At 73.0% G+C, this 230686-nt stretch carries 176 protein-coding genes and 1 pseudogene (1 of these 177 cut by a window edge); 86 read left to right on the forward strand and 91 right to left on the reverse strand.

Going from position 1 to position 230686, the window contains the following annotated elements:
• The coding region (locus BM385_RS20770; protein WP_139275216.1) for a helix-turn-helix domain-containing protein at nucleotides 1–237 on the reverse strand (237 nt) is incomplete at its 3' end.
• 251 nt (nucleotides 238–488) lie between these two features.
• On the opposite strand from BM385_RS20770, the gene BM385_RS20775 reads away from it, so the two are divergent.
• A complete protein-coding gene (locus BM385_RS20775) occupies nucleotides 489–779 on the forward strand; it encodes a hypothetical protein (RefSeq protein ID WP_093843984.1) in 291 nt (96 codons plus the stop codon).
• Between the two features lie 673 nt (nucleotides 780–1452).
• Here BM385_RS20775 and BM385_RS20780 read toward each other — a convergent pair.
• Nucleotides 1453–1926, reverse strand: a complete 474-nt coding sequence (locus BM385_RS20780) for a MarR family winged helix-turn-helix transcriptional regulator (RefSeq protein ID WP_093843985.1) — start codon at nucleotides 1924–1926, stop codon at nucleotides 1453–1455.
• A gap of 50 nt (nucleotides 1927–1976) precedes the next feature.
• Between BM385_RS20780 and BM385_RS20785 the strand changes: the two genes are divergently transcribed.
• From BM385_RS20785 to BM385_RS20800, 5 genes and pseudogenes are all read left to right on the forward strand, one after another.
• Complete coding sequence (locus BM385_RS20785) at nucleotides 1977–2507, forward strand: MarR family winged helix-turn-helix transcriptional regulator (RefSeq protein ID WP_093843986.1); 531 nt, start codon at nucleotides 1977–1979, stop codon at nucleotides 2505–2507.
• Between the two features lie 789 nt (nucleotides 2508–3296).
• Complete coding sequence (locus tag BM385_RS20790) at nucleotides 3297–3773, forward strand: hypothetical protein (RefSeq protein WP_093844101.1); 477 nt, start codon at nucleotides 3297–3299, stop codon at nucleotides 3771–3773.
• A 76-nt stretch (nucleotides 3774–3849) separates the two neighbouring features.
• A pseudogene (locus BM385_RS26580) lies at nucleotides 3850–4069 on the forward strand (helix-turn-helix domain-containing protein); the annotation flags it as partial.
• Nucleotides 4070–4609: 540 nt separating this feature from the next.
• Nucleotides 4610–5398 carry a hypothetical protein gene (locus tag BM385_RS20795; RefSeq protein WP_093843987.1) on the forward strand — a complete coding sequence of 263 codons (789 nt, stop codon included), beginning with the start codon at nucleotides 4610–4612 and terminating at the stop codon, nucleotides 5396–5398.
• A gap of 1318 nt (nucleotides 5399–6716) precedes the next feature.
• Complete coding sequence (locus tag BM385_RS20800) at nucleotides 6717–7031, forward strand: nuclear transport factor 2 family protein (RefSeq protein ID WP_093843988.1); 315 nt, start codon at nucleotides 6717–6719, stop codon at nucleotides 7029–7031.
• An 89-nt stretch (nucleotides 7032–7120) separates the two neighbouring features.
• On the opposite strand, the gene BM385_RS20805 is transcribed toward BM385_RS20800, so the two are convergent.
• Together BM385_RS20805 and BM385_RS20810 are read right to left on the reverse strand one after the other, a co-directional pair.
• On the reverse strand, nucleotides 7121–8026 hold the full coding sequence (locus BM385_RS20805) for a phosphotransferase (RefSeq protein ID WP_093843989.1): 906 nt from the start codon (nucleotides 8024–8026) through the stop codon (nucleotides 7121–7123).
• A gap of 533 nt (nucleotides 8027–8559) precedes the next feature.
• Nucleotides 8560–9168, reverse strand: a complete 609-nt coding sequence (locus BM385_RS20810) for a hypothetical protein (RefSeq protein ID WP_019436329.1) — start codon at nucleotides 9166–9168, stop codon at nucleotides 8560–8562.
• A gap of 726 nt (nucleotides 9169–9894) precedes the next feature.
• Between BM385_RS20810 and BM385_RS20815 the strand changes: the two genes are divergently transcribed.
• A complete protein-coding gene (locus tag BM385_RS20815; RefSeq protein WP_093843990.1) occupies nucleotides 9895–10755 on the forward strand; it encodes an MBL fold metallo-hydrolase in 861 nt (286 codons plus the stop codon).
• Between the two features lie 324 nt (nucleotides 10756–11079).
• Here BM385_RS20815 and BM385_RS20820 read toward each other — a convergent pair whose 3' ends face one another.
• The gene (locus tag BM385_RS20820) at nucleotides 11080–11640 is read right to left on the reverse strand and encodes a hypothetical protein (RefSeq protein WP_139275217.1); all 561 of its coding nucleotides are present in this window, start codon (nucleotides 11638–11640) and stop codon (nucleotides 11080–11082) included.
• Nucleotides 11641–11876: 236 nt separating this feature from the next.
• Nucleotides 11877–12917 (reverse strand): chitinase, encoded by a 1041-nt coding sequence (locus BM385_RS20825; protein WP_093843992.1) that lies wholly within the window; start codon nucleotides 12915–12917, stop codon nucleotides 11877–11879.
• Nucleotides 12918–13177: 260 nt separating this feature from the next.
• Between BM385_RS20825 and BM385_RS20830 the strand changes: the two genes are divergently transcribed.
• Complete coding sequence (locus tag BM385_RS20830; protein ID WP_093843993.1) at nucleotides 13178–14218, forward strand: vWA domain-containing protein; 1041 nt, start codon at nucleotides 13178–13180, stop codon at nucleotides 14216–14218.
• Nucleotides 14219–14408: 190 nt separating this feature from the next.
• The gene (locus BM385_RS20835; RefSeq protein ID WP_093843994.1) at nucleotides 14409–15311 is read left to right on the forward strand and encodes an alpha/beta fold hydrolase; all 903 of its coding nucleotides are present in this window, start codon (nucleotides 14409–14411) and stop codon (nucleotides 15309–15311) included.
• A 99-nt stretch (nucleotides 15312–15410) separates the two neighbouring features.
• On the opposite strand, the gene BM385_RS20840 is transcribed toward BM385_RS20835, so the two are convergent.
• From BM385_RS20840 to BM385_RS20855, 4 genes are all read right to left on the reverse strand, one after another.
• On the reverse strand, nucleotides 15411–16127 hold the full coding sequence (locus BM385_RS20840) for a transglycosylase SLT domain-containing protein (RefSeq protein ID WP_019436335.1): 717 nt from the start codon (nucleotides 16125–16127) through the stop codon (nucleotides 15411–15413).
• A 305-nt stretch (nucleotides 16128–16432) separates the two neighbouring features.
• On the reverse strand, nucleotides 16433–17359 hold the full coding sequence (locus BM385_RS20845; RefSeq protein WP_026047863.1) for a cytochrome c oxidase assembly protein: 927 nt from the start codon (nucleotides 17357–17359) through the stop codon (nucleotides 16433–16435).
• 30 nt (nucleotides 17360–17389) lie between these two features.
• A complete protein-coding gene (locus tag BM385_RS20850) occupies nucleotides 17390–18118 on the reverse strand; it encodes a type 1 glutamine amidotransferase (protein WP_019436337.1) in 729 nt (242 codons plus the stop codon).
• A 23-nt stretch (nucleotides 18119–18141) separates the two neighbouring features.
• Nucleotides 18142–19380: a MurT ligase domain-containing protein gene (locus BM385_RS20855; protein ID WP_026047864.1), complete on the reverse strand. Its 1239-nt coding sequence runs from the start codon at nucleotides 19378–19380 to the stop codon at nucleotides 18142–18144.
• Between the two features lie 195 nt (nucleotides 19381–19575).
• Here BM385_RS20855 and BM385_RS20860 point away from each other — a divergent pair, with 195 nt between their 5' ends.
• Nucleotides 19576–19770: a hypothetical protein gene (locus tag BM385_RS20860; RefSeq protein ID WP_019436339.1), complete on the forward strand. Its 195-nt coding sequence runs from the start codon at nucleotides 19576–19578 to the stop codon at nucleotides 19768–19770.
• Here BM385_RS20860 and BM385_RS20865 read toward each other — a convergent pair.
• Nucleotides 19744–20967 carry an ROK family protein gene (locus BM385_RS20865; RefSeq protein WP_093843995.1) on the reverse strand — a complete coding sequence of 408 codons (1224 nt, stop codon included), beginning with the start codon at nucleotides 20965–20967 and terminating at the stop codon, nucleotides 19744–19746. The genes BM385_RS20860 and BM385_RS20865 overlap by 27 nt on opposite strands.
• Before the next feature lie 17 nt (nucleotides 20968–20984).
• Here BM385_RS20865 and BM385_RS20870 point away from each other — a divergent pair, with 17 nt between their 5' ends.
• Nucleotides 20985–22217, forward strand: a complete 1233-nt coding sequence (locus BM385_RS20870) for an MFS transporter (RefSeq protein ID WP_093843996.1) — start codon at nucleotides 20985–20987, stop codon at nucleotides 22215–22217.
• A gap of 37 nt (nucleotides 22218–22254) precedes the next feature.
• Here BM385_RS20870 and BM385_RS20875 read toward each other — a convergent pair whose 3' ends face one another.
• Complete coding sequence (locus BM385_RS20875) at nucleotides 22255–23514, reverse strand: geranylgeranyl reductase family protein (protein WP_237751409.1); 1260 nt, start codon at nucleotides 23512–23514, stop codon at nucleotides 22255–22257.
• 173 nt (nucleotides 23515–23687) lie between these two features.
• On the opposite strand from BM385_RS20875, the gene BM385_RS20880 reads away from it, so the two are divergent.
• Nucleotides 23688–25076, forward strand: a complete 1389-nt coding sequence (locus tag BM385_RS20880) for a dipeptidase (protein WP_093843997.1) — start codon at nucleotides 23688–23690, stop codon at nucleotides 25074–25076.
• Between the two features lie 26 nt (nucleotides 25077–25102).
• Here the strand turns inward: BM385_RS20880 and BM385_RS20885 are convergent, their stop codons facing one another.
• The 8 genes from BM385_RS20885 to BM385_RS20920 all read right to left on the reverse strand — a co-directional run bounded on the left by BM385_RS20885 (nucleotide 25103) and on the right by BM385_RS20920 (nucleotide 32241).
• Nucleotides 25103–25675: a hypothetical protein gene (locus BM385_RS20885; RefSeq protein WP_019436345.1), complete on the reverse strand. Its 573-nt coding sequence runs from the start codon at nucleotides 25673–25675 to the stop codon at nucleotides 25103–25105.
• A gap of 117 nt (nucleotides 25676–25792) precedes the next feature.
• Nucleotides 25793–26431, reverse strand: coding sequence for a class F sortase (locus BM385_RS20890; protein WP_093843998.1), 639 nt, complete (start codon nucleotides 26429–26431; stop codon nucleotides 25793–25795).
• An 89-nt stretch (nucleotides 26432–26520) separates the two neighbouring features.
• Complete coding sequence (locus BM385_RS20895; protein WP_019436347.1) at nucleotides 26521–27543, reverse strand: NUDIX hydrolase; 1023 nt, start codon at nucleotides 27541–27543, stop codon at nucleotides 26521–26523.
• 28 nt (nucleotides 27544–27571) lie between these two features.
• Nucleotides 27572–28534 carry an ROK family protein gene (locus BM385_RS20900; RefSeq protein WP_093843999.1) on the reverse strand — a complete coding sequence of 321 codons (963 nt, stop codon included), beginning with the start codon at nucleotides 28532–28534 and terminating at the stop codon, nucleotides 27572–27574.
• A gap of 44 nt (nucleotides 28535–28578) precedes the next feature.
• On the reverse strand, nucleotides 28579–29856 hold the full coding sequence (locus BM385_RS20905; RefSeq protein ID WP_093844000.1) for a DUF6986 family protein: 1278 nt from the start codon (nucleotides 29854–29856) through the stop codon (nucleotides 28579–28581).
• Nucleotides 29857–29981: 125 nt separating this feature from the next.
• The gene (locus BM385_RS20910) at nucleotides 29982–30944 is read right to left on the reverse strand and encodes an electron transfer flavoprotein subunit alpha/FixB family protein (protein WP_093844001.1); all 963 of its coding nucleotides are present in this window, start codon (nucleotides 30942–30944) and stop codon (nucleotides 29982–29984) included.
• Between the two features lie 51 nt (nucleotides 30945–30995).
• Entirely contained in the window at nucleotides 30996–31793 is a 798-nt protein-coding gene (locus BM385_RS20915) for an electron transfer flavoprotein subunit beta/FixA family protein (RefSeq protein ID WP_078576499.1), read from the reverse strand.
• A gap of 85 nt (nucleotides 31794–31878) precedes the next feature.
• The gene (locus tag BM385_RS20920; RefSeq protein WP_019436352.1) at nucleotides 31879–32241 is read right to left on the reverse strand and encodes a thioredoxin family protein; all 363 of its coding nucleotides are present in this window, start codon (nucleotides 32239–32241) and stop codon (nucleotides 31879–31881) included.
• A 138-nt stretch (nucleotides 32242–32379) separates the two neighbouring features.
• Between BM385_RS20920 and BM385_RS20925 the strand changes: the two genes are divergently transcribed.
• Entirely contained in the window at nucleotides 32380–33090 is a 711-nt protein-coding gene (locus BM385_RS20925) for a lysophospholipid acyltransferase family protein (RefSeq protein ID WP_019436353.1), read from the forward strand.
• Between the two features lie 67 nt (nucleotides 33091–33157).
• Here BM385_RS20925 and BM385_RS20930 read toward each other — a convergent pair whose 3' ends face one another.
• Genes BM385_RS20930 through BM385_RS20940 form a run of 3 tightly spaced genes read right to left on the reverse strand, consistent with a single transcriptional unit; the run spans nucleotide 33158 to nucleotide 36442 of the window.
• Nucleotides 33158–34237 (reverse strand): threonine aldolase family protein, encoded by a 1080-nt coding sequence (locus BM385_RS20930; protein WP_026047866.1) that lies wholly within the window; start codon nucleotides 34235–34237, stop codon nucleotides 33158–33160.
• The gene (locus tag BM385_RS20935) at nucleotides 34216–34995 is read right to left on the reverse strand and encodes an SDR family NAD(P)-dependent oxidoreductase (RefSeq protein ID WP_019436355.1); all 780 of its coding nucleotides are present in this window, start codon (nucleotides 34993–34995) and stop codon (nucleotides 34216–34218) included. The genes BM385_RS20930 and BM385_RS20935 overlap by 22 nt, the downstream gene beginning before the upstream one ends.
• A 46-nt stretch (nucleotides 34996–35041) precedes the next feature.
• The gene (locus tag BM385_RS20940; RefSeq protein ID WP_093844002.1) at nucleotides 35042–36442 is read right to left on the reverse strand and encodes a DUF6421 family protein; all 1401 of its coding nucleotides are present in this window, start codon (nucleotides 36440–36442) and stop codon (nucleotides 35042–35044) included.
• A gap of 190 nt (nucleotides 36443–36632) precedes the next feature.
• Here BM385_RS20940 and BM385_RS20945 point away from each other — a divergent pair, with 190 nt between their 5' ends.
• Nucleotides 36633–37316 (forward strand): glycerophosphodiester phosphodiesterase, encoded by a 684-nt coding sequence (locus BM385_RS20945; protein ID WP_026047867.1) that lies wholly within the window; start codon nucleotides 36633–36635, stop codon nucleotides 37314–37316.
• Here the strand turns inward: BM385_RS20945 and BM385_RS20950 are convergent.
• Nucleotides 37300–37860 carry a GNAT family N-acetyltransferase gene (locus tag BM385_RS20950; protein WP_019436358.1) on the reverse strand — a complete coding sequence of 187 codons (561 nt, stop codon included), beginning with the start codon at nucleotides 37858–37860 and terminating at the stop codon, nucleotides 37300–37302. The two genes, BM385_RS20945 and BM385_RS20950, sit on opposite strands and share 17 nt — an antisense overlap.
• A gap of 132 nt (nucleotides 37861–37992) precedes the next feature.
• On the opposite strand from BM385_RS20950, the gene BM385_RS20955 reads away from it, so the two are divergent.
• The 4 genes from BM385_RS20955 (at nucleotide 37993) to BM385_RS20970 (ending at nucleotide 41392) form a co-directional block, all read left to right on the forward strand.
• Nucleotides 37993–38601: a DUF5134 domain-containing protein gene (locus tag BM385_RS20955; RefSeq protein ID WP_093844003.1), complete on the forward strand. Its 609-nt coding sequence runs from the start codon at nucleotides 37993–37995 to the stop codon at nucleotides 38599–38601.
• Nucleotides 38602–38665: 64 nt separating this feature from the next.
• Nucleotides 38666–39631, forward strand: coding sequence for a M56 family metallopeptidase (locus BM385_RS20960; RefSeq protein ID WP_019436360.1), 966 nt, complete (start codon nucleotides 38666–38668; stop codon nucleotides 39629–39631).
• Between the two features lie 272 nt (nucleotides 39632–39903).
• On the forward strand, nucleotides 39904–40599 hold the full coding sequence (locus BM385_RS20965; protein WP_093844004.1) for an HAD family hydrolase: 696 nt from the start codon (nucleotides 39904–39906) through the stop codon (nucleotides 40597–40599).
• A gap of 136 nt (nucleotides 40600–40735) precedes the next feature.
• Complete coding sequence (locus tag BM385_RS20970) at nucleotides 40736–41392, forward strand: TetR/AcrR family transcriptional regulator (protein ID WP_093844005.1); 657 nt, start codon at nucleotides 40736–40738, stop codon at nucleotides 41390–41392.
• Here the strand turns inward: BM385_RS20970 and BM385_RS20975 are convergent.
• A complete protein-coding gene (locus BM385_RS20975; RefSeq protein WP_175543062.1) occupies nucleotides 41383–42834 on the reverse strand; it encodes an LVIVD repeat-containing protein in 1452 nt (483 codons plus the stop codon). The two genes, BM385_RS20970 and BM385_RS20975, sit on opposite strands and share 10 nt — an antisense overlap.
• 179 nt (nucleotides 42835–43013) lie before the next feature.
• On the opposite strand from BM385_RS20975, the gene BM385_RS20980 reads away from it, so the two are divergent.
• Nucleotides 43014–43712, forward strand: a complete 699-nt coding sequence (locus BM385_RS20980; protein ID WP_175543063.1) for a DUF305 domain-containing protein — start codon at nucleotides 43014–43016, stop codon at nucleotides 43710–43712.
• A 46-nt stretch (nucleotides 43713–43758) separates the two neighbouring features.
• On the opposite strand, the gene BM385_RS20985 is transcribed toward BM385_RS20980, so the two are convergent.
• On the reverse strand, nucleotides 43759–44121 hold the full coding sequence (locus BM385_RS20985) for an ArsR/SmtB family transcription factor (RefSeq protein ID WP_019436365.1): 363 nt from the start codon (nucleotides 44119–44121) through the stop codon (nucleotides 43759–43761).
• Between the two features lie 101 nt (nucleotides 44122–44222).
• Between BM385_RS20985 and BM385_RS20990 the strand changes: the two genes are divergently transcribed.
• The 13 genes from BM385_RS20990 to BM385_RS21050 all read left to right on the forward strand — a co-directional run bounded on the left by BM385_RS20990 (nucleotide 44223) and on the right by BM385_RS21050 (nucleotide 81950).
• Nucleotides 44223–45305 (forward strand): NADH:flavin oxidoreductase/NADH oxidase, encoded by a 1083-nt coding sequence (locus BM385_RS20990; protein WP_093844007.1) that lies wholly within the window; start codon nucleotides 44223–44225, stop codon nucleotides 45303–45305.
• A 75-nt stretch (nucleotides 45306–45380) separates the two neighbouring features.
• Entirely contained in the window at nucleotides 45381–46058 is a 678-nt protein-coding gene (locus BM385_RS20995) for a uracil-DNA glycosylase (RefSeq protein WP_093844008.1), read from the forward strand.
• Entirely contained in the window at nucleotides 46055–47050 is a 996-nt protein-coding gene (locus BM385_RS21000; protein WP_367889611.1) for a BadF/BadG/BcrA/BcrD ATPase family protein, read from the forward strand. The genes BM385_RS20995 and BM385_RS21000 overlap by 4 nt, the downstream gene beginning before the upstream one ends.
• A 97-nt stretch (nucleotides 47051–47147) precedes the next feature.
• Nucleotides 47148–48038, forward strand: coding sequence for a sirohydrochlorin chelatase (locus tag BM385_RS21005; protein WP_175543064.1), 891 nt, complete (start codon nucleotides 47148–47150; stop codon nucleotides 48036–48038).
• Nucleotides 48039–48069: 31 nt separating this feature from the next.
• Complete coding sequence (locus BM385_RS21010) at nucleotides 48070–48789, forward strand: HAD family hydrolase (protein ID WP_093844009.1); 720 nt, start codon at nucleotides 48070–48072, stop codon at nucleotides 48787–48789.
• 127 nt (nucleotides 48790–48916) lie between these two features.
• A complete protein-coding gene (locus tag BM385_RS21015; RefSeq protein WP_175543065.1) occupies nucleotides 48917–50248 on the forward strand; it encodes a Zn-dependent hydrolase in 1332 nt (443 codons plus the stop codon).
• A gap of 322 nt (nucleotides 50249–50570) precedes the next feature.
• On the forward strand, nucleotides 50571–53078 hold the full coding sequence (locus BM385_RS21020) for an AfsR/SARP family transcriptional regulator (protein ID WP_093844011.1): 2508 nt from the start codon (nucleotides 50571–50573) through the stop codon (nucleotides 53076–53078).
• A gap of 338 nt (nucleotides 53079–53416) precedes the next feature.
• Nucleotides 53417–73681, forward strand: coding sequence for a non-ribosomal peptide synthetase (locus tag BM385_RS21025; RefSeq protein ID WP_175543066.1), 20265 nt, complete (start codon nucleotides 53417–53419; stop codon nucleotides 73679–73681).
• On the forward strand, nucleotides 73681–75471 hold the full coding sequence (locus BM385_RS21030) for a carbamoyltransferase family protein (protein ID WP_217650964.1): 1791 nt from the start codon (nucleotides 73681–73683) through the stop codon (nucleotides 75469–75471). The genes BM385_RS21025 and BM385_RS21030 overlap by 1 nt, the downstream gene beginning before the upstream one ends.
• Entirely contained in the window at nucleotides 75468–78833 is a 3366-nt protein-coding gene (locus BM385_RS21035; protein WP_093844013.1) for a non-ribosomal peptide synthetase, read from the forward strand. The genes BM385_RS21030 and BM385_RS21035 overlap by 4 nt, the downstream gene beginning before the upstream one ends.
• On the forward strand, nucleotides 78817–80370 hold the full coding sequence (locus BM385_RS21040; RefSeq protein ID WP_093844014.1) for an amino acid adenylation domain-containing protein: 1554 nt from the start codon (nucleotides 78817–78819) through the stop codon (nucleotides 80368–80370). Before BM385_RS21035 ends, BM385_RS21040 begins: the two co-directional genes overlap by 17 nt.
• Nucleotides 80367–80582 carry an MbtH family protein gene (locus BM385_RS21045; RefSeq protein ID WP_019434407.1) on the forward strand — a complete coding sequence of 72 codons (216 nt, stop codon included), beginning with the start codon at nucleotides 80367–80369 and terminating at the stop codon, nucleotides 80580–80582. Before BM385_RS21040 ends, BM385_RS21045 begins: the two co-directional genes overlap by 4 nt.
• Nucleotides 80583–80651: 69 nt before the next feature.
• The gene (locus tag BM385_RS21050; RefSeq protein WP_019434408.1) at nucleotides 80652–81950 is read left to right on the forward strand and encodes an MFS transporter; all 1299 of its coding nucleotides are present in this window, start codon (nucleotides 80652–80654) and stop codon (nucleotides 81948–81950) included.
• 57 nt (nucleotides 81951–82007) lie between these two features.
• Here BM385_RS21050 and BM385_RS21055 read toward each other — a convergent pair whose 3' ends face one another.
• Nucleotides 82008–82208 carry a ferredoxin gene (locus BM385_RS21055; RefSeq protein WP_019434409.1) on the reverse strand — a complete coding sequence of 67 codons (201 nt, stop codon included), beginning with the start codon at nucleotides 82206–82208 and terminating at the stop codon, nucleotides 82008–82010.
• Complete coding sequence (locus BM385_RS21060; RefSeq protein ID WP_093844015.1) at nucleotides 82205–83446, reverse strand: cytochrome P450; 1242 nt, start codon at nucleotides 83444–83446, stop codon at nucleotides 82205–82207. The genes BM385_RS21055 and BM385_RS21060 overlap by 4 nt, the downstream gene beginning before the upstream one ends.
• Before the next feature lie 179 nt (nucleotides 83447–83625).
• On the opposite strand from BM385_RS21060, the gene BM385_RS21065 reads away from it, so the two are divergent.
• On the forward strand, nucleotides 83626–84108 hold the full coding sequence (locus tag BM385_RS21065) for a MarR family winged helix-turn-helix transcriptional regulator (RefSeq protein ID WP_019434411.1): 483 nt from the start codon (nucleotides 83626–83628) through the stop codon (nucleotides 84106–84108).
• A 12-nt stretch (nucleotides 84109–84120) separates the two neighbouring features.
• Here BM385_RS21065 and BM385_RS21070 read toward each other — a convergent pair whose 3' ends face one another.
• The 5 genes from BM385_RS21070 to BM385_RS21090 all read right to left on the reverse strand — a co-directional run bounded on the left by BM385_RS21070 (nucleotide 84121) and on the right by BM385_RS21090 (nucleotide 92025).
• On the reverse strand, nucleotides 84121–85131 hold the full coding sequence (locus BM385_RS21070) for a FecCD family ABC transporter permease (RefSeq protein WP_093844016.1): 1011 nt from the start codon (nucleotides 85129–85131) through the stop codon (nucleotides 84121–84123).
• 11 nt (nucleotides 85132–85142) lie between these two features.
• Entirely contained in the window at nucleotides 85143–86186 is a 1044-nt protein-coding gene (locus tag BM385_RS21075; RefSeq protein WP_019434413.1) for a FecCD family ABC transporter permease, read from the reverse strand.
• On the reverse strand, nucleotides 86183–87235 hold the full coding sequence (locus tag BM385_RS21080; RefSeq protein ID WP_026047527.1) for an iron-siderophore ABC transporter substrate-binding protein: 1053 nt from the start codon (nucleotides 87233–87235) through the stop codon (nucleotides 86183–86185). The genes BM385_RS21075 and BM385_RS21080 overlap by 4 nt, the downstream gene beginning before the upstream one ends.
• Before the next feature lie 125 nt (nucleotides 87236–87360).
• Nucleotides 87361–89586, reverse strand: coding sequence for an OmpL47-type beta-barrel domain-containing protein (locus BM385_RS21085; protein ID WP_093844017.1), 2226 nt, complete (start codon nucleotides 89584–89586; stop codon nucleotides 87361–87363).
• Nucleotides 89587–92025 (reverse strand): ThuA domain-containing protein, encoded by a 2439-nt coding sequence (locus tag BM385_RS21090; RefSeq protein ID WP_093844104.1) that lies wholly within the window; start codon nucleotides 92023–92025, stop codon nucleotides 89587–89589. It lies immediately after the preceding gene.
• A 284-nt stretch (nucleotides 92026–92309) separates the two neighbouring features.
• On the opposite strand from BM385_RS21090, the gene BM385_RS21095 reads away from it, so the two are divergent.
• The 5 genes from BM385_RS21095 (at nucleotide 92310) to BM385_RS21115 (ending at nucleotide 96828) form a co-directional block, all read left to right on the forward strand.
• Nucleotides 92310–93386 (forward strand): multicopper oxidase domain-containing protein, encoded by a 1077-nt coding sequence (locus tag BM385_RS21095; RefSeq protein WP_093844018.1) that lies wholly within the window; start codon nucleotides 92310–92312, stop codon nucleotides 93384–93386.
• 140 nt (nucleotides 93387–93526) lie between these two features.
• Nucleotides 93527–94153, forward strand: coding sequence for a TetR/AcrR family transcriptional regulator (locus BM385_RS21100; RefSeq protein ID WP_093844019.1), 627 nt, complete (start codon nucleotides 93527–93529; stop codon nucleotides 94151–94153).
• Entirely contained in the window at nucleotides 94150–94662 is a 513-nt protein-coding gene (locus BM385_RS21105; RefSeq protein WP_019434419.1) for a PH domain-containing protein, read from the forward strand. The genes BM385_RS21100 and BM385_RS21105 overlap by 4 nt, the downstream gene beginning before the upstream one ends.
• Nucleotides 94659–96338 (forward strand): PH domain-containing protein, encoded by a 1680-nt coding sequence (locus BM385_RS21110; protein WP_093844020.1) that lies wholly within the window; start codon nucleotides 94659–94661, stop codon nucleotides 96336–96338. Before BM385_RS21105 ends, BM385_RS21110 begins: the two co-directional genes overlap by 4 nt.
• Before the next feature lie 154 nt (nucleotides 96339–96492).
• Nucleotides 96493–96828 (forward strand): hypothetical protein, encoded by a 336-nt coding sequence (locus BM385_RS21115; RefSeq protein ID WP_093844021.1) that lies wholly within the window; start codon nucleotides 96493–96495, stop codon nucleotides 96826–96828.
• Nucleotides 96829–96870: 42 nt separating this feature from the next.
• Here BM385_RS21115 and BM385_RS21120 read toward each other — a convergent pair whose 3' ends face one another.
• Together BM385_RS21120 and BM385_RS21125 are read right to left on the reverse strand one after the other, a co-directional pair.
• Nucleotides 96871–98394 carry an AMP-binding protein gene (locus tag BM385_RS21120; protein ID WP_093844022.1) on the reverse strand — a complete coding sequence of 508 codons (1524 nt, stop codon included), beginning with the start codon at nucleotides 98392–98394 and terminating at the stop codon, nucleotides 96871–96873.
• Between the two features lie 126 nt (nucleotides 98395–98520).
• Nucleotides 98521–99324 carry an IclR family transcriptional regulator gene (locus BM385_RS21125; protein ID WP_093844023.1) on the reverse strand — a complete coding sequence of 268 codons (804 nt, stop codon included), beginning with the start codon at nucleotides 99322–99324 and terminating at the stop codon, nucleotides 98521–98523.
• A 206-nt stretch (nucleotides 99325–99530) separates the two neighbouring features.
• Between BM385_RS21125 and ispH the strand changes: the two genes are divergently transcribed.
• The 4 genes from ispH to BM385_RS21145 all read left to right on the forward strand — a co-directional run bounded on the left by ispH (nucleotide 99531) and on the right by BM385_RS21145 (nucleotide 104538).
• Nucleotides 99531–100532 carry a 4-hydroxy-3-methylbut-2-enyl diphosphate reductase gene (gene ispH / locus BM385_RS21130; RefSeq protein ID WP_093844024.1) on the forward strand — a complete coding sequence of 334 codons (1002 nt, stop codon included), beginning with the start codon at nucleotides 99531–99533 and terminating at the stop codon, nucleotides 100530–100532.
• Between the two features lie 11 nt (nucleotides 100533–100543).
• Nucleotides 100544–102358 (forward strand): 1-deoxy-D-xylulose-5-phosphate synthase, encoded by a 1815-nt coding sequence (locus BM385_RS21135; RefSeq protein ID WP_093844025.1) that lies wholly within the window; start codon nucleotides 100544–100546, stop codon nucleotides 102356–102358.
• Complete coding sequence (gene ispG / locus BM385_RS21140; RefSeq protein ID WP_217650965.1) at nucleotides 102355–103506, forward strand: flavodoxin-dependent (E)-4-hydroxy-3-methylbut-2-enyl-diphosphate synthase; 1152 nt, start codon at nucleotides 102355–102357, stop codon at nucleotides 103504–103506. Before BM385_RS21135 ends, ispG begins: the two co-directional genes overlap by 4 nt.
• Before the next feature lie 417 nt (nucleotides 103507–103923).
• Nucleotides 103924–104538, forward strand: coding sequence for a helix-turn-helix transcriptional regulator (locus BM385_RS21145; protein ID WP_051131161.1), 615 nt, complete (start codon nucleotides 103924–103926; stop codon nucleotides 104536–104538).
• Here BM385_RS21145 and BM385_RS21150 read toward each other — a convergent pair.
• The 11 genes from BM385_RS21150 to BM385_RS28285 form a co-directional block, all read right to left on the reverse strand.
• Nucleotides 104518–105327, reverse strand: coding sequence for a transmembrane-type terpene cyclase (locus BM385_RS21150; RefSeq protein WP_093844026.1), 810 nt, complete (start codon nucleotides 105325–105327; stop codon nucleotides 104518–104520). The genes BM385_RS21145 and BM385_RS21150 overlap by 21 nt on opposite strands.
• Before the next feature lie 45 nt (nucleotides 105328–105372).
• Nucleotides 105373–106566 carry an acyl-CoA dehydrogenase family protein gene (locus BM385_RS21155; protein ID WP_093844027.1) on the reverse strand — a complete coding sequence of 398 codons (1194 nt, stop codon included), beginning with the start codon at nucleotides 106564–106566 and terminating at the stop codon, nucleotides 105373–105375.
• A gap of 10 nt (nucleotides 106567–106576) precedes the next feature.
• Nucleotides 106577–106969, reverse strand: a complete 393-nt coding sequence (locus tag BM385_RS21160; RefSeq protein WP_019434430.1) for a limonene-1,2-epoxide hydrolase family protein — start codon at nucleotides 106967–106969, stop codon at nucleotides 106577–106579.
• Entirely contained in the window at nucleotides 106966–108774 is a 1809-nt protein-coding gene (locus BM385_RS28280; RefSeq protein ID WP_093844028.1) for an FAD-dependent monooxygenase, read from the reverse strand. Before BM385_RS28280 ends, BM385_RS21160 begins: the two co-directional genes overlap by 4 nt.
• 73 nt (nucleotides 108775–108847) lie before the next feature.
• Nucleotides 108848–110002 carry an NAD(P)/FAD-dependent oxidoreductase gene (locus BM385_RS21170; RefSeq protein ID WP_093844029.1) on the reverse strand — a complete coding sequence of 385 codons (1155 nt, stop codon included), beginning with the start codon at nucleotides 110000–110002 and terminating at the stop codon, nucleotides 108848–108850.
• Nucleotides 109999–110214 (reverse strand): ferredoxin, encoded by a 216-nt coding sequence (locus BM385_RS21175; RefSeq protein WP_093844030.1) that lies wholly within the window; start codon nucleotides 110212–110214, stop codon nucleotides 109999–110001. The genes BM385_RS21170 and BM385_RS21175 overlap by 4 nt, the downstream gene beginning before the upstream one ends.
• A gap of 19 nt (nucleotides 110215–110233) precedes the next feature.
• The gene (locus tag BM385_RS21180) at nucleotides 110234–111427 is read right to left on the reverse strand and encodes a cytochrome P450 (protein ID WP_093844031.1); all 1194 of its coding nucleotides are present in this window, start codon (nucleotides 111425–111427) and stop codon (nucleotides 110234–110236) included.
• A gap of 69 nt (nucleotides 111428–111496) precedes the next feature.
• Nucleotides 111497–112528 (reverse strand): polyprenyl synthetase family protein, encoded by a 1032-nt coding sequence (locus BM385_RS21185; RefSeq protein WP_093844032.1) that lies wholly within the window; start codon nucleotides 112526–112528, stop codon nucleotides 111497–111499.
• 67 nt (nucleotides 112529–112595) lie between these two features.
• A complete protein-coding gene (locus BM385_RS21190) occupies nucleotides 112596–114599 on the reverse strand; it encodes a tryptophan 2,3-dioxygenase family protein (protein WP_093844033.1) in 2004 nt (667 codons plus the stop codon).
• A 29-nt stretch (nucleotides 114600–114628) separates the two neighbouring features.
• Entirely contained in the window at nucleotides 114629–115618 is a 990-nt protein-coding gene (locus BM385_RS21195; RefSeq protein ID WP_093844034.1) for a polyprenyl synthetase family protein, read from the reverse strand.
• Nucleotides 115619–115742: 124 nt separating this feature from the next.
• Nucleotides 115743–118664 carry a helix-turn-helix transcriptional regulator gene (locus BM385_RS28285; protein WP_093844035.1) on the reverse strand — a complete coding sequence of 974 codons (2922 nt, stop codon included), beginning with the start codon at nucleotides 118662–118664 and terminating at the stop codon, nucleotides 115743–115745.
• A gap of 9 nt (nucleotides 118665–118673) precedes the next feature.
• On the opposite strand from BM385_RS28285, the gene BM385_RS26875 reads away from it, so the two are divergent.
• Nucleotides 118674–121457, forward strand: coding sequence for an AAA family ATPase (locus BM385_RS26875; RefSeq protein WP_175543068.1), 2784 nt, complete (start codon nucleotides 118674–118676; stop codon nucleotides 121455–121457).
• A gap of 7 nt (nucleotides 121458–121464) precedes the next feature.
• On the opposite strand, the gene BM385_RS21230 is transcribed toward BM385_RS26875, so the two are convergent.
• The 6 genes from BM385_RS21230 to BM385_RS21255 form a co-directional block, all read right to left on the reverse strand.
• Nucleotides 121465–122187, reverse strand: a complete 723-nt coding sequence (locus BM385_RS21230; RefSeq protein ID WP_093844037.1) for a type I-E CRISPR-associated protein Cas6/Cse3/CasE — start codon at nucleotides 122185–122187, stop codon at nucleotides 121465–121467.
• Nucleotides 122184–123062 (reverse strand): type I-E CRISPR-associated protein Cas5/CasD, encoded by an 879-nt coding sequence (gene cas5e / locus BM385_RS21235; protein WP_093844038.1) that lies wholly within the window; start codon nucleotides 123060–123062, stop codon nucleotides 122184–122186. Before cas5e ends, BM385_RS21230 begins: the two co-directional genes overlap by 4 nt.
• Nucleotides 123063–123067: 5 nt before the next feature.
• A complete protein-coding gene (locus BM385_RS21240; protein ID WP_254791690.1) occupies nucleotides 123068–124396 on the reverse strand; it encodes a type I-E CRISPR-associated protein Cas7/Cse4/CasC in 1329 nt (442 codons plus the stop codon).
• Nucleotides 124393–124965, reverse strand: coding sequence for a type I-E CRISPR-associated protein Cse2/CasB (gene casB / locus BM385_RS21245; protein ID WP_254791692.1), 573 nt, complete (start codon nucleotides 124963–124965; stop codon nucleotides 124393–124395). The genes BM385_RS21240 and casB overlap by 4 nt, the downstream gene beginning before the upstream one ends.
• A complete protein-coding gene (locus tag BM385_RS21250; RefSeq protein WP_093844040.1) occupies nucleotides 124962–126485 on the reverse strand; it encodes a type I-E CRISPR-associated protein Cse1/CasA in 1524 nt (507 codons plus the stop codon). The genes casB and BM385_RS21250 overlap by 4 nt, the downstream gene beginning before the upstream one ends.
• A 251-nt stretch (nucleotides 126486–126736) precedes the next feature.
• Nucleotides 126737–126931, reverse strand: a complete 195-nt coding sequence (locus tag BM385_RS21255; protein ID WP_093844041.1) for a hypothetical protein — start codon at nucleotides 126929–126931, stop codon at nucleotides 126737–126739.
• Between the two features lie 646 nt (nucleotides 126932–127577).
• Between BM385_RS21255 and BM385_RS21260 the strand changes: the two genes are divergently transcribed.
• Nucleotides 127578–130721: a hypothetical protein gene (locus BM385_RS21260; RefSeq protein WP_139275219.1), complete on the forward strand. Its 3144-nt coding sequence runs from the start codon at nucleotides 127578–127580 to the stop codon at nucleotides 130719–130721.
• A gap of 189 nt (nucleotides 130722–130910) precedes the next feature.
• Here the strand turns inward: BM385_RS21260 and BM385_RS21265 are convergent, their stop codons facing one another.
• Nucleotides 130911–132086, reverse strand: coding sequence for an ROK family transcriptional regulator (locus BM385_RS21265; RefSeq protein ID WP_093844043.1), 1176 nt, complete (start codon nucleotides 132084–132086; stop codon nucleotides 130911–130913).
• A 286-nt stretch (nucleotides 132087–132372) separates the two neighbouring features.
• On the opposite strand from BM385_RS21265, the gene BM385_RS21270 reads away from it, so the two are divergent.
• Genes BM385_RS21270 through BM385_RS21280 form a run of 3 tightly spaced genes read left to right on the forward strand, consistent with a single transcriptional unit; the run spans nucleotide 132373 to nucleotide 135508 of the window.
• Nucleotides 132373–133656 carry an ABC transporter substrate-binding protein gene (locus BM385_RS21270; protein ID WP_093844044.1) on the forward strand — a complete coding sequence of 428 codons (1284 nt, stop codon included), beginning with the start codon at nucleotides 132373–132375 and terminating at the stop codon, nucleotides 133654–133656.
• 38 nt (nucleotides 133657–133694) lie between these two features.
• On the forward strand, nucleotides 133695–134642 hold the full coding sequence (locus BM385_RS21275) for a carbohydrate ABC transporter permease (protein WP_019434442.1): 948 nt from the start codon (nucleotides 133695–133697) through the stop codon (nucleotides 134640–134642).
• Nucleotides 134639–135508: a carbohydrate ABC transporter permease gene (locus BM385_RS21280; protein WP_019434443.1), complete on the forward strand. Its 870-nt coding sequence runs from the start codon at nucleotides 134639–134641 to the stop codon at nucleotides 135506–135508. Before BM385_RS21275 ends, BM385_RS21280 begins: the two co-directional genes overlap by 4 nt.
• Before the next feature lie 87 nt (nucleotides 135509–135595).
• Here BM385_RS21280 and BM385_RS21285 read toward each other — a convergent pair whose 3' ends face one another.
• A complete protein-coding gene (locus tag BM385_RS21285; protein WP_093844045.1) occupies nucleotides 135596–137830 on the reverse strand; it encodes an MMPL family transporter in 2235 nt (744 codons plus the stop codon).
• A gap of 196 nt (nucleotides 137831–138026) precedes the next feature.
• Here BM385_RS21285 and BM385_RS21290 point away from each other — a divergent pair, with 196 nt between their 5' ends.
• Nucleotides 138027–141059 (forward strand): AfsR/SARP family transcriptional regulator, encoded by a 3033-nt coding sequence (locus BM385_RS21290; protein WP_175543070.1) that lies wholly within the window; start codon nucleotides 138027–138029, stop codon nucleotides 141057–141059.
• Between the two features lie 18 nt (nucleotides 141060–141077).
• Here the strand turns inward: BM385_RS21290 and BM385_RS21295 are convergent, their stop codons facing one another.
• From BM385_RS21295 to BM385_RS21310, 4 genes are all read right to left on the reverse strand, one after another.
• Nucleotides 141078–142205, reverse strand: a complete 1128-nt coding sequence (locus BM385_RS21295; RefSeq protein ID WP_093844047.1) for an FAD-dependent oxidoreductase — start codon at nucleotides 142203–142205, stop codon at nucleotides 141078–141080.
• 640 nt (nucleotides 142206–142845) lie between these two features.
• On the reverse strand, nucleotides 142846–143574 hold the full coding sequence (locus tag BM385_RS21300) for a D-Ala-D-Ala carboxypeptidase family metallohydrolase (RefSeq protein ID WP_037756140.1): 729 nt from the start codon (nucleotides 143572–143574) through the stop codon (nucleotides 142846–142848).
• Nucleotides 143575–143655: 81 nt separating this feature from the next.
• Nucleotides 143656–145437, reverse strand: a complete 1782-nt coding sequence (locus BM385_RS21305; RefSeq protein WP_093844048.1) for an ABC transporter ATP-binding protein — start codon at nucleotides 145435–145437, stop codon at nucleotides 143656–143658.
• Between the two features lie 139 nt (nucleotides 145438–145576).
• Entirely contained in the window at nucleotides 145577–147391 is a 1815-nt protein-coding gene (locus BM385_RS21310) for an ABC transporter ATP-binding protein (RefSeq protein ID WP_093844049.1), read from the reverse strand.
• Nucleotides 147392–147537: 146 nt separating this feature from the next.
• Between BM385_RS21310 and BM385_RS21315 the strand changes: the two genes are divergently transcribed.
• Nucleotides 147538–148179 (forward strand): helix-turn-helix domain-containing protein, encoded by a 642-nt coding sequence (locus BM385_RS21315; RefSeq protein WP_093844050.1) that lies wholly within the window; start codon nucleotides 147538–147540, stop codon nucleotides 148177–148179.
• A gap of 101 nt (nucleotides 148180–148280) precedes the next feature.
• On the opposite strand, the gene BM385_RS21320 is transcribed toward BM385_RS21315, so the two are convergent.
• Entirely contained in the window at nucleotides 148281–149318 is a 1038-nt protein-coding gene (locus BM385_RS21320; protein WP_093844051.1) for a LacI family DNA-binding transcriptional regulator, read from the reverse strand.
• A 176-nt stretch (nucleotides 149319–149494) separates the two neighbouring features.
• Here BM385_RS21320 and BM385_RS21325 point away from each other — a divergent pair, with 176 nt between their 5' ends.
• The 5 genes from BM385_RS21325 to BM385_RS21345 all read left to right on the forward strand — a co-directional run bounded on the left by BM385_RS21325 (nucleotide 149495) and on the right by BM385_RS21345 (nucleotide 155676).
• Nucleotides 149495–150838, forward strand: coding sequence for an extracellular solute-binding protein (locus BM385_RS21325; RefSeq protein WP_093844052.1), 1344 nt, complete (start codon nucleotides 149495–149497; stop codon nucleotides 150836–150838).
• Nucleotides 150839–150870: 32 nt separating this feature from the next.
• Entirely contained in the window at nucleotides 150871–151824 is a 954-nt protein-coding gene (locus BM385_RS21330; RefSeq protein WP_093844053.1) for a carbohydrate ABC transporter permease, read from the forward strand.
• A 3-nt stretch (nucleotides 151825–151827) separates the two neighbouring features.
• Nucleotides 151828–152754: a carbohydrate ABC transporter permease gene (locus BM385_RS21335; RefSeq protein ID WP_093844054.1), complete on the forward strand. Its 927-nt coding sequence runs from the start codon at nucleotides 151828–151830 to the stop codon at nucleotides 152752–152754.
• A gap of 55 nt (nucleotides 152755–152809) precedes the next feature.
• Nucleotides 152810–154633 carry a glycoside hydrolase family 2 protein gene (locus BM385_RS21340; RefSeq protein ID WP_093844055.1) on the forward strand — a complete coding sequence of 608 codons (1824 nt, stop codon included), beginning with the start codon at nucleotides 152810–152812 and terminating at the stop codon, nucleotides 154631–154633.
• A gap of 77 nt (nucleotides 154634–154710) precedes the next feature.
• On the forward strand, nucleotides 154711–155676 hold the full coding sequence (locus tag BM385_RS21345; protein ID WP_093844056.1) for an epimerase: 966 nt from the start codon (nucleotides 154711–154713) through the stop codon (nucleotides 155674–155676).
• A 101-nt stretch (nucleotides 155677–155777) separates the two neighbouring features.
• On the opposite strand, the gene BM385_RS21350 is transcribed toward BM385_RS21345, so the two are convergent.
• Both BM385_RS21350 and BM385_RS21355 read right to left on the reverse strand, forming a co-directional pair.
• Complete coding sequence (locus BM385_RS21350) at nucleotides 155778–156194, reverse strand: hypothetical protein (protein ID WP_139275220.1); 417 nt, start codon at nucleotides 156192–156194, stop codon at nucleotides 155778–155780.
• A gap of 144 nt (nucleotides 156195–156338) precedes the next feature.
• Nucleotides 156339–157100, reverse strand: coding sequence for an SDR family NAD(P)-dependent oxidoreductase (locus BM385_RS21355; RefSeq protein ID WP_093844057.1), 762 nt, complete (start codon nucleotides 157098–157100; stop codon nucleotides 156339–156341).
• Between the two features lie 143 nt (nucleotides 157101–157243).
• Here BM385_RS21355 and BM385_RS21360 point away from each other — a divergent pair, with 143 nt between their 5' ends.
• Both BM385_RS21360 and BM385_RS21365 read left to right on the forward strand, forming a co-directional pair.
• The gene (locus BM385_RS21360) at nucleotides 157244–157879 is read left to right on the forward strand and encodes a TetR/AcrR family transcriptional regulator (protein ID WP_093844058.1); all 636 of its coding nucleotides are present in this window, start codon (nucleotides 157244–157246) and stop codon (nucleotides 157877–157879) included.
• A gap of 22 nt (nucleotides 157880–157901) precedes the next feature.
• Nucleotides 157902–158390 (forward strand): YbaK/EbsC family protein, encoded by a 489-nt coding sequence (locus tag BM385_RS21365; RefSeq protein WP_093844059.1) that lies wholly within the window; start codon nucleotides 157902–157904, stop codon nucleotides 158388–158390.
• 372 nt (nucleotides 158391–158762) lie between these two features.
• On the opposite strand, the gene BM385_RS21370 is transcribed toward BM385_RS21365, so the two are convergent.
• The 6 genes from BM385_RS21370 to BM385_RS21395 all read right to left on the reverse strand — a co-directional run bounded on the left by BM385_RS21370 (nucleotide 158763) and on the right by BM385_RS21395 (nucleotide 165426).
• Complete coding sequence (locus BM385_RS21370; RefSeq protein ID WP_093844060.1) at nucleotides 158763–162530, reverse strand: caspase, EACC1-associated type; 3768 nt, start codon at nucleotides 162528–162530, stop codon at nucleotides 158763–158765.
• A complete protein-coding gene (locus BM385_RS27980) occupies nucleotides 162527–162772 on the reverse strand; it encodes a hypothetical protein (RefSeq protein ID WP_019434462.1) in 246 nt (81 codons plus the stop codon). Before BM385_RS27980 ends, BM385_RS21370 begins: the two co-directional genes overlap by 4 nt.
• 387 nt (nucleotides 162773–163159) lie before the next feature.
• Nucleotides 163160–163480, reverse strand: a complete 321-nt coding sequence (locus BM385_RS21380) for a hypothetical protein (RefSeq protein ID WP_093844061.1) — start codon at nucleotides 163478–163480, stop codon at nucleotides 163160–163162.
• Between the two features lie 28 nt (nucleotides 163481–163508).
• Complete coding sequence (locus tag BM385_RS21385) at nucleotides 163509–163931, reverse strand: secondary thiamine-phosphate synthase enzyme YjbQ (protein ID WP_019434464.1); 423 nt, start codon at nucleotides 163929–163931, stop codon at nucleotides 163509–163511.
• A 95-nt stretch (nucleotides 163932–164026) separates the two neighbouring features.
• A complete protein-coding gene (locus BM385_RS21390) occupies nucleotides 164027–165049 on the reverse strand; it encodes a LacI family DNA-binding transcriptional regulator (RefSeq protein WP_019434465.1) in 1023 nt (340 codons plus the stop codon).
• 56 nt (nucleotides 165050–165105) lie between these two features.
• Nucleotides 165106–165426 carry an L-rhamnose mutarotase gene (locus tag BM385_RS21395; protein WP_019434466.1) on the reverse strand — a complete coding sequence of 107 codons (321 nt, stop codon included), beginning with the start codon at nucleotides 165424–165426 and terminating at the stop codon, nucleotides 165106–165108.
• Between the two features lie 157 nt (nucleotides 165427–165583).
• Between BM385_RS21395 and rhaI the strand changes: the two genes are divergently transcribed.
• Genes rhaI through BM385_RS28290 form a run of 8 tightly spaced genes read left to right on the forward strand, consistent with a single transcriptional unit; the run spans nucleotide 165584 to nucleotide 173979 of the window.
• A complete protein-coding gene (rhaI, locus tag BM385_RS21400; RefSeq protein ID WP_019434467.1) occupies nucleotides 165584–166744 on the forward strand; it encodes an L-rhamnose isomerase in 1161 nt (386 codons plus the stop codon).
• Between the two features lie 5 nt (nucleotides 166745–166749).
• Complete coding sequence (locus tag BM385_RS21405) at nucleotides 166750–168801, forward strand: bifunctional aldolase/short-chain dehydrogenase (protein ID WP_093844107.1); 2052 nt, start codon at nucleotides 166750–166752, stop codon at nucleotides 168799–168801.
• Nucleotides 168802–168827: 26 nt separating this feature from the next.
• Nucleotides 168828–170333: a rhamnulokinase gene (locus BM385_RS21410; protein ID WP_259453193.1), complete on the forward strand. Its 1506-nt coding sequence runs from the start codon at nucleotides 168828–168830 to the stop codon at nucleotides 170331–170333.
• On the forward strand, nucleotides 170333–171088 hold the full coding sequence (locus tag BM385_RS21415; RefSeq protein WP_093844109.1) for a (Fe-S)-binding protein: 756 nt from the start codon (nucleotides 170333–170335) through the stop codon (nucleotides 171086–171088). Before BM385_RS21410 ends, BM385_RS21415 begins: the two co-directional genes overlap by 1 nt.
• Before the next feature lie 26 nt (nucleotides 171089–171114).
• A complete protein-coding gene (locus tag BM385_RS21420; RefSeq protein ID WP_093844110.1) occupies nucleotides 171115–172572 on the forward strand; it encodes a lactate utilization protein B in 1458 nt (485 codons plus the stop codon).
• Entirely contained in the window at nucleotides 172569–173213 is a 645-nt protein-coding gene (locus tag BM385_RS21425; protein ID WP_093844062.1) for a LutC/YkgG family protein, read from the forward strand. Before BM385_RS21420 ends, BM385_RS21425 begins: the two co-directional genes overlap by 4 nt.
• Before the next feature lie 46 nt (nucleotides 173214–173259).
• Nucleotides 173260–173829, forward strand: a complete 570-nt coding sequence (locus BM385_RS21430; RefSeq protein ID WP_019434475.1) for a TIGR03086 family metal-binding protein — start codon at nucleotides 173260–173262, stop codon at nucleotides 173827–173829.
• A gap of 15 nt (nucleotides 173830–173844) precedes the next feature.
• Nucleotides 173845–173979 carry a hypothetical protein gene (locus BM385_RS28290; RefSeq protein ID WP_259453190.1) on the forward strand — a complete coding sequence of 45 codons (135 nt, stop codon included), beginning with the start codon at nucleotides 173845–173847 and terminating at the stop codon, nucleotides 173977–173979.
• Nucleotides 173980–174009: 30 nt separating this feature from the next.
• Here BM385_RS28290 and BM385_RS21435 read toward each other — a convergent pair whose 3' ends face one another.
• Complete coding sequence (locus BM385_RS21435) at nucleotides 174010–175002, reverse strand: aldo/keto reductase (protein ID WP_019434477.1); 993 nt, start codon at nucleotides 175000–175002, stop codon at nucleotides 174010–174012.
• Nucleotides 175003–175061: 59 nt separating this feature from the next.
• Nucleotides 175062–175730 carry a ThuA domain-containing protein gene (locus BM385_RS21440; protein WP_093844063.1) on the reverse strand — a complete coding sequence of 223 codons (669 nt, stop codon included), beginning with the start codon at nucleotides 175728–175730 and terminating at the stop codon, nucleotides 175062–175064.
• Between the two features lie 201 nt (nucleotides 175731–175931).
• On the opposite strand from BM385_RS21440, the gene BM385_RS21445 reads away from it, so the two are divergent.
• Together BM385_RS21445 and BM385_RS21450 are read left to right on the forward strand one after the other, a co-directional pair.
• Nucleotides 175932–177011, forward strand: coding sequence for a DUF2332 domain-containing protein (locus tag BM385_RS21445; RefSeq protein ID WP_019434479.1), 1080 nt, complete (start codon nucleotides 175932–175934; stop codon nucleotides 177009–177011).
• A 14-nt stretch (nucleotides 177012–177025) separates the two neighbouring features.
• Nucleotides 177026–177454: a PPOX class F420-dependent oxidoreductase gene (locus BM385_RS21450; RefSeq protein ID WP_026047542.1), complete on the forward strand. Its 429-nt coding sequence runs from the start codon at nucleotides 177026–177028 to the stop codon at nucleotides 177452–177454.
• A gap of 6 nt (nucleotides 177455–177460) precedes the next feature.
• Here the strand turns inward: BM385_RS21450 and BM385_RS21455 are convergent, their stop codons facing one another.
• Nucleotides 177461–178165: an NERD domain-containing protein gene (locus BM385_RS21455; RefSeq protein WP_093844064.1), complete on the reverse strand. Its 705-nt coding sequence runs from the start codon at nucleotides 178163–178165 to the stop codon at nucleotides 177461–177463.
• A 73-nt stretch (nucleotides 178166–178238) separates the two neighbouring features.
• On the opposite strand from BM385_RS21455, the gene BM385_RS21460 reads away from it, so the two are divergent.
• Nucleotides 178239–178640 carry an NUDIX hydrolase gene (locus tag BM385_RS21460; RefSeq protein WP_019434482.1) on the forward strand — a complete coding sequence of 134 codons (402 nt, stop codon included), beginning with the start codon at nucleotides 178239–178241 and terminating at the stop codon, nucleotides 178638–178640.
• 8 nt (nucleotides 178641–178648) lie between these two features.
• The gene (locus BM385_RS21465; RefSeq protein WP_051131162.1) at nucleotides 178649–179323 is read left to right on the forward strand and encodes a TetR/AcrR family transcriptional regulator; all 675 of its coding nucleotides are present in this window, start codon (nucleotides 178649–178651) and stop codon (nucleotides 179321–179323) included.
• 49 nt (nucleotides 179324–179372) lie between these two features.
• On the opposite strand, the gene BM385_RS21470 is transcribed toward BM385_RS21465, so the two are convergent.
• The 3 genes from BM385_RS21470 to BM385_RS21480 form a co-directional block, all read right to left on the reverse strand.
• Nucleotides 179373–180251, reverse strand: coding sequence for an alpha/beta hydrolase (locus BM385_RS21470; RefSeq protein ID WP_019434484.1), 879 nt, complete (start codon nucleotides 180249–180251; stop codon nucleotides 179373–179375).
• Between the two features lie 118 nt (nucleotides 180252–180369).
• Nucleotides 180370–182202 carry an ABC transporter ATP-binding protein gene (locus BM385_RS21475; protein WP_093844065.1) on the reverse strand — a complete coding sequence of 611 codons (1833 nt, stop codon included), beginning with the start codon at nucleotides 182200–182202 and terminating at the stop codon, nucleotides 180370–180372.
• Between the two features lie 100 nt (nucleotides 182203–182302).
• The gene (locus tag BM385_RS21480) at nucleotides 182303–184177 is read right to left on the reverse strand and encodes a DUF2264 domain-containing protein (protein WP_093844066.1); all 1875 of its coding nucleotides are present in this window, start codon (nucleotides 184175–184177) and stop codon (nucleotides 182303–182305) included.
• A 119-nt stretch (nucleotides 184178–184296) separates the two neighbouring features.
• On the opposite strand from BM385_RS21480, the gene BM385_RS21485 reads away from it, so the two are divergent.
• Nucleotides 184297–185886, forward strand: a complete 1590-nt coding sequence (locus BM385_RS21485) for a phytoene desaturase family protein (protein WP_093844067.1) — start codon at nucleotides 184297–184299, stop codon at nucleotides 185884–185886.
• Between the two features lie 78 nt (nucleotides 185887–185964).
• Here the strand turns inward: BM385_RS21485 and BM385_RS21490 are convergent, their stop codons facing one another.
• Nucleotides 185965–187968 carry a glycoside hydrolase family 31 protein gene (locus BM385_RS21490; protein WP_093844068.1) on the reverse strand — a complete coding sequence of 668 codons (2004 nt, stop codon included), beginning with the start codon at nucleotides 187966–187968 and terminating at the stop codon, nucleotides 185965–185967.
• A gap of 143 nt (nucleotides 187969–188111) precedes the next feature.
• On the reverse strand, nucleotides 188112–189191 hold the full coding sequence (locus BM385_RS21495) for a LacI family DNA-binding transcriptional regulator (RefSeq protein WP_093844069.1): 1080 nt from the start codon (nucleotides 189189–189191) through the stop codon (nucleotides 188112–188114).
• A 155-nt stretch (nucleotides 189192–189346) separates the two neighbouring features.
• On the opposite strand from BM385_RS21495, the gene BM385_RS21500 reads away from it, so the two are divergent.
• The 3 genes from BM385_RS21500 (at nucleotide 189347) to BM385_RS21510 (ending at nucleotide 192243) form a co-directional block, all read left to right on the forward strand.
• A complete protein-coding gene (locus BM385_RS21500) occupies nucleotides 189347–190366 on the forward strand; it encodes a hydroxyacid dehydrogenase (protein ID WP_093844070.1) in 1020 nt (339 codons plus the stop codon).
• Nucleotides 190367–190507: 141 nt separating this feature from the next.
• On the forward strand, nucleotides 190508–191455 hold the full coding sequence (locus tag BM385_RS21505) for a hypothetical protein (protein WP_093844071.1): 948 nt from the start codon (nucleotides 190508–190510) through the stop codon (nucleotides 191453–191455).
• Nucleotides 191456–191649: 194 nt separating this feature from the next.
• Nucleotides 191650–192243 (forward strand): lytic polysaccharide monooxygenase auxiliary activity family 9 protein, encoded by a 594-nt coding sequence (locus BM385_RS21510; RefSeq protein WP_019434492.1) that lies wholly within the window; start codon nucleotides 191650–191652, stop codon nucleotides 192241–192243.
• A 107-nt stretch (nucleotides 192244–192350) separates the two neighbouring features.
• Here the strand turns inward: BM385_RS21510 and BM385_RS21515 are convergent, their stop codons facing one another.
• The 4 genes from BM385_RS21515 to BM385_RS21530 all read right to left on the reverse strand — a co-directional run bounded on the left by BM385_RS21515 (nucleotide 192351) and on the right by BM385_RS21530 (nucleotide 194877).
• Nucleotides 192351–192773 (reverse strand): DUF7144 family membrane protein, encoded by a 423-nt coding sequence (locus tag BM385_RS21515; protein WP_093844072.1) that lies wholly within the window; start codon nucleotides 192771–192773, stop codon nucleotides 192351–192353.
• Nucleotides 192774–192982: 209 nt separating this feature from the next.
• Nucleotides 192983–193582: a hypothetical protein gene (locus BM385_RS21520; protein ID WP_019434494.1), complete on the reverse strand. Its 600-nt coding sequence runs from the start codon at nucleotides 193580–193582 to the stop codon at nucleotides 192983–192985.
• 769 nt (nucleotides 193583–194351) lie between these two features.
• Nucleotides 194352–194600 (reverse strand): DUF6886 family protein, encoded by a 249-nt coding sequence (locus BM385_RS28405; protein ID WP_337489097.1) that lies wholly within the window; start codon nucleotides 194598–194600, stop codon nucleotides 194352–194354.
• The gene (locus BM385_RS21530; protein WP_019434496.1) at nucleotides 194509–194877 is read right to left on the reverse strand and encodes an ArsR/SmtB family transcription factor; all 369 of its coding nucleotides are present in this window, start codon (nucleotides 194875–194877) and stop codon (nucleotides 194509–194511) included. Before BM385_RS21530 ends, BM385_RS28405 begins: the two co-directional genes overlap by 92 nt.
• Before the next feature lie 199 nt (nucleotides 194878–195076).
• On the opposite strand from BM385_RS21530, the gene BM385_RS21535 reads away from it, so the two are divergent.
• Together BM385_RS21535 and BM385_RS21540 are read left to right on the forward strand one after the other, a co-directional pair.
• Nucleotides 195077–196849, forward strand: a complete 1773-nt coding sequence (locus tag BM385_RS21535) for an ABC transporter transmembrane domain-containing protein (RefSeq protein ID WP_093844073.1) — start codon at nucleotides 195077–195079, stop codon at nucleotides 196847–196849.
• Nucleotides 196846–198666: an ABC transporter ATP-binding protein gene (locus tag BM385_RS21540; protein ID WP_093844074.1), complete on the forward strand. Its 1821-nt coding sequence runs from the start codon at nucleotides 196846–196848 to the stop codon at nucleotides 198664–198666. The genes BM385_RS21535 and BM385_RS21540 overlap by 4 nt, the downstream gene beginning before the upstream one ends.
• Nucleotides 198667–198796: 130 nt before the next feature.
• On the opposite strand, the gene BM385_RS21545 is transcribed toward BM385_RS21540, so the two are convergent.
• Complete coding sequence (locus BM385_RS21545) at nucleotides 198797–199582, reverse strand: metal-dependent hydrolase (RefSeq protein ID WP_026047544.1); 786 nt, start codon at nucleotides 199580–199582, stop codon at nucleotides 198797–198799.
• A gap of 126 nt (nucleotides 199583–199708) precedes the next feature.
• Here BM385_RS21545 and BM385_RS21550 point away from each other — a divergent pair, with 126 nt between their 5' ends.
• A complete protein-coding gene (locus BM385_RS21550; protein WP_093844075.1) occupies nucleotides 199709–202222 on the forward strand; it encodes a DEAD/DEAH box helicase in 2514 nt (837 codons plus the stop codon).
• Nucleotides 202223–202245: 23 nt separating this feature from the next.
• Here the strand turns inward: BM385_RS21550 and BM385_RS27320 are convergent, their stop codons facing one another.
• The 4 genes from BM385_RS27320 to BM385_RS21575 all read right to left on the reverse strand — a co-directional run bounded on the left by BM385_RS27320 (nucleotide 202246) and on the right by BM385_RS21575 (nucleotide 205308).
• A complete protein-coding gene (locus tag BM385_RS27320) occupies nucleotides 202246–203259 on the reverse strand; it encodes a DUF6397 family protein (RefSeq protein ID WP_175543071.1) in 1014 nt (337 codons plus the stop codon).
• A 99-nt stretch (nucleotides 203260–203358) separates the two neighbouring features.
• A complete protein-coding gene (locus BM385_RS21565) occupies nucleotides 203359–203751 on the reverse strand; it encodes a roadblock/LC7 domain-containing protein (RefSeq protein ID WP_019434502.1) in 393 nt (130 codons plus the stop codon).
• A 203-nt stretch (nucleotides 203752–203954) separates the two neighbouring features.
• Nucleotides 203955–204137 (reverse strand): tail-anchor membrane protein, encoded by a 183-nt coding sequence (locus BM385_RS21570; RefSeq protein WP_019434503.1) that lies wholly within the window; start codon nucleotides 204135–204137, stop codon nucleotides 203955–203957.
• A 43-nt stretch (nucleotides 204138–204180) separates the two neighbouring features.
• A complete protein-coding gene (locus BM385_RS21575) occupies nucleotides 204181–205308 on the reverse strand; it encodes a fatty acid desaturase family protein (RefSeq protein ID WP_254791694.1) in 1128 nt (375 codons plus the stop codon).
• Between the two features lie 167 nt (nucleotides 205309–205475).
• Here BM385_RS21575 and BM385_RS21580 point away from each other — a divergent pair, with 167 nt between their 5' ends.
• Together BM385_RS21580 and BM385_RS21585 are read left to right on the forward strand one after the other, a co-directional pair.
• Nucleotides 205476–208304 (forward strand): SCO1167/SCO6262 family helicase, encoded by a 2829-nt coding sequence (locus tag BM385_RS21580; RefSeq protein ID WP_093844078.1) that lies wholly within the window; start codon nucleotides 205476–205478, stop codon nucleotides 208302–208304.
• Nucleotides 208301–209596: an SWIM zinc finger family protein gene (locus tag BM385_RS21585; protein ID WP_093844079.1), complete on the forward strand. Its 1296-nt coding sequence runs from the start codon at nucleotides 208301–208303 to the stop codon at nucleotides 209594–209596. The genes BM385_RS21580 and BM385_RS21585 overlap by 4 nt, the downstream gene beginning before the upstream one ends.
• Nucleotides 209597–209640: 44 nt before the next feature.
• On the opposite strand, the gene BM385_RS21590 is transcribed toward BM385_RS21585, so the two are convergent.
• Nucleotides 209641–210453 (reverse strand): SGNH/GDSL hydrolase family protein, encoded by an 813-nt coding sequence (locus BM385_RS21590; RefSeq protein WP_093844080.1) that lies wholly within the window; start codon nucleotides 210451–210453, stop codon nucleotides 209641–209643.
• A gap of 285 nt (nucleotides 210454–210738) precedes the next feature.
• Here BM385_RS21590 and BM385_RS21595 point away from each other — a divergent pair, with 285 nt between their 5' ends.
• A complete protein-coding gene (locus BM385_RS21595) occupies nucleotides 210739–213693 on the forward strand; it encodes a glycoside hydrolase family 2 TIM barrel-domain containing protein (protein WP_093844081.1) in 2955 nt (984 codons plus the stop codon).
• Nucleotides 213694–213756: 63 nt separating this feature from the next.
• Here the strand turns inward: BM385_RS21595 and BM385_RS21600 are convergent, their stop codons facing one another.
• Together BM385_RS21600 and BM385_RS21605 are read right to left on the reverse strand one after the other, a co-directional pair.
• Nucleotides 213757–213993, reverse strand: coding sequence for a DUF397 domain-containing protein (locus tag BM385_RS21600; RefSeq protein ID WP_019434509.1), 237 nt, complete (start codon nucleotides 213991–213993; stop codon nucleotides 213757–213759).
• 1 nt (nucleotide 213994) lies between these two features.
• Nucleotides 213995–214885, reverse strand: coding sequence for a Sco1979 family transcriptional regulator (locus BM385_RS21605; RefSeq protein ID WP_051131163.1), 891 nt, complete (start codon nucleotides 214883–214885; stop codon nucleotides 213995–213997).
• 199 nt (nucleotides 214886–215084) lie between these two features.
• On the opposite strand from BM385_RS21605, the gene BM385_RS21610 reads away from it, so the two are divergent.
• Nucleotides 215085–215453 carry an ATP-binding protein gene (locus tag BM385_RS21610; RefSeq protein WP_019434511.1) on the forward strand — a complete coding sequence of 123 codons (369 nt, stop codon included), beginning with the start codon at nucleotides 215085–215087 and terminating at the stop codon, nucleotides 215451–215453.
• 36 nt (nucleotides 215454–215489) lie between these two features.
• Complete coding sequence (locus BM385_RS21615) at nucleotides 215490–217838, forward strand: glycoside hydrolase family 95 protein (RefSeq protein WP_254791696.1); 2349 nt, start codon at nucleotides 215490–215492, stop codon at nucleotides 217836–217838.
• Here BM385_RS21615 and BM385_RS21620 read toward each other — a convergent pair.
• Nucleotides 217822–219051, reverse strand: a complete 1230-nt coding sequence (locus BM385_RS21620; RefSeq protein ID WP_158687222.1) for an MFS transporter — start codon at nucleotides 219049–219051, stop codon at nucleotides 217822–217824. The two genes, BM385_RS21615 and BM385_RS21620, sit on opposite strands and share 17 nt — an antisense overlap.
• A gap of 234 nt (nucleotides 219052–219285) precedes the next feature.
• Between BM385_RS21620 and BM385_RS21625 the strand changes: the two genes are divergently transcribed.
• The 4 genes from BM385_RS21625 (at nucleotide 219286) to BM385_RS28295 (ending at nucleotide 223157) form a co-directional block, all read left to right on the forward strand.
• Nucleotides 219286–220248 (forward strand): TerC family protein, encoded by a 963-nt coding sequence (locus tag BM385_RS21625; RefSeq protein ID WP_093844084.1) that lies wholly within the window; start codon nucleotides 219286–219288, stop codon nucleotides 220246–220248.
• Nucleotides 220249–220354: 106 nt separating this feature from the next.
• Nucleotides 220355–220657 (forward strand): SGM_3592 family protein, encoded by a 303-nt coding sequence (locus BM385_RS21630; RefSeq protein ID WP_051131262.1) that lies wholly within the window; start codon nucleotides 220355–220357, stop codon nucleotides 220655–220657.
• Nucleotides 220654–221862: an ROK family transcriptional regulator gene (locus tag BM385_RS21635; protein ID WP_093844085.1), complete on the forward strand. Its 1209-nt coding sequence runs from the start codon at nucleotides 220654–220656 to the stop codon at nucleotides 221860–221862. Before BM385_RS21630 ends, BM385_RS21635 begins: the two co-directional genes overlap by 4 nt.
• Nucleotides 221863–222206: 344 nt before the next feature.
• The gene (locus BM385_RS28295) at nucleotides 222207–223157 is read left to right on the forward strand and encodes a DMT family transporter (RefSeq protein WP_093844086.1); all 951 of its coding nucleotides are present in this window, start codon (nucleotides 222207–222209) and stop codon (nucleotides 223155–223157) included.
• A 58-nt stretch (nucleotides 223158–223215) separates the two neighbouring features.
• Here the strand turns inward: BM385_RS28295 and BM385_RS21645 are convergent, their stop codons facing one another.
• Both BM385_RS21645 and BM385_RS21650 read right to left on the reverse strand, forming a co-directional pair.
• Nucleotides 223216–224658 carry an RICIN domain-containing protein gene (locus BM385_RS21645; protein WP_093844087.1) on the reverse strand — a complete coding sequence of 481 codons (1443 nt, stop codon included), beginning with the start codon at nucleotides 224656–224658 and terminating at the stop codon, nucleotides 223216–223218.
• The gene (locus BM385_RS21650; RefSeq protein ID WP_093844088.1) at nucleotides 224655–226418 is read right to left on the reverse strand and encodes a family 43 glycosylhydrolase; all 1764 of its coding nucleotides are present in this window, start codon (nucleotides 226416–226418) and stop codon (nucleotides 224655–224657) included. The genes BM385_RS21645 and BM385_RS21650 overlap by 4 nt, the downstream gene beginning before the upstream one ends.
• Nucleotides 226419–226552: 134 nt before the next feature.
• Between BM385_RS21650 and BM385_RS21655 the strand changes: the two genes are divergently transcribed.
• A complete protein-coding gene (locus BM385_RS21655; RefSeq protein WP_093844089.1) occupies nucleotides 226553–228484 on the forward strand; it encodes a glycoside hydrolase family 127 protein in 1932 nt (643 codons plus the stop codon).
• A 283-nt stretch (nucleotides 228485–228767) separates the two neighbouring features.
• Nucleotides 228768–229814: a LacI family DNA-binding transcriptional regulator gene (locus BM385_RS21660; RefSeq protein ID WP_175543072.1), complete on the forward strand. Its 1047-nt coding sequence runs from the start codon at nucleotides 228768–228770 to the stop codon at nucleotides 229812–229814.
• 43 nt (nucleotides 229815–229857) lie between these two features.
• Here BM385_RS21660 and xylA read toward each other — a convergent pair whose 3' ends face one another.
• Nucleotides 229858–230686: the 3' portion of a xylose isomerase gene (gene xylA, locus BM385_RS21665; protein WP_093844090.1), read on the reverse strand. It continues 344 nt past the right edge of the window; only the last 829 of its 1173 coding nucleotides appear in the window; its start codon lies beyond the right edge, outside the window — the gene reads right to left on this strand; its stop codon occupies nucleotides 229858–229860.

Raw genomic sequence — 230686 nt, forward strand, 5'->3', positions numbered from 1 at the left:
AATCAGCGGAGCGAACTCGTCCACTATGCGTTGACGCCGGCGACCATTCGCGGCACGCTTCGGCGGCGCCACGGGCGCCTGAGAGTTCAGATACTTGGTCACCGTTCGCCTGTTCAGCCCGGTCTCCCTAGCGACCTGCCGCAAACTCATGGCACCCGACTCATACAGGCCGCGAAAGCGCCGCACCTCCAGCCAGCGATTCGGATCCAAGACCACTTCCTGCCGCCCTTCGTCCATCCAGAACAGACGACAGAAGACTCACCCCTCCTACCCCTCCACCGCATCAACAATGGTGCAGCTTCATCCGTACGTGGTGGTGCACGATCACTTGTACGCGGACAACTGGTTTCTCCGGTAGGAGTTTCTCCTGGGGCACAGATGCGTTACGGGTTGGCGCGACAGCTGTGTGAGAACGGCTTCGCTGATCGGCTCGATGATCTGAGCCGATTCCAGGATGGCCTGGAGGCGTATGTGCGGGAGGAATAGCAATGCTGACCTTCTTGCGTAGGGTACTCGCCGAGGCGATGCGTCAGCCGTGGTGGCCACCGCTCGGGTGCCCGGCAGACAACACCGATTTGTTCACTGTGCCGCCGGGGGAGTTGTGGGTGGACATGGACGCCGACCTGACGGCCGCTTACGAGGCGATTGGCTGCCGGGTGTTCACCTTTCGCGGGGAGACGGACCAGTGGCTGTCCATTGAGGACAGCATCCACGTCTGGCGCGGGGTCGCCGCGAACGCGGGATGCGGCGCCCGAGGTCGTGCGGCTGGCCGGTTGTGAGCACTCCCCCACAATCGCCACCGAGGAGACTGCGAACAACGCCCGTATCAGTCCCGCCTACGAGCGGGCGCTGTTGGAGTGGCTGGAACGTTAGGTAGACGTCTGACGTTCACGGTATGTCGTCCGGGCGCACCCTAGCCTGCGGAAGAGATCGGGCCTTGCATGACCGTTCGGCCCCCGAGCCCACGAGACTGCGCATTGCTACTGACGTGCGGAGCAAACGCATTCGACGACTGCCAGGCCGCCACTCCTGCCCTGCCCGCTACAGCCGGGGCCCTGAAGGGAGGTGCGCAGGTCGACCGGCAGCAGGGTGCAGGGGGGTGCCGCCTTGGGCCACGAAGTACTGGCCCACGAGGTCATCGCCGCCATCTCCGTCCCGACGCGCCGCCCGCTCCGTATCCCTCCTCCACCATCCTCTTGGCAGTAACCGGCTAGGATCTCAGCCTCAGAACATCGGCCCGCTGCGGCCCCCGGCAGGCGACCGACGAACCGCAGCAGCCACCGCCATTGACATCCGGCCCCAGCCACCCCACGTCCCTGGAGGCGAGGCCAGGAACAGCCGGCGGATGCAACGACGGACGGCTCCACCTCCGGGCCGTGGGCCGCGAAGCGGCTGCCAGCATCCGCCCGGCGCCACCGTCAACGAGTGGCTGTGACCGCTACGCGCCGGGATTCAGTCGGGGTCGGGGATCACCTGGGCGAACGAGGTCACGAATGTGGTGATGAGCCGGGCGAACTCGGACCGGTCGGCGTCGGGCCAGTCGGCCATCACCCGGGCGAAGACCTCCTGCCGGAACCGGTGGGTTCGGTCGAGTTGTTCCTGTCCGGAGCCGGTCAGGGTGATCAGCGTGCGCCGGGCATCGGACGGGTCGGTCCTGCGGTCCAGCAACCCTTCCCCGACCGCACGCAGCACCAGTCGGCTTGCCCTCGGCTGATCGACGCCGAGCGCGGCGGCGACATCCGTGACGGAGCACGGTTTGTCACGGTCCTCGACGACATCCAGCACGCTGAACAGCGTGGGGTCGATCGGCTTGCCGCCATCGGGTGGTACCAGCCGCCCCAGTGACCGGCGTGTCTGAGTGCGGCGGATCGCCACCATGGCCCGTTCGACGGCGGCAACCGCCTTGTCCTGATCCTTCTTCGACATACATGCTAGATTACAATAGTTGTTGAATAACATGCATTGGGGGGATTGTCATGACCGACCTGACCCAGGTGTCCAGCACTCGCGAGCGGCGGCCGTTCGGCTACTGGCTGAAGCACATCGACGGGGCGATCGAGGAGAACATGAGCCGACTGTTCGCCATGGACGGCCTGAACCGGCGGGGGTGGCAGGTACTGAACACCATCTCGTACGGACCGGTCACCGTGGCCGAACTCGACGACACCATGGACGCCTTCCTGTCAGCCGACGAGCCGACCATGCGCCCCTGCATCGACCGGTTCGCCGAGCGTGGCTGGACATCCACGGCCGATGACGGCGCTGTGACACTCACCGAAGAGGGACGACGAGCGCACCAGCGGGTCGCCGAGCAGACCGGGGTGCTGAGGGATCGGATGATGCAGTGCCTCTCGCCCCAGGAGTACAGGGTGCTGATGGAACTGCTCCAGCGGATCGCCACCCATCTCGACGCCCTGGCAATCGAAACTCCCGGACAGCAGCCCTCAGCGCCCTTCCCTTCTCGAGAGTCTGGCAGTACTGGTCACAGCCGCCCGCAGTCGGCTTGACCAGGCGCTTGACCGGGCTGGTCAACCGCAGGTCGGCGCTCTGGCCCTGGGGTCAGTAAACGCGCCGCAACCATCCCAGCAGCTGGCGCTCCGGCAACGGGTGCAGCTCCTGGCGACAACCGGCGTACGGGGGCCTTGTCCCTGCGGGCCGGCACCCTGGCCTCGACCGCGCGCGCCAGAACCGGATGCGGCTCCCCGGGACACACCCGCTCAAAGGACATGCGGCCAGGACGGTATGGCGGGGCGCCGTGCAGCGGGGTGAAGGAGGCGAGCATGAGCCACCGGTGCGAAGGCCGTCGCCGCCGGCACCGTCCCGCGCAGCAACGCGCGTGCACGGTGCGTTGACCGACGTTCCCCGTCAGAGCCGGTGATCGCGGGCATTGGGTACAGGCCGGCTGACTCGGTGGTCGTGGCAGTGAAGGCGAAGGGATTGGCCGGTGCGGATCCCCCGGGTGGGGTGTGGTCGGTGGTCCAGAAGGCGGTGTAGTCGTATCGCTGCTGTGGGGTGCCGGTCGCGTCGGTGTGACGGCGACCGAGCATAGGCCCGGGCGGCAGCCTGGTAGCGGGGGGCCGGTGCTGATCGAACTGTTGCGCCGCAACTGCCGCCCTCTCTTGCTCATCGTCGCATTCTCCGCGCCCGCGTGCTGGTGGGTTGATTGCCACCGGACCAGGTCGCTGCGCTCGGGTGACGGTCGTCGGCATCATAGGGCGGCCCGGCCCAGGCAGATCGTTCCCTTCTGAGTGATGGCCCCTGGTGGGACAGGCGGAGCCGGGCGCTAGCGTGTGTGGGTGGCCGACATCTATGAGCTCATGCTGACGGTGGACCTGCGGGACGACGTGCCGGATGATGAGCTGGACGAGCTCCGGTGGCACCTCGGATTGGGATCTCAACCGGAGGATCTCCGAATCGTGAAGGAGTTTCCGCACGCAGTGGAGGGCGAACACGGGGAACTGGTCGTGGAGAACCATCCCGTTCCCCTTCTGGGGTGCCACGGCGCGGCGACCAAGCTCACCGGAGCCCTCGTTTCCGTCCTGGCTCGCAGCGGCTGCGGTCGGGGAGGTGGGTGGGTTCTGACCAGCCGACAGGAGTTTCATCCGGATGAGGCGGAGGGCCTGGGCGAGTTGCTGTCCTGGATCGCGGGCAAGGCGAGCGATTATCAGCGAGAGCCTGACGGAAACATCCAACTGGGGTGGACCCGGTTCTACGAGGAACAACAGCCCGAGCCGCTGATGGTTCGGGACGGCGTGGTCGGCTGGCCGCTCTGATGTGCTGTCCGCGAAAATCGGTGACGGAGGCCATGGCTGGTCGGTCTTGAAATGGGCGAGGGCCTTCCGGCCTGTTCTGCACCAGCGACCAGAGAGGCCCTCATGCCGCAACGCACCCCTCACCGAGACCGGGCGTTTGCGTCTGGCATGGTGTGTCGTGGAGGAGGGCTTGGCCCATGCGGCGAGCAGCCGAGCGGTTCCAGGCATCACCGATGACTGCGAAGCGGTGGGCCGCCCGTTCCCGCCGGTTCGGCGAGGCCGGTAAACCGGTTTGTTCTGCTCCTCCAGAACAAACCGCGGCTGCCGCCACGGAGCATCGGTCGCTCCCCCAGCCAACTCTCAGCCTTACCTTCGTCACTCATTGTGCATTCTCGGATTCGTTTCGGCCTCTGTTCCCGGCGCTCCCTCGACACTCGTCGATGAGCATAAGCGCGGGCCGAAGAAGACCGGCCCCGAGGACCTGTACGGCTACGCCCCCTCCAGCCACACCGTCCGGGTGAGCGCCACGACCCGGCCCGGCTGCCGCTGATGTTCCGTAGGCTGCCGGGTGGCGCCCCAGGTGGCCCCGGGCGGGTGCAATCCGCAGCGGCGAAGGCTCCGTCCAGCCGGTCGGCGCAGACCAGGTTCGCGCCGCATGCGCATCGGGCCGCAGCGAAGCTGGGCAGCGGTATGAGCCAGCCGACACAGTAACCCCGCCCACACGGCACACGCCTCGCTCCCGCCGCCGGGAACAAGGCCGGCCCTGCTATTGGACCGGCTGTGCTGGTCAATGCAGCAGAGGGTAATGGCGGGGTCCGGGCCGGTGCTCGCCGGGTGGCGGGTGGGATCCTGAACGGGTGAACGAGATTTCCGCTGCACTCGCGGCTGTCCGGTGGCCGCTCATCGCGGCTGGGGAGACTGATTGGCTTCGGGAGTTAGCCCGCGACGACGGGCTCACCGGCTTCATGCCGCCGCCCTTGCCCGATGCCGCCTGGGTGCTCCACTCCATGTACGAACACGAACTCGGTCCCACCGACGTGTCCTTCGCCGAATATCAACGAGCCGTGCTGAATGGCAGCGGGCCCGACATCATCCCGGGCCTCGACCCCGCGGATATCTTCGGCGGGACGCCGGGCGAGCATCCCGGCCCCCGTTGGCACCGGCTGCGCTGGGCCGAGCTCTCAGAGCGGACCGGTGATCCCGTGGCGCACGAGGGACAGTTGCCCTCCTACCGCTCCTTCCCCTCACTCAGAATGCCGAGCGGCTGGCCGGTCGGCATCACCGGGCCGGCCGAGGGCAGCCTGGACCGCACCGACTGGAACCGCCTGATCGACATCCTCACCGAGCACAGCCCGCAGGGCGCCAAGACCACCTGCCTGGCCTACTACAACCCGCTCCTGCACGGGGCCACGGAGTTCCACAACCTGCACGTCCGGGCCGGCACCCTCGCCGATGCCAAAGCACTGTACGACCACCCGGACGAAGACGGCTGGACCCCGTCCAACCTCTGGGCCCGAAACCGGGCCTGGGTCCTCTGCACGGACTACGACCTGTGGGCCACCAAGGTGGCCGGCCCCACCCCGCTCATCGACGCCCTCCTCAACGACACACACATCGAGGCCATCCGGCTCCCCTGGGCTTTCTGAGTCCAGCCACCCCGCCTGGTACTCAGTCACACGGGCGTGATGTCGGTGCTCAAGTGCCTCTTCCAGCAATCCTGGTTCCCGCCTCTGCCGGATAGAGGGCTTAGGAGCGATGATTGGAGTCATCCGGGCTAAGGACATTTGGGGAACGAGTTGAGCGAAGCCCAGTCATTGTCTGACACGAATGTGACATCTCTGGCGTCGAGATAACTCAACACCCGAACCGGTCGCCTCTACCTTCACCAGGTGCCAGATGAACTCGCTGCTGGCTCAGTCCAAGGAGACGTCGTAGCACCTTCTCAAGGCGATAAACCTCTTCTGTTACCACCACTGACGACGGTGGAAAAGCCCCGCACTCGCAGTTCCACAGCACCTCCCCGACGAACGGTCGCGCAGCGTTCACACGGTGTCAGGTGGACTGCCCGGGCTTGGCAAGCGCACCGGCACCCGCAACGGCGTCGCCGGTTGCCACCGTGCACAGTGGGTCCGGCCCGGGGTCCGGACCTCGAACGGGCGATGCTCTCGCGCAGGCGGGCCTTCGGGCGGGAGGCGATCCCGCCATGGCCGACACCTCCGCCCCCTTGACAGCCGGTAGCTGGGTCGCGAGACGGATCGGCCGCCCACCCGGGTCACCCCCTCCGTCTATTCGCGCCGACTTCCATCTTTCTACCCACCGTCACCCAGCAACGTGATCAGCATGGTCACCGGTCATGAACGGCGTTGCAGTGTCTACACGTCGGTGACACGCACAGCCGAACGTTCCAATGACGTCACGACCAAACCTCACGCCTCTCCTCGATAACTTCCGGAGTCCACCACCGCAATCATCAGCACCAGGTGGTGAAGAGGGTGCCGGAATTCTGATAGGAGCTTGGTCAAGGGGCCAGACCTGCGGAAGCGGGCTTGTACACGGCTTGTCCGGCGGTAGGGAAAACAGGTACGAGAACGCCATTGCCGGCGCCCAGTCCTCAGTACCAGACGTTGGGGGCAGTAGTCGGGCGCCGCGCACCGTTCCGGGGCGGTACGAGCCTGGGTGTGGCACGTCCAGGGAAGGCCTGCCCTGGCCGGCCGCAGGTCGTCGGCGGAAGGTGGTACACGGCAGAGCACAAGCGCTGGAGAACACGAGGAGCGAGTACATGGCACGGAACAGTCGGCGCGGATTCGTCTCCCTTGCAGTTGCCACGGGCGGCTTGTTGCTCGCCGGTTCACCGGCAGCGGCGAACCCGCGCCCCCTCGAAGCGCCGGACGATTTCGGCATTTCGGGCCGGGGACGGGTGAACAAGGGGCTGGTGCGCAGGGCGTTCGTGCGACAGAACAGACGGTGGTCAACGGAAGGACCTACCTCAGCAAGCAGGAGTTCCTTGACGAGGGGTCGGCGCCGATCCTGACCCGACTGGCGACGAACCTGCACATGACGGTCCAGAACCTGTGGGCCGACGACGACACGGTCATCGCACGCTTCGAAGGAACTGCGACGGCCCTCGACGGGCTGCCGTACCGTAATGAGTACTGCTGGGTGCTGACCCTGCGCCGGAACGCGGTGGTGCGGGCGTACGCGTATCTGGACATGGTCGCCGTCGCGGACCTCGTCGAACGGGTTCCGGTGCCACGTCCTTCCGCACGGGAGCGGGACTGAGTAATCGCGCCGGCACGAGCAGGGCCGCGCGGGGGTGTATCCGAGGGCAACCGTGAGATCATCCGTCGACTCGGGAGGAGCCGATCGGGTTACGGCAGGAGTGCGACGGTCCGATCTGTCAGAGGGCCGATGATGAGGGGCAGGCGTCCGGGGTTGCGTTGGCGGACGAAGTCTGCGAGGTCGAGGGCCGCCAGAGCGAAGCAGTGGGCCAGTACGCCTGGGCCGGCGACCTGCTCGCCCGTGGCGCGTGTCAGGTTCCAGCCCGCTCGATCGATGTCATCCACCGTCAGCAGTGTGGCGTAGTCGAACGCTCGGGTTCCGCTGCCGAGAGCTTCGATGTCGATCACCGCGGCCACTCGTCCGGCACGGAACAGGACGTTGTCCAGTCGGAAGTCGCCGTGGACGAGGTCTTCGCTCGGTAGCTCAACTTGCCCGAACGAGGCGACGAGCGCGTCGAGGGCTTCGACGAACCGGCGTCCCCGGCTCCCTGAATCGGCCATGGCCTGTCGCGAGTGGTCCCACTCACCGGCCAATCGGGTGCGGGCGTAGCGCGACCAGCAGTGCTCGGGATCGATGTCGAGACCACGCTGCTGCTCCAGTACGGGGAGGAGCCGTTCGGCGACCTCGGCTGTGAGTCGACTGGGAGATCTTCCCGGCACATATTGCTGAATGCGATAGGGAAATCCGGACTTCGCGACTCCGACGGCGAGCCAGGCAGGGGTGGGGTAGCCGGCATCCCTGGCGCGCTCGACCGCGTCCGCCGCGCGCAGGAGCTGTGGCGCGGCGGAGCGGTTGGGAGACCACTTGAGGACGGCGCTTTCGTTCTCGCCGTTGCAAAGGAGCCAGGTGCCCGCTTGGAAGCCGGCATGCATCGGCTCCACCAAGTGGTAGGTGGTTCCGTGCGTGTGGTTGGCGTCGGCCACGATCAGGCGGGCGATCGCCGGATCGGTGCGTTCGGGGATATGGGACAGCTCAGGGATGTCGTCGGAAGACATCAGGGGTGATCTCCAGGCACGCGGAAACTTCGCCGTCGATTATGGAGCTGACTTCTCGTTGTGGGTGTTGTGCGCCTGGGATCAAGCCACATACCGACACTATCAAGGCAGCAATCACGAGGTGCTGAGCGACCGCACCGAAGTGCCTCTGCATGTGCTCTGTTCGCCACAACCCAGCGCCAGACGCCGCAGGATCATGACCGCCCGCACCAACCGCGTCCACTGGTCCAACCGTCACTCCCCGTCGGGCGGACAGACGTCCCCCGAGTCCACGTGGCCAGAAGCCGATCTGCCGGGAGAGCGCGGCACGCGCCGGCCGTCGTCCTCGCCCTGAACGTGTGCGGGGTGGCGGGCCGTCAGCGCGCCTCGGGCTGTGGCACCCTACGGCTGCACGGTGCGAAGAACATCGCCTCGGGCAGTCGCCGCAATGCGCGTGATGCCCGCCGACCCCTCACGCTCCTCGGCCTCGGTTGAGCTCGAAGTGGACGTCACTCGACCACGCCTTCAGCCCGAGACTGGGAGGTAACACCGCCTCAGATGGTCGGAGTGTCGTCGACAACCGGCCTGTGCATCTCAACGACCGGCTTCCACCCCGCGGAGAAGTCGATGAAGTCCGCACGGGTGGGGTAGGTGTCGATCGCGCGACGGTCACGCTTGGGGCTGTCGCCGCCCTTGCGCCCGCGGGGAATCTGCTCCTCGAAGATGTCGACCTTCACGTCGGGAACCTCCTTGAGGCCCTGGCGCCAGATCTGCACGACGTCGGCGCCGAACGCCTGCCGGGCCGCAGCGTAAAGGGCCGTCAGAGCCCCCTTGTCCCCACCAGGGACGAAAAGAGCCAGATCCAGCACGACACCGGCGGACTGGAGAACCTCGATGGTCACCGGGCCGTTGTCGTCGGCCAGGTAGATTCCGGCATCATTCTCGTCGTCGGGAAGGCAGGAGACCTCTTCCTGGAATGCGGTCCTCGCCGTGATCGAACCGCCCTCGAAATCCTCACCGGACTTGGTCAGAAAAGCAGGGACATAACAGTCGGGAAGCTTGAGTTCTGCCGTGTCGGCGGAAACGAAGATCCTGTCGTTCACGCCGAGCTTCGTCACCTCTTCCAGCGAGAGGCGGCGAGCGGCGATCTTCTCCGTGTTCACGATTTGCCTTTCAGGTTGCACTGTCCCTCCGAACAAGGACGTTACCACGAAACCAGGAGGTCAACTGACCAGTAATCCTCCGGTAAATGGCCTCCGATGTCCTGCTCGGGAGGATACCGAGGCGAGTGCCACTCGGCCGGGAACATGCATCCGCCAGGCAGTATCCCTCGTCACGGCGATCGGGATCAACCGGCGGTTGCATTTCGGTGCGTTGGGTAGCACCAAGGAACCAAAAGAGAGTTTGCGGTAGATATCACCCATATCCCCTTGAGGGAGGTTCGCCTGACCCCTGAGCGGCTTGCCGGTGGGTTCTCCGGAGTGGTGGTGACGAGGTCACCACAGGATTCACCGACGTCTTCCAGGTATATGCGCATCGCCTGAAATATTCTTTTGACTTCGGAATGTGCGACGTCTTGCAACCTTTATTGCCGTGCCGCCACGTTGCCAGTCCCCCTCGTGCAAATCCGGCAGTGGACTGCCCCGGGGGATATCGAGCCCTGATGACGACAGCGTTCCGGGCTGCGGGCCCGTCCCTCATGAGGAGTCGTGGTGATCACGGCTGCGCCGCAGGAACTGGCGATTCACGTGTTCCGGTGGACCACGGTGCCTGCCGGAACCACAAGGCTCCGGGGCTGGACGCAGTGAGGGCCGGTCGAGTGCGGCGTGCGCGCCCTCTCCCCGGCACAGCGTGCCAGGCGGACGCACTGGGTGTGTAGCGCCTCGGGAATGGGTTACCCGGGGCCGCGAGGAAGGGAGTGTGCCGTGCGGGAGGAATTGCCCGAGGGGACGGCGGAGATTCTGTTCATCGGCAACGCAACGCTGCTCATCCGCTACGGTCAGCTGACGCTGTTGACGGACCCGAATTTCCTTCACCGTGGGCAGCACGCTCATCTGGGGTACGGGCTGGTGACGCGTCGGCTGACGGAGCCGGCCGTCGATGTCGCGGACCTGCCGCACGCGGACCTCGACGCCGTGGTGCTTTCCCATCTGCACGGCGATCACTTCGACCGGGTGGCCCGGCGCGGGCTGGACAGCGGGTTGCCGTTCCTGACCACTCCGCACGCCGCACGGTTTCTGCGCGGCCTGTACGGCTTCCGGCGAGCGGCCGGGCTGCGAACCTGGCAGAGCCACACGCTGGAGCACGGTACCTCCCGGGTACGGGTCACGTCCCTGCCGGGCCGGCACGCGCCCGGGCCCACCCGGTGGCTCCTGCCACCGGTGATGGGGAGCCTGCTGGAGTTCGGGGACAGCGCCGGGCCGACCCGCCTGGTCATCTACCTCACCGGCGACACTCTGGTCTTCAGCGGACTGCGCGAGATAGCGGAGCGCGTCCCTGACATCCATCTCGCCGTTGTCCACCTCGGCGGCACCACCCTCCCTGGCGGACTGACCGTCACCATGGACGCCCGGCAGGGCTCGGATCTGCTCGATCTGGTGCAGCCGCGCCAGGCGCTCCCCGTCCATTTCGACGACTACCCGGTCTTCCGCTCCTCTCTGGAGGACTTCCTGGAGGAGGCCGGCCGGCGCGGCCACGGGAGCCGGGTATTGCGATGCGTGGCAGGCGAACGGATCCGGGTGAGCGCCTGATCCCCGGTGGCTGCCCGCCGTCGTCCTGCTGCATCGAGTCCTGCGCCAGGAACCGGCCGTACAGTACCGGGCCGGATGGCACCACATCCTGGGTTCCCTGCACATCCACCTCGACAGCCGCTTCGCTCCAGCAGCGGAGATGGCCAGGACCGGCTCCCGGGAGCGCGGCGCCGGCTGTGGGCAGGCCACCAGCTGACCCGGAGCGCATCGTCGGACCGGACGACCACCGTCCACGTCCCGCCACGACGCCCGGGACGGCCCGTCAGTACGACGAGCGGCCTGTGTGAGGTGCGCTGGAGCCGGGGCGGCGGGTGCCTCGGTCGTTCAGTCCTTTGCCGGGGCTTTGGTTCTGCGTTCGCGCAGGCGGTCCATGAGCTGGAAGAGGGAGCCCAGGGGTGGGCCGAGGGAGAAGAGGCCGCAGGCCAGGGCGCCGATCGTGCAGAGGGTTCCCATGAGGGCGCTGCTGAACCAGACGCTGGAGCCGGGGCCGACGAGGATCGGTTTGTCGTCCCTGCTCATCCACCCGCTGTTGTGGGGTGTGACCAGGCGGGCGTCGGAGAGGTCGGTGGTCTCGCAGTCCCCGTCGACATGCAGTTTGTAGACGCCGATGTGCGGCTTCGACCCGTCGGAGGAGACGAACAAGCCCTGGCAGACGGTGATGGTGGTGCGTCCCCCGCTGATCTCTTCTGTGCGTGAGACCGTGGTCTCGCCGACAGCGCCGGCGTTGCCCCGTGCGGCCTGGTGGAAGGCGTAGGCGTCGTTGCCGAGGGCCCAGGCCAGTTGAGTCAGCACCACGGTGGCCAGGCAGGCGATCGGCCAGATGATGCCGAAGGCGATCACCCGTTGCAGGGGGCCGCCTTCTGGGGCGGGCTGACGGGGCTTCATGGCGTTCCGTGGGATGCGCGGGTGGCCGGGGTGTCCGCTTGTGGAGGGCCGATGGCCGTCGTCGGTGTGGTGTGGGAGGGGTCCGCCGGAGGCGGCAGGTCGAGCGGGATGTGGCCCATGTTTCCCCCTGGTCTTTCGCTGTGTTCATCAGATCACAGTGGTCGATGTGTGCCGGGGCGGGGGGGTGGTTGGGGCCGGCCCCGGGGAACCGTGGGGCAGGGTTCCCCGGGGTGGGGTCAGGGCAGGGCGTGGACGTGCGGTCCGACGACGGAGGACCAGGCGTAGCCGCTGTGGGCGTCCCAGTTGGTGGACCAGGTCATCGCTCCGCGCAGGTCGGGGTAGGTGCGGTCGGGGACGAAGGTGCCGCAGTTGGTGCCCTGGGTCAGGCAGTCCAGTGCGTCGGTGACGGTCTGTGGGCTGACGTAGCCGGAGCCGGCCGCGTTCGGGGAGGCGGGGACGCCGAGGCCGACCTGGGAGGGGTCGAGGCCGCTCTCCAGTTGGATGCAGGCCAGGGCGGTGAGGAAGTCGACGGAGCCGGCGGCGTACACCTGGCCGTCGCAGCCGAGCATGGTGCCGCTGTTGTAGTACTGGGTGTTGACGACGGTCAGGAAGTCCTTGGTGTTCAGCGCCAGCTGGAAGTACTGGCTGCTGGTGGACTGCATGTCGATGGTCTGGGGTGCCATGGTGTAGACGAGGCTGTCGCCGGTGGCCGCGTGGATGCCTTCCATGGCCTGGGTGAGGTAGGTGGCGTTGATGCCGTGTTCCAGGTCGATGTCCACGCCGTCGAAGCCGTACTCGTCCATGAGGGCGAGTGTGCTGGTGGTGAAGGCCTGGGCGGAGGCGGGGTCGTTGACGGTGACGTTGCCGAGTTCGCCGCCCACCGAGATGATGACCGACGTGCCGGCGGCCTGTTTGGCGGCGATCTCGTCCTTGAACTGCTGCTCGGAGGTGTAGCCGAGTACGGGATCGAGGTTGAATTCGATCTCTCCGGGGACGGTGGTGGAGTCGGCGAACGAGACGGCGATGATGTCGAAGTCGTCCGGTACGTCGGCCAGTCGCTGGATCACCGAGCCGTTGTCGAAGTTGTGCCAGTAGCCGGTGACCGCGTGGCGGGGCACCGCTTGGGTGCCGGGGCCCGGGCCGGAGGGTTCGCCGGCGCCGGCGCCGGTGGCGAGGGCCGTGGTGACGAGGAGGGCGGCGAGCGCGCCGGATCCCAGGGCGAGGGTGAGGGGCCGGCGGCGTGTGGGGGGTGCGCCGGCGGTGCGAGTGTTGTCCACTCCTGCCTCCGTAACGAGTGTGGGGGGTACGGGGGGTTCGGTGGCCACCGATGGCACCCCAGGTTGGTCCAGACCAGTGGGTGTGTCAATGGGCCGGGCCGGTGCGGGGGTCCGGCGGGGGCCGGCGCGCGGCACGTGTCCTGATCCGGTGTCACCGGGTGTGAGGGCTGCTCGGGTTCGGTCGGTCCGGGAGGCCGGGCCGATTGTCAGTGGTGACTGGCATGGTGAGGGACATCGCAAACGGAACGAGGGGGCTGTCCATGTCCGGTTCGCAGAACTACATCAATCACGTCGCCCTGGTGCTGGACGCCAGTTCGTCGATGTCGCATCTGAGCAGCAAGGTCGTCGAGGTGGCCGATCAGCAGATCGCCTACCTGGCCCGGCGGTCCCGGGAGCTGGACCAGGAGACGCGGGTCACGGTGTATGTGTTCGCGAACACCGTGGAGTGCGTCATCTACGACAAGGACGTGCTGCGGATGCCGTCGCTGAAGCAGTTGTACCGGGCCGGGGGGATCACCGCGCTGCTGGCCGCCGCCTTGAAGTCGCAGCGGGAGCTGGCCCGGACGGCGCAGCTGTACGGGGACCACAGCTTCCTGACGTTCGTGCTCACCGACGGGCAGGAGAACGCGAGCCACCGGTGTCCGGACGCTCCGTCCCAGGACCCGGGCCGGCTGATCGCGGCCGTCTCGGAGATGATCGAGCAGCAGGAGGACAACTGGACGCTCGCCGTGCTGGTGCCGGATCAGATGGGCAAGCGGGAGGCCATGCGGTACGGCTTCCCGAAGGACAACATCGCCATCTGGGATGCCACGAGCACGCAGGGGCTGGAGGAGGCCGGGCAGGTCATCCAGGAGGCCACCGAGAAGTTCATGATCGGGCGCACCAAGGGGGTGCGGGGGTCGCGCGCGGTGTTCTCGACGGGTGCGGAGGCGGTCAACGAGAAGACCATCAAGGCGGCCGGGCTGACGCCGGTGAAGCCGTCGGCGTACGCGCTGATACCGGTCGCGCGGGACGCGGGGATCCGGGAGTGGGTCGTGGAGAGCGGGCACACCTACCGCACCGGGGGCGCGTTCTACCAGCTGAGCAAGTCGGAGAAGATCCAGCCGCGGAAGCGGATCGCGGTGCTGGAGAAGAAGACGGACAAGGTGTACACCGGGCCCGAGGCGCGGGCGCTGCTCGGGCTGCCGGATGTGGAGGTGCGGGTGAAGCCGCATCACAACGAGAACTTCACGATCTTCGTGCAGAGTACGAGTGTGAATCGCAAGCTGGTGGCGAACACGCGGCTGCTGCTGATGCTCTGAGGTGGTGGTGGGTGGCGTGGGGTGGTGCCAGCACCACTGTGCACCGGGGATCTTGGTCCATTGGTCCCGCGCGACGCTCGCGCCTAGGGTGGATCTTGCTCGAACACCGCGTCGTATGACGGATGTTCGTGTGCCGGCTGATGCGGCACCGGCTCGGCCCCTACCCCCACTGTCCCTTCGGAGGCAATTCATGATCCGCAAGAAGCTCGCGACCACTGCCGGCATCGCGCTGTGCTGCGCCCTCGCCGGTGCCGGGCTGGTCGGCTGCGACTCCACGGAGCCGGAGGGCGGCCCGGAGTCCTCCGCGCCCGCGCCCGAGGGTGGCGAGGGACTGCTCACCGGGACCGAGGTGATCGACGTCGAGGGCCGTTCGGTGAACGTCTCCTGCTCCGGCGACCCGGTGGCTGAGCGTCCGCTGGTCGTGCTGCTGCACGGCGGCGGCGACGATCTCACCACCATGGCCGATCTGCAGGAGACCCTGAGCGCGCAGGGCCGCGTCTGCTCGTACGACCGGCTGGGTGCAGGTGGCAGCGATCAGCCGGAGGGGCCGCAGGACTTCGAGGGGGTCGGGAGGACACTGACCGGGGTTCTGGACGAGGTGGCCGGGGACGGGCCGGTCGTTCTGGTGGGGCACTCCATGGGCGGGCTGATCGCCGGGCGGTACGCTCCCGATCACCAGGACCGGGTGCAGGGTCTGGTGCTGCTGGACAGCACCTCCCCCACCGCGGGCACCGATCTCTCGGCGCGGATCCCGGAGTCCGCCACCGGCCCGGCGGGTGAGCTGCGGGAGCAGACGCTTGCGGTGTTCGACGGGGCGAACCCGGAGCAGCTCGTCTTCACCGACGGGCCGGTCCGCTCAGCAGGTGACATACCGGTGCGGGTGATCCAGCACGGGCAGCGGTACCTGGCGGAGGTGCCCGAGTACGGGGAGGGCCTGGAGGAGGACTGGACCGCGGGGCAGAACCAGTGGCTGGCGCTCTCCACCGACAGTGAGCTGAGCACCGCGGAGAACAGCGGGCACTACATCCATGTGGACGAGCCGGAGGTCGCCGTCGCGGCCATCGAGGAGGTCGCCGCGCGGGCGGCCGGCTGAGGCTCCCCGGGTGGGCCGAGGCGGCCCGGCCGGACGGTGACACGCGGCGACGCCCGGTACCCCGTGGGTGGGGTGCCGGGCGTCGGGCGGCTGGGGGCGTCAGTAGGCGCTGTTGACGTTGTCCATCGAGCCGTACCGGTCGGCGGCGTAGTTGCAGGCCGCCGCGATGTTCGCGACCGGGTCGTAGATGTCGGTGCTGGTGCCGTCCACGTGGTACTGCTCGAAGGTCGGGTCGATCACCTGGAGCAGGCCCTTGGACGGGATGTTCTTGTGGGCGTTGGAGTCCCACATGTTGATCGTCTGCGGGTCACCGCTCGACTCGCGCATCAGATTGCTGTGGATGCCCTCGTACGAAGCGGGGATGCCGTTCTCGCGCAGCACGTCCAGCGCCTCGTTGATCCACTGGTCGATCTGCTCCGCCGAGGCCGGTTCCGGCTTCGGCTGGTCCTTCTTGTCGATCACGACCAGCGTGCCGTCCGCGTTGTACTCCGCGCCGCGGCCCTCGTCGGTGTGCTCGGGCTGCTCCTGGGGCGTGTCGTCCGCAGGGGCGGCGGCGGGCTGCTCCTGGGGCTCGGCGGGGGCCTCCGCGGCGGCCGTGCCGGTGTCCGGGGTCGATTCCGGCGTCCCGGTTTCCGCGGGTGCCGAGAACGCCGGGGCGCTCGCGGTCACGGTCGTGGGGGCGGTGGCCGGGGTGTGGGCGTCGGCCGAGGCGGTCGGGACGTGGACGAGAGACAGAGCCGCAGCCCCGGCGGTCACGATGCCGGCCGCAGCAGCCGTGCGGGTCCGAAGACGGGAAACGCCGTGGGTGGCGGTCATACACAAACCTCGATCCTCACGAGAGCGGAGAAATGCCGCGAATGGCGACATCCGCTACCGTGCCCCACCCCCCGAGACCGGGGCAAGAGGCTCTCCTGCGGCCCGGAGTCGTAGTACCGCGCCGGTCACTGCGGGCGGGTGGTGCGGCGGGCGGGTCAGTTCCCTCCTACCGGGCTTCGGATGTGACGGGCCTCTCGTGCGCCGCCTCACAGCGGGCGTCCGCGCGGGGCACCGACCGTGCTCGTACGATCACCCCGGGGTTGACGTGCGGCCGGCCGGGTGGGTCCGGAGCGCGGGGCTCGTGGCTACTTCGGGAGAGAGGCCAGGTACGCGTTGTAGTCGGACAGCGCCTGGTCGTTGGTGCGGTCCGCCTGGCGGTCCTCCCGGCGTGCCTTGCGCTCCTCGGAGGCCCACCACTGGAAGACCAGGGCCACCAGGACCAGGACGGTCGGGATCTCGCTGAAGGCCCAGGCGATGCCGCCCGCGGCGGACTGGTCCGCCAGGGCGTCGGTGGCCAGGGAGGCGGGCGGGTCGGCGAACGTGGTCACCATGGGCTCGGTGCCCATCATCAGGGCGATGCCGAAGAACGCGTGGAACGGCATGGTCGCGAAGAGTTCCAGCAGGCGGATGACGTGGCCCGAGCGGTGCGGGCCGGGGTCGACGCCCATGATCGGCCAGAAGAAGACGAGGCCGACCGCCAGGAAGTGGATCATCATCGCGATGTGCCCGGTCCGGGATTCCATCAGGAAGTCGAACAGCGGCGTGAAGTAGAGGCCGTAGAGGCTGGCGATGAACAGCGGGATGGTGAAGAGCGGGCTGGTGATGATCCGGACGTACCGGGTGTGGAGGAAGGCGATCAGCAGCCTGCGCGGGGCCGAGGGGGGCAGGGCGCGCATCAGGAGGGTGACCGGGGCGCCCAGCAGCAGCAGGAGCGGGGTGACCATGGAGATCACCATGTGCTGCACCATGTGGACGCTGAACAGCACCATGCCGTAGTCGTTCAGTGCCGTGCAGGTGACCGCGATGATCGAGACGATGCCGAGGGCGAAGGAGACGGTGCGGCCGACCGGCCAGCGGTCGCCGCGGCGGTGGAGGCGGATCGCGCCCCACAGGTAGAGCGCGAGAACCGCCAGGCTTCCCCAGAGGAAGAGGGGATCGCCGCCGAATTCCATTCCGCGTGCGAAGGAAAACGGCGGCAGATCCGCCATCGTGCCGTGGTCACCATGGTCCATGCGGAACAGGATATGACCCGGCGTTTCGGGTCAGACGGTCTGGGTGGCCGCCGCGATGCGTTCGGCGCGCAGGGCGTCGTACCAGCGGTCGTCCACCGGCGGGAGGCTGGGGACGTCCAGGTGGAGGCGGAGCAGCAGATCGGCGATCTGCGGGTTGCGGGCCATGACGGGGCCGTGCATGTAGGTGCCGAAGACGGTGTCGCGCCAGGCGCCCTCGGTGCCGTCGCCGGTGCCGTTCCCGTTGCCGAAGTGAACGCGTGCGAAGGGGCGGACGCCGGGGCCGAGCTGGGTGACGCCCTGGTGGTTCTCGAAGCCGGTGAGCTGGGGCAGGCCCAGGGCGTCGTCCACGTCGGCGAGGACGTCGCCGACGCAGCGGGCTCCGGTGCCGCGGACGCTGATGACGTCCAGGAGGCCGAGGCCGGCCTCGCGCTCGCCGAGGTCGTTGATGAACTCGCGGCCCAGGATCTGGTAGCCGGCGCAGACGGAGAAGATGATCGCGCCGGATTCGGCGGCCTTGGTGAGGCCGCCGTCGCGGCGCAGGCGCTCGGCGGCCAGGCGCTGGGGGCGGTCCTCGCCGCCGCCGATGAGGTAGATGTCGCCGGTGGTGGGGATGGGCTGGTCGGAGCGGACGTCCACGCGTTCGACGGCGAGTCCGCGCTGGCGGGCCCGGCGCTCGACCACGAGGACGTTGCCCTGGTCGCCGTAGGTGCTGAGCAGGTCGGGGTAGACCCAGATCAGGCGCAGGCTGGAGGCGGTCATGGGTGTGCTGGCCTTCCTTGGTGTCAGTTGCCGACGACGCGGCGCAGGTCCTGGAACGCCGTGTAGTTGGCGATCGCCTCGATGCGTCCGGGGGGCGAGTTGCGGATGGCTTCGGCGGCGGTGTCGAAGACCTGGAAGTTCTGGCCGGCGACCTCCAGGCGTACCGCCAGGTCGAGGCGGCGGTCGCCGATGACGGCGATGGGGTGGCCGGTGAGCCGGGTGTAGTCGACGTCCCACAGCCAGGAGGTGTCGGTGCCGTCCGCGCCGCGGGCGTTGACGCCGAGGATGACGGGGGCCGGGGGCGGGTCGATGAGGGAGAAGGTTTCGAGCCAGCCGGCCGGGTTCTTGGCGAGGAGGAGCCGGATGTCGCGGCCCTCGTACTGGACGACGTCGTAGCGGCCGGCGACGGCGGCGACGGACTGCATCCGCTGGAGGGCGACCTGGGGGGCGATGCCGAAGGTGGCGGCGACGGCGGCGGCCGAGGTGGCGTTGGCCTTGTTGGCGCGGCCGGGCAGCTGGAGGTGGATGGGCCAGGTGCTGCCGTGCGGGTCCAGGACGCTGTCGCCGGTGAGCACCCAGGTGGGGGTGGGGCGGCCGAAGCCGCATTCGGCGCAGCGCCAGGTGGTGTCGTCGGGGCGCTGGAGCACGCCGCCGCACGAGGGGCAGGACCAGGCGTCGTCCTTCCACGCCTGGCCGGCGGCGACCCAGACGACGTTGGGGCACGAGGACGCGGCCCAGACGATGAGGGGGTCGTCGGCGTTGGCGATGACGGTGGCCTTGGTGCCCTGGAGGCCCTCGCGCCAGTGCTCGGCCATCATGCGGGTCTCCGCGGCGCGGTCGAGCTGGTCGCGGGAGAGGTTGAGCAGGGCGATGGCCTTGGGGTTGACGTCCTGCGCGACGGCGATCAGGTATTTCTCGTCGACTTCGAGGGCCGCGAAGCGGGCGTTGGCTCCGGCGGAGAGGGCGGAGGTGATGCCGGCGGGCATGTTGGCGCCGAGGGCGTTGGAGACGACCTCGCCGCCGGCCCGCAGGGCCTCGGCCACCAGCCGGGTGGTGGTGGTTTTGCCGTTGGTCGCGGAGATCAGGACCACGTCCAGATGTCCGGCGAGCCGCGACAGCAGTTCGGGGTCGAATTTCAGGGCCACTCGCCCACCGATCACCGATCCGCTTCCGCGGCCGGCGGCGCGCGACACGGCGGCTGCTGCCTTGCCCGCCGTCACGGCCAGCCTGGCCCGTGCTGACAGCGGCGTGCTCTCTGACATCGTCCTGGCTCCTCCTTGCCCTAGACCGATGACCAGCCTATCGAGGTCTGCGGCGGTGCTCGCACCGCGTCCGCTCAAGTGCGCGGCGTGGCGGGCGGGTTCCCGGCACGCTGGGCGGCTTTCACCCTTTTGCCCGCATGGAGTGATGATTACTTTATGTGGGCTTTAGAGTGCTTACGGTGAAGGGAGTGGCTGGTGATTCTGTCGGTTTCGTGGGTGCTGCTGCTCGCGGTGTTGATGGTGGTGTTTTTCCGCAAGGACGGGCTGCGGCCGGTGCACGCGGTGGTGTGCGCGCTGTTCGGCTTCTATCTGTCCGGGACGGCGCTGGCGCCGGGGATCACGGCGGGTGGTGAGTCGGTGGCGTCACTGCTGGGCGGTTTCGGGCTGTAGGGCGGCGTGGGGGTCGTCGAGGACGGGCTGCCAGGCCAGCTCGGCGGCGCCGACGAGGCTGTTGTGGTCCAGGGTGCAGGGCTGGAGGGCGGCGTTGCTGTCCTTGCCCCACAGGCTGTGGGCGCGGACGGCGGCGCGCAGCCGGCCGGGGTTGGCCTGAAGGAGCCAGCGGTGCAGGCCGCCGAGGATGATGCGGTCGGGGTTGAGGATGTTGACCAGGCCGGCGAGGCCCTGGCCGAGGCGGTCGGTGACGGCGTGGGTGGCGGCTCGTACCGCGGGATCGGTGGGGTATTCGGTGCGGATGAGGTCGCGGGCCTGGTCGAGGAGGGAGCCTTCGGGGCCGGGGGCGCGCCCGGCGGCGTCGAGGAGGGCGAGGGGGTCGGTCTCGACGTCGAGGCAGCCGCGGCTGCCGCACTGGCAGGGGCGGCCGGCGGGGTCGACGGTGAGGTGGCCGACTTCGAGGGCGAGGCCGGCGCTGCCGGTGTGGAGGCGGCCGTCGAGGACGAGGGCGCCGCCGACGCCGCGGTGGCCGGTGGCGACGCACAGGAGGTGGCGGGCGCCGTGGCCGGCGCCGTGGCGGTGTTCGGCGAGGGCGCCGAGGTTGACGTCGTTGCCGCAGTGGCCGTCGGCGGGGAGGCCGGCGTCGGCGAGGCAGCGGTTGAAGATGTCGCGGACGGGGGCGCCGGGGGGCCAGGCGAGGTGGAGGGGGCCGCGGGCGGTGCCCTCGGGTTCGGCGACGGCGGAGGGGACGGCAAGTCCGGCGCCCAGGCAGCGGCGTCCGCTGGTGGCGAGGAGGTCGGCGCCGGCGGCGACGAGTTCGCCGATGATCTGGGCGGGGTCGGCGTCGACGGTCTGGCAGGAGGGGGTGGTGGCGACGATGGTGCCGCCGAGGGCGACGAGGGCGGCGCGGTAGCCGTCGGCGTGGACCTGTCCGGCGAGGACGACGGGGCCGTCGTCGGCGATGGACAGGCGGTGGGAGGGGCGGCCCTGGGCGCCGGCGGGGGCTCCGGGGCGGGCGTCGACGGTGATCAGTCCGAGGGTCTGGAGTTCGGCGGCGACGGCGCCCGCGGTGGCGCGGGTGACACCGAGTTCGGTGGTGAGGACGGCGCGGGTGGGGGCGCGGCCGGTGTGGACGAGCTGGAGGGCGGGGCCGAGCGCGTTGCGGCCGCGTTCCAGCCTTGTACGAGAGCGGGTCACGTCCCTATTCTGACTTTGTGCCTTCGCTGAACAAATTCAGGGCCGGGTCGGAACGGGGAGCCCGCACGGCGGGGGGCGCGGATCCGCGATTGCGTCAACTGCGGTACGCGCTGACGGCGTTCTTCGCCGTGGACGGTTTCGTGTTCGCGGGCTGGGTGGTGCGGATCCCGGCCGTGAAGGAGCAGACGGGGGCGTCGGCGAGTGCCCTGGGGCTCGCGCTGCTGGGGGTGTCGGCCGGCGCGGTGGTGACGATGACGCTGACGGGCCGGTTGTGCCAGCGGCTGGGGAACCATCCGGTGACGGTGGGGGCCGCGCTGCTGCTGTCGGCGAGTGTGGCGCTGCCGCCGCACGCCCATTCGGCGGTGGTGCTGGGGGCGGTGCTGCTGTTCTTCGGGGCGGGGTTCGGCGGGATGAACGTCGCGGTGAACAGTGCGGCGGTGGACCTGGTGGCGGCGCTGGGGCGGCCGGTGATGCCGGGGTTCCACGCGGCGTTCTCGCTGGGCGGGATGGTGGGCGCGGGCGCCGGGGGTCTGGTGGCCGGGTCGCTGTCCCCGGCCTGGCATCTGTCGGGGCTCGCGCTGATCGGGGTGCTGGTGACGGTGGTGGCGGGGCGTGCGCTGCTGGCCGCTCCGGTGCCCGTGCCGCCCCGGGCGTCCGACGCGGGTGCGGACGCGGCGGGGGACCGGCCGGCGGCGGGCCCGGTGGGGTGGCTGGTCGTGGTGCTGGGGGTGGTGGCGGCGTGCACGGCGTACGGGGAGGGCGCGCTGGCGGACTGGAGCGCGCTGCATCTGCGGGAGACGCTGCTGGCGAGCGAGGGGCTGGCGGCGGCCGGGTACTCGGTGTTCGCGCTCGCGATGACCGTGGGGCGGCTGTCGGGGACCTGGCTGCTGCTGCGGCTCGGGCAGACCCGGGCCATGGTGGCGGGCGGCACGGTGGCGGCGGCGGGGATGCTGCTGGCCTCGCTGGCGCCCTCGGTGGGGCTCGCCCTGGTGGGGTTCGTGGTGACGGGCCTGGGGCTGGCGAACCTCTTCCCGGTGGCGATCGGTCAGGCGGGGGCGCTGGCCGGGCCGCGCGGGGTGGCGGCGGCCTCGACGGTCGGGTACGGCGGGATGCTGCTGGGGCCGGTGGCGATCGGGTTCCTGGCGGAGTGGTTCTCGCTGGCGGCGGCTCTCACCTCGGTGGCGGCGCTGTCGGCGGTGGCGGCGGTCATCGCGTACGCGTTGCGCGGCTCGGCGCCCGACGTCGCCTGAGCGGGCCGGCGGTGCCCGGTCGCCGGCCCGCTCGCGGTCACTCCTTGCGGGACGTCTCGCCGGCCGGGCCGGCCGTCTCGGGCGCGGCGGCCGGTTCGGCGCGGTCGAGGGCGGACAGGGCGCGGCGGGCGGCCGGGTGGTTGCGGACGATGCCGGCCAGGGTGGTGGAGCCGCGGGTGATCTGCGCGAAGGCGTTCCACGCGGGCCGGAAGCCGATGAGGGCGGTGTGCAGCAGCCGGTGGCGGGGGCCGAAGACGCCGATCATGCGGCGGCCGACGGCCATTTCGGTGCCGAGCCCGGATTTGACGGCGAAGGTGTAGTTGAGGGCCTGGCGGCGGGCGTCGACGGCGTCGGAGGCGTCCGCGATGCGGACGGCCCACTGGCCGGCGAGGCGGCCGGAGCGCAGGGCGAAGGAGATGCCCTCGCGGGTCCAGGGCTCCAGCAGTCCGGCGGCGTCGCCGCAGACCAGGACGCGGCCCCGGGAGAGCGGGGAGTCCTCGGCGCGGCAGCGGGTGAGGTGGCCGGAGGAGATGCTGGGTTCGAAGCCGGACAGGCCGAGGCGGGTGGTGAAGTCCTCCAGGTAGCGGCGGGTGGCGGCGCCGTCGCCGCGGGCGGAGATGACGCCCACGGTGAGGGTGTCGCCCTTGGGGAAGACCCAGCCGTAGGAGCCGGGCAGCGGGCCCCAGTCGATGAGGACCCGGCCGGCCCAGTCGGCGGCGACCTCGGGCGGTACCGGGATCTCGGCTTCGAGGCCGAGGTCGACCTGGTCCAGGCGGACGCCGACGTGGGCTCCTATCCGGCTGGCGCTGCCGTCCGCGCCGACGACGGCGCGGGCCAGGATGGTCTCGCCGCCGCTGAGGATGACGGCCACGGTGCGGCGGTCGGGTACGGCGGGGCCGTGCTGTTCCACGCGGGAGACGGCGGCTTTGGTGCGCAGTTCGGCGCCGGCCCGGACGGCGGCGTCGACGAGGCGCTGGTCGAATTCGGCGCGGTTGACGAGGCCGAACAGCATGCGCTTGGAGCGGCGGGTGCGGGAGAGTTTGCCGTTGAGGGAGAAGGTGACGGCGTGGACGCGTTCGCGCAGGGGCAGTTCGAAGCCGGGCGGCAGCGCGTCGCGGGAGGGGCCGATGATGCCGCCGCCGCAGGTTTTGTAGCGGGGAAGTTCGGCTTTCTCCAGGAGGAGGACCCGTCGTCCCGCTTCGGCGGCGGCGCGGGCGGCGGAGGCTCCGCCGGGGCCCGCTCCGACGACGACGACGTCCCACACCACTGTGTTCTCGGCTCCGCTCTCGCTGCTCACGCTGTTCGCTGCTCCCGCTGCCCGTCCGTTCCGTCCTCGGATTGGCATCCTACGGTCCTGATGAGGGGGAGATCGCTGTGGGATGATCTGCTGTCATTCCCGGTCAGGTTCGCGGCCCGGGCGTGCCCCGGGGGCGGTGCGCCGGCGGCGGCGCGCAGCTCAAGGAGCTTTTGATGGAGCAGTCTTCTTCGCAATCCGGTCCGCACGCGGGCGTGGCCGCCACGGTGGCGGCGCTGATGCCGGCGGCGCGGGAGGAGCTGGCACAGCTGGTGGCGTTCCGGTCGGTGGCGGATCCGGAGCAGTTCCCGGTGAGCGAGTGCGAGGGCGCGGCGCGGTGGGTGGCCGACGCGCTGCGCGGCGAGGGTTTCACGGAGGTGCGGCTGCTGGACACGCCGGACGGCACCCAGTCGGTGTACGGGCTGCTGCCCGGCCCGCAGGGGGCGCCGACGGTGTTGCTCTACGCGCATTACGACGTGCAGCCGCCGCTGGAGGAGAGCGCGTGGACCTCGCCGCCGTTCACTCTGACGGAGCGGGCGGGCCGCTGGTACGGGCGGGGTGCGGCGGACTGCAAGGGCGGGGTGCTGATGCATCTGCTGGCCCTGCGGGCGCTGCGCGCGAACGGTGGGGTGCCGGTGACGGTGAAGGTGATCGTGGAGGGCTCGGAGGAGCAGGGCACCGGTGGCCTGGAGCGGTACGCGCAGGCGCACCCGGAGTTGCTGGCTGCGGACGCGATCGTGATCGGTGACACCGGCAATGTGCGGGTGGGGCGGCCGACGGTGACGGCGATGCTGCGTGGGATGGCGATGGTGCGGGTCCAGGTGGACACGCTGGAGGGGAATCTGCATTCGGGGATGTTCGGCGGGGCGGCGCCGGACGCGCTGGCGGCGCTGATCCGGATGCTGGATTCGCTGCGGGCGGCTGACGGTTCGACGGTGGTGGACGGTCTGGACGCCTCGGGGGTGTGGTCGGGCACGCCGTATGCGGCGGAGGCGTTCCGGGCGGATGCCGGGGTGCTGGACGGGGTGGAGCTGATCGGGTCGGGCGAGGTGGCGGACCGGTTGTGGGCGCGGCCGGCGGTGACGGTGCTGGGGATCGACTGTCCGCCGGTGGTGGGGGCGACGCCGTCGGTGCAGGCGCGGGCGCGGGCGCTGGTGAGTCTGCGGGTGCCGCCGGGGGTGCCGGCGGGTGAGGCGGCGCGGCTGCTGGGTGAGCATCTGCGGGTGCGGGCGCCGTGGGGGGCGCGGGTGCGGGTGGAGCAGGCGGGCGAGGGCGAGGGGTTCCGGGCGGACACCTCCTCCCCCGCGTACACGGCGATGGCGTCGGCGATGCGGTCGGCGTTCGACGGCGCGGAGATGTCGGTGGTGGGTCAGGGCGGTTCGATTCCGCTGACGGCGACGCTGGCGGGGCTGTATCCGGAGGCGGAGATCCTGCTGATCGGGATGAGCGATTCGGCGGCGCAGATCCATGCGGTGGACGAGAGCGTGGATCCGGTGGAGCTGGAGCGGATGGCGGTGGCCGAGGCGCTGTTCGTGCAGGGGTACGCGGCGCAGGCGGCCGGGTAGCGCGCCGGGTGCCGTCGCCGGGCGGGTCAGTGGCGGGGGTGGGCCCGGCGGCGGTAGAGGGCGAGGCCGCCGGCGAGGGCGGCGAGGGTGAGGCCGGCGCCGGCCAGGAGGGCGGGGGTGTGGTCGGTGTGGGAGCCGCCGGTGCCGGCCTGGGAGCCGAGGGTGGGGCGGGTGGTGGAGTCGGCGGTGGGGCCGGTGGCGTCCTTGGCCGGGCCGGTGGTGGGGGTGGCCGCGGGGGTGGGGGTGGCCGCGGCGGCGACGGTGTTGTCGATGGCGAGGGTGGTGCGGCCGGTCTGTCCGCCGCAGGTGAAAGTGACGTCGAAGGTGGTACCGGGGCGGGCGGCGGGGTTGACGGTGGTGCGGGCGCTCTGCGTCTGGCCGGGGGTGCCGAGGCCGATGCGTTCGAAGGCGCCGGATTCGGCGAAGGCCTCGTCGCCGGTGCAGCCGGTGGCGGTGAGGGTGACGGTGGCGCCGGGCTGGACGGTGCGCGGGGAGACGCTGAAGGCGAAGCCGTTCTCCTGGGCGGGCGCTGGGGCGGCGGCGGTGAGGGCTATGCCGGTGAGTGCGGTGAGCGCGAGGGCTTTGCGGGGTGTGGCCATGGGGGCTCCTGGGGTGGGTGAGCGGTGTGGGGTGCTGTGTGCTGGGTGACGCTAGGCGGGGTGGGGGTGTGCGGCCACGCGGGTGGGGTGAACGGGTCACCGGTGCGGCTGTTCGGGTCAGCGGGTGCCGGTGAGGGTGGCGTAGACGACGACGTTGCCGGTGTAGCCGGTGTCGGGGTGGTAGGTGCCGCCGCAGGTGAGGACGCGGAGTTCGGGGTTTCCGGTGTCGGCGTAGACGCGCTCGGGGAGGCGGTCCTTGTCGTGTACGGCCACCTCGTGGACGGTGAAGTCCAAGGTGGTGCCGTCGTCGCGGTGGACGCCGATGGTGTCGCCGGGGGTGAGGGTGCCGAGGGCGTAGAAGACGGCGGGGCCGGCGGCGGTGTCGACGTGGCCGGTGAGGACGGCGGTGCCGCGGGTGCCGGGTGCGGGGGCGTCGGCGTACCAGCCGGCGAGGTGTCCGGCTTCGGGGGGCGGGGCCTGGAGCCAGCCGTCGGGGTCGAGGCCGACGGGGGTGAGGGGTGCGTCGACGCCGATGGTGGGGATGGTGACGCGGGTGGGGGTGGCGGCCGGCTGGGGATGGGCGGGCTGCGGGGTCGTGGTGGTGGTGCCGTGGCCGGCGGGCTGGGGCGGCCCGCCGGGCGCGGTGGCGTGGTGGATGAGCTGGAGGCCGAGGACGAGGGCGCAGCCGAGGGCGGCGGCGGCCAGGCGGGGGCCCCAGCTGTCGCGGTCGGGGGGTGGCCGGCTGGTGAGGTGCATGGCGGTTCACCGTTGGTGGGGGTCTCCCCCGGTGGGGGGCCGTCAGGCACACGGTAGGGCGCGGCCGGCGGGGCCGCGATCCGGCCGGGTCAGGTGCCGACGGGGACGCCGGCCTCCAGGTTGAGGGGGCGGCCCCGGGTGCGGGCCTGCAGGGCCCAGTGGAGGCGGTCGTGGCGGTTCGGGGAGAGCAGGGTCCGTGCTTCGTCCTCGGTGGTGAAGCGCCAGGCGCGCAGTTCGTCGCGGGGCAGCCGGATGGCGTGGATCTGGTCGGGGGTGAGGCGGCGGCCGTCGAAGAGGAGGCGGAGTCCGCCGGGCCGGGTGGGGTGGGGTGGTTCCCAGTCGACGATGAGGAGGTCGGGCTGGTGGGGCAGGCGCAGGCCGAGTTCTTCGGCGACTTCGCGGAGGGCGGCGCGGGCGGGTGGTTCGCCGGGTTCGACGATGCCGCCGGGGAATTCCCAGCCGGGTTTGTAGGTGGGGTCGACCAGGAGGACCCGGTCGCGGTCGTCGAAGAGGAGCATGCCGGCGGCGAGGGTTTCGGTGCGTGGTGGCGGGGTCTGGACGATGGGGCAGGTGCCTTCGTCGCGGCCGATGGCGTCGGCGAGGGCTTCGGCGGTGCGGCGTGGGGTGTGCAGGTGGGTGTCGAGGGTGTGGGCGTCGCGGGTGAGCCAGGGCAGGGCGTCGGTGTAGTGGGGCAGGTGGGTGAGGCACCAGTGGCGGGTGGCGGCGCCGTCGGTGGTGGTGCGGCGGTCGATGCGGGCGCGCAGGAACGTTTCTTCGAGGTGCAGCAGGAAGTGCCGTACGGCGATGCCGCGGGACGCGAGGCCGCCGAAGATCTCGTCGCGGTGCTCCTGGTCGAGCAGGGTCATGGGGACGATGAGCGGCCCGGGGATCTCCGAGAGCAGGGCGGCGGCGGTGTCGACCACCAGGCGCCGCCAGGACGGGAGTTCGCTCACGTCGTCGACCTGGGCGAGGCGTTCCTTGGGGAGTGTGGCGCGCAGGCTGGCCCCGGCCAGCTCGGGTTCGAAGAGCCGGCTGCCCGGCAGCAGGTCGGTCAGTTCCCGTGCGGCCGTGGTCTTGCCGGCACCGAAGGCGCCGTTCAGCCAGATGATCACGGATCCCCCTCCTTATTTCGCCCGTGAGTCAGTTGCCCGCTTGTCCTGGTATCAAAAACGTGTCCGAACCGCTGTGGCAGACCGCCGCGGCGCCGACCAGGCCGGCGTCGGTGCCCAGTTGGGCCGGGACGACCTCGATGCCCCGGACGTACGGCAGGGCGGCGTACGTGTGCAGGGCTTCGCGCAGGGGGGTGAACAGTACGTCCCCGGCCTGGCTGACGCCGCCGCCGACGACGACCACGTCGAGTTCGACGAGGGTGGCGGTGGCGGCGATGCCGGCGGCCAGGGCGCGGGCGGAGCGGTCGTAGGCGGCGCGGGCCACGGGGTGGCCGGCCCGGGCGTCCGCGGCGACGGCGGCGGCGGTGGGCGCGGTGCCGGGTGCGGGCTGCCAGCCGGAGGCTTGTGCCCAGGCGGCGATGTGGGTGCCGCTGGCGATGCGTTCGACGCAGCCGCGGCCTCCGCAGGCGCAGGGGTCGCCGTCGAGGTCGACGCTGATGTGGCCGATGTGGCCGGCGTTGCCGGTGGGGCCGGAGTGGAGCCGGCCGCCCAGGACGAGTCCGCCGCCGACGCCGGTGGAGACCACCATGCACAGGGCGTTGTCGTGGCCGCGGGCGGCGCCGCGCCAGTGTTCGCCCGCGGCGATGGCGCTGCCGTCGCCGACGAGGGTGACCGGCAGCGCGCCGGTGGTCGCGCGGACGCCGGCCACCAGCGGGAAGTCGCGCCAGGCGGGGATGTTGACGGGGCTGACGGTGCCGGTGCGGGCGTCGACGGGGCCTGCGCTGCCGATGCCGACGGCGCCCACCCGGGGCCAGCGTGGGTCGGCGGTGAGGGCGGTGAGGACGGCGGTGACGGCGGCCAGCACCCGGGGTGCCGGTTCCCGGGCGGGGGTGGGGCGCTGGGCGCGGGCCAGCACGGTGCCGTCGCCGTCCACGAGGGCGGCGGCGACTTTGGTGCCGCCGATGTCCACGGCGGCGACAAGATCCAGGCTCATGGGGTGGAAGCCTGTCCGGAACGGGGCGGGTTGTCCAGTGCCGGTCAGTGCGGCGGGCCGGCGAGGGTGTGCAGGGTGTCGGGTCCTGCGCCGGTGGCGGTGGTGATCTCCTCCGGGTCGAGGGCGCCGCAGTGCAGGCCGCGCAGCAGGAAGCCGGCCAGGGCGCGGACGGTGGCGGGTTCGTCGAGGACGGTGGTGTTCCCGGGGCCGGCGCCGAGGTGGGCGGCGAGCCGGCGGGCGGCGTCGGGCAGGCCCTGGCGGTAGAAGGCGTACACGGCGGCGTAGCGGGTGGGGAGCTGGCCGGGGTGCATGTCCCAGCCCTGGTAGTAGGCGCGGGCGAGGGAGCGCGCCACGAGCGCGTGGTGGTGGCGCCAGGCGTGGTGGACCTGTGCGGTGTCGCCGGTGGGCAGCAGGTTGGTGGAGCCGTCGGACAGCCGGACGCCGGTGCCGGCCGCGGCGGCTTGCATGACGGCCTTGGCGTGGTCGGCGGCGGGGTGGTCCGGGGCCTGGTGGGCGGCGCCGACGGAGCAGGCGGCGCTGTAGTCGAAGGTGCCGTAGTGGAGGGCTTCGACACGGGTGGGGGCGGCGGCGATGAGGCGGGCGACGGTGGCGCGGCCGTCGGCGCCGACGATGGCCTGGGTGGTCTCGATCTGGATCTCGAAGGTGAGCCGGCCGGCCGGGAGGCCGGTGGCGGTCTCGAAGGCGTCGCAGAGCCGGGCCATGGCGGTGACCTGGTCGGGGTGGGAGACCTTGGGGAGGGTCAGGCGCAGCGGGGCGGGGAGGGAGCCGGCGTCCAGGAGGGCGCTGAGGAAGAGGTCGAGGGTGCGGATGGCGCGGTCGCGTACGGGGGCTTCGAGGCTCTTGAAGCGGATGCCGACGCCGGGTGGGGCGGTGCCCTGGCGGCGGGCGGTGGTGAGGTGGGCGGCGGCGCGCAGGGCGGCGGCGTCCTCTTCGCTGTCGGGGCGCCGGCCGTAGCCGTCCTCGAAGTCGATGCGCAGGTCCTCGACGGGTTCACGGGTGAGTTTGGCGCGGACGCGGTGGTGGATCTCCTCGGCGAGGTGGGGTGGGAGGCCGAGGACGGTGGCGAACGTGGCCGGGTCGGGGGCGTGGGTGTCGAGGAGGGCGAGGGCGGCGGTGCCCCAGGCGGGGGCGGTGCCGGGGGTGAAGCGGTCGGCGGGGACGTAGACGGTGTGGACGGGTTGCCGGGTGGCACGCTCGCCCGGGTAGTGGCGGGCGAGGTGGGCGTCGGCCCCGGCGAGGGAGGCGGCGATCTCGTGCCGGGTGGCGGCGGGGATGCTGGTGCGGGCGCGGTGCTGGTCCATCGGCGGCTCCTCGCCCCGTTGTTCAACAGGTTGTTGAACGAAGCTAACGGGCGCGGGGCGCAAGGACAACGGCGCCCGCCGTGGGGCGGGCGCCGTTGTGGTGGGCTGCGGGGTGTGCCGCGGGGTCAGCCCTTGCGGGACTTGATCTCCTCGGTGAGCTTGGGCAGGACCTCGAAGAGGTCGCCGACGACGCCGTAGTCGACCAGCTCGAAGATGGGTGCTTCGGGGTCCTTGTTGACGGCGACGATGGTCTTGGAGGTCTGCATGCCGGCCCGGTGCTGGATGGCGCCGGAGATGCCGGCGGCGATGTACAGCTGCGGGGAGACGCTCTTGCCGGTCTGGCCGACCTGGTGGGAGTGCGGGTACCAGCCGGCGTCGACGGCGGCGCGGGAGGCGCCGACGGCGGCGCCGAGGGAGTCGGCGAGGGCTTCGATGACGGCGAAGTTGTCGGCGCCGCCGACGCCGCGTCCGCCGGAGACGACGATGGCGGCCTCGGTCAGCTCGGGGCGTCCGCTGGATTCGCGGGGGGTGCGGGAGGTGACCTTGGTGCCGGTGGCGGCCTCGCCGAAGGTGACCTCCAGCGGCTCGGTGGTGCCGGCGGCGGGGGCGGCCTCGGGGGTGGCCGAGTTGGGCTTGACGGTGATGACCGGTGTGCCCTGGGTGACCCGGGAGGTGGTGGTGTAGGCGGCGGCGAACACCGACTGGGTGGCGACCGGCCCCTGGTCGTCGGTGGTGAGGTCCACGGCGTCGGTGATGATGCCGGAGCCGAGCCGTACGGCGAGGCGGGCGGCGATCTCCTTGCCCTCGGGGGACGAGGGCAGCAGGACGGCGGCCGGGCGGACCGCGTCGTGGGCGGCCTGAAGGGCGTCGACCTTGGGGACGATCGCGTAGTCGGCGAATTCGGGGGCGTCGGCGGTCAGGATGCGGACGGCGCCGTGTTCGGCGAGGGTGGCGGCGGCGTCCTGGGCGCCGGTGCCGAGGAAGACGGCGACCGGGTCGCCGAGGCGGCGGGCGAGGGCGAGCAGTTCCAGAGTGGGCTTGCGGACGGCGCCGTCGAGGTGGTCGACATGGACGAGGACTTCAGCCATGGGTGTGTCTCCTGCGGAAGGTGCGTGCGGCGTGCTGGGGGCGGGCGGCGGTCAGATGAACTTCTGGCCGGCGAGGAAGCCCGCCAGCGCTCCGGCGCCCTCGCCCTCGTCGGTGACGACCTCGCCGGCGGTGCGTGCCGGGCGCTCGGTGGCGGAGATGACCTCGGTGCGGGCGCCGGCCAGGCCGACCTCGGCGGCGTCGAGGTCGAGGTCCTCCAGGTCCAGGGCTTCGACGGGCTTCTTCTTGGCGGCCATGATGCCCTTGAAGGAGGGGTAGCGGGCCTCGCCGGACTGGTCGGTGACAGAGATGACGGCGGGCAGCCGGGCGCTGAGGTGCTCGGTGGCGGTGTCGCCGTCGCGGCGGCCGTTGACGGCGCCGTCGGCGACGGTCACCTCGGACAGCAGGGTGGCCTGGGGGACGGCGAGGCGCTCGGCGATCATGGCGGGCAGGACGCCCATGACGCCGTCGGTGGAGGCCATGCCGCAGACGACGAGGTCGTAGCCGATGTGCTCGATGGCCTTGGCGAGCACCAGGGAGGTGGCGAGGGCGTCGCTGCCGTGCAGGTCGTCGTCCTCGACGTGGACGGCCTTGTCGGCGCCCATGGACAGGGCCTTGCGCAGGGCGTCGGCGGCGTCCTCGGGCCCGACGGTGAGGACGGTGATCTCGGCTTCCTCGCCGGCCTCGCGGGTGCTCTCGGCGATCTGGAGGGCCTGTTCGACGGCGTACTCGTCGAGTTCGGACAGCAGGCCGTCGACGTCCTCGCGGTCGAGCGTCCAGTCCTCGGCGAAGTGCCGGTCCCCGGTGGCGTCGGGCACGTACTTCACACAGACAACGATCCTCAGGCTCACGCCGGCTCCTTAGCTCACCCGGTTGTTACTGGTCAGTAAACCCAGCCTATATGCCGCCCTCAAGCATGCCGCAATGTGACCTGCGCTACGCGTCGGTGGGGCCGCCGGTCCCGCCGGCGAGGGCCGCGCCGAGCGCGGCGATGACGTCGGCCTTGCGGGGCAGCCCGGCGGCGCGGCGCACCACGCGCCCGGCGGCGTCCAGTACCAGTACGGTGGGGGTGGCGGTGATCCGCAGGGCGCGGACGGTCTCCAGGTGCGACTCGGCGTCGATCTCCACGTGGACCGTGCCGGGCACCATGGCGGCGACCTGGGCCAGGATCCGCCGGGTGGCCGCGCAGGGCCGGCAGAAGGCGCTGGAGAAGTGCACCAGGGTGGCCCGCTCCCCCAGCGGTCCGGCGATGCCGAGCGCGGCCGGGGTCAGCGGCCCGGGGTGGTCGCTGCCGTCCATCGTCACCCTCCGTCCGCCCCGGTCGATTGCCCGGGCTAGCCAATCACACCGGTGTCGGGGCACTATCTGCGGATGCCGGAAGTTACGGCAGCGTAGGTTGTGCGCGGTCACCGCGACCGCACGAATGAAGGGTCCCGCATGGCAGAGCTCGTCTATCCGCCGGTCATCGCCGCCGCCAGGACGATGTTCAAGGCGCTCGATCTGCGCCTGGACATCTCCGGCAGCGAGCATGTACCGACCTCCGGCGGCGCCGTGCTGGTGAGCAACCACATCGGTTACCTGGACTTCGTCTTCGCGGGGTTCGCGGCCCGGCCGTCCAAGCGGCTGGTGCGGTTCATGGCCAAGGACTCGGTGTTCCGGCACAAGGTCTCCGGGCCGCTGATGCGGGGCATGAAGCACATCCCGGTGGACCGCAAGCAGGGAGAGCACGCCTTCCGGCACGCGCTGGAGTCGCTGCGGAGCGGGGAGATCGTGGGCGTGTTCCCGGAGGCGACGATATCGCCGTCGTTCACGCTGAAGAAGTTCAAGTCGGGTGCGGTGCGCATGGCGCAGGAGGCGCAGGTGCCGGTGCTGCCGGTGGCGCTGTGGGGCACGCAGCGGGTGTGGACCAAGGGCCGCAAGCGGGATCTGCGGCGGCGGCACTACCCGATCACCATCCGCATCGGGAAGCCGATGACGGCCGATCCGGCCGAGTCGGCGGTGACGCTGACTGAGCGGCTGCGGGAGCGGATGCAGGAGCTGCTGGAATCGGCCCAGGCGGCCTACCCGGAAGGGCCGCGCGGCCCCGAGGACACCTGGTGGCTGCCGGCCCATCTGGGCGGGACGGCGCCGGCCCCCAAGCACACCTAGGACGGTGCGTGCCCGCCCGGACCGTCCGGTCCGGGCGGGCGCGCGGGCTCGGCGCGGGCCGGCCGGTTCAGCGGGCGATCTCCTCGCGCAGGGCGGCCAGGAACCCGTCGACGTCCTCGACGGTGGTGTCGAAGGAGCACATCCAGCGCACGTCCCCGGCGCTCTCGTCCCAGAAGTAGAAGCGGTAGCGCTTGCGCAGCCGTTCGCTCACCTCGCGGGGCAGCCGGGCGAAGACGGCGTTGGCCTGCACCGGGTGCAGGATGCGCACGCCCTCCACCTCGCGGACGCCGGCGGCCAGCCGCGCGGCCATGCTGTTGGCGTGCCCGGCGCTGCGCAGCCACAGGTCTCCGGCGAGCAGCGCTTCGAACTGGACGGACACGAAGCGCATCTTGGAGGCGAGCTGGAGGGACAGCTTGCGCAGATGGCGCATGGCCCGGACCGCCCCGGGGTTCAGGACGACGACGGCTTCCCCGAAGAGCAGGCCGTTCTTGGTGCCGCCGAAGGAGACGACGTCGATCCCGGCGTCGGTGGTCAGCGCGCTGAGGGGGACCTCCAGGGCGGCGGCGGCGTTGGCGAGGCGGGCGCCGTCGAGGTGGACGGTCATCCCGCGCTCGTGGGCGTGGTCGGCGATGGCGCGCAGTTCGTCGGGGGTGTAGAGGGTGCCGAGTTCGGTGCTCTGGGCGAGGGAGACGACCTGCGGCATGGCCCGGTGCTCGTCCTCCCAGCCGTACGCCTCGCGGTCGATCAGCTCGCAGGTGAGCTTGCCGTCGGGGGTGGGGACGGTGAGGAGCTTGATGCCGCCCACCCGTTCGGGGGCGCCGCCCTCGTCGACGTGGATGTGCGCCGTGTCGGCGGCGATGACGGCGCCCCAGCGGTCGGTGAGGGCCTGCAGGGCGACGACGTTGGCGCCGGTGCCGTTGAAGACGGGGTAGGTCTCGGCGCGGGCGCCGAAGTGGCGGCGCAGGACGTCCTGGAGGTGGCGGGTGTAGTCGTCGTCGCCGTAGGCGCCCTGGTGGCCGCCGTTGGCGAGGGCGAGGGCGGCGAGGATCTCGGGGTGGGTGCCGGCGTAGTTGTCGCTGGCGAAGCCGCGCACGCCGGGGTCGTGGTGGCGGCGGGCGTCGGTTGTCACGGCTGGGGGGTGAGCCACTGGCGGGTTCCGTTCACTTCCTCGGTGGGCCGGCTCCACAGGCCGGTGACGGCCTCGGCGAGGTCGGTGACATCGGTGAAGCCGGCGAATTTCGCTTCCGGGCGCTCGGCGCGCAGCGCGTCGTGCACCAGGGCCTTGACGATCAGGACGGTGGCGGCGGCCGGGGGCCGTCCTTCGGGGGTGCCGCGACCCGCTTTGCGGAAGCCGTCGGCCAGGGCGAGCGTCCAGGCCTCGGCGGCGGCCTTGGCGGCGGCGTAGGCGGCGTTCCCCGCGGTGGGGCGGGTGGCGCCGGCGGCGGAGACGAGGACGTAGCGGCCGTTTCCGCTGCGGGCGAGCGGGCCCTCGAAGGCCAGGGAGGTGTGCTGGACGGTGCGGATCAGCAGATCGTGCAGCGCGTCCCAGTCGGCGAGGTCGGTCTCGGCGAAGGAGGCGGAGCCGCGCCAGCCGCCGACGAGGTGGACGAGGCCGTCGACGCGGCCGTACTCCTTCTCGGTCCTGGCGGCCCACTGGCGGGCGGTGTCCAGGTGGAGGAGGTCGACGGTGTCGCCGGTGACGGTGGCTCCGCCGTGGGCGAAGCGGGCGGCGTCCACGGCGCGGGCGAGGCGTTCGGGGTCGGCGTCGGCGGCCACCACGGTGGCGCCCGCGGCGGCCAGGCGCAGCAGGGTGGCGGCGCCGGCGGGGCCCGCGGCGCCCGCGACGGCGACGACGGCGCCCTCCAGGGGGCCGGGGCGGCTGTTGGCTGCGGTGGTGTCGGTCATCGTCCCTCGCCTTCTCGCGGCTCTTCCATGATGGCCCCGGTCCCGGTCAGGCCGCCCGCCGGGTGGGGGTGTCCGCGGTGATGCCCCGGGTGGATTCGATCACCTTGCGCAGCTTCTTGGCCAGCGCCTCGTAGAAGAGGCTGAGCGGGAACTCGTCGGGGAGGACCTCGTCGACGAGTTTGCGGGGCGGGAGGGTGAGGTCGAGGGCTTCGGGGCCCTTGGCCCAGGTGGAGCCGGGGTGCGGGGCGAGGTGGGCGGAGACGAGTTCGTAGGCCTTGAACCAGTGGACGATCTTGGGGCGGTCGATGCCGAGCCGGTAGAGGGTCTCGATCTCCTCGCGCAGGGCCACGGTGAGGCGGCGGGCGTGGTCCCAGTCGATGCTGAGCCGGTTGTCGGTCCAGTGCAGGGCGCCGTTCTGGTGGAGGTAGGCGAAGAGCAGCTGGCCGCCGAGGCCGTCGTAGTTGCGGTTGCGGGCGCCGGTGACGGGGAAGCGGAAGATCCGGTCGAGGAGGACGGCGTACTGGACGTCGCGGGCCTGGGGCAGGCCCTCGCGCTCCAGCTGGACGGCCTCGTGGAAGGCGGTGAGGTCGCAGCGCAGTTCCTCCAGGCCGTACATCCAGAAGGGCTGGCGCTGTTTGATCATGAACGGGTCGAACGGCAGGTCGCCGTGGCTGTGGGTGCGGTCGTGGATCATGTCCCACAGGACGAAGGTGTGCTCGGTGCGCCGTTGGTCGGTGAGCAGACCCTGGGCGTCCTCGGGAAGGGCGAGGCTGGTGACCTCGCCGGCGGCGGCGACGACCTTGCGGAAGCGGGCGGCCTCGCGGTCGCAGAAGATGCCGCCCCAGGTGAACCGCTCGGGGGCTTCGCGCACCGCGATGGTCTCGGGGAAGAGGACGGCGGAGTTGGTGTCGTAGCCGGGGGTGAAGTCCTCGAAGGTGATGCCGAGGAACATCGGGTTGTCGTAGCGGGTGCGTTCGAGTTCGGCGAGCCAGTCGGGCCACACCACGCGGACGACGACGGCTTCGAGGTTGCGGTCGGGGTTGCCGTTCTGGGTGTACATGGGGAAGAGCACGAGGTGCTGGAGGCCGTCGGCGCGGTGGGCGGCGGGTTCGAAGGCCAGCAGCGAGTCGAGGAAGTCGGGCACGCCGAAGCCCTCGTCGGCCCAGCGGCGCAGATCCTTCTCCAGCGCGTGGTGGTAGGCGGCATCGTGCGGCAGCAGCGGGGAGAGGGCGCGCAGTTCGGTGATGACGCGTTCCACCTCGTGGGTGACGGCGGCGCGGGCGGGTGCGTCCTCGGCGTCGAAGTCGATGGAGCCGTCGCGGGACTGTGCGGGCCTGATGGCTTCGACGGCCTGCTTGAGCCGGGGCCAGGCGGGGTGGTCCACGACGCGGGCGGCCGGGGTGGACGGGTGGTCCCCGGCGGTAGTGGGGGCCAGGATTTCCGGCATGATCACTCCTCCACAAAAGATCCTCGCGTACTGGAACCGTATCCAGGGAAGGTCTGTCGATCAAGCCGAGATTCAGGAAATCGTTCGGTGAAAAGACGTTTAGCCGGAAGTTTTTCCTGTCCTTGGGGTGGTGACCGCGGTCTCGCGCGCTGTTCAGCGGGACGTCACCGACCCCCGCTACGGTGACCGCATGTCACTCATGATCGTCGGGCACCGCGGGCTGATGGGCGTGGAGCCGGAGAACACCCTGCGATCCTTCGTCCGTGCCGAGCGGGAGGGCGTGGACGTCATCGAACTGGATCTGCATCTGAGCAAGGACGGCGCGCTGGTGGTGATGCACGACGCCGAGGTGGACCGCACCACCGACGGCAGCGGCCCCGTCGCCGACCACACGGTGGACGCGCTGCGGGAGCTGGACGCCGGGCTCGGCGAACGGGTCCCGCTGTTCGAGGAGGTGACCGAGGCCGTCACCCTGCCGCTCCAGGCAGAGATCAAGGACCCGGCCGCCGCGGAGGCGCTGGCCGCGGTGCTCACCGCGCGCGGGCTGGCCGAACGGGTCCGGGTGATCTCGTTCCACGACGAGGCGCTGCGCACCGTGCGCCGGCTGCTGCCCGCCCAGCCGATCGGCCTGGTCACCGGGCGTTCCACGGACACGGCGGCGCGCCGGGCCCGGGAGCTGGGGGCGGATCTGGTCTCGGCGGAGCTGCCGCATCTCACCGGGGAGGCGGTGGCCGGCTGCCGGGCGCTGGGCCTTCAGGTGATCAGCTGGACCGTCAACACCGCCGAGGACCTGGCGCGGGTGCGGGAGCTGGGCCTGGACGGGGTGGTGACCGACCGGCCCGCGGTCGTGGCGGAGCTCAGCGGAGCGGCTTGACCAGCAGTTCGAACTCCAGGCCGGGGCGGCGCGGGATGCCGAAGCGCTCGTCGCCGTACGGGAACGGGGTGCGCTCCCCGGTCCTGGTGTAGCCGCGCCGCTCGTACCAGGCGATGAGGTCGGCGCGGGCGGAGATCACCTGCATCTCCATCCGGGCCGCCGCCCAGGTGGTACGGGCGGTGTGCTCGGCGTGCGCCAGTACGGCGGCGCCGATCCCGCCGCCCTGGGCGGTGGGGCGGACGGCGAACATCCCGAAGTAGACCGCGCCCGGGCCGTCGGCGGCGGGGCGGTGCCGGAGGTGGCAGCAGGCCAGCAACGGCTCGGCGGCGCCGGGGCGGCCGGCGGTGAGGACCAGGCCCGATGGATCGCGGAGGGTCTCCAGGACGCCCTGCGGGTCGGTGCGCTGCCCGTCCAGGAGATCCGCCTCGGTGGTCCAGCCGGCCCGGCTGGCCTCGCCCCGGTAAGCGGACTCGACCAGGGCCACGAGGGCCGGCACATCGGCTTCGGTCGCGGTGGTGAAGACCAGTTCTGCTGCTGCTGTCACAGCCGACCATGGTACGCGCGCCCCCGTCGCGCTCCCCCGCGCTCCGATGCGCCGTACGGGACCGCGCGGACGCGGGCGCGGGCGGGGCAGAACGCGGTCGGGAAGCGGAACCGCGGACGCCGGGAGGGCACGGTGCACGAGGGTCCTGTGGTGGTGGGGTGGCTGCTGGCGGCGCTGTGCGGGGGCACCGGGCTGTACTGCCTGCACCGGGCGCGGGCCGGGCCCGGCCCGGTCGCGCGGCGGCCGGCCGCGCTGGAGGGGGCCATGGGCCTCGGGATGGCGGTGATGGCCGTGCCGGGGGCCGGGGCGGCGATACCGGGGCAGGCGTATGTGCTCGCCTTCGGGGCGCTGGCGGTGTGGGCGGTCGTGCTGCGGGCCCGGCCGGTGCACCGAACGCACCACGCGGTGGAGGCGCTGGCGATGGTCTGGATGGCGGCGGCGATGCCCGGCCATGCCGGGGCGGCCGGGCACGGAAGCGCGCACGGCGCGGGCGGCGGGCTGCCGGTCCCGACCGGGATGCTGATCGCCTATTTCGCGCTGTACGTGCTGGTCTCGGGGGCCCGGATCGCGGCGGTGGCGCAGATGGCCGGGTCGCCCGCGCCGGCGGTGGCCGGGGCCGGGGCGGCCGGTGGCGGGAGCACTCCCCCGGGGTACGGGGGCGGTGAGCCGTCGCCCGCGGTGGCGGTCGCCTGCCGGACGGCGTTGTCGCTGGGGATGCTGGTGATGCTGGTGTCCATGTGAGGCCGATGTGGGGCAGATCACCCCGGTGGCGGGCCGGAGGGCGGCGGGCTCTAGGCTGACGGCCATGCTGATCGCGCTCGCGTTGCTGATGCTGGGTGGGCTTGCCGCGGCGATGGCACCGCGCGTACTGGCGAGGGCTTCCTGGCCGGACCGGGAGCCGGTGCTGGCCCTGTGGGTGTGGCAGTGCGTGGTGGCGTCCGTCCTGCTGTGCTGCGTGCTGGCGATGGCGCTCAGCGGCGCCGTGGCGTGGGATGGAGTGCGCGGGCATCTGTTCGCACCGGCCCCGGCGGCGGTGCTCGACGCGTACGCGCTCGGCCCGGACGACGGCCGCTGGTGGGCGGCGGCGCTCGCCGCGCTGCTGGCGGCGGGCGGGATGTGGACGGCGGTGATGTTCGCCCTCCAGGTGCGGGCCGCCCGAGCGGCCCGGCGGGCCCGCCGGGCGCGGCTGCGGGAGCGGGCGCCGTTCCTGCCGGGCGAGGCGGCGAGTGACAGCGGTCCGGGCACGGGGGGCCGGCTGATCGTGCTGGAGAGCGACCGTCCCGACGCCTGGCTGCTGACGGACGGCGCGGAGCGGCGGCTGGTGATCACCACGGCCGCGCTGCGGCGGCTGCGGGGGAAGCAACTGGACGCGGTGCTGGCGCACGAGGACGGCCACGCGCGGGCCCGGCACCACTGGCTGGTGCACTGTGCGGGGGCGCTGGCCGAGGGCTTTCCGCGGGTGCCGGTCTTCGCGGCGTTCCGGGACGAGGTGCACCGGCTGGTGGAACTGGCGGCCGACGACGCGGCGTCGCGGCGCTTCGGCCGGCTGACGACGGCGCTGGCGCTGGTGGGTCTGAACGAGGACCGCGGTGTCTTCGCCACCCCTGCCCACCGCGACCAGCTGCCGCAGCGGGTGCACCGGCTGCTGAGCCCGGGCGGCCGGCTCACCCCCTCGCGCCGCCTGCGGATGACGGCGATCGCGGCCCTGGTACCGGCGATCCCGCTGCTGCTGGCGTTCGCGCCGGGCCTGAGCGCGCTGGGCGGCGGCTGAGCGGAGCGCGCCGGGCGCGCCGTACCGAGGAGGCCGTGCCGGGTACGGCGGCGGGCGCGGCGTGCCCCACCGGGGCGCACGGGTGGGCCGCACCGGCGGCGGTACGGCGCGCGAATCGGGTGAGCGGGCACCGGGGGCCGCGGCGACCGCGGGCGTTGCGGAGGCGGTGGTGTCCTGCCGCGATGGCTCCGCCCCTCCCCCGTCGCCGACACGCCCCGCGCCGGCGCCTGCCGTCGGGCCTGCCCGCGGTGTGGAGGGGGCAGGATCGGTGCATGGCGATCACGGGTGTGCTGTGCGACTTCTCCGGGACCCTGATGCGCGTCGAGCCGGCCGAGCGGTGGCTGAGGACGGTGCTCGACCGGCACGGGACCCGGCTGCCGGACGAGGAGGTGGTGCGGCTGGCCGGAGCCCTGGAGGCGGCGGGGGCGCTGCCGGGTGGCGGTGCGCCGCGTGAGGTGCCGGCCGAGCTGGCCGGGCTGTGGCGGGAGCGCGACCGGGATCCTTCGGGGCACCGGGAGCTGTATCTGCGGCTGGCCCGGCGGGTTCCGCTGCCGTCGCCGGAGTTGTACGAGGCGCTGTACGAGCGGCACATGGAGCCGGACGCGTGGCAGCCGTACCCCGACACCCGGACGGTGCTGGCCGCGCTGCGCGAGCGCGGGGTACGGGTGGCGGTGGTGAGCAATATCGGCTGGGACCTGCGGCCGGTGTTCCGGGAGCACGGTCTGGACCGGTTCGTCAACGCGTACGCGCTGTCCTTCGAGCACCACGCGGTGAAGCCGGAGCCCCGGCTGTTCAGGATCGCCTGCGCCGAGCTGGGCCTGGTGCCGCAGCACACCGTGATGGTGGGGGACGACGCGCGGGCCGACGGGGGCGCGGCGGCGGTGGGATGCGCGGTCCATCTGGTGCGGCATCTGCCGGTGGACGAGCGGCCCGACGGGCTGCTGCCGGTGCTGGACCTGGTGGGCTGATACCGGTGGCGGTATCGGGCGGTCCCCCGCGCCGCCCGATACGCCGTCCGGTGCCGGACAGGGGTCCGCCCCCGGGGCGGCTGTCCGGTGTCCTCGCTGAGTATATTGGCTGTTAGCCAGTCAACGGGAGTCCAGGATGTCCCCTCGTCGCGCATCAGTCAATGAAGAGTTGCGAAGGCGTTCGCGCGAGCGGCTGCTCCAGGCGGCGGTGGAGCTGTTCGGGGAGCACGGTTACGAGGCCACGACCTTGGGCGACATCGCCGAACGGGCCGGTGCGGCCCGGGGTCTGGTGTCGTACTACTTCCCGGGAAAACGGCAGCTGTTGCAGACGGCCGTGCACCGGCAGATGCATCTGACGCTGGCCGCCGCGCTGGAGCGCGATCCGGTGCCCGGTGAAAACGCGGCGGGCGGGCGGGAACTGCTGGCGCGGGCGATCGACGCGATCCTGGGCCTGGCGGCCGAGCGGCCGGTGCTGATGCGGGCGCACATGGCGTTGCTGCTCCAGCAGGAGGGCTTCGTCCAGTGCGCGGAGCAGCAACGGCTCGCGGCGCTGCTGCGGGAGACGATGGTGCGGTACGGCTCGGCGGATCCGGAGTCGGACTACCGGATGCTGCGGGCGCTGCTGATGGGGGCGGTGGTGGCGGTGCTGCTGCCGGGCGCGCCGATGCCCGGGCGGCGGCTGCGGGCCGAGCTGTTCGGGCGGTACGGGCTGGCGTGGGAGCTGGGGTGCCCGCCGGGCGGGGGTCCGCCCGGCGGGGGAAGCGTGTCAGCGCGTGAGGGCGCTCACCAGTAGCTGGGCTGGGTCTGGGCGTTCAGCTCGGTGAGTTTGACGCCGCGCGCGCCGTTGGTGCGCGGGTCGTCGATGCGCAGGACGTCCAGCCCCTGCTGGTCGTTGGAGTAGATGTAGCCGTTGTAGTAGTAGGCGGACCAGGAGCCGCCGAAGGTCAGGGCGTCGTTGCTGACGGGCCCGCGGTCGAAGTAGCCGATCTCCTTGGGGCGGTCCGAATCGGTGAACTCCCAGATGGAGACGCCGCCCTGGTACCAGGACTGGACCATGATGTCGCGGCCCCGCACCGGGATGAGGGAGCCGTTGTGGGCGACGCAGTTCTCGGTGTCGGCCTGGTGGCGGGGGATCTTGAAGTAGCTCTGGAACTCCAGCCGCCGCCGGTCGCCCTTGCCGGTGATGTGGTAGATGCCGTTGGCGCCGTACTTGTCACCGATGCGGGCGTTGCAGGTGGCGCCGCCTCCGCCGCCGAGTTCGTCGGTGAAGACGACCTTCTTGCCGTCCTGGCTGAAGGTGGCGGAGTGCCAGAAGGCGAAGTGCTCGGCGTCCTGGACCCGGTCGATGACGCGCGGCTGGGCCGGCTTGGAGATGTCCATGAGGATGCCGTCGCCCATGCAGGCGCCGGCGGCGATCTTCAGCCGGGGGTAGGCGGTGATGTCGTGGCAGCCGGAGGTGGCCGAGCCGCGGTCGCTGCCGGGGAAGCCGCCGTCGGGGAAGAGCACTTCGAAGCTGGAGACCTCGGCGCGCTCGGGTGCGTGGCGCGGCACCTTCACGATGGAGATGCCGTTGTGGGGCGGCTGGCAGTCGGGGAAGGAGGCGTCGGGGTAGTAGGAGGAGACGTAGACGTAGACGTTCTTGCCGTCCGGCACCAGGGTGTTGGTGTGGGAGCCGCAGTAGGTCTCGACGGCGGAGACGTACTTGGGGTTGCGCTTGTCGCTGATGTCGAAGATGCGGATCCCTTCCCAGGAATCCTTGATGGTGGCCGACTGGGCGACGCTGTTGCAGGAGTCGTCGCTGCGGGAGGAGTCGACGGACAGGAAGAGCAGGTCGCCGCTGACGGAGATGTCGCCCTGGCCGCCGGGACACAGCACCTCGGCGACGATCTTCGGCTTGCTGGGGCGGGAGATGTCGTGGATGACGAAGCCGTCGTAGTTGCCGGCGAAGACGTAGTGGTCCTGGAAGGCCAGGTCGGAGTTGGTGGCCTGGAGGGCGTTCTTGGGGACGTTGGCGACGTGGGTGACGTTGCGGCTGGTGACGACCTCGCCGACGCCGGGTATGGCGTCGGTGGTGCCGGCCGCGTCCGGGTCCTGGAGTCGCTCGGTGGTGATGTCCTGGGGCGCCACGGGGGTGTCGCCGTCGTCGGGGGTGGCCAGGGCCGTTCCGCTGAGCGCGTAGGTGGCGAGCAGGCCGGTGAGGGCCGCCAGGGTCACGCCGATGCGCCCGCGTCGCACGCGGGGTCTGTGCAACGATGTCACTCGAATCCTCCCTGGATCCGTCCGGTGTTGCGTGGGGTTGACCGGTTCACGGATGCCATCAGTATCCCGATGTGCATGTACAGATCAATATGGGAAACAGATCATTCATATTTCCGTATTGACTGACCGGTGCACTCGCGCACCAGGAGGACTCTGTGTCAACTCATCGCTTCCGCCGCCCTGTCGCGGGCGCCGGGCTCGCCGTGTCCCTGGCCGCCGTGCTGTCGCTGGTGGCGCTCACCGGCTGCACCGGCGGCGAGGCGGCGGCCGGGGACACCGGTTCGGACGCCGAGGCCTCGGTGATCGTGCCGGGCCGGCCCGGCGAGGAGGCGCGCACCGTCTCCCCGCGGGAGGCGCGCGAGGCGGCCGGCGAGGGCACCGGCCCCAACGCCGCCGATCACGCCTTCATGACCATGATGATCGAGCACCACGAGCAGGCCGTCGAGATGACCGAGCTCGCCGACGCGTACGCCGAGGACAGCGCGGTGCGCGGCATCGCCGGCCGGATAGCCGCCGCGCAGGAGCCGGAGATCGAGGCGATGCGGGCCTGGCTGCTGCGCAACGCGGAAGGCGGGGAGGCGACCGGGGACGGGCACGGGCACGGGGGCCACGACGGGCACGGAGACACCATGCCGGGGATGGCGAGCGAGGAGGAGCTGGCCCGGCTGCGGGCGGCACGGGGCGCGGAGTTCGACGCGCTCTTCCTGGACCTGATGATCGCTCACCACGAGGGCGCCGTCGCCATGGCCGCCGATGTCTCCGCGCAGGGCAACGATGTGACCGCGCTGGAGATGGCGGCCGAGATCGGCGCCTCGCAGCGGGTGGAGATCTCCCGGATGGAGGCGATGCGCTGAGCCGCCGGCCGCGGCGGGCCGGACCGGGCGGGGCGCCCGGTCCGCTTCAGCGCAGGCGCTCGCGGGCCGCGGCGGCCAGTACGGCCTCCAGCAGGCCGGGGAAGAGCACCTCCAGGTCGTCCCGGCGCAGCGCGTTCATCTTCGCCGTGCCCCGGTACACCTGCTGGATGAGTCCGGCCTCGCGCAGCACCCGGAAGTGGTGGGTGCTGGTCGACTTGCTCACCGGCAGGTCCAGATCCGAGCAGGACAGCTCCGCGCCGGGACCGGCGGCGGCGAGCTTGTGCAGCACGGACAGCCGCAGCGGGTCGGCGAGGGCCTGGAGCACCTGATCCAGCCGGATCCGCTCGCGGGCGGGGTGTTCCAGGGCGCGGCCGGCGACGGTGGCGGGCGCGGGGCTCGGCTGGCTCATGCCCCCATCATACGAGCACCGTCGAACTTTGATGGGCTTCGTACTACGATGGCTCTCGTACCAATGTCGGATCCCGACCCGCTGTTGCGAGGAGCCCGCCCGTGAGCGCCCTGTTCGAGCCGTACACCCTGCGGTCGCTGACCCTGCCCAACCGCGTCTGGATGGCGCCCATGTGCCAGTACTCGGCGCCGCTGACCGGCCCGGACACCGGTGCGGTGACCGACTGGCACCTGGTCCACTACGGCGCCCGGGCGGTCGGCGGCGCCGGGCTCGTCCTGCTGGAGGCCACCGCCGTCAGCCCCGAGGGCCGGATCAGCCCGGCCGACCTCGGGCTGTGGAACGAGCGCCAGCAGGAGGCGCTGCGCCCGCTGACCGCCTTCCTGAAGGCGCAGGGCGCCGTGCCCGGGATCCAGCTGGCGCACGCCGGGCGGAAGGCCGGAACCGACCGCCCCTGGAACGGCGGCCGGCCGCTGGCCCCCGAGGAGGGCGGCTGGCAGCCGGTCGGGCCCTCGCCGCTCGCCTTCGACGAGGACCACCCGGTGCCGGCCGAGCTCACCGTGGAGCAGATCCGGGAGATCACCGGCCGGTTCGCCGACGCGGCGCGGCGGGCGCTGGCCGCGGGCTTCGAGGTGGCCGAGGTGCACGGCGCGCACGGCTATCTGATCGGCGAGTTCCTGTCCCCGTACAGCAACCACCGCACCGACGGCTACGGCGGGGACTTCACGGGCCGCACCCGGTTCGCCCTGGAGGTGGTGGACGCGGTCCGCGCCGTGTGGCCCGAGGAGCTGCCGCTGTTCTTCCGCATCTCGGCCACCGACTGGCTCGCCGAGGGCGGCTGGGAGGCCGACGACACGGTGCGCTTCGCCCGCCTGCTGCGCGAGCACGGCGTGGATCTGCTGGACGTGTCCACCGGCGGCAACGCCCCCGGCGTCCGGATCCCCACCGGCCCCGGCTACCAGGTGCCGTTCGCGGCCCGGGTGAAGGCCGAGGCGGAGCTGCCGGTGGCCGCGGTCGGACTGATCACCGAGCCGGAGCAGGCCGAGAAGATCCTCGTCAACGGGGAGGCGGACGCCGTCCTGCTGGGCCGCGAGCTGCTGCGCGACCCGTCCTGGGCGCACCGGGCGGCCCGCGAGCTAGGGGTACGCGACCGGCGGGTGCCGGCGCAGTACCTGCGGGCGGTGTGAAGCTCCCTCGAACGCGTGGCCGTCCCCGCGGCCGGTGGCGCGCGCCGACGCTGCCGGACAGTAGGGTAACGGACCGTGGCAGCACGACCGTTGAATGAGATTGTGGAAGCCGGCTGGGCCAAGGCCCTGGAACCGGTGGCCGACCGGATCGCGGCGATGGGCGATTTCCTGCGCGCGGAGATCGCCCAGGGCCGCACCTACCTCCCCGCGGGACAGCACGTCCTGCGGGCCTTCAGCCAGCCGTTCGACGACGTACGGGTGCTGATCGTCGGCCAGGACCCGTACCCCACCCCGGGGCACGCCGTGGGGCTGAGCTTCGCGGTGGCGCCCGAGGTGCGTCCGCTGCCGGGCAGCCTGGAGAACATCTTCCGCGAACTCCACACCGACCTCGGCGCGCCCCGGCCCTCCAACGGCGACCTCACCCCCTGGACGCGGCAGGGGGTGCTGCTGCTGAACCGGGCGCTGACCACCGCGCCGCGCAGCCCCGGTGCCCACCGCGGCAAGGGCTGGGAGGAGGTCACCGAACAGGCGATCCGGGCGCTGGCGGCGCGCGGGAAGCCGCTGGTGGCGATCCTGTGGGGCCGCGACGCCCGCAATCTGCGCCCGCTGCTGGGCCCGGTGCCCAGCGTGGAGTCGGCGCACCCCTCCCCCATGTCGGCCGACCGGGGGTTCTTCAACTCCCGGCCGTTCAGCCGGGCCAACGCCCTGCTGGCCGAACAGGGCGCGCAGCCGGTGGACTGGACGCTGCCGTGAGCGCCCCCGCCGGGGGCTGGGTGCTGGGGGTGGACTCGGGCGGCTCCGGGCTGCGGGTGGCGCTGGCCGCGGTCTCCGCCTCGGGCGCGGTGGAGCCGGGGTGGGAGACGGTCACCGCTCCCCCGGTACGGACCGGGCCCGCCGGGATCGACGCGGAGCAGTTCGTGGCACGGCTGCTGCCCGCCGGCCGGGAGCTGCTGGCGCGGGCCGGGGATCCTGGGCCCCTCGTGGCGGCGTGCGTGGGCGCGGCCGGGATGGCCACCCTCGGCGCCGGGCTGCGCGAGCGGCTGCCCGGGGCGCTGGCGGACGGGTTCGGGGTGCGGCGCTGGGCACTGGCCGCGGACGCGGTCACCGGGTACGCGGGGGCGCTGGGGATGCGCCCGGGCGTGGTGGTGGCGGCGGGCACCGGCATGATCGCGCTGGGCAGCGATCTGCGCGGCTGGCGGCGGGCGGACGGCTGGGGCCATCTGCTGGGCGACTGCGGCGGCGGGGCCTGGATCGGCGGGCGTGGGCTCGCGGCGGCGCTGCGGGCCCACGACGGGCGGCGCGGCGGCTCGGCGGCGCTGCTGGCGCGGGCCGAGGCGGTGTTCGGGCCCGCCGGCGGGCTGCCGGAGGCGGTGTATCCGCGGCAGGACCGGGCGGCCGTACTGGCCTCCTTCGCACCCGAGGTGGCCTCCTGCGCCCCGGCCGACCCGGTGGCGGCGGAGATCATGGCGGCGGCGGCGCGGGAGATCGCGGAGACGGCCGCCGCGGCGGCGCCGGGCGCGCCGGCCGGCGGGGGCGGCACGGAGGTGGCGCTGACCGGGGGGCTGCTGCGCCTCGGTGAGCCGCTGCTGGCCCCGCTGCGGGCGGAGCTGGAGCGGCTGCTGCCGGGCTGCGTCACGGTGCCGGCCGCCGGGGACCCGCTGGCCGGGTCGCTGCTGGTCGCGGCGCGGATCGCGGTGGGCGGGCTGCGGCTGCCATCCGATCGGGCGTTGCTGGTGGTGGGTTGACCGGGTCACACCCAGGCGCGGGATTTTTCCGGACAAACCCCAAGGGGGTGCCCCCGGCCGAACAGCCAAGCACATCAAGGCATTAACATGCGGCGACATGAGCTCCCCCACTGGGCACGGGCCCGGACTGCCCGTACGAATGCCGAGACCACGTCAGCCCGGACGTCACCGTCGCCCGGAGCCCGTCAGCGCGCCCGAGGGCGCTCCGGTGCTGGTGCTTGCCGTGCCCGGTACGCCGTCGGCGGCCGGCCGCGGCATCGCCGAGGAAGTGACCAGCATCGCCCGTTCCGAGCTGCCCGGGCTCGACGCGCGGGTGGGTTTCTCCGAGAGCGCGGACGAGGACACCGAGTTCCCGTCGCTGCGCGCGGTGCTGTCGCAGGTGGCCGCCGAGCGTGACGACGCCGAGCAGCGTCCCTCCGCCGTGGTCGTCCCGCTGCTGGCGGGCCCGGACAGCGCGCAGCTGCGCGGCATCCGGCAGGCGGTGCTGAGCAGCGGATCGGGGGCCGAGCTGACGGACGTGCTGGGGCCGCACCCGCTGCTGGCCGAGGGGGTGCACGTACGGCTGTCGGAGGCGGATCTGGCGCGGGCCGACCGGGCCCGGCTGTTCACCGTGGCCACGGCGGCGGACGGGATCATCCTGGCCACCGTGGGCGGCGAGGAGGCGGTGCAGGCGGCCGGGATCACCGGCATGCTGCTGTCGGCGCGGCTTGCGGTGCCGGTGCTGGCCGCGGCGCTGGACAAGGCCGGTTCGGTCGCGGACGTGGCGGCGCAGCTGGTGGACGCGGGCTCGCAGCAACTGGCGCTGGCGCCGTGTCTGATCGGACCCGAGGTGCCGGACGGTCTGCTGGCCGCCGCCGCCGAGGAGGCGGGCTGTGCGACGGCCGAGCCGCTGGGCGCGTACCCGGGCATCGGCAAGCTGGTGCTGTCGGCGTACACCACCAAGCTCGGTATTCCGCTGCGGGATTCGCAGGGGGCCTCCGCCCGGTGAGCCGGGGCGGCGCGGCTGTCACACTGGTCGTATGACGACGGTGCGACCGGCTGCCGCTGCCCTGGTGTTCGATCTCGACGGCACGCTGGTGGACAGCGAGCCGCACTACTACGAGGCGAACCGCCGGGTGCTGGCCGGGCAGGGTGTGCGTGATTTCAGCTGGGAGCGGTACACGCACTACATCGGCATCGGTGCCCTGGACGCGCTGGCCGCGCAGCGGGCCGAGTACCGGATCGCCACGCCGGCCGAGGAGTTGCTGGCCGAGCAGGACCGGGTCTACCTGGAGCTGATCCGGGGCCGTATCGAGGTGTTCCCCGGCATGGCGCGGCTGGTGGAGCTGGCGCACGCGGCGGGGCTGCCGATGGCGGTGGCCTCCGGCTCCACCCGGGAGGCGATCGACGCGGCCCTGACCGGCAGTGCGGTGGGCGCGCTGCTGCCGGTGCGGGTCTCCGCCGAGGAGGTGCCGCGCGGAAAGCCGGCGCCGGATGTGTTCGAGGCGGCGGCGCACCGGCTGGGCGTGCCGCCCCAGCGGTGTGTGGTGGTGGAGGACGCGGCTCCGGGGGTGGTGGCGGCGCTCGCGGCCGGCATGCGGTGTGTGGCGGTGCCTTCGGTGCTGCGGGCGGCGGACGAGCCGGTGTTCGCGTCGGCGGGGCTGTGTTTCCCCGGCGGCCAGGAGACCTTCGACGCCGAGGCCGTCCTGGCCTGGGTGCGGGAGCGCGCGGACGGCGCGGCTCCGGCCACGGACTCCTGAGCGGCCGGCCGGCAGTGGGCCGGCGGGCGATGGATTGCGTTTCGATAACCCGGGAATAGCCGTATGTGGTGACATGCCTCCCCAGCAGATGACGGCGCGCACCGGGCATCGCCCGGCTGGAGGAGACGTGACGCAGTTCGGCTCGCCCGAGGACACCGCGCGACGCGACCCCTCCCCCGCCGGCCCGCCCGTGCCGCGGGTCGACGGGGTACGGCTGCTGGAGGTGCTGGAGCGGCTCGGTGAGATCGGCGCGGACCCGGGCGGCGGGGTGACCCGGCTCGGGCTCGGCCCGCTGGAGGAGCAGGCCCGCACCTGGCTGGCCGGCGTGGGACGTTCGGCCGGTCTGGTACCGCGCACCGACCCGGCCGGGAACCTCTTCCTGCGGCTGCCGGGGCCGGCCACCGGTCCGGTCCTGCTGATCGGCTCGCATGTGGACACCGTGGTCCAGGGCGGCCGGCTGGACGGCGCCTACGGGGTGGTGGCGGCCATCGAGGTGCTGCGGGTGCTGCACGCCGGCGGGGTGCGGCTGCCGTTCGACCCGGTCGCGGTGGCGTTCTCCAACGAGGAGGGCGCGCTGGTGCAGTTGCCGTTCTTCGGCTCCCGGGCGGTGTGCGGGCAACTGGCGGACCGGGTGGGGGCCACCGACCGGTCCGGGCGCGGCGCGGACGCCTATCTGGCCGAGCACGGCGGGGACCCCGGCCGGCTGGCCGAGGCGGCGTGGCCCGAGGGCAGTATCGCGGCCTATCTGGAACTCCACATCGAGCAGGGGCCGGTGCTGGAACGTGCCGGGATCCCGATCGGGGTGGTGGAGGGCATCGTGGGCCGCACCATCGTGGACATCGAGGTGCTGGGGCAGGCGCAGCACGCGGGCACCACCCCCATGGAGGCCCGGCACGACGCGCTGGTGGCCGCCGCCGAACTGGTGCTGGGCGTACGGCGGATCGCCGCCGTGGACGGCGTCTGCACGACGGCCACGGTGGGTTTCCTGCGGGCGGCGCCGAATGTGACCAACACGGTGCCCGGTACGGCCCGCCTCACCGCGGAGGTACGGGACATCGACCCGGCCCGGCTGGCGGCGGGCGAGGCGGCGGTCCGGGCGGTGTGCGCGGAGGTGGAGCGGCGTACCGGCTGCCGGGTGCGGTGTGCCGTCTCCAGCGGTTCGGCGCCGGTGGCCACCGACCCGGCGCTGCGGCGGGCGATCGCGGAGGCGGCGGACGCGCTGGGGCTGGCGCGGCTGGCGCTGCCGAGCGGCGCCGGGCACGACGCGCAGATCGTGGCGTCCGTCGCGCCGATCGGCATGATCTTCGTGCCGAGTACCGGCGGGATCTCCCACGCCCCGGCCGAGGACACCCCGCCAGAGGCGCTGGTGCGCGGGGCGGATGTGCTGCTCCGTACCGTGCTGCGGCTGGCCGCCACGGCGGGCGGCGACCCCGGCAGGGGGGAGGGCCGTGTGTCGTGAGGTATGCGCCCGGGCCGTGGCGGGAAGTAGACATTCTTGTTCGTTGACTACGCCGTGACCGCTGTGCCATCGTCTCCGACAGGAGTTGCCCGGCTACCCCTCGTGGTGGCTCCGGTCGGGGTCCGCCCGGGGGCCGGCACACCGACCTCGGCCCGGTACGCCCGGGCGCACGGCGTCACCGCAGGCCGGAAGGCCACTCACCCGATGTATTCCGGCTGGTCGACGGCAAGTTCTACGCGTGTGGCCCCGGCCGGGGGCACGCTTCCTCACTCCGCCGCGCGGTCTTCGGGAACACGGATCGAGCAGTGAGGGAGAGACACCCATGGAGTTCCGGATACTCGGCCCGCTGGAAGTGGCCCACGACGACGGCCCGCTCCAGGTCAGGGGGTCGCGGCAGCGCACCGTGCTGGCGCTGCTGCTCCTGGAGGCCGAGCGGATCGTGCCGGTCGACCGGCTGATCGACGGGGTGTGGGGCAAGGAGCCGCCGGCGACCAGCCGCAGCCAGATCCAGATCTGCATCTCCTCCCTGCGGCACCAGTTGTCGGCCGGCGGGCTGATCACCACCCGGCCGCCGGGGTACCGGCTGCGGACCGGCGGGCATCTCCTGGATCTCGCGGAGTTCGAAGGGCGGGTGGCCGCCGGCCGGAAGGCGGCGGCCGAGGGGCGGTTACGCCGGGCGGTGGGGGCGTTCCGGTCGGCCCTGGCCCTGTGGCGCGGGCCCGCGCTGCACGGCATCGGCAGCGGGCTGGTGCGCGGCGGGGTGGCGCAGCTGGACGAGCAGCGGCTGGCGCTGCACGAGGAGTGCCTGGAGCTGGAGCTGGCCGCTGGGGAGCATCAGCGGCTGGTGGGCGAACTGGCGGCGCTGGCCGCCGCGCATCCCCTGAGGGAGAGACCCCGGGCGCTGTTGATGACAGCGCTGTACCGGGCGGGCCGGCAGGCCGAGGCCCTCAACGAGTACCGCATGACGCGCGAGAGGTTCATCGAGGAGCTGGGCATCGAGCCGGGCGACGGGCTGCGGCGGCTGCACCAGGCGATCCTGAGCGGTGATCCGCAGTTGCTGGACGGTGCGGGGGCGGGGACCGGCCCGCGGGTGGCGGTGGCAGACCGGCCCGCGCCGCAGCGCGTCCCCCGGCTGCTGCCCGCCGATGTCGCCGACTTCACCGGGCGCCGCGAGGCACTGGCAGCGCTGCTGGAGGGCCCGGCCGGGCAGTACGGGGCCGGGCCGGACGGGACGGTGGAGCCCGGGGCGGAGGCCGGGCTCACGGCCGTACCGGTGACGGTGATCAGCGGCCGGGCCGGGGTGGGCAAGACCACCCTGGCGATCCGCGCGGCCCACCGGCTGACGCCCCGGTACCCGGACGGGCAGTTGTTCGCCTCGTTGTCCGGGCCGGGCGGCGCCGCGGTGCGGCCGGAAAATGTGCTCGCCAGGTTTCTGCGGGCGCTCGGCGTCCCGGAGCCGGAGATCCCTGCGGACGCGGAGGAACGCGCGGAGATGTACCGGGACCGGCTGGCCGGGCGGCGGGTGCTGGTGGTGCTGGACGGTGCCGGCTCCCAGGAACAGGTGGCGGCGCTGCTGCCGGGGACCGCCGGGTGCCGGGTGCTGATCACCTCGCGGCAGCGGCTGACCGGGCTGCCGGCGGCGCGGCGGGTGGAACTCGCCCCGTTCGACCGGGCGGAGGCGCTGGACCTGCTGGCCAGGATCGCCGGGCGGCGGCGGGTCGAGGACGAGCCGGCGGCAGCCGCCGCGCTCTGCGCCGCCTGTGACGATCTGCCGCTGGCGCTGCGCGGGGCCGCCGCCCGGCTGGTGGCGCGCCCGCACTGGCGGGTGGCCGAGCTGCACCGCCGGCTGCTGGAGTGCGCCCGGCCACTGGACGAGCTGAGCCGCTCCGGCGCCGATGTACGGGCCGGGATCGCCGCCGGCTACGCCAGCCGCACGCCCGGCGCGCGCCGGCTGCTGCGGCTGCTGGCGGTGCCGCGGACCGCGTCGTTCGCCTCGTGGGCCGGGGGTCCGCTGCTGCGCACCGATCCGCTCACCTCGCTGGATCTGCTGGAGGAACTGGCCGAGGCCTATCTGCTGGAGGTGGAGGTCGACGCGGTGACCGGTGCGGCCCGCTACCGGCTGCCGGGGCTGGTCCGGGCGTTCGCCCGGGAGCGGCTGGCGGCCGAGGAGACGGCGGGCGCGCACCGTTCGGCGCTCGAACGCTATCTGGGTGCGCTGCTGTACCTGCTCGACGAGGCGCGCCGCAGAGGCGGCCCGGAGCGGCCGGCACGGCCGGACCCGGCGCGGGGGGCCGGGTCCGGCGGTGCGGGCGTGCCGCGCTGGGCGCTGCCGGGGCGGCTGGTGGTCCCGTTGCTGACCGATCCGCAGGGCTGGTACGGGCGGGAACGGCCGCGGCTGCTGTCGGCGATCCGGCAGGCCGCCGAGGCGGGGCTGCTGCCGTACGCGCGGGCGCTGGCCGACGGGGTGGTGGCGGTGTGGGGGCGCGGGCGCGCGGCGCCCGGGTACCCGGGGTGTGCCGGGGCGGACGGCGCCGGTGAGGGGGGCGCGGTGCGGGCCTCGCGGCTGGGGACCGGGGCGGTACTGGTCGCGGTGGCCGGCGGCTCGCCCGACGGCTGGGCCGCGGGGTACGGCGTGACCGAACCGGGGGACGAGATCGAGGCGCTGATCACGCTGGCCGGTGTGTACCGGCACCGGGGGGAGCACCGGCAGGCGCGGGAGCTGCTGGCGGCGGCCCGTGGCGCGGCCGGTGACGCGCCGCCGGAGGCCGTGGCCCGGCTGACCGTGGCGCTCGCGGACGGCGGTGCGCGGCCGGTGGCGGCGGCCGGCTGAACCGGGCCCGGCCCCTCCGGTGGCCATCGACCGGACGCCGCCGCGCGGCGCGTTCCTCCGTCCGCCTTCCGAGGTGAATTACCGGCGGGAAAGCCGGCCTCTTGTCCGCCCTTTTCCGCGAAGACATATCGCCTTCTTCTCCGTTCGCCATCGATCCGCTATTGCGAACACAACTGCCACGGGAATCCCTTGACTTGTCCCGATGGCCTCCTTAGCGTGCAGATGTTCCAGAGCTCGTGGCCCTTTCCTCCGCAATGTGCTGGCGCTCCGCCCTGCTTTCCGGATCAAGATCACCGGTCATCCGCCGAATTACTCGGCCGGCGAGAAGGACTTCGTACATGGACAACGGCATCCGTCGCCCGGAGAATGCACCGGCTCACTCCAGCAGAACTCTCCGGCCGCGCCCGGCGGACCGCGGGCCGCTGTCCTTCGGACAACAGCGGCTGTGGTTCCTGGATCGCTGGCTGAGCGGGCGCCCGGTGTACAACGTCCCCGTCACCCTGCGCTTCACCGGGCCGCTGCCGGCGGACGCCGAGGACCGGCTGCTCACCGCGCTGCACACGGTGGCGGCAGGTCAGGACGTGCTGTTCACGGTGATCGAGGAGGACGCGGCCGGCGAGCCGCGCCAGCGGGTACTGGCCGACCGGAGGGTCCCGGGGCGGCGGGTGGACCTCTCCCCGGGCGGGGACGGCGGGGACGGCGGGGACGCGGGGCGGCTGCGGGCGCGGGCCGAGGCGCTGGTGAAGGCGGAGGCGGTGGCCCCGTTCGATCTGGCGGCCGGACCGATGCTGCGGTTCGTGCTGCTGCGGCTGGCGGACGACGAACTGTGGCTGCACCTGACCTTCCACCACATCGCCTGCGACGGCTGGTCGGTGGAGGTCTTCCAGCGGCAGTTGCTGGCCGCCTGGGAACGGGACGGGGCGGCGGAGGACGCCGGGGTCCAGGGGGCGGCGCGGGTGCAGTTCGCGGACTACGCGCTGTGGCAGCGGGAGGCCGTCGCCGGCCCCCGGGCCGAGGCGGCGCTGGGGGCGTGGGAGAAGGCGCTGGACGGGGCGCCGGAGGTGCTGGATCTCGGCACGGGCAAGCCGCGCCCGGCGGAGCTGAGCCACCGGGGCCGCACGGAGTCCTTCCCGCTGACCGGGGCCGGGGTGCCGCCGGCCGCGCTGGAGACGTTCGCCGCAGAGCACAACGCCACGCTGTACATGGTGCTGCTGGCCTCCTTCCAGACGCTGGTGGCCCGGCACTCGGGCGGCGGGGACATCGTGCTGGGCTCGCCGGTGGCCGGGCGGGGCCTGCCGCAGCTCAACGAACTGATCGGTTTCTTCGCCGACTCCCTGGTGATCCGCACCGACCTGTCGGACGACCCGTCCTTCCGGTCCCTGGTCGGCCGGGCGCGGTCCGGGGTGCTGGACGCTCTGGGGCGCAGCCGGGTCCCGTTCGACGTGGCGGTGCAGCGGCTGCGGCCCGAACGGTCGCTCAGCCACACGCCGGTGGTGCAGGTGGTGTTCGCCCTGCACGAGGAGGAACCGGAGGTCCCCCTGCCGGGCGGTGTCGAGGTGCGGCGGACCATGGTGCCCACGGACACGGCGAAGTTCGATCTGACCTGGTCGGTCTACCGGGGTGCCGGTGGGCTGCGGCTGGAAGTGGAGTACGCCACCGACCTGTTCGACGCGGCGGACGTGGCGGTGCTGGTCGGGCACTGGCAGACCCTGCTGGAGCATGCGGTGCGGGAGCCGGACCTTCCGGTGAGCCGGCTGGAGTTGATGCCGGCCGGGGAGCGGGAGCTGGTGGGCTCGTGGTCGGGCGACGGGCGGACGTGCACGTCCGGGCTGCTGCACGAGCGGGTCGCGGAGCGGGCCGCCGAGACACCCGACGCGATCGCCGTGGTGTGCGGGGACGACCGCCTCACCTACCGCCAGCTCGACGGGCGGGCGAACGCCCTGGCGCACGAGCTGCGGGACCGGGGTGTCGGCCCGGAGGTACCGGTCGGGCTGCTCATCGACCGGTCCGCCGAAGCCGTCATCGGTGCTCTGGGGGTGCTCAAGGCGGGCGGTGTCTATGTGCCGCTCGACACCACCTTCCCCGGTGAGCGCCTGCGGCACATGCTCACCGAGACCGGCGCACGGCTCGTTCTCACCCACGGCGCCACCCCGCCCGCCGGCCCCTGGGGCACCCTCGACCTGGCCGAATGCCGGGAGAGCGCCGACGCAGGGCCCGAGGTGACGACCGATCCGGAGAACGCCTGCTATGTGATCTTCACCTCCGGATCGACGGGCCGGCCCAAAGGCACCACCGTCACCCACCGCAACGTCACCCGGCTGTTCACCGCCGCCGAGACCGTCATCACGCCACGCCGCGACGATGTGTGGAGCCAGTTCCACAGCCTCGCCTTCGACTTCTCCGTCTGGGAGATCTGGGGACCCCTCACCACCGGCGCCCGCCTCGTCATCGTCCCGCACGACACCGCCCGCGACACCCACGCCTTCCACGCCCTCCTGGCGCGGGAAGAGGTGAGCGTCCTCAGTCAGACCCCCACCGCCTTCCGCCAGCTGGAGACGGTGGACGCCGAGCGCGGCACCGCGCTGTCCCTGCGGGCGGTGGTGTTCGGGGGTGAGCCGCTGCACCAGCCGTCCGTCCGCGCCTGGGCGGACCGGCACGGCTACCACTCCCCCGCCCTCATCAACATGTACGGCATCACCGAGACCACCGTCCACGTCACTCACCACCGGATCGGTCCCGGCGACCTCGGGTACAGCACCGCGCCGATCGGCCCGGCGCTGCCTGACCTGACGGTGCGGGTGCTGGACCTGCACGGGCTGCCGGTGCCGATCGGTGTGACGGGCGAGCTGTACGTCGGCGGCCCCGGGGTCGCCCGGGGGTACACCGGACAACCCGCGCTCACCGCCGACCGCTTCATCCCCGATCCGTACGGGCCCCCCGGCGCCCGCCTCTACCGCACCGGAGACCTCGGACGCTGGACGCCTCAAGGAACCCTGCACCACCAGGGCCGCGCCGACCAGCAGATCAAAGTCCGCGGCCACCGCCTCGAACCCGCCGAAATCGAAGCGGCGCTCCACCAGCACCCCGACATCGCCCAGGCCCACATCGCCCACACCCACCCCGACAGCCTCACCGCCTACCTCACCACCACCCACCAGCAGCCAACGAACACCACCGCACTCCGCGCCTGGCTCACCACCCAGCTCCCCCCGTACGCCATCCCGCACCACTTCATCCACCTCCCCCGCCTCCCGCTCACCCCCCAGGGCAAGATCGACACCCGGAGCCTCCCGGCACCCGACCAGGAACGGCCGCAGCTCGGGCCGGCCTATGCCGCGCCGCAGGGCCCGGTGGAGGAAGTGCTGGCGGGCGTCTGGGGCGAGGTGCTCGGGGTGCGCCGGGTGGGCCGTGACGACTCCTTCTTCGATCTCGGCGGCGACTCCATCCGCGCCATCCAGGTCCTGGGGCGGGCGCGGTCCGGCGGGGTGTCGTTCGCGCTCCAGGACCTGTTCCGCCATCCGACACCGGCGGGTCTGGCGGCGGTCAGCTCCGTCACCGGGGAGAGCGGGGACGCGGACGGGGAGCCGCCGGCCGGGCCCGAACCGTTCTCCCTGCTCTCCCCCGAGGACCGGGACAAGCTGCCGGACGGCCTGGTCGACGCGTACCCCATGGCCGAACTCCAGGTCGGCATGGTCTACGAGATGGAGTTCGACCCCGACCGGCGGCCGTACCACAACGTCGACAGCCTGCGGATCATCGGCCCGTTCGACGAGGCGGTCTTCCGGGACGCGGTGGCCCGGGTGGTCGCCCGGCACCCCATCCTGCGGACCTCCTTCGATCTGAGCGGCTACAGCGAGCCCCTGCAACTGGTGCACCCGCACGCCGAGATGCCGTTCACCGTCGTCGATGTGCGGGAGCTGGACGAAGCGGCCCAGGAGGAGGTCATCGGCGGGTATGTGCGGGCCGAGCGGGCGCATCGCTTCGACCACACACAGCCGCTGCTGCTCCGGTTCGGTCTGCACCGGCTGGCGGACGAGGCGTTCCAGTGGACCATCACCGAGCACCACGCCATCTTCGACGGGTGGAGTCTGCACTCGACGCTCTCGGAGATCACCTCGCTCTACCAGGAGCTGCTGGCGGGAGGTGATCCGCGCCCGGAGCCGCCCACGTCCACGTACCGGGACTTCATCGCGGCCGAGAAGGCGGCGATGGCCTCACGGGAGAGCGAGGAGTTCTGGCGCGAGCGGGTCGGGGACCGTCCCGACTGCCGGCTGCCGCGCCGCCCGGCGGGGGCGCCGTCCGTGCCGGCCGGGGAGACGATGCCGGACGAGTGGCGGGTGCACAACGAGGCCGAGGGATACGGCTCGGTGGAGACGCTGTTGCCGCAGGAGGTGTGCGACGGTCTCCAGGAGGTGGCGCGCCGGTGCGGGGTGCCGTTCAAGGCGGTGGCGCTGGCGGCGCATCTGCGAGCGATCAGTGTGCTGACCGGCAGTACCGATCTGCTGGTCGGGCTGACGGCCAACGGGCGGCTGGAGGAGACGGACGGGACGGAGGCGCGGGGGCTGTACCTGAACACCGTGCCGTTCCGGCTGCGGCTGCCCTCGGGCAGCTGGGCGGATCTGGTCCGGGCGGTCTTCGCCACCGAACGCGATCTGCTGCCGCACCGGCGGTACCCGCTGGGGGCGTTGCAGCGCGGGCTCGGCGGGGGCCCGCTGTTCGAGGTGAACTTCGTCTACAACCACTTCCATGTGCTGGGCAAGGCCTTCGGTGCGGACCGGATCCGGATCGAGGACGGCAAGATCGACAGCTTCAGCACGGAGCGCGCCGAGCCCACGAACTTCCCGCTGAATGTGGGCGTGATCCGCAACCCGTACTCGTCGCGGCTGCTGCTGGGGCTCGACTACCACCCGGATGTGCTGACGCAGGAACAGGTGCTGTTGCTGCGCGATGTGTATGTGCGGGTGATGCGGGCCATGGTGGCGGATCCGGAGGCGCCGCACGGGCAAGCGCGGCTGGTCGGGGACGCCGAACTGGCGGTGATCGGCTCGTGGCAGGGGCCGCGGGTGGAAGTGCCCGAGGTGCTGGTGCACGAGATGGTCGCCGCGCGGGCCGCCGATACTCCGGACGCGGTGGCCCTGGTCGCGGGCAAGCAGCAGCTCACCTACGCCGAACTGGACGTCCGGGCCAACCGGCTCGCCCACCGGCTCCGTGACCTCGGAGTGGGGCCCGATGTCTGCGTGGCTCTGTGCGTCGAACGCTCCACCGAGATGATCATTGGCCTGCTCGGCATCCTCAAGGCCGGCGGTACCTACGTCCCCCTCGACCCCGACTTCCCCACCGGACGGCTGGAGTACATGCTCCAGCAGGTGGCCGCGCCGCTGGTGCTGACGACCGAGCGGGTGGCGGGCCGGGTGCCGGACGGGCCGTGGCGGACCGTGGAGCTGGAACGGCCGCAGCCGGCCGGACCGGAGCGGGATGCCGCTCCGGTGAGCGGGGTGGGGCCGGATCACGGCTGCTACGTCATCTTCACCTCGGGGTCGACGGGGAAGCCCAAGGGGGTGGTGACCCGGCACCGCAATGTCACCGAACTCCTGCACGGGGCACCGTTCCTGACCCTGAACGGGGCGGACACGCTGGTGCAGCTGGCGCCGCTGCCGTTCGACAACTCGACGTTCGAGGTGTGGGCGCCGTTGGTGGGTGGTGCGCGGCTGGTGATGGCTTCGCCGATCTCTTACGGGCCGTCCGACATCGCGCGATGGGTCCAGGAGTACGACGTCACCGTCCTGCATGCCACCGCTTCTCTGTTCACGCTGCTGGTGGACCACGAACCCGCCACCTTCGACCGGCTGCGCCGCTTCCTCACCGGCAGCGAAACCGTCTCACCCCAGCACGCCCGCCGCATCCTCGACCGCTGCCCGGATCTCGAACTCGTCAACTGCTGGGGCCCCACCGAAACCACCACCTTCTCCGTCTGCGGCACCTACACCCGCGACACACTCCCCGACGGGCCACTCCCCCTCGGCTCCCCGCTGGCCAACACCGAAGTCCACGTTCTGGACGAGGCGGGACTGCCCACCCCCATCGGCACCCCCGGCGAACTCTACGTATCCGGCCCGTGCCTCGCCCGCGGCTACCTCAACAACCCCACCCTCACCGCCGAACGATTCCTCCCCCACCCCCACCACCCCGGCCGCCGCCTCTACCGCACCGGCGACCGAGGACGCTGGGCCCCCAACGGCACCGTCGAATTCCTCGGCCGCGTCGACCACATGATCAAAATCCGCGGCTACCGCATCGAACTCGGCGAAGTGGAGACGGCGCTGCGCGCGCACCCCCAGGTGCGGGAGTGCGTCGTGGTGGCCCGGCAGGACGGTACGGGGCCGGCCGATCTGGTGGGTTACCTGGTGCCGCACGACCCGGCGCCCACCCGGGGCGAGCTGCGGGCCTGGCTCGGGGAACGGCTGCCCGGTTACATGGTGCCCCGGCAGTTTGTGTTCCTCGACGCGCTGCCGCTGACCCCCCGCGCCAAGGTGGACCGGCGCGCACTGCCTGCCCCGGACGGCGAGCGGCCGGATCTCGTGCAGGAGTTCGACCCGCCGCAGGGCCCGGTCGAGACACAGCTCGCCGCCATCTGGCAACACGTCCTCGGCATCGACCGCATCGGCCGCCACGACAACTTCTTCGACCTCGGCGGCGACTCCATCCGCAGCATCCAGATCCTCGGCCAGGCGCGGACCGCCGGTCTGAGCTTCGCCCTCCAGGAGGTCGCCCGCCGTCCCACTCTCGCGGAGCTGGCCGGGGCCGTGACCCGCGAGGTGCACGACACCGGCGCGGCGACCGCGCCACGGCATGCGCCGTTCGACCTGCTCCCGCCCGAGGACCGGGCCACGCTGCCGGACGGGCTCGTCGACGCGTACCCGATGGCCCAGTTGCAGATCGGCATGGTCTACGAGCAGGAACGCGACCGGGAGCGGGCGCCGTACCACAACGTGCACTCCGTCCGGCTGTCCGGGCCGTTCGACGAGGCCGCCTTCCGCGCTGCCCTGGCTGCCGTCGTCGCCCGGCACCCCGTCCTGCGCACCTCCTTCGACCTGAGCGGCTGCTCCGTACCCGTCCAACGGGTGCACGCCCAGGCCGAGACGCCGCTGACCGTCACCGATCTGCGCGGCCTGGACGACGCGGGCCGGCAGGCCGCGCTCGCCGCACACGTGGACCGGGAGCGGAGCCGTCCGCTCGACATCTCCGAGGCGCCGCTGTGGCGGATGGCGGTGCACTTGCTGCCCGGTGACGCCTTCCAGTGGACGATCACCGAACACCACGCCATCCTCGACGGCTGGAGCCTCGCCTCCACCCTCACGGAGATCACCACCGCCTACCGGGCTCTGCTGACCGGACGGCACCGGCCTGCCGAACCCCCGCGCTCCACCTTCCGGGACTTCGTCGCCGCCGAACGCGCGGCGCTCACCTCCCCGGAGTCACGCGCGTACTGGCACCACTTGCTCGCCGACCGGCCCGACACCCGGCTGCCCACGGCCGGGCTTCCCGGAACGGCAGGCGGCGAGGCCGAGACCCATCAGCACGACGAGGCGCAGGGGTACGGGGCGCTCAGCACCGTCCTTCCGGCGGACCTGCTGGGCCGGCTCGACAGGTTGGCGCGCCGGTCCGGGATCCCGGTCAAGTCGGTGGTGCTGGCCGCGCATCTGCGGGTGCTGAGCCTGCTCACCGGCAGCACGGATGTGATCTCCGGGCTGACCGCACACGGACGGCTGGAGGAGGCCGACGCCACAGAGGCCCGCGGGCTGTTCCTCAACACGCTGCCGTTCCGGATGCGGCTGCCCGGCGGCAGCTGGGCGGACCTGGCGCGGGCCGTCTTCGTCCGGGAGCAGGACGCGCAGCCCCATCGGCGCTACCCGATGGCGACGCTCCAGCGGGAGCTGGGAGGCGACCCGCTGTTCGAGGTCAGTTTTGTCTACAACCACTTCCATCAGCTGGCGGCGGCCACCGCGGGGCCGGAGATGTCGCTGACGGCGGCGGAGGCGGATGTCCGGGGCGGGATGGCCCGGACGCACTTCCCGCTGGTGGTCGCGGTCAGCCGGGGTCTTGAGACGGAAGGACTGCGGCTGGAGTTCGAGTACGACGCGCGGCGGCTGACGCGGGAGCGGGTGCGCGCGTTGCGTGATGCCTACGCGCGGGTGCTGACCACGATGGTGGCGGATCCGGAAGCGCCGCACCGGGAGGCGCGGCTGGTCGGGGACGCGGAGCCGGCGGTGATCGGCTCGTGGCAGGGGCCGCGGGTCGAGGTGCCCGAGGTGCTGGTGCACGAGATGGTCGCCGCCCGGGCCGCCGATACTCCGGACGCCGTGGCCGTGGTCGCGGGCAAGCAACAGCTCACCTACGCCGAACTGGATGTCCGGGCCAATCGGCTCGCCCACCGCCTCCGCGACCTCGGGGTGCGGCCCGATGTCTGCGTGGCTCTGTGCGCCGAACGCTCCACCGAGATGATCATTGGCCTGCTCGGCATCCTCAAGGCCGGCGGCACCTACGTCCCCCTCGACCCCGACTTCCCCACCGCCCGGCTGGACGGGATGTTGCGGGAGTGCGGTGCGGGGGTGGTACTGGCGACGGACACCATGCGTGAGCGGGTCCCTGCCGGTCCCTGGGAGGTGCTGCCGCTGACGGCGCCGGCGGACGAGCCGGGCGATCCCCTCCGGGATGCCGCTCCGGTGAGCGGGGTGGGGCCGGATCACGGCTGCTACATCGTCTTCACCTCGGGGTCGACGGGGAAGCCCAAGGGGGTGGTGACCCGGCACCGCAATGTCACCGAGCTTCTGCACGGCGGCCCGAGCATGGTGCTGCGTCCAGCCGATGTTCTGCTCCAGATCGCCCCGGCCTCCTTCGATGTGGCCACCTTCGAGGTGTGGGCGCCGTTGGTGGGTGGGGCGCGGCTGGTGATGGCTCCGCCGATCTCCTACGGGCCGTCCGACATCGCGCGATGGGTCCAGGAGTACGACGTCACCGTCCTGCACGCCACCGCTTCTCTGTTCACGCTGCTGGTGGACCACGAACCCGCCACCTTCGACCGGCTGCGCCGCTTCCTCACCGGCAGCGAAACCGTCTCACCCCAGCACGCCCGCCGCATCCTCGACCGCTGCCCGGATCTCGAACTCGTCAACTGCTGGGGCCCCACCGAAACCACCACCTTCTCCGTCTGCGGCACCTACACCCGCGACACACTCCCCGACGGGCCACTCCCCCTCGGCTCCCCGCTGGCCAACACCGAAGTCCACGTTCTGGACGAGGCGGGACTGCCCACCCCCATCGGCACCCCCGGCGAACTCTACGTATCCGGCCCGTGCCTCGCCCGCGGCTACCTCAACAACCCCACCCTCACCGCCGAACGATTCCTCCCCCACCCCCACCACCCCGGCCGCCGCCTCTACCGCACCGGCGACCGAGGACGCTGGGCCCCCAACGGCACCGTCGAATTCCTCGGCCGCGTCGACCACATGATCAAAATCCGCGGCTACCGCATCGAACTCGGCGAGATCGAGGCCGTCCTGCGCGAGCAGCCGGATGTGCGGGCTTGTGTGGTGACGGCGCGGAGCGCGGAGGGGACGCAGGGCGTCGTCACGGATCTGGTGGCGTACGTGGTGCCCCGGCCGGGCGCGGCGGTGCCGGCCGACCTGCTGCGGGCCTGGCTGTCCGCGCGGCTGCCCGGCTACATGGTGCCGCAGCGCTTCGTGACGCTGGACGCGCTGCCGCTCACCCCGAACGCGAAGGTCGACCGGGCCGCCCTGCCGGAGCCGACAGCCGAACGTCCCGTGCTGGGCCAGGCGTTCGACCCGCCGCAGGGCCCGGTCGAGACGCAGCTCGCCGCCATCTGGCAAGACGTCCTCGGCATCGACCGCATCGGCCGCCACGACAACTTCTTCGACCTCGGCGGCGACTCCATCCGCAGCATCCAGGTGCTGGGGCACGCCCGGGACGGCGGGGTGGCGTTCGCCCTCCAGGACCTGCTCGATCACCCCACCCCGGCCGCTCTCGCCGCCGCTGCCGCCCGGGAGCCGCAGGAGAACACGGCCGCCCTGCCCGCCGAACCGTTCAGCCTGCTGTCGGCCGAGGACCGCGCCCTGCTCCCCGGCGGGCTCGCCGACGCCTATCCCATGGCGGAACTCCAGACCGGCATGGTCTACGAGCAGGAACGCTCCCCCGGCCGCAACCCGTACCACAATGTGGAGACGCTGCGGCTCACCGGACCGTTCGACGAGGCCGCCTTCCGCGCTGCCCTGGCCGCCGTCGTCGCCCGGCACCCCGTCCTGCGCACCTCCTTCGACCTCAACCGCTTCTCCGAGCCGGTGCAGTTGGTGCACGTCCAGGCCGAGACGCCACTGACCGTCACCGATCTGCGCGGCCTGGACGCGGCGGGCCAGGAGGCGGCCCTGGCCGAACTGATCCGGGAGCAGCAGCGGGAGACCCTGCCGCTGGACCGGGCGCCCCTGTGGCGGATGGCCGTGCACCTCCTCACCGACGACGCGTTCCAGTGGACGATCACCGAACACCACGCCATCCTCGACGGCTGGAGCCTCGCCTCCACCGTCGCCGAGATCAGCGCCGGGTACCGGGCCCGTCAGGCGGGCCAGGACCTGCGGCCGGAGCCACCGCGCTCCACCTTCCGGGACTTCGTCGCCGCCGAACGCGCGGCGCTCGCCTCCCCGGACAGTGAAGTGTTCTGGCAGGACCTGCTGGCCGACCGGCCCGACCCGGAGCTGCCCCGGGTGGCTGCGGCCGGCCTTCCGGCAGCGGCGGTGCGGCAGGTGCCGGGCGAGCGGCACCGCAGCGATGCGGCGGCGGGCCGGGGCGCGCTGGAGACACCGGTGGCGCCGGAGCTGACGGCGGCGCTGGAGGCGTTCGCCCGGGGAGCCGGGGTGCCGTTCAAGTCGGTGCTGCTGGCGGCCCACCTACGGGTGCTCGGGGTGGCCGGCGGGACGACGGATGTGGTGACCGGGCTGTCCTCGAACGGTCGGCTGGAGGAGGCCGACGCCACCGAGGCGCGCGGGCTGTTCCTCAACACGCTTCCGTTCCGGATGCGGCTGCCCGGCGGCAGCTGGGCGGACCTGGCGCGGGCCGTGCACGCGGCGGAGCGGGCGATGCTCCCGCACCGCCGGTACCCGATGGCGGCGATGCGCCGGAAGCTGGGCGGTGGGCCGCTGTTCGCGGCGGGCTTCGTGCACTATCACTTCCACCAGCTCGACGGTGCGCCGCCGGCCGCCGGGGCGGCGGAGCAGCCGGTGGCCGGGGCGGGCTGGACGACGTTCCCGCTGCTGGTGTCGCTGAGCCGGGAACCGGGGGCGGCGGGGCTGCGGCTGGTTCTGGAGTACGACGCCACCGAGCTGTCGGCGGAGCAGACCGGGTGGCTGCGGGACGCGCATCTGCGGGCGCTGGAGGCGATGGCGGCGGACCCCGAAGCGCCGTACGGTGCGGTGTCCCTGCTGCCGGCCGGTGAGCGGGAGCTGGTGGGCTCGTGGTCGGGCGACGGGCAGACGTGCGCGTCCGGGCTGCTGCACGAGCGGGTCGCGGAGCGGGCCGCCGAGACACCCGACGCGATCGCCGTGGTGTCCGGGGACGATCACCTCACGTACCGGGAACTCGACGGGCGGGCGAACGCCCTGGCGCACGAGCTGCGGGACCGGGGCATCGGCCCGGAGGTACCGGTCGGGCTGCTCATCGACCGGTCCGCCGAAGCCGTCATCGGTGCCCTCGGGGTGCTCAAGGCGGGCGGTATCTATGTGCCGCTCGACACCACCTTCCCCGGTGAGCGCCTGCGGCACATGCTCACCGAGACTGGCGCACCGCTCGTTCTCACCCACGGCGCCACCCCGCCCGCCGGCCCCTGGACCACCCTCGACCTGGCCGATTGCCGGGAGAGGGCCGACACAGGGCCCGAGGTGACGACCGATCCGGAGAACGCCTGCTATGTGATCTTCACCTCCGGATCGACCGGAAAACCGAAGGGCACCACCGTCACCCACCGCAACGTCACCCGGCTGTTCACCGCCGCCGAGACCGTCATCACGCCACGCCGCGACGACGTGTGGAGCCAGTTCCACAGCCTCGCCTTCGACTTCTCCGTCTGGGAGATCTGGGGCCCCCTCACCACCGGTGCCCGCCTCGTCGTCGTCCCGCACGCCACCGCCCGCGACACCCACGCCTTCCACGCCCTGGTGCGTGCGGCGGGGGTGACGGTGCTGAGTCTGACGCCGACGGCGTTCCGGGCGTTCGAGGAGGTGGACGCGGCGGGCGGCGGGAACCCGTCCCCGCTGCGGGCGGTGGTGTTCGGGGGTGAGCCGCTGCACCAGCCGTCCGTCCGCGCCTGGGCGGACCGGCACGGCTACCACTCCCCCGCCCTCATCAACATGTACGGCATCACCGAGACCACCGTCCACGTCACCCACCACCGGCTGACGGCGGAGGATCTGGCCGGTGCGACGCCACCGGTGGGCCGGGGGCTGCCGGATCTGCGGCTGTACGTGCTGGGCCCGAACGGGCTGCCCGCACCGATCGGCGTCACCGGTGAACTGTACGTGGGAGGTGCCGGGGTCGCCCGGGGGTACACCGGACAACCCGCGCTCACCGCCGACCGCTTCGTCCCCGATCCGTACGGACCCGCCGGCGCCCGCCTCTACCGCACCGGAGACCTCGGATACTGGAACCCTGACGGCACCCTGCACCACCGGGGCCGCGCCGACCAGCAGATCAAAGTCCGCGGCCACCGCCTCGAACCCGCCGAGATCGAAGCGGCGCTCCACCAGCACCCGGACATCGCCCAGGCGTACGTCACCCACACCCACCCCGACGCCCTCACGGCCTACCTCACCACCACCTCCCAGCAGCCGCCGAACGCCAGCGAACTCCGCGCCTGGCTCGCCGCCGTGCTGCCCGAGTTCGCCATCCCGCACCACTTCGTCCACCTCCCCCGTCTCCCGCTCACCTCCCAGGGCAAGATCGACACCCGGAGCCTCCCGGCACCCGACCGGGAGCGGCCGGAGCTGGCCGTCGGGTACGAGGAGCCGCTGCCGGGGCGGGAGGCGGCGCTGGCCGCCGTGTGGCGGGGTGTGCTGGGCACCGAACGGATCGGCCGGCACGACTCCTTCTTCGATCTCGGCGGCGACTCCATCCGCGCCATCAGGCTGCTCGGCCGGGCCCGGGAGGCCGGGCTGCGGTTCGGGATGCCGGATCTGCTGGAGCGCCCGACCGTCGCGCGGCTGGCGGAAGTGACGGAGGTGGCCGCGCCCACCGACGTACAGGAGCAGGCGGACGACGGTGCGTTCACGCTGCTGTCGCCCGAGGACCGGGACAGGCTGCCGGACGGACTGGCCGACGCCTACCCCATGGCCGAACTCCAGGTCGGCATGGTCTACGAGATGGAGTCGGACCCGGACCGGCTGCCGTATCTGAACGTCGAGACGCTGCGGCTGCCCGGGGAGTTCGACGAGGCGGCCTTCCGGCAGGCCGTCGGGCTGGCGGTGGCCCGGCATCCCGCGCTGCGGACCTCGTTCGACCTCACCGGGTACAGCGAACCGGTGCAGTTGGTGCACCACGCCGTCGAGGTCCCGCTCACGGTGACCGATCTGCGGGAGCTGGACGAGGCCGGCCGGCGGGCCGCCCTGGTGGCGTACATCGAGGGCGAGCGGCAGCGACCGTTCGTACTGGAGTCGGCGCCGCTGTGGCGGATGGCCGTGCACGTCCTGGGTGACGCCGCGTTCCAGTGGACCATCACCGAGCACCACGCCGTCCTGGACGGCTGGAGTCTGGCCTCCACCCTCACCGAGATCCACGCCCACTACCGGGAGCTGCGCGCGGGCCGGGCACCCCGTCCGGTACCGCCGCGCTCCCGCTACCGGGACTTCGTGGCCGCCGAGCGTGCGGCGCTCGCCTCTCCCGTGCACCGGGAGTTCTGGCACCGGCTGCTGGCCGACCGGCCCGGGGCGCGGCTGCCGCGCCGGACGGCCGGGCTGTCGCCGGTGCCGCTCGGGGAGCACGTGGTGGGCGAGAGCCACGAGCGCGACGCGGCGGCCGGGCACGGGGTGCTGAGCACCCCGCTGCCGGCCGCGGTGTCGGCGGGGCTGGACGCGGTGGCGCGGCGCTGCGGTGTGCCGTTCAAGTCGGTGGTGCTGGCGGCGCATCTGCGGGCGGTGGGGCTGGCCACCGGGAACCCGGACGTGCTGGTGGGGCTGACGGCCAACGGCCGGCTGGAGGAGCCGGACGGCGAGGAGGCGCGGGGGCTGTTCCTGAACACCGTGCCGTTCCGGCTGCGGCTGCCCTCGGGCAGCTGGGCGGATCTGGTGCGGGCAGTGTTCGCGGCCGAACGCGAACTGCTGCCGCACCGGCGGTATCCGATGGCGGCGCTGCGGCGCGAGCTGGGCTCGGGGTCCTTGTTCGACGCGACGTTCACGTACAACCACTTCCACCAGTTCGGGGCGCTGGCCGAGGAGGTCGCGGACAGCGAGGCGGCGGAGCAGGACGTCGCGGGGACGGGGCGCACCGACTTCGTGCTCGGGGTGACGGTCAGCCGGGACACGGGGTCGGACGGGCTGCGGCTGGAGCTGGAGTACGACGCGCGGCGGCTGACCGCCGATCAGGTGACGGTGGTACGGGACTACCATCTGCGGGCGCTGCGGGCGATGGCCGCCGAGCCGGACGCGCCGCACGGGGTGGCGGTGCTGCTGGGGGCGGCGGAGCGCGAGTTGCTGGCCGCCTGGAGCGGTGCGGAGGCGGGGCGGGCGGACGCGCCGGTGCCGGTGCCCGCGCTGCTGCGGGACCGGGCGCTGCGCGATCCGGAGGCGGTCGCGCTGGAGGACGGCGCGCGGCGGGTGACGTACGCCGAGCTGGAGGCGGACAGCGCGCGGCTGGCGCGGCGGCTGCGGCGGGCGGGGGTCGGCCGGGGTGATCTGGTGGGGATCTGCCTGCCCGCCGGGCGGGGCGCGGTGACGGCCGTGTGGGCGGTGTGGCGGGCGGGGGCGGCGTTCGTGCCGCTGGACCCGGAGCTGCCGGCGGGCCGGCTGCGGGTGATGGCGCGGGACGCGGGGCCGGTGGTGCTGGTGGCGGAGGGCGCCGGTACCGGCGTCGCCGGGCCGGTTCCCGAGGGCTTTCCGGTGCTGCGGTGGGACGGGCCGGAGGGGGACGGCGGGACGACTGCCGGCCTGCGGGAGGACGTGCCAGTCACCGGGCGGGATCTGGCCTATGTGATGTACACCTCCGGGACATCGGGTGCGCCCAAGGGGGTGGCCGTGGAGCACGGGTCGCTGGCCCACTACGCGACCGCGTTGCTGCTGCCCCGGCTGCGGGCGGTGGCGCCGGACGGGGAGCGGCTGCGGGTGGCGCTGGGGACCTCGGCGTTCCTCTCGGACTTCTTCCTGGAGCAGGTGCTCGCCCTGCTGGACGGTCACACGCTGCTGGTGCTGCCGGGCGCCGAGGGCCGCGATCCGCGGCGGCTGGTGGCGCTGGCGCAGGACGCCGGGCGGGCGGCCGGGGTGGTGGGGGCCACCACGGCGCAGGTGCAGTTGCTGGTGGAGGCGGGGCTGCTGGACGCGCCGCACCCGCCCCGGCTGGTGACGCTGGGCGGCGAGGCGTGCCCGCCGGATCTGTGGGCCGAGCTGTCCGTGCGCCCGGGGACCGTGGTGCTCAACACCTACGGTCCGACCGAGGCGACGGTGGATGTGACGGCGGTGCGGGTGACGGAGCATCCGGTGCCGGTCATCGGCCGCCCGCTGGGCGGGGTGCGGGTGCGGGTGCTGGACGCGGCGCTGGGCGAGGTGCCGCCGGGCGGCACGGGTGAGCTGTTCCTGGCCGGCCCGGCCGTGGCCCGCGGTTACCGGGGTAGGCCCCGGCTGACGGCCGACGTGTTCCTGCCCGACCCGTGGGGTCCGCCGGGGGCGAGGATGTACCGGACGGGTGACCTGGTGCGGTTCACCGCGGGGGGTCTGCTGGAGTTCGCGGGCCGGGTGGACGAGCAGCTGAAGATCTCCGGCCAGCGGGTGGAGCCGGCGGAGATCGAGGCGCTGCTGCGTTCCCATCCGGCGGTCGCGGCGGCGGCGGTCACCGCGCACCGGGACGGTGCGGCGCCGGGTGCCCGGACGACGCTGGTGGCGCATGTGGTGCCGGCCGGTGCCGGGACGGCCGGGGCGGAGGTCGACGGAGGTGCGCTGACGGCGTTTCTGGCGGACCGGCTGCCGGCGCCCGCGGTGCCCGCGGTGGTGCGGACGGTTCCCACGCTGCCGCTGACCCCGGGTGGCAAGCTGGACCGGGCGGCGCTGCGGCGCGCGGCCGGAACGCCGGAGGCGGCGCGGCTGCGCGGCGGGCCGCCGGTGACCCGGACGCAGCGGCGGGTGGCGGCGGTGTGGTGCGAGGTGCTGGGGCTGCCGGAGGTCGGGATCGAGGACGACTTCGTGGCGCTGGGCGGGCATTCGCTGCTGGCGGTCCGGCTGGTGATGCGGCTGGGCACGGAGTTCGGGGTCCGGGTGCGGCTGCACGAGGTGTTCGAGCGGCCGACGGTGGCCGCGATGGCCCGCCGGCTGGACGAACAGGCCGGGGAGGCGGGCGCGGCCGGCGCGGAGGGCACGGCGGGCGGCCGGATCGTACGGGCCGTGCGGACGCCGGGTGAGCCGCTGCCGGCGTCGTACGCGCAGGAGCGGCTGTGGTTCCTGTGGCAGCTGGCGCCGGACAGCGCGACGTACCACGTGACGTGGGCGCGTGAGGTGGAGGGCCCGCTGGATGTGGCGCGGCTGGGTGCGGCGGTGGACGCGCTGATCGGGCGGTTCGAGGCGCTGCGCACCACCGTGGACACGGACGCGGACGGTGCCGTGGTGCAGCGGATCGGTCCGCCCTGGCGGTGCGGTCTGGCCGCCGAGGAGTGCCCGCCCGGTGAGGTGGCGGGGCGACTGGACGCGCTGGTGGCCGAGCCGTTCGATCTGACCCGGGGTCCGCTGCTGCGGGTGCGGGTGTGGCGGACCGGGCCCGGGCGGCACACGCTGGCGTTCGTGGCGCACCATGTGGCGCTGGACGCCTGGTCGCTGGAGGTGTTCGAGCGGGAGCTGTGGGCGCGGTACCGGGCGGGTGGCGCGGCGGGGGCGGCCGGGCTGCCGGAGCCGGCGGCCGGTTACGCGGACTACGCGGACTACGCGCGCTGGCAGCGGGAGGTGCTGGCCGAGCGGGGCGGCGCGGAGCGGGAGTACTGGACGCGGGCGCTGGCCGGTGCGGTGCCCACGGTGCCGGAGCCGGACCGGCCGGTCCCCGAGCGGCCGGGCTCCGCTGGTGACCGGCGCGAGGCGCGGGTACCGGCCGAGACGGTGGAGTGGCTGACGGAGTTGCGCCGCTCCACCGGCAGTACGGCGTTCATGGCGCTGCTGGCGGTGTACGTGCTCCATGTGGCCCGGCACGCGGGCAGCCGGGATGTGACGGTGGGGACGCCGGTGTCGGGGCGGTCGCATCCGGATACGGCGCCGATGGTCGGGTTCTTCGTCAACACGCTGGCGCTGCGGGTGCGGATCGATCCGGAGGCGGACTTCGCGGCCCATCTGGCGCGGGTGCGTGCGGTGGTGCTGGAGGCGTTCGCGCACCAGGAGCTGCCGTTCGAGCAGGTGGTGCGGGCGGTGCGGCCGGAGCGGGAGGCGGGGGGCAATCCGCTGTTCCGGACGATGTTCACGCATGTTCCGGCGGCGGCGCGGGCCGACGCCGGGGCCCCGCCGGAGCTGCGGCTGACGGACCGGCTGCTGCCGCCGGGCGGCGCCCACTTCGATCTGTCCCTCGAGGTGACCGAGGAAGCGGCCGGCGGGCTGGGGCTGGCTCTCGCGTTCCGTCCCGAGCTGTACGACGGGGTGAGCGCCGAGCGGTTGCTGGAGTCGTTCGCCGGGCTGCTGGCGGAGCTGGGGCGGCGCCCCGGCGCGCCGCTGCGGGAGGTGCTGGCGGCGGACGAGGCGGAGCGGGAGCGGCTGGCGGCGTGGCAGGGACCGGTCGCGGAGGTGCCGGCGCGGCCGGTGCAGGTGTCGCTGGCGGAGCGGGCCGCCCGTACCCCGGGGGCGGTGGCGGTGCGGGACGCGGCGGGCGAGCTGTCCTTCGCCGGGTTCGCGGCGGCCGTGGACGGGCTGGCGCGGCGGCTGGTGCGGGCCGGGGTGCGGCGCGGCGACGTGGTGGGGGTGCAACTGCGGCCGGGCCGGTCGGCGCTCGTCGCGATCTGGGCGGTGTGGCGGGCGGGTGCCGCGTTCGTGGTGCTCGATCCCGAGCTGCCCGCGGCGCGGCAGCGGCTGATGGCCGAGGAGGCGGAGCCGGTGCTGGTGCTGGCCGGGCCGGACGGGGGCGGGCCGCTGCCGGAGGGCGTTCCGGTACTGGAGGTGGGAGCGGAGACCGGGCCGGTGCGGGACGGGGACGCGGAGCCCGTGGTGTTCCCGGCGGTGGGGCCGCGCGATCTGGCGGCGGTGCTGTACACCTCGGGGTCGACGGGCCGCCCCAAGGGCGTGCTGATCGAGCACGGCGGGCTGGCGAACTTCGCGGAACGGACGCTGCTCCCCCGGCTGCGGGCGGCGGGCGGCGGCCGGGCGCTGCGGATGGCGGCCGGTACCTCGGCGTTCGTGTCGGACTTCTTCCTGGCGCAGATCCTGGCGCTGCTGGACGGGCATCCGCTGACGCTGCTGTCGGCGGCGGAGCGGCGCGATCCGCGGCTGCTGGTGGAGCGGGCGCAGCGGCGCGCGACGGCGGTGGACACGCTGGACATGACGACGGCGCAGGTGCAGTTGCTGGTGGAGGCCGGGCTGCTGGAGGCGCCGTATCCGCCGCGGGTGATCGTGCTGGGCGGCGAGGCGTGCCCACCGGATCTGTGGGCGGCGCTGCGGGATGACCCGCGGGTGACGGCGTTCAACGCGTACGGGCCGAGCGAGACCACGGTGGAGGCGACGTACGCGGCGTTCGGGGGCCGGCCGCTGCCGGTGATCGGCCGGCCGGACGCCAACACGGTGGTGCGGGTGCTGGACGCGGCGGGCGATCCGGTGCCGCCGGGGACGGTGGGCGAGATCCACATCGGCGGGGCCGGGGTGGGCCGCGGCTATCTGCGGGATCCGGCGCTGACCGCCGACCGGTACGTGCCCGATCCGTGGGGGCCGCCGGGGAGCCGGCTGTACCGCAGCGGGGACCTGGGGCGGTACACGGCGGACGGGCTGCTGGAGTTCCGGGGCCGCACGGACGGGCAGGTGAAGATCACCGGGCAGCGGGTGGAGCCGGCCGAGGTGGAGGCGGCACTCCGCGCCCACCCCGGGGTCTCGACGGCCGTGGTGACGGCGCATCAGCATGGCGCGGGCACCCGGCCCCGGCTGGTGGCGCATGTGGTGCCGGCCGGGGAGCGGCTGCCGGAGCCGGGAGAGCTGCGGCGGCATCTGGCGCGGCTGCTGCCCGAGGCGGCGATCCCCACCGATGTGGTGCGGATCGACGCGCTGCCGCGCACTGCGAGCGGGAAGCTGGACCGGGCCGCGCTGCCGGCGGCGGCGGACGGCGGGCCGGCGGACGGGCGTACGCCGCGGACCGCGACCGAGCGGCGGCTGGCCGGGGTGTGGGCCGAGCTGCTGGGCCGCCCGGCGGTCGGGGTGCACGAGGACTTCTTCGCGCTGGGCGGCCACTCGCTGCTCGCGGTGCGGCTGGCGGAGCGGCTGCGGGAACGGTTCGGGGTGCGGGTGCCGCTGGCCCGGCTGTACGGGGCGCCGACGGTCGCCGCGCAGGCCGCGTACCTGGACGGCGCGGGCGCGGGCAGCGAGCGGGTGGTGCCGCTGGGCGGGACGCCGGGGGCGGTGCCGCTGGTCCTGGCGCATCCGCTGGGCGGCACGCTCTTCGGATACCGGGAGCTGGTGGCGGAGCTGGGCGGGGAGTTCGAGGTGCTGGGGCTGCAGGGCGACCCGTCCTCGGGGGCGGCGCCGGGCGAACTGGGCGCGCTGGCGGCCGGGTACGCGCGGGAGCTGGCGCCGCTGCTGGCCGGGCGTGGCCCGGTGGTGGTGGCGGGCTGGTCGGCGGGCGGCGCGATCGCCCACGAGGTGGCGGTCCGGCTGCGGGAGGCCGGGGTACCGGTGGCGCGCCTGGTCGTCATCGACGCCGAGCCGGGCCGGGCTCCGGGGGCGCCGGCTGCGGCGGACGGCGGGCGGCCCGGGCTGACGGTGGGCCGGCTGGAGGAGTTGCGCGCGGCGGTGCTGCGCGAGGGCCCCGGGGCGCTGCTGGCCGACGCCGCATCCGGCCGGGCGGGCGCCGTGCTGGCGACGCTCGGGGTGGACGCGGCGGCGCTGGCCGAGCTGGACGGGCCGACCACCGCCACGCTGCTGGCGTACTGGCGGGATCTGCTGGCGGCGCTCGGCCGCTGGCGGCCGGCCCGGTTCGCCGGGGAGGCCCGGCTGGTGCTGTCGCTGGCCGACGATCCCGCCGAGCGCGAGCGGGCCGCGGCCGGGTGGCGGGAGCTGACGGGGTCGCTGACGGTCGCGTACACGGCGGGCGACCACTTCCAGATGCTGCGCCGGCCCCATGTCGGCGCCGTGGCCGACGCGGTGCGCGATCGGACCGAACCGAGGGGAGCCTGATGGTGCTCGTACTGGGAATCAGCGGACTGGACCGGGCACAGGCGGTGAAGCGCGAGCTGCTGCCCGGACTCGACAGCCGCGAGCTGCGGCTGGTGCAGGGCCTGGACTCGGCCGCCGCGCTGGTCGGTGAGGACGGGGTGCTGGCCGCCTCCGCCCAGGAGCGGCACGACGGCGACAAGGGCACCGGGGCGTTCCCCGTCGACGCGATCGCGGCCTGTCTGCGGATGGCGGGGGTGACGCCGGACGAGGTGGACGTGGTGGCGCACGGCTTCCGGTACGAGCCGTCGGCGGCGTTCGAACGGGACGCCCTCACCCGCCGCTGGTTCCGCGAGGTGTACGCGGAGGAGGTCCAGCGGGAGGTGCTGCGGGAGCACTTCCCGGGCCGGGACTGGGAGCGCAAGCTCGTGCGGGTGCCGCACCATCTGGCGCACGCGGCCAGCGCCTACTGGCTGAGCGGCTTCGACGAGGCGACGGTGCTGGTGGCCGACGGCATGGGCGAGACCGAGGCGACCTCGGTGCACGCCGGTGCGGGATCCGGGCTGCGGACGCTGCGGCGGTATCCGATCGGCGTCTCGCTGGGCATCCTGTACAGCGTCGTCACCCAGTACCTGGGGTTTCTGCCCGGGATGGACGAGTACAAGGTGATGGGCCTCGCCCCGTACGGGGACCCGGCGCGGTTCGCGGCGGCGGACGGGGAGCTGATGCGGCGGCTGCCGGACGGTGTGCTGCGCTCCCCGCTGCTGGCGCACGACCGCACCCCGCTGGAGCGGGAGACGCACCGGGGGGTGATCCGGCGGCTGGAGGAGCTGTTCGGGCCGGCCCGGCATCCGCAGGCGCCGCTGGAGCAGCGGCACATGGACGTGGCGGCGACGGTGCAGCGCGCCCTGGAGGAGAGTCTGCTGCATGTGCTGCGCGCGGCGCGGGAGCTGCCGGGCGGCGGGTCCCGGCGGCTGTGCATGGCGGGCGGGGTGGCGCTGAACTGCACGGCGAACGGGGTGATCGCCCGCAGCGGGCTGGTGGACGAGATGTTCGTGCAGCCGGCTTCCGGGGACGACGGCAGCGCCCTGGGCGCGGCGCTGTGGGAGCTGCGCCGGCGGCGGCCCGCCGCGCCGCGGGCGATGACGATGCCGTACTGGGGTGAGGGGTTCGGCCCCGGGGAGATCGCGGCGGCGCTGGCGGGCCTCGGTCCCGGTTTCGAGGTGCGCTCCGCGCTCGCCCGGGACGAACTGCTCGCCCGGGTGTCGGCGCTGCTGGGCGGCGGGTCGGTGGTGTCGTGGTTCCAGGGGCGGATGGAGTTCGGGCCGCGGGCGCTGGGGCACCGCAGCATCCTGGCCGACCCGCGGGTGCCGGGGATGCGGGCGCATCTGAACGCCGTGGTCAAGCAGCGGGAGGAGTTCCGGCCGTTCGCCCCGGCGGTGACGGCGGAGCGGGCCGGGGAGTTCTTCGAGATCGCGCCCGGGCAGGAGGGCCTGTACCGGCACATGCTGTGCGTGGCGCAGGTGCGGGAGAAGTACCGGGAGGTGCTGCCGTCGATCACGCACGTGGACGGCTCGGCGCGGGTGCAGGTGGTGGACCGGGCGCAGTCGCCGCTGTTCTGGGAGCTGATCCGGCGGTTCGGTGACGATCACGGCACACCGGTGGTGCTCAACACCTCGTTCAATCTGCGGGGGCAGCCGATCGTCCGCACGCCCCGGGAGGCGGTGGAGACCTTCGCCCGGTCCCCGCTGGACGCGCTGGCGATCGGGGATGTCCTGGTGACGCGGGCGCGGGCGGAAGGCGGCGGCCGGTGAGCGAGGTGCCGGAGGCCGGCGGGGACCGGCTGCGGGCGGCGGTGGCCGAGGTGTGGCGGCGGGCGGTGGGGGCGGAGCCGGCCGGCGACGACGACCATTTCTTTCTCGCCGGGGGCGATTCGATCGTGGCGGTGGAGGCGGCGATGAGCCTGCGGTCCGTCACCGGGACCGAGGTCGAGCTGGATCTGCTCTACGAGTACCCGGAGTTCGGCCGGCTGGTGGCGGCGCTGGCCGGGGAGGGCGGGGCGGCGCGGACCGGCCGGCCGCTGACGCCGGCGGAGGAGCGGCTGTGGGCGTCGGAGCAGCTGTGGCCGGGCACCGCGCGGTACCACGTCGGGGCGGTGTACCGGTTCGCCGGGCGGCTGGATGTCGCCGGGCTGCGGGCGGCGCTGGACGGGCTGGCGGCGGCGCATCCGGCGCTGCGGCGCGGCTTCGCTGCTCCGGGGCTCGCGGTGGAGGCGGACCCGGCGCGGGTGCGGGTGCCGTGCCGCTGGGTGGCGGCGCCGGGTGTCTCGGAAGCGGAGCTGGGCGCGCTGCTGGACCGGGAGGTGCGGGAGCCGTTCGAGCTGGCCAGGCCGCCGCTGCTGCGGGCGCTGGTGGTGGACCGGGGCGCGGCGGGTGATGTGCTGCTGCTGACGGTGCACCATCTGGTGTGCGACGGGGCCTCGCTGACGCTGCTGGAGGAGGAACTCGGGCGGCGCTGCGCGGGTGCGGACGATGCGGGGGCGCCCGGCGCGCCGCCCGTGGTGCCGTCCGGCGGGGCGGTGGTGGACGGGCCGGCGGCACTGGCGTACTGGCGGCGCCGGCTGACCGGGGCGCCGCAGGCGATGGCGCTGCCGGCCGATCTGCCCCGGCCGGCGGTGCTAGGCACGGGCGGGGCGGTGCACCGGGCGGCGTTCGCGCCGCGGGCGCTGGCCGCGCTGCGCGCGGTGGCCGGGCAGGAGCGGCTGAGTCCGTTCATGACCTGGCTGGCCGCGTACGCGGTGGGGCTGGCGGCGGTGACCGGCGACCGCGATCTGGTGGTGGCGGTGCCTGCCTCGGCGCGGGAGCCGGGTGGCGGTGCGGAGATCGGGATGTTCGTGGACACGCTGCCGCTGCGCCTCACGCTGCCGCCCCGGGTGACGGCGCGGGAGGTGGCGCGGCGGGTGCGGCGGGCGGTGGCGGAGGCGCTGGCGCACCGCCGGGCGCCGTTGCAGGACATCCTGGCCGGACTGCGGATCGGCGCGGACCGCTCGCGCGCGCCGCTGGCGCAGGTGGCGCTGACCCACCGGATGGCGGGCGAGGGCGGGCTGCGGCTGGCGGGCCGGTGGGCGCGGCGGGAGCTGTGGCCGACCGGCACGGCCAAGTACGAGCTGCTGTGGTCGGTGGTGGACGGCGCCGAACCGGAGCTGGAACTGGAGTACCACACGGAGCTGTTCAGTCCGGCGGCGGCGGGCGCGCTGCACGAGCGGCTGATCGGGGCGGCAGCGGCGGCGTTCGCGGCGCCCGACGCGCCGCTGCCGGAGGTGGTCCGCGAGCCGTCCGGCGGCGGCGACGGGCCCGGGTACGAGGCGGTGCACCAGCGGTTCGAGCGGCACGCGGTGCGGCGTCCTGGCGCCGCCGCACTCGTGGACGGAGCGCTGCGGCTGACGTACGGCGAACTGGCGGTACGGGCCCGGGCGGTGGCGGCCGGGCTGCGGGCGGCCGGGCTCGGCCGGGGGTCGGTGGTGGCGGTCGTGGCGGAGCGCGGTGCCGGGTCGGTGACCGGGTTCCTGGGCGCGCTGTACGCGGGCTGCGGCTATCTGCCGGTGGATCCGGGGCAGCCGGCGGCGCGGGCCGTCCGGCTGCTGGGGGCGGCGGACGCGGTGCTGGTGGCGCGGGCCGCGGTGGATGCGGTGCCGGGGGCGGCCGGCGGCGGGCCGGTGCTGGTGCTGGAGGAGCTGTGGGACCGGCCGGTGGGCCCGGGCGCGCCGGGTCCCGCCGCGGTGACGGGTGCGGACGTCGCCTATGTGATGTTCACCTCCGGTTCGACCGGGGAGCCGAAGGCGGTGGTGGTGCCGCACCGGGCGATCAGCCGGCTCGTTCCGGACGCGGACTATCTGAGGATCGGTCCGGAGGATCGGGTGGCGCATCTGTCGCATCCGGCGTTCGACGCGGCCACGTTCGAGGTGTGGGGCGCGCTGGCGGCCGGTGCGACGCTGGTGGTGGGCGGCCGGGACGTCGCGCTGGCCCCGGCCCGGCTGCGGGAGTTCGTCGCGGGTGAGCGGATCAGCGTGCTGTGGCTGACGGCCACGCTCTTCCACCAGGTGGTGGACTTCGCGCCGGACGCGCTGGCACCGCTGCGGGTCCTGCTGGCGGGCGGCGAGCAACTGGACGCCCGGCGGCTGGCGGCGCTGCTGGCCCGCCCCGACCGGCCGGGACGGGTCGTCAACGGCTACGGGCCGACCGAGAACACCACCTTCAGCACCTGGCACGACATCACGCCCGCGGACGCGGCGGCCGGGACCGTCCCCATCGGCCGGCCGGTCTCCGGCACCACCGCGCACGTCCTCGACGGCGCGGGCGCCCCGGTGCCGGTGGGCGCGGTCGGTGAACTCGTGGTCGGCGGGGACGGTCTCGCGCACGGCTACCTGGGCGATCCGGCGGCGACGGCCGCGGCCTTCGTGCCCGATCCCTTCGATCCGCGCGGCGGGCGGCGGCTGTACCGCACGGGGGATCTGGTGCGGGTGCTGCCGGGCGGGCTGCTGGCGTTCGAGGGGCGGCGGGACGACCAGGTGAAGATCCGGGGCCACCGGGTGGAGCCGGCCGAGGTGGAACGGGAGCTGTGCGCGCTGCCCGGCGTGGGCCGGGCGGTGGTGCTGGCGCGCCCCACGGAGCACGGGGCGGAGCTGGTGGCCTGGGTGACGCCGGTGCCGGGCGGCGGCGCCGGGGCGCTGGACGGGGCGGCCCTGGCGGCGGCGCTGCGCGAGCGGCTGCCGGACCCGCTGGTGCCGCTCGTGGTGCCGCTGGAGCGGCTGCCGGTGAACGCCAGCGGGAAAACGGACCGGGCCGCGCTGCTGGCGGGCGCCGGCCCTTCGGTGGCGTCCCCGCCCGAGGCCCCGCCCGCGCCGGAGCCGGCGGACCCCGCCGCCGGATCCGGTGACGCGCTGGCCGGACGGATCGCGGCGCTGTGGTGCGAGGTGCTCCAGGTGCCGGCGGTGGGGCCCGGGGACAGCTTCCTGGCGCTGGGCGGTCACTCCATCATGGCGCTGCGGCTGCTGGCGCGGCTGGACGAGGAGTTCGCGGTCACGGTGGAACTCGTGGACTTCTTCGCCGATCCGACGCCGGCCGGGCTCACCGCCCTGGTGCGCGGGGCGGGGGTGGGCGATGTCCTCGCCGACTGACGACGGGGCGGGCACGGTGCTCGGCGCCGTGCTGGCGCAGGCCGGGGCGCGGCCGGCCGCGCCGGCGGTGGAGAGCGCCGACGGCACGCTCAGCTACGGCGCGCTGGTGGCCGCCGCCCGCGCCGAGGCCCGGCGGCTGTCCGCCGCCGGTGCGGTCCGGGGCAGCCGGGTGGCGATCGAGTCCGGGTACGGGGCCGGGTATCTGGTGCCGCTGCTGGCCTGCTGGCTGCTGGGGGCCACGGCGGTGCCGCTGGATCCGGCGGCACCGGGCGAGCGGCGCCGCTACCAGATCCGCCGGGCGGGCTGCGTGGTGGCGGTGCGCGGCCCGGTGGCCGACGGGGTGAGCGCGGGCGCCGCCGCCGAGGTGGCCCGGGAGCGGGCCGGGGCGGTGCCCGCTCCCGGCGACCCGGCGGCGTACGTCCTGTTCACCTCCGGCTCCACCGGGGTGCCCAAGGGGGTGGAGGTGGAGCATCCGGCGCTGTTCAATCTGCTGGACCACTTCGTGCGGGCGCTCGGGTTCGGTCCCGGCAGCCGGATGCTGGCGCACAGCAACACCGTCTTCGACATGTCGGTTCCGGAGATGCTGATCCCGCTGGTGTGCGGCGGGACGGTGGTGGTGGCGCCGCCGCGCGCGGCCCGCAATCCGGAGCTGTTCGCCCGCTTCCTGCGCGGGGCGCGGCTGTCGGCGGCCTGGGCGACGCCCAGTCAGCTGCGGCTGCTGCTCCCGTTCCTGGCCGGCGAGCGGGTCTTCGGCACGCTCATCTCCGGCGGCGAGGCGCTGCCGGCCGCGCTGGCCGAGGCGCTGACGCCGGTCACCGGCGCGCTGTGGAACGCGTACGGCCCCACCGAGATCACGGTCGTCGGTCTGTGCACCCCGCTGGCGCCGCCGTTCTCCGATCCGCTGCCGATCGGCCGGCCGCTGACCGGGATCGGTGCCCGGGTGCTGGACGAGGCGGGGCGGCCGGTGCCCGCCGGGACGGTCGGTGAACTGTGGCTCTCCGGCGCCGGGGTGGCGCGGGGCTACACCGGTGAGCCGGGGCTGACCGCGCGCTCGTTCGTGACCGGGCCCGACGGTGTGCGCAGCTACCGCACCGGCGATCTGGTGCGGGCCGGGGCGGACGGGCAGCACTACTTCCACGGGCGTGCGGACGACCAGGTGAAGATCCGGGGCCACCGGATCGAGCTGGGCGAGATCGAGGCGGTGGCGCAGCGGCTGCCGCACCTGGCCCAGGCGGTGGCGGTGGACTGCGAGGGCCCCGAGGGCCGCCCGGAGCTGTATCTCGCCTGTGTGCCGGCCGCCGGATCGCCGCCGTGGCCGCAGGCGCAGCGGGAGGTGCGGGCCGGTCTGCACCGGCTGCTGCCCGCGTACATGAGGCCACGTCAGCTGCTGTGCTTCGCGGCGCTGCCGGACACGGCGGCGGGCAAGACCAGCAGGCGGGCCGTGCGGGAGCTGGTGCGCGACCGCCTGCGCGACGCGGGGCCCCCGGTCGGGGCCCCGTCCATTCCACCCACCGGGCACGAGAGGACCGTCCCATGACCGCAGAGGCAAACGACACCGGCGAGCAGCAGTTCGTGGTCGTCGTCAACGACGAGGAGCAGTACTCCGTCTGGGCCGCCGACCGTCCGGTGCCGGCCGGCTGGCGGGCGCCGGGGCCGCGTGGCACGCGTCAGGAGTGTCTTGACCACATCGGCCGGGTGTGGACCGACATGCGCCCCCGCAGCCTGCGGATCGCGATGGGCGAGGACTGACCGCCCCGTATCCGATCCCCGGCGGCGGGCGCACCGTCCGCCGCCGTTCCTTTCCCGGAGGTCCGCTCGATGTGGAAACTGTTACGCACCGACAAACGCTTCAGACGGCTGTTCATCGGTGAGAGTTTCTCCAGTTTCGGGGACAGCGCGGTCTATCTCTCCCTCGCCATCTGGATCAAGGATCTGACGGGGTCCGACGCGGCGGCCGGGGTGGTGTTCCTCATCATCACCGCGCCCGGTCTGGCCGCCCCGCTGCTGGGGCACTGGGTGGACCGGGTGCGCCGCCGGCCGCTGCTGCTGCGGATGTACGCGGTGATGGCGGTGCTGGTGCTGTCGCTGCTGTTCGTCGACGGCTCGGGGGACGTGTGGATCATCTATCTGGTGACGCTGGCGTACGGGGTGCTGTTCGCCACCCCGGCCCGGCCGGCGCTGCTGAAGGATCTGCTGGCGTCCGAGAACGCCGCCGAGGCGCGGTCGCTGCTCATCACGGTGCGCGAGGGGGTGCGAATCGTCTCGCCGGTGGCCGGCGCCGGGGTGTACACGGCGTTCGGCGGCGGTGCGCTGGCCGTGCTCGGGTCGGCCACGTTCGTGGTCGCCGCGCTGGTGCTGTGGTCGATCCAGGTGGTGGAGTCGGAGCCGGAGCCGGCCGGTGAACCGTTCGCGCGGTCGGTCACGGCGGGCTTCCGCTTCGTGCGGACGGTCCCGTTCCTGCTGCGGCTGACGCTGGCGATGGTGGGTTTCCTGGCGGTGGTGGGGCTGCTGGAGACGGCGGTGTTCGCCGCGGTGGACCAGGGGCTCGGCCAGGGCGCGGCGTTCGTGGGGGTGATCGCCTCGCTCCAGGGCGCCGGTTCGGTGCTGGGCGGCATTCTCGCCGGGCTGCTGGTGAAGCGGGTCGGGGAGTTCCGGGGCAGCGCGGCCGGTTACGGGCTGATCGCGGTCGGCCTGGTGCTGTGCGTGTGGCGGGAGCTGCCGCTGTTCGTGCTGGGTTCGATGCTGGTCGGGGTCGGGCTGCCGTTCCTGATGGTGGCGCTGAGCACGGCGCTGCATCTGTACGCGCCGGCGCGGATGCAGGGCCGGGTGAACGCGGCGGTCAGCTCGGTGTGCGATCTGTTCCAGACGCTCTCCATCGCGGCGGGCGCGGCGCTGATCGGGCTGATCGACTACCGGATCATGTACGCGCTGATGGGGGTGGCGGCCCTGATGTGCGCGATGTCCCTGCTGATGCGGCGGATCGCCGCGCCGCAGGTGTCGCACTCGGTGGCCGACGCGCCGGACGCGCCGGACGCACCCGAGGCGCCGGCCGGTGGCGCCGGTGCGCCGCCGGACCCGTCCGGCCCGGCGGACGAGGAACTGCGCCCGGCCCGCTGACCCCGGCCGCCGCGGTCCGTCCCGTCCCCGGTGGCCGGGGGCGGGACGGACGGTGGGTCAGGACGGTTCGCGCACGGTGATGGCGGCGCCCGGGCAGACGGCGGCGGCCTCCCGGACGGCGGGGTGCAGCGCCTCGCCGGGGGTGGCGTCGAGCAGTTCCACGATGCCGTCCTCCTCACGCTGGTCGAAGACGTCCGGTGCGATCAGGACGCACTGGCCCGCCCCGCAGCAACGGGTGGTGTCCACGCCGATGTTCATGCCGCGCTCTCCTCCCACACCACCGGGACCTCGCGCAGCCCGCCCACCAGCAGGCCCTCCAGCCGGTGCAGTTCGCCCGCCGGCACGGCGAGCCGCAGCGTGGGCAGTCTGCGCAGCAGGACCTCCAGGGCGACCTGGAGTTCGGTGCGGGCCAGGGCCTGGCCGAGGCAGGCGTGCGGTCCCGCGCCGAAGGCGAGATGGGGGTTGGGGCTGCGGGTCAGGTCCATGGACGCGGCGTCGGGGAACATCCGCTCGTCGCGGTTGGCGGCGGGCATCGCGCACACGACGGTGGTGCCGCTCGGCAGCGGCCGGCCGTCGATCTCGATGTCCTCGGTGAGGTAGCGGCGGATGCCGAACCCGGAGTTGGCGTCGAACCGCAGCGCCTCGTCCACGGCGGTGCGCACCAGTGCGGGGTCGGCGACCAGCCGTTCCCAGCGGCTGCGGTCGGCGAGGAGCAGGGCGGTCATCTTGCCGATCATGTTCGCGGTGGTCTCGTGGCCGGCGACCAGCAGCCCCATGCCGGTGGCGGCCAGTTCCTCGTCGGAGGGCCCGCCGTCCTCCTCGGCGCCGCCGTCGCGGACCAGCATGCCGAGCAGGTCGTCGCCCGGGTCGGCGCGGACGGCCGCGACGTGCGCCTCCATGTAGCGGGTGAACTCGGCCTGGGCGGTGCGGGTCTGTTCTGCGGTGAAACGGGTGACGTTGAGGAAGGCGTCCGACCAGTGGGAGAAGCGTTCGCGGTGCTCCGCCGGCACACCGAGGATCTCGCAGATCACGAAGACCGGCAGCGGGAAGCCGAGGGACGCCTTGAGGTCGGCGGGGCCGCCGCGTTCGACCATGGCGTCCACGAGCGATTCGGCCATGGCGGTCATGCCGGGGCGCAGCGCCGTCATGCGTTTGGCGGTGAAGTACTTGCCGACCCGGCGCCGCCAGCGCTGGTGGCCCTCGCCGCGATCGGGGATGGCCACCGATCCGTCCGCGTCGGCGGCGGGGCCGCCGGCGCCGTCGGGGGCGACCCGGGCGGCGCCGGGGTCGGTGGCGGCGGGGCGGGCGAAGCGGGGGTCCGCCAGGACGTTCTTGACGTCCGCGTAGCGGGTGAGGTAGGCGGCCGTGTCGCCGCTGGGGAGTTCGGCGGTGGCGACCGGACAGCCGCTGCGCAGGGTCTCCCAGGCGGCGGGTGCCTCCAGTGGGCTGTCGCCGGTGAGCGGCAGCCGTACGGTCTGTTCCTGACGTGGCGTCATGGGCTCCTCCGGGTGTGCTGGGGAGCGAACGCGGTACGGCCCGGGCAGGCGTTCACGGTACGCAACGCTACCGACACTGTGCATGATGCATCAAGAGTGCATGATGCACTTCGGGCGCATGGCGCAATCCCGCCGTAGGGTGGTACCCCACAGCTGTTCGGACCACGGGGGGAGCCGGAGTGGAGGCCCGTCGGGCGGGAGAAGAGATCGAACGCGAGCTGCTCATCCTCACCCGGCACCGGGAGCTGGGCACCCCGCGCGGGGTCCGGGCCGGCGCGGCGCTGGACCGCAGCGCCTATGTGCTGCTGAGCCGGCTGGAGGCGCAGGGGCCCATGTCGATACCGGAGTTCGTGGAGGCGTTCGGGCTGGCCGCCTCCACCTTCACCCGGCAGACCTCGGCCCTGCTCGACAGCGGTCTGGTGGAACGCGCCCTGGACCCGGCCGGCGGGACGGCCAGGAAGTTCCGGGTGACGGAGGAGGGCCGGGCGCGGCTGGCGGCGCAGCGGGCCGGGATCGTCGACGGGCTGACGGCGGTGCTGGCCGACTGGCCGGCGGACCGGCTGGTCCGGTTCATCGAGGATCTGCGCCGGTTCAACACGGACATCGAGCGGCTCAGCGGCCGGCCCTGGCCGCGCAACGGGCCCCCGCCCGCCGCGCCCTGAGCGCGCGCCGGCTCACAGCGAGCCGCCCGCGCGGTGCGTCCTGATGATCAGGTAGACGAGGTAGGGGGCGCCGAGCACGCCGGTGATCACCCCGACCGGGTAGCGGGTGCCGAAGGCGAACTGGCCGCAGAAGTCGGCGGCCAGCACCAGCAGCGCGCCCACCAGGGCGGAGGCCAGCAGCAGGGAGTGGCCGGGGCCCACCAGGCGGGCGGCGATGGGCCCGGAGAGGAAGGCCACGAAGGCGATCGGCCCGGCGGCGGCGGTGGCGAACGCGATCAGGCCGACGGCCGCGACGATGGCCACGATCCTGGTGCGCTCCACGCGGACGCCCAGCGCGGCGGCGGTGTCGTCGCCCAGTTGCAGATGGCCCAGGGCGCGGGTGTGCCCCAGCAGGACGGGGCCGAGGACGGCCAGGGCGATCAGCACCGGCGTCACCTCCGTCCAGCTGGAGCCGTTCAGGCTGCCGGTGAGCCAGCGCATGGCTTCCTGGAGGTCCCACTCCCCCGCCTGCGAGAGGATGTAGGCGGTCATGCTCTCCAGCATCGCGGCGATCCCGATGCCGATGAGGATGAGCCGGGAGCCGGCCACCCCGTCCTTGAAGGACAGGGTGTAGACGGCGAGGGCGACCACGAGGCCGCCGGTGATGGCGAAGACGGAGACGCCCACCTCGCTCAGGCCGAGCACCACGATGGCGAAGGCGGCGGCGGCCCCGGCGCCGGAGCTGATGCCGATGATGTCGGGGCTGGCCAGCGGGTTGCGCAGCATGGTCTGGAAGGTGACGCCGGCCAGGCCGAAGCAGAGTCCGACGAGGACGGCGAGCACCGCGCGCGGCAGCCGCAGCCGGCCGACGGTGAAGGAGGCGCCCGGTACCTGTTCGCCGAGGACGACGCGGACGACCTGGCCCGGTGGGTAGAAGGTCTGCCCGAACATCAGGGTGCCGGCGAAGGCGGCCAGGAGCAGGGCCGCCAGGGTGCCGATGACGACGCGCCGCCGGCGGATCCGGCGGGTCCGGCCCTCGGCCATGGCCTGAAGGGTCACAGGGCTCGTACTTTCTGTCGGCGGACGATGTAGATGAAGAACGGGGCGCCGATCAGGGCGGTGATGATGCCGACGTCGATCTCGGAGGGGCGGTTCACGACGCGGCCCACGACGTCGGCGGCGGTCAGCAGGGCCGCGCCGAGCACGGCGGCCAGCGGCAGCAGCCAGCGGTGGTCGGGGCCGATCACGAGCCGGCACAGGTGGGGCACGACCAGGCCGACGAAGCCGATGGGGCCGGCGACCGCGGTGGCGGCCCCGCACAGCAGGACGGCCCCGAGCGCGGCGGCGGCGCGGGTCACCACGACCTTCTCGCCGAGGCCGGCGGCCAGTTCGTCGCCGAGCGCCAGGGAGTTCAGGCCCCGGGCGGACAGCAGGCAGAGCAGGAAGCCGACCGCGAGGAAGGGCAGGATGTGGCCGATCTTCTCGAACGAGGCGCCGCCGACCCCGCCGATCTGCCACATGCGGAAGGTGCCGGCGATGTCGTTGCGCGGCAGCATCACGGCGGTGACCAGGGAGGCGAGCGCGGCGGAGACGGCGGCGCCGGAGAGCGCGAGCTTGAGCGGGGTGGCCCCGCCGCGTCCCAGGGAGCCGATGGTGTAGACGAACAGGGCGGTGGCGGCGGCTCCTGCGGTGGCGATCCAGATGTAGCTGGTGGGCGAGGTGAGCCCGAAGTAGGCGATGCCGGTGACCACGGCGAGCGAGGCGCCCATGTTCACGCCGAGGATGCCGGGGTCGGCCAGCGGGTTGCGGGTGACGCCCTGCATCACGGCGCCGGCCGTCGCGAGGGCGGCGCCGACCGTCATGGCCAGCAGGGTGCGCGGCACCCGTTTCTTGACGGCGGCCTCGCCGAGGGTGCTCTCGGCGCCGCCGAGGCCGGCGACGATGTCGGAGAGGCCGACGTCGCGCGCGCCGAGGGCCACCGAGGCGGCCATGACGACCGCCAGGGCGGCCAGGGTGCCGGCGATCCACAGGGTACGGACGTGCGCCGGACGCCGCGCGAGGTCGGCGTCCGGCGTGGTCCGGGTGTCGGTCGCGGTCATTCCACCTTGTCCGCGGCCTCGGCGAGCAGGGCGACGTAGTCCTCCAGGACCCACCCGATGGACAGCGGGGTGGGGTTGGCGGCGGTGGCCAGCGGGCTGCTGCCGGGGAGGAAGGCCACCGAGCCGCGCTCGACGGCGGGGATCTTCGACAGCAGCGGGTCGGACTGGAGGATCTGGAAGAGTTCGCCGTCCTCGTCGCCGTAACCGGTGATGATGTCGACGTCGTCGAAGAGTTCGGCCTGTTCGGCGCTCTGGGTGAGGGCGAACTGGTCGGTCCCCTCGGATGCCTCGGCGATGCTGGCGGGGATGGTGAGGCCGAGGTCCTCGAAGAAGAGGGTGCGGGTGTCGTGCGCGGTGTAGAAGCCGACCTGGCTCACATCGGTCGGGTCGATGTGGGTCATGAACATCACCGTCTTGTCGGTCAGCTGCGGGTAGCCGGCGACGGTGGCGGCGATCTCCTCCTCCAGGTCGGCGATGAGGGCCTCGCCCTCGGCCCCCAGGCCGATCGCCTCGCTGTTGAGCTTGATGATGTCCCGCCAGGAGGTGGCCCAGGGCGCTTCCGGGTAGGCGACGACGGGGGCGATGTCGCTGAGCGTGTCGTAGTCCCGCTGGGTGAGGCCGGAGTAGGACGCGAGGATCACGTCCGGCTGGGTGTCGGCGACGGCCTCGAAGTCGATGCCGTCGTTCTCGTCGAAGAGCACCGGAGTCTCGGCGCCGAGTTCGTCCAGCTTCTCGGTGACCCAGGGCAGTACCCCGTCGCCGTCGTCGTCGCCGAAGTTGGCGGCGGCCATGCCGACCGGGACGACTCCGAGGGCCAGCGGCACCTCGTGGTTGGCCCAGGCGACGGTGGCGACCCGCTCCGGCTGCTCCGGGATGGTGGTGGTGCCGAGGGCGTGCTCGATGGTGAGCGGGAAGGTGCCCGGCTCCTGGCTCTCGCTGCCCCGGTCGGCGTTGCCGGCGCTGTCGCCGTCCGGGGAGGAACCGCAGGCGCTGAGGGTCAGCGCGGTGGCCGCCGCCACGGCGAGAGCCCACCGTCGATATGAACGCATGGCAAAGACACTCCGCTCCGGAAACTTAGGTATGCCTTACCTATGTTACGTGAGTGTCGGGTGGGCACGACCGCGGGGTCGGCCGCCGTCCTGGCAGCCGACCCCGGGCCCGTTCACCGTGCTGTTCACAGCTCCTTGATGCGGATGTCCCGGTAGGAGATCACATCGCTGGCGCCGTGCACCTGAAGTCCCAGATAGCCGGAGGCGTTGCGCCGCCCGTCGCTGCCCGGGTCACCGCCGCGCGGCGGCTCGAAGGCCAGCCCGCGGACGTTCTCGAACTCGTTGATGAGAACACCGTTGCGGTAGATCTCGTAGGACTGGCCGATCACCCGGATCTCGTAGTCGTTCCAGGTGCCCTTCGGGGTCACCCCGGCACCGCCGAGGCCGACCCGGTCGAAGCCGTAGACCGAACCGGTCTTGTAGAGGTCCCCGGTGGGACGGTCGTAGATTTGGATCTCATGGCCGTAGTTGATGGCCACCCACTCCGGGCGGCTCTCCTCCGGGTGGTCGTGCACGTCCGGGAACCGGACGAACACCCCGCCATTGGTGAGCAGTCCGTCGGGGGCGTCGTCGCGCCACTGGAGCTTCAGCGAGAAGTTCTCGTACTGCCGCTCGGGGAACCACAGCATGCCCATGCCGCCGACCTCGGAGCTGGAGGTCATCGCGTCGCCCTCGGAGAGCCCGAAGGCCCCGCCGCCGACGTGCTGCCAGCGCTCGAAGCTCTCCGGCGTCCCGTCGAACAGGCTGCGGTAGCCCTCGGTGTTGCCCGGGGTGCCGATACCGGAGTCCCGGGCCGCCTGCTTGATCAGCCCGGCCTCGCGCTCGTCGATGACGCCCTCGGTCAGCAGCTGACCGGTGACGGTGTCCACGTGCTTGAGGAACAGCGCGTGCGAGGACCAGTCCTTCTCGTCCTCGATCCGCTCGTTGATGCGGCACCGGTTCTCGGTGATCCGGTTCGGGATGCCGGTGTCCACCTCGCCGACGAACACCGTGCGGCGCTCGTCGAACTCGGCGCAGCTGGGGGCCGGTACCCCGCCGCCGCGCGCGACGGTGAAGGTGAGCTGCTGGGCCTGCGCGGTGTTGCCCGCCTCGTCGGTGGCCCGGTAGGAGACGGTGCGCCGGCCGATGGTGTCCACGATCACCGGCTTCGTGTACTCGAGGAAGGGGCCGTCGTCCAGGGAGTACTCCACCAGGGCCACGCCGGATTCCTCGTCGGTGGCCTCGACACTCACCTGCGCGTACCCGATGTACGCGCCGGAGGAGTTGAGGTTGCCGGACACGCTCGCCGAGACCTCGGGGGCGGTGGTGTCCTCCTCGACGACCTCCACCACCGTGAACTCGACGCTCTGCTCCTCGGACACGTTCCCGGCGCGGTCGGTGGCCCGGTAGCGCAGCACATGGGTGCCGAGCTCGTGGACCTCCACCGGACCGGTGTACTCCTGCCAGTCGCCGCCGGTGCCCAGGGCGTACTCGATGGAGTTGACGCCCGAGCCGGTGTCGGACGCGGTGACGGTGACGGTGGCCGAGCCGAGGTAGTTGCCGTCCTCGTCCTGCTCACCGGCGACCGTCGCCGAGGTCTCGGGCGGTTCGGTGTCGTCGGTCGGGGGTTCGACCACCGTGAACTCCACGGTGCCCGGCTCCGAGACGTTGCCGGCCACGTCGGTGGCGCGGTAGCGCAGCAGATGGTCGCCGACCCGGTCCACCACGATCGGGTCGCCGTAGGGCTGCCACTCGCCGTCGGTGCCCTCGGCGAACTCGACGCTCGCCACACCGGATCCGGTGTCGGTCGCCTCCAGGGTGACGGTGGCGGAGCCGAAGTAGGCCCCGTCGTCGTTCCGCACCCCGTCCACGGTGGCGCTGACCTCGGGCGCGGTGGTGTCCTCGCCGTCGTCCTCGGTCACCACCAGGATGCCCTGCATGGCACCGTGGCCCGGGATCGCGCAGTAGTAGCGGTAGACACCGGGGGTGAGGACCACCTCGGCGGTGTGCAGACCGCCGTTGCTGTCGGTGGGGTTGGCCAGGATGTTGAGGGTGACGTCGCTGTTGAACTCGGGGTTGCCGGTGTCGAAGGTGAGGGTGTGCGGCATCGCGACGGTGTTGCCGGTCGCCTCACTGTTCTCGAAGACGATGGTCGCCGGTCCGGCGACGGCGGTCTGCGGCGCCTCGGTGTAGGCGTCCATCCCGTCGTCGGAGGCCCAGCGCAGTGTCTGCTGCTCGGCCGCCGCCTCCGGCTGCCGGTTCTCTCCGCCGCCGCCGAGCGCGGCGGCGGAGGTGAGCCCGAGCAGCAGGGCCATGGAGGTCAGCAGTGCGGTCCACAGGGTGCGGCGTTGCAGGGCCGCTGTGCGTCTCATCTAGTCGCCCTTTCTGACCAGGTCGGAGGCGGCCGGGGTGGGCGCGCCGCCGGAGTAGGTCACCCGCCACAGGGCGGATTCGCCGTCGGAGTTGAAGAAGCCGCGGCCGTAGTCGAGGACGTAGAGCGCGCCGTCGGGGCCGAACTTCCAGTCCATGAGGTTGCGGATGCCGCCCTGGCCGACCGGGATGATCTCCTTCAGCGGCTCGGCGTGGGTGGGCGGGGTGCCCGATCCGGTGGTGGCGGGATCCAGCAGCACCGCGTGGCGCGGCTGGACTCCGTCGTAGAAGTCGCCGATGAACCACTTGCCGTCCCAGTACTGTGGCCACTTGATGTCACTGGCCCGGTTCTCGTCGTACCGGTAGACGGGTCCGGTCATGGCCGCCTGGCCGCCGCCCCTGGCCCACGGCAGCCGGTAGAACTCCTCGTCCGCGTCGTAGGAGGGGATGCCGTTGGCATCGCGCGGGTAGTCGGGGCCGCCGCCGTTGGGGGCGTACCAGATGGAGACGGGGGTGACCGGGGGAAGCTTCACCAGACCGTCGTTGTGCGGGGACTCGTTGCGCGGGGCGTCGCAGTCGTACCAGTCCAGCGGCTGGTCGGGGTCGGGCAGGTTGCGGTCCCGGTAGGGCTGCTTGTTGCCCATGCAGAACGGCCAGCCGAAGTTGCCCGGCTTCGTGATCGCGGTGAACGACTCGTACTTGGCCGGGCCCCAGGTGGTGCTGGGCTGCGAGGCGTCGGGGCCGACCCAGCCCGCGTAGAGCACGTCGGTCTGCCGGTCGACGAAGATCCGGGACGGGTTGCGGACGCCCATGGCGTAGATCTCGCCGCGGGTCTTGCCGCCGCCCTCGGCGGTCTCCTCGCCGGTGAACAGATTGCCCTCGGGGAGGGTGTACGTGCCGTCCTGCTCGGGGTGGATGCGCAGGATCTTGCCGTTGAGGTTGTTGGTGTTGCCGGAGGTGCGGCGGGCGTCGGCGAAGGAGGTGCCGGCGAAGACCGGTTCGGGGTTGTTGCCGGAGTACCCGTCGGTGAAACCGGAGGAGTTGGTGTCGCCGGTGGCGATGTACAGGTTCTCCTTCGAGTCCCACGCCATGCCGCCGCCGGCGTGGCAGCAGCTGTGGATCTGCACCGGCCAGGACAGCAGGACCTTCTCCGAGGACAGGTCCAGCCTGCCGGTGGAGCGGTTGACGGTGAAGCGGGAGACCCGGCGCTCGGCGGTCCGCGTCTCGCGGTCGATCTCCGAGTGCGGTGTCCAGTGCAGGTAGATCCAGCCGTTGGTGGCGAACCGCGGGTCCAGCTCGATGCCGAGCAGGCCCTCCTCGGTCTTGATCAGTTCGCCGCCGCCGCCCTTGTTGCCGAAGACGGTGAGCGAGCCGACCAGCGAGGCCTCGCCGGTGCGCGGGTCCCAGACGTGGATCTCGCCCTCGCCCTTGCCGATGTCCGGGTCGTTCCAGTCGGTGACGACCGGGGCGCCGGCCGGGCCGCCGCCGCGTCCGATGTAGAAGACCCGGCCGTCGGGCGCGGTCACCAGGCCGTGCGGTTCGCCGATCTGGTCGTGCTGCCCCTGCTGGTTGGGCGGGGTCAGCCGCTCGGCGGCGTAGTTGGCGGTGACGGTCGCCTGGCAGTCGGCGCGGGCGACGCGGTTGGTCCAGCTGAGCGCGCCGCGCAGATGGTCGCGGAAGTCGGCCTCGCCCCAGGAGGCGACGGTGCCGCCCATGGCGGTGTAGAACGAGCGACCGCCCGCGTAGTCCTGGCACCAGGAGATGGGGTGGTCCGGGCCGTTGGCCGACTCGCCCGGCTTGTAGTCGAGTTCGCGGACCCGGGCGACGGTGTGCACGTCACCGGTGGGGTTGGTCTCCCAGTTGAACCACCGGTCCAGGCGGCTCCACTCCTGCGGGAGCGAGGCGGTCGCCGGGTGCACCCGGTCACCGACCTCGACGGTGGCGCGCTGGGCGGCGGCGCCGCTGCCCTCGGCGGGCCGGGCGCCGATCAGGGCGCCGTACCAGTCCGAGTACGGCTCGGTGCGGGCCGCGTCGTGCACGCCGAGGAAGCCGCCGCCGGCGGCGAGGTAGGCCTGGAGGCCCAGTTCCTGCTCGGCGTCGAGCACGTCGCCCGGCCCGGTCAGGAAGACGACGGAGTTGAAGGTGCCCAGCCGGCGGCCGTCGGTGAACACCGAGGCGTCGGCCGTGGCTTCGACGGAGAACCGCTGTTGCGCCGGGCCGCTGCGCCCGATCGATTCGAGCGCGGCGATACCGGCGTCGACGGTCGGGGATTCGGCGCCGGCCGAGGCGTGGAAGATCAGCACCCGGACGTCGTCGCCGCCCGGTGGCTGCGGGAGATCGAGTGCCCGGGCCACGGATTCGGCGGAGGGCTGTGCGCTGGCCGGTCCGGCCTGCACGGCGCCGGCGGCCAGGACGCCGGACAGCAGGGCCGCCGCCCACATGCGCAGCCGGCGCGGGCGACCGGGCCGGCGGAGCCGGTCGCCCAGGGTGGATCTGTGCACCTGCTCCGAGTTTCTGGGACTGATATGCGGTGGTCGCCGCATGTGCCACCCACTCTCACTGGTTCGGGATCAGCGAGCAAGGTAGACGCTTGTTCCTGTACCGCCAAGACCTTTGGACCAATCTCGCGAAACTTTGTCATGATCTGGATAAAGTCCCCGTGGACGGCTATGTTGTGCGGCGGCTCGTGCTCGAACTGGTGTCACAGTTGCAAGGAGTTGTGCCGATGGATGCCGTGGCGGTCGGTAACGGAAGCAATGGGGCGAGTGAATCCGGGGAACCGGCCGGAGGGGGACGCGGCCCGGGCCGGCGGTCGGTCTTCTGGGGAGCGGCGGCACTGGCCGGCGCCGCCTCCCTGACGGCGGCCACCGCATCGGCGGGCTCGGCGGCCACCGGGTCGGTGACGGCCCGTACGGCACAGGCGACCAAGCAGGTGCGGAACCTGAAGCTGTACATGGAGCGGCTGCCGGACGGCCGGATGGGCTACGGCACCGCGCCGGGCAAGGCGACGGTGCCCGGTCCGCTGATCGAGATGGTCGAGGGCGACACCCTGCACATCGAGGTCGAGAACCTCATGGACGTGGACGCGAGTTTGCATGTGCACGGGGTGGACTACGAGATATCGAGCGACGGGACCCGGATGACCCGCTCCCACGTTCCGCCGGGCGGCAAACGCACGTACACCTGGCGCTCGCACGCGCCGGGCCGGCGCGCGGACGGCACCTGGCGCTCGGGCAGCGCCGGCTACTGGCAGTACCACGACCACGCGGTGGGCACCGACCACGGAACGGCCGGGGTGCGCAACGGGCTCTACGGGGCGCTGGTGGTGCGGCGCGCGGGCGATGTGCTGCCGGACCGGACGATCACCATCGTCTTCAACGACATGCTCACCAACAACCAGCGCAACGGCCCCGACTTCGAGGTGACGATGGGCGACCGGGTGGAGATCATCTCGATCACCCACGGCGAGTTGTACCACACCTTCCACATCCACGGGCACCGCTGGGCGGAGAACCGCACCGGGCTGCTGGAGGGACCGGACGACACCAGCCGCATCGTCGACAACAAGATCACCGGCCCGGGCGACTCCTTCGGCTTCCAGATCATCGCGGGCGAGGGCGTCGGACCGGGCGCGTGGATGTACCACTGCCATGTGCAGAGCCATTCGGACATGGGCATGGCCGGCCTGCTGCTGGTGAAGCGGCCGGACGGCACCATCCCCGACTACCAGCACCACCATGCGGCCACCGGAGCGGACGGGGACCACGCGCCGTCCGATCACTCCGATCACTCCGGCCACTGACGGTCCGCGCCCCGGGCCCGGCCCGCCGCGCGGCGGGCCGGGCCCGGAAGCAGCACGGGGCAGGAGCAGCGACGGACGCGGCGCCGCCCGGCGCGGGACCGGGCTTCCCTGTTTTCGTCCGATCGGACTAGAATCTGTCCATGCAGTCCAATCCTGAGCCGGCCGGACGGAAGAAGCCGTCGTTCATCGAGCAGGCGCGCCGTACCCAGATCGTGGACGCCGCCGCCGAGGTGGTGGCGGAAGTGGGGTACGCGCGCACCTCGTTCGCACGGATCGCGGAGAAGGCCGGCATCAGCAAGGGGGTGATCACCTACCACTTCGACAGCAAGGACGAGATCCTCCGGCAGGTCGTGACCCGGTTCTTCGACCAGGGCTGGCAGCACATGGAGGACCGGATCTCGGCGGCGGAGAGCGCCGCCGGGCAGGTGCGGGCGTGGATCGGCTCCCAGCTGGAGTTCTTCGGGGCCCATCGCACCCAGTTCCTCGCCATGAGCGACATCATGGCCAACCACCGCACCGAGGACGGCTCCCACGCCTACGCGAGCGAACTGGCCGAGGAAGTGAGCGCGCTCGCCGAGATCCTCGCCCGGGGCCAGCGCGACGGCGAGATGCGGCCGTTCGACCCGCACAGCTTCGCCACCATGATCCTGCACTGCACCAATGGCGTCCTGGAGTCCTGGGCCATGGACCCCGGCATCGATCTGGCCACCGAATCCGCCGCGCTCCTGGACTTCATCGGCCACGCCATCGGCAGGGAGCCGTCATGAGCCCTTCGCCGGACGACCGCGCCTCCCGCACCCTCCGGCCGCCCGAGCACCGGGTCGAGCGGCGGGCCATCGGCTGGTGGATGTTGCAATCGCTGCTGCTCACCGGCCCGCTCCTGGCCGCCTCCGTGCTCGCCCTCCTGTGGTGGGAAGGGGCACGCCCCTGGCCGGCGGTTGCCGTCGCGCTCTCGGCGGTGCTGCTGGTCGTGGGCGCGGTGATCGAGCCGCTGTGGCGGTACCGGGTCCATCGCTGGGAGACCACCGACACGGCCGTCTACGCGCGCACCGGATGGCTGGTGCGCGAGTGGCGGGCCGCACCGCTGTCCCGGGTGCAGACGGTGGACGCCGTCCAGGGACCACTCGAACAGTTCCTGGGTCTGTCGACGCTGCGGGTGACCACCGCGTCGTCGCGGGGGGCCATCGACATCGGCGGGCTGGACAAGCGGACGGCGGCCCGGGTGGCCGACGAACTCACCCGCGTCGCCGAACTGGTCCCCGGTGATGCCACATGAGGCCGCCCGAGCAGGCGCCGCGCAGACCGCCGTCCGGGGCCGGCACCCCCGGCGCGCCGTGGCAGCGGCTCAGCACCCGGGTGATCTGGGTGGACCTCGTGCAGAGCGTCGCGTCACTGCTGCCCGCCGTGGTGGCCCTCGCGGTGTTCGGCGTCGCGCCCGGCAGCGGGCAGCTGTGGCCCCTGATCGGGTTCGCCGCCTTCGGCGTCCTCGGGGCGATCGCCGACGCGCTCCGCTGGGCTTTCACCCGGTACCGGATCACCGCCTCGCACGTCGAGGTGAAGACCGGCGTGTTCCTCCGCGTGGAGCGGTCGATCCGGCGCGACCGCATCCGCAACGTGGACATCGAGGCCAGACCGCGGCACCGCCTCTTCGGGCTGCGCGTGGTGAACATCGGCGCCGGACAGCAAGCCGCCGAGGGCGAGTCCGCACTGGCGCTCGACGCCGTGAGCACGGCGGACGCCCGGGCGCTCCAGGACCGCCTGCTGCGGATGACCGACGCGACCGCCGAGCCGGACGGTGCGGCGCCCGCGGGCGAGGAGGCGACCCGGACGGAGGGGACGGCACCCCTGGCGGTGCTCGCGCGGTTCCGTCCCGGCTGGGTCGTGTACCACATGATGAGTGTCTGGGCGTACGTTCTCGCTCTCGGGTTCGGCTGGGGGATCTTCTGGCTGCTGGGCAGTTCCGGGGTGGACGTCACCGGCTTCGTCGCCGGGCTGCTGGACTGGGAGGCCATCGGCTGGGCCGGCACCGTCGCCATCGCCTTCCTCGCGGTCACCCTCTTCGGCGTCATCGGTCTGGCGGTGAACTACTTCGCCGAGTACGGGAACTTCGAGCTGGCGAGGGTCCGAGGCACGGAGGGCACGCTGTTGCGGACCCGTCAGGGACTGTTCACGACGCGGGAGGTGAACCGCGACGAGAGCCGCATCCGGGGGGTGCAGCTCTCCGAACCGCTCCTGTGGCGCTGGCTGCGCGCATGCGACACCAGCGTGATCACCACCGGGCTCAGCATGTGGTCGATGGCCCGGCCCGCCGCCGTCCTGCCGCGCGGTCCGGTGACCGTGGCGCGGCGCGTCGCGGCCGAGGTGCTGGGCGGCGAGAGCCCCTGGGCCGTCTCACCGAAAGCGCACCCGGCGGCGGCCCTGCGGCGCCGCCTGTGGTGGGCCACCCTCTTCACCGCCGCCGTCGGGCTGGCGCTGCTGGGCACGGCCGCGGCCGGGCTCCTGCCGTACACGGCGCTCTGGGCGGCAGCCGCGCTGTGGCCGTGCGCGCTGGGCGCGGCGTTCGTCGCCTACCGTGCGCTCGGCCACGCGGTCACCGGGCCCTATCTCGTCATGAGGTCCGGTCTGGTCCATCGCTCCACCACCGTGCTGCGCCGCTCGGCGGTGAGCACCATCGTGATCCGCGAGTCGCTCCTGCAACGCCGGCTCGGGCTGCGGAGCGTCTCGGCGATGACGGCCGCGGGGTACGGCGGCTACGACCTCCCCGACCTGGACGCGGACGAGAGTGTGGCCTTCGCCGTCCACGCCGCCCCGGGGGTGCTCGATCCCTTTCTCGTCCGCCCCCGCGACGGCGCGCCCCCGGAGGACGAACGCCCACCCGGTGCCGGCGGTGCGCGACCGGCCCCGCGCTCCGGCGTCAGCGGCCCAGCCGCGGCTCCGCCCGGGAACACCTGACCGATCCGTGCCGCGCGGGCCGTCCCGGCCGGGCGCGTGCGGCGCGGGAGCGCCGAAGCGGGACCCGTGGCCCGCTCCCCCGGCTACGGTCGTCCGGGGGCCGGCCGGCGGGCGGGGCCCCGGACGACACGGACGAGGAAGGGATCCGGAGATCGTGACCTACTGCGAGCGCCACGAGATCAGCTACTGCGCCGACTGCGAACCCGACGGCCGGTTGCGGCGGGCCGGGGAGCGGCACTCCGGTGCGCCCGGCGACTGGAGCAGATGGCCGGCCGGCACGATCATCGTCCACCGGAGCCGCAAGGCCCATCTGCCCGGCTGCCAGCACCTGAACGACCAGGACGTCCGGGAGCCGGTCTACGGCTGGGTCACCGACCCCCCGGCCGGCGCCTGGCGGCGGATCTCGCCCGCCGGCCCGCTCCGGGCGGTCGAGGGGAACACCGGGCTCAGTGCGGTCAGCCGCTGTCAGGACTGTGACGCGACGCAGTGACGGCGGCCCCCGGACGGGCGGCGCGGGCGCCGTCCGTCCGGGTCAGGCGTCCGACCCGGTGAACAGGTCCCGGTAGCGCTCGCGCAGCGCGGCCTTCTGCACCTTGCCCATGACGTTGCGCGGCAGCCTGTCGAGCAGCCGGATCGCGCGCGGGTGTTTGAAGCGGGCGAGGTCACCGGCGACGGCCTCCAGCAGTTCGCGCTCGGTGGGCTCCTCCCCCGGTGCCGGGACGACGACGGCGACCACCGTCTCGCCGAAGTCGGGATGGGGTACGCCGATCACGGCGGACTCCGCCACCTTGGGGTGGGCGTCCAGCAGTTCCTCGATCTCCTTGGGGTAGACGTTGTAGCCGCCGGAGATCACCAGGTCCTTCGCCCGGCCGACGATGCTCAGATAGCCGTCCTCGTCGAAGCGGCCCAGGTCACCGGTGATGAAGAAGCCGTCCGGCCGGAACTCGGCCGCGGTCTTCCCGGGCATCCGCCAGTAGCCGGAGAAGACGTTGGGCCCGCGCACCTCGATGCTGCCGGCCTCGCCGTCCGCAAGCCGTTCCCCGGTGTCGGCGTCCACCACCCGGACCTCGGTGCCGGGCAGCGGTTTCCCGACGGTGCCGGGCTTGCGGGGTCCGCCGGTGAGGGGGTTGGTGGTGTTCATGTTCGTCTCGGTCATCCCGTAGCGCTCCACGATGGCGTGGCCGGTCCTGGCTTCGAACGCCCTGTGGTCGTGCGCGAGCAGCGGTGCCGAGCCGGAGACGAACAGCCGCATGCCGGCGCAGCTCTCCCGGGTGAGTCCTCCGCTCCTCAGCAGCCGGGTGTAGAAGGTGGGGACGCCCATGAGGACGGTGGCCCGGGGCAGCAGTGCGGTGATCGCCGCGGCGTCGAAGGACGGCAGGTAGTACATCGAGGCTCCGGCCACCAGCGTCATGTTGACGGCGACGAAGAGACCGTGGACGTGGAAGATGGGCAGGGCGTGGATCAGCCGGTCCTCGGCGGTGTACTGCCAGGCGTCCAGCAGCGCCCGGCAGTTGGAGGTCAGATTGCCGTGGGTGAGCACCGCGCCCTTGGAACGTCCGGTGGTCCCGGAGGTGTAGAGGATCGCCGCCGGGTCCCCGTCCGCCACCGGGTGGACGGCCTCGTGGCGGTCCGTGCCGGACAGCAGCGTGCCGTCGCCCTCGGTGCCCAGGGTTTCCACCACGAGGCCCGCGGTGCGGCGGGCCGGGTACCGCTGCTCCCCGCCGGGCGCCAGGACGAGGACGCGTGGCTCGGCGTCGTCGAGGAAGTAGTCCGTCTCGGCGCCGGTGTAGGCGGTGTTGAGCGGCAGGAAGACGCCGCCGAGCTGGAGCGTCGCCAGATACAGGGCGACGGCCTCGGGTGACTTCCCGACCTGCGCGGCCACCCGGTCCCCCGGTGTGACGCCGGCGGCGACCAGCCGGGCGGCGATCCGCTGGACGGTCAGCCCGGTCTCGCGGTAGGTGATCCGCCGGCCGCCGGGCAGGTCGAAGAGCGTCTTCTCCGGTGCCCGCGCCGCCTGTTCGGCGAAGGATCGGTGGATGGTCGGGCAGCGGGCCATCGGGGACGTTCCTCTCGTGTCGTGCGGGCGGCGCACCGTGCCGGTGCGGACGGCCCGTACCTCCCTCGTGCCCCACCTTGGTATGCCGCACGGGCCCCGATGTCCACCACGCCGGGCGGCCGGTGGTCAGGGCGGCTGCAGCAGGCTCTCCTCGATGGCGCCCACGGTGTCCAGCAGGACACGGCCCGCGCTGCGCAGATCCCGGTTGTGCACCGTGTCGCCGACCACCAGCGCGGCGACCGGACCGCCCCGGCCGAGGGTGACCGGGGCGGCGAGTTCGACCAGGCCGGGGATGTGCTGGCTGGGCGCGTAGGACAGGCCGGTACGCCGGATCCGTTCGAGCTCGCGGCGCATGGCGTCCGCCCTGGCCGCCTCCCGGCGGGTGCCGCCCCCGCCGCCCTCGCCGAGGTCCGCCGGGACGTCCGGGTTCTTCGCCAGCAGCAGCTTGCCGGCCGCGGAGGCGTGGGCCGGGAAGGGGCGGCGCAGTGCGGTGGCGAGCGGGATGTGTTCCTGGCCGTAGAGGGTGCCGACGTGCTGGATGCGGGTTCCGGACAGCAGGCCGAGGCTGACGATCTTGCGGGTGAGCTGGAAGAGCTCGATCAGGTAGGGGGTCACCTTGTGGCCGAGGCTGTGCAGCCGGGCCGGGCCGCTGGTGGCGGCGAGGTGGAAGAGATAGGTGCCCAGTTGGTAGGACTTGGACTCCATGCGGATGACCAGGCCGAGTTCGGTGAGGATCCGCAGCTGCCGGTGCAGGGTCGACTTCGGCTGGCCGGTCCGGCGGGAGAGGTCGGAGAGGGTCAGCGGTCGCGGGGCCTCGGCCAGTGCTTCCAGCACGGCGAGCGATTTGCGCAGCGGCCCGCCGCCGGGGGCGGGGTCCGTTCCGGGCCGTTCCGCCGGGCGGACCGCCCGGAGATTCTGTCCGCCGACCACCGCGATGCTCCCGTCGCCGAAGCGCGTCCCATGGGCTCATTGCTACCGGAGTCCGGCCGGCACGCTCAAGATCGCCGCGGGGTGCTGGCCCGTCGTGCCGCGCGATCGGTCCCTTTGTGACAGATCCGGGCGGTGGGCCGGCGGCCGTTCGGGAAAGTGGAATCGGCCGTTGAGCGGCTCGCGGCGGCGTTCCTACGCTGCCGGACATGGCTGATGTGAACTCGGACGCGCACGTGCCGGACGGCACCGCCCGTCGCATTCTGCTGGCCGGTCCACGGTCCTTCTGCGCCGGGGTCGAGCGGGCCATCGAGATCGTCGAGCGGGCCCTGGATTCCCGTGGGGCCCCTGTCTATGTCCGCAAGCAGATCGTGCACAACGTCTCGGTCGTCGGTGATCTGGCGGCGCGCGGTGCGGTCTTCGTCGAGGAACTGGACGAGGTGCCGGACGGCGCGACGGTGGTGTTCTCCGCGCACGGGGTCTCCCCCGCCGTCCGCGAGGAGGCGGAGCGGCGCCGGCTCGACGTCATCGACGGCACCTGCCCGCTGGTGGCCAAGGTGCACGCCAAGGCCCGGCGTTACGCGGCGCGCGGCGACACCGTGGTGCTGGTCGGGCACGCCGGGCACGAGGAGGTGGAGGGCACGCTCGGGGAGGCGCCGGAGTCGATGGTGCTGGTCTCCACCCCCGAGGAGGTCCGCGCGCTGCCGGCGGACGCGGCGCCCCAGGTCTCCTACCTCACCCAGACCACGCTCGGGGTGGACGACACCGCCGAGGTCCTCGGCGCGCTGCGGGAGCGGTTCCCGCTGCTGTACGAGCCGCCGTCCGAGGACATCTGCTACGCGACCACCAACCGGCAGAACGCCCTCAAGGCGATCATCCCGGAGGCCGATCTGGTGCTGGTCGTGGGCTCCGCCAACTCCTCCAACTCGGTACGGCTGGTGGAGCTCTCCCGCGCCCAGGGCACTCCGGCGGAGCTGATCGACACGGCGGCGGACATCCGCCCCGAGTGGCTGACCTCGGTCCGCACCATCGGGCTGACCGGCGGCGCCTCGGCGCCGCCCGCCCTGGTCGAGGAGGTGGTGACCGCGCTGTCCGGGTACGGGCCGGTGTCCGTCGAGGAGCGCGAGATCACCCGCGAAACCGTGCACTTCGAACTCCCCTCGGCCGTGCGCGGCTCAGCGCAGCAGCCGGCGGGTGGCCCATCCAGCTGAGTGGGAGAGACGTGTCCCCAAGTGTGCTCAAGCGTGTAAGCAGTCCCCGGCGGCTGAAGGAGCTGGCGCCCCATCAGCTGCCCGTGCTGGCCCGGGAGATCAGGGAGTTCCTGGTCGAGCGGGTGTCCGCGGCCGGCGGGCATCTGGGGCCGAACCTGGGCGTGGTCGAGCTGACGATCGCGCTGCACCGGGTGTTCGACTCGCCGGCCGACCGCATCGTCTTCGACACCGGCCACCAGTCCTATGTGCACAAGATGCTCACCGGCCGGCAGGACGGCTTCGCCACGCTGCGCGCGGCGGGCGGGCTGTCCGGCTATCCGACGCGCCGGGAGTCGCCGCACGACCTGGTGGAGAACTCGCACGCCTCCACCGCGCTGTCCTGGGCGGACGGTCTGCTGCGGGCGCAGCGGCTGCGCGGCGGGGAGGAGCGCCGGGTGGTGGCGGTGATCGGTGACGGCGCGCTCACCGGCGGGCTGGCGTGGGAGGCGCTGAACAACCTCGGTGGCGGCAGGGAGCCGGTGGTGGTCGTGCTCAACGACAACGGCCGGTCCTACGACCCCACGGTGGGCGGGCTGGCCGCGCATCTGGCGGCGCTGCGCGGCGGGCGGTGCGCAGGGCCGAACCTGTTCGAGCAGCTGGGGTTCGGCTATCTGGGTCCGGTGGACGGGCACGACATCACGGCGGTGGAGGAGGCGTGCCGCCGGGCGGTGGCGCTGGGGCGCCCGGTGGTGGTCCACTGCGTCACCGAGAAGGGCCGCGGCTATCCGCCGGCGGAGCGCGACGAGGCCGACCGGATGCACGGGATCGGGGTCATCGACCCGGCCACCGGTCGGCCGCGTCCGGGTGGTTCGTCCGCGGTGAGCTGGACGAAGGCGTTCGGCGCGGAGCTGGAGCGGGTGGCGGCCGAACGTCCCGAGGTGGTGGCGCTGACCGCGGCGATGCTGCGGCCGGTGGGGCTGCACGGGTTCGCCCGGCGCTTTCCCGGCCGGGTGTTCGACGTGGGGATCGCCGAGCAGCACGCGGCGACCACCGCCGCCGGGCTGGCCATGGGCGGGCTGCATCCGGTGGTGTGTCTGTACGCGACGTTCCTGAACCGGGCGCTGGACCAGATCCTGATGGATGTGGCTCTGCACGGCCTGCCGGTCACCTTCGTACTGGACCGGGCGGGGATCACCGGGCCCGACGGTGCCAGCCACCACGGCATGTGGGACCTGGCGCTGCTGGGCGCGGTACCGGGCATGCGGGTGGCGGCGCCGCGGGACGCACCGCGGCTGGCGGAGCTGCTGCGCGAGGCGGTGGCCGTCACGGACGGGCCGACCGCGCTGCGGTTCCCCAAGGGCCATCCGGGGCCGGCGATCGAGGCCCTGACCCGGATGGAGGGTCTGGACATCCTGCACCGCACCCGGTCGCTGCCGCTGGACGTGCTGCTGGTGAGCGCGGGCGCGCTGGCCGGCCCGGCGGTGCGGGCGGCGGAGATCCTCTCCCGCTCCGGTGTCGGGGTCACCGTCGTCGATCCCCGCTGGCTGCTGCCGGTCGGCCCGGCCCTGGTCCACCTCGCCTCCCGGCACCGGCTGGTGCTGTCCGTCGAGGACGGACTGCGGGCCGGCGGGGCGGGTGCGGCGCTCGCCCAGGCGTGCGCCGACGCCGGGGTCCGTACCCCGGTGCACGCGCTGGGGCTGCCGCGGGAGTTCCTTCCGCACGGGGAGCGGTCCCAGTTGCTCGCCGCGGCCGGCCTGAGCGCGGAGGCGGTCGCCGCCACCGCCCTGTCCCTGCACGGTGCCCTCGCGGTGCCGGATGTTCCCTCTCTGGAAAGGACCCCGCGGTGACCCAGGTCGCGCTCGGTATGCCCGCTCCGCCCCCCGTCACGCTCGCCGCCCGCCGCCCCACCCGCCAGCTGCGGGTGGGTGCGGTCGGGGTCGGCAGCGACCACCCGATCTCGGTGCAGTCGATGACCACGACGGTCACGGCCGATGTGAACGCCACGCTCCAGCAGATCGCCGAACTCACGGCGGCCGGCTGCGACATCGTCCGGGTGGCCTGTCCGAGCGCCGACGACGCGGCGGCGCTGCCGGAGATCGCCCGCAAGTCCAAGATCCCGGTGATCGCGGACATCCACTTCCAGCCCAAGTACGTGTTCGCGGCGATCGAGGCCGGCTGCGCGGCGGTGCGGGTCAACCCCGGCAACATCAAGAAGTTCGACGACCGGATCGCGGAGATCGCCCAGGCCGCCACCGAGCGCGGCACCCCGATCCGGATCGGGGTCAACGCCGGGTCGCTGGACCCCCGGCTGATGGCCAAGCACGGCCGGGCCACTCCGGAGGCGCTGGCCGAGTCGGCGCTGTGGGAGGCGTCGCTCTTCGCCGAGCACGGCTTCCACGATCTGAAGATCTCGGTCAAGCACAACGACCCGGTGGTCATGGTGCGGGCGTACGAGATCCTCGCCGAGAGCTGCGACTACCCGCTGCACCTGGGCGTCACCGAGGCGGGCCCCGCGTTCCAGGGCACCATCAAGTCGGCGGTCGCGTTCGGGGCGCTGCTGCGCCAGGGCATCGGTGACACCATCCGGGTGTCGCTGTCGGCTCCGCCGGTGGAGGAGGCCAAGGTGGGCGGGCAGATCCTCCAGTCGCTGAATCTGCGTCCCCGCAAGCTGGAGATCGTCTCCTGCCCGTCCTGCGGGCGGGCGCAGGTGGATGTGTACAAGCTCGCCGACGAGGTCACCGCGGGTCTTGAGGGCATGGAGGTGCCGCTGCGGGTCGCGGTGATGGGGTGCGTGGTGAACGGCCCCGGTGAGGCCCGCGAGGCGGATCTGGGGGTGGCGTCCGGCAATGGGAAGGGGCAGATCTTCGTCAAGGGAGAAGTGGTCAAAACCGTCCCCGAACACCGCATCGTGGAAACTCTCATCGAGGAGGCTCTGCGGATCGCCGAGGAGCTGGAGCCGGCCGAGGAGGGGTCTCCCACGGTCGTCGTCGGCTGAATGAGGGATTCCCCTGGAGGAAACAGGAACAGCGCGATCACCCCGGCTCTCCGAAGTCGGCCACAGTATGGTTCTTGAGTCGTCTTTACGACTGCCAATGACCAGCATGGCCTGCTCTCGGGGAGTTCTGACGTGGTGGTGAGAAGAGGTGCACGAAGATGACCATGCGGTGATCTGCCGTACTTCTGCGCATCTTCTTCACCGGCCGCCCACTGTCGTGCGGCACGTCCACCCCTGAGCGCGGCCACGGAAACAGCGCTGCGTCGTGTGGGAAACAACGGGGAAACGGGGGAGAGATCCCGCTTTCTCAGACCATGGCGCTCTTTGCTCCTGCCATGGCTCCACCGGAATGTTACGGCGAACGTCCTGTGAATTCTTGGAGGCCCTCCTGTGACCACCGACACTACGGTACGCGTGGTGAAAGCAATAGTGCGCGCACCGGATCCGCTCACGTATACGGCTGTCAGTAATCATCTGAACTCAACGGCCGCCGTCGAGGTGGCCGCCCGGCCCCATCAGGGGCCGGTCGACGTCGCCGTGTTCGTCGCCGAACGGCTGACGGTGGAGGTGATGTCGGCGCTGCGCAGACTCAAGGAGGCGCTCGGGGTGCCGGTGGTGCTGATCCCCTCGGAGATCGACCGCGCCGATCTGTTCACGGCCGTGGAGTGCAATGTCGTCGCGGTGCTGCCGCGTGCCGCGGCCACCCACGCCCGGATCGAGGAGGCGGTGCTGACGGCCGCGGCCGGCGGCGGCGTGCTGCCCTCCCGGCTGCTCGGTGAACTGCTGCGCCAGATCGAGCGGATGCAGCGCGAGATCCTGTCCCCGTCCGGTCTGCACGCCTCCGGGCTCACGCCCCGCGAGATCGGGGTGCTGCGGCTGATGTCGGAGGGTCTGGACACCGCCGAGATCGCGGAGCAGATGTGCCTGTCGGAGCGGGCGGTCAAGCGGGTCGTCTTCGGCGTCACCCGGCGACTGAACCTGCGCAACCGCCCGCACGCGGTGGCCTACGCGTTACGCAGTGGCGTCATCTGACCGCACCCCGGCGGTCGCACGCGAGGCGGGCAACGGCGCCGGCCCGGCACCGGTTCGCGGGACACCGGTGCCGGGCGCCGGCGCGCCGAGTGACCACAGCGGCCTGCCCTCCCGGCGCATCGTCCGGCGCAGCAGCACGATGTAGGCGATGTCGAGGGCGATGTAGGTCGGCACCAGCACCTGGAGCAGGTGGTGGGAGGGGTAGACGATGACGGCCGTCGCCCCGGCGGCCAGCGACCCGGCGCACTTGACGACGGCGATGTGCATCGACTGGCCGGCGCTGGAGCCGCGCCGCTTGAGGAGCAGCAGGAACGAGGCGCTCAGCGGCACCTGGATGATCATGCCGGTGTACATGCCGTCGCGGTCGTGGAGTTCGTTGGCGCCGACGACCACGAGGACCGCCGCCCACACCAGGACGCCGGCCAGCGCCCGGCGGACGGTGCGCGCCGGCAGGGCCGGGTAGTCGCGCGGCCCGTACCGCATCGCCAGATACAGCAGCGCGAGGTTGAAGACGAACCAGACGAAGTTGATCTGCCGCTGGGTCTCGGTCTGTTCCAGCACGAAGGTGAGGCTGAACTCCCAGGCGAAGTTCACCGCCACCATCGGGGCGGGGATGGCGGTCAGCCGGTCGCGCAGGGCCACCCGGATGGCCAGGATGTAGGTGGCCATCCAGCCCAGTGCGGTGGGTCCCGCGACCGACCAGAAGAGCAGGTCGGGGACGTCGGCCGCCCCCTCCGTGACCGGTGCGACCTGCGACATCGGGATGAGGAAGGGGGGAAGCCAGTCCATGGATGTCCTTGTGAGGCGGGGCGGGGAAGCGGATCGTGGGTGTCCTCAGAGGCTGGGCACGATGGAGTCGAGCCCGAAGAACGAGCCGCCGTACAGTTCGTGGCCGACCTGCACGCTGAGCGTGGCGTGCCGGGCCGCGGTGTTGGCGTCGCGCCAGTACTGCTGGAGCGGGTTGGCCTCGGCGAAGGCGGAGGCGCCGTGCGCCCACATGAGTTCGTCCAGCGCGACGGTCACCAGGTTGGCGGCCTGGGCGACATCGCCGCGGATGCGCCGCAGTTCGCGGTCCGGGAGGGCGACGGCAGCGGCGGCTGCCGCGTCGATGGTGGCCGCGGCGCGGTGGACGTGCATCTCGGCGGCGTCCAGGGTCAGCGCGGTGCGGCCCAGGGCTGCGACGAAGGCCCCGGAGTCCGGCTGGCTGCGGTAGAGGGTGGGGGTGACCCCCCGGTGCGGGGCCCGCTGTTCGACGACGGCGCGGGCCGCCTGGCCGGCGCCGACGACCACCGAGGCGCAGATGACGGCCATGGCCGCCACGGCCGGCGAGCGCAGCAGCGGCGGCAGGCCGACGTCGGTGACGTGGGCGCGTCCCAGCTGGGTCTCCAGCGGGATGACCCGGTGAGCGGGGACGAACACCTCCCGGGCGACGGCGGTGTGGCTGCCGGTGGCGCGCATACCGACCGTGGACCAGGTGTCCTCGACCGTCAGATGGTCGACGGGTACCAGGACGGACACCGCGCGGGCGCTCTCCCCGTCGGGGGCGCTCTCGCGGGCGCTGAAGATCGCCCAGTCGTCGTGCAGGATTCCGGAGGCGTACGGCCAGGCGCCGGTGAGCAGATATCCGCCGTCGGTGGCGACCACCTGCCCCGGCGCGACGAAGACCGAGGCGAGTCTGGCCCCGGGCCGGGCGCCGAACACCTCGTCCCGCGCCTCGCGGGGGAAGCGGGTGGCGAGCAGGTTGGAGCCGTTGATGTTGTTGACCACCCAGGAGGTGGAGGGGCAGTAGTGGGAGAGCGTCTTGGTGACCTCGCTGAGAGTGCGGACGTCGCCCTCCAGGCCGCCGTACTCCTTCGCGGTCCACACCATGCCCACCTGGGAGGTGTCGATGGCGCGCACCGAGGCGTCGGGGAGCCGGCGTTCGCGATCGCCCTCGGCGACGCCGTCGGCCAGCACCGGCCCGATGGCGTGCACCCGCTCGACGAGTTCCGCGCACAGATCCTTGGTGTCCGCTCGTGCGATCGTCATGAGGTCGCGTTCACCGTTCCTCCCGGTCCGAGATGAGGCGGGTGATGTCGAAGTAGTCGCGCCAGGCGGCGATCCGGCCGTCCCGCACCTCGAAGGCGGCCATCACCTTGAGGTTGCGGGCGATGGGGGTGCCGTCGGTGCGCAGCATGTTCTCCGTGCGCTCCATCAGCACGGTGTCGCCTGCGGCGGCGACATGCCGGACGCGCGCCTCCAGGCGGGCGAAGTCGGCCGGCATGAGCGCCATGATCTGCTCCTTGCCCACGCACACCGGCGATCCCGGGTTCTCCCACACGCAGTCGTCGGTCAGGTACCGGTCCACGGCCGCCCGGACGCCCTCCGGGGTGGGGCCCATCGCGGCCAGGAACGCGCGGACGACGCCCTCGCCGTCGCCGGCCCCGCTCACGCCGTCGCCCCGGCGGCGGGGGCGGGGTCCGGGTGGCCCAGGGCGCGGCGGACGGCGGCGGCCAGCTCGCGTTCGGGGTGCGCGCCGGCCCGGGTGGCGCGCCAGGCGATGTGCTGGTCGGGGCGGACCAGTACGGCTCCGTCGTCGCCGGTGCCGCGCACCGCCGACCAGGTGCCGTCCTCGTCGCGGAAGCCCGCCGGCTCGTCGGCGGTGCCGACGGCCACCACCTCCAGCGGTACGCCGTACGCCTCGGCGGTCTCCTTGGCGGCCAGCCGCCAGGCGTCGCCGTCGGGGCCGGTGATCAGGACGAAGCCGCCGGAGCGGCCCACCAGGTCCTGGGTGCTGAGCCGTTCGGCGCCCCGGGTCAGCCAGGCGTGCGGCAGCCGGTGGCCGGGCCGGGTGACGGGGTGGTGGACGCTGCCCATCGGATCCAGCGGCGGGCGCGGGGTGCCGTCCGGCACCAGGGCGCCCCTGTCGTAGTGGAAGCCGATCTCGATGTCGTGCGCCTGGTACTCCACCCGCTGGGTGGCGAAGACCTCCGCCGTTCTGGCCCGCAGGGTGTCACCCATCGGGGTGTCGGCGAACAGCGCGCGGAAGTTGGCCCGGGTGGTCTCGGGCGGCGCGCCGGGCATCAGGCCGAGTCCCGCGTGCAGGACGCCGTGGTTGCGGAAGGCGAACATGGCCCATTCCATGGAGCGGCGGGCGACCGGCAGCCGCTCCGACTCGTAGGAGTCCAGCAGTTCCTCGCCCGCGGTGCCGCCGAGCACGGCTGCCAGTTTCCAGGCGGCGTTGTGCGCGTCCTGCACGGCGGTGTTCAGACCGAGTCCGGTGGCGGGCGGCTGGCGGTGCGCCGCGTCGCCGGCCAGCAGGACGCGACCCACCCGGAAGGTCCGGGCGATGACGGCCTCGGGCGTGTAGCGGCTGACCTGGTGCACGGTGACGTCCAGCTCGGGCAGTTTGAGCAGTTCCCTGACCCGGGCGACGGTGGCCTCCTCCCCCAGGTCGAGTTCGATGCCGGCGGGCAGGTGGAAGTGCAGCGCCCACTCCTGCGAGGCCAGTCCCCAGCCGGGGCCCATGGCGACCATGCCGTAGCGGGAGACGAGGCCGCCGTCCGGGCTGACGAAGTTGGTGATGAGCACCTTGTCGCCGCTCCACCACCGGGACAGGTCGGCGCTGAAGTGCACGGAGATGACGTTCCAGGAGCCGCCGTCGCCGTCCATGGTCACGCCGAGGGTGTCGCCGATGCCGCGTCCGCCGTCCGCGCCCAGCAGATAGCGGGCGCGTACGGTGCGGGTGGTGCCGGTGGCGCGGTCGGTGATCCGGGCGGTGACCCCGTCGGCGTCCTGGGTGAACTCCTCCATCAGGTGGTGGAAGCGCACCATGCCGGGGGCCCGCTCCTCGGCGTGCCGGCGCAGCAGCGGTTCCAGGCGGTGCTGGGGGAGGTTGGTGGAGGGGCACGGGCTGTCGGCCGCGTACGGGGCGGCGGTGCTGCCGCCGCCGAAGGAGTCCATGCGGTGCAGGTCGCGTGCGTCCAGTTCGCCGTCGCCGGCCAGGGAGGTGCGCCAGGCGACCTCGCTCATGTGGGCCAGCGGGGCGCTGAGCGCGTACACGTCCTCGGCCACGCCGTGCTGGCGGAAGATCTCCATGGTCCGCTGGTTGAGGTAGTGCGCGCGGGGCAGCACGGAGGTGGACTCGCGCCGTTCGACCAGCAGGTGCCGTACCCCCAGGTCGGACAGGAAGAGCGAGGCGGTGAGCCCGCAGCCGCCTCCTCCGACGATGAGCACCGGGACTTCTTCGTCAATCATGGTTCTCTCTCCGCGGTCGGGCCGGGTGTGGCCGGGGATGGAGCGGGGTGGTGGTGCGGCGCCGGGGCGCCGGTCAGGGCGGGGTCAGGAGTGCGCGGGCGCCGCGCACGCCGTGCGGGCTGTTCCAGCCGACGACGCCGACGGGGCGTCCGGCGGTCTCGGCCACCGCGGCGAAGGTCCGGGTGGCCGGGTCGCCCTCGGTCACCCGGAGGCGGTCGCCGGCCGCCGGATCGCCGAAGACCTGGATCCGTACGCCGTGCTGGTCGGTCCAGAAGTACGGGACGGGGCGGTGCGGGCGGTCGGCGCCGAGGATGTTGCCGGCGACGGCCAGGGCGCTCTCGGTGGCGTGGGAGCGGTTCTCCAGGCGCAGGGCGCGGCCCTGGCCCTCGTGCCACCAGCGCGCGACGTCCCCGACCGCCCAGACGTGCGCGGCGGCGCGGCACCGGGCGTCGCACAGCACGCCGTCGTCCAGGGTCAGTCCGCTGCCGTGCAGCCAGCCGGTGGCGGGGACCGAGCCCACGGCGAGGACCAGGGCGTCGGCGGCGACGGGGCCCTGCGAGGTGAGGACGCCGGTGATCCGTCCGCCGCCGTCGGTGACCGGGGCCTCGGCCTTGGTGCCGGTGAGCAGGGTGATGCCGTGGTCGCGGTGGAGGCCGGCCAGCAGCCGGGCGACGGGGGGGCCCAGCCGGTCGGCCATCGGGAGCGGCGCCGGGTCGATCAGGGTGACTTCGAGGCCGAGGGTCCGGGCGGTGGCGGCGATCTCGCAGCCCAGGACGCCGGCGCCGATCACGGCGAGGCGGCGGGCGGTGCGCAGGTCCGCGCGCAGCCGCCGGGCGTCCTCCAGGGTGCGCAGGGTGTGCACGCCGGCCGGTCCGTCGAAGGCCGGCAGCCGGCGCGGGGTCAGCCCGGTGGCGAGGACCAGGTCGTCGTAGCGCAGGCGTTCCCCGTCGGCGAGGGTGATCTCGCGGGCGCCGGTGTCCAGGGCGACGGCCCGCCGGCCGGGCAGCAGTTCGATCCCGAGGGCGGCCAGGTCGGCGGGCGCGCGCAGGACGGTCCGCTCCGTGCCCCAGGCGCCGGAGAGCACCTGCTTGGACAGCGGGGGCCGGTCGTACGGCGGGTGCGGCTCCTCCCCCACCAGCCGGACCGGGCCCCGGTAGCCGCGGGCGCGCAGCGCCTGCGCGGTGGCGAGACCGGCCGCGGAGGCGCCGACGACCAGGACACCGTTCATGCGGAACCGTCGCGTTCGCGCAGCAGGATGGCGGCGGCCGGGCACAGCAGCGCCGCCTCGCGGACGTGGGCGTACGCGCCGGGCGGCGGGGCGGCGTCCAGCAGGACGACGACGCCGTCCGTCTCGCGCTGGTCGAACACCTCCGGTGCGGCGGTGACGCAGTGTCCGGCGGCGACGCAGCGTGGTTCCTCGATCTCGACCTTGAGGACCATCGTGTTCTCCCGAGTGTGGTTACCAGGTCACCGGCAGGGTGTTGACGCTGAAGACGAGCGCCGTGGTGCGGTAGTCGATGGCGTCCGGCTCGACGGCCAGCCGCAGCGTCGGGAACCGGTTGAACAGGGCGGGCAGGGCGGTGCGCAGTTCGGCGCGGGCCAGTTGCTGGCCCAGGCACTGGTGGACGCCGTAGCCGAAGGTGATGTGCGGCTGGGGTGCGCGGCGGACGTCCAGGGTGTCGAGGTCGGTGTCGGCCAGGGCGCGGTCGCGGTTGGCGACCAGGACCGAGAGCACGACGCGTTCGCCGCGCCGGATCCGCCGGCCGCGGAGCTCGATGTCCTCGGCGGCCTCGCGGGGCATGGTGATGGCGGGCGAGCAGTAGCGCAGCAGTTCCTCGACGGCGCCGTCGAGGGCGGCGGGTTCGTCGCGGACCACGGCGAGCTGGTCGGGGTGTCGCAGCAGCAGGGTGCTGGAGCAGGCGAGCATGCTGGCGGTGGTCTCGTGGCCGGCGACCAGCAGCATGTTGCCGATGCCGATGAGTTCGTCCTCGGTGAGCCGGTCTCCGTGGTCGCGCACGATGGCGCCCAGCAGGTTGTCGCCGGGGCTGCGCCGGTGGGCGGCGACCAGTTCGCCCATGTAGGCGTCCATCTCGACGAGGTTGGTGATGTGTTCCTCGCGGGTGGCGTTGACGTCCAGGCCGACCTGGGCGCGGCGCTGGAAGTCCGCGCGGTCGGCGTAGGGGACGCCGAGGAGTTCGCAGATGACGAGGGTGGGGATGGGGGTGCAGAAGGTGCTGATGAGGTCGGCGCCGGGTCCGGCGGCCGCCAGGGCGTCCAGCCGGCCGGCGACGATCTCCTCGATGACCGGCTGCAGGGCGCGGATGCGTTTGACGGTGAAGGCGCCGGTGAGCATGCGGCGCAGCCGGGTGTGGTCGGCGCCGTTGTAGTTGAGCAGATTGCCGGGCTGGTTGAGCATGCTGCGCGGTGCGTCGGGGTCGAAGACGAAGCCCATTTGGAGGCGTTCGTCGCTCAGCAGCGCCCTGGCGTCCTCGTAGCGGGTGACGGCGACGGCCTCGAAGGTGTCGAGGATGGGGCTGGGGACGTCGACGCGGGAGAGTTCCTCCTCCTTCTGCATCGCGTACAGCTCGGGCGCGGGGGTGAAGGGGCATCCGGCGGCGCGGGCCGCGAAGGGCAGCACCTGGGGTTCGGGCATGGCGCGGGGCCTTCCTGTCCGGTCGTTGCGGTGGGGCGCGGGGGCGGGGCGGGCGGGGCGGGCGGGGGCTCAGAAGCGGCGGCCGACGACGAACCGGGCGAGTTCCAGGAATTCCTCGCGCGGCGCGTCGGCGATGCCGGCTCCGTCCAGGCACTCCCGGGCCGCCGTGATCCGGCGGTCCGCCTCCGTGCGGGCCCAGTCCCGGCCGCCGGCCCGCTCCACGAGGTCGGCGACGCGCCGGACCTCGGGCTCGGTCAGGGGCGCGGAGCGCAGGTACAGGGCGCGCAGTTCGTCGCTTCCGGGTGCGTTCAGGGCCGCCACCACGGGCAGGGACTTCTTGCGGACCCGCAGGTCGGCGCCGACCTGTTTGCCGGTGCGGTCCGGGTCGCCCCAGATGCCCAGCAGGTCGTCGACGAGCTGGAAGGCGAGGCCGATGTGTTCGCCGAAGGCGGCCAGCCGCTCGACGCGGGCGGGTGCGGCTCCCACCAGGGCGGCGCCCAGGGAGCAGGCGCAGCCGAGCAGGGCGCCAGTCTTGTCCCCGGCCATCCGCACGCATTCGGGGAGCGTGACGTCGTCGCGCCGTTCGAAGGCGACGTCGGCGCTCTGGCCGCTGATCATCCGCTGGGTGGCGGTGGTCAGCCGGGTGGCGGCCGGGCGGGCGCCGGGCAGCGGGGCGTCCAGCAGGGCGCTGGTGGCGGCGGCTGCCATCGCGTCGCCGGCCAGGATGGTGTGCGGGACGCCGAAGACGGTCCAGGCGGTGGGGCGTCCGCGCCGGGTGGTGTCGCCGTCCATGATGTCGTCGTGGAGCAGTGAGAAGTTGTGGACGAGTTCGATGGCGACGGCGGCCGGCAGACCGTCGGCCACGGTGCCGCCCGCCGCCCGGGCGGAGAGCAGGGCGAGGGTGGGGCGGAGCAGTTTGCCGCCCCGGGTGCCGGTGGGCCGGCCCTCGGCGTCCGCCCATCCCAGGTGGTAGTGGGCGATGTGCCGCAGGTGGGGGTGCAGTTGGCGCTGTACGGTCTCGCGCAGGGCTGCTTCGAGCCCGGCCCGCTCGGTGTCCGGGCGCGCCGGGGCGGGGGCGGTGGAGGCGGGGGTGGCCGTCATGGGGCCGGCCGGCTGACGGGTGACGCGCTGGAGTGGGGCATGGTGCACCTTCGCTGTCGGCGGGTGGTCAGGGCGTGGGCAGGTCGCGCGGGGTGGGCACGGGGGTGCCCAGCAAGGTGCGGCGCAGCACCCGGGGTGAGGTGAGCAGGGTGCGGGGCGGGGCCAGCAGGAAGAGCACGTCCCGGTTGGCGGTGCACACCACCGGGTCGCCGGGGACGTGGGCGCGCACCCGGTCCAGGTAGCGGGTGAGCAGCCGGGCGGTGGGGCCGGTGCGGACCGCGTTGCCGGTGGCGCCGGGCATGGGGCTGTCGGCGCCGGTGGCGACGTCCCAGGCGGGGGCGGCGGCGCGCAGGGCGGCCCGCTGGAGGGTGTGCGCGGTGGGCGTGCGCGGGGCGGCCAGGGCGCGGGAGAGGGCGAGGGCGGTGAGCGCGGCGACGGACAGGCCCTGTCCGTAGACGGGGTTGAGGGCGCAGGCCGCGTCGCCGACGACCAGGAGGCCGCCGTGGTCCCGGCCGAGCCGGTCGTAGCGGCGGCGCCGGTTGGCGGTGTGCCGGTAGCCGACGGGGCGGCCGGCCGGGTGGGCCGTACTGAGCCAGGTGTGCGGGGCGGGGTGCGGCAGCCGGTGGGCGAACTCGACGAACGCCTCCGGGTCATTGGGCGGGGCCATGTCCCGGGGGCCGGAGAGGGTGACCGTCCAGCGGCCGTCCTCGACGGGCATGACGATCGCCCCGAGCGGTGCGGTCGCCTCGGGGACGATGTAGAAGCCTCGGAGGCCGCGGGGCGGCGCGTCGCCGTCGAACAGGCAGCTGGCGTAGGCGCGTCCGGTCTCCAGGACCTCCTCGGCGGGCGGGGTACCGCCCAGTGCGGCCAGCCACTGGGGGGTGCGGCTGGCGCGTCCGGTGGCGTCCACCACGAGGTCGGCGGCGAGTTCGCGCGGGGCGGGATCGCCCGTTCCCCGCTCGCGCAGGGTCACGCCGGTGATGTGTCCTGGCCGGCCGAGCAGCCCGGTGGCCTCGGTCCCGGGGCGCAGCCCGATCGCGGGGTGGGCGAGGACGAGCCGGCGGATGTGGTGTTCGAGGACGGGGCGGGTGGGGCTGAGGATGGGGGCGGACGGGTTGCGGCGGGAGATCCACTGCCCGCCCTGCCAGACGCCGACGTCGCCGGGGACCGCGAGCCGGGGGGCGCCGGCCGCCGCGAGTTCGGGGGCGAGGCCGGGGAGCAGCCGGGTGAGCGCGTCGATGCCGCTGGCCAGCAGGATGTGGGTGTGACGGGACTGCGGGACCCCGGGGCGGGGGGCGGGGTGGTCCTCGATCCGGTCGCGTTCCAGGATCGTCACCCGGTCCGCGTGGTCGGCGAGGACGTACGCGGTCAGCAGTCCGGCCACGCTGCCGCCCAGGACCACGACGTGGCCCAGCCGGGCGGCGGGCGCGGTGGCCGGGCCGGACGGCGCGGGGCGCGGCGGCGCGGCGTGCGGCGTGGTGTCCGGCGTGGTTCCCGGTGCGGCGTGCGGGGTGGCGGCCGGTACGGCGTCCGGCGGGTTCTCCAGCCGGGAGGCGAGGAAGCGCCGGCCGGAGGTGGCGCCGGTGCCGGGCTCGTCACCGAGCATGTGCGCGACCAGGTCCAGATGGGTCGCGCGCCAGCGCCGTACGGCCGCGTCCAGCGCGCCGGACCGGTCGCCGTCCGGGTTCCCGGTGAGCCGCGCGGTGAGCGCGAACAGTTCGCGGAACTGCTCGGACTGGAGCCCGCTCGCGGTGCCGAAGCGGTCCCGGAAGGCGAGGAAGTCCTCCCGCCGCAGGGTGCGGCGCAGCAGGGTCAGCTGGCCCTCCAGCGCGCCGATCAGCCGGACGGCCCGGTCGGTGCGGTGGGCCCGGCAGGCCGGTCCGCAGGGGCCGGCGTCGAGGTGCCGCAGGTCGACGAGGACCTGGCTGAGCAGGGTCTCGGACGCCTGGTGGACGACGATGAACAGCCGCTCGCTGTCGCTGAGGTCCCGCTGCTCCCGGGGGGTGAGGGGGACCTGGAGCGCGAGGAGTTCGTCCAGGCGCAGGTACGTCGCGTAGGTGGGGGAGGTCATCGGGCCAGCTCCTCGGGGGTGGGTCCGCGTCACACCAGGCGACCCGGCACGGTGAGGTCCTCCAGGGCGTCGCGGTGCGGGCCGGGCGGCAGGGTCTCCAGGGCCGCCGTGGCCTGCTGGACGTGACGGTGGGACACCTCCCGTGCCGCCTGCACCCCGTCGTGGGCGTGCACCAGGTCCGACATGGCGGCGTAGCGCTCGGCGGCGGGTGCGGCGGTGTCGGCGAGCAGTCGTTCGATGTGCTGTTGTTCGGCACGGGGGGCGCGGGCGTGGGCGAGCAGCACCGGGAGGGTGGGGCGCCCGTTGCGGACGTCGGAGATGTTGGGTTTTCCGGCCCGGGTGCCGTCGTAGGGCATCAGGTCGTCGCGGATCTGGTAGGCGATGCCCAGCTGGTCGCTGTACCGGCTGAGCGCCTGCAGCGCGGTGTCGTCGGCGCCGCCGAGGGCGCCGCCCACGCCGCAGGCCATCCACAGCAGGGCACCGCTCTTGTCCGCGATCATGTCGAGGTAGGAGGGGACGGGGCAGATCTCGCGGCTCATCCGGATCTCCCGGATGGCCGCGTCGCCGATGCGCAGGCCGGCCCGGGAGAGGATGGCCAGGGCCTGGGCGACGCGGTCGGCGGGGGCGCCGGCCTGCCGGCACTCCGAGAGGGCCGCGAAGCCGTGGAAGAACAGTCCGTCGCCGCCGACGATGGCGCTCTGCCGGCCGAACACCGAGTGGGCGGCGGGTTTGCCGCGCCGCTGGGTGTCGCTGTCGATGATGTCGTCGTGCATCATCGCGCCGACCTGGACGCACTCCAGGGCCACGGCGGCGGGCAGGGCGGTCGCCAGATCGCCGCCGACCGCGAGGCTGGAGCGGATCAGCAGCCAGGGGCCCATCATCTTGCCGAAGGGCACCAGTCCGTACCGCACCACTTCGTCGAGGCCCGAAACGCCGAGCGGCCAGCGGCCCTCCACCTCGGCTCTCACCATGGCGGCCACCTCGGGATCGGCGACCTGGGGCACATCGATGTCGGTCATGGATTCGACGGTAGGGAGCCCGCCGGGGGGTGTCCGCACCCGCGAGGGACCTGGGCCCGAGAGGGACCAGGGGTTGGCATCTTTGATCCGGCGGCCCGGCCGGGCCCGTGGGCGGTGCGCCGGATCAGGCGGTGGTCAGCCGTCCGCTGAGGCTGGCGGCGGCGAGTTCGACCCGGGAGCGGCAGCCGGTGCGGGCGAAGAGCCTGGTCAGATAGTGCTCGACGGTCTTCTCGCTGAGGGCGAGCCGCTGCGCGATCTGACGGTTCGTCAGTCCGGCGCCGATCAGTTCGACGATGCGCCGCTCCGTGTCGCCGGCCGCCCGGCGCCGTGCCCGGGCGCGCGGGGCCGGTACCCCGCGCTCGCGGGTCACCGCGCGGATGCGCTCCAGCAGCACGGCGGCGCCGCAGCCGGTCGCCAGGTCGTGGGCCTCGCGCAGCCAGGGCCCGGGGTCGTCCGCGAACCGGGCCACCACCGGCGCGGATTCCAGCAGCAGGGACCGGTCCCCGCGCTCCCGGGCGAGATCGGCGGCCACCCGGGCGTGCACCACGTCCCGGCCGGCCAGGGCGCGCGCCAGATGGACGCTCTCGGTCAGCCGGGGACGGCCGTCCTGGCGGTGCAGCCGCTCGGTCTGCTCCAGCAGCTGACCGGCGGCCTCCGGGTCCTCGGCGTACGCGGCGATCCCCACCGCCCGTGTCAGCAGCCGGTCGAGGCAGGCGTGCCGGCCGGCCCGCTGCAGTCGCCGGGAGACGTGCCGGGCGTGCCGGATCGCGCGCCGGTGCTGGCCCATGTGGTGGTACAGGCCGGTCCTCGCCCAGGCGCGCAGGCCGGCGAGCCGGGGGGCGGGTGCGGCGGCGGCCAGCCACTCGGCGGCCTGCCGGAACTCGCCCCGGGCGGCGCAGATGTCGGCGGCGAACAGCCGGGCGGCATGGTGCACCAGGGTGTCGGCGGGCCCGGACAGCTCCAGTTCGCGGACCGCGGACATGGCCCGGGACCAGTCGGCGGCCCGGTGGCTTCCGACCACCCGGCGGTAGGCGCCCAGCACGCCGGTGTCCGGGAGCCGGTAGCGGGCGCCGAGGACGATGTGGAACACCGTGGCCACATCGACCACCGCCGCCGCCGCGCACAGCCGGTCGAGGTCGGCGCACGGCGCGGGACGGCCGGTGGCGCGCCAGGCGCGGGCGCAGGCGTCGGCGTCACCGGACAGCGCGGCCTGCACCACCTCCATCTCGTCCGCCGCCAGGAACCCCGGCACGCCGATCCAGCGCGAGGGCGCGGAGCCCCGCGGCACGCCGGGGCCCGACTGCCGGGCGCCGAACCACCACTCGGAGAAGCCGGTCCTGCCGGGTCCGGGCAACTCCTCGTCCAGCAGCGCCCGGACGCTCTGCCCCACGGGCGGCTCCCCGGTGTGCAGTGCCACGAGCATCGCGGCGGCCCGGGTCTGGGCGCGCGGGTCGAGGGCCCCGGGGGACCCGTCCGGCTCGGTGGCGCCGGCGATCGCCTCCCGCAGCAGTTCGTACTGCCCGGTGCGCAGCACCAGGGTGAGCAGCCGGTTGAGGACCCGGGTGTGCTCCGCCCCGCCGGGCGGCAGCCGGTGCAGGACGGCGGCGCACAGCAGGGCGGCCCGCCGCGGTTCCTCGCGGGCGGCGGCGCCCGCCAGGTCGAGCAGCCGCGCGGTCATGTCCGCGCCGGGCGCCAGCGCCGTGCTGCCCCGGGCGATGTGGTCCGCGAGGGCCACCGAGTCCACCGCGGCGTCGCGCCGCTGACGGGCCAGCAGCCGTTCGGCGATCGCGGCGTGCAGCCCCGCTCCCCGGAACACCTTGGTGCGGTCGACCGCGGCGGCGGCCAGGGCGGGACAGCGGCAGTGCACCCGGCCCGCCGGGTCGGCCACCAGTACGCCCGCCTCGATCAGCCGGTCCAGGGTCCGGCCACAGGCGGTGAGTTCGGCGCCGGCCGTCTCGGCGAGCAGCGGCAGATCGTCCACGCTGACCCCGTCCCAGGCGGCCACCGAGGACAGCAGCCAGGGCGCGAGCGGGCCGGCCTCGGCCACCCGCGCCAGCAGCGGATGGCCGGCGGGCAGCGCGATCGCCTCGGCGGGCGCGCGCAGACACAGCCGGCCCCGGAAGACGGTCAGCCGGTCGCCGCGCTGGAGGTCGGCGAGCGTGCCCAGCAGGGTGCCGGGATCGGTGAACAGCGGCCCCAGCGCGGCACGGAGCGCGGCCTCCGCCGCCTCGTCCAGCCGGGTTCCGGCCGCCCGGCGCAGCAGCGCGAGGGCGTCCCCCTCGGCGAGCGGGCCCAGGGTGAGCACCCGGTCGGCGGCGGTGCGCAGTTCGGCGGTCCCGGGATCGGGCCCGGTGTCCTGCCGGCAGGTGGCCAGCACCGGGAAACCGCAGCGGCGGGCCGCGGTGAGCAGCGGTGCGGGCTCGGCCACCAGGTGCGCGTCGTCGGCCAGCAGCGCGGTACGCCCGCCCCGGGCGAGCCGGTCGAACAGCACACCGAGTTCGGTGACCATGGACGGCGTCCAGCCACCGGCGTCGCCGCCCCCGGCCTGGGCCAGCCGCGCCACCGGGGTGAGCGAGTCGGCCAGCCCCGCGTCGGCGAACGCCTCGAACCGGTCGCGCACACTGTGCACCAGCGAGGCGATGCCGTACCGGTCGGCACCCGGCTCCACGGGGGCTGCCCCGAACCGTACCGGCAGCACCCGCAGCCCCTCCGCCCGCAGCGAGCGCCCCACCGCGTCCAGGACGGCGGATCTGCCGATACCGGCGGGGCCGCGCAGGACCAGCAGGGAGCCCCGGCCGGTCATCAGCGCCGTACGCAGCGCGGCCACGTCACGGTCCCTGCCCTGCAAACGGCTACGGTCTCGGGCCACGGCCCGCCTCCTCCTGAGGTGTGCCGGGCGGCGGTGCTCGGGGGCCGTGGCCCCTCCCCCGCGCCCGGGCGATCGCTCCGCGAGACCCGCCAGGACCTGCCCTTTCGGGTCAACTCCCATTCTGCACAGGCGATTCGGCATTCCCGGTGTGTGTCTGCGAGGCAAAGCTGTGGGCATACTGCCTGGGTGCTCAGCACCTCCGGGGACACGGACGGATCGCCCCGGCCACGGCGGGTTCTCCCGGGCCGGGCCGGCACGGTCGCGCGGCTCGCCGCCGACGCCACCTCGGCGCGTACCCCGCCGTTGCTCCTGGTCACCGGCCCGGGCGGTATCGGCCGCAGCGCGCTGCTCGCCGCCGTGCGGGAGACGCTGACCGAACGGGGCGTGCGCGTCCTCGACCTGCGCCTGGCCCGCAACGAGCGTGACCGTCACCATGCGCTGGCCGCCCGTTTGGCGGCCGAACTGGGCACGCTGCACCGGGCGGAGGACGGCCGGCGGCCGGCGCACACCGCCCCCGTGGCGCCGCAGCCGGAGGCCGGCCGCGATCTGACGGCCGCCCTGCGCTCGGCGGTCGCCTCCGGCGAGACGCTCGTGGTGCTGATCGACGACCTCCAGTGGGCCGACGCGGCCTCCCGCGGCACGCTGCTGGCGAGGATCCGCTCGCTCACCGGCGGCCCGGTCACCTTCGTGTGCGGCTACCGCACGACCCCGGGCGGCACCGCCCGGGACCGGGCCGCGCTGGACCGGCTGCGGGCGGCCGGCCTGGTCCGGGTGGTGCCGCTGCGCCCTCTGTGCTCCGCCGAGGTGGACACCCTGGTCGCCCACACGGTACGGGCCAGGCCCTCGGCCGCACTGGCCGCGCGGCTGCGCCGCGACTGCCGGGGCGTACCCGCCGCCGTGCTCGCCGCGGTCGCCGGCTACCGGCGGGAGGGGGCACTGCGCGTGCTCCAGCGGCACGCCTGCCTCACGTCACCGGAGCGCCCGCCCGCGGTCCCGGACGATCTGCCGCTGGTCGAACACCTCCGGCACCTGGGCGACCGCCCCTGGTCGGTCGCCAAGGCCCTGGCGGTACTGCACCCGCTGGGCCCGCCGGCGGTGGGGCTGATCGCCCGCGCCCTGGAGACGGACGAGGAGGAGGTGCGCGAGCAGCTGGAACTGCTCCGCGCCGAGGGGGTGTTGTGGTGCGCCGGCGGACGGTGGCGGTTCCGGCTGCCGCTGCTCGGGTACGCGCTCGCCGGCTGCCTCGGCCAGTTCGAGCGGCGCCGGCTCTCCCAGCTCGCCGTCACCGCCGTGTGGGCGGGCGAGGCGGTGGCCGACGACCACGTCCTGGCCGAACACCTGGTCACGGCGGGCCGGTTCGTCGACTCCCGGCGGGCCGCCGGGGAACTGGTGACCCGGGGCCGGGCGGCCCTGCTGCACGACGGCCACCACGCGGTGCGCTGGCTGCGGGCCGCACTCGACCTGACCACCGAACCGGAGCAGCGGGCCGCCGCACTCCTCCTCCACGCGACCGCCTGCTGCATCCATCTGCGGCACGCCGAGGCCATGGAGAGCGCCTGGACGGTGCTGTCCCGGTACACCGGACTGGTCACCTCCGAGGACCTGTTCGACATGGAGGCGATCTGGGTGGTCTCGGCGGCCGGCGTCTCCGACACGACGGCGCTCGCCGCGCTCGCCGAAGAGCGCTGGCGCACGCTGCCGGGCGGCGAGGGACACCGGATCGTCGCCCGCTGTCTGGCCCTGTGCCATCTGGAACGCTGGCGGGAGGCGGTGGACCACCTAACCGCCACCCGGGAGATCTGGAGCCGGGAGAACGACCTGGTCGCCGCCGTCGGGCAGGTGGTGAGCGAGACCGGGGCCGCCCTCCTCGGCCGCACCGCGGCACTGGACCGCTCCGTCGACGACCCGACCCGCTATCCGCTGTGGCACCGGGGCGGCCGGCACCGCTTCCAGCGGCTGACGAGCCTGGCCAGGGTGCTCATGCAGTTCAACGAACTGGACCGGGCCGAAGCACTGCTGGCCGGCCACCACCTGCCCTCCGGCTACCGGCCGATCCCCGACCGGGTGGTCGCGGACAGCCACGCCGGGCACTGGGACCGGGCCCTGGACCTGGCCAGGACGGCACTGGCCGCCGACACCTGGGTCGGCGAACTGACCAGTCACACCATGGCCTCCCGCGAACTGAGCACCATCCTCGCCGCCCGGGGCCGGCTGACCGAGGCCCGGGCGGTGATCGAGCAGGCCAAGAGCGTGCACTCGCTGCTGCTCCATCTGCTGGCCGTGCCCGAGTCCGAGTGGGAGCAGATACTGGGCGGGCGCGAGCGGTCCCTGCAGGTGATCACCGAGGCGCTGGCCCTCGCCGGGGAACGCGGCCTGGTCGTGGGCACCGACGAACTGTGGCTGCGGCGCGCCGAGGCGGAACTGGTGACCGGCGACCCGGCGGCGGCCCGGCGCAGCGTGGCCGAGGTGATCCGGGTGGCGGAGCTGACCGGCACCAGCCGCGCCCAGCTGTGCCGGCACATCGGCGTCGCCATGATGGAGGGGGACCGCACGGCGTCCGCCGAGGCGGTCCGGCTGGCCCGCCGCCGCAACCAGCCGCTGGAACTCGCCGACACCCTGCAGACCGTCGTCCGCCTCGGCCAGGCCGACCCGGCGCTGCTGCGGGAAGCCTACGGCCTGTACGGGGACCTCGACGCGCTCATGCGCAAGGCACAGCTGCGGAACCTGATGCGCGAGCAGAACATCTCCGTCCCGGACCGCAGCGCCACCACCTCGGAGAACGAACGGCTGCTGGCGGTGCTGGTGACGGAGGGCCTGACCAACCGGGAGATGTCGATCGCGCTCGGGTGCAGCGAGAAGAGCGTGGAGAGCCGGCTGACCCGCCTCTTCAAACGCGCCGGCTACCGCTCCCGGGTGGAACTGGCCTCGGCCATCCTGACCGGCGACTACCCGGTCGGCCGGCCGGGCTGACACCGGATCAGCGCACCAGCACCAGCCCGCAGCCGTAGGCCCGCCCGTGGCCGATGCCCCGGGTGAGCGTTCCGACGAACGTTTCCGGGTCCGTCACGGTCAGAGTGCCCCTGATTTCGGCGCGGACGAGCCGCATTCCCTTGTGCGCGGTGTGGCTGGAGACGCGGGGCAGCATGCGGACGGCGTACCCATCGGGCTGCGCGTCGGCGCCGATCCGGGTCACGCCGTCGGAGGCGACCGCGGGTTCCCCGGCCGGCTGGAGACGGCGGGCGAACCAGGACTTCACATGGTCGGGACGGGTGTGCGCGACCCGGGCGCCGCGGGCACGCCGCCCCGGTTCACCGGGCGGGGGCACGCTGCGGACGGGGTTGACGACCGTCCGGAAGCCGACGGTCTCGCCCGCCCCGAACGTCCGGTCCAGGGTGAGGGTCGCGGGCGGCTCCGCCAGGGCGGCACGCGGGATGCGGCTCCAGTCGCCCGGCACCTGCGACTGCACGACCAGGGACAGCCGGGCTTCGCGCAGACTGACGGTCCAGGTGGACAGCACACCCATCTGGGAACGCGCGTCGCGGCTGCCGTCGTCGACCCAGCCCTGGAACCCGCTCATGACGGTGCGGTGCATGTCCTGGGCGTCGATCAGCGACTTGGCGGCATAGGGGTGCCTGGCGTCCAGTGTCAGCAGCGTCTGGGTGGCGACGAATCTGGCGCGCGCGGCGGGGGGCGCTGTCACAGGATGATCTCCCAATCGCATGCCTGTGGGTCGATGGTCACGCGGATCCGGGTCTCCCAGCGTGCCGTGTGCTTCGGTCCGGTGGCGTGGAAATGGACCGGCTGGTCCCGCACCGGGCCGGTGCCCGGCAACGGCTGCCGGCTTTCGATCCAGGCCCAGGGCCGGTGGTCGCGGGCGGGCGGGGCCGCCTCGGTGGGCGAGGGAAGCAGTGCCGTCCGCCCGAAGACGTCCGCGAGAGTGCCCTGCTCGATGGTCAGAGCCAGTTGTCCCGAGGGCGGGCAGGATTTGCGGCCCAGCCACAGCAGTCGCTTCGGATGCTCCAGGGCGTGCGCGATCCGCTCCAGCAGCGCCGCGTCCTCCGACTGGAGGCCCACCAGGAAGGCCGCGTCGGACAGGTACCAGCGTTCGGTCATCAGCGCGTTCCTGCGGACGTCCGCGGCGACGAGTGTGCCGGACAGCGGGTCGGCGGAGATCTTCTTGGGCGACCCGTACCAGTCGTCGAGTTCGTGGTGGCCGAAGGTGCTCCCGGTCGCCGCCTCGATCAGCGGGGCCGCCGCGGCGGCGCGCCGGTGGTCCGTCACGAGATCCCGGGGCCGCAGCGGATAGCGCCCGGCGCCGACGGTGTGGTAGTCACGCACCGGTGTACCCGGGTGATCGGCGCGCACCCCGAAGAGCAGGGGTTTCAGCTCGGCCAGCGGATCCGGTTCCGTACCGGCTGTGCCCGGCGCCCCGCGCGGCAGGCCGAGCGCCGCGGCGCACAGCCCGATCACCCCCGACTTGGTGGGCCGGCTCTGGGTGTCGCGGCGGCCGAACCGGCCGGCCACTCCCCAGGACTGGAGCGGGGCGGCGAGCCTGATGAGCAGGACATGACTCACCTGACTCACGGGGCCAGCCCGTCGATCGACTCCACCACGCTCAGGCCCTCCACCGGGTCAGCGGTCAGCAGGGCATCGATCTGCGGATCGTAGGTGAGGACACGGGCGTTCCTGAGGTCGTCCCGGCGCTTGCTGACGAACGCATGGTGCTTGAGCAGCCTGCGCACCGCCGCGGGCCCGGCCGGGCCGTCACCGCCGGCGCCGGGCGGTGTCTCGACGATCGGCAGCTGGAAAGCCGCCGCGTAGTTGTACGGGCGGTCGCCCTCGAAGGCGAGGACCAGAGCGGGCAGGGAGCCGGTGGAGGCCGTCGAGTTCTTCTTCGCCTCGGGAAACGCCTCGACGAAGGAGGTGACGAACTCCTTCTCCGCCGCCACGGCCGACTCCTCCGCCTCGGCCTCGGACATGCCCGCGGCGCGGAGATTGGTGCGCAGCTGAACGCGGTCGAGGACGGCATGGCGGTAGAAGGTGCCGGAGATCAGCGACTGGTAGCCGGTCATGCCGGCCCCGGCGTCGTCAGCCGCGTCGAGGAAGTCCAGGGCGTTGCGCCTGCGGTGGAGCTTGGCGTCGTCGGCCGCCGCGTAGAAGTCGTCGACCTGCTCGGCTTCCTGCACGGAGAAGGCGTGGCTGCTCTGGACGGCACCGTCCACGTTGGGCGAGTCGGCGATCTCGGCCAGGAACCGGCCGTAGAGGGCGATGTCGATGGCGTCGCGCGGGGCGATGGCCAGCAGGACGGCGTCGCGGTGCTCCCTGGGCAGCGGCGGCAGGGCGGATGCGGGTGCGCCGCCTTCCTCCGTCTCCTGCTCGGCCTTGCGTCCGCTCTTCTTCGCAGCCGCCGCGGTGGCCTTCTCCTGGGCCCGCAGGTAGTCGTCGCGCCAGGCACGCACCACCTCGGCGTGCTCGGCGATGTGCGCGGCGATCCGGGCTCCGGTGTCCGCCGGGGCGAACAGCAGCACCTTGGTGAGGTTGGCGACGGTCTTCTTCGCCCGGTCGCCGAACTTGAGGCCGGTGGCCTCCAGGACGGCGCGCGCCGTACCGATGGCTTCCTCCCGCTCCCAGCCGTGGCCCTCCTCCAGTGACCTGGCGGTGATCAGCGCCCACTCACGGGTACGCAGCCCGGTGCTGCGACCGGCCAGGGCGCCGATCCCGGCGTTGGCGCGGTTGCGGGCGTGCACGCGTTCGGCCCGGCGGCGTGCCTGGCTGGTGATCATGTGCCGCTCCACGCCGCCGTACACCATGCTCTTGGGCGAACCGTTCTCGTCCCGTACCGGGAGCACGGCGGCCAGCGTCTCCAGCAGATGCAGCGAGAGGAACGGGCTTCGGGGCGCCTGGGTCACGTACTCATGTCCTTCCGGGTCTGGGGGCGGCTCGGCCGGTTCCGGCTCCGCACGTGCGGCTCGTGGAAATCCACCGACCATCCGTACGCGATCCTGGCCCTGCGGTCGTGCCACCGGGTCAGGTCCTCGGTGAGCAGGACCCAGGACGGCGGCGGCTGCTCGCAGGACCGCAGCCGGGTGACGGCGTGCTGGAGGTGGCGCCAGGGGATGCGACGGCTCGCCACCAGCCGGGCGAGCAGGCGCTGGGCCCCGGGGTTGTCGGGCCCCCGGCCGGTGCCGTCGCCGATGCGGCGTGCGGCGGCGCCCAGACTGCCCGTTCCGTAGGAGGGAACGGACCTGCCCTGGTGGTAGACGCCGAACAGGAAGGCGACCTTCTCGTAGATCTCGCGCTGCTTCTCGGCGGGGGCGTACCACCCGGCGCGGATGTGCGTGTCCGTGGGGCGCAGGCGCCGCAGATCGGCGAGCTTGCCGTACTCCCGGTTCCGTACCAGGGACGTGAGCCAGGCGGTGAGCTGTTCGCCGCCCTGGTACTCCGGAACCGGCTCCGTCGGCTCCATCGGCTCCGTCATGGCAGGGTTTCTCCTCGCAGTTCGGGCGGCGCCGCGGATGCGGCCATGTCGTTGAGAAACCGGCCCTCGGCCCGGGCCCGGGCGTGCATCCCGCGGTCGTTGCGCGGCAGCGAGTCGAGCCGGTTGCGCAGCAGGTCGTGTGCCATGGTCCGCAGTTCATCCGCATAGACGAGCAGCGAATGGGGGACCGGCTCGCCGTCGACCGTCTCGTCGAGGAGGTGGTAGAAGTGCTCTCCGGCGGCGGCCCAGAACTTCTCCCCGGCGTCGAACCGCGCCCGCTGGGCGGCGGCATCGGCCGGTTTGGGATTGAGATACACGATCTTCCAGGCGACATATGCCGCACGCGTGAGGCTCTTGGCCACGTACTCGGCGATGTGCGAGCCGCGCCGGGACGCCTCGCACAGCGCCTCCCCCTGGCTGGGCGCGTACGGGAAGTGCCCGTCCGTCCAGGCGAGCGGCACGGTCTTGTTGGCGAGGAACCCCACGGCCCACAGCAGACAGGGTGCGCCACCGCCGTGCGGCGGGAACGTCAGCTCGCGCAGCCGCCCGAACAGCCCTTTGTGAGAGACAAGCGCCGCACTGTAGAGCGCGTGCGCGTCGCGCCACATGGCCCGGGCGGGGGACGGCCACAGCGGAGCGGTACGCCCGTCCGCCCGTTTCACGGGAACGGCGTCCTCCAGATCCCGTTCGGGATCGAGCTGGAGCAGTTCCCCCGCGCCGATCAGCACCCGGTCGACGAGAACGGTCTCCCCGTCCGCGGCGAACACCGGGCGCAGCAGCACGGAACGGCCCAGATAGCTGTGCAGATCGGCCGGGCCCGAGGTGGCCCGGCCGGGCGGCTTGACCTGGAAACCACGGCGTTCGACGCCGCCCGTGGTCCAGGAGTGGTTGAACCGCCCGGGCTCTCCTCCGGCGGGCGGGTAGAGGTTCATCCGCAGGGTGTCACCGACGGTGCGGCCCTGCACGATGACCCGAACGCGGTTCTGCAGGCGCCCCGTCGCAAGATTAGTGATCTTGGGGCCCAGGGTCGCTTTCCCGGAGATCCGCGCCCGCCCGGCCAGACCGTAGACGTGCTGCGTCAACAACGCCCGGAACGCCTCGCCGGCTGTGAGCGGCTCGGAGTGTTCGAGATGGTGGTGATCGAGGAACTGGTTGTAGTCACCGGCATGTTCGAGCACGAGCTGCGCCGGGCCGACGCCCTCGGTCTCCAGGTAGGGCGCGAGCATACTGTTCTGCCCGAGCGGCCGCTCCGGATGGAACAGATCCCACTCATCGGCGGGCTGCTCCACCAACCAGTCCGCGACGGCATCCAGCCCGTGTGCCCCGGCCACCCATGCGTGCCACTCCTCCACGGAGCGCGGGAACACCCCCGCGGCGAAGCAGATGGCCAGCAAGTGCTCCACGACGGCGACGCCTTCACCCGGCGTGGCACAGGTGAGGTCGCTCAACTCCTCCGCCCGGCGGAACACATCGACCAGCGAGAGTTCGCCGGCCTCCCCCTCCGGGGTGAAGACGGACACACAGGGCTGATGCCTGGGGTCCCAGGTGGGACGCCGTGAGGTGACTGTTTGCGCTCCGGGCACCGCTTGCGTTCCGCTCTCCGTGTCGCGAAGACCACTTAAGGTGACTCCGAGGACGCTAGCAGCATGTGCGGTGCGCCGGGGGAGGTTTGAGGAAATACGAGTGACGCCCGCGGGGCGGTACGTGTGGGTCCCCGCGTGTGCGGTGATGCCTGAGGCAGCACTACGCAACTCCGCGAGTTTCCTCGCCCTCACCGAGCAGATCGCCGTCCCAGCATGAGCGCCAGGGTGGCCCGGGCGTCGCGCCGGCGGGCGGGGTCGCCGGCCAGGACGGAAGCGAGGGCGACCGCGGCGGTGACGGTCAGGTGAGTGCCGATGGCTGCGGCGAACCCGATGGGAATGCCGGTCAGAAGCGCAGTGGGGACACTGGCCAGGAGCGTAGGCATGAATCAGATCCTTTCGGCTTGTGCCCGGAAGACCGTTCCCAGGCCGTGGATCCACTGTGGCCCACCCGCAGGCCACACAAGCGGCTGAGATGCCAGTGGCCGCACCGGCATTTCCGCAGCTCGGGCCCGAAGGTTAACAGCAGTAGTCATTCAGGGAGGTTTTGTGAAGGTCACTTCTGACGGGGAACAGGAAGAGCGGGCATTTCACGACAAACTGGATGAGCTACGGGTCAAGGCGTCAGCTTTCGGAGACGCCACCCCGGCTGCGTGCGCGCGCATCGCCGGTGTTCCCGAGTTGAACGTCAGATTCTGGTGTACAGGGGAGGCTGCACCGCGCCGCCACCACATCGAAGGTGTGCGGCGGCTCGTGACTCACCTGCGCCGTATGGTCGGGGAACCGGCCGTGTTCGATGTCACTTGGAGTCAAGCGCTCGAGGCCGCGCAGCGAAAGGCCGAGAAAGACGAAGAGGCCGACAGCCACCCCTCGAAGAGCAAGCGGCGGTCCAACAAGAGTGCCTCCGGGGCAGATCGCTCCCAGGGCACGCCACTCCGTGACCGGAAAAGCGAATTGATGGTCACGCTCGAATTCATTGCGGCCGAGCCCGATGGCAGTTCGCCCTACTTGTGGTGGCAAGGGTCCCGGGGCGTGGGGAAGTCCGCCCTCCTGGCCGGGGTCGCACGGCGGGCACTGGCCATGGAGAACACCGACGTGGTGGCGTACTTCTGCACAACCACCGAGGGCCGTGGCAGTGCCGACCACTTCTTCGCGGACCTGGCGAGGCAGTTGACGAAGCTTGCCGGTCCAACCGGGCACGTAATGCAAGGCCCACCTTCTCCCGCACAACTTAGGCGGCTGGTCCGCGCCGCGGCTGCCCGCTCCGCCTCGGCGAAGCGCCGGCTGCTCATCGTCGTGGACGGGCTGGACGAGGATGCCGCCTGGTGGAGCGCGCCGGGCCCGGCCAGCATCGCCGCGCTGCTGCCCCATGTGCCGGAGAGCAGGCCCGGGCACACCGTCAAACGGGGGTGGACGACCGCGCTCCGCGTGGTCGTCGCCAGCCGCCCCTCCCCTCGGCTGCCGCACGACGTCCCGGCCGACCACCCGTTGCGCCGACCCGACTCCGTCCGGGTTCTCTTTCCCACGCCGAAGACCCGGCAACTGCCCCCGGTAGCCGACCTCACCGGACTCAAGAGGACCGTCGCGGACCTGCTCGCGGTGGCCCGGGACGGCCTGCGCCCGGGTGACCTCGCCGAACTGACCGGATGCGAACGCGCCCGCATCGAAGACCTCCTGTACGAGGACGAGGGAATCCACTTCCTGCCGAACCCACTCGACGTCCAAAGCTGGGTACTGAGCGACGAGCGGCTGCCCGCCGTGCCGGAAGAGGCCCGGACCGGCGCCCTGCACCTGCTGCGCTCCTGGGCCGGCTCCTGGCGGCAGCGCGGCTGGTCCGCCGCCACTCCCCCGTTTCTGGTCTCGCACTACCCCCACCTGCTGAGCGGCACCGACTTCGCACGGTGTGTCGCCGATCCCGTCCGGCAGACATGGCTGGTCACCCAGGGGCGGCTCGACGAGGCCCTGGGCCAGGTCACCCTCGCGCCGGTCGGCGAGATCGATGACCTGGGAGTGGCCGCCGAGGTCGCCCTGTCCCGGCACCTGCTGCTCCAGCGGGCCCGGCCGGCACCCCGTGAGCTGGTCCGGCTCTTCGCCCTGGCCGGGGACGTGACCCGGGCGCGCGGCCAGGCCCTGTCGGCGCCCGGTGCCGTGGCCAGAGCCGTGTGGCTGGCCGACATCGTCGAGGTGCTCGGTGAAGGAAGCCCCGAGGCACACGCGATCGCGCGCGAGGCAGCCGCCTGGGCCGAACGGGCCGCGGCCGAGGAACTACCCCCTGACCAGGAGGACCACCGTTTCGGGGAACTGACGGCGGCCGGTACCACCCTCCACGACCACGGCATGCACGAAGCCGCGCACACGGTGTGGCGCGCCGTCCTGCTCCGCGAGGACGCGGCGTGGACGACCCGCCTGGACGCGGCCCGGCGGCTCGCCCCGGAGCTGCCCGGCCTGCTCCACCGGATCGCGCACCACGCCGAAGCGCTGAGCGAGGGGGACACCGAGTCCCGGGCCGAGGCCCTCCGGCTCTGGGGCGAGCTGGCCAAGGAGCAACTGGGCGGGCAGCCCCTCTCCGAGCGGCGCGTCGAGGACTACATCGAGGAATTCTGCGCCGGTTTGACGCCCGAGTCGTCGCTGACGGACATCGATCTGCTGGCCCGGGCGGCCATGGCCCTCGCACGGACGCGGCCGAAGCAGGCGCGGGCGCTGGCCCGGCGCGCGCTGGGGGAAGTGCGTGAGGCGCTGCGTGCCCCCGGGGCCAGGTCCGAGGAGGAGCTGGCGCAGCTGCGCCTCGGACTCTCCACCACGCTGGCGCTGGTCGTGCTCGCTCTGAAGGGTCTGGGCGACCGGGCGAGCGGCGAAGACCTGCCGGAGGCGGTTCCGGAGCGTCTGACCCTGGATCTGTTCGGCGAGGACGTACGGGAACCCGTCCGCACGGCACTGCGGGACGCTCCGTTCCGCTTCGCCGCCGACCCGCCCGCTCAGGCGGGAGAGTCCGCGTTCGCCTCCGTCGTGGCCGCGTTGCGGACCCATCCGGTGCGTGGCCGGCAGTTGCTCCTCGAAGCCTTGCACCGCTCGGGGGAAAAGGCACAGGTGCCGGGACCGCAGGAATGGATGCTGCCGTTGGCCGGAGCGCTGGCCGCCGGCGGACACGTCGAAAAGGCGCAACTCCTGATCCAGCGTGCCGGAGAGCCCAAGCAACTGGCTCCTGCCGCAGCGGCCTTGTCGCTGGCCTGCTCGGTCGGCGGGCACACCACCGCCGCCGGAGACCGAGCCCGGGCCGCCGCCACCGGGCCCGTTGACGACGATCCCGCCGTCCGGGGCCTGATCGCTCAGGCGTTCGCCCACGCCGGGGAGCCGGAAGCTGCCCAGGAGTGGGCCGGGCGGGAGGGGGCGGCACGCTCCGCCCGGCCGCAGGTCGAACGGACAGCGGCGGCCGTGGCCGTGGGTCTCGCGGCGCACGCTCCCGATGTCGCGGCGCGGATCGTCGAGGACCGACTCGCCAGGGCGGGTCGGGCGGCCATGCTGCCGGTGGAGTCGATCTCCCGGCAACGGCTGCTGCCCGAGGTCGCCGGGTTGCTGCTCGCGTTGACCGATCCACGACGGCCGGATGACAGTGTCTGCACACTCCTGCGCGCCCTCGGCGCCCGTCCCCGGAACGACATCAAGAAGTGGCCGCCGGACACGATTCTCGTCCAGGCGCTCCTCGACGCGGCCGGATGCGTCCCCGGAATCGGGCTGCCGCCGGGCCGGATGCGGGATTGGGAGCGGTACATGGCCACGGCGAAGCGTGCGGAGGGGACGTTTGTGTTCGCGGAGTGGGCGGTTCTCCAGGCGTTCCGCGGTGACCTCGGTGCGGCACGGAGCACGGCAGGGCTGGGCCGGACAGCACGGGAGCGTACGGCGGCCCTGGCCGCCGTGGCGGCCTACCTCGGGCGGGTCCCGGTCGTCGCGCCCGCCGCGGACGGCTGGGCGGTACAGGATGCCTCCGTGCTGCGCTTCATCTCCCTCGCCGATGCCCTCGGCGCGGACGCCACGCGGGACGCGGAGCAGGCCCGGCTGCTGACCCGGGAGGTTCTGGCCAGCGAGCACTGGTGGTACGCCCTCCCCTTGCTGCCGACGCTGGCCCCGCAGGTGCTGCCCCGGCTCGCGGAGTCGGCGCTCGGACACACCTTGCTGTAAGGGCTCCGGACACCGGCGTGAGCGTGCCGTGGTCGGTGGTGATGTCCGGTCACCGGGTCCGGCACACCGGGGAGGTGCGGAGGTGGCTCGGCCGCGCTCCCGCGGGTTCGCCTTCGCCACGCTGATTCCCGACCGGGCCGGGCGGCCGGTGGAGCGGTGTGCCGGCCCGGTCGGCCGTGCCCGGCCGGTTCAGTCCTCCCGCAGGACGAAGGCCCGGATGGCGGCGACCGCGGCGCCGCGGGCCCATTCACCGAAGTGGGGTGACAGCAGGGTGACCCGCAGGGAGTCGGGGTCGCGGTGGCGCCGGTCCGCGATGCCCGCTTGCATGGACCGCTGGGCGCCGTCCAGTAGGACCAGGCCCTCTCCGGCGACGACGAAGTCCTTGATCAGGCAGAGGTTCGCGACGGTGGCCAGCGCCGCGCCCAGGGCCCAGGCGGCCGGGCCGAGGACGTTCCGGCACACCGGGTCCCCGGCGCGGGCCAGCGCGGCCACCTCGTCCAGGGTCACCGGCCGGCGCAGGCCGTGTGCCGCCGCGGCCAGGACCGAGTGGGTGGAGAGGTAGGAGGCGAGGCAGCCGCGGTGTCCCTCGGTGCACATCGGGCCGCCGGGGTCGAGTACGTGGTGGCTGAACGCCGACAGGTCCGCGGCGCCTGCGGGCACCATCCGGCCGTGCTGGACCAGGGCGTAGCCGATGCCCGCTCCGACGGTGAGCAGGGCGAAGTCGGTCAGGCCGCGTGCGGCGCCGAACCATCGCTGGGCGTGGGCGAGGGCGGTGACGTCGTTCTCGACGACGCAGGGCACGCCCGTGCCGCGGGTGAGCCGGTCGCGCAGTTCGACGTCCCGCCAGCCGAGGAACGGGGCGTCGAAGCGCGGTGCGGTGGTGCTGTCGGCGGTGGGGCGTGCCGTGCCGCCGAGGGTGATGCCGGCGGCGACGGGGGGCGTCCCGGCGGTGGTGAGCCGGTCGCGCACCCGGGCGATCTGGGCGCTGACGGCGTCGGGGGTGGGGGCTTCCAGGGGCTCGGTGGTCTCGGCGGTGATGCGGGCGCGCAGGTCGGTGACGACGGCGTACAGCCGGTCGGCGGTGAGTTTGACGCCGAGGAAGTGGTGGTCGGCGGCGACCACGTCCAGCGGGCGGGTGGGGCGTCCGTTGGCGGGGTCGTGGACGGTGGCGCCCTCCACGACGAGGCCGGAGGCGGTCAGTGGTTTGGTGAGGCGGGTGAGGCTGCCCGTCGAGAGGCCGAGGAGCCGGGCGAGATCGGTGCGGGTGCGCGGGCCGTTCACCAGCAGTTCGCGCAGTACGGGGCGGGCGGCCCTGGAGACCGTGGCCCAGGCGTCGACGGGGGGTGGCAGGGCGGCGGACGGCACGGTGACTCCAGTCCTCGGTGGTTCCTCGTGGCCCTTCGGTGCGCCGCCGGCTCGGCCAACGGGGTGGTGTGGCGGACCACTTGGCTTTGCAGCAAAGCTAAGCGGCCCCCATCACCGGGCGTCAACTCCACATAATCCAAAGTATCCGCGCAAGAACCCGTGACAACTCGCAAAACCTGACCTAGCTTGGCTCCGTCACAGAGCCAACATCCCCGGGTCGGGGGGTGATCGGCGTGTTCACCCGGGCCGGGCGCGAGGGCGCGCACGCCCCGGAGGAGGGGAACGCATGCAACTGCGCGGACTTACCCGATACGGCGCGCTGCTGGGCGCGCTGGCGCTGGTCGCGGGCTGTGCGGGGGGCAGCTCGGGCGACAAGGTGATCACCCTCGACTACTGGTGCTGGAGCGGGTCGCAGGCGGCCAAGGTCGCCGCGTTCAACGACGCGCACCCGCACATCCGGGTCCGGCACACGGACGCCGGCGGCGGGGTGGACTCGGCGACGAAGCTGCTGACCGCCAGCCGGGCGGGCAACGCCCCCGACGTCTCCTGCGTCGAGTACCCCACCGTGCCGTCGATGATCGTCTCGGATGTGCTCGCCGACATCGCCGAGTACACCGCCGGCATCGAGGACGCCTTCACCCCCGAGGTGTGGGGGATGACCCGGTTCGAGGGACAGGTCTACGGCATCCCGCAGGACATCGGCCCCATGGTGCTGCTCTACAACGCGCGGCGCTTCGACGAACTGGGCATCGGGGTCCCCGCCACCTGGGAGGAGTTCGCCGAGGTCGCGGCCGCGGTGCGCGAACGCGACCCGTCGACCCATCTGGCGACCTTCGCCCCCACCGAGTTCGGCAACTTCGCCGGGCTCGCCCAGCAGGCGGGCGCCGCCTGGTGGACGGTGGAGGACCGGGAGTGGACGGTGGACATCAGCGACGACCGGACGCTGGAGGTGGCCGCCTACTGGGAGGACCTGATCGACCGCGATCTGGTCAAGGCCGAGCCGCTGCTCACCCCCGAGTGGAACAACCGGGTCAACCGGGGCGAGGTGCTGACCTGGCCGGCCGCCCTGTGGGCACCCGACGTGATCCACGGCATCGCCGCGGGCCAGGCCGGCGACTGGGCCATCGCGCCCCTCCCCCGCTGGGAAGAGGACAGCGAGGCCGTCGCCCTCCAGGGCGGCACCGCGCTGGCCGTCACCAAGAACTCCGACCACCCGCAGGCCGCCGCCGAGTTCGCCATCTGGATGAACACCGCCGAGGCCGCCTACGAACTCCAGATCGCCTCCGGCCAGTACCCGGCGTGCGTCGCGGGCCAGGCCGCCGCGGCCCAGGGGCCGCCCCCCGCACTGATGGCGGGGCAGGAGGACTACTGGGACATCGCCACCCACGCGGCGGCGAACACCGTCTCGGACGTCACCTGGGGCCCGAACGTCTCCACCGCGGGCGACGCCTACCGCGACGCGATGTCCGCGGCGATCCGGGACGGTACGCCGCTCACCGACGCGATCCGCGAGACCCAGCGGATCGTCGTCGAGGAGATGCGTCGCGTCGGCTTCAGGCTCGCGCAGTGAACGGCCCTTCCATGACCTCCCCGACAGGTGACCCGCCCATGGCAACCGCAGCCACCTCCCCGCAGCACGGCACCGGGCAACGTCCCCGGCGACGGCGGCGCACCCTGGCGCCGTACGTGCTCATCGCCCCCGCGCTGCTGCTCTTCGCCGCCTTCATGGGCGTGCCCATCCTCTACGCCCTCTTCCTCAGCACCCAGGGCCTGCGCATCGTCGACGAAGGCGTCTTCGGCATCCGTGACGAGGTGTTCGTCGGCCTGGCCAACTACGCGGAGATCCTCACCGACGGGGCCTTCTGGGCCGGGTTCGGCCGACTGGCCCTCTACGGGCTGATCGCCGTCCCGCTCACCCTCGGCCTCGCCCTGCTGTTCGCGCTGCTGCTCGACCACGGGGCGTCCCGGGCCAAGCGGTTCACCCGGACCGCGATCTTCATCCCCTACGCGATCCCCGGGGTGGTGGCCTCCCTGATGTGGGGGTTCATGTACCTCCCCTCGACCAGCCCGTTCAGCCATCTGACCCGGGAGCTGGGCCTGGGCTCCATCCCCTTCCTGGACGGCGGCGCCATCTACCCCTCGCTGGCCAACATCGCCATCTGGGGCGGCACCGGCTTCAACATGATCATCATCTACACCTCGCTGCGCGGCATCCCGGCCGAGCTGTGCGACGCCGCCCGCATCGACGGCTGCACCGAGTGGCAGATCGCCTGGCGGATCAAGGTCCCCCTGGTCGCCCCCGCCCTGGTGCTCACCGGGCTCTTCGCCCTCATCGGCACCCTCCAGGTCTACGGCGAGCCGACCATGCTCAGCTCCATGACCACGGAGATCTCCCAGACCTGGGTGCCGCTCATGCACATCTACCGCGACGGCTTCATCCGGGACGACCTGCCCATGGCAGCCGCCGGCTCCGTGTTCCTCGCCGTCGGCACCCTGCTCGTCTCGCTGGCCCTGCTGAAGGCCACCCAGCGCCGCGCCTTCGGAGGCTTCAAGTGACGGACCACCAGGCCGCCCGGCGCGCGCCGGGCACCCCGCGGCGCCCCGGTGCGCTGCCCACCGCGATCCTGCTGATCGGCGCCTTCTACTCGCTGATCCCGGTCGCCTGGATCGTCGTCGCGGCCACCAAGACCAACGCGCAGCTGTTCTCCACCTTCACCTTCCAGCCCGGCACCGGACTGCTGGACAACCTCGGGGACCTCTTCTCCTACGGCGAGGGACAGTTCTCGCAGTGGGCGCTGAACAGCCTCTACTACGCAGGGGTCGGCTCCCTGCTGTGCACCCTGGTGTCGACGGCGGCCGGCTTCGCCTTCGCCAAGTACCGTTTCCGGGGCCGCGCCCCGCTGTTCTATCTGATCCTGGCCGGGGTGCTGCTGCCCGGGATGACGCTGGCCATCCCGCAGTACATCATCATGTCCGAGATCGGCATGGTGGGGACGTACTGGTCGGTGCTGCTGCCCGGGCTCATCTCCCCGTTCGGCATCTATCTGGCCCGGGTGTACGCCGAGGCGTCGGTGCCGGACGCCACGATCGAGTCGGCGCGCATCGACGGGGCGAGCGAGTTCCGCATCTTCACCTCGATCGGGCTGCCCATGATGCTGCCCGGCATGGTGACGATCTTCATGCTCCAGTTCGTCGGCAACTGGAACAACTTCCTGCTGCCGTTCATCATGCTCTCGGACGAGGACAAGTACCCGATCAATCTGGGCCTGTACACCCTGCTGTCCAAGGGCTCCGGCGAACCGGCGCTGTACGGCATCGCGATCGTCGGCACGGCCGTCTCGGTGATCCCGCTGATCCTGCTGCTGCTCTTCCTCCAGCGCTTCTGGCGGCTCGACCTGATCAGCGGCGGCCTGAAAGGCTGACCGCGCCTCGGGGCAGCGACCGCGCGGGCCGCCCCGGATCCCCCCGGATCCGGGCCGGCCCGCGCCCCCGTGCGGTGCGGTGCGGTACTAGCGGATCGCCGGCTGCCGGTCCTGCTCCCCCGCCGGGGCCGGGTCGGCCGGGGTCTCCCGCAGCCCCACCCGGTCGTGCAGCCGGCGCAGGAAGGGCGGCGCCCACCAGTTGGCGTCGCCGGCCAGCCGCATGAACGCCGGGACCAGCACGGTGCGGATGATCAGCGCGTCGACCAGGACGGCCAGGGCCATGCCGACACCCAGTTGCTTGAGGAAGACGACCTGCCCGGTGGCGTACGCGGCGAAGGTCAGCGCCAGGATGCCGGCCGCCGCCGTGATCAGCGGGGCGCTGCGCTGGATGCCGACGGCGACGGCGCGGGTGTTGTCGCCGGTGCGGTCCCACTCGTCCTTGACGCGGGCCAGGATGAACACCTCGTAGTCCATCGACAGCCCGTAGGCGATGCAGAACATCAGGATCGGGATGCTGGGTTCCATCCGCCCGCTGGGGGTGAAGTCCAGGACGCCGGAGAGGTTCCCCTCCTGGAAGATCCACACCAGCGCGCCGAACATGACGGTCAGACTCAGCACATTGGCGACGGTCGCCTTCAGCGGGATCAGCACACTCCCCGTCATCAGGAAGATGATCACCACGGTGACGAGCACGATGAGGGCGACGACCAGCGGCAGCCGGTCAAGCAGCGCCGAGCGGAAGTCCGTCATGGCGGCCGGGGTGCCGCCGACCAGCACGTCGTAGGGGGCGTCCAGGGCCCGTACCTCCCGCACCAGGTCGGCGATGTCGCCGCGCAGCGCGTCCTGCCCGGGGATGACGGAGAGCCACATCGCGTCCGGGGAGGCGAAGCGTTCGGACGCCTCGGTGGCCGCGGCGCTGACCGCGCCGTCCCGGTAGGAGCCGGCCTCGGTGTCCACCTGGAACACACCGGGCAGCTCCGACAGCCGCAGCGCGTACTCCTCGGTGCGGGCCGGATCGCCCGGCTCGTCCGCCACCACCTGGAGCGCGTCGGACTCCTCGGCCGGGAAGTTCTGCCCGATCTGCTCCTGGGTGATGCGGCTGGCGGCCGACGGCGGCAGCACCCGCTCGTCCGGCAGCCCGAAGTTCGCTCCCAGGAACGGCGCGCCCAGCAGCAGCAGGACGGCCAGCGCGGGCAGCCCGAACAGCAGCGGCCGGCGCATCACCCGCACCGTCATCCGGTACCAGCGCCCGTCGGTCACGGAGGTGGTGGTGCGTGGCGGCCGGCGGCGCAGCGTGCGCTGCCCGATGGCCGCGAGCGCGGCGGGCAGCAGCAGCACCGCGGCGAGCGAGACGGTGAGGACGACCGCGATGCCCGCGTAGGCGAAGGAGCGCAGGAACGGGAAGGGGAAGGCGAAGAGCGCGGCCAGTGAGGCGGCGACGGTGACGCCGCTGAACAGGACGGTGCGGCCGGCGGTCTCCACGGTGCGGACCACCGCGGCGGTGCGGTCGGCGCCGGTGGCGCTCTCCTCGCGGAAGCGGGTGATGACGTAGAGCGCGTAGTCGATGCCGAGCCCCAGCCCGAGCACGAGGGCGAGGTTGGCGGCGAAGGTGGAGACCTCGGTGAAGGCGGTGATGCCGCGCAGGATCGCCAGGGTGCCGAGCACGGCGAAGAGACCGACCCCCAGGGTGAGGGCGGCGGCCGTCCAGCGGCGGTAGACGCCCGCCAGGAGCAGCAGGACGACGGGGATGATGACGAGTTCGGCGCGGATGAAGTCGCGCGCGGCCTCCTGGCCCACCTCGCGGAAGATCTCGTCCGCGCCCCCGTGCCGGACCGTCAGCAGGTCGGTGTCCCGGTCGGAGAAGTTCTCCGTGATGAGGGGGAGTTGCTCGCGCACCTCGGTGGCCGACCCGGCCAGCCAGGCCACGATGAGGGCCTGGCCGCGGTCCTCGGCGGCCAGGGTTGGGGTCCGGTCGCGGGACCAGTAGGAGCCGGTGGCGGTGACCCCCGGCTCGGCCGCGAGGTCCGCTTCGAGGGCGGTGGCTTCGGCGGCGAGGGCCGGGTCGTCGACGGTGCCCTCGCGGGCGGTGATCAGCAGCAGGTAGTTGGGGCTGCCGTTCTCGAACTCCCGGGCGATCAGCGCGTCGGCGGTGTGCGACTCGGATCCGGGCGCGTCGAAGCGGGACAGCGACAGCGCGTTCATGGCGCCGGAGCCGATGACGGCGGCGCACAGGAACAGGAGTGCGCCCGCGATCAGCACGGCACGCCGCCGCGTGGCGGCGAGGAGGCCGAGCCTGCGCAGCAGCGGGGGTGGTGGGGACATACGGGACGCTCCTCGTGCGATGTGCCGGTCCGGAAAAGGGGGCGGGGTTGGCCGCCCGGTCGGACGATGGCGCACGCCGCTGACCGAACGCTGGAAGAAGTGCTGAAGTACCGTGCGGACGGCGGGCGTCCGCGTCCCGGCCGCACGGCGGGAGGGCGCCGCCGGGTCGGTGATACTGGGGGCGGGAGGAGGGGCGGTGACCGGCGAGAACGTACGTTTCGAGGTGCTCGGCCCGGTGCGGGCCCGGGTGGGGAGCGGTGAGGTGCCGCTCGGTCCGCCGCGGCAGCGCGCGGTGCTGACGGCGCTGTTGCTGCGGGCACCCCGGCCGGTGAGCGCGGAGGCGGTCATCGACACGGTGTGGGGCGCGTCCGCGCCGGCCGGTGCGGTGAACCTGGTGCAGAAGTACATGTCGGGGCTGCGCGGCGCGCTGCCGGAGCCGGCGGGCATCGTGCTGACGGACGCCGGGTACGCGCTGACCGGCGTCGACGGGGCGCACGCCCTCGATCTGTGGGAGTTCGAACAGTCGCTGGCCGGGGCCCGGGCGCTGCGGGCGGCGGGAAACGCGGCTCAGGCCGCGGCGGCTCTCACCCGGGCGACCTCGCTGTGGCGGGGCCCGCTCGCCGAGGGGCTGTCCGGTCCCGGTATCGAGCTGGAACGCGATCGGATGGCGGAGCGTCTGGTCGGCGCGTACGAGGACCTGTACGCCGTGGGGCTGGTGCTCGGCCGCGGGCCGCGGGACGTACCGGAGCTGGCCCGGCTGGCCGCCCGGCACCCGCAGCGGGAGCGGCTGCACGAGTTGCTGATGCGGGCCCTGGTGCAGGCCGGCCGTCCGACGGAGGCGCTGGAGGTGTACGCGGGGGTGCGCGGCCGGCTGGCCGAGGAGTACGGCACCGAGCCGGGCCCGGGGCTGCGGGCGGCCCAGCGGTGGGTGCTGGCGGGCGGCGACCCGGAACCGGAGCCCGCCGCCGGGGGCCCGGCCGGGCCAGCCCGGCCAGCGCCGCGCCGGGTGTCCGCCACGGAGGACGGGGCGGGCGCGGATGTCCCCCCGGTACCGGTCCGGCCCGAGCAACTGCCGCATCCGGTCGCGGGGTTCACCGGCCGTGAGGCCGAGGCCGGGCAGGTCACCGGTCTGCTGCTGTCGGGCGGCACCCCGCTGGTGTGTGTGGAGGGCACCGCCGGGGTCGGCAAGACGACGCTGGCGGTGCACTGCGCCCACCGGGTGTCCGGCGCGTTCCCGGACGGCCGGCTCTTCGCGGATCTGCGCGGGTTCGACCCGCTGGCGCCGGCCCGGCCCGCCGATGTCCTCGGGGATTTTCTGCGCGCGCTCGGTGTCCCGGCCCGTCAGGTGCCGGACGGGGTGGACGCGCGGGCGGCGCTGTTCCGCTCGGTGCTGGCGGGCCGCCGGGTGCTGGTCGTCCTGGACAACGCCGCCGACGCCGCCCAGCTGCGGCCCCTGCTGCCGGGCCCGGGGCGGTGCGCGGTCCTGGCCACCAGCCGGCGCGGGCTGACCGGGCTGGCGGCCGTCGCCGGGGCGCACCGGGTGGTGCTGCCGGTGCTCTCCCCGGGCGAGTCGGCGCTGCTGCTGCGCACCGCCCTGGGCCCGGCCGCGGCCGGGGACGAGGGTCCGCTCGCGGAGATCGCCCGGCTGTGCGGGCATCTTCCGCTGGCGCTGCGGGTGGTGGCGGCCGGTGCGGCCACCGTTCCCGGCCTCTCCCCCGGTGATCTCGCCACCCATCTGGCCGCCGAGGGCCCGCTGGCGTCCGCCGCCGCGCCGGACGACGAGCGGGTGTCGGTGACGGCGTCGCTGACCCTGTCCTACCGGCGGCTTGACCCGGCCGCGCGCCGGATGCTGCGGCTGCTCGGGCTCGTTCCCGGGCCGGACCTGACCCGCCGGGACGCGGCGGCGGTCAGCGGGCTGCCGGCCGCCGACACCGGCCGCGCCCTGACCGCGCTGACGACCGCGCATCTGCTGGAACAGCACCGGCCCGGACGGTTCCGGTTCCCGCACGACCTGCTGCGCGCGTACGCCGGGCAGCGGGCGGGCGAGGAGGAGGACCCGGCGGTGCGGCGGGCGGCGGTCGGCCGGCTGGCCGCCCGGTACACCCGTCTCGCCCGGGCCCTGGGCGGCGGCCAGCACCGTGCCCGGCCGGTGGCCCCGGACGGCACGGTGGGCGGGCCCGGGGCGGAACCGGAAGCGCCGGCCGAGGCCGAACTGCCCAATGTCGCCGCGATGGTCGAGTACACCGCGCGGCACGGGCCGTACCCGGTCGCCTGGACGCTGGCGTCCCTGCTGCACGACGTCTGCAAACGGCGCACCCTGGTGACGGAGTGGCTGACGCTGGCGGCGGCCGGGCTGCGGGCGGCGCACACCGCCGGGGACCGGCTGGCGGCGGCCGGGCTGTCCCTGACGCTGGTGGACGCGTGTCTGACGGCGGGCCGGGTCGAGGCGGCCGACGAGCACGCGCGGCGGGCGCTGGCCGTGGGCCGGCAGGAGGGGTGGCCGGACGTGGTGGCCGCCGCGTGCGAGCAACTGGGCCGTGGGAGGTGGCTGCTGGGCGACCTGCCACGGGCCGGGGAGCTGCTGGCGGAGGCGGTGGACACCGCCACCGCGGCGGGCCTCCCGCTCGCCACGGCCAAGTCCCTGGGCGCGCTGGCGCGGGTCGAGGCGGACAGCGGCGCCTGGCCGGCCGCGCACCGGCACTACCGGCGGGCGCTGCGGATCAGCCGGGCGCTGGGCGTGCGCTATCTGGAGGCGGTGTTCCTGGCCGAACTGGGGGTCGTGCACCGGGGGCGGGGCGAGCCGGCCACCGCGCTGGGCGTCCTGGAGTCGGCGCTGGCGCTGAGCCGGGACGATCCGGATCTGTGCCGGCCGGCGGCGCTCGCGCACGCGTATCTGGCGGAGGTGCACGCGGTGGACGGCCGGGAGGAGGAGGCCCGGGCGGCCACCCGGGAGGCGCTGCGCATCGCCGGGGAACAGGGCGACCCCTGGGCGCTGACGGAGGCGCACAACGCCGCCGGGCGTTCCCTGACGCTGCTGGGTGCCACCGGCGAGGCCACCGACCGGCACCGGGCGGCGCTGCGGCTGTCCCGCACGCTGCCCTACCGGCGGGGTGAACTGCACGCGCTGGCGGGGCTGTTCACCGCCACGGGGTGGCCGGCCTGGCGCCGGGAGATCACCGCGGTGGCCGGCCACCACGCGTACGACCTCACCGCGCTGCTGGCCGGCTGACCCGGACGGCCGCGGACCTCAGCCGGGCAGCTGGGCGAGCAGCCCGTGAGGGGCGTCGGGACGGAAGCAGAGGTCGAGGACGGCGCCCGCCTCGGCCGCGTACCGGGCGCCGCGCGGGAACAGGGCGCGTTCGTAGGCGGCCAGCGCCCCCTCGGTGTCGCCCGGCCGGGCGGCGAGTGCGGTACCCAGTTCGGCTCCGTCCAGCATGGCGAGGTTGGCGCCCTCCCCGGTGAACGGCGGCATCAGGTGGGCCGCGTCGCCGAGCAGGGTGACGCCGGGTGACCGCGCCCAACGGTGGCCAACGGACAGCGCGTACAGCGGCCGGGGCGTCAGCGGGCCGTCGGCCGCACCGATGAGCGCCCGCAGCCCCGGGTCCCAGCCGTCGAAGTGCTCCAGCGCCGCCGCCGGGGCGACCGCGGCGGGCCCGGTGCCGGGGCCCGCCGCCCAGTTCTCCGGGACGGTCAGCGCGGCGTACACATGGATGCTGCCGTCCGGCCGGCGGTGCGCCAGCAGGCCCCGCCCCTCCCCCAGCGCGTAGAAGATGCCGTCGCCGACGAGCGCGGCGCACCGCGGATGGCGGGTGTCGGCGTCAGACAGGTCGGCCTCCAGGAGTGTCATGCCCGTGTAGCGGGGCCGCTCCGGCGATATGAGCGGACGGATTCTGGACCGGGCGCCGTCGGCTCCGACGAGCAGGTCGGTGGTGAACGCCGAACCGTCGCCGAGCCGTACCTCGTGCCGGCCGTCGCCCAGCGCCCGCGCCGCCGTGACGCCCGCTCCCCAGCGGACCGTGTCCCGGGGGAGCGAGCCGAGCAGGAGATCCCGCAGCCGGCCCCGTGCGATGTCGGCGCGCACGGTGTCCGGCGCCGGTTCCTCCTCCCGGCACACGGCGGCGTTCCGGTCGAGGATGCGGACGGACCCGGTGCCGGTGCGGGCCAGCGCGCGGAACGCGGTGTGCAGGCCGGCGGCTCGCAGGGCCGCCTGCCCGGTGTCCTCGTGCAGATCGATGACGCAGCCCTGGGGCCGGGCCAGGGGTGAGGCGTCGCGGTCGTACACGGCGGCGGGGATACCGGCGGTGTGCAGGACGCGGGCCAGTGTCAGGCCGCCGAGGCCGGCTCCGATGATGGCGATGGGCTGGTGGCGGGGCATGCTGCTCTCCTCGCGGTGCGGTGACGTGCTGTCAGGGGCGCGGGTGTGATCGCCCCGGGCACGCGCACGGCAGGGGCCGTTCCCGGAGGGGGACGGTGCGGCCGGTCCACCCGGAAGGTCCGCGGGGCAGGCGCCACTGACGGAGGAAGGGTGGGGTTACGGGCCCGGGGGCTCCGCCGGGGCAGGGAGCGGCAGCCGTGCGTCAGTACGCGTGGGGCCGGCTCCGGGAGAACGCCCGGACGGTGTGCTGTCTCTTCCGGCCGGAGACGCTGCCTCCGGCGGGTGTTACCCGGCGCAACGGCCGGGGGATCTCACGCGTTCCCGGGCGGACAGAGGTTCATCAGCGCGCCCCAGGCACTCACATAGCCGTTGGTGCCCGCGGGACGCCATTCCAGCGGCCCTCGCACGGATTCCGCACCGCGCCGGCCGTGCGCCGGCGGGCGGGAGCTGTGGTGCACCGGGCTTCGCACGCCACCCTCCACTGAGCGGTTGCCTTCTGCCACCTCCAGCGTACCGAATCGGTCTCCCGGCGCACCATCATCCGCGGTCCTGCCGCCGGGAGTCGGGGTGTCCCCGGCCGGAGACGACAAACGCCCCCGCCCGTACGGTCACGGGCGGGGGCGGCGCGGTCGGTGCGGGCTCAGATGCCGCAGGTCGGGGCCGACCAGAAGCGGTTGGAGCGGTGGGCGACGTGGGTGTGGTCGTTGTGGCCGGGGTAGCCCGGGCCGAGGATCTCGTTGAAGCCGTGGTAGCGGGCGCGCTGGGCGAGGGTGCAGAACGACGGGGTGCCGGTGAGGTCGACGCCGTCCCCGTACAGATGGCGGCTGTTGGCGGCGCCGCCGGCCGCGTTGTTGCAGGCCACGGAGCGGAATCCGCTGCTGACCGTGATGGGCCGGTCGCCCAGGGCGTGCCGCAGGGCTTCCAGCTTCCACATGCTGACCAGGGCGTTCTGCCGGGCGGTGGCCGCGCTCACGGCGCCGCCGGCCCAGGTGGTGTTGCAGCGGTTCAGTTCGGCGTAGGAGAAGTGGATCGGGGTGCAGTCCGGGGATTGAAGCGCGTAGATCTGACCGAAGGTGGCCGGGCCGGCCACCCCGTCGGCCGACAGGCCGTACGCCTGCTGGAAGCGCTGGACCGCTGCCCGGGTCGCCGGCCCGTAGGAGCCGTCGAGGGCCAGGACCTCACCGTAGGCCGGGTAGCCGGAGACTCTTATCTGGAGTTGGCGCACGTCTTCCCCGGTGGACCCCTGGGAGAGGGTGCGGTTCCACGTGTAACAGCTGTCGGCAGCGGCCGTGGAGGCGGTGCCTGCGCCGACCAGGGTGGCGGCGGTCAGCAGGACCAGGGCTGCCAGGGAGCGGATCACTCGTCTCATGGAGGAGCACAGTGGCGGCGATCCGCGTCCTTGGCAAGAGCGCCCTCACTCCTTCCGCCGGAAGGGTCGCCCGCCCGCGTGTCACCCCCACGGCTCTCCTTCGGCCCCGGCCCGTGGGGGCCTGTCCCCGGTGATGCGCCAGGCTCCCGCCGCCCGGTACCGGCCGTGCAGTCGTGCGTAGAGACCGTCCACGTGGCGCAGTCGCCCGGGGGTGTCGTTCTGCACGACCCGGCCCCGGTCGAGTGCGATCACCCGGTCGGCCGCTTCGAGGGTCGCGGGCCGGTGGGCGATGACGATGACGGTTCGGTCCGGGTCCTCGGCGATGCGGCGTACGGCGTCGCTGACGGCCCGTTCGTTCTCCGGGTCGAGTGCCGAGGCCGCCTCGTCGATGACGACGATCGGCGACTTCTTGAGGAACGCCCTGGCGATGGACACCCGTTGGCGTTCTCCGCCGGACAGTCTCGATCCGCCTTCGCCGACCCGGCTGTTCCAGCCGTCCGGCAGTTGCCCGATCACCTCGTCGAGTCGCGCGGCCGCGGCGGCTTCCGCCAGTTCGCGTGCCGTGGCGTCGGGGTGCGCCAGTCGGAGATTCGCCTCGATGGTGTCGTCGAACAGGTAGACGTCCTGGAAGATCATGGTGATCCGCTCCAGCAGCCGGCCCGGATCGCAGTCCCGGATGTCGGCGTCGCCGATCCGCACCTCACCGCCGGTGACGTCGAAGAAGCGGGCGAGCAGGCGTGTCACGGTGGTCTTCCCGGAGCCCGAGGGTCCGATGAGGGCGGTGGTGCTGCCCGCCGGGCAGGTGAAGGAGACCTCGGTGAGCGCGGGGGTGCGGGCCCCGGGGTAGGTGAAGGTGACATCGGTGAACGTGATGTCGTGGGCGGGGCCGAGGCGCACGGGGCGGGCGGGCGCCGGCAGCGGAGCGGCGGACAGGATGCCCTGGACGCGTGCGATGGCGTTGTCCATGGCGTGCAGCGCCCCGATCAGTTCGATCAGGTTGCTCAGCGGTTCGAGGAAGCGGACGGTGAGAACGAGCAGGGCGATGGCCTCGGGGGGATCGATCCGGCCGGTGAGGAACAGCCCGGTGCTGAGGGCGAGGGCCGCCAGGAAACCCGCGAGGACGACCGCCGTGTACAGCAGGTCGGGGAGCACGGCGCGGCGCAGCCCGCGGCGGTACACCTCCCGGTGTGCGGCCAGCGCCCGGCGCATGAGCGGGGTTCCCGAGCGGCCGACTCCCGCGGCACGCAGGACGGGCTGTGCCTGGCCCACTTCGATGGCCCGGCCGGCGATGTCCGTCGCGGCGTTCTCGAGCTCGGTCTCCACCTCGGAGGAGATCCGGCCGGCGCGCTTCAGCGCCAGGAAGGCCACCGGCATCGTCGCGGCGAGGAGCACGGCGACACGCCAGTCGACTGTCGCGGTGACCAGCACGATCGTCGCGGGGGTGAGGACGGCGGTGAGCGCCGGTCCACCGGTGCTCACCGCGAGCTGGCCGATGTTGCCGGCGTCTGCGGTGAGCGCGCGCGCCAGGCGGGCCTTGTTCCGGGCGGTGAACCACCCGCTGGGGAGGGCCATCGCGTGCCGGAGTACGCGGTCGCGCAGTTGTTCCGACACCTCCGAGGCGGCGGTGAATCCGATGGGGGTCGCCACGACGGTGAGGACGCCGTAGAGCACGAGTCCCGCGCCGGCCGCCAGCAGCCACGGCCGCGCCGCGGCGAAGTCCGGCCGGTCCCTCAGGAGTGCGGTGAGGATCGGCGCGAGCGTGCCCAGGAGCAGGCCCTGCAGAATCGCTTGCAGCGCGGTGAGCGCGCCCAGACGCATGGTCAGACGTGGCTGCGGCAGCAGCGCGTGGAGGTGGCGGATCATGGAATCTCTCCTCGGGACCTTTCCGGGCGGGTTTCCGCGCGACGTACGGTCCGGGCTCCGGAACGGGCCGCCGTCGCGGGCACGGGGGGGGGCGAGACGCCGCGGCGGGGTGTCGGCGCGGTGGACGGGCGGGACCGGTTCACGCCGGGAGGTCACCGGATTGGGCACGCCACAGCCGTCTGTAGAGCCCGTCGGCGGCGAGGAGTGCCGCATGGGTGCCCTGCTCGACGAGGCGTCCGCGGTCGAGAACGAGAATCCGGTCGGCGTCGACGACGGTGCGCAGGCGATGCGCGATGACGAGCACGGTCTTTCCGCGCACCAGCCGGGACAGGGCGGCCTGTACAGCGGCTTCGTTGTCCGGGTCGAGGGAGGCGGTGGCCTCGTCCAGCACGACGACGGGTGCGTCCGAGAGAATCGCCCGGGCGATGGTGAGGCGCTGTCGTTCCCCGCCCGACAGCCCGGTGTCCTCCGCGAGAACGGTGTCGTAGCCGTGCGGCAGTGCCTCGATGACGTCGTCGATCCGCGCTGAGCGGGCCGCCCGCCGGACCTGTTCGTCGCTCGCCCCGGGGGCCGCGATCCGGATGTTCTCTGCGATGGTGTCCCGCAGGAGCATCACGTCCTGGAACACCAGCGCGACCGAGGAGAGCAGCGTGCGCTCGTCCATCGACCGGACATCGACACCGCCGATGCGCACCGCGCCGCGGGTGACGTCGTAGAACCGGGGAATGAGGGCGGCGAGGGTCGACTTTCCCGCCCCTGACGGTCCGACGACCGCCGTCACGGTGCCCGGCGCGCACACGGCGCTCAGATCGTCGAGTGCCGGCGTGGCTCCGTCGTAGGAGAAGGAGACCCGGTCGAACTCGACGGCGTGGCCGCGGGGCGTTCGGGGTGCCGGCGCCTCGGGCAGCGGCGGATGGGTCAGCAGCGCTTCGATGTTCCGTGCCGCCGTGCGTCCCTTGCGCAGCCCCTGTGATCCGTGGATGGCCGGGTTGATCGACGTCGGGAGTCCGATGCCGACGACGAGGAAGGGCAGCAGTTCGCTCATCCGGAGTGAGCCCGCGCCGACGAGGATGAGGCCGGCGGCGGCCAGGATGCCGAGGAGGGTCATCTCGGAGGCCAGCAGCCGTGCCGCGGCGGTGCTGTAGCGGGTCTCGGCGGCCCAGGCGGCCAGCGCCGAGGAGTGCTCACGGACGGCCTCGGTGAAGCGGCGCAGGACGTGTCCCCCGGCCCCGAACGCTTTCACGACGCCGACACCGTCGGCGTACTCGACGCTGGCGGTGCTGATCCTGGCCTCGGCGGCGAGCAATCGGTTCATGTGGCGCGTCGCGGAGCGCATGGCGATCCGGTAGCTGACGCCGAGGGCCACGAGCGCGGTGGCCGTCACCACCGTCATCCGCCAGTCGACGAAGGACAGGTAGAGAAGTCCGACGGTCACGGCGGTGACCGCCGCGACCATCTCGCCCAGGGCGTGGGCGATGAGCTGGTGCATCTCTTCGAGGTCGTTGGTGAGCCCGCGCTTGATCCGGCCCGAGCCCCGCGACCGGATCCATCCCAGGGGTACGGTGCCCAGGTGGCGCACCATGCGCAGTCGCAGTGTGTGCAGAATCCGGGCGTCGGCGAAGTGCCCCAGCCGGGACGAGGAGTACACGAGCAGCAGCCGGACCACGGCCCCGGCCGCGCCGACGAGGACCCACAGCCGGACCGAGTCCTGTTCGACGGCCGTTCCGTGTGCCGCGAGCAGCCGGGCAATCTCGGCGGTGGCGAGGTACGGGACGCTGCCCGCCGCGGCGGCGAGTGCCGAGAGGAGGGCGCAGCCGATCAGGTGGGGCCGGACGGGCTCCAGCAGCCGGGCCAGCGCTCCCGGCCCAGCCAGCGCGGCCTTGTCGCCGGCGCCCGCGCGCTCTTCCGCCGCGGAAGACGACGGAGCCGCCTGGTGGGTTGCGGTCGTGCTCATGCCTCGACACCTCTCTGCTCCGTGCCGCCTCGGCCGGTCCCGGGGGCCGCATGCCGTTCGGTTCCTCCCCGCCGGACGCGGGAGCCCGGTAAGGCATGCCTCACCTCACCTTGCGACCTGAAGGGAACGTGATGTCAAATACCGCCATGGGCAAGCCCGTCGGTGTCTCGATCGGTCAGGCGGCAGCGCTCTATCAGGTCGCCCCCTCGACCTTGCGCTGGTGGGAGAAGACGGGCCTGCTGCCGGAGCCGCCGAGGGTGAACGGGCGGCGCGTCTACGACGAGGTCGCGCTGCGCCGTATCGGTCTGGCCTATCTGTGCTGTGTCACCGGTGCGATGCCGCTCGCGGAGGCGGCCCCGGTCACGTCGGGGCAGCACGGCAGGTCGTGGCGTCAGGAGGTCGGCCGGCACGTGGCCCGGCTGGACGCCGACCTGCGCCGGCTGCGGGACGCCCGCGCGTATCTGCTCCATCTGCTGCAATGCCCCGACGAGGACGTGGCCGCCGAGTGCTCGCACCTCGAAGGCGAACTCGCCGACCGCACTCCGGCCGGCGATGTGGCGGCGCCGGACCTGCTCTCGGCCGCCGCGGCGCGGAGCACACGCGGTGGACGTCCGGTGCGTGACGGAAAGGCGGGTCCGCGTGACGAAACGGCGACGGGGCAGCCGGCCTGCCGGATGTGCGGGTGCACGTTGGCGGCCCCGGTACGCGGCCGGCGACGGCTGTACTGCTCGGCCGCCTGCCGTCAGCGTCAGTACCGCCGGCAGCGCGCGTCGCGAGAACGCGGCTGAGGGCGCGTCCCCGGGGCGGGCCGGCCCGGGTGCTTGACCCGCGACCACGCGTCCGGTGAAGAGGGCCCCTCCCCGTCAGGTGCCGTCGTCATGCGGTGAGGTCAGGCGCGGGACCCGGCGCCCGCGGTGCTCTCGCGCACCAGCAGGCGGTGTGCCACCACCCGTTCCCGTGGCGGCGCGCCGGCGGTGCGGGCGTCCCGTTCGGCGATCCGGACCATGAGCAGTTCCAGGGCCACCCGCGCCACGGCGTGTTTGTCGGGTGCCACGGTGGTCAGGGACGGCACGCTGAACCGGCCGCCCTCCACATCGTCGAAGCCCACCACCGCGACATCCTCGGGCACCCGCAGCCCCCGGTCGTGCAACTCCCGCATGGCGCCGAGCGCCAGTTGGTCATTCAGGCACAGCAGGCCGTCCGGCTGCTCCCCGGCCTCCAGCAGCCGGCGTACCGCCAGCGCGCCGTCCAGGGCCCGGAAGTTCTCCACCCGCAGCAGCACCGCCGGATCCCAGGGCAGACCCGCGGCCTCCAGCGCCGCCCGGTGGCCGGCGCTGCGCACCTCGGCGGTGCCCGGTTCCGTGCCCTCCCGGCCGCCGACCACCCGGATGCGGCGGCGGCCGAGTTCCAGCAGGTGAACGGTGGCCTCGCGGGCGGCCCGTTCGTTGTCGATGGCGACGTGGTCGGCCTGCCCGGGCCGTACCCGCTCGCCGAGCAGCACGGTCGGCGGGGCGCCCGGGCGGTCGCGCAGATCCGTACCCGTGAGGGTCAGCGGGCTGAGGATCAGCCCGTCGGCGAAGTCGGAGCCGAACCCCTCCAGGGCGGCCAGCTCCCGGCGGCGGTCCTCGCGGGTCTGGTGCACCAGGACCGTCATCGCGTTCCGTTCGGCCTCGGTGATGATCAGCGCGGCGAGATCCGCGAAGTAGGGGATGTCGAGTTCGGGAACGACCAGGGCGATGATGCCGGTCCTCCCCCGGCGCAGATGCCGGCCGGCGAGGTTCACCCGGTAGCCCAGCTCGTCGATGGCCTCCCGGACCGCGGTGCGGGTCCGCTCCGAAACGTGCGCGTAGTCGTTGATCACATTGGAGACGGTCTTCTCCGAGACGCCCGCGCGTCGCGCCACGTCCTTGATCCTGGGTCGCGCCACCCGTACCTCCTGAGCCGGTCCCGATCGTACGGGCCGCGCGGCGCGCCCGACCACCGGATATCACCTTCCGTGGGCACCCGGCCGACGCTGAGCCATCCCGTCCGTTCTCTTTACAGCCGTTGTACATCGATGTAAAAACTCCGGAACAACCCAGCGTCGGGTCCGAGAGGTGTCAGATGACCGGTGCACATCCCAGGCGCCACGACCGGTTCACGGTGGACCGCCGGCGGTTTCTGCGGCTCTCCCTGACCGCCTCCGGAGCGGCACTCGCCCCCGGCCTGCTCACCGGCTGCGGCGCCCCCGCACCCGGCGGCGACGGTGTGGGACTGAAGATCTGGGACCTGTTCTCCGGCGGCGACGGGCTGCTGATGGACGAGATGATGGACACCGTCCGCGGCGGACCCGACGGCTTCACCCTGGACCGCACCATCCTGGAGTGGGGACCGTCCTACTACACCAAGCTGGCCATGGCCGCCGCCGGCGGCCGGGCGCCGGATGTCGCGGTGCTCCATCTGTCGCGGATGCCGGGGTACGCGCCCGGCGGACTGCTCGACCCCTTCGACCTGGAGCTGCTGGCCGAGTTCGGCATCACCCGCGAGGACTTCCCGCCGGCGCTGTGGGAACGGGCCCAGTGGGAGGGCAGGCTGTATGCCGTCCCCCTGGACACCCACCCGTTCATCGTCTTCTACGACCTGGACGTGGCCGAGCGGGCGGGCGTGCTGGACGGTGCGGGCCGGCTGATCCAGCCCGGTTCGCCCGGCGCGATGCTGGAGACCAGTGCGGCGCTCGCCGAGGCGCACGGCGGGGCCGGACTGCTCTTCGGCCATGTGACCGACCCGGCCCAGAACTGGCGGATCTTCAACGCCCTGTACGCGCAGACCGGCGCCGCCTTCGACCTGCCCGAGTCGGGCCCGGCCATCGACACCGACGCGGCGGTGCGTGTCGTGTCCTTCCTCCAGGAACTCTTCGACGGCCGCACCAACCCCAACCACCTGGACTACTTCGGCGCCCTGGCGTCCTTCACCGAGAGCCGCGGCGCCATGATCGCCGTCGGCGAGTGGGAGCTGCCCACCCTGCGCAGCACCGGCATCCGGCTGGGCGCCGCGCCGTTCGTCAACGTCTTCGGCGAACCCGCCGTCGCCACCGACTCGCACAGCTACGTACTCCCCCGCCAGGAGCGCCCCGACCCGGCGCGGCGCCGCGAGGCGCACCGCTATGTGGCGGCCATGCTCCGGCAGAGCCTCACCTGGGCCGGGGCCGGCCATCTGCCCGCCTATCAGCCGGTCCTGGCCGAACCGGGATACGCCGAGCTGGATCCGCAGTCCTCCTACACCGAGGCGGGCGACCTGGCGGTGCTGGACCCGCCGGCCTGGTTCGCCGGGTCCGGGTCGCTCTTCCAGGACCGGATGTCGCAGGCCATTCAGCCCGCGCTGCTGGGCAGGGCGTCCGCCGAGGCGGCGGTGGACCGGATGGTCCGCGAGTGCGCGGATCTCCTCGACCAGCCGAACCCCGTCCGGTGACCCGGCCCGCGGAGAGAGAGGGAGCGCGCCCGATGAGCACCCAGGCTTCCCCGGAGACCGTCGCCCCGCGCGACGGCGGCGACGGCGGCGTTCCGGAGCCATCACCCACCGCGGGCCGTTCCGGGCCCAGGCAGCGCCGGAGCGGCGGGTGGTTCGTCCTGCCGTTCGCGGTGTGCTTCGGGCTGTTCATGCTGTGGCCCGTCGTCCACGGCATCGCGATGAGCTTCACCGACGAGTCGCTCACCCTCGCCGGCACCTCGTTCGTCGGCTTCGACAACTACGTGGAGGCCTTCGGCGACGCGGCGGTGTGGAACGCCCTGGGCAACACGCTGTTCTTCACGCTGATCACCACCGTGCCCCTGGTGCTGATCGCGCTGGGAATGGCCCTGCTGGTGCACACCGGTCTGGCGGGCCAGTGGCTGTGGCGGCTGGCGTTCTTCGCCCCGTACCTGCTGCCGGTCGCCGTGGTGACGCTGATCTGGCAGTGGGTGTACCAGCCCGATCTGGGCCTGGCCAACCAGTTGCTGAACGCCCTGGGCTTCGGCCCGGTGGGCTGGCTCTCCGACGAGGCGGTGGCCATGTGGGCGATCGCCCTGCTCACCGTCTGGTGGACCGTCGGGTTCAACTTCCTGCTCTATCTCGCGGCGCTCCAGTCGCTGCCCGACACGCTCTACGAGGCGGCGGCCCTGGACGGCGCCGGCGCCTGGCGGCGGCTGTGGTCCATCACCCTGCCCCAGCTGCGGCGCACCACGGTCCTGGTCGGCATGCTCCAGGTGCTCGCCTCGCTCAAGGTGTTCGACCAGATCTACATCCTCACCAAGGGCGGGCCCAACGACAGCACCCGCCCGATCCTGGAGTACATCTACGACGTCGGATTCACCGGCTACCGGCTGGGTTACGCCTCCGCCATCTCCTATCTCTTCTTCGCCCTGATCATCGTCGTCTCCATCGCCCAGCTGCGGTTCTTCCCGCGTCAGGAGGGCTGACCCGTGCCCGCCACCACCACCCTCCGCACCCGGCCGCGACCCGCGCGAGCGCCGCGCCCCGCGCGCCGCCGCACGGCCGAATCCGCCGGCTCCCCGCTGCTGCTGGGCCACGGCCGGCTCCCCAGGGTGCTGGCCGGCACGGCGCTCGCGGTGTTCGCGCTGCTGTGGCTGACGCCCTTCGCGCTGGCGCTGGTGACCTCTCTCCAGAGCGAGCGGGACGTCGCCTCCTCCGGCCTCAACCCCCTCAAGGGCGCGCTGACCCTGGAGTCCTACCGCCAGATCGTCGAGCGCGGCAACGTACCGGTGTGGGCCGTCAACAGCCTGCTGATCGCCACACTGGTCACCGTCATCACCGTGGTGATCTCCACGCTGGCCGCCTACGCGTTCTCCCGGGGCACCTTCCGCGGGCGGCGGGTGCTGCTGGCCGTCACGGTCGCCTCCATCATGGTGCCGCCGCAACTGCTCATCGTTCCGCTCTTCCAGCAGATGCGCGCCTTCAACCTGGTCGACACCTACTGGGCGGTCATCCTGCCCCAGGTGGTGGCGCCGATGATGGTCTTCATCCTCAAGCGGTTCTTCGACGCCGTGCCCCGCGAGCTGGAGGAGGCCGCCCGGATCGACGGCGCCTCGGAACTGCGGGTCTTCCGCTCGGTGGTGCTGCCGCTGTCGCGCCCCATCGTCGCGGCCGTCTCCGTGTTCGTGTTCATCGGCGCCTGGAACAACTTCCTGTGGCCGTTCATCATCATCAACGACTCGTCGCTGATGACGCTCCCGGTGGGTCTGGCGACGGTGCGCGAGTCCTACGGCATCCAGTACGCCCAGTCCATGGCGTCCGCGCTGCTGGCCGCCGCTCCGCTGATCCTCGTCTTCCTGTTCTTCCAGCGCCGCATCGTGAAGTCCGTGGCCACCACCGGTCTCGGCGGCACCTGAGCGCCCCGCGCCACCGCACCACCGCCCCACCCCGTTCCCCCGTACAGGAGTTGCCGTGACCGCCCCCACCGCCGTACCCCGTCCCGAGTACCCGCGCCCGCAGTTCGTCCGCGAGGACTGGCTGAACCTCAACGGCACCTGGCAGTTCGCGTTCGACCCCGGGGACAGCGGTCTGGAGCGCGGGCTGCTGACCGGTGGCCTGGACCGGGAGATCACGGTGCCGTTCCCGCCGGAGTCCGTCCTGTCCGGCATCGGGGAGACGGACTTCCTGGAGGCCGTCTGGTACCGGCGCACCCTCACCCTGCCCGCCGAGTGGGCCGGCCGCCGGGTCCTGCTGCACTTCGGCGCCGTCGACTACGACGCCACCGTGTGGGTGAACGGTACCGAGGTGGCCCGGCACCGCGGCGGGTTCACGCCGTTCACCGCCGACCTGCACCAGGTGGCCGGGCCGGGCGAGGAGATCACCGTCACGGTGCGCGCCCGCGACCCCAAGTCCGGGCCGCAGGCCCGGGGCAAGCAGGCGCTGCGCTACGCCAACCACGACTGCCACTACACCCGGGTCACGGGCATCTGGCAGACGGTGTGGGCCGAGCCGGTGCCCCACGTCCGGCTGCACCGCCCCCGGATCACCCCGGACCTGGCCGGCTCCGCCTTCCACCTGGAGCTGCCGCTGTCCGGCAACGCGCCGGGGCACCGGGTACGGGCCCGGCTGAGCGACGCGGACGGCGAGATCGCCACCGCCGAGGTCCGCGCCGATCTGGATCTGGCGCCCCGGCTGCGACTGCCCGTACCGCAGGAGCGCCGCCGGGTGTGGAGCCCGGCGGACCCCCACCTGTACGACCTGCGGCTGGAACTGCTGGACGGCGACGGGCAGGTGGTCGACTCGGTCGGCAGCTACGCGGGGCTGCGCTCGGTGGCGATCCGGGGCAAGGCCGTCCTCCTCAACGGGGAACCGGTCTTCCAGCGGCTGGTGCTCGACCAGGGCTGGTACCCGGACGGGCTGATGACGGCCCCCACCGACGCCGCGCTGGTGCGGGACATCGAACTCGCTCTCGATGCCGGGTTCAACGGAGCCCGGCTGCACCAGAAGGTGTTCGAGGAGCGGTTCCTCCACCACGCCGACCGGCTCGGGTACCTGGTGTGGGGCGAGTTCGGCGACTGGGGGTGCGCGGTGGGCGGCGAGACGGGCGACAACCAGCAGCCGGACGCCTCCTACACCGGGCAGTGGCTGGAGGCCGTGGAACGCGACTACTCCCACCCCTCGATCATCGGCTGGTGCCCGCTGAACGAGACCTATCAGCGGCTGCACGACCGCACCACCCAGCTCGACGCGGTGACCCGGGCGATGTTCCTGGCCACCAAGGCACTGGACACCACCCGCCCGGTCATCGACGCCTCCGGCTACGCGCACCGGGTCGCCGAGACCGACATCTACGACTCGCACAGCTACGAGCAGGACCCGGTCGCCTTCGCCGCGCAGGTCGCCGGACTCGACCGGGACCGGCCCTACGTCAACGCCTCGCCCGACGGCCGTCCGTGGTCGGTGCCCTACCGGGGGCAGCCGTACTTCGTCAGCGAGTTCGGCGGTATCTGGTGGCACCCGGAGACCGCCGCGCAGGCGCGGGGCGACGATCGCGAGGAGTCCTGGGGGTACGGCGAACGGCCGCGCGACGAGGAGGAGTTCCACGCGCGGTTCGCCGGCCTCACCGGCACGCTGCTGGATGACCCGGACATGTTCGGCTACTGCTACACGCAGCTGACCGATGTCTTCCAGGAGCAGAACGGCATCTACCGCTTCGACCGCTCCCACAAGCTGGATGTCGCCCGCGTGCGGGCCGCCCAGCAGCGGCCGGCGGCGATCGAACGGCGCGAGGTCTGAGGGCGCGCGGCCGGTACCCGGCGGTCCCGGCCCTTCCGCCGCCCGTTAGGCTGGGATTCCGCTGCGGAGGGGGTCCGATGCGCTACGTGATCGCCGGGGGAACGGGACAGCTGGGCAGGATCGTGGACCGGGCGCTCACCGCCGCCGGGCACGAGGTCACCATCCTCACCCGCAGCCCCTCGCGCGAACGCGAGGTCTACTGGGACGCGGTCAGCACCGGGCCGTGGACCCGGGTGCTGCACGGCAGCGATGTCGTGCTCAACCTGGCAGGACGCAGCGTCGGTTGCCGTTACACGGACGCCAATCTCCGCAGCATGATGGACTCCCGGGTGCGCTCCGCGGAGGTCATCGGCCAGGCCATCGCGGAGAGCCGCCGACCGCCCGCCCTGTGGCTCCAGATGAGCACCGCCACGATCTACGCCCACCGGTACGACGCTCCGAACGACGAGGCGACCGGGGTGATCGGCGGCCGTGAGCGGGGGGTTCCCGGCTACTGGGCCTACAGCGTGCTCATCGCCAGGAACTGGGAACGCGTCCAGGAGGCGGCACCCACCCCGCACACCCGCAAGGTCGCGCTGCGCTCGGCGATGGTGATGAGTCCGGATCCGGGCGGTGTCCTCGACCGGCTGCTGTGGCTGGCGCGACTCGGCCTGGGCGGGCCGGTGGCGGGCGGCAACCAGTACGTCTCGTGGATCCACGATGCGGACTTCGTGCGCGCGCTGGAGTTCCTCACCGCCCGCCCGGAGCTGTCCGGTCCGGTGAACCTCGCCTCGCCGGGACCGTTGCCGCAGCGGGAGTTCATGCGGGAGCTGCGGACGGCCTGGGGCCGGCGGCCGGGGCTACCCGCGACGGCGTGGATGGCGGAGATCGGCGCGTTCGCGCTGCGCGCCGACACCGAACTGCTGCTGAAGAGCCGCCGGGTGGTACCGGGCCGGCTCCTGGAGGCCGGCTTCGACTTCCGCCACCCGCACTGGCCCGCGGCGGCCCGTGACCTGGTCCACCGGGTCCGTGGCGCAGCGCGGCCGGGCGATGCAGGCGGCTGATACTGACAAGCGGGGCCTCTTCCAGGAGCAGGCCCGCACTCGGACGGAGAGAATGGGCTTACCGGCTCCGCTGTCCCCGTCCCGACCGGCACCCCGGGAAGTCAGGACTGCTCGTGCCGTGCCTCGTGGTCGTACCACATCTCGATGACTGCGAAGAAGTCGCCGATACTTGAGATGCCAAAGATCACCAGCACCAGCGCGGACACGCTGCACATGGTTGTCCAGTACGCCCGCTTGGAGATATTCCCCTGATCGACATGTCCTATCAGCCGGTCCGATATCAGCCACAGGACAATGCCGGGGAAGAACATGAGAGCGGCGAGGAGCACCGTCCGCAGAAAGGGCTGCGGTCCCACCACAGGGATATCCGCGGCAACGATCACCTTCACCATGACGGCTGTTCCGGCGGCGATTCCCGGAAGTAACCAGATCGCATTCAGGACATCGCGGCGCTCACCCTTGAATCCATCCGCACCATCCGCCCTCGCTGCCATCGTCTCTCCCGTTTCTTCCTCCACCCACGACCGTCGTCACAACGGGGGTCCCCGCGCCGACGGCCGGCGGAGCAGCCGTTCGCCCACAGTAGCCATCTCCTGCTCCGCGGCACACTCGGGTGATCGGCCCGGACCGATGGCGAGGTGCGCGAGACGCATCCCTGGCGGTCAGAGGAGTACGCCGCCGGAGACCTCGACACGCTGGGCGGTGACCCAGCGCAGGCTCTCGGAGGCCAGCGCGGCGATCGCGTCGCCGATCTCTTCGGGTTCGCCGACGCGGCCGAGCGCGGTCTGCTGGGCAAGGCCCTGCCGCATCTCGGCATCGTCCCGCATGGCTCCGCCGTTGAACTCGGTGGCGGTCGGCCCCGGGGCGAGGGAGTTGACCCGGATGCCGCGGGGGCCGAGTTCCGCGGCCAGCGTGCGGCTCATGATCTCGACGGCGGCCTTGGAGGCGGAGTAGACCGAGGTGGCGGGACTGGTGTGCCGGGTCAGTGACGACGTGACGTTGATGATGCCGGCGCCCGGCGCCAGGAGCGGCAGCACCGATTGAATGAGGAAGAACGTGCCCCGGACGTTCGTATCGAACACCGTGTCGAAGTCGTCGGGCGTGACGGCTTCCAGCGGGCCGAAGACGCCAACTCCCGCGTTGTTGACCATGATGTCGAGCCGCGAAGCGTCGCCGTAGCGCTCCAGCAGTTGACTCAGCTCGGCGACGAAGGTCCCGAAAGAGGAGACATCGCTGATGTCGAGGCGGAGCACAGCGGCAGTCCCGCCCTCGGCCCGTACCCGCTGCGCGGTCTCCTCGGCGCCGTCCGCATCACCACGATGGGTGACGACCACACGCACGCCGCGCCTCGCGAGGGCGAGCGCGGCGCTCCGGCCCAGGCCCCGGTTGGCTCCGGTGATCAGAGCGATCCTGTCGACTGCCATCAAGAACTCCCTCCCTCATGGCACCCGAAGGACAGAAGGCGCCACGGATCAGATGCGAGTCACCTGACTCGCCTTCGCACCGTATGCCGGTCGCCAGAGGCGAGTCAAGTGACTCGCCTCGCCGTCAGGGCATACTGGCATGCATGGCAGCAGAGCTCTCCGCGCACCACCGCCGACTCGCCCGACAGAAGCGCGAGGCGATCATCTCCGCCGCCACGGAGCTGTTCCTGAACCGCGGTTACGACGGCACCTCCCTCGCCCGTATCGCCGAGGCGGCGGCCGTCTCGAAGTCCACCCTTTTCAAGCAGTTCCCCACCAAGGCAGCGCTCTTCGAGGCCATCGTCACCGAGTCCTGGCAACGTGACGCCGACGACACCCTCGCGCGACCGCAGACCGGGGACCTGCGCTCCGGACTGACGTCCATCGGTCACCGCTACGCCGATCTGATCGGCCGGCCCGGCATGACAGCCCTGTCCCGCATCGTCATCGCGGAACTGCCGCGTTTCCCGGAACTGGGAAGGATGCAGTTCCAGCTCGGCAAACTGCCCTACTTCGCCTCCGTCCAGCACTACCTGGAATCCGAGCACGAGGCCGGCAACGCCGACGTCCCCGACGCCGAGAGCGCCGCCAACCAGTTCCTCGGCATGATCGCCAACTTCGTCCTGTGGCCCCGCATGCTGCTGACCGACTGGAACCCCGCGCCCTCTGACACTCGCTACGCCGTCGAGCAGGCCGTACAGACCATGCTCGCCCGCTACTCTTCCGGCCCGTCGGCCTGATGTGTTCTGTGCGGATCGAGGAATGATGAATCCGGTCCTGAATCGACTGCTGCACGCCCTGGTGTCACTGTCGTGCGACTTCCGTGTTCGCTTTCACGACACGGCCTTGACCACGGAACAGGCGGCCGGGTTCGTGGCCGGCGATCCGACGGGCAATACCAAGTGCCTGGCCCTGCGGGACAAGGACGGGGCGCGCGTGGTCGCCACCGTCTGCGGCACCAGCCGCCTGGACCTGGAAGCCGTCCGCGCGGCACACCACCTGCGTCGACCGCGCATGGCCTCGGCCGCCGAACTCAATTCCGCATTCGGAGTGGAGAAGGGCGGCGTGGCCCCCGTCGGCTATCCCGAGGGCGTCGTGGCCCTGGTGGACAAGGCCGTCCTCGAACAGGAGCGGGTCCTGATCTCACCAGGCATCAACCATGCCACGCTGGAGATCTCCGGCAAAGAATTCGCCCGTCTCACAGAACACTTCGGCGCCACCGTGACCACCATCAGCCGTATTGAAGGCTGAAGCGCCGCTTCCCACCACCGAAAAAGATCGCCTAGGAGAATTCTGTTCCGGGCAGTACGGATTCCTCGGATGAGCCGTGATAGCGGAGGCACTGCGGCGGAGCGGGAGACAACGACCTTCCATCGTGGCCATTCCGGCTTCTGCGGACCACGCTCCGGCGCGCCCTCGCTGGGGTACGCATTCCGGAGGTCGTCCCAGCGTTACCTCTATGTCTCCACGGTCGGCTCCCCCTCACTTCGCGGACATAATGAGTACCGAAAGGAGCCTTACCCTTGAGGCCCCGAGAGCGAGCACTTGGGCGGTAGCGCTTCGATTCCTCCAAGCCGCTGAGGTAACCACAGGGACCCCTTCTTCTCTTGCGTCCGCGAGGGGTCACCCCTGCTGCTCGTCGGCGTCGAACAGCCGCCAAGCCGGCCAACGCACCGCTTCGGCTCCTTCATCACCATCACTCAGCAGGTTCCGGCGGTGCAGCATGAGCCGGAGGTGGCGGGCCGCGTCGCCGTTCTCGTCCACTCCTCGATCAAGAAGCACGGGTTGAGGGGCAGCTCCGCCGGGGTCACGCACCACGGCGTCCGCGGGATATCCGTGAACGGTCTCTCCCAGCGTGACAGTGGATTCTTCCGCGAGGGAGAGGGTCTGGTACAGGCGTTTGAGCAGCGCGTCATCGTCCGCGCCTCCCAGAGCCGAGCCTTCCCGCTCTGCGGCCTCAAGCAGCGCGGCACCGACGCCTCCCCGCTTTCTCCAGAGTTTCTTGTCCCCCACCACGATGAGGTGACTGCGGGCCCGTGTGATGGCGACGTTCCACAGGTTCAGCTGTTCACCGACCCAGGCGACGGAGCCCGGGTGCATGCCGTTGCCGACAACGAGGGAGAACACCATGACGTCGCGTTCACCGCCCTGGAAAGTGTGCACCGTTCCGATACGCACACGCTCCTCGTCGTACGGGCCCAGCCGCTTGCGCAGAGCATCGGCCTGCGCCGTGAAGGGGGTGACGACTCCGACAGTGGCCTCGGGCGGGAGCTTCTCCAACAGATAGCGGACACTGTCGTGCACCTTGCGGATCTCGTTCTCGTTGACCCAGGAGCCACCGAACAGCGGGCGCGCGGCCCGCCCCGCCACGTCCGTCCAGATGACGGCGGAGCGGTCGGCCAGAGTGGGACGGCCACGGGTGTCGGTGAGAACGGTCAGTCCACCATCGTAAAAGAACTCGTTCGAGATACCGGAGATGTCCGGATGACAGCGGAAGTGCTCGTCGAGAAGCAGCGTGCCGCCCGCGGACCGTTCGGCCGCGTGGAAGGCGGAGTGACGCCGGTAGGCGAGATGGTGCTTCTCCAGCCAAGCGGACGCCAGCCCATTCCCGCGGCGGATGAGAGCCTCGCGGTGCGGGCTGGTCTGAGTGATGTGCGTGAGCTGCATGGGGTCGCCGATGACCAGGGCACGCCGGGCGCGGAACAGCAGAGGCAGGACTTGGGGGATCGCGCACTGGCTGGCCTCGTCGATCACAACGAGGTCGAACAGAGCCGGGTCCGGAGGGAAACGCCGCGCCGAGAGGCTGGTGACGGCCCATCCGGCCACCGCGGGCGCGTTCATCGAGGTTCCCGAGTGCCCGAGGACCCTCTTCAACTGCGGCCAGTCTCCGCGTTTGCCGTCCGCAGCCGTCAACAGCTCCATGATCCGGCGGCGTCCGGCCCAGGCTGCAGCTTGCACCTTGGTGGCGAGGAATGTGCGTGAAGCGTCCTGGACGGCGCTCTCCGCATCGCGGAGGGCACGTGTGAGCGCTGTGTCGTCAACGGTGGCCGCCTGCTCGCGCCGATCACGCCACTCCGCTTCGGCCGCGGCGAAGCCTGCGAGTGCGAGGCAGCCCGCGGCGGGATCACTGACGTAATCCTTCAGGCCGGCCTTGCGCAGGAAACGGGATCGGCGCCACGATCCGAGGAAGCGCGCGCGGGAACGGCGGCGCGCACTGTCCTCCAGTTCCCTCGGCAGTGGCGGGCCGCCGAGTAGCTCCCGAAGCCGGGTGGCGGTCGTCCCGAGCCGTTCCGCGTGATGGGCGCGGGCCTCGCCTGCCTGGCGAAGCCGCAGCTCGGTCTCGGCGATGTGGGCCAGACGCCGCCGTACCTCTGCCAGGCGATCGGAGGCCAGCACGGTCGCCATGGATGCCGTGGCCACGGTGGTGGACGGCTCCGGGCCAGTGCGCAGCGCATGGAGCGCGGCGGCTTCATGCTCCGCGTTGCTCTTGCCGGTCTTCCGTGCCGAGCCGGTGCGCACGACGCTGCCGGGTACCAGCTCGTCGCAGCGGCGCCACACCTCGTCCACCGCATCGTTGTTGGTCGACGCGACCAGCACGGTCTGACCCGCGGCAATCGCCGTGGCCACGAGGTTGGCGACCAGCTGGCTCTTGCCGGTGCCAGGCGGACCTGTGGCCACAGTGAGGCGACGGGTCATGGCGGACCGGAGAATCGCGCCCTGCGCCTCGTTGCAGGGCAGCGGGGTCACCAGGCTCGCCGGCTCGTGATCCGTGTGGGCGAGGCATCGGTCGCGCTGCGACGGGTCGGGCGCGAGCGCCCCAAGGGCGGTCTCTCCGATGTGGTCCGTCTGTTCGGCGATGCGGCCGAAGTCGTTGAGAAGCCCCTTCGTGAAGTTCGTCTTGGGACGTGCCGCGAACAGGACCGCGGTGTTGCGGGCCCCGTGCCCTGGTGTGCGAACGTCGATGTGGTCGTCGAGTCGGTCGGGGCGGAGATCCTGTACGCAGGGCAGCTCGAACTCTTGGGTGAGGAGGTTGAGCACGTCCACCGCCATACGGTCGTGCTGTCCTCGATGCCAGGACGGCTGAAACGTGTCGATGAGCTGGTTGGCCTCGTCCTCGCCGAGCCAGTCGTGGGCCAGTTGAGGATGTGGCTGGACCGGTCCGTACGGCTTCAGCCGCACCTCGCCCTCGTCCTGGACGATCTCCACCCGGCGGACCAACAAAGGCGCGAACTTTGGCTGCCGCCAAGGGCTCCCGGTGCGGGGCCCGGTGAGGAGCACAGCCGGATAGCCCGCCCAGAGCTCGGCATCTTCCTCTGCGGCTGCATTCACCAGCGGGCCCGCTTCCTCGGGGAGTGCAACGCAGCCGTCGTCGTCGACGTCGCCGGAGATGAACCTCTCCGCGCCATCCAGGCACACATACGACGTGCCACGAGGACTCACGTCCATCAGAGGTGTCTCCGCGCTCTCGGCCAGGACGCACTCGCGGTAGTAGTCCAGCAGATTGGCCCAGGTGGGTTGTGTGTGCGGGGATTTCGCGGAATTCGGCGGTGCAGCTTCTCCGGCGACTGCCCGGGGCCAAGAACTCAGTGGCGCGAGGATGGGGGCCCGGCCGAAAGGGCTGTCCGCGATGACGATGCGGTCGTCGACGCCGAGCGCGGAGTGCACCGGCACTTGACGCCCGCCGTCCTGGGCACGCATTCGCCGGTTGACGTAATGGAACAGGTCGCTGACCGTTACTGCGCTGCCGCCGTCCTTGCTGACCTTCCCCGTGCGCAGCGCCTCGATGACCTCGCCGGTGAAGGCCGACGGCTTCACATCATCGCCACCGCGCGCGTCCGCGTACGAGTCCTCCCCGGCCCGCGAGGACGAAAGGACGTACACGCCCCTGCTCGTCAGCGGGGGCCGCTCGCCGGACTTGGCCACGGAGCCGTCGGGTTGCCGGTCCGAGGTACGCAGACCCACAGCGAACCCTCCGCTGCGGCAGCAGTCGATCATCACGATCTTCTGTGGGGCGACACACTCCTCCAGCGCGTCGTTGAGGAAGCCGGCGCTGACTCCTGTCGCGGACACCCGGTCGTAGTCGGTGTCCCTGGCGACGAAGTGGAACTCGCTGCCGTCCCGCACAGTGCGTACACCGTGCCCGGAGACGTACACGAGTGCGAGTTCGTCCTCGTCGCGCTCCTGGAGGAACTCGCCGATGACTGCCCGCATGTCATCGGCGGCGAGATCGGATTCCGTCTGTACGGAGACGAAGTTGCCGATCTTGTGGTGCTTCAGGACCTGGGCAAGTCCCCACACATCCGCCCTTACGGAGGCCAGCGAAGAGAAGCGTCCGTCGTCGTAGTGTTCGTTGCCGATCAGAAGAGCCCGGCGCTTGTGGAGGCGGGTCACGCGGCGTCGTCATTCAGTGCGGAACCGTCCTCGCCGGCGACCCGGTCCTGGAACTCCCGGACCATGCGCTCCTGTGCGGCGTCCGGACGACCGGTGATCTCGATGGAGTCGTCCCCGACGGTGACCACGACCTTGCGGTGCCGCTCCCTGGCACACCACTCCTTGATCAGAGTGATCAGGACCTGGGACGCCGGACGGGCGACGGTGGCGGCAGTGGCGGCCCAGAGCGCCACTTCGCCCATGGTGGTGCCCTTACTGCCCGGTTCAGCCGGTCCGTCGGTGTCGTGGAGGCCGACGACGAGAGCATCCGACTTCCTCAGCCTGTCGTGCAGATCCCGAGTAAGACGCTCCTGCCGGAGTGTGTCGCCACCTGTGGGCACAGTAAGGGTCCACACCGATCCCCCGTTGTGCATGTGCTGCTCCTTGCGTTGGCGTGTCCGCTCGCTGGTCCGTCCAGCGACTTTGGCACGCAGGCCGTCGAGGGGGACAGCCGAGCCCGAGCCGGAGGGGCGGCATCCGGCCACCGCGTCCAGTGTCGGATTAGAGATGACCCACTCGCTGCCCAGCCTGTCCGAATCGGCACGGACCGGCAAGAGTCGGCTTCTCCCTCGAGTATCGCCTTCGTACGGTCAGCCCGGGGAGCGGCCGTCGGGCGATGCCCGCTCCGGGACCACCCTCATCGCGAGTGCGGTACCGTCCGGCCGGAAGGTACACGCACCCCAGTCGTCGACGTCGTCCGGCTCGGGCCAGTCGTTCCGACGTTCATACGCCCGCCGGCGGTACTCCTCCACCGTGCCCTCCGCGAGCAGGTCGTAGAGATCTGCGGCCACGCCGGAAAACGCGTCGACGCGCCTGCCGCTGATACGGAAGACCTGGTCGCTGCCGACGTACCGCTCCCCGGCGAAACGGGCTTGCGCATCGCGGACCCTGGCGTTGATGCGGCCGGACATCACTCCTGCAGTGACGGCAGGCCCAGCACTATCCCAGGAAGGTCAGGCGGACCTGGCGGTGGGGGTTGTCCTTGTTCGTGTCCACCAGGCAGATCGACTGCCACGTGCCCAGTTGGAGGCGGCCGGAGAGGACCGGGAGGGTGGCGTGTGGGGGGACGATGGCGGGGAGTACGTGGTCGCGGCCGTGGCCGCGGGAGCCGTGGCGGTGGCGCCAGCGGTCGTCCGCTGGGAGGAGGTCGTGCAGTGCGGCCAGCAGGTCCTCGTCGCTGCCCGCGCCCGTCTCCAGGATGGCGATGCCGGCGGTGGCGTGCGGGACGAAGATGTTGAGGAGGCCGTCCGCGCCGGGGACGGTGTCGGCCAGGAATTTCTGGCAGCGGTGGGTCAGGTCGAGCACCGTCTCGGTGGAGCCGGTGGTCAGCTGGAGCACACTGGTGTGGAAGGAGTCGCTCATGATCCCCCACGCTAGAGCCTGGGCGCCCTGGGCGGGACGGGCGGGTGAGGCGCGCGTCGCGCGGGGGCGTACGCCTGGCGCGTGCCGGCTGGGTCTCAGTGACGCGGGGACAGGGTGGAGTCGCGGACGATGAGTTCGGGCTCCAGCACGATGCGCTGGTGCCGGTGCCGGTCGGCGTCGTCGCCGGTCTCCTCCAGGAGGAGTTCGGCGGCCTGCCGGCCCATGCGGACGGCCGGCTGGCGTACCGAGGTGAGCGGGACCGCCGCGGCGGCGGCGAACTCGATGTCGTCGTAGCCGACCAGCGCGATGTCCTCCGGGACCCGGACGTCCGCCGCGAAGAGTGCCTGGAGGACGCCGAGGGCGAGCAGGTCGTTCGCGCAGAAGACGGCCGTGGGGCGGGGGTTCATGCCGAGCAGCCGGGCGCCGGCGTCACGGCCCGAGGCGACGTCCAGGCGGTCGGCCTCGATCACCCGGAGGGCGGAGGCGTCGTGACCGGCCTCGGTCAGGGCGGCCAGGGCACCGTCGCGGCGGTCGCGGCACTGCTGGAGGGACATCGGCCCGCTCACAAATGCGATCGAAGGGTGACCCTGGTCCAGCAGATGCCGCGCGGCGAGTTTGCCGCCCAGGACGTCGTCCACCGAGACCGAGCAGCCCTCGGCGCTCGGCAGCACCCGGTCCACCAGGACGAACGGGATGCGGTGCCGGCGGAACTCGGCGAGGTTGCGGCCGGTCAGGTCGGCCGGGGTGACCAGGACGCCTCGGACCCGCTGTTCGGCGAAGAGGGAGAGGTAGTCGGACTCCTCGGTGACGCTCTGGGCGCTGTTGCAGAGCATGACGCCGAGGGAGGCCCCGCGCGCCACCCGTTCGGCGCCGGAGGCGACGTCCACGAAGAAGGGGTTCCCCATGTCGAGCACCAGCAGCGAGATGATGCGGCTGCGTCCGGCCCGCAGCTGGCGGGCGGACTCACTGCGGACGTAACCCAGCTCGCTGATGGCGCCGAGCACCCGTTCGCGGGTCTCCTCGGCGACCATGTGCGGGCGGTTGATCACGTTGGAGACGGTGCCCACCGATACGCCCGCGTGCCGGGCGACCTCCTTGATCCCCACCGTCTGTGCCATCCGACCTGCCCCGTTCGTCGCTCCGCCGCGCCCTGCCGCCGGGCCATGGTATGTGCTCAGGGGAGGTGGAAGACCTCGGCCAGCGGGCGCATCGCCTCGTCCGGGCGGGCACCGTCGAGCGATTCGAAGAATTCCCCCATCGCCGCCTGCCACCGGGCGTTGACCTCGGTGGCCTCCATGGCGCGCTGGGCGGCGGCGAAGTCGTCGGTCTCCAGGTAGCCCACCAGCACACCGTCCTCGCGCAGGAACAGCGAGTAGTTGCGCCAGCCGGACTCGGACAGGGCCTGCCGCATCTCCGGCCAGACGTCGGCGTGCGCGGCGCGGTACTCCTCGACGCGGTCGGCGCGCACCTTCAGCAGAAAGCACACCCGTGCCATGCCCCACCTCTTCCTGAAAGGATTCATATCGACCTTGGCAAGCTAGTCACCCCGTCCGGCCGCGTCAAGATCGTGGCCCGCTGCTCCCTTGACAGCGATCGAGCGGCCTCATAGCGTCTCTATGAAACGATTCATCCTGCCTGGGAGCCCTGATCGCATGACCGCTCCATCCGCCGTCAAGGCGGCCCTGACCACGCAGTCCATCGAGACCCCGTCGTGGGCGTACGGAAACTCCGGCACCCGCTTCAAGGTGTTCGCTCAGCAGGGCGTGCCGCGCACCCCGCAGGAGAAGCTTCAGGACGCCGCCCAGGTGCACCGGTACACCGGCGTCGCCCCGACCGTGGCGCTGCACATCCCCTGGGACACCGTGGACGACTACGCGGACCTCGCCGCGTACGCCGGTGATCTCGGGCTGCGGCTCGGTGCCATCAACGCCAATGTCTTCCAGGACGACGACTACAAGCTCGGCAGCGTCACCCACCCGGACGCCGCCGTCCGCCGCAAGGCGCTGGACCACCTGCTGACCTGCGTCGACATCATGGACGCCACCGGCTCGCGCGATCTGAAGCTGTGGTTCTCCGACGGCACCAACTACCCCGGGCAGGACGACATCAGGGCCCGCCAGGACCGGCTGGCCGAGGCGCTGGCCGCGGTGTACGAGCGGCTGGGCGAGGACCAGCGGATGCTGCTGGAGTACAAGCTGTTCGAGCCCGCCTTCTACACCACCGACGTACCGGACTGGGGCACCGCGTACGCGCACTGCCTCAAGCTGGGCGAGAAGGCGCAGGTGGTGGTGGACACCGGGCACCACGCCCCGGGCACCAACATCGAGTTCATCGTGGCGCTGCTGCTGCGCGAGGGGAAGCTGGGCGGCTTCGACTTCAACTCCCGCTTCTACGCGGACGACGACCTGATGGTGGGGGCGGCCGACCCGTTCCAGCTGTTCCGGATCATGTACGAGGTGGTGCGGGGCGGGGGCTTCACCAGCGAGGTGGCCTTCATGCTCGACCAGTGCCACAACATCGAGCCGAAGATCCCGGCGATCATCCGCTCGGTGATGAACGTTCAGGAGGCGACCGCCAAGGCACTCCTGGTGGACCGGGACGCGCTGGCCGCCGCGCAGAGCGCCGGTGACGTGCTGGGCGCCAACGCCGTCCTGATGGACGCCTTCAACACCGATGTCCGTCCGCTGCTGGCCGAGGTCCGTCAGGAGGCGGGCCTGGACGCCGACCCGATGGGCGCGTACGCGCGCTCGGGCTGGGCGGAGCGGATCGTCACCGACCGCCAGGGCGGTCAGCAGGCCGGATGGGGGGCCTGAGCACCATGGCGGACACGACGCACACCCCCGAGACCGTCGCACAGTTGCTGGAGCGTTCGCACCGGCTGGGCGCCGACCCGCGCAACACCAACTACGCCGGCGGCAACACCTCGGCCAAGGGCACCGCGGCCGACCCGGTGACCGGCGGCGAGGTGGAACTTCTGTGGGTCAAGGGCTCCGGCGGTGACCTGGGCACCCTCACCGAGGGCGGCCTCGCCGCGCTGCGCCTGGACCGGCTGCGGGCGCTGAAGGACGTGTATCCCGGCGTGGACCGGGAGGACGAGATGGTGGCGGCCTTCGACTACTGCCTGCACGGGCGGGGCGGGGCGGCACCGTCCATCGACACCGCCATGCACGGCCTGGTCGGGGCCGCCCACGTGGACCATCTGCACCCGGACTCGGGCATCGCGCTGGCCTGCGCGGCGGACGGCGAGGCGCTGACCCGCGAGTGCTTCGGCGACCGCGTGGTGTGGGTGCCGTGGCGCCGGCCCGGGTTCCAGCTGGGCCTGGACATCGCGGCGGTGCGGGAGGCCAACCCGCAGGCCATCGGCTGCATCCTCGGCGGCCACGGCATCACCGCCTGGGGCGCCACCAGCGAGGAGTGCGAGCGCAACTCGCTGCACATCATCCGTACCGCCGAGGCGTTCCTGGCCGAGCGCGGCGCGACGGAGCCGTTCGGTCCCGAGCTGCCCGGGTACGGGCCGCTGCCGGAGGCCGAGCGCCGGGCGCGGGCCGCCGCGCTGGCGCCGGTGATCCGGGGTCTGGCCTCCACCGACAAGCCGCAGATCGGTCACTTCACCGACTCCGGGCCGGTCCTGGAGTTCCTGTCCCGCGCCGAGCACCCGCGGCTCGCGGCGCTGGGCACCTCCTGCCCGGATCACTTCCTGCGCACCAAGGTCGCGCCGCTGGTACTCGATCTGCCGGCGGACGCCCCGCTGGAGGAGGCGATCGCCCGGCTGAAGGAGCTGCACGCGGCCTACCGGGAGGAGTACCGCGCCTACTACGAGCGGCACGCCGAGCCCGGCTCGCCCGCGATGCGCGGCGCCGATCCGGCGATCGTGCTGGTGCCGGGGGTGGGGATGTTCTCCTTCGGCAAGGACAAGCAGACGGCGCGGGTGGCGGGCGAGTTCTACGTCAACGCCATCGCCGTGATGCGCGGCGCCGAGGCGGTCTCCTCCTACTCCCCCATCGAGGAGTCGGAGAAGTTCCGGATCGAGTACTGGGAGCTGGAGGAGGCCAAGCTGCGGCGGATGCCGCCGCCGGCGCCGCTGGCGACCCGGATCGCGCTGGTGACCGGCGGCGGCAGCGGCATCGGCCGGGCCACCGCGCAGCGGCTGGTGGCCGAGGGCGCGTGCGTGGTGGTGGCCGACCGCGACGAGGCTGCGGCGAGCGAGGTGGCGAAGGAGCTGGGCGGCCCGGACCGCGCGGTGGCGGTGGCGGTGGACGTCACCTCCGAGGAGCAGATCGCGGCGGCCTTCGAGGCGGCGGCGCTGGCGTTCGGCGGGGTGGACCTGGTGGTCAACAACGCCGGGATCTCCATCTCCAAGCCGCTGCTGGAGACGACCGCGGCCGACTGGGACCTGCAGCACGACATCATGGCGCGCGGCTCGTTCCTGGCCTCCCGGGAGGCGGCGCGGGTGATGATCGCGCAGGGCATGGGGGGCGACATCGTCTACATCGCCTCCAAGAACGGGGTGTTCGCCGGCCCCAACAACATCGCGTACGGCGCCACCAAGGCCGACCAGGCGCATCAGGTGCGGCTGCTCGCCGCCGAGCTGGGCGAGCACGGCATCCGGGTCAACGGGATCAACCCCGACGGCGTGGTGCGCGGTTCGGGCATCTTCGCGGGCGGCTGGGGCGCCAAGCGCGCCGCCGTCTACGGGGTGCCGGAGGAGAACCTGGGCGCGTACTACGCCCAGCGGACCCTGCTGAAGCGGGAGGTGCTGCCCGAGCACGTGGCGGCTGCGGTCTTCGCGCTCACCGGCGGGGACCTGACCCACACCACCGGTCTGCACATCCCGGTCGACGCCGGGGTGGCGGCGGCGTTCCTGCGCTGAGCCAGTCGTCGAATTCGAGGAGAGCTGTGTCTGCCCCTACCCCCACCGCCGCCGCGCGGGACTTCGCCGCGGTGGATCTCGGTGCCTCCAGTGGCCGGGTGATGCTCGCGCGGGTCGGTGGCGGTGAGCTGTCGCTGCGCGAGGCGCACCGGTTCGCCAATCATCCGGTGCGGGTCCGCGGGACGCTGCACTGGGACATCCTGGCGCTGTGGCACGGGGTGCTGACCGGGCTGCGGGCGGCCGGCCGGGAGGCCGGCGGCCCGCTGGCCGGGGTCGGTGTCGACTCCTGGGCGGTCGACTACGGGCTGCTGGACGCCTCGGGTGCGCTGCTGGGCAATCCGGTGCACTACCGGGACGGCCGCACCGACGGGGTGGCCGCCCGGGTGGCGGAGGTTCTGCCGCCGCGTGAGCTGTACGCGGCCACCGGGTTGCAGGAGCTGCCGTTCAACACCGTCTACCAGCTGGTCGCGGCGCGCGGTTCGGCGCAGCTGGCGGCGGCGCGGCAGCTGCTGCTGATCCCGGATCTGATCACCTACTGGCTGACGGGCCGGGCGGGCACCGAGCTGACGAACGCCTCCACCACGCAGCTCATCGATCCGCGCACCCGCGCCTGGTCGCGGCCGGTGGCTGAGGCGCTGGGCGTGGACACCGGGCTGTTCCCGGCGCTGCGCCGGCCCGGCGACCGGGCCGGTGAGGTGATACCGGAGGTGCTGGCGGAGACCGGTCTGGCCGGTCCGGTGCCGGTGTGGTCGGTGGCCTCGCACGACACGGCGTCGGCGGTGGTGGGGGTGCCGGCGGCCGGGGACCGGTTCGCGTACATCGCCACCGGCACCTGGTCGCTGGCCGGTCTGGAGCTGGACGCCCCGGTGCTGTCGGAGGAGAGCCGGCGGGCCAACTTCACCAATGAGCTGGGGGTGGACGGCACGGTGCGCTATCTGCGCAACATCATGGGGCTGTGGCTGCTCCAGGAGTGTCTGCGCGAGTGGGAGCGGGCCGGCGCCGGGTACGCGCTGGAGCCGCTGCTGCGGGAGGCGGCGCGGGCCGAGCCGCTGCGTTCGGTGGTGGACGCGGGCGATCCGGAGTTCATCGCGCCCGGGGACATGCCGGGGCGGATCGCGCGGGCGTGTGCCCGCACCGGGCAGCCCGAGCCGCGGGACGCGGCGGAAACCGTACGCTGTGTGCTGGATTCGCTGGCGCTGGCGCACCGGGCGACGGTGCGGGAGGCCCAGCGCCTGTCGGGGCGGAGTGTGGAGACGGTGCATGTGGTGGGTGGCGGCGCCCGCAACGAGCTGCTGTGCCAGCTGACGGCGGACGCCTGCGGGCTGCCGGTGGTGGCGGGTCCGGCGGAGGCGGCGGCGCTGGGCAATGTGCTGGTACAGGCCAGGGCGGCGGGGGTGCTCGGGGGTGGACTCGCCGAGCTGCGGGGCTTGCTGCGTGCCACCGCGCCGCTGCGGCACCATGAGCCCATGGGTGACGCGGGCGCGTGGGACCGGGCGGCGGCCCGGATCGCCGGTGGGGAGGTGGGGCGCTGATGCGGGTCGCGTTGTTCCTCACCTGTGTCAACGACACCCTCTACCCGGCGACGGGCCGGGCGGTGGTCACGCTGCTGGAGCGGCTGGGGGTGGAGGTCGACTTCCCGGTGGAGCAGAGCTGCTGCGGGCAGCCGCAGTTCAACACCGGGTACCGGCACGCGAGTGAGCCGCTGGTGCGCCGCTACGCGCGGGCGTTCGAGGGGTACGACCACATCGTGGTGCCGTCCGGGTCGTGTGCGGCGATGGTGCGCGACAACTATCCGCGGATCGGGCGGAAGGCGGCGGCCGAGGGGCGGGGCGGCGAGCTGGCCGGGCTGGCGGAGTCGGTGGTGCCGCGCACGGTGGAGCTGACGGAGTTCCTGGTGGATGTGCTGGGGGTGACGGATGTGGGGGCGTACTACCCGCACCGGGTCACGTACCACCCCACCTGTCACGGGCTGCGGATGCTGGGCCTCGGCGAGCGTCCGCGCCGGCTGCTGGAGGCGGTGCGCGGCCTTGAGCTGGTGGAGCTGCCGGGCGCGCAGGAGTGCTGCGGGTTCGGCGGGACGTTCGCGGTGAAGAACGCGGCGGTGTCCGCGGCGATGGGCGCGGACAAGGCGCGTGCCGTCATGGCAACGGGTGCCTCGGCGGTGTGCACGGTGGACAACTCCTGCCAGATGCACATCGGGGGCACGCTGTCCCGGCTGGGTTCGACGGTGCGGCCGGTGCACATCGCGGAGATTCTGGCGAGTACCGAGGAGGTGCCGTTCCGGTGAGCGGGGCGACGGGTACGTATCTGGGCATGCCGCCGTTCCCGCGTGCGGCGAAGGACGCGGTGCGCGACGCGACGCTGCGCGCGAATCTGCGCCACGCCACGCACACCATCCGCGACAAGCGGGCGGCGGCGGTCGCGGAGCTGCCGGACTGGCCGGAGCTGCGGGCGGCCGGGGCGGCGATCAAGGACCGGACGCTGCGTCATCTGGACCACTATCTGGTGCAGTTGGAGGAGCGGGTCACGGCGGCCGGCGGGGTGGTGCACTGGGCCGCGGACGCGGCCGAGGCGAACCGGATCGTCACCGCGCTGGTGAAGGAGACCGGTGAGCGGGAGGTCATCAAGGTCAAGTCGATGGCCACCCAGGAGATCGGGCTCAACGAGGCGCTGGCCAAGGCGGGGATCCGGGCGAACGAGACGGATCTCGCGGAGCTGATCGTGCAGTTGGGCGACGATCTGCCCTCGCACATCCTGGTCCCGGCGATCCACCGCAACCGGGGCGAGATCCGGGACATCTTCGCGCGGAACATGGCCCGCTGGGGGCGGGCCGCTCCGGAGACGCTCACCGACGCGCCGGCCGAGCTGGCGGAGGCAGCCCGGCTGCATCTGCGGGAGAAGTTCCTGCGCGCCAAGGTGGGGATCTCCGGGGCGAACTTCATGGTGGCCGAGACCGGCACCCTGGTGGTCGTGGAGTCCGAGGGCAACGGCCGGATGTGCCTGACGCTGCCGGAGACGCTGATCTCGGTGGTGGGGATCGAGAAGGTGGTGCCCAGCTGGCAGGACCTGGAGGTGTTCCTGCAGACGCTGCCGCGCTCATCGACGGCGGAGCGGATGAACCCGTACACCTCGATGTGGACCGGTACGACCGACGGGGACGGGCCGCGGGTGTTCCATCTGGTGCTGCTGGACAACGGCCGCACCGACACGCTCGCGGACGAGGTGGGGCGGCAGGCGCTGCGCTGCATCCGCTGTTCGGCGTGTCTGAATGTGTGCCCGGTGTACGAGCGGGCCGGCGGTCACGCGTACGGTTCCGCGTATCCGGGGCCGATCGGCGCGATCCTCACCCCGCAGTTGCGGGGCACGGCCGGTGAGCTGGACGCGTCGCTGCCGTACGCGTCCTCGCTGTGCGGCGCCTGTTACGAGGTGTGTCCGGTGGCGATCGACATCCCGGAGGTGCTGGTGCATCTGCGGGAACGGGTGGTGCAGGGCGGGCCGGTGACGGTGCGGGGCACCAGGACCCGGATCCGGCCGGCGAAGGGGCACGCGGCGGAGCGGGCCGCGCTGCGGGCGGCGACGTGGGCGCTGGACCGCCCGGGGGCGATGCGGGCCGGGCAGCGGCTGGCGGGGCGCTCGCGGCGGCTGTTGCCGCGCCGCTCTCTGCCGGGCCCAGGCCGGGCGTGGACGGCGAGCCGGGATCTGCCGGCGGTGCCGGCCGAGCCGTTCCGGGACTGGTGGCAGCGGCGCACGCGTGGGGAGGACGGGCGATGAGCGCGCGGGATGTGGTGCTGGGCCGGGTGCGGCGGGCGCTGGCGGACGTGCCGCGCGAGGAGAGGCCGGAGCAGGTGCCGGTGGTGCGGGACTATCTGGCCTCGCACTCCCCCGCCGATCCGGTCGGCATGCTGGCGGAGCATCTGGCGGACTACCGGGCTCTGGTGCACCGCACGGACGCGGGCGGGCTGCCGGAGCTGATCGCCCGGCTGCTGGCGGAGCGCGGGTCGGGTTCGGTGGTGGTGCCGGCCGGGCTGCCTAAGGGCTGGCTGTCGGCGGTGCCGGCGGACACGGTGCGGAGGGTGCCGGACGCGCCGTCGGTCACGGCCGCCGAACTGGACGCGGTGGACAGTGTGGTGACGGGCTGCGCGGTGGCGATCGCGGAGACCGGGACGATCGTGCTGGACGGCGGTCCCGACCAGGGGCGGCGCCGGACCACCCTGGTGCCGGATCACCACGTCGTGGTGGTCCGGGTGCCGGACCAGGTGGTGGAGTCGGTGGGGCAGGCCCTGCCGCTGCTCTCCCCCGTCCGGCCGCTGACCTGGATATCGGGTCCTTCGGCCACCAGTGACATCGAACTCGACCGGGTCGAGGGGGTTCACGGGCCGCGCACCCTTGAGGTGGTGCTGGTCCGGGAGTGACGGCCGCGGGGGGTGTCCACCACCGAAGCGGAAGAGAGGTACCCCCATGCGGCTGACCGAAACCTACGAGCGGGCCCAGGCGGAGTTCGACCGGCGGGTGCGTCGGATCGGCGACGGGCAGTGGAGCGCCCCGACCCCGTGCACCGAGTGGTCGGTGCGGGAGCTGGTCAACCATCTGACGGCGGAGCAGCTGTGGGCGCCGCATCTGCTGCGCGGCGAGACGCTGGCCGAGGTGGGCGACCGCTACGACGGCGATGTGCTGGGTGAGGACCCGGTGGCGGTCTGGGAGCGGGCGGCGCGCGACGCGCGGGAGGCGTTCGCGGCGCCGGGGGCGCTGGACGGCACGGTGCACACCAGTGGCGGGCTGACCCCGGCGGAGGAGTACGCGCGGCAGATGACGCTCGATCTGACCGTGCACGCCTGGGATCTGGCGCGCGGGATCGCGGCGGACGACCGGCTGGACCGGGACGTGGCGGCCTCGGTGTACGGGTTCGTGGAGCCGCAGATCGAGGGCTGGCAGGACCTCGGGATCTTCGATCCGCCGGTGGAGGTGGCCGGGGACGCCCCGGTGCAGGACCGGCTGGTGGCGCTGCTGGGGCGTGACCCGGCCTGGTGACGTGCCGTACCGGGTGTGGTGCGGACGGCGGTGCGCGGGCACGGGCACGGGCACGGGCACGGGCACGCGATCAAGCCGGTGGACGGGCCGGACGGCGGGACGGCGCTCGGCGCGGGGCTGCGGGCGGTGGGGATGACCGAGCCCGGCTGAGCGCCGTCCTCCCGGCGGGTTTCCGCCGGGTCAGGCCGTCAGCAAAGCGTCGATGCGGGTCAGTTCGTCCTCGGTGAGCGGCCCGGCTTCCAGGGCGGCGAGGTTCTGGTCGAGCTGGGCGACGCTGCTGGCGCCGATCAGGACCGAGACCACCCGGGGGTCGCGCAGCACCCAGGAGAGCGCGAGCTGGGCCAGGGTCTGCCCGCGGCCGGCCGCCACCTCGTTGAGGGAGCGCAGCAGGGTCAGCCGCTCGGGGCTGAGGGCGTCGCGCTTGAGGAAGTGGCCGACGGCCATCCGGGAGTCCTGCGGCACCTCGCCCGAGAGGTAGCGGTCGGTCAGCAGGCCCTGGGCGAGCGGGGAGAAGGCGATGAGGCTGGTGCCGGTCTCGCCGATGGCGTCCAGGACGCCGTCCTCCAGGGCGCGGTGCAGCATGTTGTACGGGGACTGGTGGATCAGCAGCGGGGTACCGAGGTCGCGCAGGATCTCGGCGGCGCGGCGGTGCTGTTCGGCCGGGTAGTTGGAGATGCCGGCGTACAGGGCGCGGCCGGAGCGCACCGCCTGGTCGAGGGCGCCGAGGGTCTCCTCCAGCGGGGTGTCGGGGTCGTAGCGGTGGGAGTAGAAGACGTCGACGTACTCCAGGCCCATCCGCTTGAGCGACTGGTCGAGGCTGGCCAGCAGGGACTTGCGGGAGCCCCATTCGCCGTACGGGCCGGGCCACATGTGGTAGCCCGCCTTGGAGGCGATGAAGAGTTCGTCGCGGTAGGGGCGGAAGTCCTGGGCGAAGAGGGCGCCGAAGTTGGTCTCGGCGGATCCGGGCGGCGGGCCGTAGTTGTTGGCGAGGTCGAAGTGGGTGATGCCGCGGTCGAAGGCGCGGCGCAGGACGGCGCGCTGGTTGTCCAGGGTGCTGGTGTCGCCGAAGTTGTGCCACAGGCCGAGGGATACGGCGGGCAGCAGGACACCGCTGCGGCCGGAGCGGCGGTACTGCATGGTGTCGTAGCGGTCTGCGGCGGCTGCGTAGGTCACCGGGTCTCCTCGCGAAGGTACACGTTTTCCATCATCCTGACACAGAATCGATCAGATCATCAGGCTTTTCCGGCGGCCTCGGTCACCCACGCCAGGGCGCCGCGCAGATGTGCCCGGAAGTCCGGATCGGTGTACGCCTCGGCGGTGTGTCCGAGCGCGGTGTAGAAGGCCCGGCCACCGGTGTGCTCGTGGCACCACACCAGCGGGTGGTCCTCGCCCATCCGGCCGCCGGTGTACGTGCTTTCGTCCGCCGTGGCCAGCACCCGGACCCGGCCGCTGGGGCTGGCGGTGAAGTGGTACCACTCGTCCGTGAACGTCCAGCGGTGCGGCAGGTGGGCGGTGGCCGGGTGGTCGTGGTCCGCCACCCGGACCACGCCGGGCTGGAGGGCGGGGTGGCCGTCGAACCGGGCGCCGACGAGTTCCCCGTACCACGGCCAGTCGTACTCGGTGCCGGAGGCGGAGTGCACGCCGAGGAAGCCGCCGCCCGCCTCCTGGTGGGCGCGCAGCGCGTCGCGGGCGGCGTCGGTGAGGACTTCGCCGGTGGTGGAGAGGAAGACGACGGCCGCGCTGCCCGGGAGGGCCGCGGCGAGTTCGGCGGGGTCCTCGGTGGCCAGGACGGGCCGGCCCTGCTCGGCACCGAGGTCACGGAAGGCCGCGATGCCCTCGGGGATGGAGTCGTGGCGGAACCCGGCGGTGCGGGTGAAGACGACGAGCTGCTCGGAAGTCATGGGACCCCATGCTAGAAGGCGCTTTCTGTCCGGCCCGGGCGCCGGGCACGGGGGCGCTCGTGCGCCCGGGGGGTGTGCGGAGTACCCCCGCGCTTCAGTTCCGCCGGATCGTGGGAAATCAGATAACAACCCGCCCAAGTGTCTTCCGCTTCATGCCTTGCGGGCCCCATGATCTTGGGCATTCCCGAGTGAGGAGTACGGATGCCCCGTGATCAGGTTGCCCTCGTCTTTAGCCAGCAGGCCGGCGCCTGCGCCCGGCTGGGTTCCCCGCTGTACGGGGCGCTGCTGGAGCGCGTGGCCCGGGACATCAAGGAGGAGGGCCCCTGCGCTGCCGTTCTGGAGGGGTACGAGGACACCGGCCACGCCGACGCGCTGCCGCTGCGGATGATGGGTGCGGTGCACGCCCTGGTCCTCACCGGGCGGGCCCCGGAGCTGGCGGAGCACTACCCCAGCGCCGGCGGGGTGTTCGACCCGGAGCATCCGGACGCGGGCTGGCCGGCCTTCCGGGCGGCGGTCGCCGCCGAGCCGGACTGGGTGCGGGACTGGCTCGAACGACCGCCGCAGACCAACGAGGTGGGACGGGCCTCCCTCCTGCTGGCCGGGCTGCTGTACGCGGTGCCCACGGCCGCGCTGCCGGTGCGGCTGTTCGAACTCGGCTCCAGCGCGGGCCTGAACCTGCGCGCCGAGCAGTTCCACTACCGGACGCCGTCCTTCTCCTGGGGCAACCCCGACTCCCCCGTCCGGCTCGACCCGGTGTGGCGCGGCGACCCGCCCGGCTGGCTGACCGAGGGCGCCCGGCGTCACCAGACCCTGCGCATCGTCGAGCGGCGCGGCTGCGACATCACCCCGCTCGATCCGCTCTCCCCCGACGGCGCGCTGGCCCTGCGCGCCTACGTGTGGCCGGACCAGGCGGACCGTACCCGGCGGCTGGAAGGCGCGCTGCGGATCGCCGCCAAGGTGCCGGCCACGGTGGGCGCGGCCGGCGCGGCGCAGTTCCTGTCGGGGGTGGAACTGGAACCGGGCACCTTGACGGTGGTGTGGCACTCGGTGATGCGGCAGTACGTGCCCGACGCCGAGTGGGCGGCGGTGGAGCGGGAGCTGGACCGGCTGGCCGCGGCTTCCGGGCCGGAGGCCGGGTTCGCGCACATCGCGTTCGAGCCGCGCACGGTGGGCGAGCTGCACCGGTTCGCGCTGTCGGTCCGGCTGGGGCGGGAGCCTGAAGAATGCCTGGCGTTCGCCGCGCCGCACGGGCTGCCCGCGTGGTCGCCCGGTCAGGACTGACGCACGATGGGCCCATGGGACATGTGATGACCTCCGAGGAGTGGCGGGCCTTCGTCGCCGCCGGCACCAGGACCGGGAAGCTGTCGACGGTGCGCGCGGACGGCGGTCCGCACGTGGCGCCGGTGTGGTTCGTGCTGGACGGCGACGACATCGTCTTCAACACCGGCGCGAACACCGTCAAGGGCCGCAATCTGGCCCGGGACGGGCGGGCGGCGCTGTGCGTCGACGACGAGCGGGCCCCGTACAGCTTCGCCGTGCTGCGTGGCCGGGTGCACCTGAGCGAGGACCTGGCGGAGGTCAGGGAGTGGGCCACCCGGATCGCGGCGCGCTACATGGGCGAGGACCGGGCGCGGGAGTTCGGCGAACGCAACGGTGTCCCCGGTGAGCTGCTGGTCCGGATGCGGGTGGAGCACGTCTCCGCCGTCGCCGATCTGGCCGAGTAGGCGGCGTCACAGGCCGCGCCAGGTGCGGCGGTCGCGGGCGACGCCGTGGATGGCGCGGATCAGGTCCGGGGTGAGGAGGGCCCCGTACCGGGTGAGCCCGTCCACCTGGTGCTCGCGCAGCACCCGTACGTCGTCGGGCACCGCGCCGTACCCGACCTGCCCGGCGGTGACGCAGATCAGCACCGGGGAGACCGTCACCGGGAAGCCGCAGCCCCGGGTGAGGGCGTGGGCCGCGAGGGCGGCGCCGCGCCGGCAGTGCCGCAGATGGGGCTCGCCGCGCCGGGCCCCGGTGCGTACCTGTTCGTCGTCCGGGTCGCCGACGCGCAGCGGCCCGCGGGCGTGGGCCACCGTGTGACAGCCGAACACCCCGGCCGGGCCGATCGCCAGATGGGAGAGGGTGGCGGCGCCCGGCAGCGGCAGGGAGTGCAGGATCTCCCAGCCGGCGCCGGCCAGCCGGTCCAGAGCGGCGCCGGCGGAGCGTTCCCCGGCGAGCCGCTCCCGCAGGGCCGCGGTGTCCCGGTCCCGGCCGAGCAGGGCGCGGACGAGCCGGCCCCCGCGGCTTTCGGGCCGGTCGGCGAGGAGGCCGTACAGCGTCTCACCCGGCCGGTTGGGGGCCAGGTCGTCGTCGGGGTGCAGCCACAGCGGACCGTCGCGCCGCGGGCCCGGGTGCGCTTCCCGGCCGGGCTCGATACCCCACTCACTCGGGTCCATGACACCATCGTCACGGCCCGGCCGCCCACAGGCATCCCGTCGGGCCCGGACGTGGCCGAAGGAGTACGGAATCGTGGCGGGGCTGATCGACACCGTGGCGTGGGTGCATCTGGACCGGGGGCGGATCCTGGGGGTGCGCTCCCGGGGCAAACGGCTGTTCTACATTCCCGGCGGCAAGCGGGACGGCGCGGAGAGCGACCGGGAGACGCTGCTCCGGGAGGTGCGCGAGGAGCTGACCGTGGCACTGGTGCCGGAGACGGTGGCCCATGTGGGAACGTACGAGGCCCAGGCGGACGGGTACCCGGAGGGCACGCTGGTGCGGATGGCCTGCTACACGGCGGACTTCCGCGGGACTCTCGCCGCGAGCAGCGAGATCGAGGAACTCGCCTGGCTCTCGCTGGCCGACAAGGAGCGCACGGCGCCGGTGGACCACGCGGTGTTCGAGGAACTGGCGGCGGACGGGCGACTGCGCTGACGCATACCATGACCGTTGACCCAGGAGGTGACCCGGTGGGGGATGCGGCACATGTCGACGGGCGGGTGGAGCGCGGGAACGCCACCCGCCGGCTGGTGCTGCGCCGGACCATGGACGTGGCCTCGGTGGAGGGCCTGGGCGGGCTGTCGATCGGGCGGATCGCCGGGGAGCTGGGGCTGAGCAAGAGCGGGGTGTTCGCGCTCTTCGGCTCCAAGGAAGAGCTTCAGCTGGCGACGGTGCGGGCGGCGCGGTCGGTGTTCGTACGGCGCATCGTGCAGCCGGCGCTGGAGGTGCCCGAGGGGCTGGGGCGGGTGCTGCTGCTGTGCGACGGGTATCTGGAGTACTCGCGCGGGCGGGTCTTCCCGGGCGGCTGCTTCTTCATCGCGGTGGCCACCGAGTTCGCCGCCCGCGAGGGCGCGGTGCGGGACGCGGTGGCGCTGGCCCGCGAGGAGTGGGACCGGCTGGTCCTGGACACGCTCGCGGGCGCGCGGGCGGTGGGTGACCTGCGCGAGGACGCCGATGTGACGCAGCTGGCGTTCGAACTGGTCGCCCTGATGGACATGGCGAACACCACCTCGGCCCTGTTCGGGGACGAGTCGGGGTACGGGCGGGCGGCGCGGGCGGTACGGGAGCGGCTGCGGTCGGCCGCCGCTCCGGGCACCGGGGCACCGGAGCCCCGCTGAGCGCCGCGTCCCGGCGGACGGCCGCCGGGACGTGAGGCGTACGGGGCCGTCAACCCTCCGGGAGGGCCTCATGGACCGGGTCGGTCGCCGAGACGAAGTCGAGCACGCTGTCGATGACGTGCGGGTCCCGGATGATCCGGCGGTGGCCCAGCCCCCGGGTGACGAGCAGGTCGGCCCGGTCGCCGTAGATCTCGGCGATGCGGCGGGCGTGGGCGACCGGGATCATGTCGTCGTCCTCGTCGTGGACCACGAGGAGCGGCAGCGTGAGCCGGTCGGGCCGGTAGGTGGCGGAGAACCGCTCCCAGATGGCGGGCACGCCGGGGAACACCTCCTCTTCTATCCGGGTGCGCAGCAGGGTCCTGGCGCGCCCGGTGAGGCCGGCGCCGGCGCAGAACGAGTCGGCCAGGAAGTCGAAGCCGGGCATCGGGGCCAGCGCGATCAGCCGGGTGGCGGTGACCTCTTCGCGGACCGCCCAGAAGCCGGCGAGCGCGCCCACCGAGTGGCCGATGACCGCCTCGTAGTGGCCGTCCGCGGGGGCGAGGAGGCGGGCCGTGGCGCCGTACTGGAGGATCGTGGCCTCGCCGGCGGGGGACTCCCCGTGGCTGGGGGCGTCGAAGGCGACGGGGCTGTAGCCGCGGTCGGTCAGCGCACGGACGAGGGGCGCGAAGCGGGAGGCGCGGAACATCCAGCCGTGCAGCAGGAGGACCGGGCGCTCGCCGGTACCCCAGCGGTAGACGGCCACGTCCTGCCCGTCCACGGTGAGGGTCCGGGCGCGGGCGGCTCGCATCACCGGCTCCTCCTCGGGGTGCCGGCGGGCGGTGGCGCGGGGGCGGCGGAAGGCGGGCAGTGCGGCCCGGACGGCCAGTGAGGGTGCCACCCGGGAGGTGAGGCGCAGGGCGCCGCGGGTGAGGTCGGTGGTCACGGCCATGCTGGATCCCCTCGGTGGGACGGTTGGCTGGCGAGATGTTAGCACGACCGTTCGCATAGTTTTCCTGTTCCGCCGGGGCGGCCCGCGCCCGGCGGGGACGGGCGCGGAAAGGCGCTGGTCAGGGCGCCGGGTCCAGGGCGGCGCGCTCGGCGGCCGGCTCCCCGTCGCGGCGTACCAGTTCGGCGTACCGGCCGCCCAGGGCGAGCAGTTGGGTGTGCGTACCGCGTTCGGTGATCCGGCCGCCGTCCAGGACGACGATCTCGTCGGCGTCGCGGACGGTGGACAGCCGGTGGGCGATGGTGATGGTGGTCCGGCCCGCCGACAGCGCGTCGATGGCCCGCTGGACGGCGTGCTCGGTCGCGGTGTCCAGCGCGCTGGTGGCCTCGTCGAGCACGAGCACCGGCGGGTCGCGCAGGATGGTCCTGGCCAGGGCGAGCCGCTGCTTCTCCCCGCCGGAGAACCGGTAGCCGCGCTCGCCGACCACGGTGTCGTACCCCTGCGGCAGCGCCGCGATGTGGTCGTGGATCTGCGCGGCGCGGGCGGCGGCCTCGATCTCGGCGTCGGTGGCGTCCGGCTTGGCGAACCGCAGATTGTCGGCCACCGAGGCATGGAAGAGATAGGTCTCCTGGGAGACCACGCCGACGGCGCGGGCCAGGGAGGCGAAGTCCAGCTCCCGGACGTCGATGCCGTCCAGCCGGACGGTGCCCCCGGTGACGTCGTAGAGGCGGGGCACCAGATAGCTCAGGGTGCTCTTGCCCGAGCCGGTGGGGCCGACGACGGCGAGCGAACCGCCGGCCGGCACCGTGAGATCGATGTCGCTGAGGGTGGGCGGCGCGGCGGGGTCGTACCGGAAGGACACCCCTTCCAGCCGGATCTCGCCCTTGGCGCGCCGCAGTTCCACCGGGTCGGGGCGCTCGGTGATGCCGACGGTGAGGTCGAGGTACTCGAAGATGCGCTGGAAGAGAGCGAGGGACGCCTGGATGTCCACGCCGGTGGAGAGCAGGGACACCGCCGGGCGCAGCAACCCCTGCTGGAGGCTGACGAAGGCCACCAGAGTGCCGATGGAGGGCGGGGTGCCGCCGAGTTGCAGCAGGACGCCGGCCGACCAGTACAGCAGGGCGGGGATGGCCGCCATGATCATGCCGATGGTGGCCATCCGCCAGCGGCCGGCCATCGAGGCGCGGATCTCCAGGTCGGCGAGGCGGGTGGACTCCTGGGTGAAGTCCCGGGTGAGGCTGTCGGCGCGGCCCATGGTGCGGCCGAGCAGGATGCCGCTGACCGAGAGGGACTCGGTGACCATGGCGGCCATGGTCGCCATCTGCTTCTGGCGCTGCGCGGTGATCCGTTTGCGCTCGCGGCCCACCCGGCGGGCCAGCCAGACGAAGAACGGCAGGAGGGCGAGGGAGAGCAGGGTCAGCCGCCAGTCGAGGGCGAGCATGGCCACCAGGGTGGCGACGACGGCCGTGACGTTGGAGACCAGGGAGGTCGCGGTGGAGGTGACGGTGGCCTGCATGCCGCCGATGTCGTTGGCGATACGGGACTGGACCTCACCGGTGCGGGTGCGGGTGAAGAACGCCAGCGGCATCTGCTGGAGCTTGGCGTAGACCTGGGTGCGCAGGTCGTGCATGACCCGCTGGCCGACGGTGGTGGAGATGAGGGTCTGGAGCACGCCGAAGACGCTGCTCATGACGGCGGTGACGATCATGCCCAGCGCGAGGAGGGCGAGCAGGGTGGTGCGCTGCTCGGGCAGCGCGGTGTCGATGATCTCCCGGAGCAGGAACGGGGAGGCCACGGCCACCAGGGAGGAGGCGCCCACGAGCAGGGCGACGACGGCCAGGCGGGAGCGGTAGGGACGGAAGAGGGCGAGGATACGGCGGATCTGCGCGGGGTGCTGCGGTGCGGCCGGATCGGCGACCGGTGCGCCGGTCCGCCAAGCGGTGTCGTGCGGCATGTGCTCCTTCGGAGGGTGTCATGGGGGGACAGCCCTCCAGCGTACGCGCGGGGACGGGTGCGTACGGGGGGAAGGGGCGGTGGCGGGCGGCGGCGGGTGCTCAGTCGGCCCGTACTGCGCGGGAGGTGATGCGCAGATGGCGCCGGGGGCCGTCGGTCCACTCCACGGTGATGCGGGTGGCGGCCTCCGGGTCGGGGGCGGCGGCGTCCGCGGTGCCGGCGGCCGGGGTGGTCACCCGTACCCCGGCCAGGGACGACAGCGGTGGCGGTGCGTTGTCGCCGGTCAGCCGGGCGAGGGAGATGAACAGCCGGTCGCCGGGGGCTTCTCCGGTGCGTCCGGTGAGGACGGGGACCCGGGCATCGGTGGTGAAGGCGGTGGAGAGGCCGGACAGCGATCCGTCAGCGGTGTAACCATGCACCGGATGCAGTTCGGAGTGCAGCCCCTCCCCCGCGGCCCATCCGGTGAGCCGGACCGGCGTCCCCGGCGCACTGTCGATCATCAGATGAATACGGACCTCGGCGGCGCCGTGGGCCAGCACCACGGAGACCACCCGCTGCCCGCCCGCATCGTGTGCCGAGGCGATCCAGCCGTCCCCGGCCCCCAGCGGCTCGATCGCGGAACGGGCGGCCCAGCTGCCGTCGAGCAGCGGACCGAAGTGGTTGTCGGCCGCCGGGCCGGCGTCCACCGGGGTGGGCCCGGTCACCGTCGAGTAGCCGGACCGGGTGTAGTGCGGGTCGTAGCGCGCGTCCTCGCTGCCGTGGTTGTGCAGGCGCACCACCCCGTCGGAGGCGGTGGACTGGAGCAGCCACCCCGGAACGGGCAGCGCGGTGACCGCGTCGGCGCGTTCGGCCGGGCCCGGCTCCTCGGTGGCGGTCCACACCGGATGCTCGGCGGGCAGCAGCAGCCCGGTGAACGCCTTGCTCGCCCAGTACGGCGACGCCGGGCCCGAGTAGCGCTGGAGGACGCCCCGGTACGGCCCGTGCCAGCCGAGCGACAGCAGCCCCTCGGGGCCCACCGCGCCCCGGTCCAGGAAGTAGCGCAGCGCTCCGGAGGCCAGCCGGCGGGTGACACCGGGCGCCAGCGGGGTACGGCCGGTCAGCGCGCCCAGCCACAGCGGTGCGGTGGTGGCCATCCGGTAGGTGAGCGACCGGCCCTGGTGCAGGGGCGCGCCGTCGCCGCCGAACAGCCGGGCATAGTCGGCGAGGTGGACGGCGAGCCGGTCGCCGTACCGCTCCAGGGCCGCCGGGTCCCCGGACTGCCAGGCGTGCAGCACCGGGTAGAGATGCATCGCCCAGCCGTTGTAGTAGTCGAAGTGCCGGGCCGGGCCGTCGCTGTACCAGCCCGCTCCCCGGTACCAGGGCTCGATCCGGTCCAGGCCGCGCGCGATGGCCGCCTCGGCCGCCGCCCTCGTCTCCCCGGCCTCCCCCGTCTCCGCGAGGAAGCCGCCCACGGTGACCGGGAACAACTCCCAGTTGCACTCCCACGCCTGTGCGGTGAGGGCGTCCGACAGCCAGCGGACGGCCCGCTCCCGTACCTCCCCGGGCAGCCGGTCCCACAGCCAGGGCCGGGTCAGCCGCAGCGCCAGCGCGATGGAGGCGGCCTCCACCAGCGGCTGGCTGCGGTCGGTGATCAGCGGCCAGTCCTCGGGCCCGGCCCCGCCGGGGGTGCGGGTGCCGGCGTCGAGACCGGCCGCGTACCGCTCCAGGAACCCGTGCGGGTCCGCGCCGCCGGCCCCGGCCACCCGGAAGGCGGCCAGCAGGAACGTCCTGGCGTACCCCTCCAGTCCGTCCGAGCGCGGCCCCGAGCCGCTGGGCGGGCCGCCGGGCAGGTGGTAGAGCGCCCGGCCGCCGGTGGCGTACGGGGCGACCGCGTGCAGCAGGCCGTCGGCGACCGCCTCCCAGTGGGCGCGGGTCCACCCGGTGTGCGGGCTCAGCGCCCGGTCCTCGTCCGGCAGGGTGAAGGGGTGCTTGGCCATGCGCGTGCCACCTGATCGTCGGGGCTGGTCCGCCGGGCACCCTATGCCAGACAGTAAACGCTTTCCAGACCCCGGCCGGGATGCTGGCCGGAAAGCGGCGGGCGTGCTAGTCAGGCCCCATGCCTGCCCACTCCTCGTACGACGCCGTGATCGTCGGCGGAGGCCACAACGGCCTGGTCGCCGCCGCCTACCTCGCCCGCGCCGGGCGCCGGGTGCTGCTGCTGGAGCGCCTGCCGCACACCGGAGGCGCCGCCGTCTCCGCCACCGCCTTCCCCGGGGTGGCCGCCCGGCTGTCGCGGTACGCCTATCTGGTGAGTCTGCTCCCCGAGCACATCGTGCGGGACCTGGGGCTGCGGCTGACCCCGGCCAAGCGCGAGTTCTCCTCGTACACCCCGGCGGTGCGCGCGGGCCGGCCGACGGGTCTGCTGGTGGGCGGCGGCACGGAGCGCACCCGGGAGTCCTTCGCCGCGCTGACCGGCTCCGACCGGGAGTTCGAGGCGTGGCAGGAGTTCTACGCCACCACCCGGCGGCTGGCGGCGCGGGTCTTCCCCTCGCTCACCGAACCGCTGCCCACCCGGGCCGCGTTGCGGGAGCGGGTGGCGGACGACGCGACCTGGCACGCGGTGTTCGAACAGCCGCTGGGGGTGACGATCGAGGAACGGTTCGCGGACGACCTGGTGCGCGGTGTGGTGCTGACGGACGGTCTGATCGGCACCTTCGCCTCGGCGCACGATCCGTCACTGCGGCAGAATCGCTGTTTCCTGTACCACGTGATCGGCGGCAGCACCGGCGACTGGGATGTGCCGGTGGGCGGCATGGGGGCGGTGACCGACGCGCTGGCGGCCTCCGCGCGGCGGGCCGGGGCCGAGCTGGTGACCGGGCACGAGGTCACCGGCGTCACGCCGGACGGCGGGCCCGGCGGACGGGTGGAGGTGCGGTTCAGCGACGGCGAGCGCGAAGGGGCGGTCGGCGCGGAGCACGTACTGGTCAACGCCTCGCCCCAGGTGCTGGCGCGGCTGCTGGGCGGGGCGGCGGCACCGCCCGGGCCGGCGGAGGGCGCGCAGCTGAAGGTGAACATGCTGCTGCGCCGGCTGCCCCGGCTGCGGGACCCCCGGGTCGATCCGCGGGAGGCGTTCGCGGGGACGTTCCATGTGGCCGAGGGCTACGCGCAGTTGGAGAGCGCCTACCAGGAGGCCGCGGCCGGGCGGGCGCCCTCGGCGCCGCCCGGTGAGCTGTACTGCCACTCGCTGACCGACCCCTCCATCCTCTCCCCCGAACTGGCCGGGGCCGGGTACCAGACGCTGACCCTGTTCGGACTGCACACCCCGGCCCGGCTGTTCGGCCCGGACGGGCGTGCCGAGGCCGAGGTGCGGGACACCCTGCTGGCGGCGGCGCTGGCGCAGCTGGACGAGCACCTGGCGGAGCCGGTCCTGGACTGTCTGGCCGTGGACGGGGAGGGACGGCCGTGTCTGGAGGTGAAGACCCCGCTGGACCTGGAGCGCGATCTGTGGCTGCCGGGCGGCAACATCTTCCACGGGGACCTGGACTTCCCGTTCCGGGAGGACGGGGCGGACGGGCGGCCGGCGGGGCGCTGGGGGGTGGAGACCGAGCACGAGCGGATCGTCCTGTGCGGCTCGGGTGCGGCACGCGGCGGGGGCGTCAGCGGCGTCCCGGGGCACAACGCCGCCATGGCGGTGCTGGGGCGGTAGGACGGCGGGGCGGCGGGACCGGCCGGCTCCCGCGGTGCGCGGCGCGCGGCGCGCGGGAGCCGGCCGGAGGCGCGCCGGTCAGCCGTCGGCCGGGCGGATGGGCAGGGTGCGGCCGGCACGGACGTACAGCGGGATGCGCTCCAGCGGGGCGGCGGCGCGCACGGTGCCGCCGCCCTCGTGCCAGGTGCCGTCGTGGGCGTCCTGCCAGCGGCTGCCGGCGGGGAGGTACACCTGCCGTTCCCGGACGCCCGGTCCGGCGACCGGGGCCACCAGCAGATCCGGCCCCAGCAGGAACTGGTCCTCCACCTCCCAGGCGGCGGGGTCGTCGGGGGCGTCGTAGAAGAGCGGGCGCATCGGCGGGGTGCCGGTGCGGTGCGCGATGTCCATCTGCTCCTGGACGTACGGGCGCAGCCGTTCGCGCAGCAGCAACTGCTCACGGATGAGGGGGTAGGCGGGCCCGTAGGACCAGGGTTCGTTGGGGCCGCCGGTCATGGTGACGCCGAAGGGCTCGTTGGGGTCGCGGTCACCGTGCAGCCGGAACAGCGGGCAGTGCACGCCGTACTGGAACCAGCGCACCATCAGCTCCTGGTAGGCGGGGTCGGCGGGGTCGCCGCCGTGGAAGCCGCCGATGTCGGTGGTCCACCAGGGGATGCCGCTGAGCGCGACGTTCAGTCCGGCGCGTATCTGGGTGCGCAGGGAGTCGAAGGTGGCGGGGATGTCGCCGGACCACAGGGCGGCGCCGTAGCGCTGACTGCCGGCCCAGGCGGAGCGGTTGAGGGTGAGGATCTCCTGCTCGCCTTCGGCGGTGAGTCCTTCGTGGAAGGCGCGGGCGTGTTCTCGGGGGTAGAGGTTGCCCACCCGGCGTCCGTCGCCGGCGGCGTACTGTGCGCGTTCCTGGAGGGGCGGGGCGAGGTCGGGTTCGTCGGCGTCCAGCCAGAAGACCCGGACGCCGTGCCGGTGGTAGCCCTCGCGCACCGCGTCCCACAGCAGCCGGCGGGCGTCGGGGTCGGTGGGGTCGTAGTAGTGGGTGGGGGCGAAGCCGCCGGGGGCGGGCCAGTTCTGGGTGATCACGCCGCCGTGCCGGTCGGCCACCAGGCCGCCGGTGGCGCGCAGGGCCGGGTAGTGGGTGCTGTCGGGGTGGACGGTGGGCCAGACGGAGACCATCAGGCGGACGCCGAGCGCCTCCAGTTCGGCGACCATGGCCGCCGGGTCCGGCCAGTCGGCGGGGTCGAAGCTCCAGTCGCCCATCTGCCGCCAGTGGAAGAAGTCGCTGACGATGACCGAGAGCGGCAGCTCACGGCGGGCGAACTCGCGTGCGACCGCCAGCAGTTCCTCCTGGCTGCGGTAGCGCAGCCGGGACTGCCAGAAGCCGGTGGCCCAGTACGGCAGCGGGGGCGGGTGGCCGGTGGCGGCGGCGTAGGCGGCCATCAGATCGGCGGGGGTGTCGCCGGCGGTGATCCAGTAGTCGATCTGGTCGGAGCGTTCGGCGACCCAGCGGGTGGCGTCGTGGGCGAGTTCGACGCGGCCGAGCGCGGGGTTGTTCCAGAGCAGGCCGTAGCCGCGCGAGGAGATCAGCAGGGGGATGGACACCTCGGCGTTGCGCTGGGCGAGTTCGATGACCAGGCCCTTCTGGTCGAGGCGGCCGTGCAGATGCTGGCCGAGTCCGTAGAGCCGTTCGCCGGGGTGGGCGGCGAAGCGCTGTTCGAGCCGGTAGCCGCCGTCGCCGTGCGGGGTGTGGGTGCGCGGCGGGGGCCAGCCCTTGTACGGCTCGGCGTCGGCGAGCAGTTCCTCGCCGGTGGCGGTGTGGGTGAAGCGGAGCCGGCCGCGGGCGTCGAGGTGGGCGGTGATGCGGCCGTTGACGAGGCGGGCGCCGCCGTCGCCGGTGGTTTCGGTGTGCGCGGTCGGGGCGCCGGGGGCGGTGCCGGGCGGCTGGTCGTCGAGGGCTCCGGGGGCGGTGCGGCGGATGCCGGCGGCGCCCGCGCGGACCCGGACGGCGTCGCTGCCCCAGGGTTCGACGCGCAGGACTTCGGACGGTGCGAGCCGTTCCAGATGGTGTGGGTGGACGGTGACGGTGGTGCTCATGCGTGCTGCCCTCCGCTGGGTGGCGCTCCTTCCGGATCATGGTCGCCCCGGCGGGGGGTGGCGGAAACCGGCCGCGTGTTGCGGAAACTTTCGGGTTCCCGGTGGGCCCGGCGGCCGGGCCGTCCCGGCCCGGCGCGGAGGGGTCAGCCGGCGGACGGGGCCGGGCGGGCCAGCGGGGCGGTGGAGTCGCGGATCACCATGTGCGTACCGAGCACGGCGTGCTGGGCGGCGGCGGAGACCTCGCCCTCGCGCAGCCCGAGGGCCAGCCGGACGGCGGTGCGGCCGACCTCCTCGTACGGCACGTGCACGGTGGTCAGCTGGGGGCGCAGATCGGTGGCCGGATCGACGTCGTCGTAGCCGGTGAGGGAGACGTCCTCGGGGACGCGCAACCCGTGGTCGCCGAGGGCGGCCAGCGCGCCGGCCGCCACGGTGTCGGTGACGGCGCACACCGCGGTGAAGTCGCGGCCCGCGCGCAGCCGGGCGGACAGTTTGTCGTAGGCGTCCACACGGCTGAACTCGGCGGCGGTGACCAGGCTGTCGTCGGCCGGCACGCCGTGGTCGGCGAGAGCGCGGCGGTAGCCGGCGAGCCGGCCGGCCGCGGTGGTGGAGCCGTTGGCGGCGGCGCCGAGGAAGAGGATGCGGCGGTGTCCCTGGACCAGCAGCCGGCTGACGACGGCGTAGGCGCCGCCCTCGTTGTCGTACTCCACGACGGTGGCCGGAACGCCCTCGCCGAGCGGGGGCCGGCCGCACAGCACCAGGCGGGACCCGGAGGCGTCCAGGGAGTGCGCGATGGCGGTCATCTGGCTGCGGTAGGCGGCGTCGTCGACCACGCCGCCGATGAGGATGACGGCGCCCGCGCCCTGTTCGCGCATGGTGCGCACCACGGACAGTTCGCGCTCGGGGTCGCCCTGGGTGGTGCAGATGAGGCAGATCCGGCCGCGCCGGGCGGCCTCCTCCTCGACGCCGTGGGCGACGGAGGCGAAGGAGGCGCCGCGCACGTCGTTGAGGACGAAGGCGACGGTGGGAGTGCCCCGGCCGCGCAGGGCACGGGCGTGGGTGTTGGCGACGTAGTCGAGGTCCTTGATGGCGCGCAGCACGCGCTGCCGGGTGCGCTGGGCGACGGGGTAGTTGTCGGCGAGGACGCGGGACACGGTGGCCATCGACACCCCGGCCCGCTCCGCGACGTCGCGCAGGGTGGCCGGCGCTCCGCCGGCCGGCGTCATGGCCGCGCTCCGCGGAAAGCGTTTCTCCTCATTCAGCGCAGTCTAACCACAGGAAGCGGCGGTGGAGTTCGCCGCTTCCCGCCCTTGACGTGGTATGGGGCAGGTGTTCAGGGTGGACAGACAACGTTTTCTGAAATGGGAGCTGACCAGCACCAATGCCCAGCATCAACAACGGCGGCGCGCGTCCCGCCGCGCTGTTCGTCATGGACCCGGTGCATCTGGACCGGCTGTTCCCCCCGGCGGTACGGAAGCGGCTGTCGGAGGTGCTGCGGCTGCCGGAGAGCGCCGCCCCGCACCCGGCGGCGGCCCCGGACATCGACCCGGCGGAGGTGGAGGTGCTGATCACCGGCTGGGGCTGTACGCCGCTGACGGAGCCGGTGCTGGCCGGGCTGCCGCGGCTGCGGGCGGTGCTGCACGCGGCCGGCAGCGTCAAGCACCACATCACCCCGGCGTGCTGGGAGCGCGACCTCGTGGTGTCCTCGGCCGCCGCCGCCAACGCGCTGCCGGTCGCCGAGTTCACGCTCGGCGCGATCCTGCTCAGCGGCAAGAACGCGCTGGGCACGGCGGCCCGGTACGCGGCCGGGGGCCGACCGCCGACCGTCGCGCAGACGTCCGCGTTCGGCAACTACCGGCGGCGGATCGGCATCGTCGGGGCGTCGCGGATCGGGCGCCGGGTCATCGAGCTGCTGCGCCCGTTCGACTTCGAGGTGGCGGTGCACGATCCGTACCTGCCGAAGGAGCAGGCCCGCGAACTCGGGGTGCGGCCGCTGCCGCTGGACGAGCTGTGCGCGGTCAGCGACGTGCTGAGTCTGCACGCCCCGGCCGCGCCCGCCACCCGGGGGCTGCTGGACGCCCGCCGGCTGGCGTTGCTGCCGGACGGCGCCACCGTGATCAACACCGCCCGCGGATCGCTGGTCGACCACGCGGCGCTCGAGGCGGAGTTGGTGTCCGGCCGGATCACGGCGGTCCTGGACGTCACCGAGCCGGAGCCGCTGCCGGCCGACTCTCCGCTGTTCGGACTGGACGGTGTGCTGGTCACCCCGCACATCGCCGGGGCGCTGGGCAATGAACTGGAGCGGCTCGGCGACCTGGTCGCCGACGAGGCGGCGGCGCTGTGCGCGGGCCGTCCGCTGGAGCACCGGGTGCACCGGTCGGATCTGGACACCATCGCCTGAGCCGGTGTCCGGGCGGCAACCTCCGGGGGAACGGGCGGCGACGCACGGCACGGACGGGGCGCGGGCGGGCGGTGCGGTACGCCGCCGGCCGGCGCCGGCCGTCCTGCCCCCTCCCCCGACCCGTTCACCCGAGGAGAGTGCATGTCCCCCCTGAAGTCCGCGCGCCGCTGGCGCGCCACGCTGGTGACCGCGGTGGCCGCGGCAACCCTGGGCATCGGAACGGCGCTGACCGCACCCGCCACGGCCGCCGGACCCCCGGCGGCGCAGACGGCGGTGGTTGCGCCGCAGGAGAGCGACGCGACGGCGGCGGCCCCGCAGGCGCCGGCGGACGCCGCCACCACGGCCGACTGGAACCCGCCCGCCCATCTGGTGCAGCCGCTCGACGAGGTCTGGCGGCACGTGGAGCAGACGTACGGGAACCTGTACGGCTTCCGCAACTACGGCTGGGACCAGCTGATGGCGAACGGCGGCGGCCATCTGAACTACTGCGTGCGCTGGGAGTCCGGCGCGCCGGTGAGCGCGCAGTTGCGCGACCAGGTGCACCGGGTGCTCCAGGAGCAGTCCGACAAGTGGTACGACCGGATGCGCGGCTTCGACGGATTCCCGCAGGCCCGGGTCCAGATCAACGTGGTCGGCTGGGCCACCGCGAACCGCTCCACCTTCCAGTGGGACGACGACTCCGTCGATCTGTACATCGGCAACCTGGACGGCGCCGGCGCGCCGCAGTGCGCGCCGGAGTGCGGCCGTTTCTTCAACCAGGACGGCAACTACACGCGGTGCCCGGGCGGGGCGGCCCGCCACTACGACCAGTCGCTGTGGCTGACCGACGGCTTCGGCGGCGGCGCCGGGGGCGACTGGGGCCAGCGGATCGGCCGGGAGTACTTCGTCGGGGCGCTGAACCAGCCGGACATCCACATCCTGCTGCACGAGATCGGGCACACGCTCGGCCTGGACGACTTCTACGACTGGACGCCCACGGGGGTACCGAACTTCCTGATGAAGGCGGGGACGGCCACTCAGGTCACCGAGTTCGACGTGTGGATGGCACGTGACTTCTGGCGGCACATGAAGTACCGCTACGACCTCTAGTCACGGGGCCGCACGCGCCCGGGTCCGGCCGGTGGAACACCCACCGGACCCGGGTCGCGGCATGCCCGGAGCCGGCCGTGCAATTGGTCTGGACATGACGGAAGGACCGGCGCTACCGTCGGAGTTGGTCTGGACCGCAGCACTCGCACCCGTGCACGGAGCTTCCTTCCCCCCACATCTCCGGGAGCGACAGCATGCGCAGAAAGATCACCGCCGCCGCCACGGGGCTCGGACTCGCCGCCATCACGGTCCTCGGCACCGGCGGCACCGCTCACGCCCACGGCTACAGCACCGCACCGACCAGCCGCCAGTCCTTCTGCGCCCAGGGCGTGGCGAGCAACTGCGGAGAGATCCAGTGGGAGCCGCAGAGTGTGGAAGGCCCCAAGGGCTTCCCGCAGTCCGGCCCCGCAGACGGGCAGATCTGCGCGGGCGGAAACTCCCGGTTCGCGCAGCTCGACGACCCGCGCGGCGGCGCCTGGCCGGCGACCCGGCTGACACCGGGCCAGGGCTACACCTTCACCTGGACCTTCACGGTCACGCACAGCACCAGCGACTTCCGCTACTACATCACCCGGGACGGCTACAACCCCGGCACGCCGCTGACGCGGGCCGACCTGGAGCCGCAGCCGTTCATGACCGTACCCCTGAACGGCCGGCACCCGGCCGCCACCGAACGGCACCAGGGCACCGTGCCCACCCAGAAGTCGGGCCGGCATCTGATCCTCGCGGTGTGGGACGTGGCCGACACCGGCAACGCCTTCTACTCCTGCTCGGACGTGGATCTGTGACAGGCGGCCGGGCCGGCCGCTGAGCCGGCCGGCCGCACGCCGCCTCCGCCGACCGCCGCTGCCGCCGGGTGCCACGCGATGACACCCCGGCGGCAGCGGTACCCATCTCAGCGGGCGGGCGCGCACAGGGTGTGCAGGGTCAGCACACACAGACCGATGAGCAGCGCGGACCACAGCGGGAAGGCCGCGAAGAAACCCGCCTGGCCGATGGCGGCGACCATCACCACGGTGACGGCCGCGCCGGTGGCCCGGGGGCGGCGCCGCTGGAGCGAGGCGCCGAGGGCCAGCTGGACCGAGCCGAGCAGCGCAAAGACCGTCCCCCATACGGGATAGTCCAGGGCCATCAGCCCGCCGGGGCCGACCGCGAAGTAGTCGGGGCGCCCCAGCGCGGTCAGACCGGACAGCAGATGGAACGCGCCGAGCAGCGTCAACAGCAGTCCGGCGTACCGGAGGCGGCCGAGCGGTGCGATCGGACCGGGGACGCCGGCGGACGGCGCGTCCCCGGCTCGTACGCTCGGCACGGTCCCCATGACGGTTCCTTTCGACGGCATCCGGCCCCACCCCTCCCATTACGGACGCCGCGCGGCGCGCTCACCCGCGCGCCGGGGCCGTTCGGGTCAGGGCCGCCGGGCAGTCGGGTGCCCGGCCCACCGGGCCGTCCGTGGGCGGCGGTCCGGTGGGCCGGGCGGGGCGGGCGCGGGGGGAGGCCGTCACTCACTCCCCGCGCGCCCGCGGTCCCTCAGCGCAGCCAGGAGTGCCTGGCCACCAGCGGCAGCCGCGCCCAACGGCCGCCCAGCCCCCAGGTGCGGCCCGCCGAGCACAGCGCGAGGACCACGAGCGCGACGAGGTAGACGATGTGCTGGTCCACCAGCGGGTTGGGCGACATGCTCGGCGTACCGTCCGACAGATGCCGGGCCGGCGGCCACTCGGCGATCCACAGCGTCAGCAGCATCAGGCCGCCCGCCAGGGCGGTGAGGCGTAACGCGACCCCGGCGACCAGGGCCGCACCGATGCCGAGCATGCCGGCCATGTACGCCCAGTCGACCCAGACCTGACCGGCCATGGAGCGGAAGACGGACTCCAGGGGCCCGGCGCTGACCCCGGAGAGATAGCCACTGGCCGGCGAGCCGCCGTTCAGCCAGGAATTCTGCGAGGCGGTCGCGTAGCCGAGTCCGAAGGTCTTGTCGACGAAGGCCCACAGGAAGATGGCGCCGGTCGCGATCCGCAGCACCGCGAGCGCGCGGTGCACCGGGAGCGGCAGCGCGGGTTCGGCGGACGCGGGTGGCGCGGAGCGCCGGGAGACGGGGGCGGAGGGTTCCGCGGTGAGGGGGGTTGGCATGGCGAGAGGCCCTTCTCGGTCATGGTCGTGGACGGGTTCGGCCGCCGGCCGGGCCTCGGCGAAAGCGCCGGGGAGAGAACGGCGCGATGGGAGCGCTCCCGGACGGCGGCGCACGCGTGGCACATCGTGCGGAGCGGCGCCGCGGCCACCCCGGGCGGTCGCCCGGCTGGAGGCGACGGCCGCCCGGGGCGGGATCCGCACCGGTCCCTGCCGTCCCTGACAGGACCGGAGCGGCGCGGCGCCCGCGACCCCGCCGGGGCTCCCCTGTGCAGGGGCCCGGAGCGGCGGCACACCGGCGGGCGCGGAGCGTGGATGCGGAAGTGGGGCGATCGCCGCCCACCGGGGGCGGCGTCGCCGTCGTACACCGGGTCCTACAGACCCTCTCCCCGGCTTCGCCGGTTGAACGCGCTGAGCCGGTTGGCCTCCCGCAGCCGCACCCGCAGCAGCGGGCGGGGCTCGGGGGCCGGGCGGCCGGCGGTGCACGTGCCGGGGGGCCGGGTCACCGGCCCGGTGGTCATGGGGCGGCCCTGCCGGGGCGGACGCGGGGTGACGTGGGGGGTGTCATGGCTGCGGCCCTTCCTCGTGGTGCGGGGCGAGCTGGACCACCGCTGAGCGGGAGCGCGCCACGCGACCCGTATGGGAGCGCTCCCACTCAGCGGGGATGCCCCTCATGGTGGGAGCACGGGTGCCGTGCGTCAACACCTCGCGCATTACTTTTCCGAACGGGGATCAGCCCGCGGGGCCGGGATCGGCCGAGGCCGGCTTCGCATTACGCAGCCGGATGCCGCTGAACCCCCAGACTGCTGCCGGTCACGGCGGCCCAGTACGGCCACAGGTTGTCGAGAACCCGCAGCTGGATCCCGGCCGCCCGGTGCAGCTCCAGCAGATCGCCCACGGGTTCGGCCGGCCCCAGCGGCCGGACCGGCTCAGGAGGGCTGGGGCTGGGGGTGGTCGTCGCGGAGGCCCAGCCTGCGGTGCTCGATGTGGTAGACGGCCTCGTCCAGTAGCTGGGCCACATGGTGGTCGTGCAGGCTGTACACGATTCTGCGGCCCTGGCGGCTGCCGCTGACCAGGCTGAGGGTGCGCAGCAGGCGCAGCTGGTGGGAGACGGCGGACTGTTCCATGCCCACGGCGGCGGCGAGTTCGGTGACGGGCAGCGGGCCTTCGCGCAGCCGGGCGAGGATCAGCAGCCGGGAGGGGGTGGCGAGCGCCTGGAGGGTCGCGGCGACGGATGCGGCGCTCTCCGCGTCCAGTTTGGCGGCCGGGGCGGCCCGGCGGTCGGCTCCATGTCCCATTCGGGCATGGTACGTGGCGCGGGCGGATGGCCGGGAGCGCGGCAGTCGATGGGAACGTATTTCCGGAGGATTATCCGAGGTTTTCCTCGGCGCCGGGCGAAAGCGGGTGAGGGCCCGCAAAAACCCGTTGCTTTTCGCGGGCGCGCGCCGTGAGGCTGGGCAGGTTGCCCAGTTCCGCACGGACCGACTCTGGGATGTCATGCACATTCGCGACCTTCCGTATTCCGACCCCGGTGAACCCGACGTACGTTCCGGTTTCCGCTTTCTCCTGTGGCTGTTCCGCCATCAGCTGGGCGGCCAGACCCGGGCCCTGCTGTGGGGCACCCTGCACCAGGCGAGCATCGCCCTGCTGCCGCTGGTGCTCGGCCTGGTGGTCCAGGCGGTGGTGCACCGCTCGGGCCGTGAGCTGGCGCTGAGCGGTCTGCTCATGCTGGCCATCTCGCTGGCCATGACGCTGGCGGACACGATGCTGCACCGGCAGGCCGTCACCAACTGGATCACGGCGGCGGCCCGGGTCCAGCAGTTGCTCGCCCGGCGGACCACCCAGCTGGGCGGGATGCTCACCCAGCGGGTGGCGGCGGGCGAAGTCGTCAAGGTCTCCACCGGTGATGTGGAGAAGATCGGCTGGTTCGTCGAGTCGGTCTCCCGGTTCGGGGCCGCCGTCGTGGTGGTCCTGTCCGTGTGCACCGGCCTGATCGTCTTCGAGCCCCGGCTGGGGCTGCTGGTGGCCGCGGGCGTCCTGGCCGTGGTGCTGTCCTTCGTGCCGCTGCTGCCGGCCGCCGTGCGGCGCGCCGACATCGAGCGCGGCAAGTCCGGCCGGGCCACCGAGCTGGCCTCGGACACGGTCGCCGGGCTGCGGGTGCTGCGCGGCATCGGCGGCGAGGAGCTGTTCCTTGAGCGCTACCGGCGGGCTTCGCAGGAGGTGCGGGCCGCCTCGGTGCGCAGCGCCCGGATGTGGTCGCTGATCGACGCGGTGCAGGTGGTCATGCCGGGGCTGCTGCTGGTGGCGGTGGTGTGGCAGGGGGCCACGATGGCGAGCGAGGGCCGGATCTCGGCGGGCGCGCTGGTCACCGTGTACGGGGCGGCGACCTTCCTGATGTTCCCGCTGCGGCTCTTCCAGGAGACGGCGATGGCGTTCACCTTCTCCCGTCCCTCCGCCAAGCGCGCGGTGCGGGTGCTGGGGCTGCTGCGGGAGTCCGGGCCGGCGGACGCGGCCCGCGGGACGGACGGGGCGCCGCGCGGTGATCTGCGCGACCCGGCCAGTGGGCTGGTGGCCCGGGAGGGCCTGCTGACCGCCGTGGTCTGCGGGGATCCGAACACCGCCGAGCGGCTCGCCGGCCGGCTCGGCGGCCATCCGCTGCACGAGGGGGAGGAACCGTCGGCGCTGCTGGGCGGGGTCGCGCTGGACGGGCTGCCGCTCGCGGTGGCACGGACGGCCGTTCTGGTGCAGGACAAGGACCCGGTGCTGCTCTCGGGAACACTGCGGGAGCTGCTCGCGGTGCCCTCCTCCGGGCGGGTCACGGTCGAGGAGGCGCTGGGCGCGGCGCAGTGCGGGGATGTGCTGGAGGCGCTCTCGCGTGCGGCGGCCGGGCCGCAGGGCGATCCGATGGCGGCCCGGATCACCGAACGGGGCCGCTCGCTGTCCGGCGGGCAGCGGCAGCGTCTCGCGCTGGCGAGGTCGCTGATCACCGACCCGGAGGTCCTGGTGCTGGACGAGCCGACCTCGGCGGTGGACTCGCACACCGAGGCGCGGATCGCGGCGGGGCTGGCCGGTCTGCGGGCCGGGCGCAGCACGGTGGTGTTCACCTCCTCGCCGCTGCTGCTCGATCGCGCGGACGCCGTGGTGTTCGTCGATGAAGGCCGCGTCGCGGCGCAGGGGACCCACCGGGACCTGCTGGAGACGCATGCCGGCTACCGGGCGGTCGTGACCCGGGAGCCGGAGACCACCCACTACGCGGAGGAGACGGCATGATCGGGGTTTCGCCGCCCGAGTACGATCCGTCGTCCGTGGAGCACGCCACCACGCTGCCGGTGGCGGGCCGGGCGACGGTGCGGGCGTACGTACGGGAGTTGCTGCACCGGCACCGGCGGGCGTTCGCCGTGCTGGTGGGGGTGAACACGCTGGCGGTGCTCGCCTCCATGGTCGGCCCCTACCTGCTGGGCCGGGTGGTACAGGATCTGGCGGCGGGTGCGAAGGATCTGCGGCTGGGGCCCACGGTGGCGCTGTTCGCGGTGGCGCTCGCGGTGCAGGCGTTCTTCGTCCGGATGGTGCGGCTGCGCGGTGCCGTGCTGGGCGAACGGATGCTGGCCGATCTGCGCGAGGACTTCCTGGTGCGGTCGGTGGGACTGCCGCCCGGGGTGCTGGAGCGGGCCGGGACCGGTGATCTGCTGGCGCGGATCAACACGGATGTGGACCGGCTCGCCCAGGCGATGCGGGAGGCCGTGCCGCAGCTGGCGATCGCGGTGGTGTGGGCGGGGCTGCTGCTCGGCGGGATCGTGGTGACCGCTCCGGCGCTGGGGCTGGCGGCGCTGATCGCGCTGCCGGTGCTGGTGGCGGGGTGCTGGTGGTACTTCCGCCGGGCGCCGGGTGCCTACCGGGCGGAGGCCGCCGGGTACGCGGCGGTGGCCGCGGCGCTGGCGGAGACGGTGGACGCGGGGCGGACCATCGAGGCGCACCGGCTGGAGGCGTCGCGGGTGGAGCTGTCGGAACGACGGGTTTTCGAATGGACGCGGTGGGAGCGTTACACACTGTGGCTGCGGACCGTGCTGATTCCGACGATCAACGTCTACCACTCGCTGATCTTCGCCGGGGTGCTGCTGCTCGGCGGGGTCTTCGTGCTCCAGGACTGGCTTTCGGTGGGTCAGCTGACGACCGGGGCGCTGCTGGCGCAGATGCTGGTGGAGCCGATCGGGATGATCGTGCGCTGGTTCGACGAGTTGCAGGTGGCGCAGGTGTCGCTGGCGCGGCTGGTGGGGGTGCGGGAGGTCGAGGACACGGACGCCGACGCGTCGCTGTCGCCGCAGGGCCGGGAGCTGACGGCGCGGGAGGTTCGGTTCGGCTATCTGGCGGGCCGTGACGTCCTGCACGATGTGTCGCTGCGGGTGCCGCCGGGGACGCGGATGGCGCTGGTGGGCCCTTCGGGCGCGGGCAAGTCGACGCTGGGGCGGCTGCTGGCCGGGATCTACGCGCCGGGCAGTGGCGACATCACGCTGGGCGGGGCGCGGCTGTCCGGAATGCCGGCGGAGCGGGTACGGGAGCAGGTGGCGCTGGTCAACCAGGAGCACCATGTGTTCGTGGGGCCGCTGCGCGACAATCTGCTGCTGGCCCGGGAGGGCGCGACGGACGCGGAGTTGTGGGCGGCGCTGGGTGCGGTGGACGCGGACGGCTGGGTCCGGGCGCTGCCGCGGGGTCTGGACACCGAGGTGGGGTCAGGGGCGGTGGCGGTGACACCGGCGCAGGCGCAGCAGATCGCGCTGGCCCGGCTGGTGCTGGCCGATCCGCACACGCTGGTGCTGGACGAGGCGACGTCGTTGCTGGATCCGCGTGCGGCGCGGGATCTGGAGCGCTCGCTGGGGCGGGTGCTGCACGGCCGTACGGTGATCGCGATCGCGCACCGGCTGCACACCGCGCACGACGCGGATGTGATCGCGGTGGTGGAGGACGGCCGGATCAGTGAACTGGGCAGCCATGACGAACTGGTGGCCGCCGGCGGGGCGTACGCGGCGCTGTGGCGCTCCTGGCACGGGTCCCCTTCCCGGGAGGACGAGGCGGGCCGTCTGGTCCACTGAGGACCGGCCGGACGGCGCGGGGACGTCCTCCCCGGCCTCGCCGGGGAGGACGTCCCAGGACCCGGTGGCGCGGGCCGCCCGTTTCCGGGCTCCGTGCTCCTGGCCGGGAGTCGGGGCGGCGGGGGGTGGGTCAGGCGGCCAGGACCAGGGCGCCGATGCCGCTGGCGGCGCCGACCACCATGAAGACCGGCATCAGCACCTTGTTCTCCACCCAGGCGCCGGCCTTGAAGCGCATGAAGGAGGGGGTGCCGATGGGGTACCAGCGGCGGCCCTTGATGGTCAGCGGCCACAGCACGGGGACGCCGGAGATGGTGAGGGCGTCCCCGAGGTTGTGCACCATGGCGCCCAGCACGATGGGGATGCCGAGCCAGAGATAGGGCTCGGCGAACAGCCAGGTGGAACCGTTACCGGGCTCGTCCAGGACGGCGGCCAGGATCCAGGCGCTGGTGGCGCCGAGCAGCCACACCAGGACGTCGCTTGACATCCGCGCCATCCGCCACAGCAGCCCCTCCACGGCGAGCACCATGTGGATGAAGAGGATGATGAGCACGGCCCAGCGCCCGAAGAGCACGGCTGCGGCCGAGAAGCCGGCGCCGATGAGCAGGGCCCAGACCCAGGTGTGGGTGAGGGTGCGGTGTCCGCCGGTGCGGCGCCGGTCGCGCCGGCCGCGGGTGGCGTTGTAGACGGTCACCGAGAGCTTGTCGATCAGTCCGGCCAGCCATCGGGAGGGTGGGCCGAAGGCGCGCGAGATCGTGGCGCCCTTCTGGTCGAGGTCGGGTGCGAGGGCAGCGCCCGCGCAGATCAGTGTCCCGGCCAGCAGGACGGGCCAGGGCATCGGATGGTCCGCGGCGGCGGCTACGAGGCCCACCCCCAGCCAGGCCATCGCGCCGGACAGTGAATGCGCCGGTCCCATCATTTGGCAGCGCCCCCGCCTTCTACTCGTCGTCTGTGCAGTTCTGTTGGCGGCTCAGCGTAGTCCCATGTGATCTTGGGATGAGCAGCCGGTTGCGGTTTCACCGCCGGGTGCAGGCAGTATGGGACGGTGACCCTTATCGATCAGATGCCTGCCGACAGCGATCCCGATGCCCTCTTTGACGCGTTCTCGTCATGGGCCGAAGAGCGGGGGATCTCCCTGTACCCCGCTCAGGAGGAGGCGCTGATCGAAGTGGTCTCGGGGGCGAACGTCATCCTGTCCACGCCGACCGGGTCCGGCAAGTCCCTGGTGGCGGCCGGCGCGCACTTCGCCGCGCTGGCCCGGGACGAGGTGACCTTCTACACCGCGCCGATCAAGGCGCTGGTCTCGGAGAAGTTCTTCGACCTGTGCAAGATCTTCGGCACCGAGAACGTCGGGATGCTCACCGGGGACGCCTCGGTCAACGCCGACGCCCCGGTGATCTGCTGCACCGCCGAGGTGCTGGCCTCCATCGCGCTGCGGGACGGCGCCGAGGCGGACATCGGCCAGGTGGTGATGGACGAGTTCCACTTCTACGCCGAACCCGACCGCGGCTGGGCGTGGCAGATCCCGCTGCTGGAGCTGCCGCAGGCGCAGTTCGTCCTGATGTCCGCGACGCTCGGCGACATGTCGCGGTTCGAGGAGGACCTGACCCGGCGTACGAAACGGCCCACGGCGGTGGTGCGCTCCGCCACCCGTCCGGTGCCGCTCAGCTATGAGTACCGCACCACCTCGCTCACCGACACCCTCACCGAGCTGCTGGAGACGCACCAGTCCCCCGTCTACATCGTGCACTTCACGCAGGCGCAGGCCGTGGAGCGGGCCCAGGCCCTGATGAGCATCAACATGTGCACGCGGGCGGAGAAGGACCAGATCGCCGCGCTGATCGGCAATTTCCGGTTCACCACGTCCTTCGGCCGCAATCTCTCGCGGTTCGTGCGGCACGGCATCGGGGTGCACCACGCCGGCATGCTGCCCAAGTACCGGCGGCTGGTGGAGAAGCTGGCGCAGGCCGGGCTGCTGAAGGTCATCTGCGGTACGGACACCCTGGGCGTGGGGGTCAATGTGCCGATCCGCACGGTGCTCTTCACCGCGCTGACGAAGTACGACGGCAATCGCGTCCGGGTGCTGCGGGCCCGGGAGTTCCACCAGATCGCCGGGCGGGCCGGGCGGGCCGGCTTCGACACGGCGGGCTTCGTGGTGGCACAGGCACCCGAGCACGTGGTGGAGAACGAGAAGGCGCTCGCCAAGGCGGGCGAGGACCCGAAGAAGCGCCGCAAGGTGGTGCGCAAGAAGGCACCCGAGGGCTTCGTGAACTGGTCCCAGTCCACCTTCGAGAAGCTGATCGCCTCCGAACCGGAGCCGCTGACCTCGCGCTTCCGGGTCACGCACGCGATGCTGCTGTCGGTCATCGCCCGCCCCGGCAACGCCTTCGAGGCGATGCGGCGGCTGCTGGAGGACAATCACGAGCCGCGCCGGGCGCAGTTGCGCCACATCCGGCGGGCGATCGCCATCTACCGTTCGCTGCTGGACGGCGGGGTGGTGGAACGGCTGCCGGAGCCGGACGCGCAGGGCCGGATCGTCCGGCTGACGGTGGATCTCCAGGCGGACTTCGCGCTCAATCAGCCGCTGTCCACCTTCGCCCTCGCGGCCTTCGAGGTGCTGGACCCGGAATCTCCCTCCTACGCGTTGGACATGGTGTCGGTCGTGGAGTCCACCCTGGACGATCCGCGGCAGATCCTGGCGGCCCAGCAGAACAAGGCGCGCGGTGAGGCGGTCGCCGCCATGAAGGCGGACGGGGTGGAATACGAGGAGCGGATGGAGCGGCTGATGGACATCAGCTATCCCAAGCCGCTGGAGGAGTTGCTGTTCCACGCCTACGGCGTCTACCGCAGGAGCCACCCCTGGGTCGGGGACCACCCGCTGTCGCCCAAGTCGGTGGTGCGCGACATGTACGAGCGGGCGATGACCTTCTCCGAGTTCGTCTCCACGTACGAACTGGCCCGCACCGAGGGCATCGTGCTGCGCTATCTGGCCGGCGCCTACAAGGCGCTGGAGCACACCGTCCCCGATGATCTGAAGTCGGAGGACTTCCAGGACATCACGGCGTGGCTGGGCGAGCTGGTCCGGCAGGTGGACTCCAGCCTGCTGGACGAGTGGGAGCAGCTGGCCAATCCGGCCGAGGAGGACGCGGAGCAGGCGCAGGAGCGGGCCGATCAGGTCAAGCCGGTCACCGCGAACGCCAGGGCGTTCCGGGTGCTGGTGCGCAACGCGCTGTTCCGGCGGGTGGAGCTGGCGGCCTGGGACCGCACCGCCGAACTCGGGGAGCTGGACGGCGAGGCGGGCTGGGATTCGGAGCGGTGGGCCCGGGCGATGGACGCGTACTGGGAGGAGTACGACGAGCTGGGCACCGGCCCCGACGCGCGGGGGCCCAAGCTGCTGAGCATCGAGGAGCGGCCCGAGGACGGTCTGTGGCGGGTGCGGCAGACGTTCGCGGATCCGGCGGGTGACCACGACTGGGGCATCACGGCGGAGGTGGATCTCACGGCGTCCGACGCCGAGGGACGGGCCGTCCTGCAGGTGGTGGACGTCGGGCAGTTGTGACCCCGCGCGGCTGATCGCGCCGGTCATCGGGCGGTGCACGGTGCCGGCTCCTCTCCGGGTGCGGGACGGGCGGCCCTGGCCTCGGTGAGGTGGCGCCCCAGCAGGGACCGGTACCAGCGGATCTCGTCCGGGTCGGTGGCCCGCAGGATCTCCCGGATCCGGTCCGTGCGGGTGCCTCCCGGGTCGGCCGGCAGCAGCGGCGGGCGCAGCAGGCGCAGCCGGGTGCGTTCCTCGGGGTCGGGGACCAGCTCGCGCAGCGTCGGTGGCTCCAGGAGGGCGGCGGGCACGGCGGCTTTCTCCCAGGGGCCGGTGGCCTGCCGGGCCAGCAGGGCGGTGCGGCGGCCCCGCCATTTTCTGGGCCGCCAGTCCGTGCCGGCCGCCAGCGCCCTGCGCAGCCCGTCCGGCGCCCGGCCGCGCAGCAAATGGGGGCAGTACCCAGCGAAGTCGCGCAGCTCACGGGCGGAGTACCGCCACACGAGGGCCTGGTAGCGGTTGAGGTGGAAGCCGACCGGGCTGAAGCAGCCGCCTCTGGCCAGCCGGGTGAAGCGGGCGGTGCTGATGCCGAGCAGCGCGGCGCCGTCGGTGGCGTTGACCAGGTGGACGCGGTCCCGCAGCCCGGCGCGGGTGCGGCGGTCCCCGCGCAGCCGGTCGAGCGCGGCGCGCGGCACCCTGCGGCGCCAGGGCGGCCCGGCGCAGGGGAGGGTGGGCAGTGCGCCCAGCTCGATCGCCGCCTCGAACTCATGGCGGCGCAGGCCCAGTTCCCGGGCGACGGTGCGCGTGCCCCGGGTCCAGGCTCCGGTGGGCACATCGCCGGGGCGCGGCCGGACGTCGTCCTCCCCGCCGAGCAGCGGCGGGGCCGCGGTGACGATGCCGGGCCGGGCCGGCGAGGGCCGGGCCGGCGAGGGCTGGGCCGGCGAGGGCTGGGCCGGCGAGGGCTGGGCCGGCGAGGGCTGGGCCGGGTGGTGGGGCGGCGCGATCCCGCCGCGCTCCCCCGGGGTGGACGGCTCGGTGTGCGGCTGGGTGGTGTGGGGGGACATGGGGGCCTTCTTCCGTCACTCTGACTACGCTCTGTCATCAGAGTAGGCCGCGCCATCACCCAGCGCAACAATCTGTCCCGTTATCACTCCATGGAGTGACTACGGCGTCTCGCGAGCCGGAAGGCCCATGTGCTCGCCGACCTTGTTGACCAGCAGGGTCATCTCGTAGCCGACCTGCCCGATGTCCGCGTCCGACCCGGCCAGGACGCACAGACAACTCCCGTCGCCCGCCGCCGTCACCAGCAGTACGCCGTCGTCGAACTCGATCATCGTCTGCCGGACCCCGCCACTGCGGAAGTGCTCTCCGACCCCCTTGGCGAGGGCGTGCAATCCGGAGGCCACCGCTGCCAGATGCTCGGCGCTGTTGCGCTTGAGCCCTTGGCTGACCGACGTCACCAGTCCGTCGCTGGACAGCAGCAGGACGTGCCGCACCCGCGGCAGGCGCTTCACCAGATCGTCCAGCATCCAGTCGAGTGTGGTGCTCAGTGCCATCCCCAGCTCCCCCTTCTCGTAAGGCGACTGCTGTGTCAGCCTTCCCCAGTAAGAGGCCGTCGGCAACCACCTGATCTCAGCGCTATCCGGAAGGGACCGTACCGTTTGCCCTCCGGGGCCGCACGAGCGGGTGCCCTCACGGACATGCCATGAGGGATCTCACACCGTGACCGGACGGTGGCGCCCCGCGGGCGCCACCGGGTTCAGCGCCCCAGCTCCTTGCGCCCCACTCGGCGCACCCGGCGCCGCTGCGAGGGGTCGAGCAGCAGATACGCCGCCGCCGGCACCCCGAAGATCACCAGGGCCGCGATCCAGAAGCTGGTCAGCCACCACAGCACGAGCCCCGCGGCGATCCCCGCGATCGCGACCTTGCCACCTGTCGACATCGTCCGTTTCCTCTCCGCCGCGCGGGACGGCGCACCGCCGCCCTCAGTTGAACGCACTCCCAGTGTCCCCCGTTCCGCCCCCGGCACGCCCTGCGCGCAGCGGCGCACCCACCGCGTGCATGTGCGTCAGCGCCTGCCGGTAGGAGTCGAGCAGCCCGGTCTCGGTGTACTTCACACCCGCCTCGCGGCAGTAGTGCCGCACCAGCGGGCGGACCAGCCGCAGATGGGGACGGGCCATGCTCGGGAAGAGGTGGTGCTCGATCTGGTAGTTGAGCCCGCCCATCAGCCAGTCGGTCACCAGCCCGCCCCGCACATTGCGCGAGGTGAGGACCTGGCGGCGCAGATGGCCCCAGCGGTCCTCGGAACCGGGGATCTCCATGCCCTTGTGGTTGGGGGCGAAGACCGAACCCAGGTGCAGTCCGAACAGCGCGTGGTGGATCAGGGCGAAGACCACCGCCTTGCCCGGCGACAGCACGGCCCCCAGCAGCAGGACGTACCCCGTGAAGTGCGCCGCGAGCAGCAGCCCCTCGATCAGCCGGGGGCGCAGCCCCTGTCGCTCCCAGCCCTTCGCGGAGAGCACCATCTGCACGCTGGACACCTTCAGCGCGATGCCTTCCAGGAGCAGCAGCGGGAAGAAGAGCCGTGCCTGGTTGCGGGTGAGCCAGCGGCCGAAGCCCTCGCGCTTCTCCGCCTGGTGCGCGGTCCACACCATCACCCCGACCCCCACGTCCGGGTCCTTGTCGAGGTGGTTGGGGTTGGCGTGGTGACGGTTGTGCTTGTCGTTCCACCAGGCCGAACTCATGCCCAGCAGCAGATTCCCGTGGATCAGCCCGATCAGCCGGTTGGTGCCCCGCGTGGAGGCGATCTGGGAGTGTCCGGCGTCGTGTCCGATGAACGCGGTCCTGGTGGAGAAGAGGGCCAGCGGCAGGGCGAGGAGCAGCGTCCACCAGGTGTCGCCCAGCGCCACCATGGCGCCGGCGACCGCCGCCAGCGCGATCGCGTTGACGCCGATGCCGATCGCGTACCAGCCGGTCCGCCGCTCCAGCAGGCCCTGCCCCTTGACCTGACGCAGCAGCGGACCGAACTCGTCGCCGTGCGGGGTGCCCGGTGCCGCCGTGGCGGCGGGGACGGGCGCGGGTGCGGTCACAGCGGTGGCCGGCGCTTCGGGCATGGCGGCAACTCCGGTACGTGGTGGGCGGTTCCGTTGTGAAGAACCTATGCCACAACCCCCCGGCCATGGTGTACCCAGCCCCACCCCCCTCGTGGGGTTTCCGCCCGTTGGCGGCTATGGGGTACCCTCGGCCGCTGCCCCGCCAGCTAGTCAACTTTGAGGAACGCATGAGCGCCGCCGTCTTTCTCCCGGCCGATCCCCCGCGCGCCTCCGAGGTGGCGTTCTGGCGGCCCGACGGCTCCTCTCCCGAGCTGCCCGCCCGGCTGCCCCCGTCCGTCACCGCCGAACCCCGGGACCTGACGGTGGTCCTGCCCGCCGAGGACGGCACCGTGACAACGGTGACGGTCCCCGCCCTCGTCCTGCCGGTGGGCGACGCGCTGCCGCTGCTCACCCGGGCCAGGACCACGGGCACCGGCTCCGCCGCGTTCTGGGGCGGGGCCGCCGTCCTCGCCCTGCAACTCGCCGCGCGCGGGCGGCTGCTGCCCGGTCTCAGCCCCGAGGAGTACGACGCCTGGCGGCTCGGCCCGCTGGAGAGCGCCGACGCCGAACGGCTGCGGGCACTCGCCGACGCCATGCCGGTGCACGCCCACGCCGTCCCGCTGCCCGCCCAGGATCCGGCCGCGCCACCCCGGCTGCCCGCACCGCACCAGCTGCTGCGGGCGTTCCTCGACGCCGTCGCCGACACCCTGCCCCGTACCCCCGCCGCCGCGCTCGCCGCCGGCGGCCCCGCCTTCGCCGCCCGCACCACCGAGCGCCGCCCCGCGCTGCGCACCTGGGCCACCGAGGTCGCCGCGGGGCACGACGCCGGGGTACGGCTCTCGCTGCGGGTGGAGGCATCCGGCCTCGGCACCGAGCGCACACGTTTCCGGGCCGTGGCCCAACTGCACAGCCTCACCGACCCCACCGTCGTCACCGACGCCGCCCGGCTCTTCGCCGGTACCGCACCCGCCCACGCCTTCTCCCCCGGCGCCCGCACCGACGCCCTCCTCACCCTGCGCCGCGCGGCCACCGCCTGGAACGCCCTCACCCCGCTGCTGTCCGCCGCCGTCCCCGACGCCGTGGACCTCGCCGACGAGGACGTCGCCGAACTCCTGGGCGCGCCCGTCTCCCGCGCGCTGACCGCCGCCGGTGTGCAGGTGCACTGGCCGCGCGACCTGGTCCGTACCCTCACCACCCACGCCGTCGTCGGCTCCGCCGACCACCCGCCCGCCGGCCCGGGATCCTCCCTCCTCTCCCCCGGCGCGCTCACCGCCTTCGACTGGCGGTTCGCGCTGGGCGACACCCCGCTGACCCGGGCCGAACTCGACCGCCTCGCCGAATCCGGCCGCCCCCTGGTCCGGCTCCGCGACCAGTGGGTGCTGGTCGACCCCGAGGCGCTGCGCCGGGCCCGGGACCGCCCCGACCGCAAGCTCACCGCCGTGGAAGGGCTGCGCGCCGCGCTCACCGGACGGCTGGAGAGCGACGACCGGGACGAGCGGGGCATCGAGGTACGGGCCACCGGTGCGCTGGAGGAGCTGCGCCGCCAACTCGCCGACCCCGAGAGCCCGCTCCACCGGCCCGTCCCCCAGCCCGCGCGGCTCGCCGCGCACCTGCGCGACTACCAGCTGCGCGGCCTGGGCTGGCTGCACCGGCTCACCTCGCTGGGCCTGGGCGCGGTGCTGGCCGACGACATGGGCCTGGGCAAGACGATCACCCTCATCGCCCTCCATCTGCACCGGCAGGCCACCGGCGAGCATCCGGGACCGACCCTGGTCGTCTGCCCCGCCTCGCTGCTCGGCAACTGGCAGCGGGAGATCGAGACGTTCGCCCCCGGCACCCCCGTGCACCGCTACCACGGCAGCACCCGCGACCTGAGCGCACCGGCGCAGGACGGGTTCGTGCTGACCACCTACGGCACCATGCGGCTGGACGCCGCCGAACTGGCCGCCACCGACTGGGGCCTGCTGGTCGCGGACGAGGCCCAGCACGTCAAGAACCACACCTCCGCCACCGCCAGGGCCCTGCGCACCCTCCCCGCCCGGGCGCGGGTCGCGCTCTCCGGCACCCCCGTGGAGAACAACCTCACCGAACTGTGGTCGATCCTGGACTGGACCACCCCCGGGCTGCTCGGCCGGCTGACCGCCTTCCGCACCCGCTACGCCGACGCCGTCGAATCCGGCGCCGATCCGGCCGCCGCCGACCGGCTGGCCGCCCTCGTCCGCCCGTTCCTGCTGCGCCGCCGCAAATCCGACCCCGGCATCGCGCCCGAGCTGCCGCCCAAGACCGAGACCGACCGGACCGTCTCCCTCACCCCCGAACAGGCCGGTCTGTACGAGGCGGTGGTGCGCGAGACGCTGGCCGAGATCTCCGGCGCGGAGGGCGCCGCCCGGCGCGGGCTGATCGTCAAGCTGCTGACCTCCCTCAAGCAGATCTGCAACCATCCGGCGCAGTTCCTCAAGGAGGAGGGCACGCCCCGGCTGGCCGGGCGTTCCGGAAAGCTGGAGGCGTTCGACGAGCTCCTGGCGAACATCCTGGCCGCCGGCTCCCAGGTGCTGGTCTTCACCCAGTACGTGCGGATGGCGCGGCTGCTCCAGGAGCATCTGGCCGCCCGGTCGGTGCCGTGCGCGCTGCTGCACGGCGGGCTGCCGGTGGCCCGTCGCGAGGAGCTGGTGCGTGACTTCCAGGGCGGCGGGGTACCGGTGTTCCTGCTGTCGCTGAAGGCGGCGGGGACCGGGCTCAATCTCACCCGGGCCGACCACGTCGTCCACTTCGACCGCTGGTGGAACCCGGCCGTCGAGGCCCAGGCGACGGACCGCGCGTACCGGATCGGGCAGGACCGCCCGGTGCAGGTGCACCGGCTGATCGCGGAGGGAACGGTCGAGGACCGGATCGCGGCGCTGCTGCGGCGCAAGCAGTCGCTCGCGGACGCGGTGCTCGGCGGGGCGGGGGAAGCCGCGCTGACCGAGCTGACGGATGCCGAGCTGGCCGAACTGGTGACCCTGCGGAGGGTGTCATGAGCTGGGACGAGGAGCCGGAGCAGGCCGCCGCCGGCGGTACGGAGCGGGTGTTCGCGGCGCTGCCGCCCGCCCGGGGGCGGGGGTTCGCCCACAGCTGGTGGGGGGTCGGCTGGCAGCGGGCCGTGGAGGATTCCGCGCTGGAGGGTGCCGTGATGGCGGCCGGCCGGCGCACGGCCCGGTCCGGGGCGGTGGGCGCGGTGTCGGTGCGGCCGGGGCGGCTGACCGCCGTCGTCCGGGACCGGGACGGCACCGGCCGGCGGGCGGATGTGACGCTGCGCCGGCTGTCGGCGGACGAGTGGCGGCGGCTGCTCGCGGTGGTGGCGGGCGAGGCCGGGCACCTCGCGGCGCTGCTGGACCGGGAGATGCCGCCGCATCTGGTGGCGGACGCGGCGGCGGCCGGGGTGGATCTGCTGCCCGGCATCGGCGATCTGGAGCCGGAGTGCGAGTGCGGGGAGTGGGATCACTGCGTGCACACGGCGGCGTTGTGCTACCAGGCGGCGCGGCTGCTGGACGAGGACCCGTGGATTCTGCTGCTGTTGCGCGGCCGGGACGAGGAGACGCTGCTGCGCGAGGTACGGGCCGCCTCGGCACCGGCCCGGGAGCCGGCGGCGGGGGAAGCGCCCGCCGGGGTGCGGGCGTCGGAGCGGTACGCGGCACGGGCGGCGCAGGGCGGCGATCCGCCGCTGCCCGCCGCGCCGCCGCCGGTGGAACGGACGGGGACGCCGCCGTCGCTGGTGCCCTGCGACCCGGGCGAGGTGGACCCGGCGGCGCTGGAGTTCCTGGCGGCCGACGCGGCGGATCGCGCCCGGGTGCTGCTGGCACTCGCGCTGCGCCCCGACCACGCCGGGCAGCCGGTGCCGGCCGGGTACGGGGTGTGGCAGGACGCGGTGCGGCTGGCGGCGGCCGGTCCGCCGGAGCCGGTGGCGGCGCGGCTGGCGCGCGGTTGCCGGCGCTCGGCCGGGGAGTTGCGGCTGGCGGTTCGGGCCTGGCGGGCGGGTGGCAGCGCCGGACTCGCCGTGCTGGAGGACCCCCCGGCCGCGGCTCCGCCGGGCGCCCTCGCGCAACTGGCGGGCGCGTGGGCGGACGATACGGCGCAGCGGCCGAGGCTGCGGGCGTCCGGTACGCACTGGACGGTGGTCGGCGAGGGGACGCAGGTGCGGTACGGGGCGGACGGCCGGTGGTGGCCGTTCCGCCGGGAGGCCGGGCGGTGGGCTCCGGCGGGCGCGCCGTCCGGTGATCCGGCCGCGGCGCTGCTGACGGCCCGGGAGGCGGCGGGGGCCGACCTGGCATGAGGGGTGGGCCGCCCCGTGGTTCCGGGGCGGCCTGTGCCGGTCGGTCAGACCAGGTCCTCCATGACGGGGTAGTAGCCACCGGACTGGCCGGCGGCCGTGGGGTGGTAGGAGTCGGTGACCGGCAGGGTCACGCTGTGCAGCCAGGGGTCGGACGAGCAGATCTCATGACCGGTGAAGGCCGGGCGGACGTCGCCGTAGGCGAAGCCGTGATCCGCCGCCCGCTTGGCGGTGACCTCGCTGAGGTTGTCGGAGGCGCTGTTGATGGCGGCCCGTGACTCCTCGCTGATGCCGAACACGCAGCTGCCGCCGAGTTCGTACATCCGCGGGTAGCCCAGCACGACCACCTCGGCGTTGGGCGCGGCGGCCCGGATGGCGTCGTACACGGCGTCGAGCCGGCCGGGGAGGGTGTCGGTGATGTACTGGTTGGCCGTCGCGACGGCCGACAGACAGGCGCTGGTGCCGCTGAGCACACAGGTCTGCATGGTGTCGGCGAACCCGGCGTCGTTGCCGCCGATGCTGATGCTGACCAGCGTGGTGCTCGCGCTCAGCGGGCCGAGCTGAGTGGCGATCACATCGGTGGTGCGGGCACCGGAGCAGGCGGTGAAGTCGAAGGAGGACGGGGCGTTGGCGTCGGCCCACAGCTGCGGGTAGGCGACGGTGGAGCGGCGGCAGTCGCCGCTGTCGTTGTCGTAGCTGCCGGCGCCGACGCCCGAGGAGTACGAGTCCCCGAGGGCGACATAGGCGGTCGCCGCCGCGCCAGGGGTGTCCTGGGCGGACGCGGCGGCCGGGCCGAGGGCGGTGACGCACAGGGCGAGGGCCGCGGTAGCGGCCACCTTCACCATGCGGCGCATCTTCATGGAGCCTCCCAAGGAAGGTCTGTGGGGGGATTGGGTCGGCGGATCACTCCGCCTGCGCTGTACCCGGCACAAGTCACGGCCATGCCAAGGGGATTACCGGCGCGTGACGTCCAACGACCCACAGGGGGCGAAGGTTGTGGCCGGTGCGTGCCTCTTGTCGGATTTCCGACTTTCCCCAGGGGTTGTCGGAAGTCCGGGAGCGCTCTAGCGTGACCGAACAACGCAGAACACATATCAACATCACGGCGCGTGCGGACGGGCTCCGCCACGCCGTTGAGGAGACGCATGGACACCCGGCCCAAGGACGCTCCGCTCCCCTACTACGAGCAGCCCTCGCCCGGCACCGGCTCGCTGCCCGCCCGCGCCTGGTACGCCACCTCCGACGCCGCCCGCCACGACCTGGGCGGGACCTGGGACTTCCGGCTCTCGCCGACCGCCGAGGGCGCGGACACCGGTTTCATCGCCGACGACGCCGACCTCACCCCAAACGAGTGGACCCGGATCACCGTCCCCGGCCACTGGGTGCTCCAGGGCCACGGCGCCCCGGCGTACACCAACGTCAGCTATCCCTTCCCGGTCGATCCGCCGCGCGTCCCCACCGAGAACCCCACCGGCGACCACCGGCACGTCTTCGACCTGCCCGCCGACTGGCCGGCCGGCGGGGAGAGCGTCCTGCGGTTCGAGGGCGTGGAGTCCTGCGCCCGCGTCTGGCTCAACGGCACCGAACTGGGCACCTTCCAGGGCAGCCGGCTGCCCCACGAGTTCGCGGTCGGCCCGCTGCTGCGGCCCACCGGCAATGTCCTCGCCGTCCGCGTCCACCAGTGGTCGGCGGGCAGCTACCTGGAGGACCAGGACATGTGGTGGCTCCCGGGCATCTTCCGGGACGTCACCCTGCTGCACCGCCCCGAGCACTCCCCCGCCGACTTCTTCACCCACGCCGGCTACGACCACACCACCGGCGAGGGCGTCCTGCGCGTCGAGTCCGGCACGCCCGGCACCGTGACCGTCCCCGAACTGGGCATCGAGATCGCCACCGGCGAGGAGGTACGGGTCCCGGCCGAGCCGTGGTCCGCCGAACACCCCCGGCTGTACACCGGTGAACTGGCCACCCCCGGCGAGCGCATCCCGCTGCGCATCGGCTTCCGCACCGTCGGAGTGCGCGACGGACTCTTCCGGGCGAACGGCAAGCCGATCCTCTTCCGCGGCGTCAACCGGCACGAGTTCCACCCGGACACCGGGCGCGCCGTGGACGAGGCGACCATGCGCGCCGACATCGAACTGATGAAGCGGCACAACATCAACGCCGTCCGCACCAGCCATTACCCGCCGCACCCCGCCTTCCTCGACCTCTGCGACGAGCTGGGCCTGTGGGTGATCGACGAGGCCGATCTGGAGACCCACGGCTTCTGCTACTTCCCCGACTGGCGCGGCAACCCGGTCGCCGACGACCGCTTCGTCCCGGCCCTGCTCGACCGGGCCCAGCGCATGGTGGAGCGCGACAAGAACCACCCGTCCGTGGTGATCTGGTCGCTGGGGAACGAGTGCGGCGCCGGTCACGGGCTCGGTGCCATGGCGGCCTGGATCCGCGAGCGCGACCCGTCCCGGGCCGTGCACTACGAGAACGACCCCACCTACCGCGACTCGGACTTCTACTCCCGGATGTACGCCTCGCACGAGGAGGTGGAGCGGATCGGGCGGCGCGCCGAGGAGCCGCTGGAGGACCCGGAGCTGGAAGCGCACCGGGCGTCGCTGCCGTTCCTGCTGTGCGAGTACGCGCACGCGATGGGCAACGGGCCCGGCGGGCTAAGCGAGTACCAGCGGCTGTTCGAGACCTATGAGCGCTGCCAGGGCGGGTTCGTGTGGGAGTGGATCGACCACGGCCTGCCGGTGCAAACGGCGGACGGGGAGCCGTACTTCGGTTACGGCGGTGACTTCGGCGAGGAACTGCACGACGGCAACTTCGTCTGCGACGGCCTGGTGTTCCCCGACCGCACCCCCTCCCCCGGGCTCATCGAGTACAAGAAGGTGATCGAACCGGTCACGATCAGCGGCGACAGCGCCGAGCGGACGATCACGATCCGTAATGGATACGACTTCCTCGGTCTGGGTCATCTCAGCTTCGGCTGGCGGTACGAGGCCGAGGGTGTCCTCCTCGCCTCCGGCGAGCTGGCCGTTCCCGAGGTGGTGCCCGGCGCCACGGCACAGGTTCCGCTGCCCGAACCGCCCGCCGGTGACGCGGCGGGCGAGGGCATCTGGACGGTGACCGCCGCCCTGGCCGCCGACGCCGCCTGGGCACCGGCGGGGCACGAGGTGGCCTGGGGTCAGATCGTGGACTCCGCGCGCCCCCGCGTCGCACCGAGCGCCGGAGCGCCGACCGTAGCCGCACGCCGGGAGGGCACCACCTGGACGCTCGGTTCCGCCGTTTTCGACGCCGCCTCCGGCGAGCTGCGGTCGCTCGGCGGCCTGACCCTGCACCGGGGTCCGGTGCTGGACCTGTGGCGCGCTCCGACCGACAACGACGAGGGCATGGCCTGGGAGGAGGGCACCCGCCTCGCCCAGCGCTGGCGCGAGCTGGGCCTGCACCGGATCCGGCACCGGGTGGACGCCGTCGGCGCGGACGGCGACACGCTCACCGTACGGACCCGGGTCGCCCCGGCCGCCACCGACGCCGGGCTGCTCGCCGTCCACCGCTGGACCGCGACCGGGGAGGGAGAGCTGCGGCTGGAGGTGGAGGTGACGCCCGAGGGCGACTGGCGGGTGCCGCTGCCCCGGCTCGGGGTACGGCTCGGGCTGCCGGCCGGACTCGGCCACGTCCGGTGGTACGGCGGGGGCCCGGGCGAGGCGTACCCGGACACCCGCGCCGCCGCCCGCACCGGCCGCTGGGAGGCGACCGTGGACGGGCTGCACACCCCGTATGTGCGGCCCCAGGAGAACGGGGCCCGCATCGACGTCCGCTGGGCCGAACTGCGCGAGCGGCCCGGCGCCCAGGGCCCGGGGCTGCGGCTGACCGCCGGTGAGCGGCCCCTGATGTTCACCGCGCGCCGCTGGAGCACCGAGGAACTGGACGCGGCGGCGCACACCCCGGATCTGACGCCGGGCGACACGGTGTGGGTGCACCTGGACGCCGACCAGCACGGCATCGGCACCCAGTCCTGCGGCCCCGGCCCGCTGCCGCAGTACCACCTCACCCCCGCGCCGGTCACCTTCTCGGTGGTGCTGCGCGTCCTCGGCGAGGACTGACGGCACCGTCGCGCGCCTCGCGGCCACCGGGCGGCCTGCCCGGTGGCCGCGGGCCGCGGCGGATCAGACCAGCAGGAAGTCGGCGTCCCCGGACTTCACGGCCTGGATGAAGTCGGCCATCCCGTGGCCGGAGCAGATCAGCGCGGGACCGTCCGGGTCGGTGGACTGCCGCAGCGCCACCCGGCCGTCCCCCAGCCGCAGCACCTCGACGCAGCTGCCGCCGTTGCCGCCGCTCCAGGGCTTGCGCCAGCCCTCGGTGGCCAGTTGGGAGGCCGGCATGCCGTTGTAGATGTCATCCATGTCAGATCTCCTTGCGAATTCGACTGAGGATGACCTCAGTGCGGTGCACCTGCGCGGCCTGTGCGCACATCCGGTCCAGTGCTTCCCGGAACTGTGAGACATCCTCGCGCTGGTCGAAGTACGCGGCGCCTATCAGGCTCTCCGCACAAGCGACATCCGGCAGTTCGGGGATGGGGAACCGGAAGAGGTGGAAGGGGCCGTACATCGCGGGGTGGGGCCCCGCGCTGAACGGCATGATCTGCAGCCGCACATGGGGTGCGGCGACGGCCTCGATCAAGCGGGAGATCTGGGCACGCATGACATTGGGACCGCCGAACGGGCGGCGCAGCACGGTCTCGTCGATCACGACCCACAGCAGCGGTGGCTGCTTGCGCTGGAGCAGGTCCTGGCGGGCGAGCCGCAGCGCGACCAGCCGGTCGATCTCGCTGGCCGGGGCGTGCGGCATGCCGGAGCGCAGCACCGTGGCGGCGTAGGCCTCGGTCTGGAGCAACCCGGGGACGTAGTGCGGTTCGTAGGCGCGGATCTGGTCGGCCTCCGCCTCCAGACTGACGAAAGCGCTGAACCATTCGGGCAGTACATCGCGGTAGTGGTGCCACCAGCCCGGCCGGTTGGCCTCGCGGGCGAGGTTGAGGAAGCCCTCGATCTCCTCGGTGGTGGTGACCCCGTAGATCCGCAGCAGCTTCTCCACATAGGGCACTTTGAGGCCGACCTGTGCCTTCTCCATCCGGCGGATGGTGGCGTGGGTGACGTCGAGTGCGGCGGCTGCTTCCTCGAAGGTGTAGCCCGCTTCCTCGCGCAGGTCCTGGAGCCGTCTGCCCAGCACCACTCGCAGGGCGGTCGGTGCCGCGCCCGGCGTTCCTGCCACTGCCCGCCCCCATCCAACGCCTGTCATCGCAGAGCAGTGTGCCACGGCCGCGGGCAAGTACAACAGAGTGATATCAACGGTTCTGTAATTTGCAGGATGCCCCTTGCCGGATGCGACGGTCAACACGCAGAGTATGGGGGTGGCTTCCTCCTCACACGCTCAGCCCTTAGAGCGTTATGACACCTCCCTTCTCGGGAGCGAGCGTCTGAGCTTCCAGCTGCCCGCCGTGGACGCCTCCGTCGGCGAGGCCAGGCGCCGGGTCCGCGCCCAGCTCACCGAGTGGCGCTCGCCGGTGGAGCTGACCGACAACGCCCAGCTGGTGGTCTCGGAGCTGGTGACCAACGCGCTGCGGCACACCGGCAGCCGGTCGGTGGGCTGCGAGGTGCGGATACTGGGATCGCTGCTGCGGATCGCGGTGTCCAGCGCGGGTGCGGGCCCGGTCGGGATGCCCACGGCGGCCACCATGGAGGACGAGGGCGGCCGGGGTCTGCTGCTGGTGTGCACGCTGGCCGAGGTGTGGGGGGTACGGCCCCGGGACGCCGGAAGCGGACACGTAGTCTGGGCCGACCTGGCGATCGGCCCGGCCGCGCGCTGAGCGGCGCCCCACCGGCCGGCGGGGTGGCCCGAGGGCGTGCGTACCGCATTTACCGAGAGGTTCGGCATGCAGCGCAGTGGCTCCCCGTACGTGTTGTGGTATCCGCGTCCCGCCGCCGCCTGGCTCCAGGCGCTGCCGGTGGGCAACGGCCGGCTGGGCGCGATGGTGTACGGGGGCATCGACAGCGAGGAGTTGCAGCTCAGCCAGGACACGGTGTGGGCGGGCGGGCCGCACCGCTACGACAATCCGCGGGCCGCCGCCGCGCTGCCCAGGGCCCGGGAGCTGGTCTTCGCCGGTGAGAGGGAGGCGGCGCACCGGCTGCTGGAGTCGGATGTGATGGGCGTGCCGGTCCAGCAGATGCCCTATCAGACGGTGGGCAGTCTGCGACTGGCGTTCGACGCCCCCGGAGGCGGGTCCGGGGAGGCCACCGGCTACCGCAGGGAGCTGGATCTGGCCCGGGCGGTGCACACGGTGGAGTTCGTCCGGGAGGGGATACGCCACCGGCGGGAGGTGTTCGCCAGCGCCGCCGACCAGGTGATCGTGGTGCGGCTGAGCGCGGACGCGCCCGGAGCGGTGGGGTTCACCGCGTCCTTCGACACGCCGATGGCGGCCACGGCGCTCTCCCCGGACGGGAGGGCCATCGCGCTGGACGGCCGGGGCGGGGACGCCTCCGGGGTGGCGGGCGCGGTGCGGTTCCGGGCGCTGGTGCGGGCGTTGCCGGCCGGTGGTGAGGTGTCGTCGGCGGACGGGGTGCTGCGGGTGTCCGGCGCGGACGCGGTGACCCTGCTGATCGCGGTGGGCACCAACCACGTCGACTGGCGGGATCTGGGCGCCGATCCGGCGGCCCGGGCGCTGGGCGATCTGACGGAGGCGGCCGGGCGGCCGTACCCGGAGCTGGTGGAGCGTCATGTGGCCGATCACGCGGCGCTCTTCGGCCGGGCGGCGCTGGAGATCCCGGCGACGCCGGCCGCGGCCCTGCCGACCGACGAGCGGGTGGCGGCTTTCGGGGACGGCACGGCCGATCCGCAGCTCGCCGCGCTGTACTTCCACTTCGGCCGCTATCTGCTGATCTCCTGCTCCCGGCCCGGCACCCAGCCCGCCAATCTCCAGGGGCTGTGGAACGACCTGACCGATCCGCCGTGGGGCTCGAAGTACACGATCAACATCAACACGGAGATGAACTACTGGCCGGCCGGCCCGGCGAACCTCCTGGAGTGCTGGGAGCCGCTGTTCGCCCTGCTGCACGACCTGCGGGTCACCGGTGCGCGCAGCGCCCGGGAGATGTACGGGGCGGGGGGCTGGGTCGCGCACCACAACACGGATCTGTGGCGGGGCACGGCGCCGGTGGACGGCACCACCTGGGGGATGTGGCCCACCGGCGGTGCGTGGCTGGCGCTGGCGGTGTGGGAGCGCTACCGCTTCACCGGGGACGCCGGGCGGCTGCGGGACGACTACCCGGTGCTGGCCGAGGCGGCGCGGTTCTTCCTGGACGCGCTGGTGGAGGATCCGGGGACCGGTCATCTGGTGACCTGCCCGTCGATCTCGCCGGAGAACGAGCACCACCCGGGGCCGGGCGGCACCCTGTGCGCCGGGCCGACGATGGACAACCAGATCGTGCGGGACCTGTTCGGCGCGGTGGACGCCGCCGCCGGGGTGCTCGGGCTGGACGAGGAGCTGCGGGGCCTGGTGCGGGCCGCCGCCGACCGGCTGCCGCCCATGCGGGTGGGGTCCCGGGGGCAGTTGCAGGAGTGGCAGCAGGACTGGGACGCGGACGCCCCCGAGCAGGGGCACCGGCACGTCTCCCATCTGTACGGGCTGCATCCCGGGGCGCAGATCACCCGGCACACGCCGGAGCTGTTCGAGGCGGCGCGGGTGACGCTGGAGCAGCGCGGTGACGCGGGGACCGGCTGGTCACTGGGCTGGAAGATCAACTTCTGGGCACGGCTGGCGGCCGGGGACCGCTCGTACAAACTGCTGACGGATCAGCTGACACCGGAGCGGACCGCGCCGAACCTCTTCGACCTGCATCCGCCGTTCCAGATCGACGGCAATTTCGGGGCGACCGCAGGGATCACCGAGTGGCTGCTCCAGAGCCACGGCGCGGAGCTGGAGCTGCTGCCCGCGTTGCCGGGGGCGCTGCCGGAGGGCCGGGTGCGCGGGCTGCTGGCGCGCGGCGGGTTCGAGGTTTCGCTGTCCTGGTCGGGCGGGACACTGACCGGGGCCGAGATCGGTTCCCGGACCGGTGCCACGGCCCGGGTGCGCACGGCGGTGCCGGTGACGGTCACGCGGGACGGGGCCGAGGTGGCCGCCGAGCGGGACGCGGACGGGGTGACGGTGTTCGCGACCCGGGCCGGGGAGGTCTACCGGCTCACGCCGCACGGGTGAGCCGGGTGGTGGCCATGGTGCGCAGGGTGCGGGCGCCGCTGAGCCCCATGGCCACCCCGCAGGCGCCGAGGCCGAGGGCGAGGGCGTAGCCCCAGCGCGGGCCGTGGTGTTCGATCACCAGGCCGGTCAGCGCGACGCCGGCCGCCCGGCCGACGCCGACCGCCATGGAGAGCCAGCTCAGGCCCTCGGTGAGCATGTGGGCCGGCACCCCTTCGCGGACCAGGCTGTAGCCGGCGATGATCGCGGGGGCCGTGAGGATGCCGGCGAACAGCGAGATCCCCCAGAGGGCGGGGACACCGGGCATGGCCCACAGCGGGGCCATGCCCGCCACCACCGAGGCGATGGCGAGGAGGAAGAGCCGGTCCAGCGGCAGGGACCAGTCGCGGGCGCCGTACCACAGGCCGCCGATCGCGCTGCCGATGGCGTAGGTGCCGAGGACGGCGCCGGTCATCCAGGTTTCGCCGTAGTGCTCGACGAAGGCGATGGTGGCGAGTTCGAAGGCGGCGAACATGGCGCCGGTGAACAGGTAGACGGCGCACATCCACGGCATGCCGGGGGCGGCGATGGCCCGGGTGCGTACCTTCTGCGGCGCGGCGACGGGCGGCTCGGTGCGGCGCTGGCCGGCGAGCAGCAGGCAGCCGGTGACGCCGGTGAGCGCGGCGGCGGCCACGCCGGCGGCGGGGTGGACGAGGACGGCGAAGGCGACGACCAGCGGGCCGACGGCCCAGATCAGCTCGTCGGCGACGGATTCGAAGGAGAAAGCGCACTTGAGCAGCCGGCCGCCCCCGTCGCGTTCGGCGAGGTGGCTCCACCGGGCGCGGACCAGGGCGCCCAGCGGGGGCATGAAGGCGCCGAAGGCGGCTCCGCTGGCGCACAGCAGCCACACGGGTGCCTCCAGCTGGGCGGCGAGCAGGAAGAGCGCGCCGGCGGTGCCGAAGGCGGCGGCCAGCGGGCGCAGCACCCGGCGCTGGCCGAACCGGTCGATGAGGTAGCCGAGTTGCGGGACGACCAGCGCGTAGCACAGGGCGCCGCCCGCGGAGGCGAGGCCGGCGGTGGCATAGCTGTCGGTGACCGCGGTGATGAGGAACACGGTGCCCAGGCTGAGCATCGAGGACGGCATCCGGCCGATCATGCCCGCCGCGATGAACCGTTTGGCACCCGGTACCCGGAAGATCTCGCCGTAGCTCCGCAGCCCCGCGGCACTGTGTCCCATGGTGCGCATCATTCCGGCCCTCCCGGGGGGCCGCATCTTCTTTTCACCGCGGGCGTAGTGTCCTTTTTGAACGCTCCCCCGGATATCCGGGTGAACAACGGATGACATCAGGGGAAACACCAGGGTCCGTATGTGTGTGCGATGCGAACCACATGGGAGTGATTCCGGGGGTATTCCGGGTCAATGCCTGCGGTCAGGCAGGATGGGCGGGACGACGGATATACCGGAGGATCAGTGGACGTCTCGTTGCCCATGTGGGCGCTCACCATCGTGGTGCTGTGCGCTCTCATCGCTGTCGACTTCTTCTTCGGGCGCAAGCCCCATGAAGTCACACTCAAGGAGGCGGCCAGCTGGTCGATCTTCTGGGTGGTGCTCGCGGTGCTGTTCGGCATCGGGCTCGCCGTGGTCGGGGAAGGCCAGGCCTCGGGCGAGTTCTTCGCCGGCTACATCACGGAGAAGTCCCTCAGTGTGGACAATCTCTTCGTCTTCATACTGATCATGGCGAAGTTCTCGGTACCGGCTCAGTACCAGTCGCGGGTACTGATGGTGGGTGTGCTCATCGCCCTGGTACTGCGGGCCATCTTCATCGCCGCCGGTGCGGCCCTGATTTCCACCTTCTCGTGGGTGTTCTACATCTTCGGGGCGTTCCTGATCTACACCGCGTGGAAGCTGATCCAGGACGCGCGCAAGGACGAGGAGGAGGAGTTCGAGGAGAACCGCTTCCTCAAGACGATCGAGCGGCGCCTGCCGGCCACCGACCAGTACCACGGCACCAAGCTGTGGATCGTGGAGAACGGCCGGCGGCTGGTCACCCCGATGCTGATCGTGATGCTGGCGATCGGCAGCACCGATGTGCTGTTCGCGCTGGACTCGATCCCGGCGATCTTCGGCCTGACCCAGGACCCGTACATCGTCTTCACCGCCAACGCCTTCGCCCTGATGGGGCTGCGGCAGCTGTACTTCCTCATCGGCGGCCTGCTGCGGAAGCTGGTGCACCTGTCCTACGGGCTGTCCATCATTCTCGGCTTCATCGGCGTCAAGCTGGTGCTGCACGCGCTGCACGAGAACGGCGTCCACGTCCCCGAGATCGGGATCCCGCTCTCCCTGTCGGTGATCATCGGGGTGCTGGCCATCACGACCATCACCTCGCTGTACGCGTCGCGGAAGGAGCGGGAGGGTTCGAAGAACGGCTCCTGAGGGTCTTCGGTAGGGTGCGGGCCGGGCAGGAACACGACAGGACAATGGAACGTTTACTCCATTGGGTGTGACGTCCGGACGCAGTCGGCGGGACGGGAGGCGGGTCATGGGGACGGGGCCTGAGGGCAGAGGCGAGCCGGGCGATGAGGAAAAGCCCGGCCGCGACAGCTGGGACGACGTGGTGCTGGACGAGAACTTCGTGCGAGGTGCCGAAGTGTCCGAGCCCACCGCGCGGACCAGGATGCTGACCGAACGCTGGAAGAACGAGGCCCCGGCTCCGCAGCCGTGGCGCTCGGACGAGCCGCCGGCGGGCTGGATCTTCAGCTCCGCCCGGCGGCGGCAGCGGGCCCAGCGACCGCGCAAGCGCCGCTGGTTCCGCCGCCGGAACAAGGACGACGGACAGGAGTGAGCGGCGCCGAGGGTGTGCCGGCGCAGCGCTCCTCGCGGCACATCCGCACCGCCAATCGCTACCGGGTGCTGCGCCGGGTCCTGGCCGCCGGCCCCGTCTCCCGGCCCGAGCTGGCCGCCGCCACCGGGCTCAGCCAGGCGACGGTGGCCACGGTCACCGGTGAGCTGCACCGGCTGGGCATGGTGCGGGCGGCCGGCTTCGAGGATTCCGCCGGAGGCCGGCCGCGCGCGCTGCTCGCGGCCGACCCGGCGGGCGGCACCCTGATCGGCGTCGATGTGGCCGAGACGTATGTGCACGCCGAAGTGTTCGACCTCACGCTGCGGGTGCGGGCGAGCACCCGGCTCGCGCCGGCCCCGGGCGAGGACGGCCCCGCTCGTGTGGTGGAGCGGATCGCGCGGGCCGTCGGGCGGCTGCTGGCGGACGACGGCGCTCCGGCCGGCGCACCGGTGCTGGGCGTAGGCGTGACCATGCCGGGCATGGTGGACCGCGAGGGCGGGGTCTCCGTCTTCGCCGCCAACTGGGACTGGCGCGAGGTGCCGCTGCTGGATCTGCTCACCCGCCGCATCCCGTACCGGCTGTATCTGGACAACCCCCTGCGGGCCACGACGGTGGCCGAGTTGTGGTTCGGCGCGGCGCGCGGGCGGCAGGACGCGGTGGTGGTCAATCTGGGCACCGGGGTCGGTGCCGGTCTGGCGCTGGGCGGCGCGGTGCACCGGGGCGCGTCCAACGGCGCCGGGGAGTGGGGGCACACCACGCTGGTGCACGGCGGCCGGGTCTGCCGCTGCGGGCGGCGCGGCTGTGTGGAGAGCTATGTGGGGGCGCCGGGCATCATCCGTACGCTGACGGAGCTGGCGCCGGACGCCGCGGCGGCGCGGGCGGGCGATCAGACGGCCGTGATCGCGGCGCTGGCGGCCGGCTGCCGGGCGGCGGATCCGGTGGCGCTGCGGGTGCTGGAGGTCTGGGCGGATCAGCTGGGCGCGGCGGTGGCGGATCTGGTGAATCTGCTGGATCCGGAGGTCGTGGTGCTGAGCAGCTGGGTGGCGCGGGAGTTCGGGGCGGCGCTGCTGACGGCGGTGCGCGAGGCGGTGGACCGGTACGCTCTGGGCCGTCCGGCGGCGCGCGCCGAGATCGTGCTGTCGCCGGTCGAAGGCAATCCGGTGTCGCTGGGTGCGGCGACCTTCGCGCTGGAGGGCGCGTTGGCGTAGTGGTGGGGAGCGCGCCGGTTTTCCGCGCGGGTCGCGGACGCCGATGCGGCGATTGCGCGGGCCGGATCGGGCCCGGTGGGGTTGCCGTGGCCCGATCCGCCGTCCTCGCGTGGAGCGGGCGGCGGGCGGTCCGACCCCGTCCTCTATTCTTATGCTCATGCGATCGACTTACTGGCACGCGGTCACTCCGCCGCCGTTCACCCGCTGAGGGCGCACGGCGCGGGCATCCACCGCACACCACCGGCCCACCCGGCGCACCGACCCGGGCCGGGGCCTTCGACCTCGTGCGTCCTCACTCCGTTTCCCTCAACCGGACTTTTCCGACGGAGCAGGACACACTCTTCATGTCTTCGACCGCATCGCCTTCCCCTTCCTCCGCCACCACCGCGCCCGCCGCCGCGCCGCCCGCAGCGGGCACCCGCGGCCCCGGCGGCCCGCTGCTGATCCTGGCCGCCGCCACACTGTGGGGCACCACCGGCACCGTGGCCTCCTTCGCGCCGGCCGGCGCCTCCCCGCTGGCCATCGGCGCCGGCACCATGGGCATCGGCGGACTCCTCACCCTGGCCCTCGCCGGCCGCTCCGCCCTCGCGGTGCTGCGCTCGGGCCGCCGCGCGCTCGGCTGGGCGCTGCTCGGCGCGCTCGGCATCGTCATCTACCCGCTGGCCTTCTACACCTCGATGGCCTGGGCCGGGGTCGCGGTGGGCACCGTCGTCTCACTCGGCTGCGCCCCCGTCTTCGCCGCCCTGCTGGAGCGGATCCTGGACGGCACCCGGCTGACACGCCGCTGGGCGGCAGCGGCCGGCGCGGCGGGCGGCGGCTGCGCCCTGCTCGTGGCGGCCGGCGGAGCCGGCGGGGGCGACACCGCCCGGATATCGGCCGGGGTGGCCCTCGGTCTGCTGGCCGGCGCCGCCTACGCCGGGTACACCTACTACGCCGGGTGTCTCATCCGGCGAGGCCACTCCTCCCGGGCCGTGATGGGCGCGCTGTTCGGCCTGGGCACCCTGGTGCTGGTCCCGCTGTTCGCGCTCACCTCGGGGCCGCTGCTGGTCACCGGCCGGGGCCTGCTGGTCGTCGGCTATCTGGCGCTCGTCCCGATGTGCCTGGCCTATCTGCTCTTCGGCGCCGGCCTGGTGCGGGTACGGGCCAGCGCCGCGACCGTGCTCACCCTCTTCGAGCCGGTGGTCGCCGCCGTGCTCGGGGTGGCCGTGGTCGGCGAACGGCTGGGCGTCCGGGGCTGGAGCGGGGTGGCCCTGGTGGTCGCCGGACTCCTGGTGCTGACGGTACGGCGCCGCTGACCGCACCCGCGGCCCTCCCCCGGTGCGGGGAGGGCCGCGGGCCGTGGCGTACGGGGGGTCACACGGTGGTGGCCCGCCACTGCTGGTGCCCGCCGGCCCCGCACGCGTACTGGATCAGCCGGGCGTTGTCGGCGGCGGACTCGTCCGACACGTCCAGGCACTTGCCGGAGTGCCGCGCGATCAGCTGGGAGTACCCGCCGCCCGCGTCCGCGAGCCGCCACTGCTGGGCGCTCGCGCCGGTGCACGGCGTCTGCACCACCGCCGCGCCGTCCGCGGCCGAACCTCCGGAGGCGGCCAGGCACAGCGAGCTGTGCCTCGAGATCAGCTCCACGTACCCGCCGCCCGCGTCCCGGAACCAGAACCGCTGGTTGAGCCCGTTGTTGCAGCCGTACTGGATGGCCTGCGCGCCGATCGTCTGGGACTGGCCGGGGATGTCCACGCACTTGCCCGAATGCCGGGCGGCCAGCGTCCGGTACGGGCCGCCCTCGCCCCGTACCGTGCCGGCCGCGGTGTCGATGACCAGCTGCGGGGACCAGCTCATGGTCATCGTCCGGGAGGTGGGGAACGTCAGCGGCAGCCACACATAGCGCGAGTCGTTGACCCGGCCGCCGAAGGAGTTGCCCCAGCGGTCACCCATGTAGAGGTAGGAGGTGGCCGCACTGCCCTGGACGGTCAGCACATACGCGGTCTGCGAGCCGAAGGTGGTGCTGTCCCCGATGTTCGCCATCGCGCTCCACGGCCCGGCGAGCGAGGTGGCGGTCGCGTACTGCTGCTGGTTGGGGCTCCAGCCGGTGGCGCCCGAGGTGAGCATGAAGTAGACGCCGTTCCGCTTGAAGAGCGCGGGCGCCTCGCGGTGGCCGCCCGGCCAGGGGTTGGCGATCAGTTCCGCGACAGCGGTGTAGTCGGCGGTGAGCCGGTAAATGTGCAGGTCGTAGTTCTCCCGGGCGGCGGAGACCATGTACCCGGTGCCGTCGTCGTCGACGAAGGCGGTGATGTCGCGCGACATGTGGTCCAGCGGCCGGAAGCTGCCGCGCCAGGTGTAGTCGCCGTCCACGGTGTCGGACACCGCGACCGCGGCCCGCGCCTCGGCGTAGTTCTGGTCGTTCTCCTTGTGCATCCACATCACGAACTGGCCGGTGGCCCGGTTGTGAATGACCTTCGGCCGCTCGATGTTGGCGGCCTGCAACTCCGGCGCGGACGCCTGCGTCAGCACGTGGTTGCGGAATTCCCAGTTCTTCAGATCGGCCGAACGGTAGGCGGAGACGTAGCGGAAGCCGTTGCTGTTCTCCTGCCGGTTCTCCCCGAACCAGTAGTAGTAACCGTCCACTTCGATCACCCCGCCGCCGTGCGCGTGCACCGGCTGCCCGGTGGGATCGGTGAACTGGGTGCCATTCAGCACCGTCACCGGCGCGGCGTGCGCCGGGGAGACCGTCAGCAGCGACAGCAGCAGTCCGGTCACGGCCGCCAGCGCCACCTGCCACGCACCGCGCGCCCTGCTCATATCTCCTCCCGGAGCACCGAGAAGTGCCGCACCGTGCCGGAGAGGCCGGGCAGTTCGCGCGGGGCGCTCCAGGTGCGCAGCCCGTCGCGGCTGTCGCTGTAGCGGTAGGCGCCGTCCCGGTAGGCGTCGTAGTACAGCCGCCACCCGCCGCCGTCCAGCGGCACCAGCGACGGTCCCTCGACCCAGCTGCCCCACCCGGCCCAGTCGCCGGTGCCCTCGACCGTGTAGGGGCCGGTGAGGGCCGGCGCGGTGGCGTGCTCCAGATACTTGGTGTTCTCCTGCTTGGTGATCGCGTGGTACGTGCCGTCCACACGGATCACACAGGTGTCGATGTAGTTGGACCCGTCAAGACCTGCCATCGGCTGCGGCTCCGTCCAGGAGGTCAGGCTCCCGCCGGTCGCGGTGAGCACGTGGGGGGTGAACCGATGGTCCCCCGTGGTGTCCAGGGAGACGATCACATGGATGCTGCCGTCCTCGTCCCGGAAGAACTCCGGGGCCCAGGTGCGGACCAGTCCCGGCACCCGCAGCCGGTGGTCGCGCAGATGCCGCCAGCGCAGCCGGTCCCCGCTGCGCGCGAACCCGATGGTGTCGCCCTCCCAGCCGGTGGTGTACACGATGTAGTAGTGGCCATCGGTGTGCCGGAGCAGGCTGGGATCGCGCAGCAGTCCGGCCGGCGGCGTGTAACCGGCGCCGGGCAGCGGCGTGAAGTGGAGCGCGTCGGCCGAATCGGCCACCAGCAGGCCCTCCGCGCCGCCCTGGGTGAAGCCCGTCATCGTGTACCGGTACCTGCCGGAGGCGGCCGGCGCGACCGGGCCGTCGGGGACCGGCTCACCGAAGTCGGGGGTGCCGTCCGGGTGCCGGCCCAGCGGCTGGATCCGGGTGTGCCGGTTGGGGTCCCGCAGCGGATCGCCGCTGATGTCGCGGTAGTCGCGGGCGTGGTAGACGAGGATGTCGGTGACGCCGTCCTCCGCGACGGTGAAGCTGTTGTGGCCCGGGCCCCACTGGCCGTTGCGTGCGCTGCTGCGGAAGACCGGCCGCGGGCTCTTCGTCCAGGAGGCGGGATCCAGCAGATCGGCCCCGGCGTCCGCGGTGAGCAGGCCCACGCAGTAGTTGGCGTCGGTGGCGCTCGCCGAGTAGCTGAGGAAGACCCGGCCCTCCCGCACCAGCACGGCCGGCCCCTCGTTCACCTTGAAACCGACTGTCTCCCAGTCGAATTCGGGATGGCTGATCTCCACCGGCGTGCCGGTGATCGACCACGGGGTGTCCATGGCGGCCAGGAAGAGGGAGGTGTTGTTCTCCCGCTGCGGATGGTGCTGGGCCCAGGCCAGGTAACGGGTGCCCCGGTGCGCGAAGGTGGTCGCGTCCAGCGAGAAGCTGTCCCAGGGGGTGCGCAGCCGGCCCAGCTCGCTCCACATCCCGGTCAGCGGGTCGGGTGAGACGTTGCGCAGGACGTACATGCGGATCGCCCACGGGTCCTCGGCCCGCCCAGCGGCGAAGTAGACGTACCAGGCGCCGTCGACGAAGTGCAGTTCGGGCGCCCAGATGTGGGCGCTCATCTCCCCGCTGTCGTGCCGCCGCCAGATCGTGTGTTCCGGTGCGCCGGCCAGCCCCTGGAGGGTGTCGGCGCGCCGCAGCACGATGCGGTCGTACGCGGGCACGGTGGCGGTGAACCAGTACCGGCCGTCGGTGTGCCGGGTGATGTGCGGGTCGGCGCGCTGCCGGATCAGCGGATTGGTGTACGGCGCGGCGGGCTGCGACATGTCCGTAACGGTAAGGGGATCTCCCCTCGGGCGGGAGACCTTCCGGGAAGCCGAGAACTTTCGAAAGCGAAAGAAACCGGACGGACGGCTGTTAATCTGCGCCGCAGCAACCGCTTGCGGAAAGGAAGTTCGCCATGACGCACGGCCCGATACGGCTGACGTCCGCAGCGCACGCCCGGCTGCGGCCGGCCACCGAGGCCCGGATCACCGGCGGTTTCTGGGCCGCGCGGCGGCACACCAATGCCACGGTCAGCATTCCGCAGGGGCCGCGGAAGCTGGAATCGGCCGGAAACCTCGGTAATCTCCGGGCCGCGGCCGGCGCGGCGGACACCGATTTCACCGGCGATTTCCCGTTCCAGGACTCGGACGTCCACAAATGGCTGGAGGCCGCCTCCTGGCAGCTGGCCGACACACCGGACGCGGAACTGGCCGGCGAGGTGGACCGGCTGATCGCGCTGCTGGCCGCCGCGCAGGAGCCCGACGGCTATCTCCAGACCCACTACCAGGTGAAGCACCCCGGCCGGCGCTGGCAGGATCTGCGCTGGGGACACGAGCTGTACTGCGCGGGCCATCTGATGCAGGCCGCCGTCGCCCACCACCGGGCCACCGGGCGCACCGCGCTGCTGGAGGTGGCGCTGCGGTTCGCGGCGCACATCGAGGAGACGTTCGGTCCGGGCCGCGCGGTGGACGCGGTGTGCGGGCACCCGGAGATCGAGACGGCGCTGGTGGAGCTGTACCGGGAGACCGGTGAGCGGCGCTGGCTCGATCTGGCGGCGTACTTCGTGGATCTGCGCGGCCACGGCTCGCTGGAGCCCGGTTTCGAGCGGGGCGGGGAGAGCGTGACCGGCGGGGCGTACTGGCAGGACGAGGTGCCGGTGCGCGCGGCGCGCACGGTCACCGGGCACGCGGTGCGGCAGCTGTATCTGCTGGCGGGCGCGGCCGATCTGGCCACCGAGACCGGGGAGGGGGAGCTGCGCGAGGCCCTGGAGCGGCTGTGGTCGGCCATGGTGAGCGGCAAGACCTATCTCACCGGCGGGGTCGGCGCGCGGTACGAGGGCGAGGCGTTCGGCGACGCGTACGAGCTGCCGCCGGACCGGGCGTACGCGGAGACCTGCGCGGCGATCGCCTCGGTGCAGTTCGGCTGGCGGATGGCGCTGCTCACCGGCGAGTCCCGCTACTCGGACCTGATCGAGCGCACCCTGTACAACGGGTTTCTGTCCGGGATCGGCCTGGACGGGGAGCGCTGGCTGTACGTCAATCCGCTCCAGGTGCGCGAGGGATACGAGTTCCGGCCCGGCGACCAGAGTGCCCGCCGCACGCCGTGGTTCCGGTGCGCGTGCTGCCCGCCGAACGTGATGCGGCTGCTGGCCTCGCTGCCGCACTACGTGGCCAGCGGGGACGACACCGGGCTCCAGGTGCACCAGTACGCCTGCGGCCGGTACGCGGCGGGCGGCGGCGCGGTGACGGTGGCCGGTGACTATCCGTGGGACGGGCGGATCGAGATCACGGTGGACGAGGCGCCGGCCGGTCCCTGGACGCTGGCGCTGCGCATTCCGCCGTGGGCGGCCACGGCCGGCCTGGACGGGGGCACGGTGGAGCGTCCGGCGGACGGCTGGCTGCGGCTGCGCCGGGTCTGGTCACCCGGGGAGCGGGTGGAGTTGCGGCTGCCGCTGGATGTCCGGGTGACCGGGGCGGACCCGCGGGTGGACGCGGTGCGCGGCACGGTGGCCCTGGAACGCGGCCCGCTGGTGTACTGCCTGGAGCAGACCGATCTGCCGCCCGGGGTGTCGCTGGACGCGCTGGCGCTGGATCCGGAGCGGGTGCCGGTGGCCGAGCACCGGCCCGGGCTGCTGGGCGGGGTGACGGTCCTGAGGGCACGCGGCCGGGTGCGGGCGGCCGGCGGCGGGGCGGGGTGGCCGTACGGGGCGGGGGCGGGCGAGGACGCGGTGGACGGCCCGGCGGGCGATCCGGTGGAGCTGACGGCCGTGCCGTATCACGCCTGGGCGAATCGCGCGGACGGTGCGATGCGGGTGTGGCTGCCACGGGCAGGCGGCGGCGCCGGGTAACGCGGACTGGGTGGCGCGGAGGCGGTGACCCGGCCCGGTGCGGATGTCTTGTCCGGTGCCCGGGAAGAGGGGGCGCGGCGGGAGTGTGCGGGGCGTTGTCCGGGATGTCGGGCAGCGCTTTTCGAAAGCCGTTCTCTGCTGCTCACTTCGCGGCGGGGCTCTTCCCCGGAACGTGGCGTTCCTTTACCGTGGGAAGCGCTTGCTACCAGGTCACCGTGGCGACCGGCCGATCCGGGAGGACCCGGGGGTTCCGCCGGGCCGGGCACCAGGAGTAGGAGTTCGCGTGGTCCGTCCCGCAGCGGCGGCCGGAGGGCCGACACTCGCCGTGATAGCCCGGGAGGCGGGGGTGTCGGTGCCCACCGCCTCGAAAGTCGCCAACGGCCGGGAGGACGTCGCCCCCGAGACCCGCCGCCGGGTCACCGAGGTGCTGGACCGGCTCGGCTACGTGCGCCGCCAGCGGACCGGCGCCGGGCGGGGGCCGGCGCTGATCGAGCTGGTGATGCGTCAGCTGGACTCCCCGTGGTCCGGTGCCGTGCTGCACGGGGTGGAACGCGCGGCGCGGGAGGCCGGGGTGTCGGTGCTGGTCTCGGCGGCGCCCGCCGGCGGGGCACGGGGCGCGGGAGGAGAGCACGGCTGGCTGGAGCGGCTGTGCGCCCGGGAGACCTCCGGGATGCTGTTCAATCTCGCCGGGCTGAGCGAGGGCCAGTACAGCCGGCTCCGGCAGCACGGCATTCCGTTCGTCATGATCGATCCGGTGCGCCAGCCGCCGCCCTGGGTGCCCTCGGTGGGCGCCACCAACTGGCAGGGCGGGGTGAGCGCCACCGAGCACCTGATCGGTCTGGGGCACCGGCGGATCGCGGTGATCGGCGGGTTCCCGCGCGAGCAGTCCAGTACGGCGCGGGTGGCCGGCCACCGCTCGGCGATGGCCGCGGCCGGGCTGCCGGTGCCGCCCGGCTACGTGGGCTGGGGGGAGTTCTCCGAGGAGGGCGGCCGGCGGGAGATGGAGCGGATGCTGGCGCTGCCCGAGCCACCCACCGCCGTGTTCAGCTGCTCGGACGAGATGGGGCTCGGGGTGTGCCGCGCGCTGGCCGGGCACGGGCTGCGGGTACCGGAGGAGGTGAGCCTGGTGGCGTTCGACGATCTGCCGCAGGCGCGCTGGGCCACCCCGGCGCTGACCACGGTGCGCCAGCCGCTGGCGGAGATGGCGGGCACGGCGCTGCGGCTGCTGCTGCGGATGGTGGCGGGCGACCGGCCGGAGGGGGTGCGTACGGAGTTGTCCACCCGGCTGGTGGTGCGCGACTCCACGGCGCCGCCGGGCGGCCGGGCCTGACCGCCGCCCGTGACGGGCGGGCGGCCGGGCCCGGCGGGGCGGGTCAGCCCCGGACGCCGAGCAGGTGGTCCATGGCCAGCTGGTCCAGCGCCTCGAAGGCCATGCCGCGCTCGGCGGCGGCGTTCACGTCGAACTCCTCGAAGGCGGAGACGTCCGCGAGCAGCGCCGCCGGGGTCTCGCCCGGGTTGAGCGTGGGCTCGGCCAGCTCGTCCAGGCGGGCGGCGCGCAGCGCCTCGGCGACCTCGGGGTCGGCGCGGAAAGCGGCGGCCCGGTCCTTGAGGATCAGGTAGTTGCGCATGCAGCCGGCGGCCGAGGCCCACACGCCGGAGATGTCCTCGGTGCGCGGCGGCTTGAAGTCGAAGTGCCGCGGCCCGTCCCAGCCGGCCCGCTCCAGCAGGTCGACCAGCCAGAACGCGGCGCGGGTGTCGCCGGCCCCGAACCGCAGGTCCTGGTCGTACTTGATGCCGTTCTGGCCGTTGAGGTCGATGTGGAAGAGCTTGCCCGACCACAGCGCCTGGGCGATGCCGTGCGGGAAGTTGAGCCCGGCCATCTGCTCGTGGCCGACCTCCGGGTTGACGCCGAACAGCTCGGGCCGCTCCAGGCGCTCGATGAACGCCAGGGCGTGGCCGACGGTGGGCAGCAGGATGTCGCCGCGCGGCTCGTTGGGCTTGGGCTCGATCGCGAACTTCAGGTCGTAGCCCTGCCCGGTGACGTAGTCGGCGAGGAGGTCGAAGGCCTCCTTCATCCGGTCCAGGGCGTCGCGCACGTCCTTGGCACCGCCGGACTCGGCGCCTTCCCGGCCGCCCCAGGCGACATAGGTCTCGGCGCCCAGCTCGACGGCGAGGTCGATGTTGCGGATGGTCTTGCGCAGC

It is taken from the genome of Streptomyces harbinensis (assembly GCF_900116145.1).
GTDB classification, from domain to species: domain Bacteria; phylum Actinomycetota; class Actinomycetes; order Streptomycetales; family Streptomycetaceae; genus Streptomyces; species Streptomyces carpaticus.

What these genes read in the sequence shown, in the direction of transcription:
- BM385_RS28405 (WP_337489097.1), bottom strand. Translation starts at nt 194,600, where the DNA reads ATGTGGCCCAGCTACTGGACGAGGCCGTCTACCACATCGAGCACCGCA.
- BM385_RS20910 (WP_093844001.1), bottom strand. Translation starts at nt 30,944, where the DNA reads ATGGCTGAAGTCCTCGTCCATGTCGACCACCTCGACGGCGCCGTCCGC.
- BM385_RS21500 (WP_093844070.1), top strand. Translation starts at nt 189,347, where the DNA reads ATGCCCAGCATCAACAACGGCGGCGCGCGTCCCGCCGCGCTGTTCGTC.
- BM385_RS27320 (WP_175543071.1), bottom strand. Translation starts at nt 203,259, where the DNA reads ATGTCCCCCCACACCACCCAGCCGCACACCGAGCCGTCCACCCCGGGG.
- BM385_RS21050 (WP_019434408.1), top strand. Translation starts at nt 80,652, where the DNA reads ATGTGGAAACTGTTACGCACCGACAAACGCTTCAGACGGCTGTTCATC.
- BM385_RS21605 (WP_051131163.1), bottom strand. Translation starts at nt 214,885, where the DNA reads ATGACAGGCGTTGGATGGGGGCGGGCAGTGGCAGGAACGCCGGGCGCG.
- BM385_RS21310 (WP_093844049.1), bottom strand. Translation starts at nt 147,391, where the DNA reads ATGAGCACGACCGCAACCCACCAGGCGGCTCCGTCGTCTTCCGCGGCG.
- BM385_RS20805 (WP_093843989.1), bottom strand. Translation starts at nt 8,026, where the DNA reads ATGTCTTCCGACGACATCCCTGAGCTGTCCCATATCCCCGAACGCACC.
- BM385_RS21415 (WP_093844109.1), top strand. Translation starts at nt 170,333, where the DNA reads ATGCGGGTCGCGTTGTTCCTCACCTGTGTCAACGACACCCTCTACCCG.
- BM385_RS21395 (WP_019434466.1), bottom strand. Translation starts at nt 165,426, where the DNA reads ATGGCACGGGTGTGCTTTCTGCTGAAGGTGCGCGCCGACCGCGTCGAG.
- BM385_RS21440 (WP_093844063.1), bottom strand. Translation starts at nt 175,730, where the DNA reads ATGACTTCCGAGCAGCTCGTCGTCTTCACCCGCACCGCCGGGTTCCGC.
- BM385_RS21045 (WP_019434407.1), top strand. Translation starts at nt 80,367, where the DNA reads ATGACCGCAGAGGCAAACGACACCGGCGAGCAGCAGTTCGTGGTCGTC.
- BM385_RS20840 (WP_019436335.1), bottom strand. Translation starts at nt 16,127, where the DNA reads ATGACCGCCACCCACGGCGTTTCCCGTCTTCGGACCCGCACGGCTGCT.
- BM385_RS21495 (WP_093844069.1), bottom strand. Translation starts at nt 189,191, where the DNA reads ATGACGCCGGCCGGCGGAGCGCCGGCCACCCTGCGCGACGTCGCGGAG.
- BM385_RS21545 (WP_026047544.1), bottom strand. Translation starts at nt 199,582, where the DNA reads ATGATGGGACCGGCGCATTCACTGTCCGGCGCGATGGCCTGGCTGGGG.
- BM385_RS21270 (WP_093844044.1), top strand. Translation starts at nt 132,373, where the DNA reads ATGCAACTGCGCGGACTTACCCGATACGGCGCGCTGCTGGGCGCGCTG.
- BM385_RS21085 (WP_093844017.1), bottom strand. Translation starts at nt 89,586, where the DNA reads ATGAGACGCACAGCGGCCCTGCAACGCCGCACCCTGTGGACCGCACTG.
- BM385_RS21430 (WP_019434475.1), top strand. Translation starts at nt 173,260, where the DNA reads ATGCGGCTGACCGAAACCTACGAGCGGGCCCAGGCGGAGTTCGACCGG.
- BM385_RS21330 (WP_093844053.1), top strand. Translation starts at nt 150,871, where the DNA reads ATGAGCACCCAGGCTTCCCCGGAGACCGTCGCCCCGCGCGACGGCGGC.
- BM385_RS21600 (WP_019434509.1), bottom strand. Translation starts at nt 213,993, where the DNA reads ATGGATGACATCTACAACGGCATGCCGGCCTCCCAACTGGCCACCGAG.
- BM385_RS21185 (WP_093844032.1), bottom strand. Translation starts at nt 112,528, where the DNA reads ATGACGGCCACCCCCGCCTCCACCGCCCCCGCCCCGGCGCGCCCGGAC.
- BM385_RS21255 (WP_093844041.1), bottom strand. Translation starts at nt 126,931, where the DNA reads ATGCCTACGCTCCTGGCCAGTGTCCCCACTGCGCTTCTGACCGGCATT.
- BM385_RS21420 (WP_093844110.1), top strand. Translation starts at nt 171,115, where the DNA reads ATGCCGCCGTTCCCGCGTGCGGCGAAGGACGCGGTGCGCGACGCGACG.
- BM385_RS20900 (WP_093843999.1), bottom strand. Translation starts at nt 28,534, where the DNA reads ATGAGCCTGGATCTTGTCGCCGCCGTGGACATCGGCGGCACCAAAGTC.
- BM385_RS21010 (WP_093844009.1), top strand. Translation starts at nt 48,070, where the DNA reads ATGACGACGGTGCGACCGGCTGCCGCTGCCCTGGTGTTCGATCTCGAC.
- BM385_RS21470 (WP_019434484.1), bottom strand. Translation starts at nt 180,251, where the DNA reads ATGGCCGTGACCACCGACCTCACCCGCGGCGCCCTGCGCCTCACCTCC.
- BM385_RS21520 (WP_019434494.1), bottom strand. Translation starts at nt 193,582, where the DNA reads ATGCCAACCCCCCTCACCGCGGAACCCTCCGCCCCCGTCTCCCGGCGC.
- BM385_RS21325 (WP_093844052.1), top strand. Translation starts at nt 149,495, where the DNA reads ATGACCGGTGCACATCCCAGGCGCCACGACCGGTTCACGGTGGACCGC.
- BM385_RS20925 (WP_019436353.1), top strand. Translation starts at nt 32,380, where the DNA reads ATGGCAGAGCTCGTCTATCCGCCGGTCATCGCCGCCGCCAGGACGATG.
- BM385_RS21105 (WP_019434419.1), top strand. Translation starts at nt 94,150, where the DNA reads ATGAGCCCTTCGCCGGACGACCGCGCCTCCCGCACCCTCCGGCCGCCC.
- BM385_RS21595 (WP_093844081.1), top strand. Translation starts at nt 210,739, where the DNA reads ATGGACACCCGGCCCAAGGACGCTCCGCTCCCCTACTACGAGCAGCCC.
- BM385_RS20855 (WP_026047864.1), bottom strand. Translation starts at nt 19,380, where the DNA reads ATGTCAGAGAGCACGCCGCTGTCAGCACGGGCCAGGCTGGCCGTGACG.
- BM385_RS21355 (WP_093844057.1), bottom strand. Translation starts at nt 157,100, where the DNA reads ATGGCAGTCGACAGGATCGCTCTGATCACCGGAGCCAACCGGGGCCTG.
- BM385_RS21510 (WP_019434492.1), top strand. Translation starts at nt 191,650, where the DNA reads ATGCGCAGAAAGATCACCGCCGCCGCCACGGGGCTCGGACTCGCCGCC.
- BM385_RS21580 (WP_093844078.1), top strand. Translation starts at nt 205,476, where the DNA reads ATGAGCGCCGCCGTCTTTCTCCCGGCCGATCCCCCGCGCGCCTCCGAG.
- BM385_RS20815 (WP_093843990.1), top strand. Translation starts at nt 9,895, where the DNA reads ATGGGTTACCCGGGGCCGCGAGGAAGGGAGTGTGCCGTGCGGGAGGAA.
- BM385_RS20945 (WP_026047867.1), top strand. Translation starts at nt 36,633, where the DNA reads ATGTCACTCATGATCGTCGGGCACCGCGGGCTGATGGGCGTGGAGCCG.
- BM385_RS28285 (WP_093844035.1), bottom strand. Translation starts at nt 118,664, where the DNA reads ATGCCCACAGCTTTGCCTCGCAGACACACACCGGGAATGCCGAATCGC.
- BM385_RS20940 (WP_093844002.1), bottom strand. Translation starts at nt 36,442, where the DNA reads ATGCCGGAAATCCTGGCCCCCACTACCGCCGGGGACCACCCGTCCACC.
- BM385_RS21455 (WP_093844064.1), bottom strand. Translation starts at nt 178,165, where the DNA reads ATGGACCCGAGTGAGTGGGGTATCGAGCCCGGCCGGGAAGCGCACCCG.
- BM385_RS21155 (WP_093844027.1), bottom strand. Translation starts at nt 106,566, where the DNA reads ATGACGATCGCACGAGCGGACACCAAGGATCTGTGCGCGGAACTCGTC.
- BM385_RS20935 (WP_019436355.1), bottom strand. Translation starts at nt 34,995, where the DNA reads ATGACCGACACCACCGCAGCCAACAGCCGCCCCGGCCCCCTGGAGGGC.
- BM385_RS21090 (WP_093844104.1), bottom strand. Translation starts at nt 92,025, where the DNA reads ATGTGGGCGGCGGCCCTGCTGTCCGGCGTCCTGGCCGCCGGCGCCGTG.
- BM385_RS21445 (WP_019434479.1), top strand. Translation starts at nt 175,932, where the DNA reads ATGCCCCGTGATCAGGTTGCCCTCGTCTTTAGCCAGCAGGCCGGCGCC.
- BM385_RS21530 (WP_019434496.1), bottom strand. Translation starts at nt 194,877, where the DNA reads ATGGGACATGGAGCCGACCGCCGGGCCGCCCCGGCCGCCAAACTGGAC.
- BM385_RS21380 (WP_093844061.1), bottom strand. Translation starts at nt 163,480, where the DNA reads ATGTCCGGCCGCATCAACGCCAGGGTCCGCGATGCGCAAGCCCGTTTC.
- BM385_RS21075 (WP_019434413.1), bottom strand. Translation starts at nt 86,186, where the DNA reads ATGACCGCGACCGACACCCGGACCACGCCGGACGCCGACCTCGCGCGG.
- BM385_RS21275 (WP_019434442.1), top strand. Translation starts at nt 133,695, where the DNA reads ATGGCAACCGCAGCCACCTCCCCGCAGCACGGCACCGGGCAACGTCCC.
- BM385_RS21120 (WP_093844022.1), bottom strand. Translation starts at nt 98,394, where the DNA reads ATGGCCCGCTGCCCGACCATCCACCGATCCTTCGCCGAACAGGCGGCG.
- BM385_RS20830 (WP_093843993.1), top strand. Translation starts at nt 13,178, where the DNA reads ATGTCCGGTTCGCAGAACTACATCAATCACGTCGCCCTGGTGCTGGAC.
- BM385_RS21095 (WP_093844018.1), top strand. Translation starts at nt 92,310, where the DNA reads ATGGATGCCGTGGCGGTCGGTAACGGAAGCAATGGGGCGAGTGAATCC.
- BM385_RS21040 (WP_093844014.1), top strand. Translation starts at nt 78,817, where the DNA reads ATGTCCTCGCCGACTGACGACGGGGCGGGCACGGTGCTCGGCGCCGTG.
- BM385_RS20960 (WP_019436360.1), top strand. Translation starts at nt 38,666, where the DNA reads ATGCTGATCGCGCTCGCGTTGCTGATGCTGGGTGGGCTTGCCGCGGCG.
- BM385_RS21480 (WP_093844066.1), bottom strand. Translation starts at nt 184,177, where the DNA reads ATGGCCAAGCACCCCTTCACCCTGCCGGACGAGGACCGGGCGCTGAGC.
- BM385_RS21080 (WP_026047527.1), bottom strand. Translation starts at nt 87,235, where the DNA reads ATGCGTTCATATCGACGGTGGGCTCTCGCCGTGGCGGCGGCCACCGCG.
- BM385_RS20785 (WP_093843986.1), top strand. Translation starts at nt 1,977, where the DNA reads ATGACCGACCTGACCCAGGTGTCCAGCACTCGCGAGCGGCGGCCGTTC.
- BM385_RS21285 (WP_093844045.1), bottom strand. Translation starts at nt 137,830, where the DNA reads ATGTCCCCACCACCCCCGCTGCTGCGCAGGCTCGGCCTCCTCGCCGCC.
- BM385_RS21315 (WP_093844050.1), top strand. Translation starts at nt 147,538, where the DNA reads ATGGGCAAGCCCGTCGGTGTCTCGATCGGTCAGGCGGCAGCGCTCTAT.
- BM385_RS21060 (WP_093844015.1), bottom strand. Translation starts at nt 83,446, where the DNA reads ATGACGCCACGTCAGGAACAGACCGTACGGCTGCCGCTCACCGGCGAC.
- BM385_RS21515 (WP_093844072.1), bottom strand. Translation starts at nt 192,773, where the DNA reads ATGGGGACCGTGCCGAGCGTACGAGCCGGGGACGCGCCGTCCGCCGGC.
- BM385_RS28295 (WP_093844086.1), top strand. Translation starts at nt 222,207, where the DNA reads ATGTCTTCGACCGCATCGCCTTCCCCTTCCTCCGCCACCACCGCGCCC.
- BM385_RS21575 (WP_254791694.1), bottom strand. Translation starts at nt 205,308, where the DNA reads ATGCCCGAAGCGCCGGCCACCGCTGTGACCGCACCCGCGCCCGTCCCC.
- BM385_RS20890 (WP_093843998.1), bottom strand. Translation starts at nt 26,431, where the DNA reads ATGCACCTCACCAGCCGGCCACCCCCCGACCGCGACAGCTGGGGCCCC.
- BM385_RS28280 (WP_093844028.1), bottom strand. Translation starts at nt 108,774, where the DNA reads ATGATTGACGAAGAAGTCCCGGTGCTCATCGTCGGAGGAGGCGGCTGC.
- ispH (WP_093844024.1), top strand. Translation starts at nt 99,531, where the DNA reads ATGGCTGATGTGAACTCGGACGCGCACGTGCCGGACGGCACCGCCCGT.
- BM385_RS20835 (WP_093843994.1), top strand. Translation starts at nt 14,409, where the DNA reads ATGATCCGCAAGAAGCTCGCGACCACTGCCGGCATCGCGCTGTGCTGC.
- BM385_RS20985 (WP_019436365.1), bottom strand. Translation starts at nt 44,121, where the DNA reads ATGAGCCAGCCGAGCCCCGCGCCCGCCACCGTCGCCGGCCGCGCCCTG.
- BM385_RS20845 (WP_026047863.1), bottom strand. Translation starts at nt 17,359, where the DNA reads ATGGACCATGGTGACCACGGCACGATGGCGGATCTGCCGCCGTTTTCC.
- BM385_RS21055 (WP_019434409.1), bottom strand. Translation starts at nt 82,208, where the DNA reads ATGAACATCGGCGTGGACACCACCCGTTGCTGCGGGGCGGGCCAGTGC.
- BM385_RS21175 (WP_093844030.1), bottom strand. Translation starts at nt 110,214, where the DNA reads ATGGTCCTCAAGGTCGAGATCGAGGAACCACGCTGCGTCGCCGCCGGA.
- BM385_RS21150 (WP_093844026.1), bottom strand. Translation starts at nt 105,327, where the DNA reads ATGGACTGGCTTCCCCCCTTCCTCATCCCGATGTCGCAGGTCGCACCG.
- BM385_RS21535 (WP_093844073.1), top strand. Translation starts at nt 195,077, where the DNA reads ATGCACATTCGCGACCTTCCGTATTCCGACCCCGGTGAACCCGACGTA.
- BM385_RS21030 (WP_217650964.1), top strand. Translation starts at nt 73,681, where the DNA reads ATGGTGCTCGTACTGGGAATCAGCGGACTGGACCGGGCACAGGCGGTG.
- BM385_RS21025 (WP_175543066.1), top strand. Translation starts at nt 53,417, where the DNA reads ATGGACAACGGCATCCGTCGCCCGGAGAATGCACCGGCTCACTCCAGC.
- BM385_RS21630 (WP_051131262.1), top strand. Translation starts at nt 220,355, where the DNA reads ATGGGGACGGGGCCTGAGGGCAGAGGCGAGCCGGGCGATGAGGAAAAG.
- BM385_RS21425 (WP_093844062.1), top strand. Translation starts at nt 172,569, where the DNA reads ATGAGCGCGCGGGATGTGGTGCTGGGCCGGGTGCGGCGGGCGCTGGCG.
- BM385_RS21360 (WP_093844058.1), top strand. Translation starts at nt 157,244, where the DNA reads ATGGCAGCAGAGCTCTCCGCGCACCACCGCCGACTCGCCCGACAGAAG.
- BM385_RS20885 (WP_019436345.1), bottom strand. Translation starts at nt 25,675, where the DNA reads ATGGCCACACCCCGCAAAGCCCTCGCGCTCACCGCACTCACCGGCATA.
- casB (WP_254791692.1), bottom strand. Translation starts at nt 124,965, where the DNA reads ATGACGGAGCCGATGGAGCCGACGGAGCCGGTTCCGGAGTACCAGGGC.
- BM385_RS21345 (WP_093844056.1), top strand. Translation starts at nt 154,711, where the DNA reads ATGCGCTACGTGATCGCCGGGGGAACGGGACAGCTGGGCAGGATCGTG.
- BM385_RS20965 (WP_093844004.1), top strand. Translation starts at nt 39,904, where the DNA reads ATGGCGATCACGGGTGTGCTGTGCGACTTCTCCGGGACCCTGATGCGC.
- BM385_RS20820 (WP_139275217.1), bottom strand. Translation starts at nt 11,640, where the DNA reads ATGAAGCCCCGTCAGCCCGCCCCAGAAGGCGGCCCCCTGCAACGGGTG.
- BM385_RS21170 (WP_093844029.1), bottom strand. Translation starts at nt 110,002, where the DNA reads ATGAACGGTGTCCTGGTCGTCGGCGCCTCCGCGGCCGGTCTCGCCACC.
- BM385_RS21540 (WP_093844074.1), top strand. Translation starts at nt 196,846, where the DNA reads ATGATCGGGGTTTCGCCGCCCGAGTACGATCCGTCGTCCGTGGAGCAC.
- BM385_RS21570 (WP_019434503.1), bottom strand. Translation starts at nt 204,137, where the DNA reads ATGTCGACAGGTGGCAAGGTCGCGATCGCGGGGATCGCCGCGGGGCTC.
- BM385_RS21655 (WP_093844089.1), top strand. Translation starts at nt 226,553, where the DNA reads ATGACGCACGGCCCGATACGGCTGACGTCCGCAGCGCACGCCCGGCTG.
- BM385_RS21305 (WP_093844048.1), bottom strand. Translation starts at nt 145,437, where the DNA reads ATGATCCGCCACCTCCACGCGCTGCTGCCGCAGCCACGTCTGACCATG.
- BM385_RS21190 (WP_093844033.1), bottom strand. Translation starts at nt 114,599, where the DNA reads ATGACCTCCCCCACCTACGCGACGTACCTGCGCCTGGACGAACTCCTC.
- BM385_RS21100 (WP_093844019.1), top strand. Translation starts at nt 93,527, where the DNA reads ATGCAGTCCAATCCTGAGCCGGCCGGACGGAAGAAGCCGTCGTTCATC.
- BM385_RS21005 (WP_175543064.1), top strand. Translation starts at nt 47,148, where the DNA reads ATGAGCTCCCCCACTGGGCACGGGCCCGGACTGCCCGTACGAATGCCG.
- BM385_RS21070 (WP_093844016.1), bottom strand. Translation starts at nt 85,131, where the DNA reads ATGGCCGAGGGCCGGACCCGCCGGATCCGCCGGCGGCGCGTCGTCATC.
- BM385_RS20850 (WP_019436337.1), bottom strand. Translation starts at nt 18,118, where the DNA reads ATGACCGCCTCCAGCCTGCGCCTGATCTGGGTCTACCCCGACCTGCTC.
- BM385_RS21405 (WP_093844107.1), top strand. Translation starts at nt 166,750, where the DNA reads ATGGCGGACACGACGCACACCCCCGAGACCGTCGCACAGTTGCTGGAG.
- BM385_RS21645 (WP_093844087.1), bottom strand. Translation starts at nt 224,658, where the DNA reads ATGAGCAGGGCGCGCGGTGCGTGGCAGGTGGCGCTGGCGGCCGTGACC.
- BM385_RS21565 (WP_019434502.1), bottom strand. Translation starts at nt 203,751, where the DNA reads ATGGCACTGAGCACCACACTCGACTGGATGCTGGACGATCTGGTGAAG.
- BM385_RS21475 (WP_093844065.1), bottom strand. Translation starts at nt 182,202, where the DNA reads ATGCCGCACGACACCGCTTGGCGGACCGGCGCACCGGTCGCCGATCCG.
- BM385_RS21620 (WP_158687222.1), bottom strand. Translation starts at nt 219,051, where the DNA reads ATGGGACACAGTGCCGCGGGGCTGCGGAGCTACGGCGAGATCTTCCGG.
- rhaI (WP_019434467.1), top strand. Translation starts at nt 165,584, where the DNA reads ATGACCGCTCCATCCGCCGTCAAGGCGGCCCTGACCACGCAGTCCATC.
- BM385_RS20775 (WP_093843984.1), top strand. Translation starts at nt 489, where the DNA reads ATGCTGACCTTCTTGCGTAGGGTACTCGCCGAGGCGATGCGTCAGCCG.
- BM385_RS21590 (WP_093844080.1), bottom strand. Translation starts at nt 210,453, where the DNA reads ATGAAGATGCGCCGCATGGTGAAGGTGGCCGCTACCGCGGCCCTCGCC.
- BM385_RS21020 (WP_093844011.1), top strand. Translation starts at nt 50,571, where the DNA reads ATGGAGTTCCGGATACTCGGCCCGCTGGAAGTGGCCCACGACGACGGC.
- BM385_RS21295 (WP_093844047.1), bottom strand. Translation starts at nt 142,205, where the DNA reads ATGCCCCGCCACCAGCCCATCGCCATCATCGGAGCCGGCCTCGGCGGC.
- BM385_RS21390 (WP_019434465.1), bottom strand. Translation starts at nt 165,049, where the DNA reads ATGGCACAGACGGTGGGGATCAAGGAGGTCGCCCGGCACGCGGGCGTA.
- BM385_RS21485 (WP_093844067.1), top strand. Translation starts at nt 184,297, where the DNA reads ATGCCTGCCCACTCCTCGTACGACGCCGTGATCGTCGGCGGAGGCCAC.
- BM385_RS21110 (WP_093844020.1), top strand. Translation starts at nt 94,659, where the DNA reads ATGAGGCCGCCCGAGCAGGCGCCGCGCAGACCGCCGTCCGGGGCCGGC.
- BM385_RS21300 (WP_037756140.1), bottom strand. Translation starts at nt 143,574, where the DNA reads ATGAGACGAGTGATCCGCTCCCTGGCAGCCCTGGTCCTGCTGACCGCC.
- BM385_RS21585 (WP_093844079.1), top strand. Translation starts at nt 208,301, where the DNA reads ATGAGCTGGGACGAGGAGCCGGAGCAGGCCGCCGCCGGCGGTACGGAG.
- BM385_RS21385 (WP_019434464.1), bottom strand. Translation starts at nt 163,931, where the DNA reads ATGAGCGACTCCTTCCACACCAGTGTGCTCCAGCTGACCACCGGCTCC.
- BM385_RS20880 (WP_093843997.1), top strand. Translation starts at nt 23,688, where the DNA reads ATGGAGCAGTCTTCTTCGCAATCCGGTCCGCACGCGGGCGTGGCCGCC.
- BM385_RS21465 (WP_051131162.1), top strand. Translation starts at nt 178,649, where the DNA reads ATGACCGTTGACCCAGGAGGTGACCCGGTGGGGGATGCGGCACATGTC.
- BM385_RS21365 (WP_093844059.1), top strand. Translation starts at nt 157,902, where the DNA reads ATGATGAATCCGGTCCTGAATCGACTGCTGCACGCCCTGGTGTCACTG.
- BM385_RS21650 (WP_093844088.1), bottom strand. Translation starts at nt 226,418, where the DNA reads ATGTCGCAGCCCGCCGCGCCGTACACCAATCCGCTGATCCGGCAGCGC.
- BM385_RS20970 (WP_093844005.1), top strand. Translation starts at nt 40,736, where the DNA reads ATGTCCCCTCGTCGCGCATCAGTCAATGAAGAGTTGCGAAGGCGTTCG.
- BM385_RS21490 (WP_093844068.1), bottom strand. Translation starts at nt 187,968, where the DNA reads ATGAGCACCACCGTCACCGTCCACCCACACCATCTGGAACGGCTCGCA.
- BM385_RS21180 (WP_093844031.1), bottom strand. Translation starts at nt 111,427, where the DNA reads ATGCCCGAACCCCAGGTGCTGCCCTTCGCGGCCCGCGCCGCCGGATGC.
- BM385_RS21450 (WP_026047542.1), top strand. Translation starts at nt 177,026, where the DNA reads ATGGGACATGTGATGACCTCCGAGGAGTGGCGGGCCTTCGTCGCCGCC.
- BM385_RS20780 (WP_093843985.1), bottom strand. Translation starts at nt 1,926, where the DNA reads ATGTCGAAGAAGGATCAGGACAAGGCGGTTGCCGCCGTCGAACGGGCC.
- BM385_RS27980 (WP_019434462.1), bottom strand. Translation starts at nt 162,772, where the DNA reads ATGGGCGAAGTGGCGCTCTGGGCCGCCACTGCCGCCACCGTCGCCCGT.
- BM385_RS21505 (WP_093844071.1), top strand. Translation starts at nt 190,508, where the DNA reads ATGTCCCCCCTGAAGTCCGCGCGCCGCTGGCGCGCCACGCTGGTGACC.
- BM385_RS21195 (WP_093844034.1), bottom strand. Translation starts at nt 115,618, where the DNA reads ATGACCGACATCGATGTGCCCCAGGTCGCCGATCCCGAGGTGGCCGCC.
- BM385_RS20920 (WP_019436352.1), bottom strand. Translation starts at nt 32,241, where the DNA reads ATGGACGGCAGCGACCACCCCGGGCCGCTGACCCCGGCCGCGCTCGGC.
- BM385_RS20905 (WP_093844000.1), bottom strand. Translation starts at nt 29,856, where the DNA reads ATGGACCAGCACCGCGCCCGCACCAGCATCCCCGCCGCCACCCGGCAC.